Source organism: Vibrio sp. CDRSL-10 TSBA, from assembly GCA_039696685.1.
Classification (GTDB): domain Bacteria; phylum Pseudomonadota; class Gammaproteobacteria; order Enterobacterales; family Vibrionaceae; genus Vibrio.
The window spans coordinates 865,074-1,095,759 of record CP155566.1; the positions used below are offsets into that span (position 1 = coordinate 865,074).

The following is a 230,686-nucleotide window of genomic DNA, read 5'->3' on the forward strand; positions in this document are numbered from 1 at the left end:
CATCGCATCGATAGTACTGCCGGGGGTACGTACCCGGCTGTCGGTCTCGTCGCGGCTGATACTGGACGGCGTTTTTTCCACTTTATCAGCCAGTTTTCGCTGGGCGAGATAGTCGGTCGCGAGTGCTTTGGCCTGCTTGGGAGAGATTTCCACCAGGCCGTTTGCTTCATTCAGTGTCGGAGACGAATAAATGGTCGCCTGAGACCAGGTTGCAAAACAGAGCAGGGTCAGACCCAGCCAGTGCTGCCAGCGAAAACGAGTCATGCTGTCCGAAATCCTTTTATTGACGAGCCATACGTTGGTTGTGCGCAGGTGCGGACTGCTGCGTGGAACGGAACGGATTGATATCCAGTCCGCCACGGCGGGTATAGCGCGCCTGTACCGTCAGTGACTCCGGCTGACAGTAACGGGTGATGTCGGTGAAAATACGCTCGACACACTGCTCGTGAAATTCGTTGTGTTCACGGAATGAGACGATGTAACGCAGCAGAGCTTCGCGGTCGATTTTTGGCCCGCGGTAAGCGATTTCGACGCTGCCCCAGTCCGGCTGGTTGGTGATCAGGCAGTTGGACTTGAGCAGGTGGCTGTGTAGGGTCTCCTCAACGATTTCCGTGCCGGTTGAATTGTTTTCGATACAGACTGAATTATTTTCGATACAGACTGAATTGTGCAACAGGCGGTCATCGAAGTCGTAACTGACAATCTCAATATCCTGGTCGTCGATGCATTCGCCCTGCATGGTGACAATTGGTTGCGCGGTGTAGGCGCTGAGCGGTTTGACGTCTACCGTGACGCTTTCGCCGGCACAGGCGGAGAGGTCTTTAACCAGACACTGCTGCACGCTTTGCCAGTCGGCGAAACGAGTCTGGTTGAAACTGTTCAGGTAAAGCTTGAATGACTTGGACTCGATCAGATTGGCGCTGGTGGCCGGAATAGCAACTTCGCCGATCGCGACCTGAGGCAGGCCTTTGTCATTCAGCCAGGAGAGTTCATACAAGGTCCAGATGTCACAGCCCTGAAACGGCAGTGTATCGCCAAGGTTAAGGTCGTCACGGTTCAGGCTACGCGGCACTGGTTGCAAAAGAGAAGGGTCATATTGATTGGCGTATTCGGTGGTTTTACCCAGGGTTAAACCCGCCAGTTCTTTTGCGTCAGAATATTTGCTCATACTTTACAGTCAATTCGATTAGAATAACCGGAATTCTACGCAATACCGCCGCGTGTGTCATCTGGCAGGCGCGACTAACTCAACAATGGAGAACTTCATGGCACATTCCGTGGCCCGGGCTTTATTCTCATTCAGTCAACGCTATCTTGATGCAGTGCAGCACAAGCATCAGAGTCTGCCCTACAACGAGGAGCTGCTTGGTCTGGCTTCTGAGTGTGTGGTGCGCACTCTGGTCGGTGGCGTCGAGTGGCAACCGGTCGAGCGTGAGACGCCGGTTGATCTGGCGAATGTCGAGCGTGGCATGGAACTGACCTTACATGAAGATATTGGCCATTTTTACGGTTCACAGTTTGCCGCCGATATGCCGGCGACCTGGCGAGGTGAAGCGCTGACGCTGCTTCAGGTCTGGAGCGATGAGGATTTTTCCCGTCTGCAGGAGAATATCCTGGGACATCTGGTGATGCAGCGTCGTCTGAAACAGAAACCGACCGTGTTTATCGCGACTACAGAGGATGAGATGGACGTGATCTCTATCTGTAATCTGACCGGCCAGGTGATTCTGGAAACGCTGGGCACGGATAAGCGCCGGGTATTGAGCTGTGATGTGGCAGAGTTTTTAACCCAGTTAGAGCCGGCGGTGTAAGTTATGTTTGTGGTTGAACTTCAGTTTGAATGCTTTGATAACACCACCATCAGTGCCGTCGATAAGGCCGTGAATGGTCTGATGGACGCGCTGCGCTACAACGGTCAGGTGCTGGGGCGTGAATTCCCAATGGTGCTGGGAGACGGCGAATTTTTTGTCCGCGCCGTGTGTCCGGAGCAGGAGAGTCTGCACCCGAAAAATCATTCGGATTTTGTTAAGGTGTGTATCGGTCGTCTGGCTGAAGCCAGCCTGCTGGCACCGAAAGTGCGCCTGCTGGGGCGCGACATCAATTCAGAGCAGGCAGCCGAAGAGGAAACGCCGAGCTGGCAGGTGCTGTATACCACTTACGTGCATACCTGTTCACCGCTGCGCAGCGGCGAGAGTCTGCTGCCGATCCCGCTTTATCGTAATGAACCAACCTTGAACGGTGACCACAAAGCGGTGATCAAATGGCAGACCGAGTGGCAGGCGTGTGATGAAATCCAGATGGCGGGTGGCTGCAAAGCGGAGTTTGCCGCACTGCATGAAATCTGCGATGCCGACAGCGATCTGTTCCGTCGTGGCTGGGATCTGCGCGGCCGGATCGAGTTTCTGACTAAGGTACCGACTTACTATTACCAGTACCGGGTCGGTGGCAGCAGTTTGGCTGAGGAGAAGGCGCGCCCTTGTCCTAAGTGTGGTGCTGAGTGGCTGCTTGAAGAGCCGCTGCATGATATTTTTCACTTTAAATGCGACAGCTGCCGGATTGTCTCCAATATTTCCTGGGATCACCTGAAATAGTCAGGGCCAGGCAATCTGTTGGCAGCAGCAGCGTTTGCACGCAATAAATTTGCACGCAATAAAAAAGGTTGGCCAGTGGCCAACCTTTTTTGTGGGTTCAGTGTACTGTGTACCGCTAGGCAGTAATTACCAGCCTTTTACTGAGCCACCGTTGAAGATTTCAGAAGCTGCTTTGTCTACTTCTTCAGTCTGGTAAGCTTTCAGGAAGTTCTGTACGTTTTCAGCATTCACGTTGTCTTGACGAGCAACCAGCAGGTTTACGTATGGAGATTCTTTATCTTCTACGAACACGCCGTCTTTTTCTGGTGTCAGGCCGATTGAGCTTGCGAATGTGCTGTTGATGATCGCCAGTTCAACGTCGTCCAGTGAGCGTGGCAGCTGAGGCGCTTCCAGTTCAACGATACGGAAGTTTTTCGGGTTTTCAGCGATGTCACGTACAGTCGCTTCCAGACCAGCACCTTCACGTAGCTTGATCAGACCTTGTTGCTCAAGCAGGATCAGAGAACGGCCCAGGTTAGTTGGATCGTTTGGTACTGCGATACGTGCGCCTTCCTGCAGTTGGTCAACTGAAGTGATTTGCTTTGAGTAGGCTGCGATTGGGTATACAAAAGTGTTGCCTACGATTGCCAGTTTGTAACCACGGTCAGCAATCTGCTTGTCCAGGTATGGTTTGTGCTGGAATGCGTTAGCGTCGATAGAACCGTCATCCAGAGCCGCGTTTGGTGTTACGTAGTCAGTGAACGTGACCAGTTCTACATCCAGGTCGTATTTCTGTTTGGCAACTTTAGCAGCAACTTCAGCAACCTGAGCTTCAGCACCGGCGATAACACCGATTTTTACTTTGCTGTTGTCTACGGCTTTATCACCACAACCAGCCAGAACCAGCGCTGATGCAGCCGCAGCGATAGCCAGTAAACCTTTAAGGTTAAATTTCATAATATTCTCCTTGTTATAAACTTTTTAACGTATCTGTGTTTGTTAACGTAACTATGTTGTGTCTACGAAAAGAACGGTTTATCTGTGATCGACGCGGCGTACCAGATTGTCACCGACCGATTGAATAATTTGTACCAGCACAATCAGCATCACTACGGTCACTGTCATCACTGAGATGTCGTAACGGTGGAAGCCGTAACGGATTGCGACGTCACCCAGACCACCGCCACCAACAGTACCGGCCATCGCTGAGTAGCTGACCAGAGTCACCAGCGTAATGGTGATAGAGTTGATGATGGTTGGCATCGCTTCCGGCAGCAGCACTTTGCTGATGATCTGCATCGGAGTTGCACCCATTGACTGAGCCGCTTCAACCAGACCGCTTGGTACTTCCAGCAGCGCGCCTTCAATCAGACGCGCGACAAACGGGATAGCACCGATAGTCAGCGGAACGATAGCGGCTGTGGTACCGATAAAGGTGCCGACAATAATTTTGGTCACAGGAATGATTGCAACCATCAGTACCAGGAAAGGTACCGAACGACCGATATTAACAATAGCACCCAATACCTTGTTCAGGCGTGGGTTTTCCAGTAATCCGCCTTTCTTGCTGGTGTGCAGAATCACACCCAGAGGAATACCAAATACAAAACCGACGATACCTGCTACGGCGACCATGTAGACGGTTTCCCAGGTTGCAGTTAGGAGAAGATCACCGTTGAGTGACAACCAGCTGCTTACAACATCAAAGGACATAACCAAGAAACCTCTACTTTTACTTTGTGATCGCGAAGGTATTGCATTGCTGCAATGCTGTCGGCTTCGGTGCCGAAAATCTCAGCTACCATCATGCCGAACTTAACGCCGCCGGCATAATCGATGTCTGAACTCAGAATGCTGACATCAATATTATATTTACGCGCGATTTGTGACATCAGTGGTGCATCGACAGTCGCACCGGTGAACTCAAGGCGAACCAGCGGACTGCTGCCTGCGACGCGCTGCTCATTCAGGCGTGCCTGGTAATCGTCCGGGATCGACAGATCCAGCGTTGAGCGGATAAATTTGTTCGCCAGTTCGGTTTTAGCGTGGGCGAAGATGTCACCAACACTGCCTTTCTCAACCAGTTCACCGCCACCGATGATTGCGACTTCGTGACAGATGCTTTTTACCACGTCCATTTCGTGTGTGATCAGCAACATGGTGATGTTCAGTTTGCGGTTAATCTCTTTCAGCAGCTCCAGAATCGACTGGGTGGTGGCCGGATCCAATGCACTGGTCGCTTCGTCACACAGCAGCACTTTAGGATCGGAAGCCAGGGCTCGGGCAATCGCCACACGTTGCTTCTGACCACCACTCAGGTTAGCCGGGTAGGTATCACGTTTATCTGCCAGACCAACCAGTTTCAGCAGTTCAGAGACTTTACGCTCGATGTACTGCTCATCTTTGCCTGCCAGTTCAAGCGGCAGGGAGATGTTGCCAAACACAGTGCGTGATGACAGCAGATTGAAGTGCTGAAAAATCATGCCGATATTACGGCGGGTTTCAGACAGCTGTTTTGAATTCAGTTTAGTCAGATCGACACCGTCGACGATCACGCTGCCGTCGGTTGGAGTTTCCAACATGTTGACACAACGGATCAGAGTACTTTTCCCTGCACCTGAAGAACCGATAACACCGAAGATTGTGCCTTGTGCGATTTTAAGATTGATGTCCTTCAAGGCATGAATTTCCTTATCACCTTGATAGAACACTTTATTTACGTGACTAATTTCAATCATGTTTAAACCTGTGCAGGGATACTGAACCGGACGACGCTCATAATCCTGAGCCCTTCCGTGATTAACAGTATAAAATTTTGAACTCTCTCTCACTGGGGAGACGATGCTATGGTTTATCGACAATCAAGTCAATCGATATTTTGACGTCTAGACGTCTAAATGGGCCAATTCTCAATACAGGAAAGTGATTAATTAGTAAGGAAAGAAATAAGGCGCATATGTCAGTTTAGCGTGCTACTGACCCTGCCTGTGTCTGGCCGTGCAATCAAACTCGCATCTTGGATTGACTCGGGTATAATCAAAACCAGTTATCTACCTTATTTGAGAGCAATATTTTGGCAAAACCTGCTGTGTTTTTAGATCGTGATGGCGTGATTAACGTTGACCATGGTTACGTGCATGATGAGCACGATTTTGAATTTATCGATGGTGTGTTCGAAGCGACGAAAAAGCTCCAGGCGATGGGTTACATGTTGGTGCTGGTCACCAACCAGTCGGGGATTGCCCGCGGCAAGTTCAGCGAAGATCGTTTTCTGTCGCTGACGCAGTGGATGGACTGGAACTTCGTCGACAACGGCGTCGAGTTTGATGGCATCTATTATTGTCCGCATCACGCTGAACATGGCGTAGGTAAATATAAAGAAGACTGTGACTGCCGTAAGCCAAAACCGGGGATGTTCATCTCGGCGCGTGATTTTCTCAAAATCGACATGGCGAACTCGGTCATGGTGGGTGATAAAGCCGAAGACTTAATGGCGGCCGCTGCCGCAGGTGTGGGTACCAAGATCCTGGTGCGTACCGGCAAACCGGTCACCGAGCAAGGCGAAGCGCTGGCGGATGCGGTGCTGGATAGCCTGAGTAACGTGCCTGACTATCTGCAGTCACGCGGCTGATAAGCCGGTTTGCTGCATTTGACCTGCCATGAGTAAAAAGCTCACTATTCTGGATATTGCCAAACTGTCTGGTGTCGGTAAATCGACGGTGTCACGGGTCCTGACTCAGGATCCGAAAGTGAAACCGGAAACCCGTGCCAGAGTAGAGCAGGTGATTGCCGAACACGGTTATGTGCCTTCCAAGTCCGCCCAGTCGATGCGTGGCGGACGGCAGAAAGTGGTGGGTGTGATTATTTCCCGCCTCGACTCGCCTTCAGAAAACCGCTCGGTCAGCAGTATGCTGCCGCTACTTTATCAGCATGGCTACGATGTCGTGATCATGGAAAGCCAGTTCGACCGCGCGAAAACAAGTGAACATCTCGATGTACTGGCCAAGCGCAACGTTGACGGGGTGATCGTGTTTGGTTTTACCGGACTGGATATGAACAGCCTGAGTCCGTGGCAAAACCGTGCGGTTGTGATTGCGATGGACTCGCAAAGCGTCTCGTCGATTAATTATGATAACGCGGGCGTGATTCGTGCGGCGCTGGCTCATCTTGAGCAGCAGCAGTTCAGCCGGATTGCTTATATTGGTGTCGATCCGAGCGATAAGACCACCGGAGCATTGCGTCTTAATACTTATCTCGACTGGTGTCAGACCAAGGGGTATGAGCCTAATTACCAGACCGGACAACTTAACCATCACAGCGCCTATCAGCTGGTGGATAGAGTGCTCACCGCCGAGACCCAAGCGATTGTCTGTGCCAGCGACAGCATTGCCATGGGCGTTATTAAACGTCTGCAGGAGTGTCAACGTGAAGAGGTGGCGGTGACCGGAGTAGGGGGCAATGAACTGCTGTCATTTCTGTTTCCGAATGTGTACAGCGTTGATCCCGGCTATCGTCAGGCGGGAGAGCAGGCCGCTCAGCTCCTGATTCAGCACTTGCGTGGTGATATCAGCCAATGTGTTCATCTCACTCAGGCTCCGGCAACGATCGCCTGACGGGCGGTGTGATTCCCCTCGGACCGTGCAGCATCGGCCGCTTTCATTTTGCATCCGCTCAACTCTGCTAAGTCTGCCCGGCACACAGCGGTCACAACCACTATCCGCACTACACTTACCTGCCAAGTGGCATTCTTGATCTGATCCTGATCGCTTTTTTACGCGAGACTTTTACCCCGGATGTGATCTTTTTCAATTAATGGGAACAGTCCCATTATGCTTTTGGTCTGGCTGTGTCACTATCCTTGTTATTAGTTATGGGAATGTTCCCATATGCAATTGAACTATTATAAAAGAACCTGATTACGATAAAAGAACTTAACCAATAAGGTGGACGAGGATATGAGTAAGATAGCGACACAAGACGTTGCGCGTCTTATCGAGCTGGTCGGTGGCAAAGAGAATATTGCGAGTGTTACGCACTGCCTGACCCGGCTGCGTTTTGTGCTTAATGAACCGGCGAAAGCAGACAGTAAGCAGCTGGAAGCGCTGAGCATGGTCAAAGGCTGCTTTACCAATGCCGGTCAGTTTCAGGTGGTCATCGGGACCGAGGTTGACCAGGTCTATAAACTACTGCTGCAACTGAGTGGCCAGAGCGAAGCATCCAAAGATGAGGCCAAGCTGGCGGCGCGACAGAACATGAACATGCTGGAGCGCGGTATCTCTCATCTGGCGGAAATCTTTGTGCCTTTGCTACCGGCTATCATTACCGGTGGTCTGATTCTTGGCTTTCGGAATGTGATTGGCGACATCCGCATGTTTGACGGCAAAACTCTGGTCGAAATCAGTCAGTTCTGGGCCAGTGTCCACTCTTTCCTGTGGCTGATCGGTGAGGCTATTTTCTTCTTCCTGCCGGTCGGGGTCTGTTGGTCAACGGTGAAAAAACTCGGCGGCACACCGATTCTGGGCATCACGCTCGGGATAACCCTGGTTTCACCGCAGCTGATGAACGCCTATCTGATTGGTAAGCAGGTGCCGGAAGCCTGGGATTTTGGCTGGTTTGTGATTGATAAAGTTGGTTATCAGGCGCAGGTGATTCCGGCCATTCTGGCCGGTGTGGTGCTGGCTTTGATTGAAACTAACCTCAAGCGTATTGTCCCGGCCTATCTCTATCTGGTCGTGGTGCCGTTTGTTTCTATCATCCTGTCTGTACTGCTGGCCCACGCCATCATTGGTCCGTTTGGGCGCATGCTTGGTGACGGGGTAGGTATCGCAGCCAAAGCGGCGATGACCGGCGATTTTGCGGTTATCGGCTCGATGCTGTTTGGTTTTTTGTATGCGCCGCTGGTGATCACCGGTATTCACCACACCACTAACGCGGTCGATTTACAGCTCATGCAGGATCTCGGCGGTACGCCTATCTGGCCTTTGATTGCACTGTCAAATATTGCCCAGGCCTCGGCGGTAGTCGGCATTATACTGATCAGCAAGAAAGAGGGCGAGCGGGATATTTCTGTGCCGGCAGCGATCTCTGCTTATCTTGGCGTCACTGAGCCGGCCATGTACGGGATTAACCTCAAATACAAGTTCCCGATGTTGTGCGCCATGATTGGCAGTGCGTTGGCAGCTGCGGTGTGTGGCAGTTTTGGGGTAATGGCAAACGGCATTGGTGTCGGTGGCTTGCCAGGTATTTTGTCGATTCAGCCGCAGTACTGGATGGTATTTTTACTGGCGATGTTAATTGCGATAGCTGTGCCCGTGGCGCTGACTCTGCTGATGTACAAGCGCGCTAAAGCCAAAGGCGAGCTGACCGTGGCGCAGGCATAAGTGACTCAGGCAGAGTGGTCGTTATCGCTCTGCCTGATAGCGGATTTTTTAATTTTTCAGGTAAGTGAGTTAAGAGTATGACAAGCAATAAGGGCGATGCTGAGTGGTGGAAAACCGCCACGATTTATCAAATCTATCCGAAAAGCTTTTGTGACAGTGGCGCCAAGGGAACCGGCGATCTGCGCGGCATTATCAGTAAGCTCGATTATCTGCAGTTGCTGGGCATTGATGCCATCTGGCTGACGCCGGTCTATCAGTCACCTATGGTGGATAACGGCTATGATATTTCCGATTACTACGCCATTAACCCGCAGTTTCGGCACGATGCAGGACTTTGATCAGTTGCTGGCGCAGGCTCACCAGCGCGGTATTCGTATCATCATGGATATTGTTGTCAATCATACCTCGACCGAGCATGCTTGGTTTCAGTCTGCATTGGGCGACAAATCCAGTCCGTATCGTGATTACTACATCTGGAAAACGCCACGACAAGGGCGTGAACCGAACAACTGGCAGTCAAAATTCGGTGGCAGTGCGTGGGCGCTGGATGAAGCGACCAATGAATATTATCTGCACCTGTTTGCGACCGAACAGGCCGACCTCAACTGGGAAAATCCGGCGGTCCGTGAGGAAGTCAAAGCGGTGATCGGTTTCTGGGCTCAAAAAGGGGTTGATGGCTTCCGGCTCGATGTGATTAACCTTATCTCCAAACAGCAGGACTTTCTTGATGATGAGCGCGGTGACGGACGGCGGTTCTATACCGACGGGCCGCGCGTGCACGAGTATTTGCAGGAGATCAGCCGCGATGTGTTTCAGCGTTATGGCAGTGTCACCGTGGGCGAGATGTCGTCGACTAATTTAGAGCATTGCCAGCAGTATTCAGCACTCGATGGTCGCGAGTTATCTATGGTGTTTAATTTCCATCATCTTAAAGTTGATTATCCGGATGGCAATAAATGGACCTGTGCACCGTTTGACTTTGTGCAGCTCAAACAGATTTTTAATCACTGGCAGTGCGGACTGAACGGGCAAGGCTGGGGTGCGCTGTTCTGGTGTAACCATGATCAGCCACGGGTGGTCAGCCGCTTTGGTGATAATGGTCAGTACCGGGTTGAAGCCGCTAAAATGCTGGCAGCGTCCATTCATATGATGCAGGGCACGCCTTATATTTATCAGGGTGAAGAGATTGGCATGACCAACCCGGGATATACCAGCCTGGAGCAATACCGCGATGTGGAAAGTATCAATATGTATGAACTGATGGTACGACGCGGAGAGACTTCCCATCAGGAGATGATGGCCATTCTGGCGCAGAAATCGCGGGATAATTCACGCACGCCGATGCAGTGGCGCGATGCACCTAACGCTGGCTTTACTCAGGGCAATCCTTGGCTGGATGTCGCATTCAATTATCCGTCGGTTAACGCCGAACAAGCGTTGGCGGATCCGGACTCGGTGTTTTATTTCTACCAGCGCCTGATTGAACTGCGAAAGCAGGTTGATGTGATCACCAGCGGCGATTACCAGGATTTACTACCTGATCATCCGACTATTTTTGCCTATCAGCGCCGCTCGTCGACGCAAACCCTGATTTGTCTAAACAACTATTATGCCGATGAGGTGCAGTGTGAATTGGCCGATACGCTGAATTTAGAGCGCGCGCGCTATTTGTTGGGCAATTATGCGTATCTGGAGCAGCAAAAGGTCACTCAGCTGCAGACTCTGCGCCCCTATGAAAGCCGGGTGATTTTGCTTGAGTAGCGTATGTTTCTGAGTAAGTAAAATAAAAGGCATCCTGTTGCCGGATGCCTGATTCGGCGCGCTGTAGTTGAAAGCAAAGCTATGGTTGAAAACAAAGCTGTATCTGAAAACAAAAAAGCCAGCTCAATGAGCTGGCTTTCTGTATATGGTGGAGGGGGACGGATTCGAACCATCGAAGGCGGAGCCGGCAGATTTACAGTCTGCTCCCTTTGGCCACTCGGGAACCCCTCCGGGGGTTGTCTTATTCTTCACAGAACAAGCTTGAATGACGTTTTCCCAACGCATCAAACAAGGGGTTTCTCTTAAAGAGAAATATGGTGGAGGGGGACGGATTCGAACCATCGAAGGCGGAGCCGGCAGATTTACAGTCTGCTCCCTTTGGCCACTCGGGAACCCCTCCAGGGGTTGTCTTATTCTTCACAGAATAAGCTTGAATGACGTTTTCCCAACGCATCAAACAAGGGGTTTCTCTTAAAGAGAAATATGGTGGAGGGGGACGGATTCGAACCATCGAAGGCGGAGCCGGCAGATTTACAGTCTGCTCCCTTTGGCCACTCGGGAACCCCTCCAGGGGTTTTCTTATTCTTTATCAGAATAAGCTTGACTGAAGTTTTCCCAACGCATCAATCAAGTGTTTCTCTTACGAGAAGAATATGGTGGAGGGGGACGGATTCGAACCATCGAAGGCGGAGCCGGCAGATTTACAGTCTGCTCCCTTTGGCCACTCGGGAACCCCTCCAGGGTGTTTTTCTTATTCTCTGTCGGAATAAGCTTAATTGACGTTTTCCCAACTCGTCGCTCAAGTGCGGAGCGCATATTATCAAACTCGCTCTCTCTGTAAACCCTTTTTTTATGTTTTTGAATTGAATGCTGGCTTTTTCGTCAAAGAAGCTAATAAAACAGCATTTTGGCGCGGATTGCTTACAGTTTTACTATCTATCTTTACGTTAGTTGACGTTAAAAAAAAGATTAGCGGTTACAATATAATAAGATTCAATATATCGATCATTATTATGAAAAAAACAACTCGTCTATTTGTTGCCCTACTTACTGCCCTTGCTGTTCAGCCGTTGTCGGCCTTCGGCGCGTCGCGCGCTATACCTGTGGTGATTGAAAGCGTAGAGTCACACCCGGTTTCTCAATCACTGTCACTGGTCGGCAAGCTAAAAGCGGATCAATCGGTCGATATTGCCCCGGAAGTGACCGGTAAAGTCGATGTTATCGCGGTGAAAGCCAATCAGCAGGTCAAAAAAGATCAGCTGCTGGTCCAGTTTAATGATGATAAAGCGCGTGCCGCGGTGACCGAAGCGGCGGCGTATCTGCGTGATGAGCAGCGTAAACTGCGCGAGTTTGAGCGACTGGTGAAGCGCAATGCTATTACCCAGACCGAAATTGACGCCCAGCGTGCCAGCGTCGAAATCGCCCAGGCGCGTCTCAATGCTGCCCAGGCCAATCTGCAAGATCTGCGTATTACCGCGCCGTTTAGCGGCACGGTGGGCTTTATCGATTTCAGCCGCGGTAAACTGGTCAGTGCCGGCGAAGAGCTGCTGACTCTGGATAACCTTGCTCTGATGCAGCTTGATTTACAGGTGCCGGAGCGTTACCTCTCCAAGTTACAGAAAGGCATGAAAGTGCTCGGGCGCACCAATGCCTGGCCGGGTGAGATGTTTGAAGGCCACGTAGTAGCGATCGATTCGCGCATCAATCAGGAAACGCTTAACCTGCGGGTCCGGATTCACTTCGCTAATCCGCAAGGCTTGCTCAAACCTGGCATGTTGTTGTCGGCCCAACTCGATTTTGCTCCGATCAATGCCCCGATCATTCCGGTCCAGGCGCTCGAATACTCAGGTACGAAGCGTTATGTGTATGTGGTCGGTGACGACAACATCGTCAGCCGGCGTGAAGTACACCTCGGCGCGCGAATCGAGAATGAAGTGGTGATTGATGATGGTCTCGATATTGGCCAGCATATTGTGGTGCAGGGCATCGTCAACATGCGAGATGGTGCGACCATTACTGAAGTGGATGCCTCCGGTCAACCGGTGACACAAGAGGGTGAACAGTAATGTGGCTGTCTGATGTCTCGGTAAAAAGGCCGGTTGCGGCGGTCGTACTGAGCATGCTGCTGTGCGTGTTCGGTATGGTCTCCTTTTCCAAACTCGCGGTGCGTGAGATGCCGGATATTGAAAGTCCGGTGGTGTCGATTTCAACCCGTTATGAAGGCGCTTCGGCGACCATCATCGAAAACCAGATTACTTCCGTGCTGGAAGACCAGTTGGCGGGCATCAGCGGGATCGATGAAATCACCTCGATTACCCGGAACAGCATGTCTCGAATTACGGTGACATTTGAGCTCGGTTATGACCTCAATACCGGCATCAGTGATGTGCGTGATGCGGTGGCCCGTGCTCAGCGCTGGTTACCGGATTCGGCCGATGACCCGGAAGTGTTTAAGAATAACGGCTCCGGCGAAGCCTCGGTTTACATTAACCTCAGTTCGACAGTGATGGACCGTACTCAGCTGACCGATTATATCGACCGGGTTCTGATTGACCGTTTCAGTCTGATCTCCGGAGTGAGTTTCGGTCGATGTGTCCGGCGGTTTGTACAAGGTGATGTACGTGCGCCTTAAGCCTGAGCTGATGGCGGGGCGGGGTGTTACCACGTCTGATATTGCCGATGCACTAAACCGAGAAAACCTTGAGAGTCCGGGTGGTGAAGTGCGCAATGACTCGACCGTGATGTCGGTGCGTACTGCGCGTAGTTACCAGAAACCCGAAGACTTTCAGGATCTGGTGGTCAAGCATGCCAGCGGACGCAGCCCGATTTATCTGCGTGATGTCGCCGATGTATTTATTGGCGCCGAGAACGAAAACTCGACCTTTAAGAGCGATGGCGTAGTGAACGTCAGTATGGGCATCGTTCCTCAGTCTGATGCTAATCCGCTCGACGTCGCGGACCGGGTCCATGCTGCGGTGGCTAACATTCAGCAGTTTCTGCCGGAAGGGACCCGCCTGGCGATAGACTATGACTCGACCGTGTTTATCGACCGTTCGATTGAAGAAGTGTTCAACACCCTGTTTATTACCGGCGCACTGGTGATTCTGGTGCTGTACATTTTTATTGGTCAGTCGCGCGCGACGTTAATCCCGGCAGTAACGGTGCCTGTGTCACTGATCTCCTCATTTATTGCCGCTTACTATTTCGGTTTTTCTATCAACCTGATCACTTTGATGGCGCTGATCCTGTCGATTGGTCTGGTGGTGGATGACGCGATAGTGGTGATGGAGAACATCTACCACCATATTGAACAGGGCGAGAAGCCCTTGCTGGCCGCTTTCAAAGGAGCGCGTGAAGTGGGATTCGCGGTGATCGCGACGACCATGGTGCTGGTGATGGTGTTTTTGCCGATTTCGTTTATGGATGGCATGGTCGGCCTGCTGTTTACCGAGTTTTCGGTGCTGCTGGCGATGTCGGTGATTTTCTCCTCTTTGATTGCTCTGACCCTGACGCCGGTTCTGGGCAGTAAAATTCTGCGCGCCAATGTGAAATCTAACCGTTTTAACCGTGCGGTCGATCATCTGTTCAGCAAACTTGAGTCAGGTTATCGCGCCTGGCTGGCGCATGCCCTGAATCTGAAGTGGGCCGCTCCTTTGGTGATTCTGGCCTGTATCGGTGGTAGCTATGGCTTGAATCAAATGGTGCCGGCTCAATTGACGCCATCGGAAGATCGCGGGGTGATTTTTGCGTTTGTGCGCGGCGCGGATGCGACCAGTTACAACCGCATGGCGGCCAACATGGATTTGGTCGAAGAGCGTCTGATGCCGATGCTCGGGCAGGGGTTTCTCAAGTCATTCAGCATTCAGTCCCCGGCGTTTGGCGGTAATGCCGGCGACCAGACCGGTTTTGTCATCATGATTCTGGAAGACTGGAAAGAGCGTAGTGTGACGGCTCAGAATGGGTTAGGCCTGGTGCGTCAGACACTGGCCGGTATTCCGGATGTTCGGGTGTTCCCGTTTATGCCCGGTTTCCGCGGCGGCTCAAACGAGCCGGTCCAGTTTGTTCTCGGAGGCTCGGATTACGCCGAGTTACAAAAATGGGCCGACGTGATGGAAGAGCAGGCGCGTCAGTCCGGTTTGATGACCGGGGTTGATACCGATTATTCGGAAAAAACGCCTGAGCTGGTGGTGACTGTCGATCGCCAGCGTGCGGCTGAACTCGGCATTAGTGTGCAGGATATTTCCGATACTCTGGAAGTCATGCTGGGTGGTAAGAGTGTGACTACGTTCCTTGAACGAGGCCAGGAGTACGATGTTTATCTGCGTGGTGATGAGAAACAGCTTTAATAATGCGACCGATCTGACTCAAATCTATATGCGTACCTCATCCGGTGATCTGGTGACACTGGATACGGTCACCAAAATCGACGAAGTGGCATCATCGATTCGTCTCTCGCACTATAACAAGCAGAAATCAATCACCATTACGGCCAACCTGGCGGACGGACATACCTTGGGTGACGCGCTCGATTTTCTTGACCAGCAGGCGATAAAGCAGCTGCCGAGCGATATCTCCATCAGCTACTCCGGTGAGTCGAAAGATTTTAAAGAGAACCAGTCCAGTGTGGCGGTGGTGTTTGCTCTGGCTTTGCTGGTGGCTTATCTGGTGCTGGCCGCGCAGTTTGAAAGCTTTATCAACCCGCTGGTGGTGATGTTTACCGTGCCTATGGGGGTGTTTGGCGGTTTTATCGGCCTTCACCTGATGGGGCAGGGGATGAACATCTACAGCCAGATCGGCATGATCATGCTGATTGGTATGGTAACCAAAAACGGTATTCTGATCGTTGAGTTTGCCAACCAGCTGCGTGACCGTGGTCTGGCCTTCGAAAAAGCGGTGGTCGATGCGGCGGCAAGACGTTTACGCCCGATCCTGATGACGGCGTTTACCACGTTGGCTGGATCCATACCGCTTATTCTCTCGACCGGTGCCGGTTATGAGAGCCGGGTGTCGGTGGGTACGGTGATTTTCTTTGGCATGGGTTTCTCAACCCTGGTGACCCTGTTTGTGATACCGGCGATGTATCAGTTAATTGCCCGTTCAACGGCAGCGCCTGGTCATGTGGAAGCCGAGCTGCAACGCGAGCTGGGGTACGATGTCCGCTCGCGTTCAACTCATGAGTAATCTTGCGATGAGTTAGCCTTGCAAAAGGTAGCCGTAATTGTGTCAGCAATGAGCCCGCGTTATGCTGGCTCATTGCTTTGTGCGCCAAGGCGTTAACGATAGGTAACGATATAGCGCTTGGGCTTATGATTCATTGCCAGCACCAGGTTGAGCACCACGGCGCCAAAAATGGAGATGAGGATGGTCTGCCCCGGCACGAAGAAAATCGAGACCGCCAGGATCACGCAGTCAATTGCCATCTGACTTTTGCCCACCGGAATCGAAAATTTATCTTCGATGTACAGGCACAGGACGTTAAAACCGCCGATACTGGCGCGATGACGAAACAGAATCAGCATCCCCAGTCCCATCAGTACGCCGCCAGCCAGTGCGCAAAATGCCGGCTCGGCATTGCTGAAGCTGATAACCAGCGCAAGATGGTCGGTCAATACTGACACCAGGGCTCCACAAATCGCGCTGTTAATCGCAAATTGGTGGCCGAAACGCTTCCAGGCCAGCAGATAAAACGGGCTGTTAATTAAAAAGAACAGCCAGCCGAACGACAGCGGCAGGATTTGACTGAGTAATAAAGCCAGCCCGGCCGCGCCTCCGGTTAATAACTGACCGGCCTGAAGTAAGAATACTCCCTGGGCAACCAGGAAGGTACCGGTCAGCATCGCGATCCAATCTTCTTTACGTGTGTGTTTTTCCATCAACTTTAAATTTTAGTGGCCGATAATGCTCCGGATAGTAAAGAAAAGCTGATCATTTCGGTAGCGAGGCGGGGAAATTTGAGGTAAACCTATGTAATTAACGCTTTACAGGGTGTAAAGCATAAAATTGACACTTAGACGAAGCAGACTGTGAGGCGGCTCTACGTGGCAGGGCGGAACTCCTTCTGGAGCACGCTTTTTATGCTATGGTGGGGCTTAACCCGAAGTCAGGAACACTTCCTTTGCGGGAAGATAGAACACTTCGTCTGTCATTATGAAAAAACTGCATGATATTTTCTGCAATTTGGACTTTAAGCAACAGATCAAATTATGTAGAATGCGCGCCATTAGAGTGACGAAAACGTTTGCGTTGGGTTCATTGTGCAGTTTTTTGCCAATTTCAGTACAATCTGAGTCAGGAGATACAGATGCTAAAGCGTGATATGAATATCGCTGATTATGATGCGGAGCTATTCGCAGCAATCCAAGAAGAAACTCTTCGCCAAGAGGAACACATCGAGCTAATCGCTTCAGAAAACTACACCAGCCCGCGTGTAATGGAAGCTCAAGGTTCTCAGCTGACTAACAAATACGCTGAAGGTTACCCAGGCAAGCGTTACTACGGCGGCTGTGAGTACGTCGACAAAGCGGAATCTTTGGCTATCGACCGTGCGTGTCAGCTGTTTGGCTGTGAATACGCGAACGTTCAGCCTCACTCTGGCTCTCAGGCAAACAGCGCAGTTTACATGGCTCTGCTGAATCCGGGCGACACAGTTTCTGGGCATGAGCCTGGCACACGGTGGTCACCTGACTCACGGTTCACCAGTAAACTTCTCTGGTAAACACTACAATGTGATCCCTTACGGTATCGACGAAAGCGGCCAAATCAACTACGACGAAATGGAAGCGTTGGCACTGGAGCACAAACCGAAGATGATCATCGGTGGCTTCTCTGCTTACTCACAAATCGTTGACTGGAAACGCATGCGTGAAATCGCAGACAAAGTCGATGCGTACCTGTTTGTCGATATGGCTCACGTAGCGGGTCTGATTGCTGCGGGCGTATACCCGACTCCAATCCCTCACGCGCACGTTGTGACTACGACTACTCACAAAACACTGGCTGGCCCACGTGGCGGTTTGATCCTGTCAAACGCTGGTGAAGAGATGTACAAAAAGCTGAACTCAGCGGTATTCCCTGGTGGTCAGGGTGGTCCTCTGATGCACGTTATCGCTGGTAAAGCAGTCGCGTTCAAAGAAGCGATGGAACCTGAATTCAAAGCATACCAGCAGCGTGTAGTACAAAACGCTAAAGCGATGGTTGCTCAGTTCCAGGCGCGTGGTTACAAGATCGTTTCTAACGGTACTGAAAACCACCTGTTCCTGGTTGACCTGATTGATAAAAACATCACAGGTAAAGAAGCGGATGCAGTTCTGGGTGCAGCAAACATCACTGTAAACAAAAACTCAGTGCCAAATGACCCACGCAGCCCGTTCGTAACTTCTGGTATCCGTGTTGGTACTCCGGCGATCACTCGTCGTGGTTTCACTGAGCAAGATGCGAAGAACCTGGCTGACTGGATGTGTGACGTTCTGGACAACATCAACGATGAGTCTGTGATCGAAGCAACCAAACAGAAAGTTCTGGAAATCTGTAAACGTCTGCCAGTTTACGCATAAGCATCGATTAGTCAGTTACGCTAGCGCGTAATGAGCACATGAACGTTAAAGGCCTGCATATGATGCAGGCCTTTTTTATTGTGGCTAGCGGCGCATAGCGCGCGTTGGTGCTGCTCTGCTTATTTAGCGATGCTCAGCAGAGTGCCGGATTTGCATTTGAACAGGTAGTAGCTGTTGCTTTCGCTGAATTTACCCAGCCCTTCACCATCGCAGTAGTCGATATTAATATCGCGCATGGTTTCCAGTGTACTCTCTTGCTGCAGGGCGAATTTAGCGCCGTCAGCGCAGACAATCCGTACTCGTCCGTCGTCACTGAGTGAGTAGATGTTCACTTCTGTGTTGCACAGTTCAAACGAGGCTTCGCGATAGTTGTCCTGTGTGGTATTCGACGCACAGCCGGATGCTGTCGCCACTGCTACCATAGCCAGCAGGCTCAGTTTTTTCATTCTGGTAATCCTTACAGGACCTGATGTCCGTATATGCATGTTTGCGCAAAGTGTAGACTATTTTCTCTGCTTATCTCAAGCACTGTGGTTGCTGGCTGATACACAGATATAAAAAAACCGGCGTTTCAGCCGGTTTTTAAAGCAGAGGCGGGAAATTATTTGACTTCCATGCCTTTCGCTTGCAGATCCGCATGGTAAGACGAGCGAACAAACGGGCCACAAGCCGCGTGAGTGAAGCCCAGTTCCAGTGCGATGTCTTTCAGTTCATCGAACTCAGATGGCGGCACGTAGCGTTCTACCGGCAGGTGGTGACGGCTCGGAGCCAGGTACTGACCCAGAGTCAGCATAGTCACACCGTGAGCACGCAGATCTTTCAGAACTTCGACGATCTCTTCTTTGGTTTCGCCAAGGCCCATCATTAGGCCAGATTTGGTCGGAACGTCCGGGTGCATTTCTTTGAACTTACGCAGCAGTTCCAGTGACCATTTGTAGTTGGCACCAGGGCGCGCTTTACGGTACAGGCGCGGTGCGGTTTCCAGGTTGTGGTTGAATACATCTGGCGGGTTATCTTTCAGCAGATCCAGCGCCACATCCATACGACCACGGAAGTCAGGAACCAGGGTTTCAATGCGGATTTCAGGGTTCAGAGCACGGATCTCGCGGTTACAGTCCGCGAAGTGCTGAGCACCACCGTCACGCAGGTCATCACGGTCAACTGAGGTGATCACTACGTATTTCAGCTTCATATCCTTGATGGTCTGAGCCAGTTTCTGTGGCTCTTGCGCATCCGGAGTCAGAGGACGGCCATGGGCAACGTCACAGAATGGACAACGACGGGTACAGATAGCACCCAGGATCATAAAGGTCGCAGTACCGTGGTTAAAACATTCGGCCAGGTTAGGGCAGGATGCTTCTTCACACACAGAATGGAGATTATTTTTGCGCATTGCTGACTTGATGTCCTGAATACGCTGACTGTCCGCAGGCAGTTTGATTTTCATCCATTCCGGTTTACGCAGGATTTCTTTCTGCTCGGCAGGCATGTTTTTAACTGGAATTAATGCCATTTTGTCGGCGTCACGGTATTTTACGCCTTTTTCCATTTGGATTGGTTTGCTCATGCTTTCTTACCTATGACAGGTGCTTCAGTGCTGAATTCTACTTGTTCGTAACCAAACAGGCTGACGAGTTCTGTAATGAGTTGTTGCTCGACGTCCGCGATATTCTCCGGGCCGCCTAAATCGCTCACTTGCACCATTTGCATACCTTGGTAACCGCACGGGTTGATACGCTGAAAAGGAGAGAGGTCCATGTTGACGTTGAGCGCTAAACCATGGAACGAACAGCCTTTACGAATTCTAAGACCGAGTGAGCAGATTTTTTTACCATCGACATAAACGCCAGGTGCATCCGGGCGCGCGGCAGAGTCGATATTGTAAGCTTTTAACGTGTTAATTACGAGGTTCTCAATATCAGTGACGAGTTTCTCGTACTCCGAGGCTCTTACGACGCAGATTAATCAGGAAGTAAGCGACGATCTGGCCGGGACCGTGATAAGTCACCTGGCCGCCACGATCACTTTGTACAACCGGAATGTCACCAGTGTTGAGAAGGTGTTCGGCTTTACCGGCCTGACCCTGGGTGAACACCGGATTGTGTTCGACAAGCCATACTTCATCGCGGGTGCTGTCATCGCGTTGATCGGTAAAGTCATGCATTGCCTGCCAAACAGGATGGTAATCCTGTCGACCTAATCGTCTGACAACAAGCTGGTTATCCATCATAGAAGTCCGTCAGTGATATATAAAGTGCTGGGATTATAAACGTGTTCAGCGTTTCTAACTACAGATCGAGGCACTATTTTTGACCCTGAATTTTATGTAACTATTTTAATTTATTGATAAATAAACAAAAAGCAGCCAGTGGCTGCTTTCAAAAAAAATTGAATATATCAAATAAATGCAGGTTGAGCCGCTTACAGTACCATGCGTACGATTTCGATATCGCCCAGCTCTTTGTACAGCACTTCGACCTGCTCAATTGAGGTCGCGGTGATAGTCACTGACACTGAGTGATAGGTACCTTTACCGCTTGGTTTGACGCGCGGGCTGTAATCACCTGGAGCATGGCGCTGAATAACTTCCAACACAAGCTCTGGCAGCTCAGGTTTCGCATGACCCATCACTTTGTAAGTAAACGAGCATGGGAACTCTAGCAGGTCTTTCAATTTTGCATCAGAGTTGATGGTCAACATATTGGAAACTCCAAGTTTGGTATTCAATAACGGTGTCGAATAGTACAGTCTATTGACAGCGATCTCAAGTCACGCAAAAAAGCCGCCTGTTGGCGGCTTTGTCTGACAGGTTTACACCTTGCGGCTCACGGCCGGTCGGTTTAGAACAAGCCTTTGAATAGCAGGACAATGTAGTCCCACAGACGGCTGAACATGCTGCCTTCTTCGACGTTTTCCAGTGCCAGCAGAGGACGTTGTGCCACATCTTCACCGTTCACCTGGTAGTACAGAGTACCGACTTTTTCGCCTTTCTGGATTGGTGCTTTCAGCTCTTTTTCCAGAACGAAGCTGGCCGTCAGATCTTTCGCCTGGCCGCGTGGCAGAGTCACGTATGTGTCTTCGCCTACACCCAGAGCAACCGTTGACTTGTCACCCATCCACACTTTTTCGTTGACGAAAGTTTCGCCCGCTTTATGTGGTTCAACCGTTTCAAAGAAACGGAAGCCGTAGCTCAGCAGCTTTTTGCTCTCTGATTTACGTGCGTTCATGTCTTTGGTGCCCATGACAACCGCAACCAGACGCATCTTGCCTTCGGTGGCCGAGCTTACCAGGTTAAAACCTGCGTTGGTGGTGTGACCGGTTTTGATGCCGTCCACGTTCATGCTTTTATCCCACAGCAGACCGTTACGGTTGTACTGAGTGATGCCGTTGTAAGTGAATTTCTTCTCTGAGTAGATTTTGTACTCGTTCGGAACGTCACGGATCAGAGCCTGACCCAGCAGTGCCATGTCGTAAGGCGTGGTGTACAGATCTGCGTTGTCCAGGCCGTGTACGTTGGCAAAGTGGGTATCTTTCATACCCAGGCTGCTGCCCCAGGCGTTCATCAGATCGACAAACGCATCTTCCGAGCCGGCGATGTGCTCTGCCATGGCGACACAAGCGTCGTTACCTGACTGAACAATGATGCCCTGGTTCAGATCGCGTACTTTAACCGTCGTGCCGACTTCGATGAACATCTTTGATGATTCCGGGAAGTTCTTCGCCCAGGCATTACGGCTGATAGTGACGTCATCATCGTTAGAAATGTTACCGCGCTTCAGTTCCTGGCCGATGACGTAACTGGTCATCATTTTGGTCAGGCTGGCTGGAGACAGCTTGGTATTCATTTCTTTCTGGGCAAGAACTTTGCCTGAATGATAGTCCATCAGTACAAAACCTTTTGCCGCGATCTGTGGCGCATCTGGAATTACGACAGGAGAAGCGTTAGCTGTGCTGGTGAACGTAGCGGAAAGCGCAATTGAAGACGCTAAAACAGAATTTAGGATGGTTTTTTTCATGATGAATGCGAATTGTTTAATTAATTGTTCGTTATATTAACAGAAACAACTTCTCAAACCAGACCTGACTAATCAGGTCGGGCTTGGGATGCCATTATTGCGTGACGGAGTGCTTTTTAATAAAGGCAGTATCGTACCCCAGAGCTTTCACCTTTTCGAGGGTGTCCTGTGTTTGGGTGTAATCGCTGAACGGTCCCAGAAACAGGCGATGGCTTTGGTCAATACTCTCGACAAAACTTTGCACTGAAAGGCTTTGACCCATTTCTTGCGCTAAAGTTCGCACTCTTTGTTCATTTTGTGAAGATGCCACCTGAATGATGTACTGAGGTGCACCGGATTTCGGCTTGGTATCACTGCTTTTGTTAACCGGAATTACCTCGATCTCTACATTCGCGGTGCCGGTCTGAACCACTCCGATTTTATGCGCTGCGGCATAACTTAAATCTATGATACGCCCGGAGTGGAAAGGGCCGCGGTCATTGACCCGCACCACGGTCGATTTCCCGTTATCCAGATTGGTCACTTTGACATAGCTCGGCAGCGGCAGGGTTTTATGCGCTGCACTCATCGAGTACATGTCATAAATTTCGCCGTTTGAGGTCAGGTGACCATGAAACTTTTTACCGTACCAGGACGCTTTGCCGCGTTGCTTAAAGCCCGATGTCTGTTTTTCAATCTGATAATTGACACCGCGCAGGGTGTAATCTTTGTTGCCCCCCAGGCTGTAAGGTTCGTACTGCGGGTGGGCATCTTCAATATGATCGACCGACATTGGCGTATCAGGCGCCACATCATCGTCGATCTCGTAGCGCCCGGATGGGGTGGTGCTACAGCCGGCCAGGATTGCGGCGCAGCAAAAGGTAACAAGGAGCTTTGAGTGCATCATTAGTTTGCCTTCGAAAACGCTTTTCTATGGGTATGGATTGACATCAGAATACCAAATCCTGCCATGAGCGTGACCATAGAAGTACCGCCATAGCTGATCAGTGGAAGAGGTACACCCACTACCGGCAAAATACCGCTTACCATCCCGATGTTTACAAATACATAAACAAAAAAGCTTAGCACAATACTGCCGGCCATCATGCGACCGAATGCGGTTTGTGCATTGCTTGCCAGGTAGAGTCCGCGGCCAATAATAAATAAGTAGACTGCCAATAGCGCAAGGATGCCTATCATGCCCCATTCTTCGGCGATTACTGCAAAGATAAAGTCAGTATGTCGTTCAGGTAAGAATTCCAGGTTGGATTGGGTGCCGTGCAACCAACCTTTGCCGGGAATTCCGCCCGAACCAATCGCAATTTTACTCTGGATAATGTGGTAACCGGCACCGAGCGGGTCAGACTCCGGGTTAAACAGAGTGCGTACCCGGGTTTTCTGATACTCGTGCATCAGGAAAAACCACAGCACCGGCACGAACGCACCGACCGCCATGGCCGCCGCGACGATAATTTTCCAGCTGATACCGGCCAAAAAAATAACAAAGACTCCGGACGCCGCGATCAGGATCGAGGTGCCCAGATCGGGCTGTTTGGCGATCAGTATGGTCGGAAAGAACACCATGACAGCCGAGATCATCAGAGTCTGAAAGCTCGGCGGCAGCGGACGCTTACCGATATAACGCGCCACCATCAAAGGTACCGCCAGTTTGAGTAATTCCGATGGCTGAAAGCGCACGAAACCGAGATTCAGCCAGCGCTGAGCACCTTTGGACACTTCACCAAAAAACAGTACCCCCAGCAGCAGGATAACCCCGACAAAGAACAGTCCCGGAGCCAGGCGTTCGTAGGTCCGCGGTGGTAACTGAGCCAGGCCGATCATTACTGCCAGCGCCAGCACCATACGCATTGCCTGACGATCCATCATCGCCAGGCTCTGGCCGCTGGCACTGTACATCACCACCAGGCCAAACCCCATCACGACCAGTAAGCCAAGCAGCAGTGGCAGGTCTATATGCAAGCGTTCGAAAAAGGCCCGGTTCTGGCCGGTAGAAGGATCGAGTTTCATTCCTGTTCTGCCTTATCGTCTTTCTTGAGAATAATGTGGTCAAAGATCTGTCTGGCAACCGGTGCACCATGACTTGAGCCGCCGCCGGCGTTTCTCCAGTACTATGGTGACAATCGCCTGCGGGTTATCGACCGGCGCAAAACTGGTGTACAGCGCATGGTCACGCAGGTGCTCGGCCAGCTCGTCGGCGTTATATTTCTGGCCTTCCGCCAGACCAAATACCTGGGCAGTACCGGACTTACCGGCACTCTGGTATTCCGAGCCGTAAAAGGCGCGGCGAGCGGTACCACGGCTGCCGTGGTTGACCAGGTGCATGCCTTCGATGGCGATATTCCAGTATTTATCCGGTACACCTGTGATTGGCGGATAGGTGGTGTATTCGGTCTCTTTCTGGGTCGAGAATTTGTCACCGTTGTTGATGGTTGAACGCAGCAAGTGCGGTGCAATCACCTCACCGTGATGGACCAGGACCGAGGTCGCTTTGGCGATCTGCATCGGGGTCGCGGTCCAGTAACCCTGGCCGATACCCACAGGTATGGTGTCGCCCTGATACCAAGGCGTACGGTGACGGGCCATTTTCCACTCACGGGTTGGCATGTTAGCGGTACTTTCTTCGTTGATATCAATGCCGGTGTAATCGCCAAAGCCGAATTTCATCATCCAGGTCGACAGGCGGTCGATACCCATGTCATAAGCGACCTGATAGAAGAAGGTATCCACCGACTCTTCCAGTGCTTTGGTAACATTGACCGTACCGTGGCCCCAGCGTGACCAGTCGCGGAACGGCCGGGTCTTGGAATTTGGAATGCGCCAGTAACCCGGGTCATTACGGGTGGTATTGGGCGTAATGACGCCTTCTTCCAGCGCTGAAACGGCAATAAACGGTTTCACGGTTGACGCCGGAGGATAAATCCCGAGTGTGGTGCGGTTTACCAGCGGGCGGTTTTTATCGTTGAGCAGTTCACTGTAGGCTTTACTCGAGATGCCGTGCACAAAGGCGTTAGGGTCATAACTTGGGCTCGACACCATAGCCAGTACGCCATTATCTTTTGGATCCAGCACCACGGCTGAGCCACGACGGCCTTCCAGCAGTTTATGCACATAGACTTGCAGCTCGATATCAAGATTGAGCACGATATCTTTGCCCGGCGTGGGCGGAACGTATTTCAGGGTGCGGATGATACGGCCGCGGCTGTTGACTTCCACTTCCTGGTAACCGGCGGTGCCGTGCAGTACATCTTCGTAGTAACGTTCGATACCGAGCTTACCGATATCACGCGTGGCCTGGTAGTTGGCTTCTTTGCCTTCCTGTTCAAGGCGACGCATGTCGCGGTCATTGATGCGTGATACGTAACCGAGCACGTGGGTCAGTACTTCGCCGTACGGATAAAAGCGCTTAAGGTTGGCTGTCACCGATACGCCGGGAAACTTGTACTGTTGAACGGAAAATTTGGCTACTTCCTGCTGGGTCAGCTGTGTCAGCAGCGGCACCGAATTAAAGCGGCGGGTTTGACGACGCTCTTTGTCAAACGCGGCGATTTGTTCCGGCGTGATTTGCAGAATCTGTTGTAAGCGCGCGATGGTGTCGTCCATGTCTTTGACTTTTTCCGGGATGATCTCCAGGTTAAAGACAGGGCGGTTTTCCGCCAGCAAAACACCGTTGCGGTCGTATATCAGGCCGCGGTTGGGAGCGATAGGGACGACTTTGATGCGGTTGTCATTGGAACGGGTTTTATAATCCTGATACTGGTTGACCTGGATGTTGTACAGGTTGGCGACCAGTATCCCCATCATCAAGACAATTCCGACAAAAGATACAATAGCACGGTTACGAAATAACCGTGCTTCTGCCAGATAGTCTCGAATAGGGTTACGCTTACGTAACATCAGTCTCTATTCTCGGTGATAAGGGTGATTAGCTGTAATACTCCAGGCGCGGTACAGGCTTTCTGCCATCACAACCCGTACCAGCGGGTGGGGCAGGGTCAACGGTGATAATGACCAGCTCTGTTCTGCGGCGGCTTTACATGCCGGCGCCAGACCTTCCGGGCCACCAATCAGGATTGATACGTCCCGGGCATCCAGTTTCCAGCTTTCCAGCTGCTGCGCCAGTTGTTCGGTGTCCCAGCGCTTACCGGGAATGTCGAGAGTAACAATTCGGTTTCCCTTTGGCACGGCTGCCAGCATGGCTTCGCCTTCTTTTTGCAGAATTCTTGCAATGTCGGCGTTTTTGCCCCGTTTACCTGCGCTGATTTCCACCAGTTCCAGTGGCATATCATGCGGGAAGCGGCGGCGGTATTCCTGAAAACCCTCTTCGACCCACTTGGGCATTTTGGTGCCAACGGCGATCAGTTGAATCTTCACCTTAGCTCCAGAGTTTTTCCAGTTGGTACATCTCGCGTTGTTGTTCCTGCATCACGTGCAGCATTGTTGATCCCATATCGACCACGACCCATTCGCCTTCATTCTCGCCATCGATGCCCAGCGGCTCAACGCCGGCTTTTTTGGCTTCGCTGGCTACATGCTCAGCAATGGACGCAACGTGTCTTTTCGACGTCCCGGTACAGATGATCAGGTAATCGGTGACGCTGGATTTACCGATGACATCCAGGGTAATAATGTCGACCGCTTTCATGTCGTCGGCTTTGTCGGCAAGAAAGTCTTTGAGTTTCTTCACGTTGCAAGGGAATGTTCCTCTGAAATAAATAACGATAAAAAGATATGAAAAAAGCGCGGCACTATAGCACGCTTCAGGCAGGCAAGGGTAAGTTTGCCTGCGGAACACAGCACTCCAGGCTCAGTTGGTGTAATAACGGCCAGGGTGACTGCTCATATTGAGTTTTTGCCACAATTTCGCATTGGGCAAGTAAGCGCACCAGATGTTGCAGATGCTGAACTGACAGGCGCTGCAGAGCGGCGGCGTATAACGGACGTTTGTTTTGCCAGATACGGTATTTATCAAACAGGCTGCCGATAGGCTGACTGTTCATCGCCTGGCGCATCTGCAGCAGCTGAAACAGCTCTTTTTGTGCCGTTCGCATCAGGATAATCGGCTCCACGCCTTCGGCCGCTTGCTGGCGCAAAATGCGCTGAGCACGATTGGCTTTACCTTCCAGCAGCGCATCAATCCAGTGAAATGGCGTAAAGTGGTTATGGCGGCTGAGCGACTCTTCCAGTCGCACCAGAGTGAGCTGGCGGTCCGGGTAAAGCAGGAGCAGTTTCTCCAGGCTCTGGGCAAGGGCAAACAGGTTGCCTTCGTGCCACTGTGCCAGCATCTGAACCGCTTCGGCGTCAGGCTGCAAACCTAACGCCCGGCAGCGCGCGCTGACAAACTGGGGCAGGCGGCTGATGTCCGGCGTCAGGCAGTTGACCACCGCGCCGTGCGCACTCAGCGCTTTAAACCAGGCACTGTTTTCCTGCGCCCGGGTCGGTTTCGGCCCGACGATGACCAGCAAAATATCCGGATTGAGGCTGTCAGCCAGTTTGGCGAGTTCTTTACCTGCGGCGGCATTCAGACTCGCCTCGGGAATTTCCAGCTCGATCAACTGGCGGCTGGAAAACAGACTCATTGACTGGCAGCAGTCATACACTTCGTTCCAGTCGAGGCTGGCATCAAGCTGAAAACGGTGTTTTTCTTCAAAACCCTGGCTGCGCGCCTGCTGTTCAATCGCGCTGCGCGATTCCTGAATCAGCAAAGGCTCGTTGCCAAACACCAGATAAACCGGCAGCAGCGACTTTTGCAGCGCGTCTGCCAGTTTGTCAGCATACAATCTCATCAGATAGCCTACTGACTGTTGCCGGCAGCGGCTGGTTCTTGAACGGTGTTAACCGTGTAATCCGAATTGGCGTCGCTGGTTTGCGGATCGTCCATATGACCGGATTCGATCGAGGCTTTAAGACGAGCCATCTGACGCACAATCTGACTCGCGGCCAGTTTACGCATTTCATCTTCAATCATGTCGCGTTCTACCGATTTTGCGAGTGCAGTCAGCGGGTTATCCAGGTAGCTGCGGGTCACGCTGGTGGAGAACGTTTTTTCACCCAGCTCAGGAATAAGGACACGGTAAGAGGCGCGGAAGGTCAGCTCTTTTTCTGCGGTACGTGCGTTCTGATACAGCGACAGAGTGCGCTCGCTGATGCCTTCACTCAGCAGATGCAGGTTTGGCACATTTTCGCTTGGGCTGACCAGGGCGATTTCATTCAGGCGCAGCTGACCTTTCACTAAGCGGGTAAAGGTGCTGTATTGGTCGTAACTGGTGACCGACATCGTGCTCAGTTTCTTCCGGAACATCGTAGTCACCACGCAGGTGAAAACCGCAGGCACTGAGCAGGGAGGCGGTCAGAACAACCAGTGATAACTTCAATGTAGATGACAATGTCAAACGCATGGGGCTACTTTCTCATGAAATGGATTTACTTATCTCAGCCCACCACCATGATGGGCTGAGATAAGTAAACAGGGCCATTGGCCCTGTTTACAGACCGTCAGAGACGGAATTAGTTCGCAACGATGTTCAGCAGTTTGCCCGGAACATAGATAACTTTGCGAATGGTTTTGCCGTCGGTGAACTTCAGCACATTTTCGTCTTTCAGACCAAGCTCTTCGACTTGCTCTTTAGTCGCGTCCGCCGCTACGGTCAGTTTGCCGCGCAGCTTACCGTTCACCTGCAGAACGATCAGTTTCTCGTCTTCAACCAGAGCCGCTTCATCGAAGGTTGGCCATGCCGCGCTGTCGATGTCTGCCTGACCCAGAGCATTCCACATTTCAAAACAGATGTGCGGTGCAATCGGGTACAGCATCAGCGTGATAGCTTTCAGAGCTTCATCCAGAATCGCACGATCCTGAGCCTCTTCCTGAGAAGCTTTAGCCAGCTTGTTCATCAGCTCCATGATCGCTGCAATTGCCGTGTTGAAGGTCTGACGACGCGCAATATCATCGGTCACTTTAGCGATGGTTTTGTGTACATCACGACGCAGCGCTTTCTGGTCTGCGTTCAGTGCTGCCGCGTCAACCGCGCCGGCTGCGCCTTTCTCTGCGTGCTCACGCACCAGTTTCCAGACTCGTTTCAGGAAGCGGTTCGCACCTTCAACGCCTGATTCCTGCCATTCCAGTGTCATATCTGCCGGTGAAGCAAACATCATGAACAGACGCACAGTGTCTGCACCGTATTTGTCGACCATTTCCTGCGGGTCGATACCGTTGTTTTTCGACTTAGACATTTTGATCATGCCTGAGTGCTCAACGTTGCGGCCTTCGTTGTCGACAGCAGAAGCAATGCGGCCTTTCGCGTCACGTTCTACTTTCACTTCCGTCGGAGAGACCCACTCTTTGGTGCCTTTCTCGTTGGTGTAGTAGAACGCATCAGCCAGTACCATACCCTGACATAGCAGCTGCTTAAATGGCTCGTCAGAAGTCACATAACCGGCATCACGCAGCAGTTTGTGGAAGAAACGTGAGTACAGCAGGTGCATACACGCGTGCTCGATACCACCGATGTACTGGTCAACCGGCAGCCAGTAGTTGGCTTTTTCCGGATCCAGGATGTCATCCGCTTGCGGGCTACAGTAGCGCGCGTAGTACCAAGACGATTCCATGAAAGTATCGAATGTGTCGGTTTCACGCAGAGCCGGTTCACCGTTAAAGGTGGTTTTCGCCCACTCTTTATCCGCTTTGATCGGGCTGGTTACGCCGTCCATGACCACATCTTCCGGCAGAATCACCGGCAGTTGGTCAGCAGGAAACCGGATGAACTTCACCATCTTCAGTGGTCACCATCGGAATTGGTGCACCCCAGTAACGCTGACGGGAAACACCCCAGTCGCGCAGACGGAAGTTCACGGTTTTAACACCTTTACGTTCTGCTTCCAGTTTGGCTGCGATCGCATCGAACGCTGCCTGGAATTCCAGACCATCGAACTCACCTGAGTCAAACAGCACGCCTTTCTCGGTGTAAGCTTCAGCCGAAATGTCCAGCTCGCTGCCGTCAACAGGTTTGATGACCGGAATGATGTCCAGGTTGTACTTAGTGGCGAACTCGTAATCACGCTGGTCGTGGGCCGGAACGGCCATAACCGCGCCTGTACCGTAGTCCATCAGCACGAAGTTAGCCACGTAAACCGGTACTTCACGGCCATTCAGCGGGTGAATGGCTGTCAGGCCGGTCGCCATGCCTTTCTTCTCCATCGTAGCCAGTTCAGCTTCGGCGACTTTGGTGTTTTTACATTCTTCGATGAAAGCAGCCAGCTCAGGGTTGCTTTGTGCGGCTTTGGTTGCCAGCGGGTGGCCCGCGGCGATACCGACGTAAGTCACACCCATCAGCGTGTCCGGACGCGTGGTGTACACTTCCAGATCCTGTGCCTGATCTTTTACTGCAAACTTAAGTTCCACACCTTCAGAGCGGCCAATCCAGTTGCGCTGCATGGTTTTCACCATTTCCGGCCAGCCATCCAGGTTATCCAGATCATCCAGCAGCTCTTGCGCGTATGCGGTGATCTTAATGAACCATTGCGGGATTTCTTTTTGCTCTACCGGAGTATCACAACGCCAGCAGCAGCCGTCTTCAACCTGTTCGTTGGCCAGAACGGTCTGGTCGTTCGGACACCAGTTAACGGAAGACGTCTTCTTGTAAACCAGGCCTTTCTCGTACAGCTTGGTGAAAAACTCTTGTTCCCAACGGTAGTATTCAGGACGACAGGTTGCGAATTCACGGTTCCAGTCGTAGCCAAAACCCAGCAGTTTGAGCTGGTTTTTCATGTATTCAATATTTTCGTAGGTCCACGGCGCCGGCGCAGTGTTGTTTTTGACTGCAGCGTTTTCTGCCGGCAGACCGAAAGCATCCCAGCCGATTGGTTGCATGACGTTTTTGCCTTGCAGACGCTGGAAACGAGAGACCACATCACCGATAGTGTAGTTACGCACGTGACCCATATGCAGACGGCCACTTGGGTACGGGAACATTGAGAGACAGTAGAATTTTTCTTTATTTGGGTCTTCACTTACAACAAAGGTCTTGTTGTCGTCCCAATGCTGTTGAACTTTTTGTTCAATATCTTGCGGGTTGTATTGCTCTTGCATCGATGATATCCGGTTATCTTGGAATTTGTGAGTTCAGTTTGAACAGATACTAATAGATCGTCATAGAATACCTAAAGCAAGGGATCACAACAATAGCCAATCGGGTTTGATGGAGGTGACATATGCCAAAACAAAAAACGGGTTACGAGGCTTTAGTTGAAGAGGTGGTCGAAACCCTCAAGAAGAGCCCTGAAGAAGTCGATCATATTCTGGACACTTCCGGCAAAGTTGTGGCCGCCGCCAATGACCTGACCAAAGATGAACTGGCGTTGATTTCCGCCTACATAAAGTCAGACCTCAAAGAGTTCGCAGACAGTTATGAAGAGGAAAAAAGCAGCCCGTTTTATCTGATGATCACCAACTCCATCTGGCAGGGGCTGCTGGATATTACCGATCGCACCAAAGTCGAGTGGGTAGAGCTGTTTCAGGATCTCGAACATCAGGGGTTGTATAAAGCCGGGGATATGATTGGACTGGGTGTGTTGGTGTGTGACAGCTGTGGCCACAGGATGGAGTACAATCACCCGACCGAAATTGTACCCTGCACCCGCTGCGGCGCGACCGCGTTCAGTCGTCAGCCGTTAAAACCTTAGCACTTGCTTGTAGGGCACGAGCCTGACGTGATGACAATCGCCCTGAAGTTATGCCAAGGGCTTTATGTTATTAACAGGGTCTTATTTTATTAAAGAGCCACTCCGTTCCGGTAATACACTAAAACAAGAAGAGCCCCGCTGGGGCTCTTCTTGTTTGTGACGGTCAGCTATCAGCGTCAGGCTGGTTGCGGCGGCGCTGCAGCAGCAGACCGGCCAGTACAGCCAGGGCGGTCCACACATACAGCGGCCAACTGCCCAGAGCGTGGTATGGCGTCTGGCCACGGGTCGGCACCAGTTCAGCACGCAGCACCCCGGTCTCAAACTGCGGGATTTGTGCGGTGATTTGACCACGGTAGTCAGTGACAGCAGTCACGCCGTTATTGGTGGCACGAATCAGCGGTTTACCCAGCTCCAGCGCGCGCATACGGGCAATTTCCATATGTTGTAACGGGCCAATCGAGCGGCCAAACCAGGCATCGTTGGACAGGGTCAGCAGGAAGTCGGTGTCGTCGGTGGTGTTGGCACGCACTTGCTCATTGAAGATGATTTCGTAACACAGTGCCGGCGTCAGGGCGTGGCCACTGGCGATAATATTCGGCTGGATATAATCACCCGCAGTAAATGAAGACATCGGCAGGTTGAAGAACGGTGCCAGCGGACGCAGCAGATCTTCAAACGGCACAAACTCACCAAATGGCAACAGGTGATGTTTATGGAAACGCTGTGACACATCGTACTGATATTCGCCTTGCGTAGTATCGCCCAGTGCCAGAACGCTGTTGTAATACTGCTTGTCATCGGTCTGGTTAAGAATGCCGGTGATAATCGTACTGTGGTTGAGGCGCGCTGCCGCATCAAGGTTGTGCAGGTAGGAAGTCAGCTCAAACTCGAAGGCCGGCACGGCGGCTTCCGGCCAGATAATAATGTCCGCATCCCAGTTTTCACGGGTCAGGTCGGTGTACTTCATAATGGTTGGCCAGCGTTCGCTTGGCAGCCATTTACGTGCCTGAGGTATGTTGCCCTGAATCAAGGCTATCTTAGTGGTTTTGTCCGTGTCCGGTTTGACCCAGCGCGCGGCATTGAGCCCGTAGCCGGCAGCAAAGATAACCGCCGGGATCAGCAGCAGAGTTTTATTTTTACTCAGTAGCGTCAGGGCGAGTGCGCCAGCGGAGACCATCACCATCAGCGTCAGCAGTTCTACCCCGCCGAGCGGAGCGTAATTGGCCAGCGGACTGTCTATCTGGCTGTAACCAAGCCACAACCACGGAAAACCTGTCATTACCCAGCCGCGTAACCAGTCACAGACCAGCCAGAGCGCGGGAGCGGCAAGTAATAAGCGGCCACGACCAGAGGCCGGGAAAAAGCGATTGAGCGCCCAGGCGAACAGGGCCGGATAGATAGCCAGATAACCGACCAGCAGCAGCATCAGGGACACACTGGCGATTTTGGGCATACCACCAAAGGTATCAATGCTGATATGAACCCAGTTAATACCGATACCAAACTGTCCCAGACCCCAGCAATAGCCAATCAGCGCAGCGCCTTTGGCGGATTGTTTATGGAGCAGTAATAACAGCAGCAACGGGCTGAGAATGGCCACAGGCCAGAGTTGATAGGGAGCGAAAGCCAGGGTAGTGAGGGCGCCAACAAAAGCGGCCGCAAGCGGCCGCATAAGGCGATGAATTGTATTCGTCATCTGCAACTTTTCTGATGCTCTTACCGAAGTAAGAGAGATTTGAACTACTCTTCGCTGATCTCCGGAAGAGCTTCCATATCGGGGATGGTTACCTGAAGTTGAACAACGCGACGATTATCAGCAGCCGTTACCTTGAAGTTGTAGCGATCGATTTCCACGATTTCACCACGACTTGGCAGGTGGCCAAAGGCCGTCATCACCAGGCCGCCGACCGTATCCACTTCTTCATCACTGAAGCGGGTACCAAAGGTATTGTTGAATTCTTCGATGGTGGTCAGCGCCTTCACCGCATAGGTGTGTTTGCTGAGCTTACGAATATCCAGTTGCTCTTCATCGTCGGTTTCGTCTTCGATATCGCCAACGATTTCTTCCAGAATATCTTCAATGGTCACCAGGCCGGAAACACCCCCGAACTCATCTACGACAATCGACATATGATATCGTTCCTCACGGAACTCTTTCAGCAGACGATCGACGCGTTTGCTTTCAGGAACCACTACCGCCGGGCGGATCACTTCTTCGATGTCAAACGGGGAACTGTTCGAGCCTAAGTATTTGAGTAAGTCCTTCGCAAGCAGAATGCCTTCCACATGGTCTTTGTCTTCGCTGATGACCGGATAACGCGAATGCTGCGCATCGGTAATCAAGGCGACCAGCGAGTCCAGGTTATCGGTACGCTCGACGGTGACCATTTGTGAGCGGGGAATCATGATGTCACGAACCCGCATTTCGGCAATTTCCATAACCCCTTCCAGCATATCGCGGGTGTCATGGTCAATCAGGTCATTGACTTCAGAGTCGCGGATTACGTCAACCAGTTCCTGACGATCCTTGGGTTCTCCCTGAAATAACTGACCTAGGCGCTCAAAGAAGGACTTTCTACTCGGACCGTCCGATTTTTCTTTGTTTCCTTCGGAAGAATAGGGCGAATTATCTTCGTTCATTGTTTCTCTATTCGGTAACGCTATCAGATGTGTGATAGCTCACATAAAGTTAACCGCGCCGTGATGGCGGCGGAAAACTAGATTTTATCGGCCAGATATGGGTCTTCAAACCCCATTTTCTGCATGATTTCTGTTTCGAGGGACTCCATCTCTTCAGCTTCGTCATCCTCGATATGGTCATAACCTAGCAGATGAAGACTGCCATGTACAACCATATGGGCCCAGTGTGCTAGCAGAGGCTTATTTTGCTCTTCTGCTTCGCGTTCAACGACCTGGCGACAAATCACCAGATCACCGAGCAAATCCATTTCGATACCGGGCGGCACTTCGAACGGAAAAGACAGCACGTTGGTTGACTTATCTTTGCCGCGGTATTCGAAATTAAGCTGGTGACTCTCTTGCTCATCGACGATGCGCACCGTCACTTCAGCCTGAGGCTGAAACGGAGTGACGGCTGCTCTCAGCCAGGTGGCAAAATCGTCACTCGACGGCAGCCCGGTTTCATCCTCGACGGCCAGTTGCAAATCAAGTTCAATACTCATGACTCACCAGACTCTTCCAGTGCGCCTGAGCTTGTCAGCTCAGCTTTCTGCTGCTCAAGCAGTTTAGACTCACGCTCTTCACGACGGCGTTTCTCGTACTCTTTACGCTCTTTCTGATCCTGGGCTTCCCATTTCTCATAAGCGTTGACGATACGCGCTACTACCGGGTGACGCACCACGTCATCGGCGAGGAAGAAGTTGAAGCTGATTTCCTCGACTTCGCTCAGTACTTCGATCGCATGGCGCAGGCCCGATTTAGCACCGCGTGGCAGGTCGATCTGGGTCACGTCACCTGTGATGACGGCGCGCGAGTTAAAGCCGATCCGGGTCAGGAACATTTTCATCTGTTCGACAGTGGTGTTCTGACTTTCGTCGAGAATGATAAACGCATCGTTCAGGGTACGGCCGCGCATGTAAGCCAGCGGAGCCACTTCAATTACGTTACGTTCAATCAGTTTTTCAACCCGTTCAAAGCCGAGCATCTCAAACAGCGCATCGTAGAGCGGACGCAGGTAAGGGTCGACTTTCTGACTCAGGTCACCGGGCAGAAAGCCCAGCTTTTCACCCGCTTCAACCGCCGGACGAGTCAGCAGAATACGACGGATTTCCTGACGCTCGAGGGCATCAACCGCAGCTGCAACCGCCAGGTAGGTTTTACCGGTACCGGCCGGACCAATACCAAAACTGATATCGTGGGTCACCATGTTGACCAGGTACTGAGCCTGATTCGGCGTACGTGGTTTGATAATGCCTTTTTTGGTTTTGACAAATACTTCTTTGCCGTGCGGAACCAGCTCCGATTCGGTGCTCTGTTCCAGAACACCGGACTCTTTGATCGCCAGATGGATCTGATCCGGTTCAATGTCGGCAATCTGACCGCGTACCGGCGCTGTGTCGACATACAGAGTTTGCAGAATGTCGAGCGCGGCAGTCGCAGTATGCGCTTTACCAACAATGGTGAAATAGTTACTACGGTGGTTAATTTCAACGCCTAAACGACGTTCTAAATGCTTGATGTTGTCATCGAAAGGGCCGCACAGACTGGCAAGACGGCGGTTATCGGAAGGTTCGAGATCTATCTCTAAAGTAACGATTTTATTGCTCAATTTAACCTCTCAGTATGTCATTTTCAGACGCCCGATTTTGACCGGGCGTCTCATGACAGTGTATACCCAAGTCAGCACGAAATGCGAGTTTATGCGCGAAATCTTGCCAGCCTTGGGTTACTGAAACTTAAGGAGTAAACGTAGCTACTCCCAGCTCATCTTCACGGCGTGTTTTCGCCATCATTTCTGACGGAGAAGTCACGACACGCAAGTTCATCTCTTTTTCTGTTCTTACGAGTTCACCGCGTAAAGAGTTCGGGAACACATCAACAATGTTTACATCGACAAACTGGCCAATCAGCTCAGCCGGTCCTTCGAAGTTTACTACACGGTTGTTTTCGGTACGACCACGAAGTTCCATCAGGTTTTTCTTCGACGGACCTTCAACCAGAATACGTTGCTGGGTACCCATCATCAGGCGTGAGTAACGCATGGCCTGGCTGTTGATCTGCTGTTGCAGCTCGTACAGACGTGCTTTCTTGGTCTCTTCAGTCAGATCACAAGGGTAATCCGCTGCCGGTGTACCCGGGCGAGGCGAGAAGATAAAGCTGAAGCTCATATCAAAGTCGACATCGCGGATCAGTTTCATGGTGTCCTGGAAGTCTTTGTCAGACTCGCCAGGGAAAGCGACGATAAAGTCAGAACTGATCTGGATATCCGGGCGCGCTTTACGCAGCTTACGGATTATTGACTTGTATTCGATACCGGTGTGCGGACGTTTCATCATGGTCAGGATGCGGTCACTACCACTCTGTACCGGCAGGTGCAGGAAGCTCACCAGCTCTGGGGTGTCTTCGTATACTGCGATGATGTCGTCAGTGAACTCCAGCGGGTGGCTGGTGGTGAAACGAATACGGTCAATACCATCGATCGACGCAACCAGACGCAGCAGTTCGGCAAATGAACAGATTTCACCGTCATGCATCGGGCCGCGGTAAGCGTTTACGTTCTGACCCAGCAGGTTGACTTCACGCACGCCTTGCTCTGCCAGTTGCGCGATTTCATACAGCACGTCATCCATCGGGCGGCTGACTTCTTCACCACGGGTGTAAGGTACCACACAGTAAGTACAGTACTTAGAACAGCCTTCCATAATAGAAACGAACGCGGTCGGGCCTTCAGCACGCGGCTCTGGCAGACGGTCGAATTTTTCGATTTCCGGGAAGGAGATATCCATTACCGGCGCATCATCTGACTGAGATTGTTTGATCATCTCTGGCAGGCGGTGCAGAGTTTGCGGGCCAAAAATAACATCGACAAACGGTGCGCGGTCACGGATATGATCGCCTTCCTGAGTCGCGACACAACCACCCACGCCAATCACGACGCCTGGCTTTTTGTCTTTCAGTGTTTTCCAGCGGCCCAGCTGGTGGAATACTTTCTCTTGCGCTTTTTCGCGAATCGAACAGGTATTAAGTAGAAGTACGTCTGCTTCCTCTGGCTCTTCAGTTAGCTCATAGCCGTTCGCAGCGTTAAGCAGGTCGGCCATTTTTGATGAATCGTACTCATTCATCTGGCAGCCCCAGGTTTTGATTAGCAGTTTTTTACTCATGTTCTTCGCTCGGTCGTTAGTTTAAATTAAGGGAGCAAATCGCCCAGTGTTTCCAGTGACGTCTGGATAAATTGGCCAGACGTGGTTAAAAATTAGTCACCACTTGGGTGCTAAGCGGCGTATTGTACTGGTTTCAACCGGAGCTGACCAGTCATTCTCATCCCAGCCATTGTCCTGACAGGCTTTGCCCCTGGGCCGGGCAGGGGATTGGCGCCGAGAGGAAAACCAACCTGGCAGCATGCATTAGCAAACCGCTGTTTATGGTCATATTTTGTCGCTCGCAAGCCTACCGGTCAGCGGTTGTGTGGTAGACTTGGTTTTTACGATTCAGTCAGGTAGAAGCAGTAGATATGAACGATTTTGACATAGTAGTCATTGGAGGCGGCATGGTCGGCGCGGCAGCGGCCATCGGCTTTGCCCAGCAGGGGCGTCGGGTAGCGGTTGTGGACGGGCATCAGCCTGCTGCGTTTAACGATGATCAGCCAATGGATGTTCGTATTTCTGCTATCTCGCAAACCTCGGTTGATTTACTGCAAGCACTTGGCGCCTGGGACAGCATCCGTGCGATGCGGGTCTGCCCTTATCGCCGTCTCGAGACCTGGGAGCATCCCGAATGCCGTACGCGCTTTTCCAGCGAGGCGCTGGGCCTGCAACAACTGGGTTACATGGTGGAAAACCGGGTGATTCAGCTTGGTTTGTGGCAAGCGTTTAGTGCGTATCCGAATCTGACTTTGTTGTGCCCGGATAAACTGGCATCGATTGAGTTTGGCGACATCCAGACCATCACGCTGCAATCCGGTACCGAGCTTAAGTGTCAGTGGATTATCGGTGCGGACGGCGCCAACTCACAGGTACGCACTCTGGCTAACATCGGGATCACCGCCTGGGATTACCGCCAGCATTGCATGCTGATTAATGTCGAAACCGAGCTGGCGCAACAGGATATCACCTGGCAGCAGTTTTTCCCGTCCGGCCCGCGTTCATTTTTACCGCTCAACGGTCATCAGGGATCGTTAGTGTGGTATGACAGTCCGGCGCGTATCAAGCAGCTCAGCCATATGAATCCGGCTCAGCTGCGTGCAGAGATACTGAGTCATTTTCCGCCGGAGCTGGGCGATATTAAAGTGCTGCAGCACGGCTCGTTTCCCGCTTACCCGCCGTCATGCGCAAACCTATGTCAGTAATCATTGCATATTGGTGGGCGATTCAGCGCATACCATCAATCCGTTAGCGGGGCAGGGTGTGAATCTTGGCTTTAAGGATGTTGCGGCCCTGCTGGAGGCAACCGCCGGGCATGATGAACTGACCCAGGCACAGTTTGAGCGCTACCAGCGTCAGCGTCGGGGCGATAACCTGTTGATGCAAAGTGGAATGGACTTCTTCTACGCCGCATTCAGTAATGACCACACTCCGCTTAAATGGGTACGCAATGCGGCACTGAAACTGGCGGAAAACGCCGGGCCGGTGAAGCAGCAGGTACTGCGTTACGCCCTGGGGTTGTAAACCTTAGCCAGGATAATTCACGCGGTAATCCTGCTGCGGTGCGGCCTGGTTAAGGGGCGCGGCTCACGCATTCATGTAAGCAAAGAGCTGATATGTTAAGTACAAACCTGGCATGTAAGTAAAGCCCCAAATTAAAGACGAAAAAAAACGCTGCGATGGCAGCGTTTTTTTGAATGCTTTGTAAACCGCTTACTTAGTTACACGCAGTACAGCAGTTTCACCAACATTTACTGAACCAGACAGTTTAGCCAGCTCTTTGATCTCGTCCATGTTAGAGATAACAACAGGAGTCAGAGTTGATTTCGCTTTCTCTTCCAGCAGAGCCAGATCGAATTCAATGATAGTGTCGCCCACTTTCACAGACTGACCTTCTTCAGCGATACGTTTGAAGCCTTCGCCTTTCAGCTCAACGGTGTCGATACCGAAGTGAACAAACAGTTCAACGCCATCGTCAGACTCGATAGAGAATGCGTGGTTAGTTTCGAAAATCTTACCGATAGTACCGTTAACAGGAGCTACCATCTTGTTGCCAGTAGGCTTGATAGCGATACCGTCACCAACGATTTTTTCAGCAAACACGACATCTGGCACGTCTTCGATGTTTACAATTTCACCAGAAAGAGGTGCGATGATTTCAATTGCACCCGCGTCAGCGCTGTCGTCAGAGACTAGCTTCTTAAGTTTGTCAAACAGACCCATTGTGTCATGCTCCTAACGTTTTAATATATTCTGTGAAGTATAGTATACCACTCACTAACAATAGACGACTACTTTTAGTCGTCTATGTCATTGGTATTAGCAGATTATTGAGAGTTTTTCGCGATGAATTTTTCAACGCAAGCTTCGATTTCTGCTGCAGTTGGCAGAGACAGTGCTTCTTCTGCCATTGCTTTCACTTCAGCGAAGTTGGTGTTACGGATCACTTTCTTCACTTTAGGAATAGAGATGCCGCTCATTGAGAACTCATCCAGACCCATACCCAACAGAAGGAGTGTAGCGCGCTCATCACCTGCCAGTTCACCACACATACCGGTCCATTTGCCTTCTGCGTGTGATGCATCAATTACTTGCTTGATCACAGTCAGAACAGCCGGAGACAGCGGGTTGTACAGGTGAGAAATCATTTCGTTACCACGGTCTACCGCCAGTGTGTACTGGGTCAGGTCGTTGGTACCGATAGAGAAGAAAGACACTTCTTTTGCCAGGTGAGGGGCAATTGCCGCTGCTGCCGGCGTTTCAACCATCACACCGATTTCGATGTTTTCGTCGAATGCATGGCCTTCAGCACGCAGTTCAGCTTTGTATTCTTCAATCGCTGCTTTCAGTTCACGGATTTCTTCAACTGAGATGATCATCGGGAACATGATGCGCAGAGTACCGTGTGCTGATGCACGCAGGATACCACGCAGCTGATCACGCAGGATGTCGCGACGGTCTAGACTGATACGTACTGCACGCCAGCCCAGGAACGGGTTCATCTCTTTTGGCAGATCCATGTATGGCAGGTCTTTGTCGCCGCCGATATCCATAGTACGGATAATCACAGCCTGACCAGCCATCGCTTCTGCCACTTCTTTGTAAGCTTTGTATTGCTCTTCTTCAGTTGGCAGTGCGTCACGGTCCATGAACAGGAATTCTGTACGGTACAGACCAACGCCTTCACCGCCGTTGCGGATGATGCCGTCACAGTCTTTTACTGTACCGATGTTACCGCATACTTCTACGCGGTGGCCGTCTGTGGTTTCTGCGTGCAGGTCTTTCAGTTTCGCCAGCTCTTCTTTTTCAGCCAGGAATGCTGCTTTTACTGCTTTCGCTTCTTCCAGCTCAGCGTCGCTTGGGTTTACGACAATCTTGTTGTTCATCGCATCCAGGATCAGCATGTCGCCGTTTTTCACCTGAGCGGTAATGTCGTTAGTACCTACGATCGCTGGCAGTTCCAGAGAACGAGCCATGATAGAGGTGTGAGAAGTACGACCACCGATGTCACATGCAAAGCCCAGAACGTAGTCCAGGTTGATTTGTGCAGTTTCTGACGGAGTCAGGTCGTAAGCCACCAGGATCACTTCTTCATTGATGTCGCTCAGCGATACAATGTTGATGCCCAGGGCGTTTTTCACGAAGCGTGTACCGATATCGCGGATATCTGTAGCACGTTCTTTTAGGTATTCGTCATCCAGTGACTCAAGCGCAGCTGCCTGCTCTTCAATCACAGTGTGAATCGCGTTGTCTGCTGTCAGCTTTTCGTCTTTGATGAGGGCTAAAATTTCTTCTTCTAGCTCTTCATCTTCAAGCAGCATGATATGGCCTTCAAAGATGGCTTCTTTTTCTTCACCAAAAGTCTCAAGGGCTTTTTGTTTGATAACTTCAAGCTGTGCAGAAGATTTGTTACGTGCGTCGTAGAAACGCGCAACTTCAGCTTCAACTTGAGCGTCAGAAATGGTGTTTGTATTTAGGACAATTTCATCTTCTTGAAGTAGTAGTGCTTTACCAATAGCAATACCTGGAGATGCTAGGATGCCTGAAATCATAGCCTTACCTTAAATTGGTCAACTGTAAACGGGAGATAAGTGGACGTTTGTGCTAACGATATATGTAGCTAATTCTAGAGCCTATTTCCAACAAAGCCACTTTGCGGGAACAAAATGGCTTTGACAGGAATGGTGCGAATTAGTGTAGTTGATCCATCAGAGCAACCAGGTGGTCAACAGCTTGTTGAGCTTGTGCACCTTCTGCAGAGATAGTCACTACAGTGCCTTTAACCAGACCCAGAGTCTGCAGTTTGAACAGGCTTTTCGCGCTAGCGCTTTTACCGTTAGAAGTCACAGTGATGTCCGCGTCGAATGCTTTAGCTTCTTTTACGAACTGAGCAGCCGGACGAGTGTGAAGACCGTTTTCTGCAGTGATTTCTACTTGCTTCTCGTACATGTTTTATACCCCAATTAATTTATTTTTTGTAAGTTTATTAACCAGAATTAGCTTAACCGTATCAGCTCGTTTCTGCTAGTTGAGCTACGAGCTTTTCGTGTCAGAACTGATACTGGTATAAAAATAATCAATCGCCTTGTTGACACTCAGCCATTGAATCTAATCTTGTCTGCTTCTTTATTTTGAAGCTAGAAATAAAACATGCCTGATATTACCAAAGGTGAGGCTAGGATCAACAAAAAAGCCCCTCAACGGGGCTTTTTTAAACCAAAATTTGATTTCACCACATATTACTGCTGGTTTTCTTTCTCAGAGAAAATGCCGGCGAACAGGGCAGTACTCAGGTAACGTTCGCCTGAGCTTGGTAGGATAACTACGATAGTTTTTCCTTCAAATTCAGGTAGTTCTGCAAGACGATTGGCGGCAACAACGGCTGCACCAGATGAGATACCAGCCAGGATACCTTCCTCTTCCATCAGACGACGAGCCATCTCGATCGCTTCATCAGAAGTTACAGTTTCAACACGGTCAATCAGGTCCAAATCCAGGTTGCCAGGGATGAAACCGGCACCGATGCCTTGGATTTTATGTGGAGCTGGTTGAATATCCTGGCCTGCCAGTGCTTGTGTAATTACCGGAGATTCAGCTGGCTCTACTGCAACAGAAGTGATGGCTTTGCCTTTCTCACCTTTGATGTAACGGCTGGTACCAGTCAGAGTACCACCGGTACCAACACCAGCGACGAATACGTCAACCTGGCCGTCAGTCGCTTCCCAGATTTCAGGACCTGTGGTCTTTTCGTGAATTTCAGGGTTAGCCGGGTTATCGAACTGTTGCAGCAGCAGGTATTTTTCAGGGTTGCTGGCGACAATTTCTTCCGCTTTAGCAATCGCACCTTTCATGCCTTTAGCTGCTTCAGTCAGCTCCAGGTTTGCACCCAGTGCTTTAAGCAGCTTACGGCGCTCAAGACTCATTGACTCAGGCATAGTCAGCGTCAGTTTGTAACCGCGCGCTGCCGCAACGAAGGCCAGAGCAATACCTGTGTTGCCACTGGTTGGTTCCACAAGTTCGATGCCTGGTTTCAGTTTACCTTGCTTCTCTGCATCCCAAATCATGTTGGCGCCGATACGGCATTTAACACTGAAGCTTGGGTTACGTGATTCAACTTTAGCCAGTACGTTGCCTTTGCTGACTTTGTTCAGACGAACCAGTGGAGTGTTACCAATAGTTAGAGAATTGTCTTCGTAAATTTTGCTCATTGTGATGTTCCTTCATTTCGCATGTTTTGGTATCGATAAGTCGATACGTTGCGGATACGATTTAGAGAATATGTGCTCGGTTAAAAAGGTAAAAGGATTAAAAAGTTATAACTTATAGGTATCGGCGGCTTTCACCGCCAAAATGTCTATCGGGTCACATAATGCCCTTTAAACTCGCTGACCCACATCGCGGTCGCGCCACAAACCGCTACCGGCATGACAAACAGGTTGATGATCGGAATCGTCGTCAGCACCGACACCAGCATGCCGAAGCCATACGCTTTGCCCTGTTTTTGTTTCAAATTATTACGCATGTCATTAAAGCTGACTTTATGGTTATCAAACGGGTAGTCACAGTACTGAATAGCCAGCATCCAGGCGGTAAATAAGAACCACATAATTGGCCCCAGAGTCTGGCCGAGGGCCGGGATCAGCAGCAGTAGAAACAGACCGATGGCCTTGGGTAAGGTATAGACCAGTTTGCGCCATTCCCGTGACATAATGCGCGGCACATCTTTGATGACGGCCAGTATCCCCTCATCATTAATTGTGTGGCCGGTGAGTTTTTCTTCCACCTTTTCAGCCAGCAGACCGTTAAACGGTGCGGCGACAAAGTTAGCCAGCGTACTAAAAAAATAGGAGAAGGTGGCGAGGATGGTCAGCACCAACAGCGGCCACAGAATGTAACTCAGCCAGGACAACCAGTCCGGGATTTGCCCCATCCATTGATTAATCCAGCTGTCGAGGTGTGAGAACAGATAGAACAGGGCGCCACCGACTAAGAGGATATTAGCCAACAGTGGCATAATCACGAATCGGCGGATGCCGGGTGATAAAGCCAGTTCCAGGCCGTAGAAAAAATAGCCAAAGCCCGAACGCTTGTGATTTTGCATAGTGTATTCCGTATACGATTTGCCAGCGGTGAAAGTTGCATTCTATTGTAACTGAGCAACAGAGGAAGAAAAGCGTGGTAAAAATCACACCATTAACGCACCTTTTAACATTAAGTTGTTCTAAACAGGGGCTGACTTTTGGTAAAGTAAACTGATAAGCCGATAAAACCTACCTTTGGCAACGTTAACGACAAGCGTTGAAGCTCAGGACATCAAAAATCGAGAAACTGAGAGTTTAAGATGCAGGAATTGCGATTCGTACTCATTATTGTTGGCGCGCTAGCGATAGCCGCTTTGCTATTTCATGGTCTGTGGACCAGTAAAAAAGAAGGGAAGTCTAAGTTTGGTGATAAACCACTTGGCCGGATTGACGTAGAGCCTGAAGAAGATGAAGTAGCGGCAGCGCGTGCTTTTGCTCCGGAAGATGATTATGAAATCATTCGTAAGGATCGCAACCAGCCGGACTTCGGGATTAAAGATGAGCCTGAGGTGGATCCTCTGATCGGCGGCTACACATCTGCTGAAGAGCCGCTGACAGAGCAGAGTGAAGTTCGCTCAGAATTTCAACCGCCTGAAACTGCACCCGTTGATGAAGCCCAGCCAGAGCCAGTGACTGTCTATGAAGCGCCATCCGAGCCGGTGTTCAGCTCTGCGCGAGCAGATGTCGATGCTGAACCTGTGGTAGAGAAGCCTCAAGCGCAGCCAGAACCAGCGCCTCAGGTGGCTGAGCCTGCCCAGGATGAGATGCAGGTTATCGTGTTGAATGTACACTGCGCCGGCAATGAGCCGTTTGTTGGTACTAAGCTGTTCGACAGTATGCAGCAGAACGGCCTGTTGTATGGTGAAATGGATATTTTCCATCGTCATGCTGATTTGTCCGGTACCGGTAAGGTGCTGTTCAGTGTCGCGAACATGATGCACCCGGGGACGCTGAAACATGATGATCCGGCAGAATTCACCACCAAAGGCATTTCATTCTTTATGACCTTGCCATGCTTTGGTGAAGCGGATCATAACTTTAAGCTGATGCTGAAAACAGCGCAGCAGATCGCCGATGACATGGGCGGTAACGTGCTCGATGACGCGCGCAACCTGATGACACCGGATCGCCTGGCCGCTTACCGTAAGCAAATTACTGACTTTCGGAACCGTACAGCACATAATTGATCCCATAACCTTGTTTGGTTAAGAAAGGCCCCGTGTCGGGGCCTTTTTTCATGATAGAACCTGATTGACTGCGAGAGAAACGCAATGCAAAACGTAGAGCAACGCTTACAAGAGCTTAAAGAAATACTGCATGATCATGCGATACGTTATTACGTCGAAGATGCCCCGACCATTCCGGACGCAGAGTACGATCGTCTGATGCGTGAGCTGCTGGATATTGAAGCTGAGCATCCGGACTGGATCACGCCGGATTCACCCAGCCAGCGCGTCGGCGGCGCACCGTTGAGCGGCTTTGAGCCGGTGACCCATGATATTCCGATGTTGTCGCTCGATAATGCATTCGATGACAGCGAACTGGACAGTTTTTATCGCCGTATGGGTGATCGCGTTTCCGGCGGCCAAATCGGCCCGTTTCTGTTGTGAACCCAAGCTGGACGGCCTGGCTGTCAGCCTGCTGTATGTTGATGGTGTACTGGTCCGTGCGGCGACCCGTGGTGATGGCGCGACCGGTGAAAACATTACCGAAAATGTACGTACCATTAAATCGATTCCACTGCGTCTGAGCGGCAGCGGTTGGCCGACCCGGATTGAAGTCCGTGGTGAAGTGTTTATGCCGAAAGCCGGCTTTGACAAAATGAACGAAGCTGCGCTGAAAAAAGGCGAAAAAGTGTTTGTGAACCCGCGTAACGCAGCGGCAGGCAGCTTGCGTCAGCTTGATTCGCGTATTACCGCCAAGCGCCCGCTGGCGTTTTATGCTTACAGCGTGGGTGTGATTGAAGGCGGTGAACTGGTCGGCAGCCATTATGAGCGTTTTCTGCAGCTGAAAGGCTGGGGATTACCGATGAGCCCGGAAACCAAACGAGTCGATTCGCTGGATGATGTCAAAGGGTACTATCAGGACATCATGACGCGTCGTGCCGATCTGGCCTACGAAATTGACGGCGTGGTGATCAAAGTCGACGCGATTGACCTGCAGGAGCGGCTGGGCTTTGTGGCCCGTGCGCCGCGCTGGGCGATTGCCTATAAGTTCCCGGCTCAGGAAGAGATGACACTGCTCAATGATGTCGAGTTTCAGGTCGGGCGAACCGGTGCCATTACTCCGGTAGCGAAACTGGAGCCGGTATTTGTCGGCGGAGTAACGGTCAGTAATGCGACCCTGCACAACGCGGATGAGATTGAACGTCTGGGCGTTAAAGTTGGCGACACGGTGATCATCCGCCGTGCCGGTGACGTGATCCCGCAGATTGTGTCAGTGGTGAATGAAATGCGCCCTGACAGCGCACGCGATATCGTGTTCCCGACCCAGTGCCCGGTGTGTCAGTCAGACATTGAGCGGGTAGAGGGTGAAGCGGTTGCTCGTTGCAGCGGCGGCCTGGTGTGTCAGGCGCAGCGTAAAGAAGCACTGAAACATTTCGTGTCGCGTAAAGCGATGGATGTCGATGGTCTGGGCGATAAAGTGATTGAACAGCTGGTGGACAAAGAGATGGTCACCACGCCGGCGGATCTGTTCCGTCTGCGTGCCGGTCAACTGACAGTGCTCGAGCGCATGGGGCCAAAATCGGCGCAGAATATTGTTAATGCGCTGCAGGCTGCTAAACAGACCACACTGCCACGTTTCCTCTACGCATTGGGGATTCGTGAAGTCGGTGAAGCCACGGCAATGAACCTGGCGCACCATTTCTACAACCTGGATGCCATCATGCAGGCGCCGGTGGAAGCGCTTATTGAAGTGCAGGATGTCGGCATGATTGTCGCCAGCCATGTTCATGCTTTCTTTACCCAGGAACGCAACCAGAACGTGGTACGCGATCTGATTGAGCTTGGCATCACCTGGCCGGATATTGAAGCGAAAAGTGAAGATACCCCGCAGCCGCTGGCCGGTAAAGTGGTGGTACTGACCGGGACCTTGTCGCAGCTGTCACGCAGTGATGCCAAAGCGGCGTTGCAGGCTTTGGGTGCTAAGGTAACCGGCAGTGTATCGAAGAAAACCGATATTCTGTTTGCCGGTGAAGCGGCGGGCTCTAAGCTGGCCAAAGCTCAGGAGCTTGGTATTGAAGTGCGCGGCGAGCAGGATCTGATCGATATGATCCGCTGATGGCGCTTGTCGGGTTACCGGCGTTAACGGGGTGAGCGCGATAAGCTACCCTGGCCGGTAACCTGAGCCAAATCATTGCAATTATCCCCGGAAGGAGGCATGGTTTAACCCTGTCTCCTTTTTTGTTGGTCGCTGTGTGCCGGATTGGCCGTGGCAGCCGGAGACAAGTGGCTATTTGTCTGCAGTGCCCCCGACGGAGGAAAGATGAACATCAGTGAAGTGGCGAAAAAAACCGGCCTGACGGCTAAGTCGGTGCGGTTGTATGAAGAGAAAGGGCTGATTGCCGCCCCCGTTCGCTCGGGCAATGGTTATCGTCAGTACAATCAGAGTCATGTGGATGATCTGCTGCTGATCGCGCGCTGCAAGAGCGTCGGTTTCTCCCTCGACGAATGTAAGGCGATGCTGGCCCTGGCCAATAACCCGCAGCGTACCAGTCACGCGGTGAAAGAAAAGGCTCAGCTCAAACTCGAGCAGGTGAGCAGAAAACTGCAAGAGCTGACTCTGATTAAGCAGCAGCTTGAAGATTGGGTAAATGAGTGTCCCGGCGATGAAAACAGTGAGTGCCCGATCATCGATAATCTCAAAGGGCATTGCTGCCAGCATTCACTGGCAGCTTCATCCGACGGGTAACGTGCCGTTGTTATCATGATAACTGCGCTGTAAGGCACAGTTAAGTGATTAGCGGGGTGGTTGTACGCTTACTTTTAGTACCGTGCCATCAACGGCAATGACTTCGACTCTCTGACCGGCCCTGAGCGGCGTATCGCATTCCGCTATCCAGGTACTGTCGCCAATCTGGAGACGAAACTGGCCAACCGGTACATCTTCTGCGACGGTTGCGCTGCGCCCGATCAACTGTTTCTGCTTCTGATTGAGTGTCCGCCTCGCATCACTGCGCTTGTCGTGGGTGAGCTGACGGCGCCACCACTGCCAGGTCGTGACCAGCGAAAAAGCCGCAAAGCTGCACCATTGCATCTGCCAGCTAAGCGGAATGCCGAGCATCAGCCCGGCCACCAGTAACGCCGATAGCCCGAGCCACAGGCAATAGCCGGCCATACCGAGCAGTTCGGTGGCCAGTAAAGCCAGTCCCAGCCCAAGCCAGTGCCAGTGATTAAATTGGGTTAACCAGTCGATCAAGAGTCCACCTTACGGGTATCCGTTTGCTTAAACATTTCGGCAATGCCGGTAATCGAACCCATCAAACCGGTTGCTTCCAGCGGCAGCATAATGATTTTACCATTCTCAGCCTGACCGATGGTTTTTAATGCCTCGGTGTAGCCTTGGGCGATAAAGTAATTGACCGCTTTCATATCACCCTGGGCAATGGCGTTTGACACCATCTCCGTGGCTTTCGCTTCCGCCTGCGCGGCACGTTCGCGGGCTTCGGCCTGTAAAATAGCGGCCTGTTTGGCCCCTTCAGCCTTGAGAATCTCTGCCTGTGCCCTTCGGCTTTGAGGATTTCGGCCTGGCGCACGCCCTGTGCTTCTAAAATTGAGGCGCGCTTTTCACGCTCAGCTTTCATCTGCGCATTCATGGCTGAAGTCAGATCCGCCGGAGGCTGGACATCTTTAATCTCAATCCGGGTCACTTTTACGCCCCATGGATTGGTCGCCTGGTCAACGATGGTCAGCAACTTGGTGTTGATCATATCGCGCTGGCTGAGCATTTCGTCCAGTTCCATTGAGCCCAGTACGGTACGCATGTTGGTTAGCGTCAGGTTGCGAATCGCATTTTCCAGATCATTGACTTCATAGGCGGCACGCGCGGCATCAATCACCTGCACAAAGCAGACAGCATCGATCACCACATTGGCGTTGTCTTTACTGATCACTTCTTGAGCCGGAATGTCCAGCACGCGCTCCATCATATTAATTTTACGCCCGACACGGTCGATGAAAGGAATGATGAAGTTAAGACCGGGACTAAGCGAATGGGTGTAGCGGCCAAAGCGCTCAACGGTCCAGTTATCGCCCTGTGGTACCGTCTTGACTGCCGAGGCGATGAACACGATAACGACGAAGACAAAAATGCCGATGGTAATCAAAGATTCCATTGCCATATTCCTATCCTTGCAAAGGTGAGAGATTAACAAGTATAGCGGCAGGTTACGGAATGTTTTGTGATGAATTAATCGCCGCCAGAAAAAATTAAGGCAGGAAATCCTGCCTTAATGATCAAAAACATAGCGACTTAAACTGACGGGTCAAGCTGACTGAATCGGTTCGGTGTCAGCTCGGTGAGCTAGCGCGGGCTTAGTTCTGTAGCTTTAGTACAAACTCGTGAGTACAACAGCGTTAGTACGAAAGCATTAGTACAACAGTGTTAGTACAACAGAGAGTACAGCTGGCGACGGTAACGGGCGGCGACACTGTTCCCTTGGCCAATCGCGCTGAGGATGTCCATAAACACTTTCTTCATTTCGCCATCGAGTGTGTTGAGATCGCTCTTAAGGAAATTCCACAGCAGCTCCAGCGCTTCTTCATCACGCTTGACCTGATGATACTGGGTGGCCAGTTCCACTGCGATTTGGGCATCATTACTGTTTTGAGCCAGCGCCGTTTCCAGTGCCTGGATTTCCGGGCTGTCAGCTGCCTGTTCATGCAGCTCCAGTTTGGCGATCAGGCTTTTGTAGTAACTGTCCTGATACTCAAGCGGAATCGCGCTCAGCTCTGCTTTAGCGGCATCGAACTGACCAGTTTCCAGGAAGCAGTCGGCCAGCGCCAGTTTGGCATCACCTTTACTTTTCCACTGCTCCGGCAACGCCAGCAGCAGAGTCAGCGCCTGCTGGTGCTGCTGGTTTTTGATCAGTTGCTGCGCGTACTGCAGATTTTGTTCATCCTGACTTGGCAGGTGGCGGTTAAGCATGTCCTGAATCGCTTCAATCGGCTGCGGGCCACCCAGACCATCAACCGGCTGGCCGTTGAAAAACAGCGCGATGGTCGGCAGGGCCTGAATACCAAACTGTGATGCGATGGCTTGCTCGTCCTGGCAGTTAAGCTGGGCAAGCTGGAAGGCACCATTGTACTGCTGAGTTAACTGCTGCAATTGCGGAATAAGTTGTACGCTTTCTTCACTCATCGGTGCCCAGAAGTAAAACAGAATAGGGCGGGTCGCTGAGCTTTCGATAACTTCGCGGAAATTGTGTTGGGTAACGTCAGTAATATGAGGTGATTGCATGATGATTCCTTTTACGCTTGCGCTTTAAGCCATAGATGGGGGCATGAATTGAAAACACAAGTCAAAGCAAGGCGATGATAAAGCTTTTCGTGTTGAAATGGTCCTGAATCACAGCCAGAGCCGGCCGTTGCCCAAATAAGGCAACAAACAGAGTGCTGCCCAGAAAAGCAAACAGCTACCCTAAGGGTAGCTGTTGAAGCGCAAAGCGCGGTAAGCAATTCAATAGAACGCTATAAAACAAGAAAGAGTGTCAGCGCGATACCAACACCGAGCCAATTCCATTGGTTTAATGTCATAGATGTGTACCCAATGCAATGCTGATTAATCGGTTAAACGAATCCCAGGATTCGACACTTATCATCGCATTGGATTGTGACGTATTAATGACAGAAATGTAATTTCACGCTGATTTATTCAACAATTTGTCCAGAGTTCGACCAGGAAGAAGACGTTTTAACAGCGCAAACACTTTGGTCGGTGTCGTGACCCGATAACGTAAGCGCGGTTTGGCCGAGCTCAGAGCGTGCAGCAGGGGTTCCAGGCAGGCCTCCGGAGGCAGCACAAAGGCATTATTGGATTTATCATTGCCGAGCCGGTTGAGCTGGGCGTGATAACTGGCGCTGTGGAATGAATGGTCGATATCGATCCAATGTTTAAATGCACTCAGAGCGTTAGCACGAAAGCGGGTTTCTATCGGCCCCGGCTCTATCAGGCTGATATGGATGTCGCTGCCGTGCAGTTCAAGGCGCAGCGTATCGCTCCAGCCCTCAATGGCAAATTTTGACGCGTTGTAGGCTCCGCGGTATTTCATTGCGGCGAAACCGAGAATAGAGCTGTTTTGCACGATTCGGCCGTAGCCCTGACGACGAAAGTGCGGCATCAGCAGAGTGGTCAGGGTGTGCCAGCCGAAAAAGTTAGTTTCAAACTGGGCGCGCAATCCGTCGGTCGGCAGGTCTTCCAACGCTCCCGGCTGGCCATAGGCGCCATTGTTGAACACGGCATACAGTTTATTGTCCGACAGCTGCAGGGCCTGTTCGACCCCGCGGCGAATACTCGCTTCGTCACTGAGATCGAGCTGAATACAGGTCAGGCCTTCAGCCTGCAGGCGTTGTACATCCTCTGCTTTGCGGCAGGAGGCGATCACTTGGTAGCCGCGCTGGTGTAGTTCGGTCGCAGCCATGTAGCCAATACCGGATGAACAGCCGGTAATTAATATCGATTGGGTCATGCAAGTTCCAGACAGGGATTATTTCAGGGGCAAATCATCAGACGTGATGTTGCAGGAGATGTTTGAGCGCCGGCTCGACTCGTGAGTAAGTGAACTGGAAACCCAGTTCCGTCAGTTTCTTCGGCTTGGCTCGGATACTGTCAAACAACAACTCACTCGCTTCGCCCATTAACAGACGGATGGCCCACTTGGGCGTGGTTAAGATATGCGGGCGTTTCAGCGTTTGTGCCAGACAGCGGCTGAACCTGCGATTGGTGACCGGATGCGGAGCACTGAAGTTAAAGATACCCTGCGCATGTTCGGTTTTAAGTACGTAAACAATTGCTTTGACCATATCGCTCATATGGATCCATGGCATGTACTGCTGGCCGGATCCAATCGGGCCGCCGAGGCCGAGACGATAAGGCGGCAGCATTTTTTTCAGGGCGCCGCCATCCGGCGCCAGCACAACGCCGGTGCGCATAATGCACACCCGGGTTTGATCCGACTGGGCACGCAGCGCGATTTGCTCCCAGGTGGCACAAACCTGATGCGAAAAGCTATTGGATTTGACCTGCAGGCTTTCGTCAAACGGGTGTTCCTGCTGATCGCCGTAATAGCCGACCGCTGAGCCGCTGATCAGTACATGAGGGGGTTTGGTGCTGGCATGAAACAGTTCGACCAGACGCTCTGTCAGGCTCCAGCGGCTGTCACAGATGTGTTCTTTTTGCTGTTCGGTCCAGCGTTTGTCGGCAATCGGCTCACCGGCCAGATTGATCACCGCGTCAAAGTGGTTGAGATCATGCAGATCGTCCAGACTTTCGATGAACGTCAGTTTGTCATTATGCACATGGGCAAGCCGCTGACGGGCGTGATGCGAATTGCGGGTCAGGACGACCAAATCATGAGTCATCAGCAGCTTAATCAGTTCACGCCCGATAAAGCCGGTGCCACCGGTGATCAATATTTTCATCTCGCCTCCTGGCTCGCTCGTTTAAGTATAGCTGTCACGTCTGCCTCATCAGCTTAGAGGAATCTGGCTCAAGTTCCAACATTCTGTTTTTTAACCTTTGATGACTTTTTCGCCACGGCGTCAGGTGGGTCACATCAGCGTGGCTTATCCTTTGCCATCATAAGTGTAACTATTTGTATCGGAGCAGGTATGGCTGGGGTAGTGGCACTTTTTAAAGCGTTAATGGGCAGTTTGCGTGACCTGCTGCCTATTATCGCCGTGATTGCTTTTTTCCAGCTGTTGGTGCTGCAGGAGCCTTTGCCCCACTTGGTCAGTGTGCTGACCGGCCTGGTGCTGGTGGTATTTGGCCTGACTTTCTTTATCTTCGGTCTGGAAATGGGCCTGTTTCCGATTGGGGAGTCTATGGCTCAGGCGCTGGCGCGCAAAGGCAGTGTGGTGTGGCTGCTGGTGTTCGCGTTCTGCCTTGGTTTTGGCACCACGATTGCTGAGCCGGCGCTGACGGCCGTGGCGGAAGAGGCTGCGCGGGTGGCAGCGCTCGGCGGTGTTATCGCAGACAGTGAGCTCGCGCGTGATGAGTATGCCGACGGGCTGAGAGTGACGGTGGCGTTCTCGGTCGGGCTGGCGATTGTGATTGGTGTGCTGCGTATTCTGCGCGGCTGGCCGATTCATTACATGATTGCGTTTGGCTATCTCGGCGTTGTGATTCTGACCCTGTTCGCCCCCCCGTTTATTATTGGTATCGCCTACGATTCAGGTGGGGTGACCACCTCGACCATCACTGTGCCTCTGGTCACGGCACTGGGCGTGGGGCTGGCTTCGTCCATTAAGGGGCGTAACCCGATGCTGGACGGATTCGGTCTGATTGCCTTTGCTTCCCTGTTGCCGATGATGTTTGTGATGGTCTTCGGGATGACGATGACATGAAGGCTGGCATGCAATGATAGGACTCACGGAATTTATCCAGACCCTGACCACGACCATGCGCGATGTGCTGCCGATTGTGGTGATTATTTTTGGCTTTCAGCTGGTGGTGCTGCGCAAACCGGTCGCTCATCCGGTCAAAATAGCGGTGGGCTTTATCTATGTGATTCTGGGTTTGTCGCTGTTTTTACTCGGCCTTGAACTGGCCCTGTTTCCGCTTGGCAAAACCATGGCCGAACAGCTGACCAATCCGCAGTTTTTGCAGCAATTCAGGCTCAGTCCGTGGCAAGGGCTGCACTGGGTCGATTACTACTGGGTGTATCTGTTTGCGTTTATGATTGGTTTTAGTACCACGATTGCCGAGCCGTCGCTGATCGCGGTGGCGATTAAAGCTAACCAGGTGTCCGGTGGCAGTATCCGGGTCAACGGGTTGCGGGTGGCTGTGGCGCTCGGGGTTGCGCTTGGGATCACGCTTGGTTGCTACCGGATTGTGGTCGGTGATGCGCTGCATTATTACATTATCGGCGGTTATATCGTGGTCGTGGTGCAAACCTTTTATGCCCCTAAGCTGATTGTTCCGCTCGCTTATGACTCCGGTGGTGTCACCACATCAACCGTGACTGTACCGATTGTCGCAGCGCTCGGGCTCGGACTGGCGTCGACGGTGCCCGGACGCAGCCCGGTATTGGATGGTTTTGGTTTGATTGCCTTTGCCAGCCTGTTTCCGATGATTTCAGTGATGGGCTATGCCCAGTTAACCCTGTGGCTTAACCGAAGGGCTGAACGCCGGGCGGCGCAAAGTGCGCCGGTTTCTGGTCAGCCTGACCTGACAGCTGCAAGGTTACGCAAGGAGAAAGATGATGAGGTTTAAACTGATTATCGCATTTGTTGAGGACAGCAAAACCGACGAGGTGCTGGACGCGGCGCGTGAGGCCGGAGCCACCGGGGCCACAGTGATTAATAATGCTCGTGGCGAGGGGCTCAATAAAAAACGCACCTTTTTTGGCCTGACCCTGGAAGTGCAGAAAGATGTGGTGCTGCTGATGGTGGAGGAGCATTTGTCGCGCCATATTCTGGAAACTATCGCCGAAGTCGGTGAGTTTGATCAGGAGTCGGGGCAGGGGATCGCGATTCAGATTGATATTGAAGACGCAGTCGGGGTCGCGCATCAGGTCGAAACATTAACCAAAGTGATAGAGGACAACCTATGAGCCGGCACGACAATATTCACGTTCGCGATGTCATGGCGAATACTTATGTCATGGTTGATGGCTTAACCACTGTCCATGATGGGATCTGTCTCGCCAAGCAGTACCAGGTCAAGGCGTTAATCGTCAATAAACGGCATGAGGACGATGAGTACGGCATTGTCCTGATGAACGATATTGCCAAAAAAGTCCTGGCCACCAACCGTTCGCCCAAACGGACCAACATTTATGAAATCATGACCAAACCTGCCTTATCGGTCTCGCCGGACATGAACGTCAAATATTGCGCCCGCCTGTTCGAGCGCTTTGGTATCAGCCGGGCACCGGTAATAGAAAATGGCCGGGTTATCGGTATGGTCAGTTATAACAACATAGTGATCAACGGAATGGCCCGGGATGACGAATAACGATTACTTGCGGTCTGAATGGCCGAGGTCGCGTTCTGGATCAATCAAATCACGCACGCGTTGCTTGAGCACCTTGGCTTCCGGAAAACCGCCATCCTGTTTGCGTTCCCAGATCTGTTCACCGTTACAGAAAATTTCAAACCGGCCACCAGTATCGGGATGGAGCGAGATGGTTTCGATCTCCTCACTGAAGGTATGCAACAGCTCCTGGGTTAACCAGGTGGAACGTAGCATCCAGTTGCACTGGCGACAGTAGTAAATATCGATGCGGGCTTTGTCCATAATGGCGCTATCTCTTGAAATCACAAAGAAGGCTCAGTGCTGGACGTTGTCAGCACTGAGCAACAGGTCTATTTATTGCCGAACAACACGGTGGAACCGTGATTGAGATTGGTCAGCAGCAGAGTTTTATCATTGACGATGTCTACCCGCTGGCTCTGCTCCGAGTCCATACGGAACAGCTGGGTGATCAACTGCAACTGCTCGGGGGTAAAATCTTTACTCTGGGTCGAGGAAACGTCTTTAAAGTCCGTCGGCGTCAGCAGCAGATAGTTATCACTGACGTCCCATTCGCCCGATTCCGAGCAGTTAATCACATCTTCCGGTACCGATTTATCCATCGCGTACAACTTGACTAACGACACGCGCAGATAAGTGCCATTAGGCAGGTACTTCACGTTGGAGGTCACATCGACCCGGCGCAGCGGGCCGACTGATTCATTTTGCTGTTTACTTTCGATCAGGGTGACCATTTTGGACTGCCACTCACGCGAGGTCAGCACTTGTTGCAGTTTGATGTCGCTGAACCAGTAAAACCAAGCGCTGAATGCGGCAGAAATCAGCAAAATAATGATCGCAATTCTTCTGTTCATCATGGGCCTCCTCACTGGCAAATCTGATCAATATCTTCTTCGGTGGACAGGATACGCAGCGTAATGTTCTGTCCGGAAAACTGAGGAGCATGAATGTAGTTCAGCACCAGTTGATTATTGTGGCCGCCGGTTGCGATGACCTCTTTGGGTGCCATTTCACCGGGGTGAAGCTTAACGTATTTGATGATGCAGGATTCAATCAGCGGCATCCAGGCACTCAGATCTGGTTGGTTGACCGGGGCGCTGACCGTCACGCCATTGTAATCGGCCAGCTGGCGCAGTTTAGAGGGGGCCGGGCTGGTAAACAAAATGACACATAAAGGCAGTAAGATGGCGACAATCAGCATGATCTTTACCCGCAGGTCACTCTTGTGCAATAAAGTCAGAGGCGAGTGAGCTGCCTTATCTGTTGTTGCGCTGGTGGTGTGTGCAGGCGCAGAGGTTGCAGCCACCTGAATATCCGCGGGCATGACGTCGCGTCCGGAGCGTTCGGTTTGCTCTGGTTGTTCATCCGGCGCCTGGGCAGTTTCGTCGGCTTCTAATTGCTCAACTTCCGCGATCAGCTGATAGCCACGTTTGGGTACAGTTTTGACGAATTGCGGTGATTTTGTCGAATCTTTCAACATCTTGCGCAGTGTTGAAACGGCTTGGGTCAGACTGGAGTCATCGACTTCAAATCCTTGCTCACGCCAGACGAAATCATGCAGTTCATTGCGGGTTATCACTTCATTTGGGCGTTGAGATAGCAGTAACAGTATGCGGCTTTCATTGCTTCCGAGACGAACATTCTCATTGTCGGCTTCTTTGTCTACTAGCGAATTGCTCGTTGGGTCGAAAGTAAATCTGTCAGCAAGAATGAACTTTGTGGCTGTATTACTCATCGATATCTTCTTTTTAATTAGTATTTAGAGCTTGGACTAATGACTACCCACTATCCACAACCTTCCCTGTAGAACGAATTAAAAAACGACGTTGAAATATTCGGGGGTTATCTTCCTTGATAAAAATACGGATAGAGCATAATCAAAAAAACTTCAAAAAACTCAGTTTTTATAGTTTTTGACCTTGAATTTACATTCCGGGGCCACATGTTAATACCAAATCGATGTTCCTCATACCCCAAATTTTAGTCTGGGGGCAAAAATGATGTTATGGAGCTAATATGAGCGAAACTGCAATGGCAAACAAAGAAACACGTGGTTTTCAATCTGAAGTTAAGCAACTACTTCATCTGATGATACATTCTTTGTATTCCAACAAAGAAATCTTCCTGCGCGAGCTGATTTCCAACGCGTCAGATGCGGCGGATAAATTGCGTTTTCAGGCGTTATCTAACGCAGATTTGTATCAAAATGATGCCGATCTTGGTGTGAGGCTGTCGTTCGACAGTGACGCGAATACTCTGACTATCTCTGACAACGGTATCGGCATGAGCCGTGACGATGTGATTGAGCATCTGGGTACTATCGCCAAGTCGGGTACAGCTGAATTTTTCTCAAAATTATCTCAAGATCAATCTAAAGACTCACAATTGATCGGCCAGTTCGGGGTGGGTTTTTACTCGGCCTTTATCGTCGCCGATGCGGTGACGGTACGCTCACGTGCGGCCGGTCTGGCGGCAGAAGAAGCGGTGCAATGGTATTCACAAGGTGAAGGCGATTACACGGTGGAGACTATCACGAAGTCTTCGCGTGGTACTGACATCATTCTGCATCTGCGTGACGAAGGTAAAGAGTTCCTGTCGGAATGGCGTCTGCGCGATGTGATCTCGAAATACTCAGACCACATCGGTATCCCGGTCTACATTCAGACTCAGGTTATGGATGATGAAGGCACGCCGACCGGTGAAACTCAGTGGGAGCAAATCAACAAAGCGCAGGCTTTGTGGACTCGTGCCAAATCTGACATCAGTGATGAAGAGTATCAGGAGTTCTACAAGCACGTATCGCACGATTTTGCTGATCCTCTGGTGTGGAGCCACAACAAAGTTGAAGGTAAAAACGACTACACCAGTTTGTTGTACATTCCGGCTAAAGCACCTTGGGATATGTACAACCGCGACCACAAGCATGGCCTGAAACTGTACGTACAGCGCGTGTTCATCATGGATGACGCTGAACAGTTTATGCCGTCTTATTTACGTTTCGTGCGTGGTTTGATCGACTCTAACGATTTGCCGCTCAACGTGTCGCGTGAAATTCTGCAGGATAACAAGGTGACTCAATCACTGCGCAACGCTTGTACCAAGCGGGTTCTGACCATGCTGGAACGCATGGCGTCCAACGATGCAGAAAAATATCAGGGCTTCTGGAAAGAGTTCGGTATGGTGCTGAAAGAAGGCCTGGCCGAAGACATGTCCAATAAAGAGAAGATCGCCGGCCTGCTGCGTTTTGCTTCCAGCGACAGTGAATCTGCTGAGCAGAATGTCAGCCTGAGTGCTTATATTGAACGCATGAAAGAAGGTCAGGATAAGATTTACTACCTGACAGCAGACAGTTACAGTGCAGCGAAAAACAGCCCGCACCTGGAGCAGTTTAAAGCCAAAGGCATCGAAGTCGTGCTGATGTACGATCGCATTGATGAGTGGATGATGAACTATCTGACCGAGTTTGACGGTAAGCAGTTCCAGTCCATCAGCAAAGCGGGCCTTGATCTGAGCAAGTTTGAAGACGAAGCGGAAAAAGAGAAACACAAAGAGACAGAACAAGAGTTTAAATCTGTCGTTGAACGTGTGAAAGAGTACCTGGGCGCGCGGGTTAAAGATGTGCGTACCACCTTCAAACTGGCTTCAACCCCTGCGGTAGTGGTCACTGACGACTTTGAAATGGGCACACAGATGGCAAAACTGCTGGCGGCTGCCGGTCAGGCTGCGCCGGAAGTGAAGTACATTCTGGAGATCAACCCGGAACACGCGATGGTCAAACGTATGGCTGATGAGCCGGATCAGGAAGCGTTTGCCCGTTGGGTAGAAGTGCTGCTTGGTCAGGCGATGCTGGCGGAACGTGGTGCGATGGAAGATCCGTCACAGTTTGTCACTGCAATCAACCAGCTTTTGACTAAGGTTGAATAAGTTTTAGTGTGAAGCTCGCCGCGTGCGAGCTTTTTTTATTGGCGACGAGCCGATATGACGTGAAGTAACGCTATCTTTGATGTAATTGCAGAGAAAACGGCGGCTGAAGGGTATTCTTTAGTCTTAGAAAGCGCTGTGCAACGAATTTCTGTGATAGAATAGCAGACTTGAATGTCACTAATAAGGCGTGTATTTTGGCACGCCTGTTTGTTGGGGGTTAACCGTTTGCGTTATGGCAGGCGGCGTCATCAACAAACCCTATTGGTCTCGTTATACCGAAACTTACCGTCTCGCGACACAAGGAGCTGTGAGCTTCGGTATAAATATCATTTCTAAAGAGGATTAAACATGCGCATCATTCTTCTAGGTGCTCCAGGTGCAGGTAAAGGCACACAAGCTCAATTCATCATGGAGAAGTACGGTATTCCACAAATCTCTACTGGTGACATGCTACGTGCTGCGATCAAAGCGGGTACAGAGCTTGGTAAACAAGCGAAAGCCGTTATCGATGCTGGTCAGCTAGTTTCTGATGAAATCATTCTTGGTCTGATCAAAGAGCGTATCGCTGCAGAAGACTGCCAGAAGGGCTTCCTGCTGGATGGTTTCCCACGCACTATCCCACAAGCGGACGGTCTGAAAGAAATGGGTGTTGACGTTGACTACGTGATCGAGTTTGACGTTGCTGATGATGTGATCGTTGAGCGTATGGCGGGCCGTCGTGCTCACCTGGCTTCAGGTCGTACTTACCACGTTGTTTACAACCCGCCAAAAGTGGAAGGTAAAGATGACGTGACTGGTGAAGATCTGGTTATCCGTGAAGATGACAAAGAAGAAACCGTACGTGCACGTCTGGATGTATACCACACTCAAACTGCACCACTGATCGAATACTACGGTAAAGAAGCGCAAGCAGGCAACACTAAGTACCTGAAATTCGACGGCACTAAGCAAGTGGCTGAAGTAAGCGCAGACATCGAGAAAGCACTGGCTTAATCTCAATTTTAGCCTGAGCTGAATATTTGTTATAGTGAAGCGACCGTAAGGTCGCTTTTTTTATGAACTTTTTCTGCTAAAAGTCCGTACAAGCACCTTCAGAGCGGTTGATTCCAGCCCGGGACCGGGAGACCGGTCATTTTGCGAGATTCAATTTTAATCCGGCAGCGCGTGGCGCTGCGTGACCAACCTGAATGGACATTATGCAAAAAAATAAAAACTATGGTGTGCTGTTAGCCAATCTGGGGACACCGCAAGCGCCGACGGCGGTTGAGGTAAAACGTTTTCTGGGTGAATTCCTGCACGACCAGCGCGTGGTGGATATGAGCCGCTGGCTGTGGTGTCCGATCCTGCATGGCATCATTCTGCCGTTGCGTTCACCTAAGGTGGCTAAGCTGTACCAGAGCATCTGGATGGATGAAGGGTCACCGCTGATGGTCTATTCGAAACGTCAGCAGCAGGGCTTGCAACAGGCGCTCAATATTCCGGTCGAACTGGGTATGACCTACGGCGAGCCGAGCCTGCTGAGCGGAGTTCAGAAGCTGCAGCAGCAAGGTGTGGACAGCATTATTGTTCTGCCGCTTTATCCGCAGTATTCCGGCACAACCAGTGCAGCGGTGTTTGACGGCTTGGCGAAAGCAATCAAGAAGGTCGATGTGGTGCCTGAACTGCACTTTGTACGCGATTACCACGACCATCCGCTTTATATCCGGGCTTTGGGCGACAAGGTGCGTCAGTCCTGGCAGGAGAATGGTCAGGGTGACCTGTTAGTCTGTTCTTATCACGGCATTCCTCAACGCTATGCCGATAATGGCGATATTTATCCTCAGCATTGTGAGCAGACCACCCGCTTGTTGGCGGCAGAACTCGGGCTGGCCGAGGACAAGGTGCTGATGACCTATCAGTCCCGGTTTGGCAGAGAAGAGTGGCTGCAACCTTACACGGATAAAACCATGCAGGCACTGCCTGGAAAAGGCGTCAAAAAGCTTGATATCCTGTGTCCGGCGTTTTCGGTCGACTGTCTCGAAACGCTGGAAGAAATTTCCGAGCAGAACTGCGAAATTTTTCTTCATGCCGGCGGGGAGGCATTCCACTATATCGAGTGTCTCAACGACTCGGATGCTCATATCGCGATGATGGAAAGTCTGGTCAGAGACTGGTTGTAACGCTGATTTAGCCGCTACCTGTTATCAACGGTCAGATACAAAAAGCCTCAGTATGAACTGAGGCTTTTTTATCTTCGTCAGGTCAGACGTTAAGCTTGCGCGGTTTCCAGCGCGACTTCGTTCTCACCACGGCAGATTTTGCTCAGCTTCGGCGCAATCAGGAAGGTAATCACGGTAATACCTGCGGTTGCATAGCCAATCTTACCGAACACATCACCGTAGATAACCAGTGATTCGGTGGCGGACGCCACATGGCTAGGTACAGAGGTCAGACTCGCAACCCAGCCGGCAATAACGGCTGCCGTTGCAGAGGTCAAAAACCACATCCCCATCGCAAAGCCCATCATACGTTGCGGAACCAGTTGAGCCACCATGGCCAGACCCAGACCAGAAACCAGCAGTTCACCGATCGACTGGAATGCGTAACACAGCACCAGCCAGTTTGAGCTGATGATGCCTTCAGCATTCGCAAAGTTGGCACCCCAGGACAGGATCAGGAATGACATGGCACACAGCGCCATACCGCAGGCAAATTTAAACGGCATCGACAGACGATCGCCCAGTTTGCCGTACAGCATCGCCAGTACCGGGCTGGCCAGCATGATCCAGAAACGGGTTCAGTGCCTGGAATTGCTCTGGTTCAACACCAATACCAAAGATATCGTGGCTGACGTTATGAATAGCAAAGAAGTTAAGTGAGGTTGGCATCTGGAAGTAGAGCACGAAGAACACCACTCCTTGCAGCATCAGTACGAACGCAACCAGCATTTTCTGACGCTCGATGCCGCGAATCGACAGGGCTTCTTTAAAGTAGAAAAATACAATCGTCAGGCCAGCCACAACCAGGATACCGTGTGCCAGTGCCAGGTTTTGCAGCAGGTAGCTACAGACAAAGCTCGCAATGATTGAACCTATCGTGACCAGCATCAGCTTGGTTTTATTCACCGGAGCCAGGTCAGCCGGTGAGCCGACTTTACGCAGCATACGCTGACACATGATGAAGTTAACCACAGTGATCGCCAGACCAATGGCGCTGACACCAAATGCCATACCGTAGCCCGCACGCTCTGCAACGATTGGGGTGATGATCATTGAAATGAATGAACCGAGGTTGATGGCCATGTAGTACATGGTAAATGCACCATCCAGACGCGGGTCATTTTCCGGGTAGATTTTAGCCAGCAGGCTCGACGGGTTCGCTTTGAACAGGCCGTTACCAACGGTGATAAAGCCCATCGCGATAAAGATAAGTGTCGGGCCGCCAAAGTCTTGCTCTGCGGTGGACAGGCCAAGCAGCGCGTAGCCGACCATCAGGATGATGGCACCCAGGGTCACCGCCCGTTTACTGCCGATGACTTTGTCACCGATCCAGCCACCTGCGGCAACGAAACCGTAAACCAGCGCAGAAAACGCACCAAACAGAACAAAAGAGGTCGATTCATCCATATTCAGAATTTTGACCATGTAAACGGTTAGGATGGCCTGCATCCCGTAGAATCCGAACCGCTCCCAAAATTCTATTGAAAAGATCAAATAGAATGGTTTAGGTTGCTTGAATATATTCAAGTCTGACATAAAGTACTTCCTGTGACAGAAACCATCTCGGGTGAATGTTCACGGTGGTGCGGTGTGCAAACCGTGGATATCACTTTTGATGCAGTTATAGAAATGATAAATTTCCCTAAGCTTATAATATTGAAAAATACATTATTGCTAAGGTTTTATTCGGTCGTTACGTATACATGCAAGACGATAAAACTGCAATGATCTTATTTGCTCGAATTTTAAACCGAACGGTAAATGGTTTATAATACAAGTAGTTAGGAGTGCGGGTGGTGACAGGAATTATGGAAAACTAATTTTCCATAATTGATGGTCATGTGTTAAAACAAAAGGGATAACAATCAGCTTCATCCAGAGTGGAGAGCACCAGAGTTCACAGTTGTTAAGGAAAGTTGGTTAGAAATGAAACGTTGGTATTTACTGTACTGTAAACGAGGAGAGCAGCTCAGAGCGAAAGCCCACCTGGAAAATCAGGGGGTGGAATGCTTTTATCCGGAAATTGAGGTCGAGAAAATTTTACGCGGCAAGCGACAAAAAGTCAGGGAACCCTTATTCCCGTCTTACATGTTTGTTCGGTTTGATTTTCAACAAGGCCCGACATTTACCACTGTGCGCTCGACGCGCGGGGTAGCGGATTTTATTCGTTTCGGCGCTGAGCCTAAAGAGATCCAGGGGGACTTAGTTTACGAGCTGAAACAGTTCGGTACTGCACTGCAGGCGATGTCCCAGACCGAAGGTCCGGTTAAAGGACAGGAAATTGAAGTGAAAGGCGGTCAGTTCAGAGGTTTGACGGCTATCTATCAGGAGCCGGACGGTGAGAGCCGCTCGATTATGCTGGTCAAAATGATCAGTCAGCCGGTGGCGCTGAGTATTGATAACAAGCATCTTGATCTGAAAGGTTAATCGTCCGGGCGATAGTGCTTTTGTCGCCCAGATCCGTTTATTCAATTAGCTTTGTTGATCAAACTGGCTGCGCTTATCAAATTGGCTTGTCATCGAATGGGCTTCGTTTCCGAACAATTGGATAATAAAAAAGGCGCCACAGGCGCCTTTTGCGTATCCGGTCTTCCCGCTGAGCGAGCAGCGGGAAAGGGGATTAGTACGCTTCGTTGTGAACCGCTTTTACCGCGCGACCTGACGGATCGATACAGTTTTTGAACGACTCGTCCCATTCGATAGCTTTTGCCGAAGAACAGGCAACAGACGGACCGCCAGGAACACATTGTGCTGCTGATTCCAGTGGGAACAACTCTTCGAAGATCTCGCGGTACACATAACCTTCCTTAGTGGTCGGTGTGTTGTACGGGAAGCGGTACTTCGCAGTTTCCATTTGCTGATCAGTCACTTTGGCTTCAGCGGTTGCTTTCAGCGTGTCGATCCAGTTGTAGCCTACGCCATCAGAGAACTGCTCTTTCTGACGCCATGCGATTGATTCTGGCAGGTAATGTTCAAAACACTCACGCAGGATGTGTTTTTCCATCTTACCGTTGCCGCACATCTTGTCAGCCGGGTTCAGGCGCATTGCCACGTCGATGAACTCTTTGTCCAGGAATGGTACACGGCCTTCAACACCCCATGCTGCCAGAGATTTGTTGGCACGTGCACAGTCGAACATGTTCAGCGCCAGCAGTTTACGTACGGTTTCCTCGTGGAATTCCTGTGCGTTTGGTGCCTTGTGGAAGTACAGATAGCCACCGAAGATTTCGTCAGCGCCTTCGCCTGACAGAACCATTTTAATACCCATGGCTTTGATCTTACGACCCATCAGGAACATAGGCGTTGAAGCACGGATAGTGGTCACGTCATACGTTTCGATGTGATAAATCACGTCACGAATGGCATCCAGACCTTCCTGTACGGTGTAGGTCATTTCGTGGTGTACCGTACCCAGTTTGTCAGCCACTTCACGGGCGGCTTTCAGATCCGGTGCTCCTTCCAGGCCAATCGCAAATGAGTGCAGTTGTGGCCACCATGCGGCTGATTTTTCATCGTCTTCAATGCGCATTGCTGCAAAACGTTTTGCAACCGCAGAAGTGATCGATGAGTCCAGACCACCTGACAGCAGTACGCCGTAAGGTACGTCGGTCATCAGCTGGCGTTTTACCGCATCTTCCAGTGCCTTGGTCAGATCTTCTTTGCTGGTGCTGTTGTTCTGAACCGCTGCGTATTCGTTCCAGTCGCGGATGTAGTAGCGCTGCGGCTCTGCATCTTTAGAGCTCAGAGAGCTGCCCGGAGGGAATTCGCCGATGGTTTTACACACAGGAACCAGTGCTTTCATTTCTGATGCGACGTAGAAGTTGCCGTGCTCGTCATGACCCTGGTACAGCGGAATGATACCGATGTGGTCGCGGCCTACCAGATACTCGTCTTTTTCTTCATCGTACAGGACGAAAGCGAAGATACCGTTCAGCTCTTCCAGCAGGTCGGCACCTTTGTCTTGGTACAGTGCCAGGATAACTTCACAGTCAGAATCGGTTTGGAATTCGTATTTACCTTCGTAGCGGGCACGAATTTCTTTGTGGTTGTAGATCTCGCCGTTGACTGCAAGGATCAGTTTTCTATCTGGGCTGTACAGAGGCTGGGCACCGCTGTTCAGACCAACGATTGCCAGGCGCTCATGAGCCAGAATTGCTCGGTCTGATGCGTAGATACCTGACCAATCCGGGCCACGGTGACGAAGTTTCTTAGACATTTCAAGAGCTACCGGACGCAGGGCTGCCGCGTCACTTTTGATGTCTAAAATACCGAAGATAGAACACATACAACTTTCCTTAATTAGACGAGTTTCAATCAGATGACTTCAATTTGCCACTTTGGTTAAAAAAGGCAACCCATAATTATGAAAAAGTTTAAAGAAAAGAGTGTGTGCTGAATATTATTTAATTTAAAGGTCAATATTTTAAATGAAATTTAGAAATGGGCTAATTTGTCGCCGGGAATGACAACAAAAGCGGCTAACTTTTGTTGTCATCACCAGTTTAGCTGCGGGTGAAATGCGGATTGAGCTGGTCACAAACATGGCGGGCAAAGCCGGTACCGGCCTCGCTGTAGATGTTGAATGCAGCGTGAGCGCCGTCGGCAATCAGGCTGTCCATCTGATCCGGATATTCAGCAATTGCAGCAATATGGCCGGGGAAGTGGCGTTTTTTCAGCAGCGACAGCGCAATTTGGTTGGCCTGATGGTGTGGCATCGCCAGCAGCACCATTTTGCCGTGTCCGGTATCAAGGATACGTTCCCAGAAATCCGGGTCGGTGGCATCGCCGCTGATCACATTTCGGCCTTGATCGCGGTGGCCTTTGGCGGCATCTTCGCGCAGTTCGACACCAAGACAGATCTGGCCATAGCGTTGGGTCATCTCTTCATAAGCACCGGTGCCGATGCGACCCATACCCAGGATCAGCACCTGAGCGTTGCCCGGGTTAATCAGGGCATCGCGCTGATGCAGGGCTTCCGGCGCGGGCTGATCAAACCAGTGTGATGAGCGTTGGTAAAGTTCGTGCCCTTTGCGACTCAGTGGTGCGGCGACAATAAACGACAGTGGCACCGAGATGGCCAGCGCAACCAGAATATCGCCCGGCAGCCAGCCCATTTTAAAGGCCAGTCCGCCGACAATCAGGCCGAACTCACTGAAGTTGAACAGCGAAATTGACGCCAGCAGCGAGGTACGCACCCGGAAATGGAAGCGATTGATCACCCAGAAATAGAGCATGCCTTTTATCGGCAGCAGGATCAGCAGCAGCAGGGCGAGGAAAAATCCGGTCGCGGTCGGCTCTTCTGACAGGCCAATATTGAGGAAGAAGCAAACCAGAAATAACTCTTTTAAGTTAAACAAGGATTTGGACAGCTCTGAGGCTTTACTGTGTCCGGCCAGCATCATACCGAGAATCAGAGCGCCCAGGTCCGGTTTCATCCCGACCAGTTCGAACAGACCGGCACCTACTACCAGGGCCAGGAAGATACCGAGCAGAATCAGCATTTCACCGTGACCGACCCGGTCGAGTAGTTCAAACATCAGCGGGCGCAGGAATGGCAGCATAAACAGGCCGATGGCATACCATTCCGGCAGTTTACCGGTCGATGCGGTTAAAAATATTACGGCAAAGATATCCTGCATGACCAGAATACCGATAGCGAGTGTGCCGTAGGTGGCATTCAGTTCGCCTTTCTCCTGCAGGGATTTAACCGCAAATACAGTACTTGAGAACGACAGGGCAAAACCCAGCAAAACCAGACTTGAGACCGGTACATCGGCCAGGCTGTCGAGCCCCAGGGTTTTGAACGCCATCAGGATAATGGTGAAGATGGCTGTCGACAGCAGGTTGTGTACGGTCGCCCCGGCCCAGATTTCCTTCTCAAGCAGAGAACGGACATCCAGTTTCAAACCTATGGTAAACAGCATCAGGGTGACACCGAGGTCAGCCAGTGTGGTAATGGTTTCGTTTGACTCGAAGCCATAGCCATTGAGGGCAAACCCGGCAATCAGAAAGCCGACTAACGGAGGAAGGTGACATTTTAGTGCGATAAACCCAGCCAGAAATGCCGCAGAGATTATGATCAAATCCATATTGTTTCTTATTTTAATTAAAAAAAGGGCCGTATCTTCATATAGATACGGCCCTATATTATAGGATATGAAACTGATTAGTCTTCAAGCAATTTTTGTAACAGAACACCATTTAGCATCGCGCGCTTGATCATGGCAAATGCGCTTTTGGTCGGCTGCTTATCAACCGCTGAGGCCACAATAGGCAAATCACGGTGGAAGGTCTTGAGCGACTGATTGTGCACATTGCGCAAAATAGCCGGGAAAATAATCTCCGGAGCCGCGGTAATCTGACCGGCGATGACAATTTTTTGCGGGTTAAACAGATTGACGGTAATGGCAATCGCTTTACCCAACTGGTTACCGACCTGAACCAGCGCCTGTCTGGCCAGCTCATCGCCCTGGTTGGCGTGCTGACAAATGATTTCGACGTTCAGCGGCTCAATGCCGGCCAGGCTTGATTCATAACCCTGTGCCAGCAGGCTGGTGACGCGTTTGATGATCGCCGGGTTGGTAGCAATGGTTTCCAGACAGCCGAAGTTGCCGCACTGGCATTGATCGCCGAGCGGATCTATCTGGATATGGCCGATTTCGCCCACATTACGATTAGAGCCCAGAAATACCTGACCGTTGACTATGATGCCGGCACCGGTGCCGCGGTGCACACTGACCAGAATCGAGTCCTGACAATCCTGGCTGGCTCCGAAATAGTGTTCAGCCAGTGCCATACCGCGCACATCGTTACCGACAAAGCTTTCGACATGAAAATGCTCGCGCAGAATATCGCCCAGATCCAGAGTATCAATATCGATGTGTGGCATATATTCCACCACACCGGTTTCCGGATTGACCAGGCCTGGTAACACCACGCCGATGGCAATTAACTGGTCAATCTGCGCGCTGTGCTGGGTAATGAAAGCTTTAATATGGCCGAGCAGCCCTTCGATTAATTGCGGCTGCTGGGCATAGAGAAATTCGTGTTCGGCGTTTGCCAGCTCTTTGCCGCCTAAATCGTACAGGCTGAGCTGGATATAATCGCGGCCAAGACGCACCGCGATGGAATGAAAGGGAGCCACTTCTGTGGTGAGAGAGATAGCGCGTCGCCCGCCGGTCGACGCTTGTTGCGCGACCTCTTTTATCAGGCCGCGTTTCGAGAAGCTGACGGGTGATCTTGGTGACACTGGCCGGAGCAAGCTGGCTGACATCGGCAACCTGAATGCGGGATATCGGACCCTGCTGGTCAATTAAACGATAAACCGCTGCACTGTTGAGCTGTTTAACCAGATCTACGTTACCTATTTGTCCGCCATTCATTACACATTTTGCTCGTATTGTCCGTTTACTACCGTCGCTTTTACCTGGAAGTCGCGGTCAAAGGCCGTCAGATTGGCAATCATGCCAGGCCGGATACGACCCAGTTTGTTGTCCACTCCAATAGCTTTGGCAGGATATAGGGTTGCCATACGCAGGGCTTCGTCTAAAGCGATACCGACGTGCTCAACCGTATTTTGAATTGCTTTTATCATGGTCAGGGCTGAGCCGCCAAGTGTGCCGTTTTCGTCTACACACTTGCCGTCCCGGTAATATACTTTCTTACCGACAAAAATAAAGTGATCCATCTCAGCGCCTGCAGGAGCTGTGGCATCGGTCACTAATACCAGCTTGTCGCCTTTGATTTTGTGGGCAATGCGGATGTTGGCGTAGTCGACATGGAAGCCGTCGACAATGATACCGGCATAGACATCCGGCGTATCATAAATCGCACCGACAGCGCCTGGTTCACGGCCGACCATAGGCGTCATGGCATTAAACAGGTGAGTGGCAAAGCTGATCCCGGCTTCAAACCCTTGGCGTGCTTCAACATACGTTGCGTTGGTATGGCCAAGAGAAACCACGATACCGGCCTCAGCCAACTGGGTAATATGGGCAGGATTGTTTTTTTCCGGCGCCAGCGTCAGTTTAGTCACCACGTCGCGGTTATCACAGATAAAGCGGATCATTTCGTCATTCGATGAGCGGATAAAATCGACGCTGTGGATGCCTTTCTTAATCTGATTGAGATACGGACCTTCCAGATGCAGGCCCAGAGAGTGGTTCTGGTAACGCTGCTGGTAGTCGCGCTGCGCTGCCACAGCCTGACGCATATCATCATCGGATGAGGTAATCAGGGTCGGCAGAAAGCTGGTACAACCGGACTTTAAATTCGCGCGGTGCATGGTGTGCAGGGTGTCGGCGCTGATGTCATCATTAAACATCACACCGCCACAACCATTGAGCTGCACGTCGATAAATCCGGGACTTAAGTTGGCGCCATGCAGGTCAATAGTGGCTAATTCAGCCGGTAAGTCGGCGACAGGTTGCAGAGAGTGGATCATGTCGCCGTCAACCACGACTGCATGCTCTGTGAGCATTTCGCTACCCGTGTAGATTTTACAGTTAGTTAGCGCGTACATATTAGCGAGTCCTTATCTTTATCGAGATCTGATCAATTCATGCGGCAAGGCCAGTCAGTAAAGAAGAAAGTGTTAGGCAGAACTTTCTTTGCTGACTTCAATTAGGTCGCAAATTATCTTTTTGATTTCCAGAGACTCAGGCTCTGGTGGAAAATAAGTGATAAACCGTTTGTCAGTTCAATGACTTCCGAACGCGACCTGGCTCGGGTTATCATGGCGGCAACCGCCGTGTCTGTCACTATTTTAGAGTAACTCAACGCCTGAGTGTACTGTTACGAGCTTGTTTTTTTATATAATAAAATAAGTTTTATGATCCCGCTAGCAAATTCCTTGGTTTTTCCAAGTTACGGGTGATTATGATCACATTTAAATCGGTTTTAATTTGTGAAGCGAAATATTTCGCATACACTGACATGGACTAAATTGAGTGACTAAAATAAGTCAGCCAATGTATACCAAATTCCTATAGGGAGAACGTAAGGTGAATATTCTTGGATATTTTCAAAAAGTAGGGAAGGCCCTGATGGTGCCGGTGGCGACGCTGCCAGCGGCGGCCATTTTAATGGGTATAGGCTACTGGATTGACCCGAACGGCTGGGGAGCGAATTCCGCTCTGGCAGCGTTTCTGATCAAAGCGGGTGCCGCCATTATAGACAATATGTCGGTGTTGTTTGCGGTTGGTGTGGCGTTTGGTATGTCCAGGGATAAAGATGGTGCTGCGGCGCTGTCCGGTTTCGTTGGCTTTCTGGTGGTCACAACCCTGCTTTCACCGGGCGCCGTCGCGCAAATCCAGGGTATTGACCCTTCTGCCGTTCCTGCCGCATTTAACAAGATTAATAACCAGTTTGTCGGCATCCTGGTCGGTATTGTTTCTGCTGAGATTTATAACCGTTACTCAACCGTTGAGTTACACAAAGCACTGGCCTTTTTCTCCGGTAAACGTCTGGTGCCAATCCTGACTTCATTTGTCGGTATTCTGATTGCGTTTGTGCTGATGTACGTCTGGCCGGCGATTTACGGTGGCTTGGTAAACTTTGGTGAATCTATTCAAGGTCTTGGCGCAACAGGTGCAGGTATCTATGCCTTTTTTAACCGCCTGCTTATTCCGATTGGTCTGCACCACGCGCTGAACTCGGTATTCTGGTTCGATGTCGCCGGTATTAATGATATTCCTAATTTTCTTGGTGGCGCGAAGTCGATTGCTGAAGGTACCGCGGTTCCTGGTATTACCGGTATGTATCAGGCGGGCTTCTTCCCAATCATGATGTTTGGCCTGCCGGGGGCGGCACTGGCGATTTACCACACCTCAAATGCCAAGCATAAAGAGAAAGTTGCTTCTATCATGATCGCAGCCGGTTTTGCTTCTTTCTTTACCGGGGTGACTGAACCGCTGGAATTCTCCTTCATGTTCCTGGCTCCGCTGCTGTATGTTCTGCACGCGCTGCTGACCGGTATTTCTGTCTTTATCGCAGCGTCGATGCACTGGATGGCAGGTTTTGGATTTTCGGCCGGTCTGGTGGATATGGTGCTCTCCTCGCGTAACCCACTGGCGATCAACTGGTACATGCTGATTGTGCAGGGTCTGGTCTTCTTCGCTATCTACTACGTGGTATTTCGTACCGTCATCGTGAAATTTGGCCTTAAAACACCGGGCCGTGAAGATGATGAGCAAGCGTCGACGGTGAGCGCTGCATCCGGCGATTCCGCTGAGCTGGCCAAGCAGTATCTGGCGGTGCTGGGCGGGCATGCTAACCTGGCCAATATTGATGCCTGTATCACTCGTCTGCGTCTGACTGTGAATGATATGTCGGTGATTGACGAGAAACAGCTTAAAGATCTGGGCGCGATGGGCGTGGTGAAACTGGGCTCTAACAACCTGCAGGTTATCCTGGGGCCAATGGCGGAAATCATTGCCGGTCAGATGAAAGATATTCGTTCCGAAGATTAACTACCGTGCCGGCACTGCTGGTGTTCAGGTTGTAGTCTGAGTTTGGTTAAATCCAAGCCTCCGCATCATGCGGGGGCTTTTTGTTTGTGCATTTAACCACCCGGAAGCAGAAATAATCGTAAGAAAACCGCAGTTTTTATTGTGAATTCATTCAGAATTGTGGATCATTAGCGGCAATATTTCTGCTCTGCCGGGCGTAACGCCTTCTTCGCAGAAACCATTTTCTGACAATACTAAATAAACTTTGAGGTGCTATAGATGAGTGAAGCTGAGGCTCGTCCATCGAACTTCATTCGCCAAATCATTGATAAAGATTTAGCGGATGGTAAACACACTAGCGTGCATACTCGTTTCCCGCCGGAGCCGAATGGCTATCTGCATATCGGACACGCGAAGTCGATCTGTTTGAACTTTGGTATTGCTCAGGACTATCAGGGTCAGTGTAACTTACGTTTTGACGACACAAACCCTGAAAAAGAAGATCTCGAATACGTTGAGTCAATTAAGAAAGATGTACAGTGGCTGGGCTTTGAGTGGTCCGGTGATGTTTGCTACTCATCTGACTATTTTGACAAGCTGTATGAATATGCGGTGGAACTGATCCAAAAAGGCTTGGCGTATGTTGAAGAGCTGAGTCCGGAGCAGATTCGTGAATACCGTGGTACCTTGACCGCGCCGGGTAAACACAGCCCGTACCGCGATCGCAGCGTAGAAGAAAACCTGGCACTGTTTGAAAAAATGCGTGCCGGTGAATTTGCCGAAGGCACTGCGTGTCTGCGCGCTAAGATCGATATGGCATCGTCATTCATCGTACTGCGCGATCCTGTGCTGTACCGTGTGCGTTTTGCTGACCACCACCAAACCGGTGACAAGTGGTGCATCTACCCGATGTATGACTTCACCCACTGTATTTCCGATGCACTGGAAGGGATTACTCACTCTCTGTGTACGCTGGAATTCCAGGACAACCGCCGTCTGTATGACTGGGTTCTGGATAACATCAGCATCGAATGTCACCCACGTCAGTATGAGTTCAGCCGCCTGAACCTTGAATATACCGTGATGTCGAAGCGTAAACTGAACCAACTGGTGACTGAAAAACTGGTTAACGGTTGGGATGATCCGCGTATGCCGACCATTTCAGGCCTGCGTCGCCGTGGCTTCACCTCAGGTTCAATTCGCGAATTCTGTAAACGTATCGGTGTGACCAAACAAGACAACATGATCGAGTTTGGCGTGCTGGAATCTTGTATTCGTGATGACCTGAACGAAAACGCACCACGTGCAATGGCGGTTCTGGATCCGGTCAAAGTTGTGATTGAAAACTTTGACGCGGACAGCACTGAAATGCTGAGCATCGCTAACCATCCGAATAAACCGGAAATGGGCGAGCGTCATGTTCCGTTCAGCCGTGAAATCTGGATCGAGCGTGAAGACTTCCGCGAAGAAGGCAACAAGAAGTACAAGCGTCTTGTGCTGGGTAAAGAAGTTCGTCTGCGTGGCGCCTACGTGATTAAAGCTGAGCGTGTTGAAAAAGACGAGCAGGGTAACATCACCACTATTTACTGTACTTACGATGCCGATACGCTGGGTAAAAACCCGGAAGATGGCCGTAAGGTGAAAGGTGTGATTCACTGGGTATCGGCTCAGCAGGGTGTTGCTGCCGAGTTCCGCCTGTACGATCGTCTGTTTACCGTACCAAACCCGGGTGCTGCGGATGACTTCGCTGCCACCATTAACCCGGAATCTCTGGTCAAACTGAACGGTTTTGTTGAGCCAAGCCTGGCTAATGCAGAAGCTGAGTTCGGTTACCAGTTTGAGCGTATGGGTTACTTCTGTGCGGATGCTAAAGATTCTCAGCCGGAAGCGCTGGTCTTTAACCGTACCGTTGGTCTGCGCGATACCTGGGCGAAAATTGAAAACGCCTGATATCTGAGCGAATGATAAATTGATCCGAAAGCCAGCTGTATGCTGGCTTTCTTTTTATCAATAACGCGTAATCCAGGCCCGAAGCCTTAGCAAAACCGCAGCTTTTGTGTGAGATTCCTGCGATTATTGTGGCTTAGGTACATTTTTTACTTTATACCCTATAGTTTTGCCCCTCCGATCCGATATATTTAACAGATCACAGAATTCATTAGTTAAAGCACTCAGCTGAGCCTTTTATGCATCAATTTTTCAAGCGATTGCTATTGCCTCTCGCCGTAGCCGTTGTGACTCAGACTTCCATCGTATATGCAGAGGGCATCCGCCTGATCGGACCTGGCGGTGAAGTGCAATCCGAGCCTCAATTCAGCGAACAGGTCGTTCCTGCTCGCACCTCAGAGGCTGCGCCTTCTTCTGTACGTAGCCAACAGACGGCACCTGTCTCGGCCAGGGCGGCCAATATTATGCCGTCCGATGAACCTTCGACTTTTTTTGGCCCGACCACAGAGCAGGATACGCTTTGGTCAATCGCCAGCCGGTTACGTCCGTCGCCCAGTGTTTCTGTGCAGCAGACCTTGCTGGCCATCTATCGTCTTAATCCTCAGGCGTTTGAAAATCAGAACATCCACAGCCTGATGCCGGGCAGTACGTTGCGTGTGCCATCGTTGGCGCAGGCACGCAGTGCGACCACTCAGGAAGCGGTCAATGTCATGAACGCGCATCAGGCGCGCCTCAACCAGACTACCGCCCGACCGGTTGCTCCGGTGCAAATTGCCGCACCGCAAGCTCAACCGACCCCTGCAGCACAGACGGCCACACCTGCGACCACCGCTACCGCACCTGTGACCACCGCAACAGCACCTGCTGCCACGCCTTCGCCTGTTACCCGCAGTGACGTGGATAAAGTTGAGCAGCAGATTGCTTCATCTGATTCAGAGATGCTGGCGCTGGAAGAGAAAAACCATCGTTTGCGTCTGATGCTGGCTGAGATGCAGTCCGAAGTGGATACGCTGAAAAACGAACTGGGTGATGAAAACCGCATCCGCTCTGAAGTGGAAAAATTGCTCGATGAACAACGCAGCAAGCAGCAGGAAGAGCAGAAACTGGCGCCATCAACCTGGGACCAGATTCTTTCCAATGGCTGGTTGGTGGGCTTGATGGCTCTGATCCCGGGTCTGGCGATCGCCTTCCTGGTTCTGATGCTGCTCAATCGTCGTTCGCAAACCGATAGTCAGGAACAGAAACCTGCCGAACAAACTCCGCCTCCTCAGGCTGAAGCCGCTGCGGTTGTGGCGGGAGACGAAGCCCTGCAGAGTCTGGAAGATGACCTGCTGCTGGATGATGACTTATTCGGTGAAGCGGATGACAGCGAACTGACGTTCAGTGATGAAACGGCAGAAGCTGACCAGGCGCAAGATGATATTTTTGCGGATCTGGATGAAAACGATCTCGATTTCAATCTGGAAGATGAAGACGGTGAAGATCCGTTTGCCGGTATCGACGATGACGGCGATCTGGATACCGACTTTGGCAGTAACAGTGGCATCAGTGTTAACGGCGATGAAAAAGCGCTTGGCCTGGAAGAGATGGAGCGCGCGTTGGATCAGGCGGTTCAAGAGCCGGAAGATGATGACGATGCGGTCTTTGATCTCTCAGATGATGATGACGATTTAGCTCAGGACGAAATCGAGTCTCTGCTCGGCGATACGGAAGTCGGTGAAGAACTTGATTCCGGTATGTTGGATCAGTCGATGCTCGATGACTTGCTCAACAGCAGTGATGAGGAGGATGACGACCTGGCTGCGCTCGATTTTGACAGCCTGCTGGATGAGAACAGCCTCGATGAAGCCAAAGTTACCTCGGATGAGGAGCTGGAAAGTCTGTTCAGTAACATTGAAGCCCAGGCTGACCTGGATCAGCTTGAAGCGCTGAGCGATGAAGCGGCGCTGCTCGATGAAATGCTGGATGAGGATCTTGAACTCGACATCGATAGTAACAGCACCGAGCTGCTTGATGAGTTGCTGGCAGAATCAGATGAGGTTTCTGCCCAGAGTGAAAGTGACCAACTGCTGGATGAGCTGTTAGAGCAGAGTGGGTCTGAGACGGCGGATGATGCATTCGATATTGACAGTGACAGTCTGCTGGATGAATGGCTGGAGAAAGAGCAAGAGAGCAGTGCAGTCAGCGAGGACGAACCGGAAGCGTTGACTGAACTGGATGACGGCACTGAATTCTTTGATGAGCTGCTGGAAATCGAGCAACAGGCGCAGCAGCCTGAGCCAGAATACAACAGTACCCATTTCAAAAATGATTTGCTGGATGCTGTCCCAGACAACGATCCTTTGCTGGAAGAGTTCGATTTTGGTGATGAGAGTGATTTCTCTCTCGATAGCGACAGCGATGACGAATTTGAGTTTAATCCGGAGATTGAAGGCAGCGAAAGCGAAGCAGAACCGCAAGCGCCAGCGGAAGAGCCTGTAGCACCACAAAGCGTCAGCAGTCAGCCTGAACCGGTCGCGAATGAATTTGGCGTTCCTCAGGATGATGATTGGTTACTGGACGATCCATTCGGTGCTGATTCGTCGCCCGCAGAGGAAGAAGAACCGCTGTCATCGGCTGACTTTATGGCCGGGTTGGATCAACAACAGCAACCTGAGACAGAGGCGCAAGCCGAGCCGCAAGAGCCTGAACTGACTTCTGAAGCGAGTTCCGATTCTGCCCCACAAACGGAAGAGTCTGCTCCACAACCTGAAGAGCTTGAACCACAAGCTGAAGCGCCGGAACCACAAGCAGAAGACCTGGCTGCGCAATTTGCTGATGCTCAGGCTGAGTCAGACGATGAAGCGTTTGATTTTGATGATTTAGAGCTGTCGGAATACAGCGAAGCGGATGCCCTGGCTGACAGTGTTGCTGAACCTGACGAATCGGTTGAGGCGCAATCTGAACCGGAAGCCGCCACTGAGGAGCAAGCTAAGCCTCAACAGCCGGAACTGACTTCTGAAGTGAGTGCCGATTCTGCCCCACAAACGGAAGAGTCTGCTCCACAAACGGAAGAGCTTGAACCACAAGCTGAAGCGCCGGAGCCACAAGCGGAAGACCTGGCTGCGCAATCTGCTGATGCTCAGGCTGAGTCAGAAGATGAAGCGTTTGCTTTTGATGACTTAGATCTGCCGAAGTACAGCGAAGCGGATGCCCTGGCTGACAGCGTTGCTGAACCTGATGAATCGGTTGAGGCGCAATCTGAACCGGAAGCCGCCACTGAGGAGCAAGCTGAGCCGCAAGAGCCGGAACTGACCTCTGAAGCGAGTGCAGAGCCTGCCCCGCAAACGGAAGAGTTTGAACCGCAAGCTGAACCTCAATCTGAAGATCATGAGCCACAAGCGGAAGACCTGGCTGCGCAATTTGCTGATGCTCAGGCTGAGTCAGACGACGAAGCGTTTGATTTTGATGATTTAGATCTGCCGGAATACAGCGAAGCAGATGCCTTGGCTGACAGTGTTGCTGAACCTGATGAATCGGTTGAGGCGCAATCTGAACCGGAAGCCGCCACTGAGGAGCAAGCCGAGCCGCAAGAGCCGGAACTGACCTCTGAAGCGAGTTCAGAGCCTGCCCCACAATCGGAGGAGTTTGAACCGCAATCTGCTGATGCTCAGGCTGAGTCAGAAGATGAAGCGTTTGCTTTTGATGACTTAGATCTGACGGAGTACAGCGAAGCGGATGCCCTGGCTGACAGCGTTGCTGAACCTGATGAATCGGTTGAGGCGCAATCTGAACCAGAAGCTGCCGCAGAGGTGCAAGCTGAGCCGCAAGAGCCGGAACTGACCTCTGAAGCGACTGCAGAGCCTGCCCCACAATCGGAAGAGTTTGAACCGCAAGCTGAAGCGCCGGAACCACAAGCGGAAGATCTGGCTGCGCAATTTGCTGATGCTCAGGCTGAGTCAGACGACGAAGCGTTTGCTTTTGATGATTTAGAACTGCCGGAATACAGCGAAGCAGACGCACTGGCTGACAGCATCTCGGATCCGCAAGCTGAGGCACAGCCTGAAAGCTCAGTACAAGCAGAGCAGCCAGAAAGTTCCGAAGCCGACGAAGCATATGCTTTTGATGATTTAGAGCTACCGGAATACAGCGAAGCAGACGCCCTGGCTGACAGCGTTGCTGAACCGCAAGCGGAGGCAGAGCCTGAAAGCTCAGCACAAGCCGAGCAGCCAGAAAGTGTCGAAGCAGATGAAGCGTTTGCTTTTGATGACTTAGATCTGCCGGAGTACAGCGAAGAAGACGCACTGGCTGACAGCGAATATGAAACTGAATCAGAGTTCATTTTTGACGGTGACGAAGACGAAGCGTTGTCAGATGAGTTGTTTGCTGAGCTGGAGCAGTCTTTCGCCGAAGACGGCATGGGTGGCGAAACTGAGCCTGAACCGCGTGGTGATAGTGACAATACGCCATCACCTCAGTCAGACAAGACTGCGGCGCGAGAGGAGTTTGACGAGGACGCACTCAATGCGTTGCTTGATGAACAGCCTCACAGTGACAGCTTCTCGTTTGATGGTCCGATTGATGCTCAAACTATTGACAGTGCGGGTATGGACATTGAAGCCATGCTGGATATGGGCGGCGAAGACTGGAATGGCTTTAGCCTGACAGCGGACCAGCAGGCTGACATCATGGATGATGTGCCGGAAGAAGAGCTGGCGGCCTGGCAGCCGGAAATCCAGAATCAGCAGCCGGAAGTGGAAACTGAAAACTGGGGTAAGCAAGAAGACATCATGGACTTCGACCCGCAGCAGAATCAGTTTATGACCATTGATGAGCTGATGGCGCAGGTTGAGCGGGAAGATATGGGGCTTTCCCCTGATGATGAAGAGCTCAAGCTTGATGTGGGGTTGAATGAGTTTCCGGATGTGATCGGGGAAATTTCCGACATTGATGTCGACAGCAATGCTGAAGCCGCCGGGAAGTTGGATCTGGCCCAGATCTATATGGAAATGAATGACCATAAAGGGGCGGTGAAGCTGTTGGAAGAAGCGATCGTTGATGGCAGTGATGATATTCGCCGCCAAGCCAAGCACTTGATCGATGTGATTAATGGCAGGGCTTAATCTGTCGCCTGATAAATGAGTGGTATTGCATAGGCAGTGTCATAATTGAGTAAAAAAAGAGGCAACCGGGTTGCCTCTTTTTTCTGTTGATTAGAATTTATCATGCAGAGGGTTTATACTGCCCGCCCTATTTCCCTTAGATGTTTAAGAGAAAAACGACATGAGAATCGCTCTGGGTATCGAGTATGACGGTACTCACTATTATGGCTGGCAACGCCAACGAGAAGTTAAAAGCGTACAGGAAGAGCTGGAAAAAGCATTGAGTGTGATCGCTAACCATCCGGTAGAAGTTCAGTGTGCAGGCCGCACTGATGCGGGTGTGCACGGCACTGGCCAGGTTGTCCATTTTGATACCACAGCGAGCCGTAAAATGGTGGCCTGGACCATGGGTGCCAACGCCAATTTACCAAAGGACATTGCGGTGCGCTGGGCGAAAGAGGTTCCGGACGAATTTCATGCCCGATTCACTGCAACAGCACGCAGATACCGCTATGTGATCTACAATCACATGTATCGCCCGGGAATTTTGTCTTCCGGTGTGAGTCATTATCATGGTGAACTGGATGCTGAGCGTATGCACCGAGCCGGACAATTCCTGCTGGGTGAGAATGACTTCACGTCATTCAGAGCTGCACATTGTCAGTCACGCAGTCCTTGGCGTAACATAATGCACTTAAACGTCACTCGTCATGAGCGCTACGTTGTGATTGATATTAAAGCCAATGCGTTTGTCCACCATATGGTGCGTAACATTACCGGCAGCCTGATTGCTGTCGGTCGTGGTGAGCAGGAGCCGGAGTGGATAGAGTGGTTGCTGGCGGCGAAAGATCGCAGCCTTGCAGGGGCGACGGCCAAAGCGGAAGGCTTGTATTTGGTCGACGTTGATTACCCGCCGGTGTTTGAGCTGCCTGAAGCGCCGATGGGACCGCTGTTTCTTACCAGAAAGTTTGAACTAACCGGATTGGATTAGCTCAAATTAAACAATGTTGTGCGTGGGATAACTGTTCAGGAAATAGGTACAACCAGTTTTTTGTCCACAGTTGGCATTTTCTGTGCTTTAATCCACACGCGTTAATGTCGAATAAAAATCTGTCGCAATACGGCGGCAGATGAGAGAGTAAAAGGTCTTGCATGAGCTGGCTTGAGAAGATTTTAGAGAAAAGCAACATCGGTAGTTCACGTAAAGCGTCTATCCCTGAAGGGGTATGGACCAAATGTACATCTTGTGAACAGGTGCTTTATTACGCTGAATTAGAGCGCAATCTTGAAGTTTGTCCAAAATGTAACCATCACATGCGCATGAAAGCGCGTCGTCGTCTTGAGTCATTTTTGGATGAAGCAAACCGCTACGAAATTGCGGAAGAACTAGAGCCGCAAGATAAGCTGAAGTTTAAAGACTCGAAGCGTTATAAAGAGCGTATTGCAGCTGCTCAGAAGAGCAGTGGCGAAAAAGATGCCCTGATTGTTATGAAAGGCGAGCTGATGACCATTCCTGTGGTTGCCTGTGCGTTTGAATTCTCTTTCATGGGTGGCTCAATGGGTTCAGTGGTTGGTGCGCGTTTTGTACGTGCTGTTGACGCTGCAATCGAAGCTAACTGTGGTCTGGTTTGTTTCTCTGCCAGTGGTGGTGCCCGTATGCAGGAAGCGCTGATGTCGCTGATGCAGATGGCAAAAACCAGTGCGGCACTGGAGCGTCTGACTGCAAAAGGTCTGCCGTTTATCTCTGTGCTGACTGATCCGACCATGGGCGGTGTGTCTGCGAGTCTGGCAATGCTGGGTGACATCAACATTGGTGAACCGAAAGCACTGATCGGTTTTGCTGGTCGTCGTGTTATCGAGCAGACTGTACGTGAAGACCTTCCACAAGGCTTCCAGCGCAGTGAGTTCCTGCTGGACCACGGTGCGATTGACATGATTGTTGACCGTCGTGAAATGCGTCAGCGCGTTGCTGGTCTGTTGGCAAAAATGACTCGTCAGGAATCACCGCTGGTTGTTTCTGTGAACGATGCGCCAAATGAAGAACCATATTCTGTACCAGAAGCGGACAAAAAAGGGTAAAGTAGTCGCTAACTAAACCAAGCAAAACAATGGTTATACGTTAGATGAAGCAAAACCCAATTCCACAAGCCACATCGCCATTATCGGTGTGGCTTGATTATTTAACCCATATTCATTCCTCCGCTATTGACCTGGGTCTGGACCGTGTTCAGGCTGTCGCTCAAAAAGCCAATCTCACCAAACCTGCTCCGACAGTGATTACTGTTGCCGGCACCAACGGCAAAGGTTCAACCTGTGCGTTGATGGAAGCGATTCTGCTTGATGCCGGATACTCAGTCGGTGTTTACAGTTCTCCCCACTTAATTCGTTACAACGAACGTGTCCGAATCAATGGTCAGGATCTGCCTGATGAAAAGCACACTGAAGCCTTTGCGTTTATTGAACAGCAGCGCGGTGACATTACGCTTAGCTTGTTTGAGTTCGGTACGCTGGCTGCACTGCGTCTGTTCCAGACGGAACAAGTCGAAGTGGTGCTGTTAGAAGTCGGTCTGGGCGGGCGTCTTGATGCGACCAACGTGGTCGATCATGATGTGTCGGTGATCACCAGTCTGGCCGTTGACCATGTTGACTGGCTGGGCAGCGATATTAACGTGATTGGCTTCGAGAAGGCTGGTATTTACCGTTCAGGCAAACCGGCCATCTGCGGTCAGCCGACACCACCTCCTACTGTAGCTGCACATGCTGATGACATCGGCGCCGAGTTTTATCAGGTCGGAATCCAGTTCAATTACCACAAGACCAGTGACACGACGTGGAACTGGAACAGTGGCTCGTTTGATCTGAGCGATCTGCCGCTACCGACCTTGCCGCTGCCAAACGCAGCAACAGCGCTGATGGCGCTGGGCAGTGCTGCGCTGGAGATCAGTGACGTGAATATCGTCAATGGCCTGCGCAATGCGACTCTGGCGGGGCGTATGCAGCAAATCAGCCACTCACCAACCATCTTACTTGATGTCGCGCATAACCCGCATTCGGCGGAATATCTGGTGTCGCAGTTACAGCAACGATTCCAGGATCAGACCGTGCATATGGTGGTCGGTATGCTGCACGACAAAGATGTGAAGTCGACGCTGGCGATTCTGAAACCGATCGTGAAGCAGTGGTATCCGGCCTCATTAAGCGGCCCTCGCGCGGCGACAGCGGATGAATTGTGCCTGACGCTGGATGTTGATCAGGTGCGCTATGCTAACCCGGTAGAGGCTTTTGAAGCGGCGTTGACACAAGCGCAGGCTGACGATGTCATAGTCGTCGCCGGCTCCTTCCATACCGTCGGTGAAGTGCTGGAGCATTGGCAACAATCCAACCCGTCGTAATTCCAAGGGAGTAGAGATGGCAAGTAAATTCCAAAGCCGTTTGGTCGGTACCATTATTCTTGTAGCGGTCGGGGTCATCGTATTACCTGATGTGCTCGATGGCAAAAAGCTGCATTACAAGGAAGAGATGACCGCCATCCCCATTAAGCCAGAAACTGGACAGTGAAGTGGAAAAGTTCGAGGTGGTGGAACCGGTAGAAGAAGATGCGGTCTTGCCTGAAACGCCGGTGGTCGCGATTGCGACCGCTCCGGAGAGCAAAACAGACTCAGCCCCGGAGGCTGAGTCCTCGCAATCTTTGGTCACCGCAACCCGCAGTGTGGCGGAAAAAAATGAGTATCAGGACAGTGCCTGGTTGATTCAGTTGATGGCGCTCAAGAATGCAGATAACGCGAAAAACATGGTCGCGGATCTGCAAAAGCGAGGCTATCAGGCTCATACCAAACAAGAAAATGGTTTTACCCGCGTGATCATTGGCCCGGATGTTTCGAAAAGTAAGCTGGAAAAACAGCTACTGGAATTAGAAGAAATTACCGGCGCAAAAGGTCAGTTGCTTAAATTTAAACCACTAAACCCATAAGAAAACGTTTGCGTCGCGTTTTTTTCTGTTAAAATGCGCGCCAACTTAGAATGTAAGAACTCATGAACTGGTTAGATATTGTCATTTTAAGTGTGATTGGCCTGTCTGCGCTGATCAGTCTGGTACGTGGCTTTGCCAAAGAAGCATTGTCGTTAGTAATCTGGTTCGGAGCTTTTTACATTGCTTCCGAGTACTACGCCAAATTGGCGGTATACTTTACTAACATTAAAGATGAAATGTTTCGCAATGGTACAGCAATCGCAGCGTTGTTTGTCGCGACGCTGATTGTCGGAGCTATTGTCAACTACGTGATTTCGCAGTTGGTACAGAAGACCGGGCTTTCAGGAACAGACAGAATTCTCGGCGTCGTATTTGGCGCTTTGCGTGGAGTTCTGATTGTTGCAGCAGCCTTATTTTTTATGGATGCGTTCACCGCATTCCCAAGCTCTGAGTGGTGGAAGGGCTCGCAGCTGGTGCCGGAATTTAGCCGCATTATTGCTCCGTTCTTTGAACACTTACAAGCAACATCAAGTTTTCTGTCCGGCGCGCGTTAAGCGCCGGCTATTGTCGCAAATCGAGGATTAGGACATGTGTGGTATTGTTGGAATCGTGGGTACAACGCCTGTAAACCAGTCAATTTATGACGCGTTAACGGTATTGCAGCATCGTGGCCAAGATGCCGCTGGTATTTGTACCATCGAAAGCAATCGTTTTCGTCTGCGTAAAGCGAACGGTTTAGTCAAGGATGTGTTTGAAGCTAAGCACATGCAGCGTCTTCAGGGTTCTGTGGGTATCGGCCACGTTCGTTACCCGACTGCTGGCAGCTCCAGCGCATCAGAAGCTCAGCCTTTCTACGTAAACTCACCATTTGGTATCACCCTCGCACACAACGGCAACCTGACTAACGCTACGGCAGTTCGTCAGAAACTGTTCGAGAAAGACCGTCGTCATGTCAACACAACTTCTGATTCAGAAGTACTGCTGAACGTGCTGGCGCACGAAATCGACACCGTAAAAGGTAACGTGACTGCGGACGATGTATTCCGTGCCATTGCTAACGTGCACCGTACTATTCGCGGCGCATACGCGGTGACTGCAATGATCATCGGCCACGGTATGATTGCATTCCGTGACCCGAACGGTATCCGTCCTCTGTGTCTGGGTAAACGTGAAGTGAACGGCCGTACTGAATACATGGTTGCGTCTGAGTCTGTGGCTCTGGATGCGGTTGGTTTCGACTTTATGCGCGATGTGGCGCCGGGCGAAGCGATTTACGCGACGTTTGAAGGTGAACTGTTCACTAAGCAGTGTGCGGATAACCCGGTTTCTGAACCCATGTATTTTCGAATTCGTTTACTTCGCCCGTCCTGATTCATTCATCGACAAAATTTCGGTGTACAGCGCACGCGTTGAAATGGGCAAAAAACTGGGTGAGCGTATCAAGGCTGACTTCAGCGACCTGGATATCGACGTCGTGATCCCAATCCCTGAAACTTCATGCGACATCGCACTGGAGATTGCTCAGGCACTGGATAAGCCATACCGTCAGGGTTTCGTGAAGAACCGTTACGTAGGCCGTACCTTCATCATGCCAGGCCAGCAACAGCGTAAGAAATCGGTACGTCGTAAGCTGAACACCATCCGTTCTGAATTTAAAGATAAGAACGTACTGCTGGTGGATGACTCGATTGTTCGTGGTACGACTTCAGAGCAGATCATTGAAATGGCACGTGATTCAGGTGCGAAGAAAGTGTACATGGTGTCTGCGGCGCCGGAAATTCGTTTCCCGAACGTTTACGGTATCGATATGCCAAGTGCCAACGAACTGATTGCACACGGCCGTGATAACGATGCGATCTGTAAGCAAATTGGTGCTGACGCGCTTATCTTCCAGACACTGGATGATTTGGTTGATGCGGTACGTGTGGGTAACCAGGACATCGCGAAGTTTGAAACTTCAGTGTTTAACGGCGAATACGTGACCGGCGATATTGATCAGCAATACCTGGACTTCCTTGAGTCGATGCGCAGCGACGATGCCAAGACCGAGCGTGAGATTCAGCAAGAGCTGGCTAACCTTGAGTTGTACAACGAAGGCGCTTAAGTCTCTGTACAATCAGCGTTAACTGCGCTTTATCGCGAAAGGCTTCCTGCGGGAAGCCTTTTTCATGCCTGCTGTTTGGTAAGTCTGGCCTCACGGTTTTACTGGCTTATGGGTTTACAGGTTGATACTTACAGGTGTATGAGCTCACAGGTGTTTGAGCTTACTGGCGTATGAGCTTACAGGCTGATGAACTTACGGGCTAATCAGCTCACGGGTAATGCGCGCTGAAATCTTACCCGAGGTGCCATGTTATGCAGCACTCAGTTGAGGGGAAGGAGAGGGAGCAGAGAGATAAAAAAGGCTTCCCGCAGGAAGCCTTTGTGTGATGCAAGCACTAAACTACAGCACCATCGCAGCCAGCCAGCCGAAAGCAATCAGTGGCAGGTTGTAGTGAATAAAGGTCGGAACCACGGTTTCCCAGATGTGTTCGTGCTGACCATCCGCATTCAGGCCTGATGTCGGGCCTAACGTGGAGTCTGATGCCGGAGAAACCTGCATCACCCAGTGCGGCTGCGGTACCCACCAGGGCAATAGTTGCCATAGGCGAGAAGCCGAATGCGATACACAGCGGAACGTAGATAGTGGCAATAATCGGAATGGTTGAGAACGACGAGCCGATACCCATGGTCACCAGCAGACCGACAACCAGCATCAGCAGTGCCGCCAGTGGTTTGTTGTCACCGATACTGGTCGACAGAGCTTGAACCAAATCTTCCACGCCGCCAGTTGCTTTCATTACGGCGGCAAAACCTGCCGCTGCAATCATGATAAAACCAATCATCGCCATCATGTGTACGCCTTGAGTGAAGACGTCGTGAGTCTCTTTCCAGGCAATCACGCCACCAAAGGTGAACACCATAAAGCCAGCCAGAGCACCGATGATCATTGAACCGGTGGCCAGTTGCACGGCAAGAGCAACTATAATACCAACCCCTGCGACAGCAATGTGCATTTTATTGATTGCGGTGCTTTCCTGGCTGATGGTGGTCAGTTCGGTTTCCTGGTACACACGAGGCTTACGGTAAGAGAAAAATACCGCAACCAGCAGGCCGAATACCATGCCAAGGCCTGGCAACAGCATAGCCATAGGGACCTGGCTTGCCGTGACATGCTCAAGGCCGTTGTCACGCAGGTTTTTCAGCAGGATGTTATTGAGGAAAATGCCACCAAAACCAACCGGCAGTACCATGTAAGGTGTGATCAGACCAAAGGTCAGCACACAGGCAATCAGGCGACGGTCGATACCCAGTTTGGCAAATACGCTCAGCAGAGGCGGAATAAGAATTGGAATGAAAGCGATATGCACCGGGATCAGGTTTTGCGATGACATTGCCATCAGCAGCAGCGCGAACACGATCGCGTACTTCATACCGGTCGACGCGGCCATGCTATGACGACCATGGATACGTTTAATGACGCTTTGTGCGAGTAAATCGGTGATGCCCGATTTAGAAATAGCCACGGCAAAAGTGCCCAGCATTGCGTAGCTGAGTGCGATGGTCGCACCGCCACCTAGGCCGCTTTCAAACGCTGCCACCGTACTATTGAGATCCATGCCGGAAACCAGGCCACCAACGATGGCACTAAACGTCAGGGCAACCACGACGTTTACGCGCATCAGTGCCAGGATCAGCATGACACAGACAGAAATAACTACAGGATTCATATACTTCTCGGTCAATAATGCAAAAATTAATTATTATTCAAGTTCATTGTCATCGTTGCTCAACGGCCAGCCACCAAGAGCTTTCCATTTGTTGACGATGCCGCAGAATAGCTCCGCGGTTTGTTGTGTGTCGTAAAGCGCTGAATGGGCTTCACGGTTGTCAAATTCCATCCCTGCAACTTTGCAGGCTTTAGCCAGTACTGTCTGACCGTAAGCCAATCCGCTTAATGCCGCGGTATCAAAGGTAGCAAAGGGGTGGAACGGAACTCGTTTGAGCTTGCAGCGTTCGCTGGCTGCCATCACAAAGCCGTGGTCAAAAGCGGCGTTGTGCGCGACGATAATCGCGCGGCTGCAATCGGACGCTTTTTGCTCTTTGCGCACTTGTTTGTAGATCTCTTTAAGGGCGTGCTCTTCGCTCACCGCACCGCGCAGCGGACTGAAAGGATCACGAATACCATTAAATTCCAGCGCGGCTTTTTCCAGGTTGGCACCTTCAAAAGGCTCGATATGAAAATGGATGGTAGAAGCCGGGTGAAGGTCACCGTTTTCATCCATACTTAACGTCACCGCACAGATCTCCAGCAGTGCATCGGTGTGTGGGTTAAATCCTGCGGTCTCGACATCGATAACCACCGGGAAATAGCCACGAAAACGTTTTTTCAAGGTCAGAGCTTCATTTGTATCCGTCATGTGATCCCTAGCTTATGTGATAGGGGCAGCATTATTGCAGATTCTCCCAGTAAGAAAAACCAACTCAGCGGATTAAAACGCAATTAATTGATGCCCGATGCGAGCCTGATAGCACAACAGGATCGAATCCGTTTCCTGTGCGAGAAAAACAGCAGTTAGAGCCTAAGCGCTATGGCTGAGGCGGCTATTTCGAACATTGAGAATTAAGGGTTGGCGAGATTTTTGCATCCTAGTGATAAGAAACAGTGCAGTGGCAAAATACCGTCATTGCCATGCAGCAGGAAAAGAGAAGTAAGTCCTTATGAATAAATGGGTTGTATCAAGTCTGGTGACGGTCAGTGTCTGTAGCGCGATGTCTGCAGCGGCAATGGAAAAACGCTATGTGGCAAAGCCGGAACAGTCAAGCTGGCAAATGCTGACCAACACTCCGCTCGAGTGTCAGATGGTGCACCCGATTCCAAATTACGGCGATGCGGTGTTTACGGCTCACGCCAGTAAAAAGATGAACCTCGACTTTGAACTGAAAATGCGTCGTCCGATGGGGGAAACGCGCGATGTCAGCCTGATCTCGATGCCGCCGGCCTGGCGGCCGGGTGAAAGTGCAGATCGCATTACCAACATTCAGTTTTTCAAGCAGTTTGATGGCTATATTGGTGGTCAGACGGCCTGGACTCTGCTCAGTGAACTGGAGCAGGGGCGTTATCCGACTTTCAGCTATCAGGATTGGCAAAGTCGCAATCAGCGCATTGAAGTAGCTTTGTCTTCAGTGTTGTTCCAGCCGCAGTACAACGTGTTTAGTGACTGTATCGCCAACCTGCTGCCATACAGTTTTGAAGATATCTCGTTCACCATTTTGCATTATGACCGGGGTGACAGCATTGAGCTGAATAAAGCCTCGCAGAAACGTCTGGCGCAGATTGCCGAGTACATTCGTTACAATCAGGACATCGATCTGGTTCTGGTGTCGACTTATACCGATTCGGAACTGGGTAAAGGGGAAAGCCAGAGTTTGTCTGAGAAGCGCGCTGAATCACTGCAGAATTACTTCCAGTCTCTGGGGCTGTCTGCGGACCGGATTCAGGTTCAGGGCTACGGCAAACGTCGTCCTGTTGCCGACAATGCTTCGCCAATCGGTAAAGACAAAAACCGTCGGGTTGTCATTTCTCTAGGCCGTACTCAGGTCTGAGCGCGCAGCCCGGAAAATGGTCATGACTCAGGGGCTGATTGGTCAGCCCTGTTTATGCCGGCTTATTTGTGTTACCAAATGAGTTTAGGCGCAATGAGCTAAGACAGAATCAGTTCAGACGGAACTTGGCAATCAGGTTGCAACTGGATGCGCTGTCGATGTCTTTCACTAACTTCGCTAACTCTGGATTTGGATGGCGCTTCATAAACTCAATCAGGGCTTTTTTACAGCAGCCCAGTGAATCTACAAACGCTTCGCAGCTTGGATTCTGACACTGAGGTATCAGCGTCAGGACCCGCTCTGATGCCAGCTCCAGATATTTGAGCTCATACTGGTCATCTCCGACCGTGCGCCAGAAACTGGCCATGTTGTGACAGGAGATGACGGAGATCAGCAAGCGATCTTCCATTTCAACGTCATAGCGGGTACCGATACGATCGCTTAAGGTCAGGGCCTGCTGGTAGTGCAGGATACCGCGCAGATGATCGGCCTGCTGCATGGCGATATCGGCCAGTAATGTGTGTTGCTCCCACTCTTTGATTGTCATGAATGATTCTCCTCATCAACCAACATAACACGGATTAATACAATCTAAATGATAATTATTATCATGTAAACCATGTATATTGCAGGGAGATAAAACAAAACCGCCACACGGGCGGCTTTGTTGACAGGCAAATCAGCGGCGGATGGCCGCAGAATCAGCCTTCCAGGCCAGCGTTGGCTTGCTTGTTCTGGATCAGCTCAATCATGTAACCGTCCGGATCTTTAACGAACGCAATGTGCGTGCTGCCGCCTTTTACCGGACCTGGTTCACGCGTAACGTTACCACCGGCTGCTTTGATCGCGTCACAAGTCGCGTAGATATCATCTGCGCCGATCGCGATATGGCCGAATGCGTTACCCAGGTCGTACTCTTCCACACCCCAGTTGTAAGTCAGCTCGATAACCGCTGCTTCAGACTCATCGCCGTAACCTACGAACGCCAGAGTGTATTTGTATTCGGTATTCTCGTTTTTACGCAGCAGTTTCATACCCATAACCTGAGTGTAAAACTCAATTGAACGATCAAGATCGCCAACGCGCAGCATGGTATGAAGAATACGGTTGTTTGACATAATGGACTCCTAGCTTTCCGGGTAAACTTTCTCTTTGAATTCGCACAGGTCTTCAATAATGCAACTGCCACAACGTGGTTTACGCGCCACGCAAGTGTAGCGACCGTGCAATATCAGCCAGTGGTGTACATCGAGTTTGAACTCTTTAGGAACAACTTTCAGCAGCTTCTGCTCAACGTCATCCACCGTTTTGCCCATGGCAAACTTGGTACGGTTCGAAACTCGAAAAATGTGGGTGTCGACGGCAATGGTCGGCCAGCCAAACGCGGTATTGAGCACCACGTTGGCGGTTTTGCGTCCGACACCCGGCAGGGCTTCCAGTGCTTCGCGGTTTTCCGGCACTTCACCCTGATGTTGATCGAGCAGAATACGACAGGTTTTAATCACGTTTTCTGCTTTAGAGTTGAACAGGCCAATGGTCTTGATGTGTTCTTTGACGCCATCCACGCCGAGATCCCACATCGCCTGAGGCGTGTTGGCCACCGCATACAGTTTATCGGTGGCTTTGTTGACACTCACGTCGGTCGCCTGAGCGGACAGCAACACCGCGATCAGCAGCTCAAACGGTGAGTTCCAGTTGAGTTCGGTCTGCGGATTGGGGTTGTTTTCTCTCAGTCGCTGCAGAATTTCGACCCGTTTACTGTTATTCATTGTGGTAATGGTTTCCTTGAACTGGTGCGGGCACCTGTCGGGTTTTACACATTGGTCACACGGACACGTTCGATGGTTGGTTTTTCCTGTTTCGGCTGACGCTCAGCAATTTTTTTATCGATGATGTTTTTCGCCGCAATCAGCAGGCCAACACCGATAAATGCACCAGGTGGTAACAAGGCCAGCAAGAAGCTGTTATCGAAATGGAAAATTTCAATACGCAGAACTTTTGCCCAGTCGCCTAACAGCAGGTCAGCACCGTCAAACAGGGTGCCCTGACCAATCACTTCACGCAGCGTACCCAGTACCACCAGTACCGAGGTCATGCCCAGTCCCATCCAGAACCCGTCCTGCGCTGAAGGCAGCACATCATTTTTTGATGCAAAGGCTTCGGCACGGCCGATAATGATACAGTTGGTCACGATGAGCGGGATAAAGATACCCAGCGACAGGTACAGACCATGCGCATAGGCGTTCATCAATAGCTGTACACAGGTTACCAGGGACGCAATGATCATCACGAAGACCGGAATGCGCACTTCTTTCGGCACATAATCACGTACCAGCGAGACCGTCACGTTTGAACCGACCAGTACCAGCAGGGTCGCAATACCCAGCCCCAGCGCATTGGTTACGGTTGAAGAAACCGCCAGCAGCGGACACAAGCCAAGCAGCTGTACCAGCGCCGGGTTGTTATTCCACATGCCATTTTTTATCAGAGTCTTATGATCACTCATCGTCTTACTCTCCGCAGTTTAAAGGTTGCGACTGAATCTGGTTACGATTCTGATTGACGAACTGCACGGTCTGTTTCACCGCTTTGACGACCGCACGTGGGGTAATGGTCGCGCCGGTGAACTGGTCAAACTGGCCGCCATCTTTACGCACATGCCAGTCAGCTTCATTATCGGGCGTGACGCTTTTACCGCTGAAGTTGAGAATCCAGTCGGTGATGCGCAGATCAATTTTGTCACCCAGCCCAGGCGTTTCCTGATGCGCCAGCACGCGGGTACCGGTAATGGTGCCGTCGTTTCTGGATGCCGACGATAATTTTAATCGCACCGTTGTAGCCGTCCGGTGCGATGGACTCAATTGCCATGGCGGTTGGCTGACCGTTAAGGCTGGCCAGGTACACCGGCATCGCCTGATCGGTACCGAGCAGAGGATCGCTGACCAGAGTACAGGCCTGAGACAGTTCATTGTCATGCAGGCGTTTTGGCACCACCTGATTAAGTACCGACAGCAGCTGCGCATTTTCCTGCGCTTTAATCTGATCCTGGGTCAGATAGCTGGTTAATGCCACCACGCCGGTCGAGGCACAGGCAAAGGCTGCCAGAATCAGGCCATTTTTACGAATAGCAGATAACATAGTGCGCTTCCTTAATGTCCGTAGGTACGTGGTTTGCTGTAGTAGTCGATCAGCGGCACGCACATGTTGGCCAGTAATACTGCGAATGCGACACCGTCAGGGAAACCGCCCCAACTGCGGATAATAAATACCATCACGCCGATAAAGGCACCGTAAATCAGGCGTCCCTTGGTGGTGGTTGACGCCGTCACCGGGTCGGTGGCGATGAAAAACGCACCGAGCATGGTAGCACCGGATAACATATGCATCATAGGTGATGCCGTTGTGCCGGGTGCCAGCAACATCATCAATACGCTGGCAACCAGCAGGCCACCAAGGTAAGAAAAAGGAATATGCCAGTTGATGACTCTGAGCTTAAGCAGAACCAGGCCGCCGGCCAGATAAGCCAGGTTAACCCATTCCCAGCCGATCCCGGCCAGGCCGCTGAACTGAGGTTTTCCCATGGCTTCTGCCATTGTGTGGCCTGCACGCAGTGAGGTTTTCAACGAGTCAAGCGGCGTTGCCATAGTGATTCCGTCAATGCCGGTACGGATTTGTTGCAGTGACAGGCCGTCTATATTGAAGCCGGTGAAGATCAGAGAGACCGAGTTAACCAATGATACTGGTTCTGCCGTCAGCTCTCCCGGAGCCAGCCAGCTGGTCATCTGAACCGGAAACGAAATCAGCAGTACGACGTAAGCGACCATCGCCGGGTTAAACGGGTTCTGCCCCAGACCACCATACAGGTGTTTGCCGATCAGAATCGCGAAGATCAGGCCAATAACCACAATCCACCAGGGTGACAATGGCGGAATGGCAACGGCCAAAAGCCAGGCCGTCACAACCGCGCTGTAGTCACGCAGTGCAAAAGAGACCGGACGCTTGCGCAGCAGCATCACACCGGCTTCAAGCAGCAGGGCAACAGCGATGGCAAAAATCAGCTGAATCACGGTGCCGAAACCAAAGAAATAACTTTGCGCCAACAGTCCAGGCAGAGCGCACAAGGCGACCCATTTCATCATATCGGCGGTGCTGCGTTTCACCCGCGCATGTGGGGAGCTGGCAATAAAAAAGCCCACTAGTCATTCTCCTCAGAATTCTGTTCAGTATTTTGTGCCTGTTGCGCCGCTTTACGCGCTTTGGCGCGGGCAATGGCCGCAGCGACGGCGGCTTTTTTCGGATCCTGCTCTGCGTTGTCCGCTTCAGGCTCGGCGTCAGTGCTCACCGCTTCCAAGGCTTCGTCGGCTTGCTGAGCGGCTTTACGCGCTTTGGCACGAGCAATGGCTGCAGCGACGGCGGCTTTCTTTGGATCCTGCTCGGCGCTGTCCGCTTCAGGTTGCGCTTCGGTTACTTCGTCCGCCTGCTGAGCGGCTTTACGCGCTTTGGCACGGGCAATGGCTGCAGCAACCGCGGCTTTCTTCGGATCCTGCTCGGCGCTGTCCGCTTCAGGTTGCGCTTCGGTTACTTTGTCCGCCTGCTGAGCGGCTTTACGTGCTTTGGCGCAGGCGATGGCTGCAGCGACGGCGGCTTTCTTCGGATCCTGCTCAGCGCTGTCTGCTTCAGGTTGCGCTTCGCTGACTTCGTCCGCCTGCTGAGCGGCTTTACGCGCTTTGGCGCGGGCAATGGCTGCAGCAACCGCGGCTTTCTTCGGATCCTGCTCGGCGCTGTCTGCTTCAGGCTGCGCTTCGTTGATTTCGTCGGCAGCTTGCGCTTTACGCGCTTTAGCGCGCGCAATGGCTGCGGCGACGGCGGCTTTTTTCGGATCCTGCTCGGCGCTGTCTGCTTCAGGCTGCGCTTCGGTTACTTCGTCGGCAGCTTGCGCTTTACGCGCTTTGGCTCGAGCAATCGCCGCGGCAACGGCGGCTTTCTTCGGATCCTGTTCTGCGCTGTCTGCTTCAGGCTGCGCTTGGCTGACTTCGTCGGCTGGCTGTGCTTTACGCGCTTTGGCGCGGGCAATGGCTGCAGCGACGGCGGCTTTTTTCGGATCCTGCTCGGCGCTGTCTGCTTCAGGTTGCGCTTCGCTGACTTCGTCGGCAGGCTGCGTTTTACGCGCTTTAGCGCGGGCAATCGCCGCGGCAACAGCGGCTTTTTTCTCATCTGCAGCGGATGGTGCGTCATCTGTGACCGGTTCGGCAGTGGTTTGCTGCCCGGCCTTACGCGCTTTGGCACGGGCGATCGCGGCAGCAACTGCATCTTGCTTATCGCTGCGCTCAGCACTGCTGTCTGTATCGGAAGCTTTTTCAGCTTTACGCTCTCTGGCCTGGCGTTTGCGCTCTTCACGCAGTTTTGCCATTTCAGAGTTGTCTGGTTCCGCAGCGCCTGCTTTGGCAGCTTCAGCCTGTTTGGCTTTCGCTTTGGCAATCGCAGCGGCGACCGCAGGTTTGACCGGCGCATCTTCACTGCTGCTTGCCTGGGCTTTCTGTGCCTGAACCCGGGCGATAGCAGCGGCGATAGCGTCGTCGCCGCCACTGGTTTTCATCTCTTTACGGCGGTCATCTGCTGCTTTCTTGAAGCGGTTTTCCCGTTCAGCTTTTTCGCGTTCCATACGCGCGTTTTTCTCTTCAAAACGCTGTTTGGCGCGCTCTGCTGCTTCGGCTTCGCGCTGACGAGTTTTGATTTCCGCTTTCGACTGACGATAGTACTGCACCAGCGGAATTTCGCTCGGGCAGACGTAAGCACAGGCGCCACACTCAATACAGTCCTTAATGTTGAGCTCTTCGCACTTTTCGTACTCTTCCGCTTTTGAATGCCAGTACAGCTGCTGCGGCAACAGGGACGCCGGACAAGCATCAGCACACTGACCACAACGGATACAGGCCATTTCATAGGACTGCTCGGGGATTTCTCTCCGGGTCGGTGCCAGAATACAGTTGGCGATCTTGACGATCGGCACATCGGCATGCGGCAGGGTGAAGCCCATCATCGAGCCACCCAGGATCAGGCGCGGCAGCTTTTTATCCGGCTGATAACCAAACTCGTCCAATAGCGCACGAATCGGCGTACCAAGACGTACCCACACATTACGTGGTTGCTTAAATGAATTACCGGTTAAGGTGACGACCCGGCTTATCAGCGGCTCGCCGTCAATCACCGCGCGTTTAATGGCATGAATAGAACCGACGTTCTGCACGATAACGCCGATATCAGCGGAGTGCTTTCCGGCCGGGACTTCCAGGTTGGTCAGCAGCTTAATCAGCTGTTTGGCGCCACCGGAAGGGTATTTGGTCGGGATGGCGCGAATCACAATATCTTTGCCTTGTGCCGCTTGCTCCAGAGCACGAATCGCTTCCGGCTTATTGTCTTCTACGCCGATAATGGTCAGCTTAGGTTGCAGAATGTGTTCGACCACACCAATACCGGCAATGATTTCCTCGGCATGTTCACGCATCAGGGCATCATCGGCGGTAATGTAAGGTTCACATTCGGCGGCGTTGACTACCAGCATCTCGACCCGTGACAGGCCGGAGTGGATTTTTTTCGCGGTCGGGAAACCCGCACCGCCGAGACCGGCAATACCAGAGTTACGGATGATTTCGATCAGCGCTTCCGGGCTGGACTGAGTGTAGTCAGCCACAGGGTGGCGTTCACACCAGGTGTCTTCACCATCCGGCTCAATCACCACGCATAACTCGCTCAGACCGGACGGATGGGCAACGGTGCGTGGTTCAATGGCACTGACCACGCCGGATGTCGGTGCATGGACCGGCAACATAAAGGTGGTAGAAAATGTGGTGAGCGGCTGGCCTTTAAGCACTTTATCGCCGACTTTGACCTGCAGATCACCCGGTTTACCGATGTGCTGTTTGACCGGCAACACCAGTTCCTTGCTCAGGCTGGCTTCAACCAGCGGCGTTTTGGTTGATTGGTGTTTGTTTTCCGGCGGATGAATGCCACCAGGAAAATCCCACAGGTAACCGCTGCGAATTTGTTCGATTAATGACAACATACCCGTCCTTAACTCACCTTATTGTGCGAATTGCCTGACACATTGTTTTCATCCGGAGCAGAGTCAGTCACATTAACAACAGGAATGGCGTTCATTTGCCACTTCCAGGTTTCCGTAGTGGTGGCTACGGGAATCATTTCAATACAATCGGTCGGGCAGGGCGCGACACACAGATCGCAGCCGGTACATTCACTTTCGATCACGGTATGCAATGCTTTGTTGCCGCCAACGATCGCATCGACCGGACAGGCCTGAATGCATTTGGTACAGCCGATGCACATGTCTTCATGAATAAAGGCAACGGTTTTGACGTTTTCGCTCAGATCGTGTGCCGACTCAGGGACATCGACCCCCATCAAATCAGCCAGTTTTTCTATCGTGGCCTGGCCGCCGGGAGGGCATTTATTGACAGCGTCGCCATTGGCGATCGCTTCGGCATACGGACGGCAACCCGGGTAGCCACACTGGCCACACTGAGTTTGCGGCAGAATGGAGTCTATCTGATCGACAATCGGATCCGCCTCGACCTTAAAGCGGATTGAGGCAAAACCGAGAATAGCTCCGAACAGCGCAGCCAGAGCAGCAAGCGCTAATACAGCGATTAAAATGGTCGTCATTACAATTTCACCAGACCGGTAAAGCCCATAAAGGCCAGTGACATTAGTCCGGCCGTGATCATGGCAATTGAAGCGCCTTTAAATGGCGCAGGGACATCGGCGACATGGATGCGTTCACGCATCGAGGCAAACAGGATCAGAACCAGTGAGAAGCCAACCGCGGCACCAAAGCCGTAAATGATCGACTGGATGAAATTATGGTTTTCATTGATGTTGAGCAGCGCTACGCCAAGCACGGCACAGTTGGTGGTAATCAGCGGCAGGAAGATACCCAGTAAGCGATACAGGGTCGGGCTGGTTTTGTGCACCACCATTTCAGTGAACTGCACCACTACCGCGATCACCAGAATAAAACTCATGGTGCGCAGGTACTCAATGCCGAGCGGACGCAGGATATAGCTTTCCACCAGGTATGAGCACACTGAGGCCAGAGTCAGGACGAACGTGGTCGCCAACCCCATGCCAATTGCGGTTTCCAGTTTCTTCGACACGCCCATGAAAGGACACAAGCCCAGAAATTTTACCAGTACAAAGTTGTTTACCAGCACAGTGCCGACTAACAACAAAAGATATTCGGTCATAATATTATAAGTTTGCAACTCCGATCCCGATATTATCCAGCTTTGTTTCGCTAATAACAACCAAGGAAAGTTAAGGTTTTAGATTGCTGAACAAAAATTATACGCAATCAGGCAGGGTTGGCTCAACCCAGATGCATAGCTAAGGGCGGGGAGTTGGCAAGGCCTGATAAGTTAAGGTGATGGTGTGGGTGAGATAAGATGTCAACCGAGGAGCGCGACGTCTTTGTGTCAACATTCGCTAACAAAATCGCGGCCTGGCAAGCTGGTTTGTGCCGCCATCCGGGATGTAAGTTCGGGCTGGTTTTTGTTACATTACGCGCTCCTTTACGCTCAGAGTCTGCATTTTGTGAGAAATACTCGCCGGCAACCCGGGTGGACAGTGAAGCTGTTTGTTTTTTCTGCCCTGTTGTCAGTCGCCCTGCTTTATACCGCACCTATTGTATCGCAATGGGTGATGACGCATGACGCCGGTTTGCACAGTCAGACCCCGGCGCAGCACAGTCATATGCACGCATCGGCTGAGCAGAGCGGAATGCAGTCCGTCCGCGATGATAACTCGTTGCTGCATCATTGGTGTGGTTACTGTAAGTTATTGTCCCATCTGAGCTGGTATGGGCTGAGCGCTGCTTCTCTGAGTGTGGTAAATGCAGTCAATACTATTCATATCGTCTTCCCCTATGCAGTTAATGTTAACCGCTGGGTTTCTGGAGCATCTCCAACCGCGCGCACCGCCTTTTTTCTCTGCCTGAAGCATAACTATCATTAAATCAGAAAGAGAAAGTCACTATGAAAGGTAATCAATCGCAAGATTCTCGCCTGGGAATCATCGCGCTCATTAAAAGGCTCCATTTTTACATCGGGTTGTTCGTTGGCCCGTTTATTTTCGTCGCGGCACTGACCGGAACACTGTACGTGGTGTCGCCGCAGATTGAACAGCAGCTCTATCAGCATGCTCTGACTACCACATCGCACGGTGAGGCACATTCGTTACAGCAACAAATCGAGGTTGCGCGCCAGTCACTGCAGCGTCCGCTCAAACTGACCGCTGTGCGGCCGGCGACCGGTGAAGGGTTTACTACCCGGGTGATGTTTGCCGACCCGGATTACAGCCTGCAGCGCCTGACTGTATTTGTCGATCCGGTCACGCTCGCAGTGCAGGATACGTTGCCGACCTACGGCACCAGCGGCATCCTGCCGTTTATGACCACACTTGATTTTCTTCATCGCGGTTTGCTGCTCGGCGAAACTGGCCGGATTTACAGTGAGCTGGCGGCATCCTGGATGTGGTTAGCGGCATTGGGGGGCTTACTGCTGTGGTATCGTTCAAAACGCCCGGCTAAGAGCAACAGCAGAAACGCGTACCTGAAAGCCAAGCAGCGCCATCAAAAAGCCGGTTTGATCATTCTGGTCGGATTGGTGTTTTTCTCTGCGACCGGTTTAACCTGGTCAAAATGGGCCGGTGGTAATATTGCCGAATGGCGAAAGAGCATTGGCTGGGTAACGCCGTCTGTGAACCGTGCGCTGCCTGTACTGGCCGGTTCAGTTCAGAACGCAGAGCCGCAGCAGGTCGATCAACTGTTTGATCCTGTACTTGCGCTGGCAAGAAGTGCGGGCATCGAAGCGAAAAAAATCGAGCTGACGCCTTCCTATGACGCTTCTCGCGCCTGGGTGGTGAGTGAAATTGACCGTTCGTGGCCGACCCAGGTCGACAGCGTTTCGATTGATCCTCAGTCGATGACGGTCACCAGCCGCGCTAATTTTAGTGATTATCCTTTGATTGCGAAATTGATTCGCTGGGGCGTAGATGCGCACATGGGCGTGCTGTTTGGTGTACCGAACCAAATCGTGCTGGCCGCTTTCGGTCTGACCCTGTGCTTTATGATTGTGATGGGGTACATCATGTGGTGGAAGCGCCGCCCGGCAGCAAGCTCAGAGAAAGAAACCATCAGTTATATCTGGTCTCATCTGGCTCCGATCAGCAAGTTGCTGACCGTGCTGGTGGCGATTGGCTTAGGTCTGGCGCTGCCGGTGCTTGGCTGCAGTCTGCTGCTGTTTATGCTCGTCGATGTATTGCGCTGGAAAATGATGGCGCAACGCAGTTTGGTGACCGAATAGCCCGGCAAAGCATAGCGAGTGATGCCAGCGCATGGCTTGCTCCCAGGCTGACAGTAAAGAGGAAGGCATAAGCCTTCCTCTTTTTTTATTGTCATCCCTAAACCACCGCCTTGGGCGGTGGTGATTGTACCTTGGGGCTATTGCCCGAATAAGTGCCCATGTTAGAAGTAAATCTCTTATTCACCACAAGTAAGAGGAAACAAAAAACATGGGCGATTACAGAAGTTCATCACATGTCCATTGGCGTTGTAAATATCACATAGTTTGGACGCCAAAATATAGATTCAAGATCCTGAAAGGTAATGTAGGTAAGGAGCTTTATCGCTCAATCTACATTTTGTGCAATATGAAAGATTGTGAGGTCTTGGAGTTAAATGTTCAGCCAGATCATGTTCATCTAGTTGTGATAGTTCCACCCAAAGTGTCTATCTCCACATTGATGGGTGTGTTGAAGGGACGCTCGGCAATCCGGTTGTTTTACAAATTTCCGCATATAAGAAAGAAACTTTGGGGAAATCATTTTTGGGCACGAGGGTACTTTGTCGATACGGTTGGTGTAAATGAAGAAATCATTAGACGTTACGTCAGGCACCAAGACAAGCAAGATCAAGAACATGAGGCGCAGTTAGAGTTGAAGATGAACTAACAGCGCGGAAATGCCCCCTTTCAGGGGGCTGTAAACCAAAGCCGCCTTCTAAGAAGGCTGATTTTTACTTGTTGCGTTGGCATCAGCATCAGCCTTGATTGACTTTGTACTTATCGAGCTTGTTGTACAGCGTTTTGAGACTGATGCCCAACTCTTGCGCAGTCTCGGTTTTGTTACCGCCGTTTTCTTCCAGCGTGTTAATAATCGCAGCTTTCTCTATCTCTTCCAGCGAGACGCCGGAAGGCACCATCTCTTCCACCGTGGTTCCGCTTTCCAGCGGCGGGGTATCAAAGATCAGGTGTTCATCTTTGATGACGTCATCGGCGAGAATAAAGGCCCGCTCGATGGTATGTTTGAGCTCACGTACGTTGCCCGGCCAGTTGTGTTGGGCAATCTTATCCAGTGCGGAATCAAGGATGCTTTTGGTGACGGTTTCACTGGCATTGCGATGGGCGATAAAATGTTTGCCCAGCCCGACAACATCGTGACCGCGCTCGCGCAGCGGCGGTATATGAATCGGGAAGTGCGCCAGGCGGAAATAGAGATCCTCGCGCAGATACTGCTGTTCAATCGCCACTTGCGGATCGCGGTTGGTGGCGGCAATCACCCGCACATTGGCAATCTTAACCTGCTGGCTTCCCACCGGGCGGTACTCACCGGTTTCTAACACCCGCAGTAATTTTACCTGGTGACTGAGCGGCATCTCTGTGATTTCATCCAGAAAGAGTGTACCGCCCTGTGCCTGTTCAAATACCCCTTGGTGAGATTTATTCGCCCCAGTGAATGCGCCTTTCTCATGACCGAATAATTCGCTGTCGACCAGTTCAGTCGCGATTGCGCCGCAGTTAATCGCGATAAAAGGCTGTTGATTACGTTCGCTGGCCAGATGAATGGTCTGCGCCACTAACTCTTTACCTGAACCACTTTCGCCGACAATCAGCACGTTGGCATCAGTTTTTGCTACCCGTCTCAGTGTTCGATACAGCTTATGCATTGGTGCTGAAGAGCCAACCAACATACCAAACTGGTCGAGACTACTGGCGGAAATTGTGCTGCCTTTGGCCAGTTTCTGCTGATAGTCCTGGCTGAAATCGAGCAGAGTATCGGCTACGACGTTAATGTCGACCGGCAGGCGGTAGTGAGAAATCGCGCCCAGCTTCATCAGGTTGTCTATGCTCGGGTTAGGGATCCCGGAACTAATGATTACGAGCTCGGTGGTTTGAATAACCTGCGATTCGGATAAACGCTGTAAATCATCCTGGTCAAAGTGAGTCATTTCGACCAGCGCCACATCCGGGCGGATCTGCTGTAATTGCTCGATCCAGTCCTGCCCGGCTGGCTTGGATTGCAGCGAAAAGCTGTCCAATACTGCCAAACCAGAAATATTTTCTTTTAATCTTTTGTCTTCAATATGAACAAATAGCTTAGGTAATGGCATGTGTCCGCCTCTGCAATTCACAGCAACAGTTTTCAGCATAACACGAACGACGGAGAGTTATTGGCTTATATTTCAGCACAAGTTAAAAATAAAGTCAGAGTTAGGTGAAGTTATTATTAATATTTAACCTGCGCTTATTTAGCTTTGGCTTAATTACATGATTTAAGAGTTTAAGTGGCAGATAATTTTTTCAAATCTTGCGTGTAAATAATTCAGGTTTTAACCGTTAAAGCTCGTGGTGGTTTTAATGGTTTTTATAAATAATCAATTAAATTAGTAACTTGCATTTTTGGCATGCCAGTTGCCTTAGTGGAAGTGAAGTTAATAAATTTCACTGACCAGAGGAAACGAATAATGAAAAACATCGCACCTAAATTGATATTAGCATCAGTACTCGTGTCTTCTTCTTCGGCTGTTATGGCAGCAGACAATCAATGGAAAGATAAGTCTTATGATGCTTGGCTTGATGGCAAAGCTGAAACGGCATTACTGCTAAATACTAATCTGAATTCGTTTGATATTAATACCGATGTCGACAACAAAGTCGTGACCTTAACCGGTCAGGTCAGTAACAGCACCGAGAAAGATCTGGCCGGTGAGTTGGTCGCCGGCCTGGAAGGGGTCGAATCGGTTAATAACGAGCTGACAGTACAAGGCGGTGAACAGAGTGGTGAGAACCAGGCGCTGGGGGCACTGCAGGACACGAAAATCACCACACTGGTGAAAACCAAGTTACTGATGAACCGTGATGTCAGCGGCACCGACATTGAAGTGGAAACCAATGACGGTACTGTGGTTCTCAACGGTAGTGTCGATTCAGACGCTGAACATGATTTGGCCATCAATATCGCCCGCAATACCGACCAGGTCAACGATGTGGTCGATAACCTGGAAGTGACTCAATAACCGCTGACGTTACCCGATACGGGTAGCGTTACCTCAACGAATAACGTTACTTAATAAACCTTACAACTCAGTACTAGGAGTTATCATGATTACACGTTTCTGTTATGTATAAAGGATTCGCAACCTTTGGTCTGGTATGTCTGCTGGCAGCCTGTGGTGATGAAGGTCCGATGGAACAAGCGGGCGAACAGCTTGATGAAGCGGCAACCGATACCCAAAACGCGATAGAAGATAAATGTGAAGCAATTAAGGGTGAGCTGAAAGCTGAAGATACTGATTGCTAACCTGTCAGCAGCGACAGGGCGGGCAGTGCCCGTCCTGTTCTGTGCTTTACCGCAATATAAGTTGTTAACCTTAAAGTATTCATTGGTGGCCTTACGTTTTCATTGCTGACCTGAAGCATTAAACGTTAACCTGAACTATTAAATATTGACCTGAATTGTGAAATGCCGACCTGAAGTCTGTAATGAATCCGCTGTGTTGATATTGGGCCTCTGACTCGTTCCCGAGAAGAGGTCGTGACCGGTTTATCCGGTCTGCTTGCGATAATGCGCAGCCCGCAGCAGGCTTCTGACCCCTTAAGTTAATCAGAGGCTTACAATGTTCGTCGTTAAATACTATTTCCTGATTGTGCTGGCCTGCTTCTCCGCTGCATTCCTGATCCCTAACCTTGTCGTTAGTCTTGTTATGGGCTGGACGGGCCTTTCCGTTTTTCTGGTCGTTCTGGCTTATCTTTTTGACTTACCCTCGATTTTTATGAAATCCGGTGACGGGAAAATTGCCTGGTGGATCCGTTGGGCGTTTATTCCGTTTCTGGCGGCAGTCAGGCTGTATAATTACTGGTCGCGCCGCAATGACAAGGTCGCTGCAATCCATCAGATTGCCCCCCACCTGTATGTGTCACGCCGCCTGCTGCGTTCTGATCTCGACGTTCTGCATGCCAATGGGATCAACTGTATTGTCGATGTCACGGCAGAATTTGCCGGTCTGGAAAGCGCGATGACAGATAAGCAGTTTGAATATCTCAGTATTCCGGTGCTTGATCACAAGGTGCCAAAGTATCGCAAGCTACGCCACGCGCTTAACTGGATCGATACGCAAATCAGCCAGTCGCGTTCTGTGGTGGTTCATTGTGCCCTAGGGCGCGGGCGATCTGTCTTTGTGGTGGCAGCTTATCTGCTCAGTCAGAATCCCGATATGAGTGTCGAGCAGGTTTTGCAACAGATCAACTCGGTGCGTAGTAGCGCATGCCTTAACCGGCGTCAGGTCAGAGCGCTGCAATCTATGCATCGCAAAGGGCTGTTGCAGCTTGATGAACCTGCATGGCTGATCGCCAATCCGGTTTCCGGCGGCGGAAAATGGCAGACATTCGGCCAGCGTTTGATCCGCGAATTAACCCGCAGTTATCGTTTACAGCTTCTGTTTACCGAGCCGGATGTCAGTGCGACTGCGCTGGCCCGGCAGGCTTTGCAGCATAATCCCGATCTTATCATCGCCGCTGGTGGGGATGGCACAGTCGGTGAGGTCGCCGGTGAGGTTGATCATTCTGATACCCGCTTGGGGATAGTGCCGTTCGGAACCGCCAACGCTTTGTGTCATGTGCTGTATGGTATCGGCAGTAAAACCGCGCCCATCGACAAAACCTGTGAGGCGATTTTGTCCGGCAATACCCGTCAGATAGACACCGCTTACTGTAATCAGCAACTGATGCTGTTGGTGATGGGAATCGGCTTTGAGCAGCAGATGATCGAATACGCTCAGCGTGAGGAGAAAAACCAGCTGGGCCAACTGGCGTATCTGACCGGTTTCTTTAATGCTGTGATGGCGGATAACCCGATTCAGCTGACTTGCCGCCTCGATGATGAAGAGCCTCAGTCATTGCTGGTGCGCAGCTTTGTGGTCGCCAATACCGCACCGTTTACCACTTTGCTGGCGCAAGGGCACGGAGAAACCTGAACCGGGGGATGGTCTGTTGCATATTACTTATCTTGATCAGGCTGATTCGGTGGCGGAGCGTTTGCTGGCACTATCGGATATCACTCTCGCTTCGGTCGGTATTCAGGATAAAAGCGAACTGTTCAGTTACGCCAGTGCGCAGCGGGTAGAAATCAGCGCCGATAAAACGATAGATTATGTCGTGGATGGTGAGCTGTATAGTGCAGATAAATTGACGATCGAGATCAAGCACCAGTCGTTACAGGTATGTGTGCCATAACAGCTGTTGATATCGATATTGCTGTTGCTATTGATGGAGCGGAAACGTGAAAAATCTCGTCAGGGTAGAGGGCTACGCTGGCGAGATTTTTTGTCAGTATTTGGCTGGTTGTTACCGCGACTTGTGGTCAGAGTGACGAGACCGGTAAGTATTTGGCCATTTCGTCATTCTCCATCTGTAACGCAGCGACCCAATAAGAAAGAAAACTCCGAATATCATCGTTTTCGATCGCGGCCAGTTTGTGTTTGAGAAAGGTGACCAGGCTGAGATTAGCCTGGTACATCACCTCGTGACTGGCGAATGGCGTCACTCTGTTGCCGGACTGTCCGGCATCTGTTTCCCGCCGGTATGAATCAAATGGTGCCAGTTTATCCAGCATCGATTTTTCGACCTGACGGAAGCGGTTCACGCTGCGGTCCAGGCTGGAGTGCAAGTTATTATTGGCGAGATTAATACTCGCCAAGTAATGGTGGTTTAATTTTTCAATGATATCGGTTATCTCTTGATGATTGTTCATTAAAATAATCATAACTAGTCACTATTAACGATTGTTTATTACCAATTCAAACCATGAATTAATCAATAATCGCTATATTGGCTATTTTCTTCTGACAGGAAATGAGTTCTTCCTGAACGGTGAATAACACTTCTTGTCGATCTCCGGGTTGAGCATGGCGTAATACGTCGCTAACCTCATTCAATGTTTTCTCTTCAATCATCTGCAGCTGTTTTAAATACATCTTTTCTTTGTCAAAGCTGACATCTTTTACCGTATCTGTGTACAGTTCACGCGCCTTGATCGCATAGGAGGGGATGTCATCCTCCTCTACATCCGATTCGGGTTTCCCGGTGCGCTCTCAGTTGCAACGCCGCGTATTCCTTGATGCGGATGATCTCATCCAGCTCTCTCACCAATCCATGGTTATCGATATTGTCGATCGCTTTTGCGTAAATATTATTGCCGCTTTCAATCAGGTTTATAATAAAATCAAGATCTTGATTCTTCATAACGCCTCCAATGAACTCTGATGGCTTTCTGCTCGCAGTGACATTTTCTGCTCAATATTGTCTGCTTACTATTAATATAAGGCATGTATTGTGCCAGTCTGTCTAAATCAGCCGATGCTGCCTGAAAGCAGGCTTAGCAGACTCATTTATTATCAGTCACTACAGTGGGCCGGAATTTTTTACAACTTTTTCCGGCCTGAACTGAAAATATTACAATCTTCGTGCAGGGTATTGACCAAAAATAGCGGCTTGAGCGCTTTTTAAAACCTGGCATGAAATTGGCTTTATTAATATTAAGGCTTATTCATAACAGATAGGCTGGCACAGATACTTACTACGGAGATATTGATTACAGAAAGATACTTTGAGTGTTTAACAATATTCACTATTGATGACGACGGTCAGTATCGGTGCACTCATTAAATATCGATCAAACAGTAAATGTCGATAAAACAGTAAGATTTTGGATTAAGTGGAGGAACTCATGGCAACAGCAAGAAAACAGCAAGATGAACCCCAGGAAAAAATCGAAGACGCTTATCACAAGACTGAAGAGGCCACTCTGGAGGCGGTCGGTCAGATCAAAGAGAAAGTGATGGAGGAGATCGAAGCTGGACAAGAGAGCCTGAAATCAGCAACCGATCAGGCGGGTAATTTTGTCAAAGAACGTCCTCTGCTCAGTGTGGGCTGTGCATTCCTTGCAGGCTGGGCGATCTCTAAGCTCATCAAGTAATACCCTATTGATATGAAGCCTGAACAGCAACCGACCATGGCCACCGATGACGGTGGCCAATCCTCTTCCCCTGAGTCTGAAGGCCGTGCGCAAAGCGGAGCCGATCCGGTCAATGATCTGCACAGCTTATGGCAGCAGTTAAACCTGTGCCAGCAACGCTTCCTGGCATGGGCTGATTCCACCACTGAGCTGTTTTCGCTTGAACTGAAGACCAGCCTGGCGGCGATTCGGCAGATGATAGTGCTGCAACTGCTGTTGATTTGTCTGGCAGTGTTTTTTGTACTGAGTTTGTGCGGAGGGGTCGGCCTGGTGGTGTACCACTTTACTCTCAGCCTGCTCGCCGGGTACGCAGGATTTGTGGTGGCGCTGGGCTCTGTACTGGCCGGACTCATCTGGCAGCAGGCCCGACTGGCCAGTTTGGTTGGATTTGGTAATACCGTTGCACAGGTTAAGGAAGGTTGGGATGTGGTCAGTAAGCAAACGCAAAGCGGCGATTAAGTTAAAGCGTAGTGAGGGACAAATGCTGAGCCGTCAATGTCGGCTATCATGGAACTTGTTCACCCGCTCACTGTTGAATTACGCCACCGCCTATCCGCTGCAAAGCGGCGGTATTTTGTGCCTGGCTGCAGTGTGTCTGACCCGCAGCCGCTCCCGGCCCCTGATGGCCCTGGGTTCACAGATAGCCCGTATGCTGGCACCGCAGATACGCCAAAAGATAGTCGCTTACCAGGCGCGTCAGTCTGCCCCCCGCTAACGCCAGACCGCTGAAAAATAACAGGGAGTCGACGATGAACCATAATTATTATGCTGCGCTGATCCGAAGCATGGTGGCGCTTAGCCTGTTGATCGGCCTCTATTTTACTCAATCTCTGATGCTACCAATTTTTATCGCCGGGTTCGTGTCACTGCTCTGTGCTCCGATAGTCACAAAGTTAAGCCGAATGGGGATCCCGCGCCTTATTAATGTGGTGGTGCTGCTGATGACCCTGTTGGCGGCACTGTCTCTTAGTGCAGGCTTTCTGGCTGAACCCGCCCAGCAGTGGTGGTCCAAACTGCCATCGGTGATGAAAGAGATGTCCCAGCAGTTCAATCACTCTTCATCTGCCAAGGCCGGTGGCGATGACTCTTTTATGGAAGTGATTGAAAATGCCAATGTGGGAGAAATCAAAGCCAATACAGCCTTGTCGGTGGCTAAAGAGGTGGTCAAGGCGACCCCGACCATAGTGACCCAGCTGTTTATCGCGCTGTTCATGGCGTTCTTTATGCTCAGCTATGGACGCACTTTATTGCGTCAGTTTTTACGTCAGCTCCCCAGTTTTGCAGACAAAAGGGTTGCGATAGAAGTAGTACGCGAGATCCAGGCCAGCTTATTCCGCTATCTGAGTACGATCACTGCCGTTAATATTGGCCTCGGCGTCGCGGTCGGTACTGTACTGGCGATGCTGGGGATGGAAGATGCGTTTTTGTGGGGCGCGTTTCGCCGCGCTGATGAACTTTGCACCGTATCTCGGGCCAATGATTTCAGTCGCCTGTTTTGGTTTGGTCGGTTTTCTGCAGTTTGATTCGTTGCAATACGCATTGATCATCATCGCCGCGTACCTGGCTCTCAACATCATTGAAAGCCAGTTTGTGACCCCGACACTGCTCGGCGATAAATTTAATCTAAATCCTTTGGTAATTTTTGTCTGGCTGGTGTTATGGGGCTGGATGTGGGGCGCAATGGGTGTGTTGATTGCCGTCCCCCTGCTGGTCTGCGTTGATATTTTTCTGGCCAGAACCCGGTTGTTCGGCACCTGGTATCAGGTGCTGCACAATGAGTCGTCGGAGACAACTGGTGTGAAGGGCGCATCAAAAAGATTAAGTAATAAAGCACTAGTGCCCTGAGAGGATGTGATTTTATCAGGGCCAGAAACGAGAAAAGCCCAGCTAAATTAGCTGGGCTTTTGAATTTGGCTCCCCCTGCAAGACTTGAACTTGCGACATACGGATTAACAGTCCGCCGTTCTACCGACTGAACTAAGGGGGAATTGCTTAATGCGGGGAGGATGGTATCCAGCTGACCGGAATGTGTCAACCTTTCCCTGTGAAAAATATAAGATTTTTTTTGCGAGAAAGGCTTTACTTTTCTGTATCCCTTACCGGGCTTACGCTGGATTTAGTTATCCACTAATTTTGTGGATAAGTATGTTGATGGATTCTTAGTAATTATATTTGTCGGTAAAGCTTAAGTGAATACTCTAAATGTAATCGTTTGCTTTTTGGTTTTAACTTGTTGTTTTAACTTGATTTACCTGGGTTATGCACTGTTTTTATCTTTGCTCGGTGACGGGATATGTCAGGGCTGAAAAAAGCCAAAATAGGGCAATCTGGGGAAAACCAGTGGATTATTTTTAGGGAAATTATGTGCCGAACGGCTGATGGGGTGAAGGATAATAACAAACCCCGTCAGCATATGCCAACAGTATTTGTGTTATTTCGTCGATCGGCAGCACAACAATTGCGTATCTAATCTTAACAGCCGTTGCGGCCAATATTCGCTTGCCATTGCCCGGCGCGAACGGCGACAATAACCTGTACAGAAAAACAGGCCTGATGAGGACGACATGAGCAAAGCATTTGAATTGGTGTCTGAATATCAACCTTCCGGTGATCAGCCAGAAGCGATTCGACAGTTATTAGAGGGGATCGATGCCGGATTGGCACACCAGACCCTGCTTGGTGTAACCGGTTCGGGGAAAACTTTTACCCTGGCTAATGTGATTGCTCAGGCTCAGCGTCCGGCCATCCTGTTGGCGCCCAATAAAACCCTGGCAGCTCAACTGTATGGCGAAATGAAGAGTTTCTTTCCCAACAATGCGGTCGAGTATTTTGTTTCTTACTACGATTACTATCAGCCAGAAGCTTATGTCCCGACCACCGATACTTTTATTGAAAAAGATGCGGCAGTCAACGCGCACATTGAGCAGATGCGTCTCTCTGCGACCAAGGCTCTGCTCGAGCGTAAAGACGCGATTATCGTTGCTTCTGTGTCTGCGATTTATGGTCTGGGCGATCCCGATTCCTACCTGAAAATGATGCTGCATTTGCGCCGTGGTGATGTGATTAACCAGCGCGATATGCTGCGCCGCCTGGCGGAGCTGCAATACTCACGTAATGATGTGGCATTTGAACGCGGCCAGTTTCGGGTGCGAGGCGAAGTCATTGATATTTTCCCGGCTGAATCCGAGCAGGAAGCGGTGCGGGTCGAGATGTTTGATGACGAAGTCGAATGCATTAGTCTGTTTGACCCTTTGACCGGGGTTATCAAACAGCGGGATTTGCCAAGATTTACTGTTTACCCGAAAACTCACTACGTCACGCCGCGCGAGCGGATTCTTGAAGCCATTGAGCAGATCAAGCAAGAGCTGGTGGTGCGCCGTCAGTATCTGCTTGATAACAATAAGCTGCTTGAAGAACAACGTATTTCGCAGCGTACCCAGTTTGACATCGAAATGATGAATGAACTCGGCTTCTGTTCCGGGATTGAAAACTATTCACGCTATCTGAGCGGCCGTTCGGAAGGCGAGCCGCCTCCGACCCTGTTTGACTATCTGCCGCATGACGGTTTACTGGTCATTGATGAAAGTCACGTTACCGTGCCGCAGATCGGCGCGATGTATAAAGGTGACCGTTCGCGTAAGGAAACCCTGGTGGAATACGGTTTTCGGTTGCCTTCGGCATTGGATAACCGTCCGCTCAAATTTGAAGAGTTTGAATCGATCGCGCCGCAGACGATTTTTGTGTCCGCGACGCCCGGCAAATATGAGATGGAAAAATCAGACGGTGAAGTGGTCGATCAGGTTGTGCGCCCGACCGGGCTGCTTGATCCTCAGCTGGAAGTCCGTCCGGTTGCAACTCAGGTCGATGACCTGTTATCCGAGATTCGTATTCGTGCCGCCCAGGATGAGCGGGTGCTTGTCACCACACTGACTAAGCGTATGGCCGAGGATTTGACCGAATATCTGCACGAGCATGAGGTCAAAGTGCGTTATCTGCACTCAGATATTGATACGGTAGAGCGGGTGGAAATTATTCGTGATTTGCGCCTGGGTGAGTTTGACGTGCTGGTCGGTATCAACCTGCTGCGCGAGGGACTGGATATGCCGGAAGTTTCGCTGGTGGCGATTCTGGATGCAGATAAAGAAGGCTTCCTGCGCTCCGAGCGTTCCTTGATCCAGACGATCGGTCGCGCCGCACGTAACCTGAAAGGCAAAGCGATTCTCTACGCTGACAGCATTACCAACTCGATGAAAAAGGCGATGGATGAAACCAATCGCCGACGCGAGAAACAGCAGGCGCACAATGAGAAAATGGGCATCAAGCCCCAGGCGCTCAAGCGTAATGTTAAAGACATTATGGAGTTAGGTGATATCACCAAGTCGCGTAAGCAGAAAACCAGTAAAGTGGTGCCTCTGGGCAAGGTTGCAGAAACGTCAGCCAGCTACGATACTATGTCACCACAGCAGTTGGAAAAAGAGATCAGCAGGCTGGAAGGGCAGATGTACAAGCACGCTCAGGATCTGGAGTTTGAACTGGCCGCAGAGAAGCGGGATCAGATTGAGCAGCTGCGTCAGCAGTTTATCGTCAACAGCTAAAAAAAAAGCCAATAGTAATCGTCTATTGGCTGTTATATCGTGAATATCGTATTCACTAACAACGTCAGTTGGCTAGGTGACCCTTGCGGGTCATACAGACTTAAGCATTTTGTATGCCAGCGTTACAAAAGCGCTTAAGTGACGGAATACTGACCTTGTTTTAGCTGTTTACCTGTCTTTCGTTTGCAAAATGCAATTCCAAATGCGATTATTAAGCAAAATGCAAAAAAATAAATGGCTAGGTTATGCAACTTAACGATATACATCAAAAGTTGAAGTATTTGCTGATGGTCGAAGACACAGCTTCGGTCGCGGCTCTGTATCGTTCTTATCTGACTCCTCTGGAGATCGATATCAATATTGTTGGTACCGGGCGTGACGCGATCGAAAGTATCGCGAAACGGACTCCGGATCTGATCCTGCTCGATTTACGTCTGCCGGATATGACGGGGATGGATGTACTGCACGAAGTGAAGAAGCAATCGCCGGATGTTCCGGTGATTTTCATGACCGCGCACGGCTCTATCGATACAGCAGTAGAAGCAATGCGGCACGGTGCTCAGGATTTCCTTATCAAACCGTGTGAAGCGGACCGTTTGCGTGTCACGGTGAATAATGCGATCCGTAAGGCCAGCAAGCTTAAAAATGACACCGACAGCACCAACCAGAATTACCAAGGCTTTATCGGCAGCAGCCACAATATGCAAGCGGTCTATCGCACCATTGACTCAGCTGCGAGCAGTAAAGCCAGTATCTTCATCACCGGTGAAAGCGGTACAGGTAAAGAAGTGTGTGCCGAAGCCATCCATGCCGCCAGTAAGCGCGGCGACAAGCCGTTTATCGCCATTAACTGTGCTGCCATTCCGAAAGACCTGATCGAAAGTGAGTTGTTCGGTCACGTCAAAGGTGCCTTTACCGGTGCCGCCACCGATCGTCAGGGTGCGGCTGAACTGGCAGATGGCGGTACTCTGTTTCTGGATGAATTGTGTGAAATGGATCTGGACTTGCAGACTAAGCTGCTGCGCTTTATTCAGACCGGTACTTTTCAGAAAGTTGGTTCATCGAAAATGAAGAGCGTGGATGTCCGTTTTGTCTGCGCAACCAACCGTGACCCCTGGAAAGAGGTGCAGGAAGGACGCTTTCGTGAAGACTTATACTACCGCTTGTACGTGATTCCGCTTCATTTGCCGCCACTGCGTGAGCGTGGTGACGATGTGATTGAAATTGCCTATTCCCTGTTGGGCTACATGTCTAAAGAAGAAGGGAAGGGATTTGTCCGTCTGGCTCCGGGAGTGGTCGAACGGTTCAGAAAGTATGAGTGGCCGGGCAATGTGCGCCAGCTGCAGAACGTGCTGCGTAACGTGGTGGTATTGAATGAAGGCTGTGAGATCGCACTTGAAATGCTGCCACCGCCGCTGAGTCAGCCGATTGAATCGGAAAATAGTTTGCCAAATGTTGGTCAGGGTCGCATTTCTGTGCATGAAATTTTCCCATTATGGATGACAGAGAAACAGGCGATTGAAAACGCCATCGAAGCGTGTGATGGTAATATTCCGCGTGCGGCGGGTTATTTGGATGTCAGTCCATCGACCATTTATCGTAAGCTGCAGACCTGGAACGAAAAAGAACAAGAAAAGGAAAATGAAAAGTAGGTCTATATGGAAGTGTTGAATCAAACTAAGGTAGACAGTCTGGCCCGGGAAATCGGTGAAGAGAATGTGCCGGTTTTAGTCGAAATTTTTCTTGGTGAACTTGATATGTATCAGCAGAATCTCAGCAGTGATCAGCTGGACGATAAAGTGCAGTACCTGAAAGAGATCAGCCATGCTCTGAAAAGCAGTGCGGCGAGTTTTGGTGCTGAGCTGCTGTGCGCTAAAGCTGTCGAGATCGACAGTCGAGCCAAGTCCGGTGAGGGCATTGATGAAGCGCATGATACCGCCAGCATGATTGAGCTGCTGGAGCGTACCCATCAGCGTTACTCACAGCTTGCCTGCTGAATTCAGTGCTGTGCTACCGGTAGCCATCTCAGGATGATACTCACGCATAAACAAGATACTCACGCATAAACAACAAGAGCCGCAAATCTGCGGCTCTTGTTGTTTATGTGGTTATGCCATTACTGCAATTCTGATGCAGTGACTATGGAATCAATGCGGCGTGGTATCAACGAGTGAATGCAGTTCTGCATGTTTCCACCCCATGAAGTTTCGGTGAACTCTAATCAGTTTCTGCCAACCCAATCAGTTTCTACCAACCTAAGTAGTCTCTGTAACCAACTCCGCTTTGTGCCGATTAACTCAGCGGCATTAGTGCCAGTTGTTCTTCGATGGCCTGGCGCAATTTGAGACGGTCATGGCGCCAGTCACGGTTGGGTGAGGCCAGATCTCGGGTCACGCAGTTCCAGGCATCGGTCAAAGGTGTCTGGTGCGGTTTACCACCTAAAACAACATCAATACGCCGCCCCTGGCAGGCTCGTTCACACCAGTTCAGTTTTTGCTCCAGTGACATGCGTCCCGCCGGGCCATATTCCGGCGACAGGTTTCTCGACAAAAATCAGTTTGGCCGACGTGTTGCTTTCAATGGCCTGACCGATTTCCGGCAGCAGCAATGGCGGCATGATACTGGTCAGGAAGCTGCCCGGACCGAGGATAATGGCATCAGCTTGTTCTATCGCGCTGACCCCTTCCCGGGTTGCAGGTACTGCTGGCGTCAGATCGAGGCGCTTCAGATCCTGCTCCATCTCATCAACGCTGGTCTCACCGGTAACCCACAGGCCATCAACGGACAGCGCTTTGAGATCAGAGGGGTGCTCTGACATGGGGACGATATTGACATCAACCTTCAACATGGTCCGAATCAGGTTGATCGCATCCAAGGGTCTGACCGAGAGGTTATCAAGTGCGGTCAGCATCAGGTTGCCCAGATTGTGGCCGTCGAGTTCCCCTGAGCCTTTAAAGCGATATTCGAACATCATTGAGCTGATAGAAGGCTCGGTAATCAACTGATTGATGCAGTTGCGGGTGTCGCCCCAGGCAATACCGCCCTGGCAATCCCGGATTCGTCCGGTCGAGCCGCCGTTGTCGGTTGTAGTCACAATACCGGTTGCGTTTGAGCCAAATATTTTCAACGCAGCCAACATGCGCCCTAAGCCGTGCCCGCCACCGATAGCGACCACTTTTTTATTTTTGTAAAGAGTCATTGTATTCTGCTGTTATTTTTACAACCCGCTTCAATGTAGAGCAAAGCCCGGCATACGGATACTAATTTCGAGCGACAGGTACTCATTTCGAGGTACAGGTACATATTTCGGGGTGGTATAGGTACATATCTCAAGGCACAGTTACTTATTCCGCGTTACAGGTACTTATTTCGAGGTAAATTGTGCCGCTGGTAAGTTTTTTTCCCACCGAGGGTGGCATCAATTATACTTTTTAAGTATTTTACCAATATGCTGCTATTGAGCGCTTTTTAGTTGTTTCTCTTTAGTTGCCATAACTCCGAGCTTAGTTCAGCTAAGTCTGCTGTATATCAAAAATATGTCAGATACGCTGCCTAAGCCAGTGACTTTGTGTCACAAGGGCATAGTTGGAAATGACGTTGCCTCCCGTGTTTGGAAAGGTGTATCGTGGCGCAACAATTCGAAGATAGATTTCAACGCAAGTTCTATTACTTGCGCTTGTCCGTTACAGATGTCTGTAACTTTAAATGTACGTACTGTTTACCTGACGGCTATCATCCGTCGGGCAATAAAAACTCCTCTTTTTTGACTCTGCCTGAGATCGAACGCGTGGTGAACGCGTTTGCTGAATGCGGTACTTCCAAAGTCCGTATTACCGGCGGAGAGCCCAGTCTGCGTAAAGATTTTACCGACATTATTCATACTGTCGCATCGACGTCCGGTATCGAGAAAGTCGCGACCACAACCAACGGCTATCGTATGGCCAAAAATGTGGCGCAATGGAAAGAAGCCGGGCTGACCCATATTAATGTCAGTGTTGATAGCCTGGATCCGCGTATGTTTCACCAGATCACCGGCGAAAACCGCTTTCATCAGGTGATGCAAGGGATCGACCGCGCGTTTGAAGTGGGGTATGAGCAGGTCAAAGTCAATGTGGTGCTGATGAAAGATCTTAACACCCAGGACATGCCTAAGTTTCTGGAGTGGATTCGTCATCGTCCGATCCAACTGCGTTTTATTGAATTGATGCAGACCGGTGAGATGGATGATTTGTTTAACAAACATCATGTATCCGGTACGGCAATTCGTAATCAGTTGATTGCTGATGGCTGGATCCTGAAGGCGCGCGCCAACAATGATGGCCCGGCTCAGGTGTTTGTGCATGCGGATTATCAGGGCGAGATTGGTTTAATCATGCCTTATGAGAAGAACTTCTGTACCAGTTGTAACCGTCTGCGCATTTCAGCGCTGGGCAAACTGCACCTATGTCTGTTTGGTGAACACGGCGTTGAGCTGCGTGATCTTTTACAACAGGACGAGCAGAAGAATGAGCTGATTGAACGTATTCAGTCCCAGTTGCAAACCAAATCGGTCAGCCATTTCCTGCATGACGGAAATCCGGGTATGACGCCTCATCTCGCCTCTATCGGCGGCTAAACGGCCGACAGTGAACGGTTCAAAACCAAAAATTTATGATGGCCTTGCAGACAAGGCTAATTTTCATCCAAAGCTTTATTGTGATTAACGCTTAATGCCATTACAAAGCTTAATATCATCCAAAGCTTAATGTCATTACAAAGAACTGAAAGGTGAACAAATGGGTCACGCAGAAAACAAATTTCAACCTGCCAACATTGCCGTCCTGACTGTGTCAGATACCCGTACTGAAGAAACAGATACTTCAGGCCGTTATCTGGCGGAACAACTGCAGGAAGCCGGACACAAACTGGTCGATAAGCAGATCGTGATTGATGATATGTACAAAATCCGCGCGGTGGTTTCGCAGTGGATTGCGGATGAAAATGTGCAGGCGGTAATGATTACCGGCGGTACCGGCTTTACCTCGCGCGACAGCACGCCGGAAGCGCTTAAGCCACTGTTTGATAAAGAAGTGGAAGGTTTTGGTGAGCTGTTCCGTATGGTTTCTTATGATGAAATCGGCACCTCGACGATTCAGTCTCGCGCGCTGGCAGGCTTTGCTAACCACACGGTCATTTTTGCGATGCCTGGTTCGACCGGTGCCTGCCGTACCGGCTGGACTAAGATTATTCGTCAGCAAATGGATGCCAGCCATCGTCCGTGCAACTTCATGCCACACTTGTCAGTGTAAGGGGAGGCGGATGAACCAGTTTACTCATATCAATGCTTCCGGCGAGGCCAACATGGTCGACGTGTCAGGTAAAACTGACACCGTACGCGAAGCTCGTGCTGAAGCCTTTGTACGCATGGCACCTAAAACCCTGCAACTGATTGTTTCGGGCCAGCATCATAAAGGTGACGTGTTTGCCACGGCGCGTATTGCCGGTATTCAGGCCGCGAAGAAAACCTGGGATCTGATCCCGCTGTGCCACCCTCTGCTGCTGTCGAAAGTGGAAGTGCAACTGGAGGCGATAGAGGCGGACAACCTGGTCCGGATTGAATCTGTGTGCAAACTGGCGGGTAAAACCGGTGTCGAAATGGAAGCGCTGACGGCCGCGTCTGTGGCTGCGCTGACCATTTACGATATGTGCAAAGCGGTACAGAAAGATATTGTGATTGAACAGGTCCGTTTGCTGGAAAAAACCGGTGGTAAATCCGGGCATTTTAAGGTGGATGCATGATTAAAGTTCTGTTTTTTGCTCAGACGCGTGAGCTGGTGGAGTGTGACAGTCTGACTGTTGAGGCGTCATTCGAAACTGTTGAAGCGTTACGTGCCCATCTTGCGGCCCAGCCAGGTAAATGGGAGCTGGCGTTACAGCCAGGCAAGCTTTTGGCGGCGGTCAATCAATCGATTGTGGCGCTTGATTCTGCTCTCCAAGACGGAGATGAAGTGGCGTTTCTTCCCGCCGGTGACAGGTGGCTGAGATGGATAACCGAGTTTCGGTACAGAACGATGATTTTTCCGTGGCACAGGAGTATGCGGCGTTGGCTGAGGGTACACAAGCCGGTGCGGTGGTGACCTTCGTCGGGAAAGTGCGTGATATGAATCTGGGTGATAATGTGACCGGTCTGCATCTGGAGCATTACCCCGGGATGACTGAAAAAGCCTTGCTGAACATCTGTGACGAGGCGCAAAGTCGCTGGCCCCTGCTTCAGTTGCGTGTCATTCACCGGGTAGGCGATCTCGATATCGGCGATCAAATCGTTTTTGTTGGTGTGAGTAGTGCCCATCGCGGTGCGGCTTTTGAGGCATGTGAGTTTGTGATGGACTACCTCAAAACAAAAGCACCGTTCTGGAAAAAAGAACGCACGACCGACAGCACGCGTTGGGTTGAGTCACGAGATTCAGATAGTAAAGCCGCACAGCGCTGGGAAAAATAAGTTCGGTTTGTTTCCGTTAAACGGCGGTAATCTTGGTTTGGAAAGCGGCAGAGAGGCAGAACTCTCTGCCGCTTTTATTTTGCCGACTGATTATCTCTGGTCGCTTTAGCTGTTGTTATTATTTGGGTTTATGCATCTTTATGACGACTTTTGTGCCAGTGTTCTGAGTTGATAGAGAAAAACTATCAACAAAATTGACAGTTTCCATTTAGTAAAATCAAGAAATTAGTCAACACTTATCCTATAAGTAGCTTTAGGGAGCGGTGTGCTAAGGAGACAGACATGGATTCGCTAAAAGTAAGAGACTATATGACTAAAAAAGCGGTGACATTTAGACCTGAAATGTCATTAACCGCAGCGTTGGATAGGGTAATCCATTCGAACCATCTGGGTGGGCCTGTGATTGATGACAGGGAAACGGGTGATTGGCTTTTTGTCCGAACAGGACTTACTGGAAAAGCTGATTAAAGTCAGCTATCACTGTCAGGATACGCATATTGTCAGCGACTGCATGCACGAAGAGGTCCTCTCTGTCTCGCCGGAAATGTCGATCATCGAACTGGCGCAGATGATGAAAGTAGGTAAACCGAAAGTTTATCCGGTGGTCGACGATAATAAGCTGGTCGGTATCATAACCCGTCGGGATGTACTGCTGGCCATTGGCAAAAATCTCGCGACCTGCTTTAAGCATCCGGTATAACGTTTGCGCTGAGCCAACTCTATTAGTGGCCAGTCAATTTTGTCAAACAGTCTGCGGGCACCACGGTGCCCGTTTTTTATTCCCTTTTTCGCTCGTGTCTTTTTAACTGGCTTCCTCGTGTTTTTTACCAGAAAGGCTTGACCCTGGAGTTAGCTCCAAGGTGTATGCTGTTTACAAATGTCGCTTTCCGTCTGTTGTTGATACTGACGTTTAAAGCACGGTAAGTCTGCATGCAGTATTAGGCGTGCAACTGCAACAATGCCGGCCGGAAAGAGACAGCGAACTGATAGCTGATAAGAGGAGACCAACATGAGCCTGCCACATCAGGGTTGCGGTGTATCGCATTCCGAAGATCCCAGTCCTGCTGCATCCAAACCGGCAGCGTCTTGCTGCTCCGCGCATGCTTGTGCTGAGCCAAAGCGTGCTGAGTCTCAAAGTCATGAGACACAGAGCTGTGAATCACAGGGTGAAAGCAATCACGCCCAACAGCACGATCACCACGGCTGTTGCGATCACTCACAGCGTGATGGGACACAGCCAGAAGAGGCCGGGGATCAGGCAACAACAAGGCATCACAGTAACTACCGTCAGAGTTGGCAGGTCGAAGGGATGGATTGCCCGTCCTGTGCCCGCAAAATCGAAAATGCGGTTGGTCAGTTAGCCGATATTGTTGATGTAAGAGTGTTGTTTGCCACCGAAAAGCTGGTGGTGCAGTTTAATGATGCAGCGACTGCTGAGGCGATTGAGCAAACCGTGATCAAGACCGGATTTGATATCCGCAGCAGCGGGCAAAGTCAGTCTGGTGCTGCGGATAAACCGGCCAATACCTGGCTGCAGTCGGACACTTGCCGCATCGTCATGTTGGTGTTGATGATGTTGCTTGCTACGGGGGTACAGTGGTGGCAGCCTGAGGCGGGACGCTGGCTGTTTGCCGCGACCTGCCTGGTGGGATTAATGCCGATTGCGACCAAAGCTTGGCGGCTGATGCGCAGCGGAACCCCGTTCGCGATTGAAACCCTGATGACAGTGGCGGCATTAGGTGCGTTGTATCTGGGTGAAACCGCAGAAGCGGCCATGGTATTGCTGCTGTTTTTGATTGGTGAGCGGCTGGAAGGCTTTGCCGCTTCACGTGCCCGCAGTGGTGTGCAGGCGCTAATGGCTTTGGTGCCGGAAACGGCGGTTTGTCTCCGCTCAGGGCAACGTGTTGAAGTAGCGGTTTCTGAATTGCGCCCGGGTGACCGGGTCGAAGTGGCGCCGGGCGGACGCCTTCCGGCCGATGGTCAGCTGATGAATACGGCGGCCAGTATTGATGAAAGCGCTCTGACCGGAGAACCTTTACCGGTGGAACATCGCGCCGGAGATGCGTTAGCGGCGGGTTCTGTGGTTGTCGATCGGGTCATAGAAATGACCATCACATCCAGTCCTGGTGACAATGCCATCGACCGCATCCTGCATTTGATTGAAGAGGCGGAGTCGCATAAAGCGCCGGTGGCTCGTTTTATGGATTCATTCAGCCGTTGGTATACACCGTTAATGATGGTGGTGGCGCTGGTGGTGGTGCTGGTTCCGCCGCTGATGTTTGCCCAGCCGTGGGAGACCTGGATTTATCGCGGTTTGGCTATGCTGCTCATCGCCTGTCCTTGTGCTTTAGTTATCTCGACACCGGCAGCCATCACTTCCGGATTGGCAGCCGCTGCTTCGCGCGGTGCTTTAATCAAAGGCGGAGCGGCGTTGGAGCGACTGGGCCGGGTAGACGCTGTGGCATTTGATAAGACCGGCACTCTGACTAAGGGTAAACCGCAAGTGACGGATGTGGTACCTGTACCGGACTGGAGCCCTGATGCTTTGTTGGGCTGTGTTGCGGCGATCGAGACCGGGTCCAGGCATCCGCTGGCGATTTCAGTGGTGCAAGAAGCCGAACGACGTAACATCGCCGTGCCGCATGCCACAGATAAACAGGCGCAAGTCGGCCGCGGAGTCAGCGGTGAACTCGACGGTCACCATTATCAGATTCTCGCCCCTGCGTATCTCGACCAGCCCGCAGGGGCGGACCTGCAGGAAAATATCCGACAGCTTGAAGAGCAGGGCAAGACAGTGGTTGTGGTGTTGCAGGACAAGCAGGCCATCGGACTGATAGCCTGGCAGGATGCCTTGCGCGAAGATGCAAGCCGGGCGATAGGTGAATTGCAGGCTCTCGGCATTCGAACCACTATGCTGACTGGTGATAATGCCGTCAGTGCTGCGGCGATTGCCGACAAGCTTAATATCGAGTTCGAGGCGGGTTTGCTGCCACAGGATAAAGTCACGCATGTTGCCCGGCTGGCAGATAGTCGGCGGGTCGCCATGGTCGGTGACGGCATCAATGATGCGCCGGCGATGAAGGCGGCCCATATTGGTATCGCGATGGGCGGCGGGACAGATGTTGCGCTGGAAACGGCGGATGCGGCTCTGACGCATAACCGTCTCACAGAACTGGCTGGCATGATCAAGCTGTCACGCGCGGTGATGGATAATATCACCCAGAATGTCACTCTGGCGCTGGGTTTAAAGGGGCTGTTTTTGGTCACCAGTCTGCTTGGTGTCACCGGATTGTGGGTCGCAGTACTGGCGGACAGTGGCGCTACGGCGTTGGTCACCCTGAATGCACTGCGTTTGCTCAAGTTTAAACAGTAAGTCATCCGTTTGTTTCTGGCCGCGCCAGAGATAGTCTGGCAATGGTCTATACTTGGCGGGGCAGAGATCAGAGGCTGGTGTGACTGTTCTGAGTTGGCGATTATTTGTACTCAAATGATACGTTTGTGTGATATTGATCTCTTTATTGTGAAAATGAAAATATTTGTGTTCATTGTATTGTGATTGTTGTCACTTATTGTTACTGGTGAGTCGGCTAAAGTAGCTCTGTACCCAAATATACCTATGCGCTGAATAAGCCACAATCTAGGAGAAACTTATGTCTCAAGCTGTGTTCCACCTTGGTGTTACTCAAGAAGATCTCAATGGTGCAACTCTGGCGATCATCCCTGGTGATCCTGCCCGTGTACAAAAAATTGCAGACCTGATGGAAAACCCTGTGTTTCTCGCCAGCCTACGTGAATACACCCTGTATCGTGCAGAGCTTGATGGCCAGCCGGTTGTGGTTTGTTCTACTGGTATTGGTGGTCCTTCGACCTCGATTGCGGTTGAAGAGTTAGCGCAGCTTGGTGTGCGTTTCTTTCCTGCGTGTCGGCACCACTGGTGCGATTCAACCCCATGTGAATGTCGGCGATATGATCGTGACCACAGGTTCGGTGCGTCTGGATGGTGCCAGCCTGCATTTCGCGCCGATGGAATTTCCGGCTGTCCCGGACTTTGCTGTCGCGACGGCAATGAAACAGGCGGCGGAAGAGAGTGGCGCTACAGTGCACATGGGTGTCACTGCATCAAGTGATACCTTCTATCCAGGTCAGGAGCGTTACGATACCTTTACCGGTCGCGTTGTGCGCCGTTTCCAGGGCTCGATGAAAGAGTGGCAGGAGATGGGTGTGCTTAACTTTGAGATGGAATCAGCGACACTGCTGACCATGTGTGCCAGTTCAGGCCTCAAAGCCGGTTGTGTGGCCGGGGTTATTATCAACCGTACCCAACAAGAGATCCCTGATCATGCGACGCTGAAAGAGACAGAAGCTCGTTCGATCAAAGTTGTGGTCGAAGCGGCACGTAAGATGCTGAGCTGAGCCTGACCGATAAGATAAAAAGGAAAAGCGCCTGTCAGGGCGCTTTTTTATGCCAATTGAACGTGTTAGTGGTTGTTATCTTTGCTGATTCAATCATCAGCTTTAATTAATCAACAGATTACGCAATCACCAGTTTAGGAAGCGGTATATACAGGCTCTCGGTCAGCTCGGCCAGCATATGGTCATACACATGTGCGATGCTGAGTGACACGTCGGAAGTCAGCTGATAAAGACGTTCTGCATCAATTTCATAGGATGGATTGTCATGCAGTTCGGACAGTGTATGCATCGCTTTTGAGCACGCAGGTGCGGCGATAGAGAGCGGACTAATCAGCGCCAGCTGATTGAGTTTACGTCGTACCACATCGCAGTAATGCTGCATGCGGGCACGTCCCTCGGTGCTATGCATATCCTCGATAGAGATGCGCAGCTGAGTCAGTGCTTCCATGGTATCAATCACTTGCTGCCAGTTCATGTGGTATTCGTCGCTCAGATCTTCGCGGTTGGATTCAACCAGCCACGCCAGCATTACCTCGTCCATCAGGAACATACAGTGACGAATCGCTTTGCCATGCACCATCTGGTTGCGGGCTATGTTGCGATCTGACCACTCTTTCATCAGCGCTTTCAACTTCAACTGTAGAATGCGGTACATAGGTTTGTTGTCGAAGTGAGCGATAACAATAAGATGGTTAGATTTCTCATGAATCAGATCATGCAGATGATTCAGTTCGGTCTCTCTGTGCTCACCAAACATCAGCGCGTGATGAGTCGCACTGCGGTGTTGGCGGCAGAGGTAGAGCACCTGGCGCAGATCGACCAGCAGCTCGTATTTACGTTGCAGGGTTGACTCTCTTTGTTTGGCAAAGAAAAACATCAGGCCTAAAATCCCGATAGAAATCAGCATTGATATTAAGACAAACATAACCAACTCCTTGTTAATGTTTCTGTACCTAAACCAGTGCAGGGTTGATGCCAGTTTTTTATTTCTTTTAAATCAATGAATTAACAAGTTTTTAAACTTTATCTTGCACTAAATGTGTGCACGATGAACTAAAAGTGTGAGCGAGTTCAATAAAAAAACTCCCACCTCAAAAGAGAGTGGGAGTTCTTCAATTAAATGTTCTTACAGAACAGCTGGTTACATTACGCGCATACCAGGTTGAGCGCCTTCATGCGGCTCAAGGATCCACAATTCGCTGCCACCAGGGCCGGCGGCCAGAATCATGCCCTCTGACATACCGAATTTCATCTTACGTGGTTTCAGGTTGGCAACGACAACCGTGTATTTACCCACCAGATCTTCCGGGTTGTAAGCGGCTTTAATACCAGAGAATACCTGACGCATTTCACCGCCGATATCGAGCTGGAATTTCAGCAGTTTGTCCGCTTTTGGCACTGACTCGCACGAGACGATTTTAGCAATACGCAGATCCACTTTGGCGAAATCATCAAATTCGATTTCGTCAGCAATCGGGTCTTTGCTCAGCTCGGTTTGCTCAGCTTTTGGTGCATTGGCTTCTGCGGCGGCTTTCTCGGCTGCAGCTTCTTCTTTCGAAGTTTCAATCATGGCTTCGATGTGCTTTGGATCAATACGGTTAAACAGCGCTTTAAATGCACTGATATCGTGGTTGGTCAGCGGCTGTGCAACCCCATCCCAGGTCAGTTTCCTGGTTCAGGAAGGCTTCAGAACGAGCGGCCAGGCCAGGCATTACCGGCTTAAGGTAAGTCAGCAGTACGCGGAACAGGTTGATACCGACAGTACAGATGTCCTGCAGTGCCTGATCCTGGCCTTCTTGCTTGGCGACAACCCAAGGCGCTTTTTCATCAACATACTGGTTGGCTTTATCAGCCAGAGCAGTGATTTCACGAATCGCACGACCAAATTCACGCGCTTCGTACAGCTCTGCGATGCGATCAGCAGCAGCAACGAATTCGTTGTACAGCTCAGGCTCTGCAAATTCAGCCGACAGTTTGCCGTCAAAACGCTTGGTGATGAAACCTGCGTTACGTGATGCCAGGTTAACGATCTTGTTAACGACATCAGCGTTGACACGCTGAGTAAAGTCTTCCAGATTCAGATCCAGGTCATCAATACGGCTGTTGAGCTTGGCAGCGTAGTAGTAACGCAGACACTCTGGATCCAGATGCTTGAGGTAAGTGCTGGCTTTAACGAACGTGCCTTTTGATTTCGACATTTTCGCGCCGTTCACGGTCACGTAGCCGTGCACAAATACGTTGTTTGGCTTACGGTAGCCGCTGCCGTCCAGCATGGCTGGCCAGAACAGGCTGTGGAAGTAAACAATGTCTTTACCGATGAAGTGGTACAGCTCAGTCTGGCTGTCTTTATTCCAGTATTCATCGAAATCCAGGTCATCACGTTTGTTGCACAGGTTCTTAAATGAGCCCATGTAGCCAATCGGTGCATCCAGCCAGACGTAGAAGAACTTGTTCTTCTCGCCAGGAATTTCGAAGCCAAAGTAAGGTGCATCGCGGGAGATGTCCCACTGTTGCAGACCTGACTCAAACCACTCCTGCATCTTGTTGGCGGTTTCTGACTGCAGTGAGCCAGAACGGGTCCACTCTTTCAGCATGCTCTCGAACTGAGGCAGGTCGAAGAAAAAGTGCTCAGAATCTTTCATGACCGGCGTTGCGCCAGAGACGGCCGAACGCGGGTTGATCAGCTCTGTCGGGCTGTAAGTCTCACCACAGGCGTCACAGTTGTCGCCGTACTGGTCTTCCGATTTACATTTCGGACAGGTGCCCTTAACGAAACGGTCCGGCAGGAACATCTCTTTTTCAGGGTCAAACAATTGAGAAATGGTACGGCTGGAAATAAAACCGTTCTTTTTCAGCTCAAGATAGATATGAGACGCCAGTTCACGGTTCTCGTCACTGTGTGTGCTGTGGTAGTTATCAAAGCTGATGTCAAAACCAGCGAAATCTTTCTGATGCTCTTCGCTGACCGCGGCAATCATCTCTTCCGGAGTCATACCCATCTGTTGCGCTTTAAGCATGATCGGTGTGCCGTGAGCATCGTCAGCACAGATGAAGTTTACAATGTTGCCACGCAGGCGTTGGTAACGAACCCAAATATCCGCTTGGATATGCTCAAGCATATGACCTAAGTGGATCGAACCGTTAGCGTACGGAAGGGCACAAGTTACCAGCATTTTCCTGGCAGGAAAGTTTCTTGGTTCAGTTGCCATACTTAATTATTCGCTTTGTTTGATAGGTATTTAATGTGATGGACAATATTACCTGATGACGCCCTGTACGCCAAGGTATGAATGGTGCCGCAGCGGGCAAACGCTGTGCACACTCTTACTGTGCAGACGTCGCAGGTTGTTAGTGTCGGGTCGGGGCTGGAGCAGGGCGTTTATTGCGTTTGGGATAAAAAGAAGCCTTTGATATACAAAGGCCGATGCTCTTTTGGTGATCAAGCCAATGCCCTGACTGTTTGTGGGTTCTGCTTATGGCGGGAGAGTGATAGCATGATGCGAAAAGGAGGGCTTATGCTTACGTTTACGTCCAAACAGGACTTTTGTGCCTGGTTATCTCAGTTTCAACATCCGAATTTAACGCCAGACTGGGCCGCTGCGCCGGGTCTGGTAACCGTTGCTGCCTCGGGTCAGTTTAAGATTGAACTGCCGTTTGCGGCGCATTCCGTAGTGCAAGAGCTCAAAGCATGGATTGCTGATCAGCAAACTTCAGGCCAGGTGGCCGGGTTTGCATACGATGTGGCGGTTAAGCCGAAAGCGATGCAGACTAAAGTCGCCAACCCGATCAAAGGGGTCAAAAACGTGATTGCAGTGACCTCGGCCAAAGGTGGGGTCGGTAAATCGACCACGGCGGCTAACCTGGCACTGGCAATTTCGGCTTGCGGTGCGAAAGTGGGGCTGCTGGATGCGGATATTTACGGCCCCTCAGTGCCGATGATGTTTGCCCAGCTGAATGCTAAACCACAAGTGCGCGATAACAAGTGGATGCAACCGGTCATGGCACATGGGATCGCAACCCAGTCGATAGGCTATCTGGTGGATCAGTCTGACGCTACTATCTGGCGCGGGCCTATGGCGTCCAAAGCATTGGCTCAGCTGCTGAATGAAACCGAATGGCCGGATCTGGATTACCTGGTGATCGACATGCCGCCGGGTACCGGTGATATCCAGCTGACTCTTGCGCAGCAGATTCCGGTAACCGGTGCGGTGATCGTGACTACGCCCCAAGACCTTGCTTTGGCTGATGCCCGTAAAGGGGCAGCGATGTTCGACAAAGTCGAAGTACCGGTGGTGGGCCTGGTGGAGAACATGAGCTACCACATCTGCAGCCACTGTGGCGGTAAAGAGCATATTTTCGGTGTCGGCGGCGCGCAGACGCTGGCCAGTGAGTATGGCTTGTCACTCTTGGCGCAGGTGCCATTGCATTTGCACGTGCGTGAAGATATTGACGCCGGCAAACCGACCGTTGTCGCGCGTCCGGACAGTGAACATAGCGCGATTTATCTCGATTTGGCTGAGCGAATTTGCGCCAGTTTGTACTGGCACGGCAGTGTAAAACCGGACCCGATCAGCTTCACTGTTGTCGATTGATATAGATCACATTATTTTGCAGAGCGAATGTAATCGTTTGCTCTGCACTAATATTGTTCAATCCTGAAAATTACTGACATTTTGCTCCAATACAAACTGGTATCTACCCTGTGAACTCCCTATAATCAGGCGGTTTACCCAAGTTTCCTCTTCTATTTGTATCGAGTGCACAACCATGTCTGATAATAATCAATGCGTCATCGTCGGTATCGCGGGCGCCTCTGCTTCTGGGAAAAGTCTGATCGCCAGAACGATTTATAACGAGCTGAGTGCGAAAGTAGGCGACCATCAAATCGGTGTGATCACGGAAGATTGCTATTATAAAGACCAAAGCCATCTGAGCATGGAAGAGCGTGTCAAAACCAACTATGACCATCCTAACGCGCTGGATCATGATCTGCTGTGTGAGCATCTGCAGCAACTGACCCGTGGCGAAGCGGTTGAAGTACCGGAATACAGCTATACAGAGCATACCCGCACAGCAAAAACGACCCCTCTGACCCCAAAGAAAGTGATTATTCTGGAAGGTATCCTGCTGCTGACTGATCCTCGCCTGCGTGATCTGATGCACGCCAGCATCTTTATGGATACGCCACTGGATATCTGCCTGCTGCGCCGGGTAAAACGCGACGTTGAAGAACGTGGTCGTACCATGGACTCCGTGCTTTCTCAGTACCAGAAGACAGTTCGTCCTATGTTCATGCAGTTTATTGAGCCGTCTAAGCAGTACGCCGACATTATTGTGCCTCGTGGCGGTAAAAACCGCATTGCTATCGATGTACTGAAAGCGCACATCGCAAAGTTGCTAAAATCGTAAATTTAACCGATGCTTAGCAATAGCGTTCTTTATTTCTGATAAGTTTAGTGGCACTTTAGGTGCCACTTTCTTTATCCGTAATACGAGTTTACTTGTCTTACCAAATTTATCCGTCATACAAGGAAACAAACAGATGAAAAAACTGTTCCTGGTAGTAGGGGTGTTAGTTGTCGTCGTGCTAGGGGCGATCGCAGCACTGGTCACACTGGTTAATCCAAACCAATTTAAGCCACTTTTGGTTGAGCAGACCAAAAAACAGACCGGCCTTGACCTGGTGATCGAAGGCGATATCGGCTGGCAGTTTTTCCCGGCTATCGGCTTTGAGCTGGGCAAAACGGAGCTCAAGAATCCACAGGGCTTTAGCAGCCCGAATTTATTTAAAGTAGACAGTGTCGGCATCGACGTCTCGGTTATGCCGCTGCTCGATAAACAGCTGCATATCGGTAATATTCGTCTCGATGGTGCTGAAGTGCATCTCGAAACGCTGAAAGATGGCCGCACCAACCTCGATAGCCTGAGCAAAGCCCAGGATACAGCGTCAAAACAGGCTGACGATTCGGCTACTCAAGCCAATACGGAATCTGCGACGCCGAGCGAGCAAGCGTCAACTGAGCAGGCGTGGAGCATTAACCTGGCCGGCGTTTCGGTCAACAACGCGCTGCTGGAAATTCAGGATCAGCAGGCCGGTACCATGACCAAGCTGTATGATGTTCAGCTTGCCGTGTCAGAATTTGCCGCCGATACCTGGACCAGCGTTGATTTCTCCGCTAAAGGCAGCATGAACCAGCAACAGTTTGGTGCCAGTGGTCAGGCCGAAATCAAACTGTCACAAGATTTCAAACAGTACGCTCTGCGCAACATTAATCTGGACGCCAACTACAGTGATGCGGCGACTAAGATTGATTCCGCCAAAGTGACGCTGGATACTTTCGAGTTTGATAAAGCCAATAAACTGACTTTTGCGGTAAAAGGCAAAGCAGCGGATATGGATTTGGATGCCAGCGGTGGCGCCTCTGTCGAAGTCGATAAAGACATTTCTAAAGTGGCGGTGAATCAGCTTGATATGACTGCCAACCTGGAAGGTGCAGCGTTACCGCAGTCGCCGATGAAAGTGACCATGCAATCGGATGTGGCGTTTGATATCACCAAGAGTACGCTGAATCTGGTGCTGGAAAAGCTGACCGCTAATGCGTTGCAGTTCGATGGTAAAGCCAATGTGGTTCTGGGCGATATCGCGAAAGTCCGTTTTAACCTGCACAGCCCGGACATCGACCTGGATGAGTTCCTGGGACTGAATCAAACTGAGGCAGCGGCGGGTTCAGGGGAAAGTAAGCCCGCGGTAGCGAAACAAGCGGAAGCTGAGCCGGACTTGTCTGCGCTGAAAACGCTGGATGTTGCCGGTGATATCGTGATCGATAAATTTAAGGCCAGCAACGCCAAGATGCAGAACGTTAAAACCAGTTTTGCCGTCAACCGTGGCATCGTGGATCTTAAGTCGTTCAGTGCCAATCTGTACGAAGGTAGTATCGCGGCCAACGCCCGCATCGATGCACGCCAGTCGCCAGCCTCGTACACGGTCAAAAACAGCGTCAGCGGGGTGAAAGTACAGCCACTGCTCAAAGATGTGGCCGATAACGATCGTCTGGAAGGTACAGGTAATATTGAGATGAATCTGCAAGGTAAGAGTCTGACACCGACCGGTATCAAGCAGAATCTGGCCGGTACCGTCGGGATCAATTTTGCTGACGGTGCGGTTAATGGTATCAACATTGCGCAGATGATCCGGACCAACTACGCTCGCTTTAAAGGCGAATCGGTTGACGAAACCAAAGCGGTGCAGAAAACAGACTTCAGTGCGATGACGGCTACGCTGAAATTGAGCAAGGGTGAAGTGACGACCAATGATCTCAATATGCAATCACCGTTGCTGCGTATTCACGGTGAAGGCAAAGCGAACTACATTCAGGAAACGGTGGATTTTCTGGTGCGCACTTCGATTGTTGGCACGCTGCAGGGGCAGGGTGGTAAGAATCTGGACGAACTGCGTGACGTGACCATTCCAATCAATGTGTCAGGGCAGTGGGCTGATCCTAAATTCCGTCTGGTGTTTGATGATGTGTTGAAGGAAAAGGCTAAGAAAGAAGTGGATCGCGGTCTGGAAAAACTGAACGAGAAACTGGATGAAAAGATCAAAGATGAGAAGACTAAGAAAGCCGTTGATGGCTTACTGAAAGGTCTGTTCAACTGATCAATGACCATTGCGGAAGATAAACAAAGGGGCTGGAATTTCCAGCCCCTTTCGTTTGTTACGAACCGATTATGTTATGAACCGGTTTTCTGCGACGGGCGACGGCCCATTCTGAGCCGCGAGAGTGCCGGCCCGCTGAACGGTGACCTGTGATTACCAGTCTACGCCTTGCAGGGCTTTGACACCGGACTCGAATGCGTGTTTCACGTTTTTCACTTCAGAAACGGTATCGGCCATTTCAATCAGAGTGCGGTGCGCGCCACGTCCGGTGATGATAACGGACTGCATGTGCGGACGGTTTTGCAGCGCTTCCACCACTTCGTCCAGTTCAATGTAGCCGTAGTTCACCATATAGGTCAGCTCGTCAAACAGAACCACATCCAGCGACTCATCCTGCAGCATGCGTTTGCATTCCTGCCACACTATTTGTGCAGCCGCAGTATCGCTTTCTTTATTCTGGGTTTCCCAGGTAAAGCCGGTGGCCATGACCTGGAACTCAACGCCCAGCTTTTCCAGCAGGTTGCGTTCGCCGTTATCCCAGGTCCCTTTAATAAACTGGGCAACCGCACATTTTTTATCATGTCCAACCGCACGCGCAACGGTGCCAAAGCCCGAAGTCGATTTACCTTTACCGTTACCGGTGATGATCAGCAGCAGGCCTTTGACTTCCTGAGCCGCTGCAACTCGTGCGTCGACTTTTTCTTTGACTTTCTGCTGGCGTGCCTGATGGCGTTTCTTGTTTGATGTCATCGCTGGACATGCGCAATCCTTTTGATTTATTTCATTGATATCGGGGTGATAACGTTACGCGCTATCATCACTATGGCCCATATCATAACGTAACTCAGGCATGGCAAAAACCAACGATTCGTATGGAGATAGATAAGGCGACTGACTTACAGGCTTCGCCAGCTCACAATGCCGCATTGTTATCGTCGTTTCTAAATGGCGAGTTTTTTCACGGTTTCAGATACCAGATCGGCATCGACAATGATTTCCTCGATCACCTCCGAGACGCTGTTCGCCTGTTGCTCACCATGCATCGCCTTGCTGAGTACCACCTTAATCTTGTCATCAATGTGGTTGATAATGGTTGAGTTAGTCTCGATCACTGACGCGATTTCAGTGGTTGATTCTGAGGTGCGAGACGCCAGTTTACGCACTTCATCGGCGACGACGGCAAAGCCGCGTCCCTGATCGCCTGCCCGGGCCGCCTCGATGGCTGCATTGAGTGCCAGTAAGTTGGTTTGTCCGGCTATATCGCTGATGGTGGATACGATCGCTTCAACGAGCTTGGACTGATCATTGAGCTGGTTGATGAGCTCGGTGACCATATCGACCGCTTCATTAATCTGTTTTGAGTTGGCGAGCATCGAGGCGACCGAGTCTTGACCCTGACGGGCAATGGCCACCGTCTCTTCTGCGATCTGACTGGATTTTTTCGCCGCGTCGCGAACGACCATCGCCTGTTCAACCCGCTCGGTAATGTTACTGGCCAGTTTGATGATTTTGACGACCTTATTCTCGTGGTTAAAAATCGGGTTGTAAGTGGCTTCCAGCCACACCGTCTGGCCATACTTATCCACGCGTTTGAACAAGCCTGACTGGATTTTACCCGCGCCGAGATCTTTCCAGAAATTTGGTTTTTGGCTGAGAAATTCCTGATCGCAAAACATGCGGTGATGCTGGCCGATGATCTCCTGTCGGTCATACCCCATACAGAGTGAAAAGTTTTTATTGGCGTTGAGTATGGTGCCGTCCGGAGCGAAATCGATCACGGCTAACGACTTATCCATGGCTTTGAGCAGAGCCTGATTCCGTTCGAGCTCCTGTTGCTCTTGCGTCACGTCAGAGGCTACTTTGGCGACGTAGGCAACCTTGCCATCGACTTTAACCGGGAAATAGGTGGCGGCGAGCCAAATGGCCAGATCCTGACTGTTTTTACGAATAAAGCGTCCGCGCACCGGCTGACCACTTTGCAGGTCTTGCCACAGCTTCTTATATTCTTCGGTCACTGTATCTTCCGGAAAACAGAGCGTTTTGTGATGCTGTCCCCGGATATCTTCCAGACGGTAACCGACCACATTCAGAAACAGAGAGTTGGCAAACAGAATGTGCCCATCGGGAGTAAATTCGATATAGGGCACCTGCTCCTTAATCGACTCTTTGAAGCTGTGTAACTGACAATTTTCACTTTCTAATGCTCGATAGGCACTTTTAATTTTGTTTGACCCAAACATGTTTTTCCCTCAACAAGCTGATTTTGGCCCAAATGCTAAATATCGACCTGAATGGCAGTATTATCAAATTCATCCGATGATTATTTTGAAGTGAACAGCATATAGACTAAGTAGTTATTCGTGAGCGATAACACGAATAACTAAAAAAACCGCCTTGCTTGTTTGACCTGCGCGCAGCATTCGGTTTCATTGGAAGATGGAATGTTGGATAAGTGAATGGACAACAATGAACAACTCAGATGATTTATCAATTCTGGTTGTCTGCATGGGCAATATTTGCCGCTCGCCGACAGCCGAAGCCGTACTGAAAGCAAAAGCGCAGCAACTTGGCGCTCAATTGCATGTTGAGTCTGCCGGGACGATCGGTTACCACCAGGGCAATCCGCCGGATGCGCGTGCACGGGCTGCGGGAGAAAAACGGGGCTACTCGTTTGAAGGGATGCAGGCGCGTAAAGTGACCGATGAGGATTTTGCCCGTTTTGACATGATTCTGGCGGCAGACAGTGAAAACCTTAACGATCTCGCTAATCGCTGCCCTAAAGAGCATCAGCATAAGTTGTCGCTGTTCTTAAGCCATGGCCGTTCAGAATATGATGAAATTCCCGATCCGTATTATGGGGGCGAGAATGGTTTTGAACTGGTGCTGGATTTGATTGAAGAGGCGTCTGACAGCCTGCTGCACAAACTCAAAAGTAAAGGTCAGTGCTAGCGCAGCGCATTGGACCCGGCTTAAAAATGTCAACGGCCTGCTTATCACAGCGGGCCGTTTTATTATCATCTTCTGGCCCGTATCGGGCCAGAGGACAAGCGCAACAGATGACGATCAGAACTGGTAACTGGCTTGCACACCGGCAATCCAGACATTACCGGTGACCTGAGCATCGAAGGCGCCGCCAATCGCTGCTGCTGTCTGGTCGGATGCATCACGCGGTTCAGACATTGAAGCATCTTTGGCAAAAATGTAGGTAAAGCCAGCGTCGATGGTCAGTTGTTTGGTGACGTTATAACCGGCACCGATGCTGAGCCAGGTACGATCGGTTTCCGGAATCGTTGCGGTGCGATGTTCTTCACTGACCGCTGAAAGGTCATACGCGATACCGCCACGCACGACCCAATCCTGATTTAGAGCATAGGTTGTACCCACAGCAAAGCGGTAGTTATCTTTCCAGTTTTCTGATTTGATCAAATCCGAGCTGCCGTCGTTAAACTCGGCCGTCAGCTGATCAAATGCGCTCCAGTCGGTCCAGTTGATGCTGGTATGTACCGCCCAGCTTGGTGTCAACTGGTGGAAGGTCGCCAGTTCAGCGGTCGCCGGCAGCGTGACAGACAGCTTACCCGGTTTATGCGTACCATAGCTGACGCCTTCAGCATGTCCTTCGAAGTCCATCACGACTTCAGATTTATAAGTGATGGCTACCCGGTGTGCATCATTGATCTGCCATGCAGTACCAACCTGCCAGCCCCAGCTCTCATCATCTCCTTCCATGTATTTCAGGGTTGTGCCTTGCGGCAGTGACAATGCGTTACGGGTCGGTGCGCTGGCACCAAAGTGGCCTTCACCTTCAACATAACGTACACCGGCGCCAACGCTGACGGCGTCAGTTAACTTGTACGCCAGGTTGAGGTTGGCTTCCATGGTTTCAATGTTGGCTGAATCACCAAAGTGACTGGCGTTGAAACCAGATAAGTCAGTTTTCATGCCGTAGTTGGTGCCCAGCGCAAAGCCGATGGCCCAGCGATCGTCGATCTGCTGAGAAAAGTAGAAGTTAGGGATGATAGCATCATCGGCATAGTCACTGGCACTGGCGTCGGTGCTGCCCAGCAGAGCGTGAGATACGGTGCCGTCGACATCCACATTCGGGTTAACGTAAACCGCACCGACGGACACTTGGGTCCCTTTCAGATATGTTAGCATGGCAGGGTTGCGCCACTGCGCGCCGGCGTTGTCCGCCATAGCGGCTTCACCCGCGTAAGCGCGTCCCAGTCCGGTGGCTGAGTATTCGGCTAACTGAAAGCCAGCTGCCTGAGTGACAGTTGAAACGCTCAATAAACCACATGCAATAGCAGAAGAGAGTAGAGTTTTATTTTTTGTCATTATCATGTTCGCTGAATTTATCTGAAAGTGGATCTGCGATCTTACGGGTAGAGCTTTTACTTTAAAAATTAAATATGTCAAAAAGCGGCTGTTTGAATAAATACACCGCAAAACGTACGATATTTGGTTAAATTAACTGATAGCAATTGTAGGGGTATTGGCTTTTCAGCGTACACATGTAGGGTGTAACCGACCGTATGGTGAACGTATGTGCGCTGAAATAGTGAACAACAGGACTCTGAAAATAAAAAGGGCTGGTAAGCCAGCCCTTTAAAGTGGTGTTGTGGATCTTAGTCAGCTTAGAAAGTACGGCTGTACTGTAAGCCCAACAGGATCGCATTGGCGCGGGTGGTGCCGCTTAGCGTAGAAACTGTGGTTCCCATTGCTGAGGTGGATTCTGATACTTCCACATCTTTACCCATCAGGTAAGTGGCGCCGAAATCGACATTTGACTGTTCGTCAATATGGTAGGTGAAACCGGCTGAGAACCATTGACGGTCCGAATCTGGCACGGAAATCGACGTCAACTCATCTTGCGCACTGGTGTCATACATGTAACCGGCGCGCAGCGTCCAGTCTTTGTTCATGTAGTAAGTACCACCCAGAGAGTAGTGCCAGCCGTCCTGCCATTCGTATGCTTTACTGTCTACGTTTTCATTCTTGAATTTGATTTGGTCGAACGTATCCCAGCCGATGTACTGAATGCTGTAGTGAACCGCAAACGGAGTATTGTCGATACGATGGTAACCGGAGAACTCAGCAATATCAGGCAGCGGCAGTTTGACTTCTTTATCACCGTCTTTGGCGGTGATTTCCGGGCTGTAGCGGTAAGCCAGACCAAAACGGTTGTTTTCATCCATTTCGTACACGGTACCAACGTTAAAACCGACACCCCAGCCATCAGCTTTATCGACATCTACGGCTTTGTAGCCGTTCAGAGCGGTAAGCGGTGCACTGAAAGCATCATCACTAAAGGTACGTTTCAATGTTCCCTGGCCGTAAATCAGATCCAGGCCAGCACCAAAGCTCCACTGTTTGTTGAGGCGGTAAGAACCGGCCAAACCAAAGTTCATACTTAGAATTTCGGTCTCGCCGCCATACTCACCAGCGTTATATGAGCTGCTGAATTGAGTTTTGGTGCCAAAGTTTGAGTAGGCATCCACACCCCAGGCAAAGGTTTCGTTGACCGGCACGATCAGATGGATATTAGGTGCGACTGAAGTTGCACCTGCATCGTCATAGTCGGCGTTTTGGCTCTCTCCCAGTACGTTAGTGCGAGTCGCATTTTTTACTTCGATATCGGTGGTAATGGTCTCAAAACCCAGTGATAGCGCGGTTTTGTCAAACAGCGCCATCGCGGCCGGGTTACGTGCCATAACCGCCGCGTTATCTGCGATAACGGCATCACCTGCAAAGGCACGGCCAAGGCCGGTTGCGGATTGTGCATTGAGCTGGAAGCCCGCAGCCACTGCTTGCTGCGTAGCCAGAGAGATTGTCACTGCTAATAGTGACTGCTTAAACAGACGCGTCTTGTTCATGCTTTTTTCCTTTTTATTTCGCCTCTTCGGGCGTTAGTTTGAGCAATTGCTCAGTTGGTGGCTGATACTAGACGCTAGTATATAAGATAGAAATCCGACCATTGTCTAATTGGACGGTAAAGTTACAGAATTGGAGGTTAATTGGCACGAAAATGCGGATAAATGTAGAACTTTAGAGTTTTAACTCTATTTTAACATTTAAAAACCCGCTCAATAGAGCGGGTCGGAAAGATTATTTTGATGATTTTATCATCGGCATCAGATGGCGGGCGATTTTGTCGACGTTTTCACCCTCACCACCAACCAGTATCAGGCTCATATTACCGACAGGTTCAATCACTCCGGTCATGCCATTGTGGTTGAAATCGACTTTGCCTTCTGCGGGCATATGGGTCAAAAACAGCGTGACTTTGCCTGTTTCGCCTTGGAACACCACATGCAAGGCATTGGAGTCTCCGAAACCGCAGTGGTTTAGGTAATAGACGTGGTACGGAAAGTTCTTATCGAACTGATAATGGAACGGGCGCATCTTGGCGTTGATTTGTCGTGAACTGACCTGCTCATCAATCGAAGCCACAAATCCTTCTTCATTCAACACGTGGCTGACTGCCATCTCCGCCAGGCTGGCCTGGGCCGGTGGCACCAACAGATTACCCCAGTTCAGTTGGCCGGCGAGAAGGCCGAACACAAATGCGACCGAGGCGGCCATTGCCATGGCGCGGCGCATAAAGCGCGGACGCACAACATTGTCATTGACGGCGTTATGACTGAACAGGATACGATCCGCCAGACTATCGGGAACATCGACCCGCATCGCCTCGGCAATTTTCGCATCAAGATTGAGAATATCTTCCGCGTACCTGGCGTTACTGTCACTGGTCGAGATGGCCTGCTGTATCTCTTTATCGCGCTGCTTCGGATCGGACAGAATGCGACGACGGAATTCTAATTCATCCATTTTGCTGCCCCCTGTAGTTGTCTGCGGAATCTAACATGTCTTTCAATTGATTGCGGGCCCGGAATAAACGAGTCATCACAGTGTTTTTATTGAGCTCCAGTATATCGGCGATCTCTTCGCCACTAAAGCCACCGATTACCTGCAAAAAAAGCGGTTCGCGGTAATCGATGTCCAGCTTCATGATTTGTGCCTGCAGCCACTCCTGTTGATGATGCGCATCATCCGACACTTTGGCTTCGCCACTGTAATCATCCAAATCGACCAAATCGAATTGCTTGCGTTCGAAACGGCGCGCATTCTCCCGGCGTAAGATAGTGATCAGCCAAGATTTTGCCGCCTTTTCATCTTGCAGGCTATCGAGTGATTTCCACGCGCGCAGGCAAGTTTCCTGCACCAGATCCTGAGCCACGCTTTGATCTTGGCACAGCCAGTAGGCGTAACGGTAGAGATCGCGGTGGTAAGCACGAACCAGTGCTTCATATTTTTTTTGTCTGTCCATACCGGTATTGACCGGAGGTTTGGAAAATTTCTTTCCGATTTTTTTCAGTAATGACACAAAATTCTCCGTGCGCGAACCGTATGTAGCTGGCTTGCTTGCCAGACTGAATCCCGATTCGGTTGTGAAATGTGGTCAGAGATTGTTCTGAATCAAGTTTAGGCAGTAATGACTCTTCAAAACCACGATAAAATTGATCTAATTCAAAATGTGCTGTGCTGAGCGCGTTATAGTGGTTCACGTCATCTAGTTAGTCCTTGTGGCTAGCGTGTTGAGCAAGATGACACTTCCTTTTGAAGGCTGACTTTACTTTCTCCTAATCAGGAAACTGATTACTTTTCAATTGGCGTAAGTTAATTGCTTGAATACATTCCGACCACACAGTTCTGTGTGGTTTTTTTTTGCCTGTCATTTGCCAGCGACTCATTTGCCAAGTGACGGCACCCGATACCAGCACGGCGTCAGGTTACCTGCATATGTGCGCTCTGTCTGTTTATTGAAAAACTTTCAATCTCTTTACTAACGGCTGGGGCGATTGTGCGAGAGTAAACAAGAAATCGCGTGTTTCAGTGTGCATATCACGTTTATTTAAACGCTCGTTTGATTGTGTTAACAACTTGGTTACAATGGGTTCAGGTCAGACCTCTTATTGGAAGGAGAAACAATGGGCACTCAGCAAGTCACAACACGTTCGGGAGAGCGTGTGGCTATCGTTGCGGGGCTACGTACGCCTTTTGCACGGCAAAGTACCGAGTTTGCGCAGGTTCCGGCGCTGGATCTGGGCAAAATGGTGGTCAGCGAAATGCTGGCACGTTGCGATTTAGATCCGGCATTGATTGAGCAGGTGGTGTTCGGGCAGGTTATTCAGATGCCTGCCGCGCCTAATATTGCGCGTGAAATTGTGCTCGGCACCGGGATGAACATCCATACTGACGCTTACAGCGTTACCCGTGCCTGTGCGACCAGCTTTCAGTCTGCGGTGAATGTCGCCGAGAGCATCATGGCCGGTACGATAGACATCGGTATTGCCGGCGGTGCGGACTCTTCTTCTGTCTTGCCGATTGGTGTGTCTAAAAAGCTTGCTTCCGGCTTACTGGCTTTGAGTAAAACCAAAACTCTGGGTCAGAAACTGCAGGTTCTCAAATCCCTCTCGTTAAAAGATCTGATGCCGGTACCTCCTGCGGTCGCGGAATATTCAACCGGTTTATCGATGGGACAAACCGCTGAGCAGATGGCGAAGTCACATGCCATTTCCCGCCACGATCAGGATGCTCTGGCTCATCGCTCTCATACTCTGGCTGCTAAGGCGTGGCAGGCAGGGAAAATTCGTGATGAAGTGATGACGGCGTTTCCTGAGCCTTATAAAAAGTGGCTCGACAGTGATAACAATATTCGCCATGACTCGACCCTGGAAGGATATGCCAAACTGCGTCCGGCATTCGATCGCGATTACGGCAGTGTCACTGCAGCCAACAGTACGCCACTCACCGACGGTGCTGCGGCGATCATTCTCATGCGTGAAGGAAAGGCGAAAGAACTGGGTATGGAGATCATGGGTTATCTGCGTTCCTATGCTTTTTCTGCGATTGGCGTCGAACAGGACATGTTGATGGGACCATCCTATGCCACGCCGCTGGCGCTGGACAGAGCGGGTATTACTCTGGGCGATCTGACCTTAATTGATATGCATGAAGCCTTTGCTGCGCAAACATTGGCTAACCTGAAAATGTTCGCCAGTGATTCATTCGCCCAGCAAAAGCTGGGGCGCAGTCAGGCGATTGGTGAAGTGGATATGGATAAATTTAACGTGCTGGGTGGTTCTATCGCTTACGGCCATCCGTTTGCCGCAACCGGTGCTCGCATGATCACCCAGACTCTGCGTGAGTTGCAACGACGCGGCGGTGGTTTGGCACTCAACACCGCCTGTGCAGCTGGTGGCCTCGGTGCAGCCATGATTCTGGAGGTGGAGTAATGAGTGAAGCGAAAGCGTTCCAGCTGAGTGTGGATGAACAGCAAATTGCCTGGCTGGCGATTGATGTGCCCGGTGAAAAAATGAATACCTTGCAGGCTGCGTTTGCCGATGAAATGGCCGCAGTTTTTGCCCGGCTCGACAGTCAGAAAAATCAGCTCAAAGGTTTGATTGTGCACTCACTCAAACCAGACAACTTTATTGCGGGTGCTGATGTACGCATGCTTGAAGCGTGTCAGTCCGCTCCGGAAGCCCAGGCACTGGCCGTGCAGGGGCAGCAGATGTTTCAGCAACTGAGTGAGCTGCCGTTTCCGGTAGTGGCAGCGATTCATGGCCCGTGTCTCGGTGGTGGTCTGGAGCTGGCTCTGGCTTGTGATTACCGGGTTTGCAGCGATGACGATAAAACCCGGCTGGGCCTGCCCGAAGTGATGCTGGGCCTGCTGCCCGGTTCCGGTGGTACCCAGCGCTTACCGCGTTTAATCGGCTTGCTGCCGGCGCTGGATTTGATTCTGACCGGTAAACAATTACGCGCCAAAAAGGCCAAAAAGCTCGGAGTGGTGGATGCGTGTGTGCCGCAATCTGTGTTGCTTGATGTCGCCAGGAGCTTTATTGACAGCAAGGGCAAGAGAAAATCTCCGCTTAAGCTGTCGGCAAAAGAAACGTCTGATTTCCCGCACCGGTGTCGGCCGTAAAGTGATCTTTGATCAGGCTGAGAAAAAGACCCGGCACAAGACACGAGATAATTATCCTGCTGCCAAAGCAATTCTGGAAGTGATCCAACATGGTCTGGAAAAGGGCTTGCAGCCCGGTCTTGAGCTTGAGGCCAAGCGCTTTGGTGAACTGGTGATGACCTCTGAGTCCAAAGCACTGCGCTCGATTTTCTTCGCCACCACAGAAATGAAAAAGGACCATGGCAGCGACGCCAAACCCGCTAAAGTACGCCGGATTAGTGTGCTTGGCGGGGGACTGATGGGCGCGGGTATCAGCCACGTCAGTGTTGCGAAAGCCGGGCTGCCGGTGCGTATTAAAGATGTCTCTAATGACGGTGTACTTAACGCATTAAGTTACAACTATAAGTTGTTCACCAAGCTGCGTAAGCGCCGCATTCTGAGCCAGGCTCAGTTACAGGCTAAAATGACCATGCTCAGTGGCGGAACTGACTTTACCGCTTTTAACCAGACTGATGTGGTGATTGAAGCGGTATTTGAAGATCTGCAACTCAAGCAGCAAATGGTGGCGGATATTGAAGCCAATGCGCAGGACAGCACCATTTTTGCTACCAATACCTCTTCTTTGCCGATTGGTCAGATTGCAGAGAAAGCTGCGCGCCCGGAGCAGATTGTCGGACTGCACTATTTTAGTCCGGTGGAAAAAATGCCGCTGGTGGAAGTCATCCCGCACGCGACCACATCGGATCAAACCATCGCGACTGTTGTCGAGCTGGCGCGCAAGCAGGGTAAAACGCCGATCGTGGTCAAAGACTGTGCCGGATTTTATGTGAACCGTATTCTGGCGCCTTACATGAATGAAGCCGCGCAAATCCTGATGGGCGGTGAGCCGATTGAGCGTTTGGATTCTGCGCTGCTTGATTTTGGTTTCCCGGTCGGGCCTATTACGCTGCTCGATGAAGTGGGTGTCGACATCGGTGCCAAGATCATGCCGATTCTGATTAATGAGCTTGGCCCGAGATTTAAAGGCCCGGATGTTTTTGACACTCTGCTCAAGGATGGCCGCAAAGGGCGTAAAGCCGGTAAAGGTTTCTATCTTTATAAAGGCAGCAAAAAGAAAGAGGTGGATAAATCGGTCTATAAGTTGCTTAAACTGACGCCGGAATCGAAGCTGAGTGATAAAGATATCGCGATGCGCTGTATTTTGCCGATGTTAAATGAGGCGGTACGTTGCTTAGATGAAGATATCATCCGCAGTCCGCGTGACGGCGATATCGGTGCGATCTTTGGTATCGGATTCCCGCCGTTTCTCGGTGGTCCGTTCCGTTATATCGAGCAGATTGGGATTAAAGCTCTGGTTGAGATAATGAACCAGCATGCTGAAAAATATGGCGACCGCTTTGCGCCTTGTGATGGCCTGCTGACCCGGGCCGGATTGGGTGAGAACTTTTATGCTGATTAAGTGGCGATATAAATAGCGGGCATGATCCGACATCCGCGGGGCCAGTATCGGCCCCGCTTTTTTATTTGTTCCGATTTGGCCTTGGCTGACTTCCCCGGCTGACGTTGCCAGATAAAGGCCGCGATGCGTGACGGCTGGTATTCTAACTTGTCTGCGGAGTGTGCTAGCATTATCCGAATTATCAAGAACCTAAGAAGGACCCAATATGGACGCTCTTGAACTGCTGTTAAACCGCCGCTCGGTAGCCAAACTGGAAGCACCTGCGCCGGAAGGTAAAGCGCTGGAGAACATCATCCGCGCGGGCCTGCGTGCGCCGGACCACGCCAACCTGACCCCGTGGCGCTTTGTGATTGCTCAGGGACGCGGTTTGCAGAAACTGTCTGATATTCTGGTTAAGGCCGCGCTGGCAGAAAACAGTGAAGAAGCCATAGTCACCAAGCTGAAGAATGCGCCATTCCGTGCCCCGATGGTGATTACGGTGATTGCCAAGGTCACGCCGCATGAGAAAGTCCCGGCGCTGGAGCAGCATTTGTCGGCCGGCTGCGCAGTGCAGGCGATGCAAATGGCAGCGGTCGCGCAAGGCTATCAGGGGATCTGGCGTTCAGGTAACTGGATGTTCCATGCCGATGTGCGTGCGGCATTTGGTCTGGAAGGTGAAGATGAAATCGTCGGTTTCCTGTATCTCGGGACTCCGACCAGCACTCCGATGAAAGCACCGGAGCGTGAACTGAGCCAGTTTGTGGAATACCTATAACAGCGCTGAATGTCAGTCTGTTTACCCTCAGTTTACTTCAGAACAAAAAATGCCAGTAACGTGAAGTTACTGGCATTTTATTTGGTCGCTGTTGCCTGTTAGTGAATGTTGTACGCAATCACGAAATCTATGAACAAGCGCACTTTTTCCGGCAGATGGTCTTTATGGTTGTAAAGCATATAGATATCGCGCGGGTTAGCACTCCAGTCTTCCAGCACCCGAACCAGGCTGCCGTCGGCAATAAATTCGCGCAGCATGACGTCCGGCATCAGAGTAATGCCTAAACCTTCTGAGCAGGCGCTGCGTACGACATTCAGTGCGTTAGCCTGAAAGCGTCCTTTGTCGTTGTTGGTGACGACTTCGCCTTTAGTACTGGTCAGTTGCCACTTGATCAGCGGGTAGCCTTTCAGCAGTGAGTGACGCACCAGATCTTCGGCATGTTTTGGCGCCGGATTGGTGGCCAGGTACTCCGGACTTGCGACCAGAATATCTTTCACATCGCTGATTTTACGGGCTATCAGGCTAGAGTCTCGTTGCGGTCCGACCCGGAAAATGACATCCCATTCGGTTGGATCAAGCTGATCCGCATGGTTGCTGGTGGTCAGCTCAATATTGATTTCAGGATACTCGCGCATGAAGTCATTGAACATCGGCATCATCATGCGTTTGGTCAAATTGTAGGGCGCTGAAATCTTAATTTTACCGGAGGCACCACGACATTCATCGGTAATCTCTTCCGTCATGGAAGCCAGGCGCTGCAGCAAGGGTGAGCAATCTTTAAAGAAACGTTCACCGGCTTCGGTCAGCGACAGTTTACGAGCGTGGCGATTCAAAAGTCTTAGATTCAGCGAATCTTCAAGCGCTTGAATGCGTCGGGTAATGGTCGCTACAGGTATCATCGTCTTACGAGAAGTGGCGGTGTAGCTACCGTTTTCGACAACCAGTCGAAAAAGGTTTAGATCATCTAGTTTCATCGTTCCTGACACATTATTTTACGAATTTGAGTAATTTATACGGATATCCAAAGGCAAAGATTGAGTCATGTCAACTTGTTGGACGATTTGTGATATTCCATACATATAGTATGCAACCCAGGTGCAAAGTGGAATATTTGTATAAATCCTATTTCAAGGCTACTTTTAAGTAACGTGAGAAACCATCTTATAACAATAATTCAAATTGTGAACAGCAAACGTATCGTAAACGCTGAACGTAGCGCAAACGCCGGACGTAGCGCGAACGCATAGTGGGGTAGGGAGCTATGTACAAAACACACATCGAAACGCCAGATTTATCGGCTGCCAAAGTGCCAGATGAGAAGTTAATCATGCTGGTGGATGATGATCCGATATTCAGGCGTATCACCAGTGGCTACCTGTCTGCACAAGGCTATAAGGTGATGGAAGCCGAAGACGGACTGGACGGACTGAGGAAACTGAGGAAGACCGAACCGGATCTGGTGCTGTGTGATTTGTCGATGCCTGTGCTGGACGGTATTGAATTTGTCGAAGAGGTCAGCCTGGAGTATCCGTCTCTGCCTATGATCGTGGTGTCAGCCACTGACGAAATGTCCGATGTAGCCAAAGCGCTGCGTTATGGCATTAAAGATTTCCTCGCCAAGCCGATTGGCAATCATGAACACTTAAGTTGTGCCATTGAAAGTACGCTCGAGGACACCTGTAATCATTTAGCGGATCAGCGCGATTTCGCCAGTCAGTGGTTCCAGGTTGACGGCGGCGGTGATATTCCGGAAGAGCAGGAGTTGCACTGGCACCTGGAGTATTTACGCGACAACCCGAGTGCGGCCAAAGATCTGTTACATGCGTTGCTGCCGGAAAAAGACACTTCACAGGGCGCGTGGAAATGCAGCTATCGTCTGTTGCAGTCAGCGGATGTGATGCCGTTAGTGTTTGATTATGCGTGGCTGATGAATGGCCAGTTTGCGTTTTATGTGGTGGACTCATCGAGCAGCCAAGACAAAGGAGTGGCGAGTACTTTGCTGGTCCGTGCCCTGTTTAATGATTACTTACGTAATTTGCGCAGCTTTAGTGCCGATTTGAAAGATCTGGCTGAGATTGTCGAGCGCGGGCTGGAATGCTCCGAGTGCGCTGAGCCCGTGGCGGCTCTGTTCGGGGTTGCTAATCTGTCAGACGGAACCTTGTCTATTTTGCCCGCCGGACTGGATAGCCAGTGGTCAAACGGCTACATGACGCAGCACATAGCCGCGGGAGTGAATCTGGGTGAAAACTGCCTGAAAAACTTCATTACCAAAGACTTACTGATTCACGATGCCTGTCAGTTATCGCTGAGCTGTCTGGGATCTTGTAGCTTTGTGCTGGACATTTATCAGGGCAGCAATAACTGATCGCAGACCAAAACTGACAGCAGGCCAGAGTGACGGAATCTTGCTTTCTTTCGTTACCTTAGGAAAGTTAGTTACCTTAGGAAAGTTAGTTGCTGGTGATATTGATATTGTCTTTCTCAGATGCAGGGCTTTGGCCCTGCATTTTCGTATCTGCCGCTGAGCTGGCTTTGCATCAGGCTCAGCGTGCTTTCAGGCACAATGTGAGCCAGTTAACCGGTTGTTAATATCCCTATTTATAGTCAGTGTTTATGGTGGGTTGTTTAAGTTATAGTCAGCGCCAATAATTAACCACAGCCCGGCGTGCGGTTTGGGATAAGGCCTGTATCGCAGTCTGTTTCCGCAGTAAGTCGCCATAAAGTCGGGGGATAAGCTGGTTCACCGGAGACGGGAGTCGGCAATAACAGAAAGTCACCTACAACAGAGAAGCGAATCATGGCAGACAAAGAGTTTAAAGAACCTTATAATGTTTTATACTTTTTAGGTTTCATCCTGGCCCTGTTAGTACCGACCTTACCTGCGACCCTGACCTGGATTCGTGTGGTCAATGGTTACGCCGGGTTCTGATATCGGTTAAGGTTGCGATGACGGCTGACTGCCGCTCATTCCACCAACGCGCTACCATGCTTTTGACTAGGTAGCGCGCGTAATAGTTAAGTGAGGTTCACCATCAATATTCGACATGCTGTACTCAATGTTGTTGGTGTGCTGAGCGTTTGCCTGGGTGTCCTGGGTATCGTACTTCCTCTTCTTCCCACCACGCCGTTTATTCTGTTGGCCAGTGCGTGTTTTTTCCGCAGCAGCCCCAGATTTCATCGCTGGTTGCATGAACATCGGCTATTCGGGCCGATCATTATCAACTGGCAGCAGAACAAAGCAGTATCGAAGCAGGTTAAGCAACGCGGCTGTGTATTTATTGTGCTCAGCTTTGCGGTTTCTATCGCCGTTGTTCCTCATCTTTGGTTAAAGAGTCTGCTATTGGTCGGTTTAGTGGTGCTGATTATCGTGTTTCTGCGTCTTCCTACTCACGAGTTGGTTGCTAACCAACAAGAAAATCACTAGCATTGTGGGGAAGTGTGCCCGCTCTTCGAGTGGGCGTTTGTTTTTTCGGCACATGGAAAGTTTTTTACAGTGCAGAAACCGTAAATACCCCAAGCGGAGAGATGCCGCGTCGGGCCAATCAAAGTTAATTTTGTTATGACAACCGAAACTCTTTCACTGATTAAATCCAGCATCAAAAGCATTGAGAACTATCCAAAGCCGGGCATTTTGTTCCGCGACGTGACCAGTCTGCTTGAAGATGCGAAAGCTTACCAGGCGACTATCCAGCTGTTTGTTGATCGTTACAAAGAGATGGGTTTCACCAAGGTAGTGGGTACAGAAGCACGTGGTTTCCTGTTTGGTGCACCACTGGCTCTGGAACTGGGGTTAGGTTTTGTTCCTGTTCGTAAGCCGGGCAAACTGCCACGTGAAACCGTGGGTCAGACGTACGATCTGGAATACGGTACAGATACACTGGAAATTCACGTAGACGCTATCCAGCCAGGCGACAAAGTACTGGTGGTAGACGATCTGCTGGCAACTGGCGGTACCATCGAAGCGACTGCAAAACTGATTCGTCAACTGGGCGGTGAAGTGGAGCATGCGGCGTTCGTAATCAATCTGCCAGAAATTGGTGGTGACAAGCGCCTGGAAGGTTTAGGCTTGAACGTTTACAGCATTTGTGAATTTGAAGGTCACTAAATCGGAAGGTTTCATGAGTTATCTAGCCTTAGCGCGAAAGTGGCGGCCCACAAAATTTAATGAAGTCGTGGGTCAGGCACATGTATTAACAGCTTTAGAAAATGCTCTGGCACAGAACCGTCTGCACCATGCGTACCTGTTCAGCGGAACACGCGGTGTCGGTAAAACGACCATAGGTCGTCTGTTTGCCAAAGGGCTTAACTGTGAAACGGGAATTACGGCCACCCCTTGTGGTGAGTGTGATACCTGTAAAGAGATCGATCAGGGCCGTTTTGTTGACCTGTTGGAGATCGATGCTGCTTCACGAACCAAAGTTGAAGATACGCGTGAACTGCTGGATAACGTGCAGTACAAACCGGCCCGAGGCCGGTTTAAAGTCTACCTGATCGACGAAGTGCACATGCTCTCGCGCCACAGTTTTAACGCTTTGCTTAAAACGCTTGAAGAGCCGCCAGAGTATGTGAAATTTCTGCTCGCGACGACCGATCCGCAAAAACTGCCGGTCACCATTTTGTCGCGTTGTCTGCAGTTCCACCTCAAACCGATCAACGTTGACACCATTACTGAGCAGCTCAGTCATATTCTGCAGCAAGAACAGGTCGACAGTGAGGCGAAAGCCCTGTCACTGATTGCCCACGCTGCCGATGGCAGTATGCGTGATGCGCTCAGCCTGACCGATCAGGCCATTGCTTTAGGTAATGGCCAGGTACAAAAAGATGTTGTGGCGCATATGCTCGGTACGCTCGATACCGATCAGGCACTTCATCTGCTCCAGGCCATCAGCAGTCAGCAACCACAAACCGTGATGGAGCGTATCGACGCTCTGGCGCAAAACGGGGTTGAGTGGGATGGTTTGTTGCAACAGCTCGCGACTCAATTGCACTGTGTTGCCATGTATCAGGCGCTGCCATCCAGTGTTGATAAGGCGCAGCCGGATGCTGAGCAAATCCAGTGGCTGGCCAAAGCATTGGCGCCGCAGGATGTCCAACTCTATTACCAAATCGCGCTCAAAGGCCGTGATGATCTGGCGCTGTCACCAACCCCGCGTATCGGGATTGAGATGATTGCGCTGCGTATGATGGCATTTCGTCCCTCACAGACCTCGCTGGCGAATGTAATTGCGCCGCAGCCTGCTGCACAGAAGATTGCCCAGCCGCAATCGGCTCCAGCGGCTATGACACACGCTCCGGCCGCTCAGCCGCAGGTACCGGCCATGCAGGCGGCTCCGGCTCAAACGGCGCCGCAGTCTTCACAACCGGCGTCCGGCTATGCTCCGTCTACTCAGCCAAGCATGCCTGCGAACCCACAAAGCATGCCAGCCAATTCGACGGAAAGCGGTGGCTATCAGCCGCCAATGCCATCTGAGAGTCCGGCTCCTGCACCACAACCAGCGCCAGAGCAGCCGGTTCAGACCACCCCGCAACAAGCTCCGCCGGCATCACCGGTTGCAGGGCTGCGCCATCAACTGCGCTCGCAGCGTCAGGGACTGGCGCAAAAGGGTAACGACGGAAAAAAGTCTGATGCGACATCTGCCAAGCCGGTTTCGGTTTCTTGAGCGTGTAGCCCAGCGTGGTCAGCATGCCGCGCAGATGTCGCCTTATTCTGCGCAGCAGACCGAAGATCAAGCGCCGAGTGATGAAGCTTACCAATGGCGTCCGATGCAAGAAGCCCCGGTTGAAGCGCCACAAAAAAATGAGCTGACTCCAACTCAGATTAAACGCGCGCTGGAGCATGAAAAAACGCCGGAGATGACGCAAAAGCTTATCGATGAGGCGAATGCCCAAGATGAGTGGGCCGCCCTGATCCAGCGCCTCAATACGCCTAAGCTGGTGGAGCAATTAGCGCTCAACTCGACTTACCGTAAACAGGGGGCAACCATTGAGCTGACTTTGCGTCCGACTCATGCCCACCTCAACACCGACCGTGCCCAGAGTGAACTTCTGCAGGCATTGAATGACCAACTTAATGAAGAGTGTCAACTGTCGGTGACTATCGGTGAAGAGGGCGAAACGCCGCTGGAATTGAGAGAGCGCCTGTATCAGAGCAAACTTTCACAGGCGATTGATAACCTTGTGGCGGATCCTAACGTACAATTTATTGAACGACGTTTTAGCGCTGCTCTCGATAAAGACAGTGTTAGACCGATATAACTGCGACTGTGGACTTGAGATTTCGCTCAATTACCCCCACAGTATGTGAAACAATGAGATAAACCAGAGAGACAAAGATGTTTGGTAAAGGCGGAATGGGCAACCTGATGAAGCAAGCCCAACAGATGCAAGATCGCATGCAAAAGCTTCAAGAAGAAATTGCAAACATGGAAATCACCGGTGAATCTGGTGCTGGCCTGGTTAAAGTCACTATCACTGGCAGTCACAGCGTACGTCGTGTCGAAATCGACGACAGCCTGATGGAAGATGACAAAGAAATGCTGGAAGACCTGATTGCTGCAGCATTTAACGATGCGGCGCGTCGCGTTGAAGAAACTCAGAAAGAAAAAATGGCAAGCGTTACCGGCGGTATGCAACTACCACCGGGTATGAAAATGCCGTTTTAATTACGAGTCAGTTTAATGCGCACCAGTCATATGCTGGAGCATTTGATGGAGGCCTTACGTTGTCTGCCTGGGGTTGGCCCCAAGTCAGCGCAGCGTATGGCCTTTCATTTGTTGCAGAGGGACCGTAAAGGTGGCCTGCAACTGGCAGATGCTCTGAGTCAGGCAATGGTTGAAATCGGCCATTGCAGCGAATGTCGCACCTTCACTGAAGAGGACATTTGCCATATTTGTCAAAATCCGAAGCGTCAGGAAAACGGCCAGATCTGTGTGGTGGAAAGCCCGGCAGATATTGCGGCGGTAGAAGCCACAGGTCAGTACTCCGGTCGCTATTTCGTGCTGATGGGCCACCTGTCACCGCTGGATGGTATCGGGCCGAGTGATATTGGCCTGGACGTGCTGGATTTTCGCCTGCAACGTGGTGACGTGACCGAAGTGATTCTGGCCACCAACCCGACGGTGGAAGGTGAAGCAACGGCGCACTACATCGCAGAGCTGTGCCGCGAGCACGATGTTTCAGCCAGCCGTATTGCCCACGGCGTACCGGTTGGCGGTGAACTGGAGCTGGTCGACGGGACCACCCTGTCTCACTCGCTGCTGGGCCGACAAAAACTGTAATAAAAAACCGCGCATCATGGCGCGGTTTTTTAATCTCTCAATCTGAGCTGCGTTGCGCGTAAGGCTCAGGTCAGCTGTTCCAGTTCGGTAATATTGTCCAGTGCCTGCTGATTAGTGCTGCCGCACACACTCGGGCATGGTTTGAACTGGTGGCACACCTTAGGGCGCTCCGCCTTGCCAAACAGCTTACATAAATTGTCATCATTGAGCTGAATACAGCGTACACCGGCTGGCTTACCATCGGGCATACCTGGAATCGGGGAAGAAATACTTGGTGCAATACAGCACGCGCCGCAACCCAGTCTACATTCCATCATTTACCTACTTCTGTGTGTTCGCTCAATAAGGGCGGCGATCCTAACAGAAATCGTCGCTGCCCGCAGCGGGATTGCAGAATATTTATCCTTGAACTTTGTAGGGCAGGAGGGTATAAATCGTCCCCCTGAAACAAGACAGGAAAAACAGACGTTATGAGTACTCCATTTTGGCAAAGCAAAACCCTGGATCAAATGACCGAAGCAGAGTGGGAGTCGCTGTGTGACGGTTGCGGCAAATGCTGCCTGCACAAGCTGATGGATGAAGACTCAGACGAGGTGTATTACACCAATGTCGCGTGCAGCTGGCTGAACAGCAAAACCTGTTCTTGTAAAGATTACCCGAACCGCTTCAGTTCAGGCGAAGAGTGTCTCAAACTGACCCGCGACAAGATCGATGAATTTCACTGGCTGCCGGATACCTGTGCTTACCGCCTTCTGGCCGACGGTCAAACCCTGCCGGAGTGGCACCCGCTGATCACCGGCTCCAAAGCCGCGATGCACGCCGCCGGCGAAAGCGTACGCAATAAAGTGGTGTACGAGATTGACGTGGTGGACTGGGAAGATCACATTTTGAATCACCCTTCGCGCCAGTAGGTGTATCAAGGCGCGATAAGGCTTTAATCAATGCCTTATCGCCATAAATCGCCTCAAAACGCACATTTTACTATTCTCTGCCGCCACTTTGTCGCCACTATTTTGGATACAAACAACTTAATGATTTTTTATCGTGGTACTCCGGAAGTCTGAAAGTTTAAATTTGGTTCAATAGACAAAGAGTGAGTTATACGGATGAGCTTTATCGCGGAGTTTATAGCTAGATCTGAATGTTCTATCTTTGGTTGATACTTAATGTCGCCATGAGCGATATTGTTTCTTTAGGTACGAACTTTCTCTAAGTTTTTGAATAAAGTTATATCGATATCGTTGTGCAATTCGAGCATGTTGGTGATTATGTTTATGGTATAAGTGCTATCCTGTCTTCAACTTCACGCATGGTGAATTGTTCAAAAGCAAATGCTTCGCCTTTTGTAGCAAAGCGTTTACGGATGCGTTTACAACCACGACCAGTAGGGTAGCACTCACAAAGGCAAGGCTTTTTGTTGCCGTCTTTTAGGTTTCGGGTAGCCATAGAAATACCGATATGCTGTTTTTATGTACGGTATGTCGACGAGATGAGATCTTCAATGTTTAAAATCGGTGGATGCGAACAATGCTTTAACTATTTAGACTCACTATCACCTTCATCTTGAAGGTGCATATTTGCTTGCCTGTGTACACTCAACCGGTCTTTTAATTCTTCTTTTGAATAATTGGTACCATCAACGTAGGTATTATCTATAAACGTAATTTAACTCGCCTTTTGGGTTTTCTTGCTATCCACGCAACGATTATTGCAGCGATAGATTCCCATGGAATTGAGTCAATAAAGAGCAACCCCTGATCAAAATACGGTGATACGGAAAAATTTCTCTTTCAGAGAAACGAATTCCACTGGACTCCAAAAAACTTGTAATTTCGTCTTTGTTGTTTGGTAGTTTTGATTGTTTCTGCTTTTAACTAATTACTCGCTTCAATATGCTTCCAGATTGTTTCGCAAAGCTCATTGAGTTCATCGGTAAGTGACCATTCAAACTCTTCATCTTGCATGATCGCTACTGCTGTTTGGCAGAACTTAACTTTATCTTTGATAGTGCCAGACTTATCTGAGTAGAAACTCCGTTCAGTCCCTTTTGGCTTATCGACGTACCGTTCAAGTATTCTCCCAATACCTTCTTTATCCGTTTCGAACCTATCGTCGTTAATATTGCTTATGTTGAAGGTACAATCATCTTTCCCATTGAAGGTGTCCCAGCGCTTTTGAGCAGTTTTTAGTAATATTGAATGAGGGATATAGTTTTCTATCTCTTTCCATTTCAATAGGATGAAGTTGTCGCTTAAATTTTGCTGTAGTGTTTCTACTCGATCGCCTTTTGAATCAATGTCTGCATCTGCAATTAATAGTATTTTATTGTTCAGTTTCTTCGCAGGTGTAGTAGAGGTTGAGTCCGACTGCTCGTTGTCGCCAAAGTACCAGTGGGTGATGTTGCTTCCTTGGTACTCTGTAAATACGAAGTGTAAGTTTTCATGGTAGCTTGAAAGTTTATTCGCTCGTTCTTCGTCACCTTTTTCCTTCAACTGGTCTATATATTTCTTGAGATAAGTCCTTAGGTAGAGTTTGTCCGTAATACCTTCGACCCAGATTGAACAGTTAGCCAGAAGAAACAGATGATGCCCGAACGCCCAAATCTGAGAGTAGTTCTTCAAATTTACTGGCAGGGGTTACTATTGATTCCCCATTTTCCTGACTAACTTGTTGAATAGAAATGTCATCTCGTTCTTGTGCTATGTCTAAGAAATGGTTGGAGTGAGTTGTCATGAAAAACATATGTTCTTCGTGGCCACCGTATGTTTCGATCAGTGTTCTCTGGAGTCCGGCATGTAGATAGTGTTCGGGCTCTTCTATAAAGAACATCGTCGGACTCTCTGCCATAAATACGGGATAAGTCAACATTATTATTGATTGGATTCCGTCACCTAGGTTGAATATCTGTCGTTCTTCTTTGTCACCTTCCTTGAAGTAAACAATATCTTCACCGATTCTTGGAACTAGTGAAATCTCTTGACCAAAGAAAAAGTTGCGAGATAGATATAGCTCATACTCTCGGACTCGTTGTCTTTGCTGATGAGTACCCAAAAGATGACGTTTGAGATCTTCGTAAAGACTATGACCAGTAAATAGATTGTCATTTATATTTGACTTAGGAAAGTAATCTTTAACCGTCCGAGCACAAAAAAGGTCGTCTTCATGAATATGGCGAAGGCTTCTAATTGTAGGGATATATACAGAACTCCAAGATATTTTCGATATCTCTGGTATTACATCCTTAGCTATCTCATCTTTATTTATAAAGCTTTGTACCAAAGTATCATAAACGTAATTTTCAGATGCGGTAGAACTTCTCGAAGGCTCTAATTTTTCTAATATAAGACTAGAAATATTCAGATAACAGAGCGGTTTTCGCGATTTTAAAATATTTTCTGCAGATGAAATAAAATTACTAAGACCGAAACCAGTCTGGTTTCTTAATGGATTATCTACGTGGTAACCTTGCTTTTTCCATCTATTGACGATGATTTCAATTGGAAGTAAATCGGAATCGAAAAAAGGTTTTTTTTTGTCTAAGGAAAATAAGTTTCTCAACATTCGGCTTTTACCAGAATTGTTGGGGCCGATGTAGAAATTGATTTGTTTAGCTGATGTTATATGCCACTGTTGTGGATATGTATTACCAGAAGAAAACGCGATTTTATTGATATGGTTTGTTATTTTCATGTTGTATTACTTATCTTCTTAACCAAGGTTTGTCATCAACTTCGCGAGGACAAATTTTTTCACAAGAAAGCGCCTTCCTTTTGGTGGCAAAGCGCTTGCGAATTCTTTTGCCTGACGGACCTTGCGGGGAGAACTCACAAAACCAAGGCTTCTCGCTGTTCTCTTTAAGGTTTCGTATGGATAAATATGGAATTATTTGAAGAAAAAACTCATTATTTCTATAAACAGGTACACGATTAGCAATCCAGTGAGGACGCCGAAAATTGAGTGGCGAGCCGACCATAAAATATAACCTTTGGAGGTTACAACTTTTTCAAAATGAGCGTTCTCAATCTTATCGACGATGTCTTCACAGGTTTCTTGCAGAGAAAATTTCAGTTTAGATCTGTTTTCTGGTGATGTGTCATCTGCTAGATAGCTTTCAACATCGAATCCATAAAGTGGCGTTATTTCACCTTCATCGATAAACTTACATGAAGAAAGTTGGTTTAGCTGTTTGATTTTCCAGCTTATTCGAGCAATTTTTGCATTGTAACGTTCTTCTTGGTAGAGAGGGCCGTCTTCTTTCTCTAACCACTTAAAATCTGATAACGAGGTAAGCAAATCTACCAGCTCATCTTTTTTTGATGAAATTGCGGATCTTTTTATGCTGTGATGGTGGATAAACAGGCTTATAATCCAGCTAATGAATACCCACTCAAATTTGAACCAACTACCCATCAGTTAGACGCTTTTTCTCTGCTGCTACAATTCTTTCATTGGCTATGGTGACAAAATTCTCCACATGATCATGCTGAATTGTTAGCTTTCTGTCTAAGACATCTTTAGTGAAACCAGCACGGGAAATGAGGCCACCGAATGCTTCATCTAAAAATGAACGTCCATATCTGTTGTACCCAGTCAAGTCTACGATTACATGGTCATATTCATTGAGTGCAGGGACCAAAATGTTTTTTCTGAAAACCTCGCCAGCTGTAAACTCGCAGCCAGGCGCATCTTTTTCGTAGCGACCTTTAGGTCTAGGATGAAAGTCTTCAGTTACAGTAATTTTTTTAACAGAGTTCATCTAAATTTATACTCCATTGTAGCAATGTACCTGATAGTTTCGTTTTGGTATTCGAATCTTGAATGCTCTTCTTCGCTACCCTTATTGTATTGGTAGCAACCCTTGTTACTAAATATCAGCAAACGGCTATCTGGATCTTTAGTTACCACATCTTTTATTGAAACGCTTCCTTGACCATGATTCGCATCATCAATCCGCGTGATCTCATGCATCATAGAGGCATAGATTAAGCCAGAGTCACCAATTGTATCTCTTAAAGGTGCAACATACGACTTCATACTTCGGAGTAAGCCTCTGACTGCACCAACCTTGTTTAGATTGCTGTCTTCACCAAGGATTAGCTCCCTGTATTCTTTCGGATAGTGCTTTTTTACCCGATTTTGGAACACTTGGCTATCTTCGAATGACAAAGGGATGCCTCGTCCTCGATCATAGATTGCCAGATACATGTAACGGTCTTGCTTGGATACATAATTACGTCCAATAGAGCAAATAAGCCACCATCTTTTACTTGAATCTAGTGGTTCATTGGGATACGCGTGACGACCTACATTTTCTAGAGTTTCGATGATGGCTTGTGAAATTCTAGACTCGATATTTGGGGGAATATCACCGTCATAGTATTTGTCTCGTATTGCATCTACGAGAGCTTCAGATAGCTCATCGAATTCCTGGTTACTACCGCTAATAACAGGGATTCGTGGTATATCCGCATTGAACATTTCTGTTCTTCTTTCTGCTGCAGGCAGAAAAGAGCCTGCGTCGCGGATTAACCAGTTTACACTCGGAGATTTTTTCGACCAGATAATGGATATCTTTGCTTCATATTTGTCTTGCAGAGCCACGATTAAAAGAAACATTGGTAACCGAGCAACTACTGTTTCTTCGAAAGAAAGGTAAATGTGTTTATGCAATTCCAAAAGTGTTTCAAGCTGTATGAAGAAAGCTGACAATTCGTCATTAAGTCCATTATCGGACAAATCGAGTTGTTTTGGAGCTGGTAACACCGGTTTCCTAAACAAAGTACTAATCTGGAAATGACTAGAAATTTGAGTGCTACCGGTACCTTCAAAAACTGTACGGTGTTTATTATTTGATGTTCTCAAATATCGCTTGGCATTGAGACTGTCAGCAAGCTGTAGTTTTTTTTTCATGTTATCGCTGTATTTCTATCATCGTGGTCAACTAAAGCTTCCAACTCACCCTCAAACAAATAATCCAGGCCGAAGTAATCACGTAGATGCTCTTTCGCGCCTAGTAGTTCTAATGCTTTGAGTTGAAAGCTCATAGTCGTTCCTTCATACCTAGGGTTATTCTTCAACTTTTGTATTGTGCTTAGCTTCCTGCTTTTGCTTTGCAACTTCAATCACCGCTTCCCTGGAAGCGGTTTAGCGGAAGATTGGGGCTTCAGTGACCAAGACATTAACTTGTTGATTATGTTTGACGAGTTATATGAATCGTCACGCCCAAGAAAAGAAGAAATAGTAAATTCACGACATTATGCATTTGTACGCATAACGACTTGAGTTCCTAATCGCAGTGTATCCCCAGTTTTGTTGTTATTGAAAGTGTGCCGGTCTGTTGAAATCTGGTCTGTGGTAATAGTTTCGTGTTGATCACAATATGGACAACGCCAAGAAAATGCCATAATTAACTCAGAAATCAATTTAAGTAAGTTTTACTCTCTCTTCAAAGGCACCGCCACGCGGCCAATAATCTTGATATCTTCTTCCGCCACTTCAACAGTGGTGTTACCAAAACCACAGTCAGCTTTTTACCTGGTAAGCGTTGGATGTGGTTGATCGACAGCGTGCCGTCGATATCAATCAGGTACCGTGCCTAGCATCTACTAAACCAACGCCTCACCAGTCTCTACATTGCAGATACCAGTGATTCGGTCTGCTCTGAACGTGCGAATAGAATTCCTCATCAAACAGAAAGCTTTGACGTATGTATCGCCACTGGCGTTCTGCTCAATTTTTCTTAAAACAATCTCGCGATCAGATACTTTCCCTGCAGCGTCCTTGTAGTTCATAAAGTATTGGGCGCCTGGTTCTAGCTCATTAAGAAACGATAATCCGGATGATTTCTCTATATTGATTCGCTTTCCGGATGTTGGAGCTGGTTTCTTCTTCGGCTTTTCGTTGGCTTGTTCGCGTTCCTCGACCCCATCACAGAAATCGGTTAGAAGGACGAATAGATGAAGAGCTTCATCGTTGTCGAGTACTTTGTCTTCTAGGTAAAGTTCAACAGTTGCCGCCAGCTCTTTAGTTTTTGGGTCTTCTTTCGATTCAGGGTAGCGCTTAAACCATGCACGAAGCTTTTTAGATTCTTCTAGATCAACAATGTCATCTTCTAGAATTTTATTGGCTAGGTTATAGAGCGCTTTTTCTCTACGTGGTGTGAGTGTTTCAACTTCGGCAGCTTCAGGCGCGATTGATTTTTGCGGTGTAACTTTTGTGGTAGGTGCTGGTGCAGCCTTTTTACTGGGTGTTACCTCGACCTTATCGGGGTCATGCATTGTTTTCTTTGATTTGCGAACCCAATAGATAGCAAAAACTATTAAACCTAAAACCAACAATTCCATTGTCACTCTCCTTGCCAACTACTTAATATTTTTCTATCGTCGGTGTCACCGCTATGCGGCCAACCACTTTGATGTCTTTTTCTGTTACTTCTACTGTGCCGTCAGCAAATATCACATCCAACTTTTTGCTTGGTAAGCGTTGAATGTGATTGCCTCACAGTGGCTATGTTCATGTATGTTTTGAAAATTCTTATCGGATCGATTGCATAAGCATATCACTATGTCTTGTTTATCAATAGTTATTGCATGCCCTATAAGGGCTAAATGTGAATGACTCGCGATATTGGGCTTAAGGTTTTGGTTATGAATTGATCGATCAACTCAGAGTATTGTCATCCTTCTCAAGTCCCGCCATTATTTTTCTCGATCAGCGCTTTCAGTTCGGCAATATCACTTTTCAAATCTTGGATCTCATCGCGCAGGTTATTAATGATGTGTTTACCTTGGTCTTCCTGATCTTCTTCCAGAAACCAGGATGCGACAAAGCCGGTAAAGGCACCGAACAGGCCGACGCCGCCGGTCATCAGCACAGCTGCGACAATTCGCCCTTCGAAAGTCACTGGATAATAATCGCCGTAACCGACCGTGGTGATGGTGACGAACGCCCACCAGATGGCTTCGTTGGCGTTGTGAATGTTGGAGCCGGGCATGCCTTTTTCGAGCTGCAACATCGCGACGGCACCGAAGATCACCAGCAGAATCGACACCAGAGAAACCAGCGTGAAGGTGCCGTGCATTTTATTGCGAAATAAGAAGCCGATAATGAATTTGGTTGAACGTACGGCTCTGAGAATACGCAGGACCTGCACTACGCGCACGATTCGGCCATAGCGAAAAGTATCCAGCATCGGGATACTGGAGAGCAGATCGATCCAGCCCCATTTCATAAAGCGCATTTTACTGTCTGCTGCCTTAAAGCGAATACAGAAGTCAGCCAGAAAAAACAGGCAGACGATATTGTCGGTAAAATGCAGTATCTCAAGAGTGTCGGATGGCAGGGTAAACGCGCTTTCGACTAATAATTCCAGCAGAACATATATCGACAGGAACAGAGTGAAGATCTGAAAGGGCCCCAACTCAGAGACGAGCGGCGGATATTCGGGATTTGCTGAGCTCAAAAGAAATGATTCCAATTTGTCCGGACTTTACGCGAACACAAATTTTATCATTAAATACAGAGTTGCATATCGGAAAAACAACCCGTTTTTTATCAGAGTTATTGTGTAGTGGCGGCAGCATTGCTTAGTGAGTGCCGGGGTGACACTGTTGTAGCCGGATTTTGCTCAACGGGCAAAGCTAAGAGAGGAAAAGAAAATGGCGTACCCGAAGGTACGCCGCCCGGTCATTAACCTTCGCTCATCTGTTGTAAGCGCGATTGCAGTGAGGTGTCGTTCTGCACGGCACGCGCGATCAGGTTGTAATCTTCCACGGACAAACCGGTGTCCTGCACGGCGTCAACCATCTCCTGGTTGGCCTGCTGCTGAATCTCTTGTGCTTCTTTTGGATCTTCACTGTTTTTCAGCTTGGTCATCGCGTCAACACGGATCTCATTCACGGATGCCTGAGCCTCGGCAAACTGCTCCAGTTGCTCGTCGTTAACTTCAATTGGTTGAGCTTGCTGCGGTGCAGCAGCTTGCTGTTGTTGCTGCTGTGCCTGTCCCTCTTGGGCAGCAAATGCTGAGGTGGCAGTGACAGAGGCTAGCATTGCAGTCATCAGGGCGGTCATGGTTAGTTTGCGCATAATAGAACTTCCTTCCGTTTTATGTGATTCGCTCTAACTATTGCGAGAACCTTGCCAACTTTTTAAATCTATATATATCTAATTGTTTATATTGAATTAATTGTAGTTTTGACATGGATTTGACCTGCGTATTGTGAGCCGTAATGTTTACTTGTGATACGGTTGAATCTGTTGGTTGTGACAAAAATATACACTCGCGTGAGGCGGGGTGAGCTGAATAAACACGGATACGGAGGCACTTGTGAAGAAAAAATATCGCATGACCTTAACCATGCGCATATTGCTGTTGGTGTTTGTGCCGTTATGGGCGCTATCCGGAGCCTCGATAGGGATTGGCACCCATTACATGGCTGAGCAGCAGACGCGTAAGCTCAAAGACGATATTAAATTGATCGCGCGCGCGATCCGGGTGCCCATCGGTGAAGCGATTAATCAGGGGGATTTAGCCACGGTTCGGCGTACGCTGGATGCGGTGTTCTCTCTCGGTCAGGTGTATGGCGCCTCGGTTTATAACGAAGATGGTCAGCGTATCGCAGCTGCCGGTATTGCCGGCCAGGAAGACAGTACTGATAACCCGTTGGCCGAGCAGCTGGTGCGCGTCGGTCAGGATGGCGATGCCTATCAGCATCAGGCCGGGCGCCGGGTGTTTTCCCATTTTGTGCCGGTGACTGATGAAACCGGCAAGATATCCAGCATGGTGGAAGTGACCCGCCGCGCTAGTGATTTCTCTGCCACCATGGACCGCATTATTTTCTGGGCCTGGGGCTGCTGGGGCGTGGTGGGTTTGCTGACGCTGGGTATTGTGCTGCTCGGCTATCGGCAGGCGGTCGGCCGTCAGGTGGCGAATTTAACCAACGTGATGGCGGATGTGGGCCGCGGTCAGCTGGGAGTGCGGGCGCCGCAATCGAGTGCCACTGAGCTGGGCATGATTGCTGAGGCGTTTAACCAGATGCTGGATGATATGGAGCAGGCCCAGAAGGCGATTGCCGCGCACTGCCAACAGGAAGCGACTTTAAACCAGCAGTTGGAACGTCAGGAGCGGATGGCCGCTCTGGGGCGTTTAGTCAGTGGTATTGCGCATGAACTTGGCGCACCGCTCAATGTGATTGATGGCCGGGCACGTCGGCTAAGCCGGCATAATCAGGATGAGTCCGCCGAGCATGAACTCAACGCCATTCGTGGTCAGGTGCAGCGCCTGACCCGAATTGTCCATCAACTGCTGGATTTTTCACGCAGCGGCGCACAGCGTGAAGCGATTGAGCTGCGCGAATCGGTGCAGGCTGCGGTGGATTCAATCAAACATGAACTGGCCTCAGAGCCCCCGCAAATTACATTGGATATCCCGGTTGAGGCCAGTGTTACGGTTGATCCGGCCCGCTTTGAACTGCTGCTGGTGAATTTATTGCGTAATGCCTGTCAGGCCGCCGTTTCTCAGGTCGGCGTGAGTTATCAGAGCGATACGGATGGCTGGTGTCTGTCGGTGTGGGATGATGGCGCCGGTATTGACGCTGAACTCGACCCCCAGCAGCTGTTGGAGCCGTTTTTTACCACCAAACCCAAAGGGCAGGGCACAGGGTTAGGCCTGGCGATTGTGCATAACATCGTGAGCGATCATCACGGTGAGTTGCGGTTAAGCCATGCTCAGGCTGGCGGCCTGCAAGTGTCACTGAGTTTTCCTGAGGAAGTGAGAGCATGAATATTTTATTAGTGGAAGATGATGCCGATCTGGCGGAATTGTTGTGTGAAGAGCTGGAAGCCGAGGGCTATCAGGTTGCGGTGGTCGATTGTGTAGAAGCCGCCGAGCCACTTCTGGCCACGACCAATATTGATTTGGTGATTTCTGATCTGCGTCTGCCGGGTCGTAACGGTATCACCCTGCTGCCGGTGGTGAAGGCGATGAACCACGCGCCGGCGATGCTGCTGATCACTGCGTTTGGCTCGGTCGATCAGGCCGTGCAGGCGCTCAAAGCCGGGGCGGATGACTTTTTGACCAAACCGTTTGATATGGACCACTGCCTGTTAACGGTCCGCCGCTTACTTGAGCATCGTCAGTTAAAAGAAAGCGTCGGCGGACGTCGGTTTCACGGCATATTGGGTGAAAGCACCGTGATGCAAAGCCTGTTTAAAAATATCGAACAGGTTGCGCGGGCTGACAGTCCGGTGCTGGTGCTGGGTGAGAGTGGCACCGGTAAAGAGCTGGTGGCGAAAGCGATTCATCAGCAGAGTGAGCGCAAGCAAGGGCCGTTTCTGGCGGTGAACTGTGCCGGTATTCCCAATGAACTGTTAGAAAGCGAGTTTTTCGGGCATGCGGCCGGGGCTTATACCGGAGCGGGTAAATCTCGGCAGGGCCTGTTGCGTGAAGCGCACGGCGGTACGCTGCTGTTGGATGAAATTGGTGAAATGCCGCTTGCGTTGCAAGCGAAACTGCTGCGGGTATTGCAGGAGGGCACGGTGCGTCCGGTGGGCAGTGATAAAGAAGTGGCGGTTGATGTACGCATTATCGCTGCCACTCACCGCGATCCCGAAGCCATGGTGGCTGAGAATCAATTCCGTGAAGACCTGTTTTTCCGGCTGGAAACTTTCACCCTGCAGGTGCCTCCGCTTCGCCAGCGCGGCGATGACATCGCACTGCTCACCCGTTACTTTATGACTCAGCAACAGCAAAAAGGTAAAACGCAGGCACATCAACTCAGTCAGGCGGCATGGCGACTCCTGCTTAATTACGGTTTTCCCGGTAATGTGCGCGAACTGCAAAACGCGATAGAAACGTGCCGCGGTATTTTGTGATGGTGAAGAGATCATGCCGGAACATCTGCCGCAACGTATGCGCCAGTCGCAGGATTCTGCGTTGAAAAATGTATTCGAGGGCTTATCGTCTGAGGCGATGCCTCCGCTGTTATCGCTGCAGCAAGACTATGTGCACTACGTGATGCAAAAGACCCAGGGTAACAAAGCGCAGGCGGCGCAGATCCTCGGCGTAACGCGCCGGACCTTGTACCGCTGGCTGGAAGAGGCGCAGGCTGAAGAGTCAATTCCCAAAGATTGAAGGCAGTTGAATCACAGACTGATTGCACGACATCATTACTGTGAATACACGCTGACAAAAAAAGGGAGCAGACATCTGCTCCCTATTCACTTACTGGCTTTCACTTAACGACCGGGCGCTTACTCGGCAGTGGCGCGCAGTTTGGCGACATCTTGTGGCCCAACCTGAGCGTTGCCCTGACCATAAGTATCGGTCAGGAAGTTAACCAGCGTCGCGATTTGGTCATCAGACAGATGCTGGCCGAAGGCGGGCATAAACACTTCACCGTCATTGGTGTGGCGTTTCACGCCGTGTAGCACGACTTGGATCAGGTTGCCGCTTTTCTCGCTGCCGACCACGCTGTTGTGATACACCGACGGGTAGTAACCATCCGGAGAGCCACTGCCGTCCGCATCGTGACAGGTGCTGCAGTTAGCCATGTAGAGGTATTCGCCCGGCATCTCTTCACGCGCAGTTTCGATTGGCAGGCCGCGCAGTTGCAGATCCTGAGCCGACGCTTCGCCCTGTGCATAGCGTGATGTGCTGCCCTCAGATACGCCCGGTACTGAGCGCAGGTAAACCGCGATAGCGTTCAGGTCATCATCCGTCAGGAAACGGAAGCTGTTTTCCACCGCTTCAGCCATCGGGCCTGCGGCCTGAGCCTTGCCAGCCACCGAACCGGTTTTCAGGTACTGAACAATCTCTTCAGTGCTCCAGTCACCCAGACCATTGGCGTTATCATTGCTGATGTTGAATGCATGCCAGCCGGCCAGATCAGAGCCTGACAGGAAGCCGGTTTCGGTTTCATCATTGGCTGTGGTCTGCATTGCGACGCCGCGCGGGGTGTGACAGGTACCGCAGTGGGTTGAACCTTGCACCAGGTACGCCCCACGGTTCCACTCTGCGCCTTTGTCCGGCTGAGTCTGGTAAGCGCCTTGCTCGTGGAACATCCAGTTCCAGATTGCCAGCGGCCAGCGCATTGACAGCAGCGCAGGAATATCATTCGATCGGTTGGCCTGTTTGACCGGTTGTACCGAGTTCATGAAGTAATCATACATGGCGGCAATATCGCTGTCGGACAGTTTGGTGTACTCGGTATACGGCATGGCCGGATACAGATGACCGCCATCTTTACGCACCCCTTCACGCAGTAGGCGTTTGAAGTCGTCGAGCGAATAGTTACCAATACCGGTCTCTTTATCCGGCGTGATGTTGGTCGAATACAGTGTACCGATTGGCAGTGGCATGCCCAGACCGCCGGCGAAAGGTTTGTCTTTCTCGGTGGTGTGACAGGCGGTACAGTCAGACATTTTTGCCACGTACTCGCCACGGCTCATGCCTGATGGCGTTTGCGTGGTGTGTACTTGCTGCTCCTGTGCCGGGTTGTGGCCGCTCGGCCCCCAGATACCAGTGACAATCAGGCCAAAGACGATAACAGCCAGTGCAATCACTGACAGGATTAACCGTTTCAGTGTCATGACTTACACCTCCTTGTTCAGCGTAGCTGCAATACGCAGCGACAATGCGGCGATGGTCAGCGTACAGTTCACCGTACCCACCGTTGGCATGGTGCCTGAGCTGGCGATAAATAGGTTATCGTGGTCGTGAGTACGACAATCTTTATCCACCACGCTGTCTTTCGGGTTGTCACCCATGATGACAGTGCCACAGATGTGCTGGTTGTTAGAGAAGTCATCGCTGTACTGGATTTCAGTCCCTCCCATCAGCTGAGCAATCTTGGTGTAAGCTTCACGGGTGTGAACCGCACTGCGTTTTACGTAGTCATCAATCGCGTAGTAGAACTCAGGTTTGGCAATACCCATCGCATCTTTTGAGCGGCTGGCAACAATGCGGTTTTCCGGATGCGGCAGCAGTTCATGGAAACTGTCGAACTGAACGTAGCGCGCCGCTTTATCACGGATCTCATTATCCAGCACATTACCCAGGATCAGGCGATCCTGAGCCAGGAGCTCTTGGGTCATTTGGTCGGTACGAGACATGTTCGACAGGTGAATTTTCTTACCCGCGTATTCAGAACGGAAGTCACCGTCACGCCAGCCGATAATGGACGTCATCTCCTGCGCGCCGCGGCCTGGCCACAATTTCTCGTCAGCAAAGAAACGGATACCGGTACCCGGGTGGTCCATCAGGTTACGGCCCACCATGTCTGAGCTGTTACCCACATCGGACATCAGCATCAGTTTTGGTGTTTCGATTCCGTTGGCGGCCAGAACAAAGTATTTCCCTTCAACTTTGACTGATTCACCGTCGGGCGTCTTGTAATGGACGGCAACAATACGGTTGTCGGCGCCTTTTTCAATTTTGTACACCACGGCTTTATCGATCAGTCTGGCACCGGCGGCTTCGGCTTTTTCGACGTGGGTAATACCGTTGTACATCGCACCAATCGGGCAGATAGGCATACAGTTGTTGTTACCGCAGCAGGTCGGGCGGTTGTCATACGGGCGACTGTTACGCGCAACCGGCTCAGTGACGACATAAAAGCCGTTTTCATTGAGGCGATCTTTAATCACTTTCTCGTTGTAGGAGATCGGCAGCGGAGCCATCGGATATGGCTTGGAAACGCGGAGAGCCCAGCTCTTCATCGCCTGGTCCCCACACACCGAGTTCTTCCTCAGCGCGCTGATACCAAAGCTCAAGATCTTTGTATTCCAGCGGCCAGTCGCGACCGACACCGTAAATCGATTTCAGTTTGAAGTCGGACGGAATAAAACGCCAGGCCGAACCGGCCCAGTGCCAGGTCGTACCACCGACCGCACGGATATACTGCGCGTCATAGGCCTGTTCGCCCTTTTGCACCAGATAGCCGTTATCCGGATTAAATTCCGGGTGAGGGGCATAGGGAGTCGACGGATACGGCGCCATGAAGTCCATCTTGTCCGGCTGATTACGGAAACGTTCGACAATTTCGCCGCGCGAGTAACGCGGACCGGCTTCGAGAATGATGACGGATTTACCGGCCAGCGCCAGCTGGTGCGCAACCAGTCCGCCCGCAACGCCGGAACCTACAACGACGACATCGGCTTGTTGGGTGGTGGTCATTATGCTTTCCTCTCGATTGGTTTAGCGGCCCAGAATCCGGGCTTGTTAGGGCAGTAAGAACGGATCTCCAATACATCATCAACAGCGGTAAACTGCAGCGCGTGGCGGTAAGTGATGACCTGAGCATCAAGTCCGCTACCAACAATACCGGTGTACCAGGCTGAGATGATGGATTTGGCAGTTTGCTGTGCGGCCGGAGTCAGAGTGGTGGTCAAAAGTTGAGTCTCGATTTGCGCCATCTCTTTCACCAGAGATTTGAGTCTGGATTCAAACTCCGGGGTACGGTCTTGCAGTGCCTGGAAAAAACGTTCCGAGAGGATAGGGGAAAGCCCCTGGCGTTCGGTCAGCCGTTCTGAAACGAGAGTGAAAAGAGTGATTGGGTCGGTCGGAGCCGATTCCTGAGCCAGTACGCTCAGAGGCAGCGGAGCAACAAGCGAAAGTAAGCCGATTGACGCCACCCCTTTGAGTAGTTTCCTGCGTGACATCTGTTGAGCCGATGTCTCCAGGTGGGGAGATTTTTTATTCATAGCTTCCATTGATTCCTAACATTGATATGTTTTTTTAGAATAATAATGATGAAGTGCTGAACTATTTTTGCTGTATCAATAGGCTGCTTCTGTAATCTCCGGGCAAATTGAATCACGTAACGGATTGATGAAACCGGTCAGAAGTTATTTACCCGATGAATAGTTATTGATATAGCAATAATGAGTGTAGCAGAGTCTGCTTATTAGTTGACCGTTATCAAAGGTATTCGCTGAATCCGTCAAGCCGTGATCTGGTTGCAGAAACGCTGAAACGACAATGATAACAAAGACATAATGTAGGGTTATGAGAGGTTTTATTATATTTATATTGGCAATAGATTAAGTTAACTGCCGGAGTTTTAGTTATACACGTTGCTATTTGTGTACAGAAAAAGTGTATGCCTGTGACCATCCCGATCAAATTAGACCACTTAAATTTAGCAATCCGTTTACGTAATCTTTGTTTCCGTAAATTTTATTTACGTACGGTGGGCTGACCGGACTTAGTCGATTTAACTAACACTTACTAATAGTGTGGATATAAAGTGGGGAAGCTCGCTATTATTTATTAGTGGCAAAATCAATATTGGGGAAATCTCCACTTTTCAAATAAAAGGTGACGCCATCGGAGCCTGACTTGAGCGGCGGGTACTCTCCTGCAGGCAGGCGGATCCAACTGCCTGCGGGATACTGTTTACCGGCGTTGTCGATACTTCCTTGCAGGATCAAAAGCTCGGCGGCAGCGCCCGGCGCAGTGAAAATGCATTGCTGCGCAGTGATTTTTTGTACGCTCACCGTCTCGTTACCGTTGCTGTATAACGGGCAGATCTGCCTGTCAGAGTGCTGTTGCCAGTTCTGCTCATCGTGAGTATTGATACGCACTGTCTCAGTGTCTGCGGCGCCCATTTGCCATAATTTTACAAAGATGGTTGCCCCTGATTTGCTATGCGGGCTGTGCGCGGTCCCGGGCGGGTTTCTCAGATACCAACCTGCCGGGTAATCCCCGCTCTGATCAGAAAAGGTACCGCTCAGAACCAGAATTTCTTCTCCGCCGGGATGGGCATGTTGCGGAAAGACAGATTCCGGTGCGTATTTTACTATGCTGGTGGCGCGGGCTTTTTCCGCTCCGATTCTGTCCAGCATCATGCGCTCGACGCCGGATTGGGTCGACAATACCCATTGATATTGTTGGGTACTGATGAATACAGGCAGAGTAAAGTCGGCGTTGATGTGCATGATAGTTATCCTGAGTAGACCTGTCGTGCGCCAAGCAAAGCGGATAGTCAGGCTGGTTTAAGTTTCAGACAGGTAACATATAAGAGTGGTGTGATGGGATCAAGTTTACCCTAGCGGTGGTCACGCGCAGGAGTGAGGTACAAAGCGTGGAAGTTGAGTCGCCGTTCGGGCATGTTGATAGGAGAATGAGCCGTAAACAGAAAAACCCGCTTTGAGAGCGGGTTTTTGCAAAATCAGCGTATAGTGACCGTTATTTATTAACTGAGTCACAAGCTCCGATTACTGAAGGGATAGAAATCGCAGGGTGGATTAGGTAATCTTCTGAGCAGTTTTTCTCTTTGTTGTAAGTAGTACCAGTACAACCAGCAAGAATAGCCAACGCAGCACCAACCAACGTTAATTTTGCAACTTTAGAAAAAGATTTCATTATAATACTCCTTGGTTTGTTGAAGTGCGCAAGTTAGATTACATGAATAATAATGTCCATGTCTTAATTTGGTTTTATTATACAATCGTTACATTACTTCCGGATAATGAATGAATTAATTATTAATTAATCATTTATCCAGTGGATTTACGAAGTAATGTAATCATTTCATGGCTTATTACTGATAGTATTGATGATATTTGTGCTGTCTGTGAATAACGATTTTACTATTAATAGTACGGTAAAGTGCAATAAATAGCTTAATTATTGTACTTATTTGTATTGTTATTAATTAGCGTATTTAGTGTGCAAAGTGCGTAGATTTAATTAAGGTTTTTCTTAATTAGTGTCTGTTGTTCTTATTGGGTAGTGAATATTTTACGGGCCTTTTTACCGTACGGAAATAAATTTTCCGTTAGGAGGGGTGGGCTTTCGTTATTATTAAAATAGAGTCGGTGGGCAATAAATTGCCCACGCTGTTATTTCACTGTGCCATTCTTCGTACTATTAACGGGAGTGTACTGATTTAACGGAAGTGTACTTATTAACGGTTAACCGACGTGTCTGCTTATTAACAGAAAAGTAAGCTCAGTCACTGGCGATTAGGGCGGAGTCAATGATGGAGTCAGTTTCTCCATGCTCCGGCCCGATACGCCAATCACTTGTTATGCGAGCACTGGTTATGCGAGTAAATTTATCTTTATGCCAGCAAAAGAAGCAAGCTGCCAACTGTAGCCGCTGCAGAAAGATATTTCCCTGCCGAGTAGGAGGTGTCATCATCTTTCTTTACATCGTCGGGACGGTCCATGCCCAGAGCTCCGTAGGTGAAAGACTCGACTTTATCGCCAAGCGATTTGTCTTTGATGTCCGGCGTTTCACCCTGTTCAATATCTTTCAGAGCAGCCAGCAGTGCTTTACCTTCATCAGATAAAGTCACTTTATTTTGTTCTACCTTGAGCGGTGCGGCTGACTGGTTTTCAGCCTTGGTTTCGGTGTTTACCGGAGCCTGAGATTTCACCGTCTGAGTAGTGTGCAGCTGCGCTGCGCCTACACCTACTGGATTCATACATCTCTCCTTAATCTTGCTACAGTCATATTATCGACAGGGCGAGGAAAAACTTTTGCACTTTTTTCTCAGATTGCCGCTGGGGTCATAATGACTTCAATAAGCAAAGAATGTGCCTTAACCACGAGAGATACACGCCATAAGTAGTGGCTTCATTTGAAGTGAGCCTTAAGGGATGCATTGCAGATCATCGTTACGTTGGGCTAAAGCTTGAAAGGCCTGGCGTTGATGCTCTGGCTGGACGTAACGTGCTGGTGGCGCTAACACCTGTAGCTGATAGTCGCTGTCGTCGGCTTTGATCTCGCTCACCGGCGTGATAATGAGGATACGGATATCCGGCAGGCGGCGCGTTAGTGCCGCGGCAATACCTAGCCCCTGCTGAGTGTGAAACAGTCCGGCAATATGCATTACCTGATGTCCAGGGTGGTGAAGCAGATAATCGCTGATACTTTCTGCCATGGTTTCGTCCCAGGTGATTTGTGCGGCAAACTGACGTTCGTTTTGCTGCTCTGTGCCATGGTGCATCGAGGCCACAAAGCGCTGCTTATAAGGTGAATCAGAGCGGTCTGCCTCGCGGGCGACCCAGGCTCTCTGCGTGCTGTCCAGACGATCGAGGTATTCAGGACCCTGCCGCCCGATACAGCGCACAATATTTTTCGGTGCATTGGCAGCGATGACAGGAGCCTGATACTGTTTGGCCAGCTCGACCAGAGGACGGTAGTCACTTGGGTAATTCGGCCAGGCTTGCGCTTGTTTGATGAGATATTGTTCGCCGATGTCACCGCGCAGATACTGATTGAGTATCGGTTGAGCGGAGCGATCAAATTGTTCCATCGACAGGGCAACCGGTCGTTTCTGCTGCAGCAGATGATGTAACAAATCCGTTTGGAAACGATGGATACCAGGGTGGGTGTGCCATTCGCCAACCAGTATCACGTCAGCGCTTGCCAAGGTTGCGGGAAGCGGCGTCAGGTTGAGAGGCTTGCCGTGCGGCGTAGCCAGTTGATAATCATAAAAATGCTGGACAGGCCGGGCCGAGGTACAGCCTAGCATTATCATACTGGTCAACAGACAAATAATAGCGCGCATCGCAAACTCTCCGTTCAGGTTCACTGCATGGTGAGTGAGTCCGCAACGAATTGCAAACCGACCACGCGAAGCTGAGATGAAGAGCATGTTGCGCGCTGCAACTGCTGAACTAAAGGTGCCGTTTCCCAGACCGAATTGAAAGCACTCGCAGAGCCAATGAACAGGACTTTCAGTGTCAATTGATAGCACTGCCGAAGCACGGGGAAGTGCAGCGAATTACGACACTGTTTTCCGGTAGACGCGAATCATAAAGTCGGCTTCACACTCAAACTGCGTCGCCGCTTTCACTTCTGCTTTGAATGCTTCACTGGCGCGCCAGGCAAACGGTGTCATTTGCAGCAGATCAAAGGCTTGCTCGCCATTCAGCGTCATCGGGTAATTAAGCTTTTGCTGGGTTTCCAGCACAAAGCCATCGATCTGCTCAGGTTCTTCTTCATGCAGACGAACATCCTGATAGATGCCTTGCTTAAACTGGTACAGGTGGCGGCCTGCCGGGGTTACGGTGATGACCACGCCGTTGTATTTCACGCAGCGTTGCAGCTCTTCAGCTTTGCACGGGGCGTAAATACGCAGAATGGCGTCCAGTGACTGGTCTGCAAACGGCAGTCGGTGGCTGGAGGCAACCACGAACTGGCAGTTATGATAGCGTTTGGCGGCGTAACGAATCGCGATTTTAGAGATATCCAGCCCGTGTACTTGCGCTTGCGCCGATTGAGCAAGCAGTGTGTCAGCCACAAAGGTTGTGTAGTAACCTTCGCCGCAACCGATGTCGAGCAGCTGGTGTTCGCTGCCTTGCAGAGCTTCGGCGCATAAACGCGCGACTTCCGCACGCATCGGATGATAGTGTCCGGCTTCGAGAAAACGGCGTCTTGCCTGCATCATCTCCTTGTTGTCACCCGGATCTTTGGAACGCTTGTGCTGAACCGGCATGAGGTTAACATAGCCCTCTTTCGCCATATCGAACTGATGGCGGTTATCACAGGTGTAAGTACGGTCGGTTAGCTGCAAAGAGTGCTGACAAAGGGGACACTGATAAGACATGGTCATCTCGGCTGAAAAAATCAAAGCGCTCATTCTATACCAATTCAGGCCGGAATGATTGGGATAATTCAATCGGGAATAGCCAGAAGAGCAAGCGATAAAAAGGACAGCGTGTGCTGTCCTCTGGCTTTTGTTAACAGGCACCAACTATAACATGTGCTAACTAAGAACCAGCCCTCTGAAACAGACAATCTGGCCTGTGAAACGGACAATCAGCGCACTGAAATTGTGGTTGTCAGAGTATGGCTTTCGCCAGGCTGCAGAGTCTGGCCTGCGGACAGGCAAGGCGAGTGCAGGGCGGATTCGACACACAGCATGGTTTGGTAGCCATCATCGGTCATATCGGCCATGGCAGCTGCACCTTGTGCCCACGGGTTCCACAGAAACCGCAGAGTTGTGTCCGCTGTTTTCCACCACTAAAGAGCGATCCAGCAGCGGATCCTGCACTTCGATCTGCAAAGCCGGTTGAGTATAAACGCGGTCAATCGTATCGGTCAGAACCAGAGTCTCCCCGCCCTGACATACCTTGGCATCTTGCAGGCTGTCGATATATTCTCTGCCCATGCCAGTGGTTTTTACCTGGCGTACATCGCCGACATTGAGGTAGGTGTGCAGGGCACCCGAGAACGTCCAGGCTTTCTCGTCCTGGTTGGTGACTTGCAGGCTGACCTTGAGCTGCTCTGTGACTTCGACTTCAAGGCGCAAATTAAATTGGTACGGCCAGATAGCCTGAGTGGTTTCGCTGTCAGACAGGCCAAGGACAAGGATAACGCCATGCTCATTTTCACGATGTTCGAGCAACTGCCATTCACTGGTACGGGCAAAGCCGTGGGCCGGCGCTGCCAGACGGCCAAACCATGGACAGCACACCGGGATCCCGCCTCGCAATGCGGCTTTACCATCAAACAGAGCGGCGTCACTCATCCAAATCAGGTCATCTTGACCCGCAGGTTGGAAAGAGACCACGTGACCGCCGTGCAGCGCAATCGCCGCAGTAGCTTTATCGTGGATGATGCGCACCATTTTTACCTGGTCATGTTCGATAATGGTCACGCAATCGGAAAGGACAGTAAGGGCAGGCAGAGAGTGTAAATCCATAAGTAACGCTCCTGAATTTGGCGAACTGTAATGTCATAAGCTCGCAAGGTCATTGGCTGCGCACGGTGCACAACGGCTCATCGCTCAGTGTATCAATTGGTATAACTCAGCGTACTAATTGATGCAAATTAGTGTTTTGATTGATATAGATTAGTGCATCAATCACGGAATCTATTGGTATCCCGGCAAAAATCAGAGACAAAAAAGGCGACTCGAGAGCCGCCTTTCTTCACGTCTTATCTTTCAAAGACAAGCTTATCGCTAATGCTTACATTACTTAGAGATGTGAGCGATCAGGTCAAGAACTTTGTTTGAGTAACCGATTTCGTTGTCGTACCAAGATACAACTTTAACGAATTTGTCAGTCAGTGCGATACCAGCTTTAGCATCGAATACTGAAGTGCAAGTTTCGCCGATGAAGTCTTGAGAAACAACTTGGTCTTCAGTGTAACCAAGAACGCCTTTCAGTTCGCCTTCAGAAGCTTCTTTCATTGCTTTACAGATGTCTTCGTAAGAAGCACCGTTAACCAGGTTAACAGTCAGGTCAACTACAGAAACGTTAGCAGTTGGTACGCGGAAAGCCATACCAGTCAGTTTGCCGTTTACTTCTGGAAGTACAACGCCTACTGCTTTAGCTGCGCCAGTTGAAGATGGGATGATGTTCTGAGAAGCACCACGACCACCGCGCCAGTCTTTCGCAGAAGGACCGTCAACAGTTTTCTGAGTAGCAGTAGTTGCGTGAACAGTAGTCATCAGACCTGATTCGATACCGAACTTGTCGTTCAGTACTTTAGCGATAGGTGCAAGACAGTTAGTAGTACAAGAAGCGTTAGAAACGATGTCTTGACCAGCGTAAGTTTCGAAGTTTACACCGTTAACGAACATTGGAGTTGCGTCTTTAGAAGGACCAGTCAGAACAACTTTCTTCGCACCAGCAGTGATGTGCTTACGTGCAGTCTCGTCAGTCAGGAACAGACCAGTTGCTTCTGCAACTACGTCAACACCGATTGCGTCCCATTTCAGGTCTTCTGGGTTGCGTTCTGCAGTTACACGTACAGTTTTGCCGTTTACGATCAGGTTACCACCTTCAACTTCAACAGTACCGTTGAAACGGCCGTGAGTTGAGTCGTACTTCAGCATGTATGCCATGTAATCTACGTCGATCAGGTCGTTGATACCTACAACTTCGATGTCATTACGTTCTTGTGCTGCACGGAAAACGAAACGGCCAATACGGCCAAAACCGTTAATACCTACTTTGATAGTCATTATAGTTGCTCCACAACTTAATTTCTGATTAAAGATAACTGGTAGTAAAATTACAAAATCCAGTAAACATCTGCAACAGATAATCCGACTTAACTTGTTTAAAGTCAAAAAAAAGCACCGCTTTTTTTAACATTAGGTTGCAAATGACTATTTTTTAGACTGGACTCTGCGAGTCCTCTACCAAATTGACGTAAAATCCCTAAATTATCGTCGGTCGCTTACAAATAGAAAGCGCGCCATGTTATGGTGAGAAAGTATGTGCCACAAAGCGCGCCACGCGCAAGTTTTTATCTAAAAAAAGCACATAACTAGGTAGTGTATAAGGAAGAAAAACAACGTGAATCCAAAAGTTGAAACCGTCGAGAAGCCTGATGAATACTGGCGTGAGCGCCTGAACGAGGAGCAGTACTACGTATGTCGAATGCAGGGAACCGAGCCGCCATTCAGCGGTAAGTTACTGCACAATAAGGACACCGGTCTGTATAACTGTACCTGCTGTGAAGCCACATTGTTTCACTCAGGGAACAAATACGATTCCGGCTGTGGCTGGCCGAGTTTTGATGCGCCAGCGCATGACAGTGCTATCCGATATTTAGATGATCATAGTCACGGAATGAGCAGAACGGAGATTCGTTGTGCAGCCTGTGACAGCCATTTGGGGCATGTTTTCCCCGATGGTCCGAAGACGACCGGGGAACGTTACTGTGTCAATTCGGTGTCGTTAATTTTCAACAAAAGTAACTAAGCGACGCCATTCTGCGCCATTGGATGTTTAAAGGTTACATTATTCCAATGAGTTAGGAACCATATGGCTGGAGAAACTGGCCGGCTTTAATTGCAGTGACAACTTCAGCCGCGACATTCTCCAGCCGTTCAAATTTCTCGTCACCAAATCCATACAATAAGTCCAGCTCTGCCTTCGAAGCCAGAGGGACGCCATACTCTTTACCCACCATTGCCCACACATAGGCGTGTTCTTTGTCGTTGAGAACCTGATAGGTGCTGGCGAGAGATTTGAATATCTCGGTATTGACCGGCTGTCCTTTGGTGAGTTCCAGCGCCCGGTTAAGTAGTTGGATGGTTTTCTCGCGATCCCGGCTGGTGTAGAAGGTTGCGAGCGCGTACTGCATTTCTGCGGTATCCAGTTCCGGATTGCCTTCCATCTGCAAAAACTCGCGTCGCGCCTGATTATCGCCGGTCTGGCTCCAGAGAAAATAGAGGGATTGCGGCGTACGCATCTGGTGCAGTTCATCCACCAGACGCTGTTGTTCGTCACCACTGTGTATCAGAGCGGAGAAACGTTTTTGTTTCAGTTCGGTTTGGTCGATAGGCAAAATCTGTGCGGCCAGTTCGAGGCATTTACGATATTCACTGACCAGCTGGTACTCGTGAATTTTATTGTCGACGCTGGGGTTTTTCAGAACTTCAAAACGCTGCCAAATCAGATCGGTGCGCGGCACACGGCACTGGCCGTCATCGACATTAAGCAGTTCACAGCGCAGCCCCGGATTGTCCGCACACAGTTTGTCGGTGTTCTTACGATTTTCAAAACAACCGCTCAGGATCAGGGGCAAAGATAAGATAACTAGAGTTTTGACGTTGTTCATAATTATGGCTTGTGATCCGATACACTTATTTATTTAGCTAATCTTGACTGAATACGCCAGGTCGTTACTGTGACCCAAGCACGTAATTCATCACACAGTAGTAAGTAGGAAATCATCATGGATGCTAATCAATTAATCGATGCCATCACTCCCGAAGCGTATGAACGCTTGGTATTCGCAGTGGAAACGGGTAAGTGGCCTGAGGGTACACCACTTTCTCCGGAGCAGCGAGATTACTGTATGCAAGCTGTGATGTTGTATCAATCTAAGCACAACAAAGATGCGGATCACATGAGTATCAGTGCCGGTGGCGAGATGATGTTTAAGTCTAAGGCGGAGTTGAAAAAGCGTTTTCAACAGGGGCAGGAAGATATCGTTCGGGTGAATCCCAACCAAGAGTAGCAGGGTTCAGGCCCTAGGAAACTAGGGCCTGGCTTGTAACACTGTCGTTCTAATTACAAACTCATCTCACCGCGCAGCACCTGCTGCATCTGGTTTTTCACTTCCTCGTAAGAAAGATTCTGGCTGAGCAGATAGTGCAGTTTCGCCAGTGCCGCTTCAGGCGTCATATCAAAACCGCTGATTACCCCCGCATCGGCCAGAGCACAACCGGTGGCGTAGCCACCCATGTTGACTTTACCGGCCAGACATTGAGTCAGGTTCACCACGATCACGCCGCGTTCAGAGGCATCATGCAGCTGAGCCAGCAGTTCTTTGTTTTGCGGGGCGTTACCCACACCAAAGGTCAGCAGGATCATCGCATTAACCGGCTGCAGCAGGGTGTTACGAATCACTTCATGGGAGATACCCGGGTACATGGTAATCACGCCAACCGGCTGTGGTGTGATGTTCTGCACGCGGAAGTCACCTTCAGGTTTGACGTCCAGTTTGACGTTGTTGCTGACCTGAATATTGATACCGGCTTCCAAAAGAGGCGGCAGGTTTGGTGAGGTGAAGGCATTGAAACCATCCGCGTGGGATTTAGTACTGCGGTTACCGCGCATCAACTGGTTATTGAAAAACAGGGTTACTTCGTTGATCGGGTAGTTGGCCGCGATGTGCAGCGCATTCAGCAGATTCGCCTGACCGTCAGAGCGCAGCTCAGCCAGCGGGATTTGTGAGCCGGTGACGATGACAGGTTTGCCCAGATTCTCCAGCATAAACGACAGCGCAGACGCTGTATATGCCATTGTATCGGTACCATGCAGGATCACGAAACCATCATATTTTTCGTAGTTTTCACGGATGTCATCGGCAATTTTCTGCCAATCCTGCGGGGTCATATCTGATGAATCGATCAGCGGATCGTATTCATGCACGGTGAATTCCGGCATTTCCGGACGATGGAACTCAGGCATGGCAGCCAACTGCTTTTCCATAAAGCCAGCGACTGGCACGTAGCCATGATCGGATTTCTTCATACCGATTGTACCGCCGGTGTAAGCGATATAGATATGTTTTCTTGTCATGGGGGAAACCACTTATTGTAGGGAACAGAGCGCGGATTATAGCGAAATCTTAGCCAATAAAAAGGGGCGCTTCTAACAAAGCACCCCCTGTTTAACGAGTGGTAAGATCAGTGTTGCGTACGGTATCTGATGTTAGTTTTCGTCTATCGTCGCTACTGCACCTGACAGGGCAGGCAGAACGCGTAGTAACCTTTCGGGTCATTGAAACTGCTCATCAGACTGGCGTCGGCACTCAACTGTTTCGCTGCCGGTTGCAGCGCTTCTGGCAGCATAGTGGCGAAATCCAATCCCAGACTGGTCCGCACCTGAGCGAACAGGTCCTGTACAAACTGCTGCGCCGGGCTAAGTGGTTCTTCTACCCAATACAGGTTGTAGTTGTCGAGATTAGCCAGTTGCGCTGCCAGTTTGACCGCATCATCAAAATCACCCAGTTTATCAACCAGGCCATATTGTTGTGCGTCCTGACCTGTCCAGACCCGGCCCTGAGCGACTTTATCAACGGTATCCACAGACATGTCACGGTTCTCTGCCACCAGAGAAATAAAGCGTTGATAGCCGTTTTCAATCCCCATTTGCAGTGCTTGTTTAATGCCGTCATTGAGGCCCGTCGTAACGCCGACGCCGGAGAAACGGCGAGGTGCCGACACCATCGGTGTAGATGCCAAGCTTGTTGAGCCCTTTCTCAAAGGTCGTGATGACACTGAAAATACCAATTGAACCGGTCAGTGTGGTTGGCTGAGCAACAATCTGATCACCGCCCATCGAGATCCAGTAACCGCCGGAAGCCGCCAGACTCGACATCGAGATGACCACAGGCTTGCCGGCCGCTTTGATGGCATCGATTTCGTTACGAATCACTTCCGAGGCAAAGGCACTGCCGCCCGGGCTGTCAACGCGCAACACGACCGCTTTCACTTTGTCATCGATACGCGCTTCACGCAGTAGTGAGGCCAGGGTGTCGCCGCCGACTGTGCCGCGTGGCTGATCACCATCCATAATGGTGCCGCTGGCAACGACCACCGCGACATCGTCGGCATTCACGTCAAATTTCGGTTTCACCGATGAACGGTACTCGTAGTAGCTGACCGCATTGTAGCTGTCTTCACCATCGCTGCCGAAGGCATCCACCAGTTGTGCGCGCACTTGCTGGCGGGTGGCCAGTTCGTCGACCAGACCAGCTTTCAGTGACAGATCGGCCAGATTGCCGGAAGACTGTTTCAGCAGCGCCAGAAACTCATCCATGCTCGGGGTCAGGGTCTTGGCATCAATCTGGCGATTGGTCGCCACATCGTCCACATAGGCGCCCCATAACTGGCTTAGCCAGCGTGAAGCCGATTCGCGCGCGGCATCGGACATGTCGTCACGAATAAAAGGCTCGATAGCGGATTTATAGGTGCCGACACGGAAAACGTGAGTGTTGACGTCGAGATTTTCCAGCAGCGTTTTGTAGTACATGTTGTAGGCACTGTAGCCACGCAGCATCACGGCGCCGTCGGGGGCCAGGAACACTTTGTCGGCATAGCTCGCCAGGTAGTACTGGCTCTGGTTGTACATATCGCCAACCGCATACACCGGCTTACCGGATGCTTTGAATTCGTTGATGGCTTTAGCGATATAACGCAACTTGGTCAGATTGGTTTCCGGCAGGTCGCGCAACGCCAGAACCAGTCCGCTGATGTGGCTGTCATCTTTGGCCTGACGCAGGGTATCAACGATATCAAACAAGACGTTCTCTTTCGGCAGGTCATCACCCAGCACAGAACCGGCAAACGAGTCGAGTGGATTGATGTAGGTGCTCTGCTCAACGACGGGGCCGGACAGGTTCAGAACCAAAGCCGAGGCTTGTCTGACGGTCGGCGCTGGTGAATCAGCATGAATGTAAATGAAATAGATAACTGCCAGGCTGAGGAGAAAAAGCAGATTGGTCAGAGCCAGTCTGATAAAGGTGATTAATTTCCAAATACCTTTGAAAATCAGACCTATAAATCGAAATATTTGTTTCATGTTGTCTCCAACGCAACAAGTAAATGGCTTGCTGAGGATGATACGCGGGTAATTCCGGGATAAGACAACCAAGTGAGCTACCGCTTAAGGTGAATTAGCGGTTAAACGGCAGCGCGCAGCCACAGCTTTATGGCGCGCAGCGTAACGTTGGGCCTCACCGGAGGGTCACTCTCACACAGCATCGAGTTCAGCAAAGGAGAGACGGCTTGGTTCGCCTTTAAGACCAGTCACTTGGGTATCCTCGTCATCCTACGTTATTCATTATACTCAAACAACCGCAAGATTGATCGTGGTTACAGAAATGTAAACACCTGTTTGATTTTTGGTAAACGACTGCATATTCTGGTCAGACCATTAAAGATAACGATAAAAGTGACGCTGCCATGTACCCAAATCTGCTTCAGCCTTTAGATCTTGGATTTACTCAGTTGCGCAACCGGGTCCTGATGGGCTCAATGCACACTGGCCTTGAAGAGCACAAGGAAGGTCTGCAAAAGCTCGCTGCTTTTTACGCCGAACGCGCCAAAGGTGGCGTCGGACTGATTGTGACCGGCGGATTCTCACCTAACTTGCGTGGTCGTCTGCACCCTTTCAGTGCTCAGTTCAGCAGTGCCAAACATGCAAAAGCGCATCAGGTGGTGACCGAAGCGGTCCATCACCACGGCGGTAAAATTGCGCTGCAGCTTTTGCATGCCGGCCGATACGCGATGCATCCGTTTTCTCTCAGCGCCTCCGCTATCAAAGCGCCGATTGCCCGTTTTGCGCCGGGAGAAATGAGCGAGCGCCAGATCTGGTCTACCATCGATGACTTTGCCAACAGTGCGCTGCTGGCCCGGCAAGCGGGTTACGACGGGGTCGAGGTAATGGGATCGGAAGGGTATCTGCTCAACCAGTTTATCTGTAAACGTACTAACGTGCGTTATGACGCCTGGGGCGGCAGTTATGAGAACCGGATTCGCTTCCCGCTTGAAGTCGTAAGAGCTATTCGCGCTGCAGTCGGTGAAGAGTTTATTATTATTTTCCGCCTCTCGATGCTCGATCTGGTCGAAGAGGGCAGCACCTTTGAAGAGGTGGTTCAGCTTGCTAAAGCATTAGAGCAGGCCGGTGTCACCCTGATTAATACCGGTATCGGCTGGCATGAAGCGCGCATTCCCACTATTGCAACTCAGGTACCACGCGCTGCCTTCAGTTGGGTGACTGAGAAAATCAAACCACACCTCAAGGTGCCGGTGATTACCTGTAACCGGATTAATACCCCGGGGCAGGCCGAGCAGATACTCGCCAGCGGCCAGGCCGATATGGTCTCGATGGCGCGTCCGTTCCTGGCCGACCCCTATTTTGTCGCCAAAGCCGAGCAAGGCCAGGCCAATCTGATTAACACCTGTATCGGCTGTAATCAGGCATGTTTGGATAATGTCTTCCAGGCTAAGCGCGCCAGTTGCATGGTCAATCCGCTGGCCTGTTATGAAACCGAGCTGACGGTCACTCCGGCGGCAGTAAAGAAAAACATCGCCGTGATCGGCGCAGGTCCGGCGGGCCTTGCCAGCGCGACCATGCTGGCGGAACGTGGCCATCAGGTGGACTTGTTTGAGCGCAATGACCGGATAGGAGGTCAGTTTCGCCTCGCCATGCAGATCCCGGGTAAGGAAGAGTTCCGGGAGACTATTCGCTATTTTGCTAACCGGATTGAGCAGACCGGCGTACGTTTACACCTCGATACCGAAGTGACTTATTCGATGCTGGATGAGTACGATGAAGTCGTGATGGCGTCCGGTGTCACGCCGCGTAAAGTGACGATTGAAGGCATTGATAATCCGGATAAGGTCGTGGATTACCAGACCCTGATCCGTGACAAAACTCCGGTCGGAGACAAGGTCGCCATTGTCGGCGCCGGTGGTATCGGGGTGGATGTAGCGACCATGATTACTGAGCCTGCGGCTTATAAACTCGACGACTGGCTGCACGAATGGGGCATTGATACCGACATTGCCTATCCGGGTGGGTTGTACCCGTATCCGGAGATGCTGAGTGATAAACAAGTGTGGCTGCTGCAGCGGCGCAGAGGCCGGGTCGGCAAAGGGCCGGGTAAGACTACCGGCTGGATCCATAAACGCACCCTGGAAAAACGCGGTGTGCATCTGCTGGGTGGGGTCAGTTATGAGAAGATTGACCGCGAGGGGCTGCATATCTCGTTAAGTGGTCACCCACAACTGCTGGAAGTGGACAAAGTGGTGATTTGTGCCGGTCAGGAGTCGGTACGTCCGTTTGAGGACAAATGGCAACAACTGGGCGATAAGCTGCATGTTATCGGTGGTGCGGATTTGGCTGGTGAGCTGGACGCTGTGCGCGCCATTCGTCAGGGCGTCACGCTGGCGCTGACGCTTTGACAGGCGTTGGTTGTAGCAGTAACTAAATTTTTCCTGACCAACAACTGATGTTAATAACTGATAAGGGCGCCTTCTGGCGCCCTTATCTTATCGGTTTCGGTCAACGAGCGTTACAGAATAACGGTTTTGTTGCCGTACACGAAAACATGGTCGTTGACCACTTTGCCCAGTGCTTTGCTCAGTACGCTTTTCTCAACGTCACGTCCGGCCTGCGCCATGTCTTTAGCGCTGAAGGTGTGGTCAATTGGAATCACATCCTGCTTGATGATTGGACCTTCATCGAGATCGTTGGTGACAAAGTGCGCTGTGGCACCGATGATCTTCACACCGCGCTCGTAAGCCTGCTGATATGGGCGTGCGCCGATAAAGGCTGGCAGGAAGCTGTGGTGGATGTTGATGATCTTGTGGTGGTACTGCTCAACAAAAGCAGGCGTCAGCACACGCATGTATTTGGCCAGCACCACGAAGTCCGGATCGTACTGGTTGATCACTTCCAGCATCTTTTGTTCATGTTCCTGACGATTGAGGCCTTCATGTGATACGCAGTGGTACGGGATATCAAATTTCTCGGTCAGTCCTTGCAGCACATCGTAGTTACCAATGACTGCAGCGATATCGACATTGAGGCTGCCATCGAAATTCTTCATCAGGATGTCGCCCAGGCAGTGCGACTCTTTGGTGACCAGAATCACCACACGTTTGCGGGTTGAGCTGATCAGTTTGCGTTTGGCACCTTGTGGCAGTGCGTTGTCCAGGTCAGCGAGCAGGGTTTCATCGTTAAAGTAGCCCTCAAGCTCGGTGCGCATGAAAAAGTGGCCGCTGGTGTTATCCACGTATTCGCTGTTGTGGATGATGTTGAGTTGATGTTTGTAACAAATATTGGTGATCTTCGAGATCAGACCCGGCGCATCGGTACAATGCGTAAGCAGCGTTTTCTTTTCCATTAATGACAACTTCCGTGCATTTTCTTTTTGGTTATGTACACCTTTCTGAGGTGAAGTGGTCTGCGGCAGTCGGTTCACCGGCTGGTGGTCCGAGCACGACTTCAATGAGGTCAGATGTATTACAGGGTAGGCAAGCCGGAACGGTAAGGCTGCCCAAGCAGTCTTTATAATTAATCGATTCTCCGTATGGTTTCAACCACTATCTGGGCGCTTGGTCACATTATTTCTGGTTCGGTGATGTAACCCGTTAAGATCGCGCTGAGCGAATCGGATTCGCACCCGGGTGGGAAAACTGCCATAATCGCCGCATTCTCTCTTTCGACAGCTCGCAGGATGATTGCAAAAACCTTTTCTCAGCAGGGCGCTCTGGGTAAAGCCATTCCCGGCTTTCAGGCTCGTCAGGCGCAAATCGATATGGCTGAAGCAGTGGCTAAAGCTATTGCAGACGACTCGCAGCTGGTGGTTGAGGCGGGGACGGGAACCGGCAAAACTTTCGCCTATCTGGTGCCGGCTCTGCTGAGCGGTAAGAAGGTGATCATCAGTACCGGTTCAAAAAACCTCCAGGAGCAGTTGTTTCACCGCGACCTGCCTCTGATGGTCAGTGCACTCGGTTTTCACGGCAGTGTCGCTCTGCTGAAAGGTCGGGCGAACTATCTTTGCCTCGACCGGCTCAGTCGCCAGATGGTGGAAAGTCACACCAATCAGACTGACCCGACGCTGCTGACCCAGTTAGTCAAAGTGCGCAGCTGGGCGTCGGAGACCAAAACCGGTGACCTGGGTGACTGTGATGAGCTGCCGGAAGACAGCATGATCATTCCGACCATTACCTCCACCAACGATAACTGCCTGGGTAAAGAGTGTGCCAGTTATCAGGACTGCTTTGTGTCCAAAGCGCGCCGCAAAGCTCTGGATGCCGATGTGGTGGTGGTGAACCATCACCTGTTTCTGGCCGACCTGGCGATAAAAGAAACCGGCTTTGGCGAGCTTATCCCGGAAGCGGACGTCTTCATTTTCGATGAAGCGCATCAGTTGCCGGATATCGCCAGCCAGTATTTTGGCCAGTCAGTCTCCAGCCGTCAGATTCAGGAGCTGGCCAAAGACATCGAGATTGGTTACCGCACCGAAGCGAAAGACATGCGCCAGCTGCAAAAAGTCGGCGATAAGCTGGTGCAGTCAGCGATGGATTTACGCATCGCGCTGGGTGATACCGGTTTTCGCGGCAACTGGCGCGAGGCGATTCAGTCACCGTCAATTGCTCGTGAAGTCGAGCGGGTGCGGGAAAGTCTGGATTTTGCTATCGAAGTGCTCAAACTGGCGCTGGGCCGCAGTCAACTGCTTGATACCGCTTTTGAGCGGGCTAACTTGATCAAAGGTCGCATTGAGCGGGTATGTGATGTCTCGATTACCGGTTATTCCTACTGGTACGACACCACGCCGCGTCAGTTCAGCCTGCACATTACCCCGTTGACCGTGGCAGATAAGTTTCACGAACAGATGGAAATGAAACAGGGCGCCTGGATCTTTACTTCGGCGACACTGGCGGTTAACGACGATTTTGGCCACTTTACCCATCGGCTCGGATTAGAGCCGGCGGCGCAATTTTCTCTGCCCAGCCCGTTTGATTATGCGCAGCAGGCCAAATTGTGCGTGCCGCGCTATCTGCCTGAGCCGAAACAGTCCCGGCCTTGCGAATAAACTGGTCACTATGCTGGCACCTGTGATTGAGCAAAACCAGGGACGCTGCTTTTTCCTCTGCACGTCACACAGTATGATGCGTGAACTGGGTGAGCGCTTTCGTGAACAGCTCTCTCTGCCGGTGCTGATGCAGGGCGAAACCAGTAAGCAAAAGACCCTGGCGGAATTTATGGAACTGGGTAATGCGTTGCTGGTGGCGACTGGCGCCTTCTGGGAAGGGATCGATGTTAGAGGCGATACCTTAAGCTGTGTTATCATCGATAAACTTCCGTTTACGGCACCGGACGATCCGCTGCTCAAAGCACGCATTGAAGATTGTCGTCTGCGTGGCGGCGATCCGTTTGCACAGGTTCAGTTACCCGAGGCGGTCATCACCCTCAAACAGGGCGTCGGACGATTGATTCGCGATAAGAAAGACCAGGGAGCGCTGATCATCTGTGATAACCGTTTGGTCACCAGAGATTATGGCGGCATCTTCCTCAGTAGTTTACCGCCCATCCCGCGAACCCGGGATCTGGATGTGGTGAAGGACTTTCTGCAACAAATACATCAGGCAAAGTAGGTCTGCGAAATTAACGGCACTCTGCCCGGGCGACTTTGTTTGGATTTATTAACAACAGCAATAATTTAGAGATATTCATGAGCGCAAAAATTCTTGCCATCGATACCGCAACCGAAGCGTGTTCGGTCGCACTCCTGGTGGGCGATAAACTGTATTCACGCAGTGAAGTCGCTCCCCGAGATCACACCAAAAAGATTCTGCCAATGGTGGATGAGGTGCTGAAAGAAGCGGGCTTAACCCTGCAAGAGTTAGACGCGCTGGCGTTTGGTCGTGGTCCTGGCAGCTTCACCGGGGTTCGGATTGGTATCGGTATCGCACAGGGACTGGCTTTTGGTGCCGACTTGCCGATGATCGGTGTTTCGACTCTGGCGGCAATGGCTCAGGGCGCTTACCGGACTCAGGGTGCAACCCATGTGGCGTGTGCGATTGATGCGCGTATGAGTGAAGTGTACTGGGGACGTTATGCACGTCAGACCGACGGCACCTGGCTGACCGTGGATGAAGAGTGCGTGATCCCGCCACAGGCCCTGACAGATAATGTCACCGCGGATGAGCAGACCTGGACAACAGTGGGGACCGGTTGGGATGCTTATGCTGAGGAACTGGTGACGCTACCACTCACGACTCAAAGCAGTGAAGTGCTTTACCCGCAGGCGCAGGACATGGTGATTCTGGCCAAGCAGGCTTTTGAGCAAGGTCACACCGTCGCAGTGGCAGACTCCAGTCCGGTCTATCTGCGTGATACTGTGGCGTGGAAAAAACTGCCAGGTCGTGAATAACGCCGAGTTGCGCAATATAAGTTAGTTACAGGCCATAAGCTAAGCTAAGTTACAGGCCATAAGTTAAGTTACAGACTATAAGTTAAGTCGCAAACCATAACTTGTTGACCTGACCGTAATTAACGTAACAGTCACTGACCTAAGTCTGATGACTCACTTTCGGGTCAGTTCACCACCTTCGGGCAGCCTTGCCGGTGAGTGAATATCAGGAGCCGCTGCATCAAGCGCCGTCATCGAATGTTGGGATACGGCGGCTTGGATAGGATGCATAATGCGGCTCTTTGGTCCAGAATGAAAGTGACCCCTATTCAACCGGAACTTCCTTCTTTAACCGGAGCGGACACAGTATGGTTTCAATTAACGGACTGCCACCCGCAAGGATTCCGGGTAGCAACCGGACATCCAAAGCGAAGAAGAAGCCGCAGGCAGAACAGGCTGGGTCTGAAGTCGCCGAGACCAGCAAAGTCGCCACGGCGGTGTCTAATTCTATCCGCAATATGAATCCGTCTGACTTTCAGCGTGCCCAGGTACAGTATGATCTGCCGGAAGGGCGATCGAGAAGGGCGTTAGAGGAGTATATGGATATCATGAATCACTCCAGAAAAGAGGAACTGGCTCAGTTACTCGGGGTCGATATCTATATCTGATTAATAGCCGTGACATCGAATCGCTTAGTATCTGTGTTTGAGCGAGTTATGTGTTAGGGAACGATGTCTGAGCGAACTATGTCTTAACGAACTATGTCTGAGCGAAAAGGGGACACATCATGAAATGTTTTCAGCTTCAGTCCGTCATTACCGTCCTGGCAGCTTTGTTGCTGTCAGCCTGCGCCACTTTACCTGCCCAACTTACTGCCAAGAGCGACAGTGTGATTAGCGATTATGCCCGCTGGAGTGAGATTGATCCGGCCAGTCAGGCCGAAGTTCGTCTCGGTGGCGTGATTGCCAGCGTCACCAATCTGGCTGATAAAACCCGGATTGAAATCGTTAATCTGCCGATTGATGATGTGGGTCGCCCGAGTCTGACCAGCGAGCCACAGGGGCGCTTTGTTGCGTATGTGAACGGCTTCCTTGATCCGATCACCTATGGCCAGGGACGTCTGATTACTCTGGTCGGTACCACTACATCGCCGGAGATGGGCAAGGTCGGTGAATTCGAGCAAATGCTGCCGGTGATGAATGCCAGCGGCTATTATCTGTGGAAAGTCACTGAGCGGGTAGTGATTGACGATATCGGTCCTTATCATTACCCGTGCCGCAATTTCTACTGTCGTCATTTTGATGATTTCCCCCGCGACGGCAGAGTTATCCAAGAAGTGAAATAATGCTGCGTTCAACCTCTTATTCGATAGCCGGTGGCCAGCTTGCTGCGCTGGAAACCGGTGACCCGCAAACGGCCGAATTTTCGGTCGTTTTTTTACATGGCTGGATGGACAATGCCGCCAGTTTTATCTCGGTAATGGCCGAGCTGCAGCAGCGCTGGCCAAGTGCGCATCTGTGTGCATTGGATCTGCCCGGGCATGGTTTATCCAGCCATAAGGCGGATAACCACTTTTATCCATTTCATCACTATATTGACGATATATACCAATTTTTGGCGCATTTTTCGGCAAACAGACGGATATTAGTGGGTCATTCACTTGGTGCATTAATCGCAAGTTGCTATAGTGCCGCCTTTCCTGACCAAGTGGTAGGATTAGTTCAGATTGAAGGGCTGGCCCCTTTGTCCGAAGCGCCCGAACTCAGTGTTGAGCGTTTACGGCGCGGCGTGCTCAGCCGCCAGCGTCTGCGGCGTAAACCGGAGCGTGGCTATAGCAGCTTTGAGCAGGCAGTGGAGCGACGGGCCGTAGCCAATCAGATTGCCGCGCCCTTAATCGCGCCGGTGGTGGAACGAGGCATTGCCGAAGTGGACGGACAATGGCGCTGGCGCCATGACAGCGGGCTGAAAGGTGAGTCGTTATATCGCATGGCCCCTGAGCATGCAGAAGCGATCATGGCGCAGATACGCTGCGTACAGCGCGTCATTCTGGGTGAGCAAGGTTACCCTCATTTAAAAGAGGATCGACGCATTTACCCCGATGATCGCCTGGAGATGTTTACTATTTCTGGTGGTCACCATTGCCATCTTGAGCAACCCGCCCTCGTCGCAGAACTAATTTTAGGCTTAGTTAACAAAATTTAAACAAGTGTTTGAGACTTTCGTGCTCAAGCTCGCCGGCTGTGCTGTAATAGCATCATTCTAATAATGATAAACGATAATAATGCCAGCCTATGACGAGGAGTTTTACCGTGGATAAACCTTGGCTCTCACGTTATCCAAGTGATGTACCGGAAAGCATAAATCCGGACCAATATCTGTCATTGGTCGAAATGTTCGAGCAATCTGCCCGTCAGTATGCCGATCAGCCTGCGTTCATTAACATGGGGTCAGTGATGACCTACCGTAAACTGGAGGAGCGAAGCCGGGCGTTTGCGGCTTACCTGCAGAACGAACTCAAGTTGAAAAAGGGCGACCGCGTCGCACTGATGATGCCTAACCTGCTGCAGTATCCGGTTGCGCTGTTCGGCATTCTGCGAGCGGGTATGATTGCCGTGAACGTTAACCCGCTGTATACCCCTCGCGAGCTGGAGCATCAGCTCAACGATGCAGATGTGCGCGCGATCGTGATTGTTTCCAACTTTGCCAATACGCTGGAGCAGATTGTCGCCAATACCGCCGTCAAGCATGTGGTGCTGACCAGCCTGGGTCAGATGCTGCCGCGTGCCAAAGGCACGGTGGTGGATTTTGTCGTTAAGTACATCAAAGGCATGGTGCCGAAGTACAATCTGCCCGGTGCGATCTCGATGCGCAAAGCGCTGCACAAAGGGCGTCGCCTGCAATACGTCAAACCCTTTATGTCCGGTGAAGACATTGCTTTTCTGCAATACACCGGCGGCACCACGGGTGTGGCCAAAGGGGCAATTCTGACCCACCGCAACATGGTCGCAAACGTGCTGCAGGCAAAAGGAGCCTATGGCCCGGTACTGCGTGAAGGGCGTGAGCTGGTGGTGACAGCACTGCCGCTTTATCACGTGTTTGCCCTGACGGTGAACTGCCTGCTGTTTATTGAAATGGGCGCGCAGAATCTGCTGATCACCAACCCGCGTGATATTCCCGGCTTTATTAAAGAGCTGCAAAAGCATCCGTTTACCGCGATTACCGGGGTGAACACCCTGTTCAATGCGCTAGTCAATAATGAAGATTTCCGTGAACTTGATTTCAGCAATATGACCCTGTCGGTCGGCGGTGGTATGGCGGTGCAGCGCGCGGTAGCCGAGAAGTGGAAAAAGATCACCGGTATCCATTTGCTGGAAGGTTATGGTCTGACCGAGTGTTCGCCTCTGGTGACCGGCAACCCGCATGATTTGGTGGATTACTCCGGTGCGATTGGTCTGCCGGTGCCTTCGACTGAAGCGCGTATCGTCGATGAAGAGGGCAATGTGCTGGCGTTTGATCAGACCGGTGAACTTCAGGTGCGTGGCCCGCAGGTGATGCAGGGTTACTGGCAGCGCCCGGAAGCGACCAAAGAAGTGATCGATCAGGACGGCTGGCTGTCGACCGGTGATATCGTGCGCTTCGATGAGCAGGGTATGATTTATATTGTCGATCGCAAGAAGGACATGATTTTGGTGTCCGGTTTTAACGTCTATCCGAATGAGATTGAAGATGTGGTGGCGCTTAACAGCAAGGTGCTGGAAGTGGCGGCGATCGGCCAGTCGCACGAAGTGTCCGGTGAAGTGGTCAAGGTTTACGTAGTGAAAAGCGATGCCAGCCTGACCAAAGACGAAGTGATTGCTCACTGCCGCAAGCATCTGACCGGCTACAAGGTGCCCAAATTGGTCGAGTTTCGCGACGAACTGCCGAAAAGTAACGTGGGCAAAATCCTGCGCCGGGTACTGCGGGAAGAGAATGAAGCACAGCATGCGGAGCAGAGAAAAAGCGCGTAACGCCTGTACCATCATTTAATGTTTACTGCTATTTAGTGCTACAATGCCGACTTTATTTGTCGGCATTTTTATTCCCATGGAGTCAGGGCGATTTCAGCAGGGAGCCTTAAAGCGAGCCATTTGTGAATTATCAGATAATCAATCAACTCAATGATCTTCAACGTGTCTGCAGCCTGGCACGTGACGCAGACGTGGTGATGCTGGACACTGAATTTGTCCGCACCCGTACTTTTTACCCGCAGCTGGGCCTGATTCAGTTGTTCGATGGCGAGAAACCTGTCGCTGATTGACCCGCAGGCGCTGGACGAGATGTCTCCGTTTGTTGAACTGCTGCAGGATACCTCGGTACTGAAAGTACTGCATGCCTGTGGTGAAGACATTGAAGTGTTCAAAAACAGCTTCGGCTGTGTGCCGTTTCCTATGGTTGATACCCAAATCATGGCCGCGTTTCTGGGCTATGGTCTGTCGACCGGCTTTGCGGCACTGGCGCAGGATCTGCTGGGCGTTGAACTGGATAAAAGCGAATCGCGTACTGACTGGCTGGCCCGCCCGCTGTCGCAAAAGCAGCTGGAATACGCAGCAGCAGATGTGTTTTATCTGCTGCCGATGTATGAGCAGTTGCTGGATCGAGTGACGAAAGCAGGCTGGTGGGAAGCGGCGCAGCAGGAGTCTGAACTGCTGTCGGATAAGCGTGTTCGCGTCAGCGATCCGGAGCGTGCCTACCTGGATATCAAGGGTGCCTGGCAACTTAAACCGCGTGAACTGGCGGTACTCAAGCCTCTGGCGACCTGGCGTTATAATGAAGCGGTTAAACGCGATTTGGCGCTCAACTTTGTGATTCGTGAAAATGATTTGCTGACCATCGCCCGTCTTGCGCTACGCAGTCCGAAACGGATGGAAGAAGAGGGCATTGACCCACATGTGATTCGTCGTCACAGCAGTAAAATCATCACGCTGGTCAAAGCTGCACAGCAGACGCCACCGGATCAGTATCCGGCTAAAATCGTGCCGCTGATGGATTGTCCGGGCTATAAGCAGCTGTTCAAAAAGCTTAAAGATGAAGTGAAAAATGTGTCACAAACATCAGGTCTGGCGGCTGAGTTCCTGGCTTCCAAAAAGCAGATCAACCAGCTTTTGAACTGGGTTTGGTTTGAAGATAAAGATCCGGGCAAACTGCCTGATCTGATGCAAAGCTGGCGACAGCCGTTGCTGGGTGACAAATTACTGGCTCTGGTTTAATACCGGTCAGCCGCTCACGCTCCATTGTTTATGAAAAACCGGCCCTGGGCCGGTTTTTTCTTTTTGATTGAGCGAGAATGATGTGAGAGCACAGGTTATTGTCATCGCGGGTTATGCCTGCCGGATCGCAAAGCACTGACCCCACTGTGCTATGATATGGATTCGATTGATTATTCTTTATTGCGCGGTGCTGGCGTATAGGCCGGGGCACGGCGGTTAAGGTTGAAAAGGAATCCAATGACAGCGACTCAATATCTCAACGATCTCAATCATCGTTATCTGCAACTTCATCGGGTCAAAGAAGACTTTTTCTGGGATACCTACATGGGGATCAGTGATGATCATGACGGATCGACTCAGGCACAAACCGCCTGGACCCAGTTTCTCAGTGCTGGTGAGCAGATAACCACCATCCGGGCACAGATTGATGCGGCGCACAACATTGCCGACCCTGAACTGAAACAGCAGACTCTGACCGGCCTCAAGGGCTGGCTGGCGATGTTTGAATCTCATGCGCTGGAGTCCCAATCGGCTCAGCAGTTTAAAGCCAGGTTGATTCAGTTTGAGTCTGATCTGTTTGAGAAAAAGCAGCAGCATCCTCTCTATTACCGTAATGAACAGGGCGAGCAGGTTGAAGCTTCGATCGTGACGCTGTCGTCAACCATTCGTACTAATGATAACGAAGCGGTGCGTGCAAGTGCTCATCAGGCGCTGCTTGGTCTGGAGCAGTGGTTGCTGGAGAATGGCTTCATTGAGTTGGTGAAGCTGCGCAATGAATTTGCCCGCAGTCTGGGTTACGCCACCTTTTTTGATTACTCGGTGGCGAAGAAAGAAAAAATGACTACTGAGCAGCTGTTTACTATCCTGGATGATTTTGAGCAGCGTACCCGTGACAGCCATTTGCGCAGCCTGAATAACCTGGCAGATGAGAAAGGCGAACAGTCGCTGAGCGGGCATAATTTCATCTTCTCTTTTGCCGGCGATGTGATGCGTGAGCTGGACCCTTACGTGCCGTTTTCCCGTTCCCTGCGTCGCTGGGTGGAGTCGTTTGGCCGCTTGAATATTGATTATTCCGGCGCAGAGCTGACTCTGGATCTGCTCGATCGCAAAGGCAAATATCCCAACGGCTTTTGCCACGGGCCGATTCCGTCGTTTTATGACCAGGGCAACTGGGTGGCGGCAAAAGTGAATTTCACCAGTAACGCTAAGCCGGATCAGGTTGGCAGCGGCTACGATGGTATTAACACTTTGTTCCATGAAGGTGGTCACGCGGCTCACTTTGCCAACGTCAAAATGAACGCGCCGTGTTTTTCTCAGGAGTTTGCGCCAACCTCTATGGCCTATGCGGAAACCCAGTCAATGTTCTGCGACAGTCTGCTCACGGATGCCGACTGGCTGAAAACCTACGCCCTTAACGCTAAGGGTGAAGCGGTGCCGGATGAAGTGATTAAAAGCATGGTCTTCAGTCGCCAGCCGTTTAAAGCTTATGAGGAGCGCAGTATTCTGCTGGTGCCGTACTTTGAACGTGCGCTGTATGAGCTCAGCGATGCGGAACTGACGCCGGAGCGCATCACTGCACTGGCGCGTGAAACGGAGCAGCGTATTGTCGGTTTAGGGTGCAGCCCGCGTCCGCTGCTGGCAATTCCGCATCTGTTGTCCGATGAATCGGCATGTGCCTATCACGGTTATCTGCTGGCGCACATGGCGGTCTATCAGACCCGCGCCTACTTCCTCGAAACACTGGGTTACCTGACTGATAATCCGCGTATTGGTCCGTTGCTGGCTGAGCATTACTGGCAGTGCGGTAATAGTCGGTCGCATAATGACACGATTAAGAGCCTGACCGGGGAAGGGTTTAATGCCAAGTACCTGGCGGATGTGTGTAATTTATCATCTGAGCAGGCCTGGCAGGTGCAGCAGGACAAGATCGCCGCTCTGGCGGCACGTGAGCGGGCAGAGGTGGCATCGCTTAATGCAACCATTAAGGTTGTGAACGGCGCGCAAGAGATTGCGTCAAATGAGCAGTCTGATGAACAGTTGTGCCAGCAGTTTGAGCAGTATATTGCCGAGCATTACCACTGCTGAGCCGGATAGCAGAAAAACAAGAGCCGACCTCAGGTCGGCTCTTTGTCACTTACTTCTCGTCATCCGGTAGCTTAACGTTCAGTTCCAGCACTGCCAGATCGTCGCCCTTGTGTTCAAACGACAGCTCGACCATGTTCGGGTCAATCGCTACGTATTTGGCAATCACCTGCAGAATGTCTTCTTTCAACTGCGGCAGATAATTCGGAGCCGGATCATTCTGGCTGCGGCGCTCGGCCACAATGATCTGCAGACGCTCTTTGGCAAGGTTGGCTGAGGTTTTCTTCTGTGGTCGAAAAAACTCAAGTAATGACATAACGGTTTAGCCCCCAAAAAGTCGTTTAAAGATGCCTTTCTTCGGCTCGGTCAGGAAACGGAATTCCACTTGCTCACCCAGAAGACGTGACACTGTGTCCTGGTAAGCCTGGCCAGCATCTGACTGATCGTCAAAAATGACCGGAATACCCTTGTTAGACGCATTCAGTACCGCCTGGCTCTCAGGAATGACACCGACCAGAGGCACATGCAGAATTTCTTCCACATCCTGCACCGACAGCATTTCACCCTGGGTGACACGCAGCGGGCTGTAGCGGGTCAGCAGCAGATGCTGTTTCACTGGCTCAAGGCCCTGTTCAGCACGCAGTGATTTAGAATCCAGAATACCCAGGATACGGTCAGAGTCGCGTACCGATGAGACTTCCGGGTTGGTGGTCACAATCGCTTCATCGGCGTAATACAGTGCCATCAAAGCACCTTGCTCAATACCGGCCGGTGAGTCACACACGATGAAGTCAAAATCCATCTCTTTCAGTTCGTTAAGAATGCGCTGTACGCCTTCTTTACTCAGTGCATCTTTATCGCGGGTTTGGGAAGCCGGTAAAATGAACAGATTCTCGTTGCGCTTATCTTTAATCAGCGCCTGATTCAGCGTGGCTTCTCCGTTGATCACATTAACAAAGTCGTAGACCACACGGCGCTCACAACCCATGATCAAATCCAGATTACGCAGACCGATATCAAAATCGATTACCGCGGTTTTTTTACCTTGCAGCGCTAAACCTGACGCGATAGCTGCGCTGGAGGTGGTCTTACCAACCCCACCTTTTCCTGACGTAACGACAATGATGCGTGCCATTTGAGTTTTTCCTTCCGAATTTTTTACGAATTTTTTTAAATGGTGAGTACTTCAAAATGCAGTGAGTCATCAGTCATGCTGAGCATCACTTTTTTCTGCCAGAACTCACTTTCAATTTTATCGCTCAGCCAGTAATTACCCGCGATAGATACCAGCTCAGCTTGTAAATCATGACAGATAATTTTAGCTTCTTTCTGGCCACTGGCACCGGCAATTGCCCGGCCACGCAGTGTGCCATGAATATGAATAGACCCGTCGGCAATGACTTCCGCACCCGGACTGACGTGATTAAGGATCACCAGGTCACCATCTTTAGCATAGACCTGTTGACCGGATCGGATCGGCGTACGGACTATTTTTGTCGGTGCCATTTTTGCCGGCGCTTTATTCGGGTTATTGCTGGTGGTCATCACTGCAAACCCGGCCTCTGATGCCTGCAACTGGCAACGCTTGTCTTTACACCCGGTCACACCGACCGGGATCAGGCCGGCTTCACTCATGCCCTGTTTCAGGGCCGGAAAGTCGAGATCCTGTTCGACTTTGGCAATATTGAGCACCACAGGTGCATTGGCAAAAAACGCAGGCGCCTGTGACACCTTCTGTTTCAGAAAATCGACCGCACTGGCGATGTGATTATCAGAAAGGTGTAAAACCGATAAAGTAAAACTGCTACCTTTCAGGTCATGGGTATTCGACATTGTAACGTTGACCTCAATAAACTCGTGGCTGCATGACAAAGAGCGTTGCCTGAGACTAGGTGACTCATGTTATATTCAGCGCATTGACGCAGCAAGCAGTCTTGCGGTCAAATGAGTGATTTGGGCACAATTTTGGTAAAAGTTGACCATTTATAAACAAAAACCGCCATTAAGTTAATAAAAGGCTTGTCATGCTTTGTTCTATCTACAAAAGTTCTAAGAAAGAAGGTACTTACCTTTACATTCCGAAACGCGATGACTTTTCACAGGTTCCTGACACTCTGATGCAGATGTTCGGTAAACCTGTGTTTGTTATGCTGGTGAATCTGGAAAAACGCCAGCTCGCTCTGGTTAATGTGGATAAGGTCAAAGCCTCGCTTGAAGAACAAGGCTTCTTCTTGCAATTGCCGCCACCGCCAGAGAACCTGTTAGAACAACACAAACAACGAAAAGCTCAAGCCAAACACTGAGCAGGATGACTCGGGGAGGGCATCTTGAAAAAATTACTGTCAGTTATTCTGGGATTCACCCTTGCAACACCCGTTTCTGGCCAACGAGGTCAGCTTTGAACAGTATGTCGAAGGTCTTAAACAGCAGGCGCGTCAGGAAGGTATTTCAGAACAGATACTGACTGAGGCGTTTGACGGCGTCGAGTACAAACCACGCGCCGTGGTTGCTGACCGTAATCAGCCGGAGAAAAAACTGACTCTGGATGAATACATTCCGCGTGCGGTACCAGACTGGAAAGTCAAACAGGCGCAGGAATTGTACGATGAGCATTATGATGAGCTGCAGCGTATCGGTAAGCAATATGGTGTGCAGCCGCGCTTTATCGTTGCTTTGTGGGGCGTTGAGAGTAATTTCGGCCGTCATATGGGCAACTACAGCGTGATTGATGCCTTGTCGACCATGGCTTACGAAGGACGTCGTGAGGAGTTTTTCCGTAAAGAGGCGATGGCTGCCCTACAAATCCTCGAACAGGGCCATATTAGCGCAGATAAAATGAAAGGCTCCTGGGCGGGCGCGATGGGGCAATGCCAGTTTATGCCAAGCTCGTTCCTCTCTTTTGCCGCTGACGGCGACGGCGACGGTAAGAAAGACATTTGGGGCACCAAAGCCGATGTGTTTGCTTCTACCGCCAACTATCTGAGCAGTTCAGGCTGGGATGACAAATTTACCTGGGGCCGCCAGGTGAAGATCCCGCACGGTTTTGATCATGACCTGCAAGGGCGTGAAGCCGACAAAGGTAAGTTCCTGCAGGAATGGAGCAAACTGGGCGTGACCCGTTACGACGGCAAGCCATTGCCAAAACTCGATAACGACATCAAAGCCTGGCTGATCATGCCGGACGATGAAAGCGGCCGTATTTATCTGGTTTATAATAACTACAACGTGTTGATGAAATGGAACCGTTCGTACTACTTTGCGCTTGCGGTCAGCCATCTCGCCGACCGGATTAAGTTTTAGTTTCATCTTAAGGGCTCAGCAGAGCCCTTATTTATTTAAAAAGGTTGTTATGTCTTTGCGATTCTTCGCGGCTAATCAGCTGCCTGAGGTGTCATAGTGTTAGCCGAACGTGCCAGCCAGATGGTGATGTTTGCCGCACTGATTAAACATCAGAGCTTTACCGCTGCCGCGCGCAGCCTCGGGGTATCGGTGTCGCATGTCAGTAAGCAGTTGGCTCAGCTTGAGGCTTCGGTTGGGATGAAACTGGTGCAGCGCACCACGCGCAGTTTTACTGTCACGGAAGCCGGGCAGGCGTTTTATCGGCACAGCGAGCAGCTGGTGGCGCTGGTCAGTGATGCCCAGAGCGAGATCGATAGTCAGCGTGAGGAAGTTTCCGGCCTGCTGCGCCTTGGTTTGTCCCAGTCATTTGGCAGCTTACATATACTGCCGGCATTGCAAGAGCTGACAGAGCTGTATCCGAGCCTGAAGGTGGAAGTGCATCTGTTTGATGGCAAGATCGATATGCTCAGTGAAGGGCTGGATTTGTGGATTACCAGTAATGAGCATTTACCGGAGGGATACGTTGCCCGCCGTCTGGCCGATTGTCAGTTTGTGGTGGCCGCTTCTCCGGAATACTTGCTGCATCACGATACCCCGCAGACGCCTTATGACTTACAGACCCACAACTGCCTGATTTACCGTAGCTGGGAACGTGACTACACCAGCTGGGCCTTTCGACAGGACGAGCAACAGCTCAATATTAAGGTGGCCGGCAACTACTCGGTTGATTTGGCCGAAGCGGTACGCGAAGCGGCGGTCGCCGGTTGGGGCATTGCTTATCTGGCGACCTATCTGATTCGCGATGAGTTCCGTAATGGCCAGCTGATTCAGCTGCTGCCGGACTGGCGGGCGTGTCAGAATATGCCGTTCTATGCAGTCTACCCCAGCCGCAAGCATTTGCCGAAAAAGACCTCAGCGGTCATCAGTTTCCTTAAGCAGCGTATTGGTGAGCCCTGTTATTGGGATGCCCGGCTTGCGCCTTATGTGCGCCTCTGAGAGTAATGCTTTAGTTCAGTTAATCTAAGTTAAGTTGCGGTGACGGCAGAGTAACCCGATGGGCGGTTCGATCTGCGCTGCATTGTTCCCCGTCCAAATGGTTTCTCATCCGCAAAACTATTTCTCTCCTTCAAAACATTTTTTCCGCATAGAAAAAGAATCCGCAGGCAAACGTTTAAGCCATTGCAGATCAATGGCTTAATTTTATTAATGTCTAACAAAACTCTGTGCCTACAGCTGATTAACAAACATCGGTTGCGCACACGTTTTCCTGGTATAGAATCCGGCGCCTTTCCTGTTTCCCTTTTGTGATTGGATGGCGTATGTCTTCTCTTATTGGTGTTGGCGCAATTCTGGTGATTGCGTGGTTACTTTCTACTGACAGAAAAAATATTCGGCTGCGTACCGTGGGCCTGGCCTTTGCGCTGCAGGTTCTGTTCGCGCTGCTGGTACTGTACGTACCGGCAGGTAAAGAGGCCCTGAATACAGTAACGCAGAGTGTATCGAACCTGATCAACTATGGTCAGGAAGGTATCAACTTTATGTTTGGTGGGATTGCGACCGGCAGTGTCGGTTTTGTTTTTGCCATCAACGTGTTGGGTATCATTATTTTCTTCTCGGCGCTGATTTCCGGCTTGTACCACATTGGCCTGATGCCGCGTATCATCAACCTGATCGGTGGTGGTATTCAGAAACTGCTGGGCACTGGCCGCGCGGAATCTTTGTCTGCCACAGCCAACATTTTCGTCGGTATGGTTGAAGCGCCTCTGGTGGTTAAACCTTACCTGAAACAGATGAGCGATTCGCAGTTCTTTGCGGTGATGACCTGTGGTCTGGCTTCTGTTGCGGGGGGCACTCTGGTCGGCTACGCGTCCCTGGGTGTGGATCTTGGCTACCTGATTGCGGCTGCGTTTATGTCAGCGCCAGCTGGTCTGCTGATGGCGAAACTGCTGGTTCCGGAGCAGGAGCCGTTGCAGGCTCAGGCACAAGATCTTAAACCTGAAATGCCGCAAGCGACCAACGTGGTGGAAGCGGTCGCAGATGGTGCGATGTCTGGTCTGCGCATTGCGGTTGCCGTTGGTGCAACTCTGCTGGCGTTTGTCAGTGTTATTGCGATGCTGAATGGCCTTTTAGGCTGGGTAGGCGATCTGTTCGGCATGCAGCTGAGCTTTGAGCTGCTGCTTGGCTACCTGTTTGCGCCTCTGGCATGGTTAATTGGCGTGCCATGGAACGAAGCCATGGTGGCTGGTTCGCTGATCGGTAACAAGATTGTGGTGAACGAGTTTGTGGCCTTTATCCAGCTGATGGATGTGAAGAGTCAGCTGAGCGTGCACTCTCAGGCCATCGTGACCTTTGCTCTGTGTGGTTTTGCCAACATCTCCAGTATGGCGATCCTGATTGGCGGCCTGGGTAGTCTTATTCCTGAACGCCGTCCTTTTATCGCGCAATACGGTTTCCGCGCGATTGCAGCCGGTGTACTGGCTAACCTGATGAGTGCGGCAATTGCTGGTGTGATTTTGTCACTGTAAGCCGCCTCTGACCTTTATCCGGATAAAAAGAAACCCCAGCATGCCTGGGGTTCTTTTTTGTCTGTTGTCATCGCCGCAGCGGCGACTCAGACACTAGCGGTTAGCACAGGACACCTATTTGGTGTGGTACTGCTCACACGCCAGCATGGTGTTTTCAATCAGGCTGGCAACCGTCATCGGACCAACACCGCCCGGTACCGGAGTGATGAAGCTGGCTTTGCTGCGCGCAACATCATATTCCACATCACCAACCAGTTTACCGGTATCAAGACGGTTGATACCGACATCGATCACCACGGCACCTTCTTTGATCCAGGCGCCCGGAATAAAGTTAGGTTTACCCACTGCGACAACCAGAACGTCAGCCTGACGTACGTGGTGCTCCAGATCTTTAGTGAAGCGGTGACAAGTTGTGGTGGTACAACCTGCCAGCAGCAGTTCCAGTGTCATTGGACGGCCAACGATATTCGACGCACCGACTACAACAGCGTGTTTGCCGCGCAGCGGGATATTGTAACGGTCCAGCAGGGTAATGATCCCTTTTGGCGTACAAGAGCGAATTTTTGGAATGCGTTGCGCTAAACGGCCCACGTTGTACGGATGGAAACCATCAACGTCTTTCTCAGGAATAATACGCTCCAGCACATGTGTGCTGTCAATTCCGGCTGGTAGTGGCAGCTGAACCAGAATACCGTCGATTTCAGGATCTTCGTTCAGTTGGTCAACCAGGGCTAGCAGCTCGGCTTCAGTGGCTGAGGCCGGTAAGTCATACGACTTAGATACAAAGCCAACTTCTTCACACGCGCGGCGTTTGCTGCCGACATACACTTGAGAAGCAGGGTCTTCACCCACTAACACAACAGCCAGTCCGGGAGCGCGTAGCCCTGCCTGAGTGCGGGCCTTAACACGGGCCGCAACTTCGGAGCGGACTGTTTGAGAAATGAGTGTCCCATCAATATTTTGAGCGGTCATGACTTTCCTTTACACATTCGTAGCGAAAATTTTCGCGCGCATTGTCGCAGAAATTTGAGATAACATCCATAAGCAAACGTTTGCTTTGTTGTGTTTTTCAACGCTTACCCACTAAGTGACAAATTTTTAGTCATTTGAAACAGAATGTTAGTGAAAGCCGTTGATTTACACATTTGAACTCGTATAATCCTTTCCCTGTAGCGCGCCCTTAGCTCAGCTGGATAGAGCACGTCCCTTCTAAGGATGTGGTCGTAGGTTCGAATCCTACAGGGCGTGCCATTTATTTAAAAAGGCCCCGGCAGTTTCTGTCGGGGCCTTTTGCATTCTAGCGCATCGATTGACTTTGTGATGTTAGCGATTGAGTTTGACACTGGTGTGGCAAATATAAGTGCAATCTGAACCGCAATAAAAAAACAGCGCCCGCAGGCGCTGTCAGCTGAATCAGTACACGGCCTTCAACCAGGTATGTGGTAGGTATTTCAGTGTGTCCTGGTATTCTTCCTGTTGCTGCACCGAGCTGAGGAGTGGTAGACGGTCGGCAAAGTCAACTTCGTTAAAGGTGCTGTCGGTCAGCGGGTATGCGTTCAGGTGGCCGAAAGTGAAGGCTTCTTGTAGCTCGCTTTCGTCGCTTTGTAGCAGGGAGATTTCATAGGTTGAAGCCGTGGCGCCTGACCACAGGTTATCAATGGTGTCGTTAAAGGTCATCACCGGTACGGTCGCCTTGTAGGCCGAGTAGATCACCTGGGTGGCGCTTACATCACTCGAAGAGACAGTGACCAGCAGACGCTGAAGGGTATCACTACGTTCGCTGCTGTCATCGTTGGTCACCAGGCAAGTACCGAGCTCAGCTGAGCTGCATGAATCGATCGACAAGCTTTGTGCTGCTGGCAGATCTACTGAGCTGATAGAGCTGGATGAATCCTGGCCCACCGATGGAGTTTCCATTAACTCAGTGTGCTCAAACGTCCAGTTACCGTTCGTACCAGCCATATTGATGAAGTAGTTGTCGTCATTGATGTCGGCACTGTAGCTATAATCACCGTTGCCGTCAGACAGGGGTTGCCACAGCAGGGCGCCGGTGCCTTGTTGATAGATAAACATATTGGCAGCAGTCAGGCTGTCGACGCTCGGTTCGGTCCAGCTTAAATCGTTGTAGGTCACGTCATCTAGCACGATCGGATTGTTGAAGTCGTAGCTGTCAGCGGCAGATAAGCTTAGTATTTTATATGCCTGTAAGCGGCCGATGGTATCGCTGTTATTGCCGTAGCGTACGGCCATGACTTTTTTACCGTTCAGCGTGGTAAAGGTAATCCCACCGGTATTGGTGCCCAGCTCTGCATAGTCGCTGGTTAGGTCTGATAAGTCTTGATTGTAGGTATTGAAACCGTAGTAGTACTGTGATGTGGTTGATTCGTTAGTAATGTACGAGGTCACCTCTTTACTGGTGGTGGTATTCGACTTAACGCAGCTGCTGCCTGCACTGGTGGTACGACGCACAGCCAAATCGAAGCTGCTTGGCAGTAGATCTTTTGCGAACGTGGTCACCTGATAGGAGTCTTGGTTATCTGAGAATTTACGGATAAAGCTGACATAACCGTCGGAAGGGACGGATGACTGACGGAAGCGGTAGCTGGTACCACTTGCCCCCCAATCGGATGAGGTTGCTGTACTTACAATCGAACCATCAGCGTTATGAATTACCACGCTGACACTGTATTCATCTGAATCTGAGGTTGCCGCATAGCCGACCACTTTCTTGGTTGGCTCATTGGCGTCGTCATAGCCGAAGATTTGACAGCTGGAGGTGGTGTCGTAATCCATGGCGTAAAGTTTAATAAAATCGACTTTGAAGTAACTCACAGATGAGGATGAGGAAGAACCACCACCGCCACCGCCGCCACATCCGGTGAGTAAGGTGGCAGCCAGTAAGTTTGCTGTTATGGTTAGCTTGGAATTCATCAGAGGTCTCTCAATACAAATAATGTTCAGATGAAAGCAAAAATCGTACCTGAAAAATATTTCAGTCAAATCAATTTAATATTATGTTTTTTCGCTTTTGAGGTCTGATGGTGGCAGAGCTTTTCCGCCCGGGGAAGTCATTGATGTCTGCAGTGGCAAAACTCTTCCACTGCGGCTGATATTTTTAATCGGCGCTTAGCGTGCGGCAATTGAAGCGCGGATATTGAGCTCGCCGGTCAGGTTCAGTGCTTCGGCGGCCTTATGTTCACCCAACGCGAGCAGGATACCCTTTTGAATCATCTGCTCCAGCGGGACGCTGACGGACGTCAGGCTCGGTGTGACAAATTCGCCCATCTTGATATTATCAAAACCGGCAATTGAGACATCTTTTGGAATGGTGTAACCCAGCTCGGTCAGCGCTTTCATCGCGCCCAGCGCCATGTCATCGTTGCCGCACAGGACGGCGCTGAAATCCGTGTGGCGGCTGGCGAGTTCCTGCGCAGCCAGAAAGCCGCTTTCTGGTGTCCAGTCGCCCTGTACGATTAACTCCGGTTCGAGAGTCAGCCCCCGCTGAGCTAGTTGATCGCAGTAGGCCTGATAACGGATTTCACCCGTCACAGAGCCGTCAGTGCCGCGGATAAATGCGATGCGACGATGCCCTTGCTGAAGAATATGTTCCATCATCATCACCGCACTGTGATAGTGATCGGTGGTGACGCTGTAAGGCTCCAAGTGGCGGTTGAGCACGGTAATCGGAGTCGTGGTGGACTCGATGATTGCCGTGAGTTCACTGTCGGTGAGGTATTTCGGATAGACCACAATCCCGGCGCATTTCATATCGAGCAGAAAATTAATCGCGTTGCGTTCATCTTCGGCGCTGTGCTTGCCATCGGCCAGCACCAGCTGGTGGCCATGTTGTTCGCTGAAAGCTGCGGCATGATAGACCAAAGAGGAGAAATACGGGCCGTTATACAGCGCGTTGGTCATGACAAAACCGATAAAGTGGGTCTTTTGCGTGGCGAGTTGTCTGGCCAGCAGGTTAGGGCGGTAACCTGTCTCTTCTATTGCTCTAAATACCGCCTGAGTGACTTCGGGACGCACGATGTTTTTGCCGTTCAGCACACGTGATACGGTCGATTTCGATACGCCAGCTCGTCTGGCTACGTCCAGCATGGTCACCATAGTGTTTTCCATTCATTATCAGTGCAACACCAGCCAGAACCGTCGCGGGGGGCTGACTGTTCTGGCGGTGCTGATTGCATATTGCGGTTAAGGCTTGTGTCCCCAAGCGAAATGGCTTGGCGTCAGGCCAGCAATATTAGAGAGTCTCCCCATTGGAAGCAATCACCTCTTTGTACCAGTGGAATGACTTCTTCTTCATTCGCTCCAGCGTACCACTGCCGTCGTTGTGCTTATCCACGTAGATAAAGCCGTAGCGCTTTTTCATTTCGCCGGTGGTAAAGGAGACCAGGTCAATACAGCCCCAAGGGGTGTAACCCATCAGATCGACGCCATCAATGGTGACCGCTTTTTTCATTTCTCGGATGTGCTCGCGTAGATAATCGATACGGTAGTCATCGTTGATTTCGCCGTTTTCATCGATGGTGTCCACGGCGCCAAAGCCGTTTTCGACAATGAACAGCGGCACTTCATAGCGTTCATACAGCGAAGCGAGAGAGAAGCGCAGGCCAACCGGGTCAATTTGCCAGCCCCAGTCACTCGCTTTCACATACGGGTTTTTCACCGAGAATTCGCTGCTGCCGTCCATGCTCTCACCGTTTGAGTTACGCACGGTGGAATCAACTGTGTTTGACATGTAGTAACTGAAACCCATGTAATCGGCTTTGCCTTCTTTGAGTATGGCTTCATCGCCCTCCTCAATGGCAATCTGATAGCCTTTCAGTGCCCAGTCGCGTTTGGCGTAAGACGGGTAATGGCCTTTAACCATGACGTCCGAGAAGAAATAACGGTCACGCATCGCGACTTCGGCCAGCATTACATCGTCCGGTTTCGAAGAGAACGGGTAGAAAGGCACCATAGCGCACATACAGCCGACCTGCAGATTCGGGTTGAGCGCGTGGGCCTGTTTGACTACCATGGCACTGGCGACAAACTGGTGGTGTACCGCCTGATACATAGCTTCTTCCGGGCGCTCGTATTCAGAGAATTTAACCCCGGAGCACATCCAGCCGAAGATATCCGCTGAGGTGTTCTTCTGGTTATTAATCTCGTTAAAGGTCATCCAGTATTTGACCTTGTGCTGGTAGCGCTCAATCACGGTCATGGAATACTTGACGAAGAAATCGATCACCTTGCGGCTCATCCAGCCTTTGTGTTCTTTGGCCAGGTGATACGGCATTTCGAAATGGCTCAGGGTCACGACCGGTTCGATACCATATTTAAGCAGCTCGTCAAACAGGTCGTCGTAGAATTTCAGGCCAGCTTCACATGGCTCAGCCTCGTCACCATTCGGGAAAATACGCGTCCAGGCGATGCTGGTGCGAAAGCACTTAAAGCCCATTTCGGCAAACAGGGCAATGTCTTGCGGGTAACGGTTATAAAAATCAATTGCGACCTGGTTAGGGTACTGCTCACCCGGTTGTACGCCATCGGTAATACGACGCTGTACGCCATGGGCACCGGCAGTCAGTACATCGACTACGCTGACGCCTTTACCATCCTGATCCCAGCCACCTTCCAGCTGGTGTGCCGCGACCGCGCCGCCCCAGAGAAAATCGTTTGGAAATGTGTTGTTCATAACTACTCCTGTTAAGACATTTGAATCATAGGTTGACCGGTAGTGATCTGGCCGTCATCAGCGAGAAACTGCAGTGAAAACTCGTCACTGTTGAGAATAATGAACGGCGTAGTGAGATCGTAACCGGCTTGTTCAATCGGTTGTTTGTCGAATTCAATCAGGGCATCACCGGCCCGTACTTTCTGGCCGACACTAACCAGAGTTTTAAAGTATTGTCCTTTGAGATTGACGGTATCGAGGCCAACATGGATCAGCAGCTCGGCACCATTGCTACAGGTCAGGCCGACGGCGTGCTGGCTTTCGATAACTGAAGAGACTTCTGCGTCACAGGGTGCGGTGATCAATCCTTCACTGGGCACGATGGCAATGCCATCACCAAGCAGTTTCTGCGCAAAGCTTTCATCATTAACTGAGCTCAGGGCAATGCGGGCACCGTTGGCCGGGCTGAGCAGGGTCAGAGCTTTGGCTACCGGTTGCGCAGCAGGTTGGGGCTCGCTGGTTTGTGCTTTTGGTTTCGGGTCTGATTCAGACTGAGGATCTTCAAAGCCAATCATGTACACCAGTGTGGTGGTGACGACAATTGCAGTCGCAACACCCGCCAGCAGGCCGATAAAGGACATCGGGTTCTCCGGACTGATGGCGTTGACAATCGTCAGCAGGCCAGGCAGACCCGCATAAGCGTAGTAGTAGCTGCCAAACAGGCTGGTGACGACAGCGCCAATCGCACCACCGATACAACCGCACATAAACGGTTTTTTCAGACGTAGCGTGACACCGTACAGCGCTGGCTCGGTAATCCCGAAGATCCCGGTAATACCTGCTGAGAAACGAGGTGGTTTTGAACAGTTTATTGCGTGACTTAAAGCCGACGGCAAATGCAGCGGCCATCTGGGCAATCACGGCGATTGACTGGAAGGCCTGGAATGAGTCGCGGCCATAGGTATCGAAGTTGGAAATGACGACGGGTGTAATACCCCAGTGCACACCAAACACCACGATCATCTGCCAGACACCACCCACCAGAGCAGCAGCCAGTGGCGGGAAGGTATCAAATAGCCAGTTATAACTCGCTGCAATACCGCTCGCGGCAGCGCTGGTCACCGGACCAATCAGGATCAGAGTCAGAGGGACCATCACCAGCATACAGACCAGCGGCGTGAACAGTTCGCTGACCACGGCCGGAATGACACGTTTGGCAAAGCGTTCCACGTAAGACATGCCCCACACCATGAAAATCGGCGGTAACACGGAAGCGGTGTATACGGTTTTAGCCAAAGGGATCGACAAGAAGGTGATGAGCTCGCCGTTGGCTATTTGGGCGGCGATCTCACCCCATGAAGGGTTGATCAGCGCACAGCTGCACAGCACCGCAATAAAAGGGTTACAGCGAAAATGTTTGGCGGCCGTCATGGCGATGAACACAGGAAGGAACACAAACGGTGTCCAGGACATAAAGTTCAGTACTGCGAAAGTACCGCTCTCACTGACGCCCGGTGCAAAATGGCGGGTAACGATCAGCGCGCCCTGCAGGATACCGGCTGCGGCGAGGACAAAAATGATTGGGGCAAAGATGGCGGACATCGATGCGATAACGGCATCGAAAATACGTACCTTGTTGCCACTGTTTTGCAGCAGGCTCTGGTCAACCAGGCCTGACAAGCTTTCGTACACATCGGCAACGTGGGTGCCAATAACGACCTGAAACTGACCGCCACTGATCACGACAGTGATGACACCGGGCAGGGATTTAATCTGGTCGGCAGCAGAATCGGGAACCTCTTTTAAAACCAGGCGCAGGCGCGTGGCACAACGGGTAAAACTAATGATGTTCTCTTGTCCGCCGACGTGGGACAAGATGTCCTTTGCCAGCTGGGCATAGTCTCGGATGGTAGCCATGAGTTATCACCTTATTGTTTAACGTTTATAGGTTGTTTCTGTTGTATTTATTTTTTGAAACCGGTTGCAGAGTATATCTTGAAACCGGTTGCAGCAACCGGTTTCAAACTGAAATGTGTGCCTGTTATCAAATTGCTATTGTTCTGCGAGCTTGATCGCTTTTTCGTCAATTCAGAATGAGGAGAGGAGGAGTGAAGCGTGAACGGTGTGATTAAAGTGCTGAAATTATTTGGTTTTAATTTGGGGTGACTTTCAGCGGATTACTGATTGTTTGAAGTCACCCCAAAAAGCGTTAATGGTTGGCGGGTTTCTTGGTCCGGTAGCGCAGTGAGTCGGATTCATCAAAATGGCGGATTTTACTCTTGACCCGCTTGACGGTCGACAAACTGCACTGACAGCTTTGTGCGACTTCGTCGAGCGTCTTGCCCTCCAGTAACAAGGCGGCTATCTGCTGGTGCTTTTGTGTGTCCGCCGGACGACCGCGGAATTTTTCCTGCCAGGCTTTAGGATCGTCGCGTAGCACTTGCCGGCTCAACTCTGCCGCTTGCAGTCTGTGGCGGGTATCAGCTAATGCGTAACCTTGCAGCATTGCCAATACGGTTGTAGCGCTTTCACTGTCAGGCTGGATGACCAGTGCAGGCTGGTGGGTTTGCAGTGTGACTCGCTTTTCTAACAGCTGGGCAATCACTTGCTGACATAACTGGAAGTCACGGCTGATGCTCGACAGCCAGTTGACGATCAATACATCGCCGGGCTGAAGCGCCGCCAGCAGAGCGGCGAAATCGGGTCGTTCCAACGGAGCCATCCGGCCGCGGGCTGAATCTTCGATATGAATCGCTGCGGGAAACGCAGCCTGCAACGCTTGCTTATTACGCTGAAAATCCGGATTACGCGGAGAAAAGCGTGAATAGGTATATTGGGTCATCACGGCACTTGGGTCTATTTGATGTTATAGCTCATAAATATACCGTTTCGCCACCTGATGTAAACCGACGCGTCATCAAGCCATGTTTTCTTAAACCATGTTTGCTTAAATGATGGCTGCTAAAACCATGTTTACTAAAACCATCCCTGCTTAACTTAGGTTTGGTCTGCTTACTATGCGGCAAAAAAACCAACGGCCTGGGCCGCTGGTTTAAAGAGGATTGGTGGGATGAGGGGGGCTCAGCTGACGAAAAGCCAGATCCCCACACCCATCATCAGTGAGCCGGCGATTCGATTCATCAGGCGTACATTCTGGGATTTACTCAGCGCACGTTTCAGCCCTTTTCCTCCGGTAGCGTACAGCGTCATACAGATAAATTCGGATACCATGATGATAGAGACCAGAAATATCAGCTGCGGCGCCAGGCTGGCGGACTGATCGATAAAGGGAGGCAGCAGCGAGATCATAAATGCCCAGCCTTTTGGGTTAGCGATTGCGGTGACAAATCCCTGCACCACCAGGCCCCATTGACTGCCTTGGTATACGGCTCCGGTTTCGGCGCTGAGGGCCAGCTTGCCTTTGGATAGCCACATCTGAATGCCAAGGTAGAACAGATAAGCAGCGCCTACCGTTTTAAAGGCCACAAACAGCCATGGATAGTTAAGCATGATGGCGGCAATACCGACCACAGCGGAGACAGCGACCACCGCCACACCGACCAGCTCACCAATCATCATCCACAGGGTGCGTTTGTATCCAATACTCATTCCCAGAGTCAGTGCTAACGTCATGCACATTCCCGGAGTAATGGAAACAAAGAAAAAGGTCGGAATAAACATGCCGAGCAGGGCGGTATTCATAGCAAAGCCTAAAAGATGTTATTGAAAGGCCAACAATAATCCGTGCTACTCGGTTAAGCAATATACCAAATGCGTTGCCGGCCGTTTTTTTTAACCTTATCGCTCTGCGTTATCGTTTTTAACTCGGGCTCTGCACCGGCGCGGCGATATCTTAGCTTTGCAGGTGACGAATGGCGCTGACGATGCTGTCCGGCAATTGTGCTTTGCTGCCGTGGTTAAAATCAAACATCACCACCGTTGCTGTGCCTGTGGTGGTCACTTTACCGAGTTTCTTACTGACAATCTGATATTCCATGCTAAAGCGGTCGGATTGGACATCGCAGACTCTGGATCCAACCAGCAGGGTGTCCGGATAGGTTACCGGGAGCTTGTAACGGCTATGGGTTTCGCTCAGCACAGGACCGATGTTGTCCCGGGCGAGTTCATCCATCAGGTTGATATGGTGGAAATAATCGATACGTGCGGTTTCGAAATAACGGAAATAGACCACATTATTGACGTGTTGCAGCGCATCCATCTCTCCCCAGGCGACCGGGATCTCAGTGACAACCGGGAAGTCATTCATCAGCTCGTTCATGCCTTGGTTCCTTAATAGCAAATAGTAGTAATTAGACTAATTATTCTAAGCTTTATCGGATATGGTTGTCGGTGAGGGTGTTAGCAAAATGTTAACCTTAATATGTAAACTTAAAACTTTACATATTAAGGTGTCAGGCGTAACGTGAAGATCCACTCACTGGCGAGGAGGAAACGATGATGAGTTCACATAGCGGATATCATCGCGCACAGGTTGTAGAACGTGTTGACTGGAGCGCAGAATTGTTTTCATTGCGCGTCTCTCATACGCCGCTGGACTTTGTCGCGGGTCAGTTTACCAAGCTGGGCCTGGAAACCGATGATGGTGAGTTAATTAGCCGTGCTTATTCACTGGTTAACGCCCCGGATACGCAAAACGGGCATGAATTTCTGATTACGACTGTGCCACACGGGAAACTCTCTCCCTCACTGCACGGACTGGTTGCGGGTGATAGCATCTGGGTCGGAGACAGTGCGCACGGCGATTTGACCCGGGCTTCTGTCCCGGAGCAGACCCAGGATTTGTGGTTGTTGGCCACGGGAACCGGGATCGGGCCTTTTCTTTCTTTGTTGATGGGGCGGCAACTCGCGCCGCGCAGAATCATACTGGTACATGGGGTGCGATTTGCCCGGGATTTGGCGTATCAGGCTTTGATTCACAAGCTATTAAACGATTATCAGGGCCGGCTTAGTTATCATCCGGTTGTCAGTCGCGAGCCGATGGAAAACATGCTGCAAGGGCGAATTCCTGCTCTGATTGACAGTGCTGCGCTTCAAGATGCAGCCGGAGTCAGGTTGTCACCACAGCACAGCTTTGCCATGTTATGCGGCAATCCGGATATGATTAAAGACACGATTAAATCACTGCAAAACCAGGGTCTGGAACGCTATCGTCACGCCACGGGCGGCAATATCATTCATGAACGCTACTGGTAGAAAGCGATGATGAAAAAGCGACGAGGAGAAAACAGAGCGCTATTGCATCCATATATCAGAACTAAACCCGTGTCTCAGAACTGAATCGGCCTCTCTGAACTGAATTAGTCTCTCAGAACGGAATCAGACGCTTAAAGCAGTTACGCGTAGTGACGGCTTAGCACTTTCTCCCGGGGTTTGGCGAAATACTGTTGGCTGAACAGAGCAAACTGTTGTTTGCTGATCGGCTTGGAAAAGTAGTAGCCCTGATACTCGTCGACCCCGAGTTCCTGCAGGTGGTGCAGTTGGATCTCATCTTCAACCCCTTCGGCGACTACTTTAATGCCCAACTGATGGGACAGGGTCACGATGGCGGAGATAAAGAATTTCTGTTGGTCCATGGTGCATAAATCACGCACAAACGACTTATCTATTTTCAGCTTGTTAAAACGTAAATGGTTGAGGTTGTACAGGGACGACCAACCGGTCCCGAAGTCATCCAGAGCCAGACGAATATTGAGGTCTTCCAAACGGCGGATAATACTGACACTGCGGTCAATTTCATCCAGTGTCATGGTCTCGGTAATTTCCAGCACAATTGAGTCGAGATAGTTTTTCTCTCTGCTAAAAATCTCGTGCACCAACTCAGGCAACTCTTCATCAAACAGAGAGTCTGAAAGGTTGATCGCGACATCAATCCGCGCCTCGAAGTGATGCCAGTCCGTGGACAGAGCCCGGTAAACCTGCTCCATAATCCAGCGTCCCAGAGCTTTGGCCTGACCTGATTCCTCAGCGATGCGAATCAGGTACTCCGGATTAATGAAACCGTAGGTCGGATGATTCCAGCGTAACAGAGCTTCGCAGCCAAGACGTGTACTGCCAGGATTGATAATCGGTTGGTAGACCATAAACAGTTGCTGCTGATCGTCGATGGACAGCAACACTTCCAGTTCGTCACACAGTTCGCGTTTTTTCCGGTGTGCCAGATCGCGTTCTTTGGTGAAGTAGATGATCCGCTGTGCGGCTTCTTTCTTCGCCACGTTTAACGCTAAATCGGCATTGTTGAGTAAGACACTGAATTTTTTACTCTGCTGAGGATGACTGTGTTCAACCTGATCACTGGATGCGATACCAATCGCGATGTGCATCCGGCGTGAAGGGTCAAGAAATTGCAGTTTGCTATCCAGTTCATTGCGCAGGTTGGCGATGAACATATCAAGATTGATATCGAGACGATCAACCACAATGGCAAACTGGTCTGCGCCAACCCGCGCGCACAACAATTGATACTGCTCCGCTTGTTGGTTGATGATGTGACTGATATCACTGAGAATCCGGTCACCGTATTCATAGCTGATGACGTCATTAATTTCACGGAAATGGCAAATATCGAGCAGCACCAGTGAAAAATCGGCGCGCTGTTTACCCAGACTGCGAATCTCCTTCAACAGGTAGTTACGGTTTTTCAGTTTAGTCAGAGGGTCGTGCCAGGCCATGAACTTTTGGTAACGGGTATCGCGGTAGACGCGAAAGGAGATGTAGGCGAGCACCACCAAAATCAGCGCCATGTCGTACAGAACCGTCTGTTTGTTCTCTTCGATAATAGCACGGCTGCGCACTGATTCTTCCCCGGTCAATGTGGTAATGATCAGGTTGCGAATCAGTGGCATGTATGATTTCAGTTCATCAGAAAACTGATTCAGCGCTTCAACTCTGCCAGCAATGACGGCTGACTCATATTTACGCAGGATGTCGAACGCACCGGAAATGATGGGTTGAGCGCTGCCCTGCAGGCGAACCGCTTCAGTTTCATCACTGGTCAGAAAGGTATCGAAACGGTTCCACAGAATATCGTACTTAAGATTGAGTTGACGTAACGAGTGTCTGTCGCGCAGCAAAAACAGGTCCAGCTGATTGGAAAATTCCAAGGTCTCTATCTCCAACTGGGACAAAGACCAGGCGGACAGCTGGGTATGTTTAGTCAGCAGGTTATAGGTATTATTGAACGAAATCAGTGTCCAGATGGAAAACAGAAACAGTCCAAAAACAAATACGATATAAAATGCGATATGACGGCTGATATTCACAGATAAACTCAATCCTGGCGGAAATTAGTTCATAGTTTCAATTTGGCTGACTTGCCAAACCATGCGGCTGTGCAGAACTTCGTTGTTCAGTTCGTCAAAATCCGTCAGCGGATAGATAACCCAAATAGGCCCTTTGTCACGCACACTCATGACTTCGCCGTCTTTTTTCACCGCGAACAGTGGATTGTATTTTTCAATATCACTGTAGGGGATGGTTGACCAGTAATTATTCAAAGCGACCACTTTTAGATCGGTATTATCCCGCCCGATAAGCTTAAGTAATTCTTGGGCAGAGACACCGACAAACTTGGTGTTGTCCTGGGTCCATGGCGTATTCGTCGTGATCTCCTGATCCGCGTGAGCCAATAGCTGTTCAAGAGTGAAATAGGCTTTCTTGCCGTGATCATTCACGGTCAGAATAGCGTCGCTATCATTAGCGAAACTCAATGCAGAACAGGTACATAGCAGCGCAGCTATGAACGGACGAAAAAGTTTAAATTTGCTCATATTGGGCTCCTTAACGAACAGCAATAGATGACATTTGCAGAGGTGATGGTTTGGGGTTGTCTATTAGCTGAATCTTATAAAAGGATTCGAAACCTAATGCAAGAGTGAGCATAGTCTATAACTCTTAAGTGGTGCTCGGCATAATACTATGATTTTTAATGGTTTTTGTTTTCGCAAATTGCGAAGCTGGTTGCATTCTACAGAATTGTGAACCTAAAGTAATGATTGTAATGATATTTTGGTTCCCAAATTGAAAAAAACGAACGGAATCTTAAAAAATTCCGTTCGTTATGCTTTGTTAGATTTATGTGATCGTCGTCAATCCATTATCAGGATTTGGGCTGGGTGAAGCTTCCATAAAGATCGAGACGACGGTGGCGAATATTAGTCACTGAGCCCTCAGTGTTCAGTTGCTTTAGTTTGTCGAGGTCCACATCGGCAAAAATAATCATCTCCGTGTTGGGACTGGCTTCGGCGATAGTCGCATCGTGCGGGAAGAACACGTCGGATGGTGAAAATACCGCGGACTGGGCATATTGAATGTCAACGTTGTCGACCCGGGGCAGGTTACCCACACTGCCGCCAATCGCGACATAACATTCGTTCTCAATCGCGCGCGCTTGAGCGCACAGGCGAACACGCTGGTATCCGTTTTTGGTATCAGTCCAGAACGGTACGAAAATGATTTGTACATCCTGTTCGGCCAGCATACGTCCCAACTCAGGGAACTCACTGTCGTAGCAGATCAAAATCCCGACCCGGCCGGCATCGGTATCAAATACCTGGACCTGGTTACCGCCGTCGATTACCCAGTCACGTTTTTCGTGCGGAGTAATATGAATCTTGTACTGTTCGTCGATAGAGCCGTCACGATGCAGCAGGTAAGCCACGTTGTACAGCTGACCATCCTGCATCACCGGCATGCTGCCCGCGATGATGTTGATGTTGTACTCGACTGCCATACGCGAGAAGCGGCTTTTTATTTCGTCGGTGAATGATGCCAGAAAACGAATCGCTTCTACGCTGTTTTGGTCATTTTGCAGCCCCATCAGCGGGGCGTTGAAAAATTCCGGGAACAGGGCGAAATCCGCCTGGTACTTGGAGAGGGAGTCGACGAAGAACTCCGCCTGATCCATCAGGTCCTCAACGCTTAACATGGCACGCATCTGCCACTGGATGATACCGATACGAATCAGCGTTTTTTCGATATCGTGAATCGACAGGACATCTTCTTCATAAAAAACGTTGTCCCATTCCAGTAATGTTGCATAACCGCGCGAGCTGTCATCTTCCGGCAGGTAGTGGCGCATCATACGTTTGACGTCAAAGTCATTGGCGAGCTGGAACGACAAGATCGGATCGTACAGCTCACGGCGTTTGATCTTCTCTATGTAGTCGGTCACCTTCATGGAATCGGCGTAATTGATGTAACCGGGAATACGCCCGCCGGCCAGGATGGCTTTCAGGTTGTCGCTGCGGCACAGTTCTTTACGTGCGGCATACAGGCGCCGGCCGAGACGCAGGCCGCGATAATCCGGGTGAACAAAGACGTCCAGGCCATACAAAGCATCGCCGTTGGGGTTGTGTTGAATGACGTTGTGTTCGTTGATGATGTCAGTGTAGACGTGAGGGAGGGAAAAGCGGTTGTAGTCGACTTTGATGGTGAGTGCGGCACCGATGATTTTACCGTTGTCTTCAATACATATCTGACCATCAGGAAACTGGTGGATTAAGTCCATAATGGTCATACGTGGCCAGGCACCACCCACATCATGGAAAACCAAATCCATCAGTTCCGCTAGTTCGGGGTAATCGCTTTTTTCTATCACACGTAACGTTAAACGTGGTGTATCGCTACTCATGCACTTTATTCCTCAGTGGCTTTCTATTCTTTCCGTTATTTAATCCATACTGGACAAGTTGTTAGGTCAATTCAAGCGCTGCGGCTAATTTTAACGCGCTCTTGTCCTGATAAAAAGGCAGGTAGGAAGGGGTTTATTAGTAAGCAATATATTACTTACTGGTTATGTAACCTTGAATAAGGTCACTTAGCTTGCCGTGTAAACTGCGCCGATGTGAGTCATAGTTTATACAGGTACGTTCAGGGAACCTGAAATGAAAAATGACCACCTTCCTATTCTTTACATGTTAGTCAGCTCGGCAACACTGATGAAACGTCAATGGCGTCTGATGTTATGTCTTTCCTGGCCATGCTTGCTGGTAAGTATCATGACCGCACTGCGGGTTTGGTATTCTGCGCCCAATGATGACCTGTTCTGGCCGCTGCTCAACGGACTGCTGTTTATTGCGGTGCTGGTCTGGGCAACGGTGCGCTGGCATCGGGCGATTTTACTGCGCCAGTCTGCGGCGCAGCAGGAGAGTGCAGCGCTGGCCGCCAGACCAGTCGTGCGTATCCTGGGCTATGTATTGGTTATCATGCTGGTGGGATTGGCTTGTTTACTGGCCGGCATGCTGACGCAGAGCGAGGTGCTGTGGTTACAGCTTGGCTCAGAGCTGGTGCTGATGGTGCCGCTGGCCTGGGTTATTTCGCGTTGGGGGCTGGCCATTCCCGCCACGGCGGTGGAGGATAAAGAGCATGGATTGCACTTTGCCTGGCAGGTCTCCCGTCAGTATCGCGGTGCTCTGTTTGTTTTAATCGGATTGCTACCAGCGCTGCTGGCTCTGCTTCTGGTCAGTGTCAGTTGTGACCATGTGGCGGTGGCTGTGTTGATTGGGCCGGTCGCTTATCTGGCCTGGGCGTATGAGATTTGCGTGCTGTCGCTGAGCTATCAATGGATCGTGCAGCGCCAGGCGATTGAGAAAATTCTCAACCGCCCGCAGCGTAATATCATTCTGTAGCTGCCTCGCCATTTTATTGTGTTACTGCATCACCATTTTATTATGTTACTGCATCACAATACAGCGATGTGACTGCCTCATACTGTCATGCTGTTGTTACCGGCATCATGTGCTGATCAGCAGACATTAATGATTATTCACACGGCGGAGCAAGATGAATCAGTGCCAGCCCGCCCAGTGATGTTTCACGATATTTTTTGTTCATGTCTTTACCGGTCTGATACATGGTATCGATCACTTTATCTAAAGAGATCAGGCATTTGCTGGTGCGTTTTAGCGCCATGCGTGAGGCGTTGATGGCTTTCATCGCACCCATGGCATTGCGTTCGATACACGGTACCTGAACCAGACCGCCGATCGGATCGCAGGTCATGCCCAGCGAGTGTTCCATCGCAATTTCAGCCGCAATACACATTTGTTCGTTACTGCCGCCGCGCAGCGAGGTCAGCCCGGCTGCAGCCATGGACGATGAAACGCCAATTTCACCCTGACAGCCCACTTCGGCACCGGAAATCGATGCGTTAGTTTTATACAGGATGCCGATGGCACCGGCGACAGCGAGGAAGTCCTTGAGCTGTTTGGTATCGATCGGATGGATAAAACGGTGGTAGTACATCAGTACCGCCGGAATGACGCCGGCTGCGCCATTGGTGGGCGAGGTGACGACCTGGCCGCCGGCTGCATTTTCTTCACTGACAGCAAAGGCGTACAGATTTATCCAGTCCATGATCTCCATCGGGTCGTTTTCAATTTTGGCATTCGCCTCGAGCTTTTTGAGCAGGGCCGGCGCACGACGCGTCACATTCAGGCCGCCATCCAGAATGCCTTCGGTCTCAAACCCCCGTTGCATACATAACGACATGACTTTCCAGATCTGATCGGCGCGGTCATCAATTTCGCTTTGGGTATGGAAAGCCAGTTCATTGCGCAGCACCAGCCCGCCCAGACTCAAACCATGCCGCTCCGCTTTTTTAAGCAGGGCTTCGGCGGAGTCAAACGGATAGTCGACCAGGACTTTAGGTGTTTTGGTGCCGTGTTCGAGTTCGTCGGCTGTCGCGATAAAGCCGCCCCCGATAGAGTAGTAGGTTTCAAAGCCTATCGGCTGGCCGTGAGAGTCGAATGCGGTCAGAGTCATGCCATTTTCATGCAGCGGCAGATTGCTGGTATGAAACAGCAAATCACCGGCGTAATCAAAACCGATCTCCTGCTGGCCGCCAAGCATCAGAATACCGTCATCCAGCGCGCGTTGCAGGGTATTGTTAGCGCTGGTCATTTTGATGGTATCCGGCTGATTACCCAGCAAGCCGAGAATGACAGCTTTATCGGTGTGGTGCCCCTTGCCGGTTAGCGAGAGAGAACCATACAAATCGATTTGAATCCGTTTTACTCGTTCCAGTGGATTGAGCACGCTGAGAAAATGGTAGCCGGCGATCATGGGGCCATTGGTATGTGAGCTGGAAGGACCAACCCCAATTTTGAAAATATCAAAGATCGATAACATACAAACACCTTGTGCGAAAAGGGATTGAAGAGGTTGCTGGCCAGCTTATCTGGCACAGTTTCAGGAATTTGTCTGGCATAGTTCACTGGCTTGTCTGGCACAGTTTTACTCTTCAAGAATAGACCCTAATCATGGTGGCTGATGCCTTTAATCACCGGCGATGTAACAAAAATTTAATATCTCAATCTATTGAGAACATTTTAAAACTTCATCATATTGTCATTAGGTTGTCATATTTAGAGGGAGAGGAAAATGCACGAAGAAATGATTCAACCCAGCGTCTTAGGTGTGGTAGGCAGAACGATTCTGTTCTCCCTCTTTGCGATCGTTGCTGTGTTCAGCGTGGTGTAATCAACGCGGTGATCAACTGAAACCGCAGTAAATAGCGCCACTGCAAATGCAGAATCAGGCCCACGGCAGAGATGTTGTGGGCTTTTTGGTTTTTGGATGTGTTGGTTTTTGGACACACAGGCCTTGTGCTAAAAGCGAATCGCTGTGTGTTAAAACCGAGTAGCTTTTGGCTAAAACCTAGTATAAGTGTCAGGTATTTGCTAACGTTCCGACAAACAGTCAATGAGAGAATACGTATGTCGGTTTGGGACAATGTGACATTATCAACCCGTTTCCGGGCTATGCCGGAGGTGTTTTATACCCCGGTCAAACCACAGCCGCTGAGCAATGTCGGCTGGGTTAGCTGGAATGCGGAGTTAGCCGGGCAATTTGGCCTGCCGGCCCAACCGAACGATGAGTTGCTTCAGGCTCTGTCCGGACAGGCAATGCCCGAAGCGTTTGCACCACTGGCGATGAAATATGCTGGCCATCAGTTTGGGGTGTATAACCCGGATCTGGGTGACGGCCGTGGCTTGCTGTTGGCGGAAATGCGCTCGCGTCAGGGCGATGTGTTTGATATTCATCTCAAAGGTGCCGGACTGACCCCTTATTCACGTATGGGAGACGGACGCGCGGTCCTGCGCTCATCGATTCGCGAGTATTTGTGCAGCGAAGCGATGGCAGGGCTGGGCATCGCGACCACGCGCGCGTTGGCACTGATGCACAGTGACACCCCGGTTTATCGTGAGAAACAGGAGCGTGGTGCTCTGTTGGTGCGCGTCGCTCAGAGTCATATTCGCTTTGGTCACTTTGAACATTTCTTTTACACCGGACAGCATGACGAGCTGCGACTACTGGCCGACAAAGTGATTGAATGGCATTTCCCGCATTGTGCCGATGAAGCGGACCCTTATGGCGCGCTATTTAATCAGGTGGTTGATCAAACTGCGCTGATGATTGCCCAATGGCAGGCGGTCGGTTTTGCCCATGGTGTGATGAACACCGACAATATGTCGATTCTGGGTCAGACGTTCGATTACGGCCCGTTTGCCTTTCTGGATGATTATCAGTCGGATTTCATTTGCAACCATTCTGATTACCAGGGACGTTATGCTTTTGACCAGCAGCCGCGAGTGGCATTGTGGAATCTGTCTGCGCTGGCCCAGGCCTTATCACCTTTAGTTGAGCGTTCGGATCTGGAAGCGGCGCTGAGTGCCTACGAAACCCAGCTCAACGGCCATTTCAGTGCCCTGATGCGCGCCAAGCTTGGCCTCAATCGCAGACTGGAGAATGACGGTGCTCTGTTTGACGAAATGTTCGGGCTGCTGGAAAAGCACAAAGTGGATTACACCCGCTTTATGCGTCAGTTATCTGAGTTAGATCGCGACACCGAACAGGCAGTGCTGGATCTGTTTATCGATCGTGAGGCGGCACACACCTGGCTGCAGCGCTATTTAAGCCGGTGTGAGCAAGAGCTGGACTCAGCAGGGCAACCGCTCAGCTGCGGCGAGCGCTGCAGTGCAATGCGCCGTGTCAATCCGAAGTACATCTTGCGTAATTATCTGGCCCAACTGGCGATCGATAAGGCAGAGCAGGGCGACTTTAGTGAGGTTCACCGCCTGGCGGAAATCCTCAAGACGCCTTTTGATGATCAGTCACACTATGAAGATTACGCCCGTCTGCCGCCTGAGTGGGGTAAGAAACTGGAAATCAGCTGCTCGTCATGAGCAGCTGAAAATGTGATCTTGGTTTAGAACTGCATCAAATTTCCGTTAAATATCGATAATCATTCGGTATCCGTCCCGATACACTGCTTGTTAAGAATTTGTACAAGACAGGTGAGCAATGGAAAGCACACGTATTGTTGTCGTGGATGACGACCGCGAAATCTGTGAGCTTTTGGATGAGTATCTGAGTAAATCAGGTTATCAGGTGACGACGGTATGCGACGGGCGGGCTTTGCTTGCCCATATTGAGCAGCACGGTTATCCGGACCTGGTGCTGCTGGATGTCATGTTACCCGGCGATGACGGATTTACTCTGTGTCAGAAAATCCGCCGCAGTTCTGATGTGCCTATCATCATGCTGACTGCAGTTTCCGATGAAACCGACCAGATTATCGGTCTGGAAATTGGGGCCGATGATTACATCGCCAAACCTTTCAGTCCGCGTCAGTTAATGGCGCGCATTAAAGCTCTGCTGCGCCGGGCCCAAGTCAGTGAAGAAAAATCGGCCGATCCGTTACCCAAGCGCATCGCGTTTGGTGACTGGCGGCTCGATACTTTATCGCATCGTATGACCCATCAGCAAAGCGGTGAGGAACATGAATTATCGGGCAGTGATTTTGCTCTGTTGATGTTGTTCCTGTCCCGGGCCAATGAAGTTCTGGATCGCGACACCATCTCTTTTGCGACCCGGGGCCGGGAAGCCTTGCCATTTGAACGCGGTATTGATGTTCAGCTGAGTCGCTTACGGCAAAGGCTGGGAGACAGCGCCAAATACCCTAACTACATCAAAACGTTACGTGGCAATGGCTATCTGCTGTCCGTGCCGGTCAGCTTTGAGTACTGAGTATGTCTGTCCGGCGGATATTGCAGTGGATTCAGCCGACCTCGCTGGTGGCGCGAACCTTGTTGCTGACGTTATTTGCGGTGTTGCTGGCCCAGGGGCTGGCAACCTCTATCTGGTACAGCCAGTCTAAATCGAATGAACTGGAAGGGATACGCTCGGCATCTTCCAGTATGGCCGGTATGTTTGCCTCGACCGTGACCTTTTTCCAGTCGTTACCGGTGCGTTACCGCCACATTGTGCTGGATCAGATCCGCAATATGGGCGGCACCCGCTTTTTTGTTTCGTTCAATAAGCAGCAGTTGCTCGTAGATCCAATTGAAAATACCCGCTTTAAACTGGCCTCAGTCAGTGCTGTGCGTCAGGTATTGCAGCAAAAGCTCAATAATGTTGGTGAGATTCGGGTCGACTTTACCCGTCCCGAGCATCTGCGTTTATTGAAGAATGACATTTATCTCAACGACCTGCCTCGTTCCTGGGCGCATCACACTCTGACGCTGGAGCCGCTCAATCCGCCGGTCATGGTGGTCCAGATTGAATTGGCCAGCCATGAGTGGCTTTACATTGCGGCCTTATTACCTGCGCCCTACGTTAATCTTGACGATAATCTGCTCGGCCGTGAACAATTGCTGTTTCTGCTGCTGTCCACCACGATTTTATTGCTGCTGACTTACCTTCTGGTGCGGCGTCAGGTTTCGGCCATTGAAGAACCTTGCCCGGGCAGCCAACGATCTCAGTATGGATATCGCCCAGCGGCCGCTGCGTGAAGAGGGAGCCAGTGAGCTGGTGATGGCGACCCGTGCATTCAACCGGATGCAGCAGCGTATCCGGCGTTATGTCGCTGACCGTGAGCATCTGTTTGCCGCTATTTCCCATGATTTAAAGACGCCGATTACCCGTTTACGGCTGCGCGCGGAGCTGCTGGAGAGCGATGTGAAGCGTGACAAGTTTAACCGTGATCTGGATGAACTGGAGATGATGGTCAAAGGCGCCTTGCAATGTGTACGTGATACGGAATTGCATGAAAACAATGATTACATCGATCTCTGCGAGCTGATTCAGAGCATTGCGGAAGGCTACAATTTCGAGCGGGAACGGGTGCATTTTACTCCGGTGACGATGGAGCCTTTGATTGTCAAACCGCTCGCGATGCGTCGTGTCCTTAGCAACCTGATTGATAACGGGGTGAAATATGGTGAGGAAGTGACAGTGACGCTACGGGAAACGCCGCAGTGGATCGTCATCACTATACAGGACCAGGGCCCCGGTATTCCTGCTGACAAACTGGAAGCGGTTTTTGAACCCTATTTTCGTCTGGCTGATGATGAAGAGGGGCATGGTCTGGGGCTGGGGATATGTCGTAACATTCTGCACGGACACGGCGGAGATCTCATAATCGCTAACTCACTGGAAGGCGGGCTGTTAGCACAAGTCTTTGTTCCACCTAATATTGATGTCTAATGTAACTTAACTGTTACTTTGTTGTTACTGTATGTTGCAGAACAAAGTTTTTGAGTTATCTATGCTGGTTGTAGAGCGCTTTAAGCGCCGACAGCCAAATCCAAACATGGAAGATAACCAGAATGAAACTAACCAAAACTCTACTGACTCTCTCTCTGCTATCCGCAACGTCACTGGCTCAGGCTGGTGAAGTCGAAGTACTTCACTGGTGGACATCCGGCGGTGAAGCGAAATCCGTCGCCGTTTTGAAACAGCTGATGGAGCAAGAAGGCCATACCTGGAAAGATTTTGCTGTCGCCGGTGGCGGCGGTGAAAGTGCCATGACGGTACTGAAAACTCGTGCGGTGTCCGGCAATCCGCCATCAGCGGCGCAAATTAAAGGTCATGATATTCAGGAATGGGCAGGACTGGGCTTTCTGACCAATCTGAATGATGTGGCTGTTGAAGGACACTGGGATGACGTTATTCCGCCGATGATCAACCAGGTGATGAAGTACGACGGCGAGTACGTGGCAGTACCTGTCAACGTGCACCGTGTGAACTGGATGTGGGCCAACCCGGAAGTGTTCAAGAAAGCCGGAGCGAAAGTGCCGACCAATCTGGATGAATTTTTCGCAGCGGCAGACAAAATCAAGGCCGCCGGTTTCATCCCGCTGGCGCACGGTGGCCAACCGTGGCAGGACGCGACTGTATTTGAAGCGGTTGCACTGGATGTCCTCGGACCACAAGACTATGTGAAAGCTTTCGTTGACCTGGATATGGATACCTTATCCGGCGATAAGATGGTTCAGGTATTCACCCAATTCAAAAAACTGCACAACTACATCGATGACAACTCACCGGGTCGAGACTGGAACGTTGCGACGTCCATGGTGATCAATGGTGATGCTGCGATGCAGATCATGGGTGACTGGGCGAAAGGTGAATTTACCGCAGCGGGTAAGGTACCTGGTCAGGATTACCTGTGCTTCCCGGCTTTGGGCACGCAAGGGGAATTTACCTACAACGTGGACAGCTTTGCTTTCTTTGAGCTGAAAGATGCAGAAAACATCAAGGCACAAAAAGCTCTGGCCAAAACCATCATTTCACCTCAGTTCCAGGAAGTATTTAACCTCAACAAAGGTTCAATTCCGGTTCGTACGGATATGGACATGGCGAAATTTGACCAGTGTGCGATGGACTCAATGAAAGAGTTCAAATCATCGTCTGCCGATGGCGGTCTGGTACCGAGTATGGCGCACGGCATGTCGACTACCAGCTATGCTCAGGGCGCTATCTTTGACGTCGTGACCAACTTCTTTAATGACCGCGATGCCGATCCAAAACAGGCGGCGCAGAAGCTGGCCAAGGCTGTGAAAGCCGCTATGTAAGCGCAGCTTCAATCTCCAACCATTACTGTTGAATTGTGCAAGGCAGAGGGCATCTGCGCTCTGTCTTGTCACAAGCTGTTTTCTTACAAGGAAAGTTATGGAGCATGTTTTGAAGCGTCCAACGACTTATTCTGCGCCAAAGCGAAGCTTTGCCGACAGACTGCAGCACTGGCTGCCGAAAATTGTCCTGTCACCTACCATAGTGGTTACTCTGGTGTGTATTTATGGATTTATTTTCTGGACCGCCGCGCTGTCACTCACCAACTCCCGTTTTTTACCCAGTTTTAATTTTGTCGGTTTCACTCAGTACAGCAAACTGATGGACAACGACCGCTGGCTGACCTCAATCACTAATCTGGGAATATTTGGTCTGCTGTTTATGCTGATTGCCATCGTGCTCGGGGTTTTTCTGGCTATCTTTCTTGACCAGAACATCCGTCAGGAAGGGGCGATTCGCACCATTTATCTCTATCCGATGGCGCTCTCTTTTATCGTCACCGGTACCGCCTGGAAATGGATTCTTAACCCTGGGCTCGGGCTTGAAAAACTGATGCATGACTGGGGCTTTACCGGGTTTCAGTTTGACTGGTTGGTGGACTCTGATATGGCGGTCTATACCCTGGTGATCGCGGCAGTATGGCAATCCTCCGGCTTCGTGATGGCCATGTTTCTGGCCGGCTTGCGTGGTATTGATGCCTCGATTATCAAAGCGGCGCAAATTGATGGTGCCAGCCTGCCGGTTATTTATTGGAAAATTGTGCTGCCTTGTCTGCGCCCGGTATTTTTCAGTGCGGTGATCATTACCTCGCACATCGCCATCAAAAGCTTTGATCTGGTGACTGCGATGACGGCCGGTGGCCCTGGCTATTCGTCTGATTTGCCTGCGCTGTTTATGTATGCACACTCCTTTACCCGTGGCCAGATTGGTCTGGGTGCGGCCAGTGCGATGATGATGTTGGGCGGTATTCTAGCCATTCTGGTGCCATACCTCTATTCCGAGCTGAGGGAGAAAAAATCATGAACCGTTCAATGAATTTCGCCCGCCTAGGAATATATGCGTTGCTGCTGGCATTCTGTCTGATGTATCTGATGCCGCTGCTGGTGATGGTGCTGACGTCATTCAAATCCTTGCCGGATATTCGTGCCGGAAACCTGATTTCACTGCCTCAGGAGTGGGTGATTGATGCCTGGCTGAAAGCCTGGGATACCGCTTGTACCGGCGTTAGCTGTGACGGCATCAAAGGTTATTTCTGGAATTCGTTTCAGATGGTGATCCCGGCCGTGCTGATTTCGACCCTGCTGGGCGCATTCAACGGCTACGTAGTGACGAAGTGGCAATTCCGCGGCTCCAACCTGTTTTTCAGCCTGTTACTGTTCGGTTGCTTTATCCCGTTTCAGGTGATTCTGCTGCCGATGGCGGCGGTGCTGGGCAAGCTGGGTCTGGCGAATACCACCGCGGGGCTGGTCATCGTGCATGTGATTTATGGGATGGCTTTTACCACCTTGTTTTTCCGTAATTTCTATATTGCGGTGCCGGATGAACTGGTCAAAGCGGCCAAGCTGGATGGCGCAGGTTTCTTTACCATCTTTTTCCGTATCTTATTGCCGATTTCAACCCCGATCATCATGGTCACCATCATTTGGCAGTTCACCGCTATCTGGAACGATTTCCTGTTTGGTGTGGTGTATTCCGGCTCCGATACACAGCCGATTACCGTTGCTCTGAACAACCTGGTCAACACCAGTACCGGAGTAAAGGAATATAACGTAGATATGGCCGCCGCCATCATCGCAGCTCTTCCGACGCTGCTGGTGTACGTGCTGGCCGGGAAGTATTTTGTACGCGGTCTCACCGCAGGTTCAGTAAAAGGATAATCCGCATGGCAGCATTAGATTTAAAACAGATTCGCAAAACGTATCGCAATGCGGAGCAGGAAACCCTGAAGGGAATTGATATCAGTATCGAGTCCGGTGAGTTTTTGATTCTGGTTGGCCCATCCGGTTGCGGTAAGTCAACTTTGATGAATACCATCGCGGGTCTGGAGAATATTACCTCAGGTGAAATTGTGATTGATGGCGTAGATGTCTCCAATGTTGAACCCAAAGATCGTGACATCGCAATGGTATTTCAATCGTACGCATTGTATCCAAATATGACGGTGCGCGATAATATCGCTTTCGGTCTGAAGATCCGAAAAATAGCCAAAGAGGCGATCGATGCAGAAGTGAATCGAGTCGCCGAAATGCTGCAAATCAGCCATCTTCTGGAGCGTAAACCATCGCAATTATCCGGTGGTCAGCGGCAGAGGGTAGCGATGGGGCGCGCATTGGCACGTCGGCCTAAGTTGTATCTGTTCGATGAGCCATTGTCGAACCTGGATGCGAAACTGCGGGTGGATATGCGTCATCAGATTAAGCGTCTCCACCAGCAGTTAAAGACGACCATTGTTTATGTTACCCACGATCAGATAGAAGCCATGACGCTGGCGGACAGGATTGCGGTCATGAAAGATGGCGAGTTGCAGCAGTTGGGAACGCCGCAGGAGATTTATAATCATCCGAACAACATGTTTGTTGCCGGCTTTATGGGGTCACCCTCAATGAATTTTATTCATACTCAGGTGGATCTGAACAGTGAGCAGCAACCGGTGATTAAAGTGCGTGGCAGTGATGCCAGAGAGCATGAAATCAAGCTGCCAGCGGCTCTGCGCGAGCAAGATGGCCGCTCCATTGTTATCGGCGTACGCCCGGAGCATATTACTGAGCAGCCGGGTAAGGATGAGCAAACATCGACCGGGCTTGAACTGCTGCTTGAAGTACTTGAGCCGACAGGGCCGGATATTATTGCTATGGTTAAAGTGAATGATGAAGAGGTGGCGTGTCGATTGTCACCTGAGTATCAGGTCAAACCTGGACAAACGGCGACTTTGAATTTTGATTTGTCAAAAGCCGTGTTTTTCGACGCAGCGACTGAGCAGCGTATTCATTTTTAACCGGCTGGTGCTGTGATACCAGCCCGCCAGTTTAAGTGCACTCTCCAATCAATGACTCAGGTACTCGGGGGAGACTTGGGTTAATTATGGGGTGTTGCCGGGTCAGGCTTGCGACCCGGACGGAGAGTGCACTTACCTCTTCACTCCCGGATCTATAATCGTTTCCGTTATTCACCCTCATCTTTTGCTTTTCTGATCTTCTTTGGCATAACTCTTTCAAGTGGTTATCATCTTGGCCGTTGTCGGCACGCAGAGTATCCATACGTTTTAGCTGAACCTCAACATACTGAATCGTCGATATCTGCCGGGATAAGGCGATGGGTGGATTCTGACCCAATCGCTATTTTTTCATGGGTCAGATTCCACCCATTTGTAATGACTTTCAGCGGCTTAGTGATTGTTAAAAATCAGGTAACAGAGTGTAACCGTTTGTAAAATAAGTGATGTTAATAAAATGTAGCAAGTTGGCCTACTAATTGCTCCTTAGTGAATAACCAGCACCCATAGATGGGGCTGATAAATGAAACTAAGGAGAATTATAATGTTCAAGCCTCTTACTCTGTTAACTGCCTCTATTCTTGCTGTCACCAGCTTCAACGCTGCCGCAAACTGTGATCCGGGTGAAATCGTGATCAAGTTCAGTCACGTGACCAACACCGATAAACACCCGAAAGGTATCGCTGCTTCACTGCTGGAAAAACGCGTTAACGAAGAGATGAATGGTAAAGCCTGTATGCAGGTGTTCCCTAACTCGACGCTGTACGATGATGACAAAGTTCTGGAAGCGCTGCTGAATGGCGACGTTCAATTGGCCGCACCTTCACTGTCGAAGTTTGAAAAATTCACCAAAAAGTTCCGTTTGTTCGATCTCCCTTTCCTTTTTGATGATGTTGATGCCGTAGACCGTTTCCAGAACTCTGATTCGGGTGAAGCGCTGAAAAATGCGATGAACCGTCGTGGCGTGAAAGGCCTGGAATTCTGGCATAACGGCATGAAACAAATTTCTGCTAACAAACCGCTGCTGGTGCCTGGTGATGCGAAAGGTCTCAAGTTCCGTGTTCAGGCATCTGATGTGCTGGTAGCTCAGTTTGAACAACTGGGCGCTAACCCGCAGAAAATGTCGTTTGCCGAAGTGTATGGCGGCCTGCAAACCAAAGTTATCGATGGTCAGGAAAATACCTGGTCAAACACCTATGGCCAGAAGTACTTCGAAGTACAGGACGGCATTACTGAAACTAACCACGGTATTCTTGATTACCTGGTGGTGACATCAACTAAATGGTGGGATGGTCTGCCAGCAGACGTACGTGATCAGTTTGCCACTATCCTTCAGGAAGTGACTCAAACCCGTAACGCTGAATCTAACCGCGTCGAAGAGCAGAATAAGCAGTACATCGTTGAAGCAGGCGGTGTGGTGCGTGAGCTGACTCCGGAACAGCGTGAGCAGTGGGTTGACGCGCTGAAACCGGTCTGGAAGAAGTTTGAGAAAGATATTGGTTCGGACCTGATTGACGCTGCCCTGGCGTCGAATCAGAAGTAAAGCAAGCGGCCCCGGTAATGCGCCGGGGCCTTTTGCCCGCCATACTCAATTATCAGAGCGATGTATCTTATGCAACAGTCCTTCTTTGCAAAAGTAGGTCAATGGACGGATAAGGCGGAGGAAACCTTGATCGCCTTCTTTCTGGGTGCCATGACTCTGCTTACTTTCGTCAACGTTATTTTACGTTATCTTTTTAACGACAACATTCTATGGGCGCTTGAGCTGACCGTATTCATGTTCGCCTGGATGGTTCTGGTTGGTGCTTCTTACGGAGTGAAGAAACATTTCCATATCGGGGTTGATGTGGTGATCAACCTGGCGCCGGAAGGGGGGCGTAAGCTGCTGGCTCTGTTCTCGGTTGCCTGCTGTCTCGCTTTCTCTATTTTGTTGCTGATTGGCTCCTGGAATTACTGGTATCCGTTTATCAGCGAACGCGCCTGGTATGAAACCGATGACATTCCGATGCCTGAAATGCTGCAGTTCCTGGCTGACTGGTTCAACGAGGGTGAACGCTACGAAAAAATGCCACGTTTCATTCCTTATATGGCCTTGCCATTGGGGATGGCATTGATGACTTTCCGTTTTCTGCAGATTGCCTATCAAATCCTGACCGGAAAACTGGATCGCCTGATTGCCGGTCATGAAGCGGAAGAGGAGCTGGAAGCTCTGAAAGAAGAGCTGAAAGATGCAGGTGATGTGATGGGCACCAAGCCTGACGCGAACGGTAAGGAGAAGTAAGCCATGGCTATTCTTATGCTTTTTATCATGGTGATTGGCTTCATGCTGGTGGGCGTGCCGATTGCTGTGTCACTGGGTTTATCCAGTATTCTGTTTTTGATGTGGCATTCAGAAGCTTCGCTGGCTTCGGTGGCACAGACTCTGTTTAATGCGTTTGAAGGTCACTACACACTGCTGGCAATCCCTTTCTTTATCCTGGCCTCCAGTTTTATGTCTACCGGTGGTGTGGCGAAACGTATCATTCGCTTTGCGATTGCGATGGTCGGCTGGTTCCGCGGTGGTCTGGCGGTTGCTTCTGTTGTGGCGTGTATGATGTTCGCGGCGCTGTCCGGTTCATCACCGGCCACTGTGGTGGCTATTGGTAGTATTGTTATCGCCGGTATGGTCAAAAACGGTTACAGCAAAGAGTTTGCTGCCGGGGTGATTTGTAACGCCGGTACTCTGGGGATTCTGATCCCGCCGTCGATTGTGATGGTGGTCTATTCTGCGGCAACCAACGTGTCTGTGGGACGTATGTTCCTCGGTGGCGTAATTCCGGGTTTGCTGGCGGGACTGATGTTGATCATTGCCATTTATATCACTGCGCGGGTCAAGAATCTGCCCAAGCAACCTTTTGTCGGCTGGAGCGAAGCCTTCGCGGCGGCTAAAGATGCCAGCTGGGGTTTATTGCTGGTGGTGATCATCCTAGGTGGTATTTACGGCGGTATCTTTACCCCGACTGAAGCCGCTGCGGTGGCTGCCGTTTACGCATTCTTGATTGCGAACTTTGTTTACTGCGATATGGGCCCGTTTGCGGATAAAACCAATACTAAACCGGTGCTGGTAAAGGTGTTTCAGGCCCTGGTGCACAAAGACACCAAAGCGACGCTGTATGATGCGGGTAAACTGACCATCATGCTGCTGTTTATCATTGCCAACGCATTGATTCTGAAACATGTGCTGACCGAAGAAACGTGTACCGCAAATGATTACTGAGTCGATGTTGTCGGCCGGTCTCGGACCAATCACCTTCCTGATCGTGGTCAACGTTCTGCTGCTGATTGGCGGCCAGTTCATGGAGCCGTCAGGCCTGCTGATTATTGTCGCGCCGCTGGTGTTCCCGATAGCTATGGCGTTAGGTATTGACCCGATTCACCTCGGTATCATCATGGTGGTGAACATGGAGATCGGTATGATTACCCCTCCGGTTGGTCTCAACCTGTTCGTGACCGCCGGGGTGGCTAAAATGTCGATGATGCGGGTCGTCAAAGCCGCTCTGCCTTGGGTTGCGGTGATGTTCCTGTTCCTGATCATCGTCACTTATGTGCCTTGGGTTTCTACCTGGCTGCCAACCACACTGATGGGGCCGGAGATCCTGACTAAGTAATATAACATCAGATGATTTCGTCGATTACCTTGCCCGGATGGCGTCTGCTACCGGGCATTTTTCTGCGCTCGTAAAAGCGCCATTTCTGGATATGAGTGCGGCGTTCACGATGCAGGCGTTTTTCCGGGTAATAGACGCCGTCATGCAGAACTGTATCGGTAATATAACCCAGAGGTAACTTTTTCATGACGGCGTGCCGGTGGCTGCAGATCCTCAGATCCTGATACGTTAAGTATAACCGCTCACCGGCAGGGTGAAGCAGGCGACTCAGTTTTTAAAGTTATCTTTATCGATACGATATTTCTGCATTTTGTCGTACAGCGTCTTACGCGGAATATTGAGTTGTTCCATGGTGAGCTTAATGCTGCCGTTACTTTCAATCAGCGCCTTTTCGATCGCAACTTTTTCAAATTCGGCCACTTGGTCGGCCAGGCTACCGGAGGTACTGACGACCGGAGCGTCATCCAATTGTGCCAGTTTACCAAGTAGGACAAAGCGCTCAGCAACGTTACGCAGTTCGCGCACGTTACCCGGCCAGTCGTGGTTCATCAAGGTTTGCAGATCCTGGGCATTGAGCGCCGTTGCCGCTTTACCATAACGCGCGGCGGCCACCAGTAAAAAGTGGTGGAACAGGGTAGGAATATCCTCTTTACGCTCGCGCAATGGCGGCAGATCGAGGGTGACGATATTGAGGCGGTAATAGAGATCCTGCCGGAACGAGCCTTCCATCGCCGCTTGTTTCAGATCGACCTTGGTCGCTGCAATGACACGAACATTTAGCGGGATCAATTCGTTGGATCCAACCCGTTCAATCACCCGTTCCTGCAGGACCCGCAGCAAGCGAATTTGTGCCTGCATCGGCATTGATTCGATTTCATCCAGGAACAGAGTGCCGCCCTGGGCGTGTTCAAATTTGCCGATGCGTTTGCTGTCGGCACCGGTGAATGCGCCTTTTTCGTGACCGTATAATTCACTCTCAATCAGATTTTCCGGCACGGCACCGCAGTTGACCGCGACAAAGTTCTGCTCACGGCGTGAGCTCTGCTCATGCAGTGAACGGGCAATCAGCTCCTTACCGGTACCCGTTTCACCAAACAGCAGAATGTCGGCATCGGTGTCGGCGACGTGGGCGATGGTATCCCGCAAAGACTGAATACTGTCGGTATCGCCGATAATGCGTGGACCCAGGGTCTGGCTCGCTTTCAGGCTGCGTTTAAGCTGCTGGTTTTCTAAGGTCAGTTTGCGTTTATCTATGGCCCGGTTGACGGTTTCAATCAGCCTTTCAGGAGAAAACGGTTTTTCAATAAAATCGTAGGCACCGTCGTGCATGGCCTGAACGGCCATTGATATATCACCGTGACCGGTAATCAGGATCACCGGTACATCCGGATCCTGATGATGAATCGAGGTCAGTAAGTTCTGTCCGCTCAGTCCCGGCAGGCAGATATCGGTGACCACAACCAGGGGCATGCCGCCTTGTTTTGTTGCCAGTAGTGCTTCTTCCGCGCTGGCAAAATAGCGCGCTTCAATATCCGCCAGTTCAAAGCTCTGTTCGATAGCGATACGAATATCGGTTTCGTCATCGATGAAAAATACGTCACACATCCTGACTTCCTTGGGTAGTTACTTGTGGTGTTGAATTAGCAGAGGCTGCCAGGCTTGGCTGACGGTTTGCTGAGAGCGGAAGACGAATCGTAAACCGCGCACCCCCGAGCGGCGCGGTGGTGACATCAAGTTCGCCGTCCATACTCTGGACAATCTGTTGTGAGATAGACAGCCCGAGTCCGAGACCATTCTGCTTGGTGGTGAAAAAGGGCTCAAACAGCTTCGCCCGTTTGTCTGCACTGATTCCCGGGCCATTGTCGTCAACATGGATATAGGCCCGCTGATTATCCAGGGTTAAGGTGAGATGAACCTGTCGTTGCGGCTGATCTGCCAGAGCCTGCATCGCATTGGTGAGTAAATTAATCAGCACCTGCTCGAGTTGTATCGGGTTAATACTGACCCAGACCGGTTGCTGCGGCGTGCTGACCTCAAATTTAACGCCGTGCGATTTAAATTGGGCCTGCATCAGCTCTTTGGCGTAAACCACAATCGGTTGCAATTGAGCGTCAGCCCGTTCTTCACTGCTGCTTTTACGGGCGAACGATTTAAGTTGTTCGCTGATCTTGGCCATGCGTTCGGTCAGGGCGGAAATACGGGTCAAGTTGTCATCGGTACGTTCCGGTTTGCCGTTGGCGAGAAAGCGGCGTCCGTTGTCGGCAAAACTGCGAATCGCCGCCAGCGGGTTATTTAGTTCATGACTGATGCTGGCCGACATCTGGCCGAGGACGGCCAGTTTCGCTGCCTGGATCAGTTCATTCTGAGTCTGACGCAGGGCGTCTTCGGTCTTAATCCGCTCCCGGATTTCGGCATGCAGTTCAGCGGTCCGTTTCCATGACCTGGAACTCAAGCTTCTGCTTTGCTTCAAGCTGCAACTGATCAATCTGGCGCTGACGCTGTTTACGGTGCTGATTAAGCAACAGCGCCAGATAAACAATCACAAACAGCATGGTCAAAATAATGATCAGTCCGAATACGTCCCAGAACACTTCAATCTTGGGCGACAGGACATGAATGGTCAGTTGAGGTGAGGTCAGGCGCCGGCTGGATACAATAAAGTCGCCTTTCATCCAGCCCTGACTGGGGTTTTTCCATTCACTCTGCGCGGCAGAAAAATCGCCTTGCAGGCCGAGAGAAGTGATGGGCTGATTGAGATACTGACGGCTGGCGCGGATTGCATCGCGGGTCTGTTCATTGAGGATACCTACACTCTTGAACAGCCAGTCAGGCTGACTGGACATGAAGACCACTTGATTGACATCGGTGGCGACAAAATAGCTGTTGCGGCTCTGCCAGTTCTCTTCGATCGCCGATAAGTCCATTTTCACTACCACCACACCGAGAATTTCGGCCGCGTATACCACAGGGTAGGCGTAGTAGTAGCCGCGTTCACCTGAGGTTGAACCCAGGGCGAAATACTGGCTGCTGTTGCCCTGAATGGACTGATAAAAATAGGGACGCCAGGCAAAGTTACGCCCGATGAAGGTGCGTTCCAGGTTCCAGTTGCTGGCCGTTAACGTATTGCCATAAGCATCAAGCAGGTAGGTGTCTGCGGCCTGGATGACATCGTTGACCTGTTCCAGATAGCGATTGGTGATTTCGAGCTGCGCCGTATTGTGCGGATTGAGCAGGGCATCAATTAACTCTTTGTCTTTGGACAGCAGGCGCGGGATATGAGCGTACTTGTCCAGCTTGGTGACGATGTGGCTGGAAAATTTATCCAGCTCCGATTGCTGCTCGGTGAGCAGGCTCTGATATTGGTAACGCCAGGCCAAATGGGCACAAACCGCGGTGACCGTAATAAATACGATAAAAAACAGTATACTGAGTCGGCGAATCGATAACATCCTGTTGTCCCGCATCGTGTTTAAGCCCGACCTCCATGATACTGGGAGTTGGCTGTCGAGTGGTTTAAAAGATGGTAAATTGCGAACACAAAACAAGAGCGAGATCTCTTTTTGGGCTTTTGCAGAAAAAAAAGCCTCGATTCCCTTGAAAAAGCCTTTATTGTCCCCATTTCATGGCAATCACACTTTGGTTTGATGGATTTTTTAGCACTCAGTTGACTTTTTAAGACATTGACCTTTCTCTGACCGGGGATTAGCTCGACAGCCATACTTCTGGTCGGTAGAATGCGGCGTCTAAATTTTTGTCCTGAGACTAATCAGAGATACCGTTAGCTGCTCATTGCGGCAACGATATCACTCATTAGTCCGGTATTGAGGCCAAAAGCGCTTGAATACTGATGCTCAATAATTACAGTTAAGTGCTCTTATGGGTACAACACAAGGATGCAGCCAGAACCAGGTTCTGGCTCATGACGCTCAGGAATACTGAGCCAGTTTTGAGGTTTATAAACAATGCAAGTTACTGTTGAAACGCTAGAAGGCCTAGAGCGCCGTCTTAATATTACTGTTCCTGCTGCTAACATCGAAGATGCAGTATCAGCTGAACTACGCAACATCGCGAAAAACCGTCGTTTCGATGGTTTCCGCAAAGGCAAAGTGCCAATGAAGATGGTTGCTCAGATGTACGGCAAAGCAGTACGTCAAGACGTTCTTGGTGAAGTTATGCAACGTCACTTCATCGAAGCGATCGTAAAAGAAAAGATCAACCCAGCGGGCGCACCAACTTTCG

Annotated in this window: 176 protein-coding genes, 6 tRNA genes, 38 pseudogenes and 1 riboswitch (2 of these 221 only partly in view); of the genes and pseudogenes, 101 read left to right on the top strand and 119 right to left on the bottom strand. The window is 50.6% G+C overall.

Annotated elements, in window-relative coordinates; all coding sequences use genetic code 11:
* Positions 1-264, bottom strand: partial view of a tetratricopeptide repeat protein gene (locus tag ABDK09_11455; protein XAW90106.1) — the beginning only. Its footprint begins 2,004 nt before the window's first position; only the first 264 of its 2,268 coding nucleotides appear in the window; its start codon is at positions 262-264; its stop codon lies beyond the left edge, outside the window.
* 16 nt (positions 265-280) lie between these two features.
* Positions 281-1,168 carry an NADPH-dependent 7-cyano-7-deazaguanine reductase QueF gene (gene queF / locus ABDK09_11460; GenBank protein ID XAW90107.1) on the bottom strand — a complete coding sequence of 296 codons (888 nt, stop codon included), beginning with the start codon at positions 1,166-1,168 and terminating at the stop codon, positions 281-283.
* Positions 1,169-1,265: 97 nt separating this feature from the next.
* On the opposite strand from queF, the gene syd reads away from it, so the two are divergent.
* Both syd and ABDK09_11470 read left to right on the top strand, forming a co-directional pair.
* The gene (gene syd, locus ABDK09_11465) at positions 1,266-1,811 is read left to right on the top strand and encodes a SecY-interacting protein (protein ID XAW90108.1); all 546 of its coding nucleotides are present in this window, start codon (positions 1,266-1,268) and stop codon (positions 1,809-1,811) included.
* A 3-nt stretch (positions 1,812-1,814) separates the two neighbouring features.
* A complete protein-coding gene (locus ABDK09_11470) occupies positions 1,815-2,591 on the top strand; it encodes a Zn-ribbon-containing protein (GenBank protein XAW90109.1) in 777 nt (258 codons plus the stop codon).
* Positions 2,592-2,717: 126 nt separating this feature from the next.
* Here ABDK09_11470 and ABDK09_11475 read toward each other — a convergent pair whose 3' ends face one another.
* The 3 genes and pseudogenes from ABDK09_11475 to metN form a co-directional block, all read right to left on the bottom strand.
* On the bottom strand, positions 2,718-3,527 hold the full coding sequence (locus ABDK09_11475) for a MetQ/NlpA family lipoprotein (protein ID XAW90110.1): 810 nt from the start codon (positions 3,525-3,527) through the stop codon (positions 2,718-2,720).
* A 78-nt stretch (positions 3,528-3,605) separates the two neighbouring features.
* Complete coding sequence (locus ABDK09_11480; protein ID XAW90111.1) at positions 3,606-4,283, bottom strand: methionine ABC transporter permease; 678 nt, start codon at positions 4,281-4,283, stop codon at positions 3,606-3,608.
* A pseudogene (metN, locus tag ABDK09_11485) lies at positions 4,273-5,308 on the bottom strand (methionine ABC transporter ATP-binding protein MetN). Before metN ends, ABDK09_11480 begins: the two are co-directional and overlap by 11 nt.
* Before the next feature lie 335 nt (positions 5,309-5,643).
* On the opposite strand from metN, the gene gmhB reads away from it, so the two are divergent.
* From gmhB to treC, 4 genes and pseudogenes are all read left to right on the top strand, one after another.
* Positions 5,644-6,201 carry a D-glycero-beta-D-manno-heptose 1,7-bisphosphate 7-phosphatase gene (gene gmhB, locus ABDK09_11490; GenBank protein XAW90112.1) on the top strand — a complete coding sequence of 186 codons (558 nt, stop codon included), beginning with the start codon at positions 5,644-5,646 and terminating at the stop codon, positions 6,199-6,201.
* 28 nt (positions 6,202-6,229) lie between these two features.
* On the top strand, positions 6,230-7,183 hold the full coding sequence (gene treR / locus ABDK09_11495) for a trehalose operon repressor TreR (GenBank protein ID XAW90113.1): 954 nt from the start codon (positions 6,230-6,232) through the stop codon (positions 7,181-7,183).
* Between the two features lie 342 nt (positions 7,184-7,525).
* Positions 7,526-8,950 carry a PTS trehalose transporter subunit IIBC gene (gene treB / locus ABDK09_11500; protein XAW90114.1) on the top strand — a complete coding sequence of 475 codons (1,425 nt, stop codon included), beginning with the start codon at positions 7,526-7,528 and terminating at the stop codon, positions 8,948-8,950.
* Between the two features lie 77 nt (positions 8,951-9,027).
* Positions 9,028-10,711 (top strand): annotated as a pseudogene (treC, locus tag ABDK09_11505) (alpha,alpha-phosphotrehalase).
* A gap of 146 nt (positions 10,712-10,857) precedes the next feature.
* Here the strand turns inward: treC and ABDK09_11510 are convergent.
* From ABDK09_11510 to ABDK09_11525, 4 genes are all read right to left on the bottom strand, one after another.
* Positions 10,858-10,942 (bottom strand) — tRNA-Tyr (locus ABDK09_11510).
* Between the two features lie 84 nt (positions 10,943-11,026).
* A tRNA-Tyr gene (locus ABDK09_11515) sits at positions 11,027-11,111 on the bottom strand.
* An 84-nt stretch (positions 11,112-11,195) separates the two neighbouring features.
* Positions 11,196-11,280 (bottom strand) — tRNA-Tyr (locus tag ABDK09_11520).
* An 85-nt stretch (positions 11,281-11,365) separates the two neighbouring features.
* Positions 11,366-11,450, bottom strand: a tRNA-Tyr gene (locus tag ABDK09_11525).
* Positions 11,451-11,724: 274 nt separating this feature from the next.
* Here ABDK09_11525 and ABDK09_11530 point away from each other — a divergent pair.
* Positions 11,725-12,777: an efflux RND transporter periplasmic adaptor subunit gene (locus ABDK09_11530; GenBank protein XAW90115.1), complete on the top strand. Its 1,053-nt coding sequence runs from the start codon at positions 11,725-11,727 to the stop codon at positions 12,775-12,777.
* Positions 12,777-15,892 (top strand): annotated as a pseudogene (gene vexH / locus ABDK09_11535) (vibriobactin export RND transporter permease subunit VexH). The gene ABDK09_11530 and the pseudogene vexH overlap by 1 nt, the downstream one beginning before the upstream one ends.
* A gap of 92 nt (positions 15,893-15,984) precedes the next feature.
* Here the strand turns inward: vexH and ABDK09_11540 are convergent.
* Positions 15,985-16,584: a YitT family protein gene (locus tag ABDK09_11540; GenBank protein ID XAW90116.1), complete on the bottom strand. Its 600-nt coding sequence runs from the start codon at positions 16,582-16,584 to the stop codon at positions 15,985-15,987.
* Positions 16,585-17,012: 428 nt separating this feature from the next.
* On the opposite strand from ABDK09_11540, the pseudogene glyA reads away from it, so the two are divergent.
* Positions 17,013-18,264: pseudogene (gene glyA, locus ABDK09_11545) on the top strand (serine hydroxymethyltransferase).
* Positions 18,265-18,383: 119 nt separating this feature from the next.
* Here the strand turns inward: glyA and ABDK09_11550 are convergent.
* The 13 genes and pseudogenes from ABDK09_11550 to leuS form a co-directional block, all read right to left on the bottom strand.
* On the bottom strand, positions 18,384-18,710 hold the full coding sequence (locus ABDK09_11550) for a hypothetical protein (protein XAW90117.1): 327 nt from the start codon (positions 18,708-18,710) through the stop codon (positions 18,384-18,386).
* Between the two features lie 155 nt (positions 18,711-18,865).
* A complete protein-coding gene (gene lipA / locus ABDK09_11555) occupies positions 18,866-19,831 on the bottom strand; it encodes a lipoyl synthase (protein ID XAW90118.1) in 966 nt (321 codons plus the stop codon).
* A pseudogene (lipB, locus tag ABDK09_11560) lies at positions 19,828-20,491 on the bottom strand (lipoyl(octanoyl) transferase LipB). The gene lipA and the pseudogene lipB overlap by 4 nt, the downstream one beginning before the upstream one ends.
* A 194-nt stretch (positions 20,492-20,685) precedes the next feature.
* Entirely contained in the window at positions 20,686-20,964 is a 279-nt protein-coding gene (gene ybeD, locus ABDK09_11565; protein ID XAW90119.1) for a DUF493 family protein YbeD, read from the bottom strand.
* Positions 20,965-21,104: 140 nt separating this feature from the next.
* Entirely contained in the window at positions 21,105-22,280 is a 1,176-nt protein-coding gene (locus ABDK09_11570; GenBank protein XAW90120.1) for a serine hydrolase, read from the bottom strand.
* Positions 22,281-22,374: 94 nt separating this feature from the next.
* Positions 22,375-23,163: a septal ring lytic transglycosylase RlpA family protein gene (locus ABDK09_11575; GenBank protein XAW90727.1), complete on the bottom strand. Its 789-nt coding sequence runs from the start codon at positions 23,161-23,163 to the stop codon at positions 22,375-22,377.
* 2 nt (positions 23,164-23,165) lie between these two features.
* Entirely contained in the window at positions 23,166-24,287 is a 1,122-nt protein-coding gene (gene rodA, locus ABDK09_11580) for a rod shape-determining protein RodA (protein ID XAW90121.1), read from the bottom strand.
* A pseudogene (mrdA, locus tag ABDK09_11585) lies at positions 24,284-26,174 on the bottom strand (penicillin-binding protein 2). The gene rodA and the pseudogene mrdA overlap by 4 nt, the downstream one beginning before the upstream one ends.
* 6 nt (positions 26,175-26,180) lie before the next feature.
* On the bottom strand, positions 26,181-26,651 hold the full coding sequence (gene rlmH / locus ABDK09_11590) for a 23S rRNA (pseudouridine(1915)-N(3))-methyltransferase RlmH (protein ID XAW90122.1): 471 nt from the start codon (positions 26,649-26,651) through the stop codon (positions 26,181-26,183).
* Between the two features lies 1 nt (position 26,652).
* The gene (gene rsfS / locus ABDK09_11595) at positions 26,653-26,964 is read right to left on the bottom strand and encodes a ribosome silencing factor (protein XAW90123.1); all 312 of its coding nucleotides are present in this window, start codon (positions 26,962-26,964) and stop codon (positions 26,653-26,655) included.
* 73 nt (positions 26,965-27,037) lie between these two features.
* Complete coding sequence (gene holA, locus ABDK09_11600) at positions 27,038-28,063, bottom strand: DNA polymerase III subunit delta (protein XAW90124.1); 1,026 nt, start codon at positions 28,061-28,063, stop codon at positions 27,038-27,040.
* A gap of 8 nt (positions 28,064-28,071) precedes the next feature.
* A pseudogene (lptE, locus tag ABDK09_11605) lies at positions 28,072-28,675 on the bottom strand (LPS assembly lipoprotein LptE).
* Between the two features lie 109 nt (positions 28,676-28,784).
* Positions 28,785-31,362 (bottom strand): annotated as a pseudogene (gene leuS, locus ABDK09_11610) (leucine--tRNA ligase).
* 122 nt (positions 31,363-31,484) lie between these two features.
* On the opposite strand from leuS, the gene ABDK09_11615 reads away from it, so the two are divergent.
* On the top strand, positions 31,485-31,955 hold the full coding sequence (locus ABDK09_11615; protein XAW90125.1) for a zinc ribbon-containing protein: 471 nt from the start codon (positions 31,485-31,487) through the stop codon (positions 31,953-31,955).
* Between the two features lie 163 nt (positions 31,956-32,118).
* On the opposite strand, the gene lnt is transcribed toward ABDK09_11615, so the two are convergent.
* The 5 genes from lnt to miaB form a co-directional block, all read right to left on the bottom strand.
* Positions 32,119-33,651 carry an apolipoprotein N-acyltransferase gene (gene lnt, locus ABDK09_11620; protein ID XAW90126.1) on the bottom strand — a complete coding sequence of 511 codons (1,533 nt, stop codon included), beginning with the start codon at positions 33,649-33,651 and terminating at the stop codon, positions 32,119-32,121.
* Between the two features lie 44 nt (positions 33,652-33,695).
* Entirely contained in the window at positions 33,696-34,595 is a 900-nt protein-coding gene (gene corC, locus ABDK09_11625; protein ID XAW90127.1) for a CNNM family magnesium/cobalt transport protein CorC, read from the bottom strand.
* A gap of 77 nt (positions 34,596-34,672) precedes the next feature.
* The gene (ybeY, locus tag ABDK09_11630) at positions 34,673-35,137 is read right to left on the bottom strand and encodes an rRNA maturation RNase YbeY (protein XAW90128.1); all 465 of its coding nucleotides are present in this window, start codon (positions 35,135-35,137) and stop codon (positions 34,673-34,675) included.
* Positions 35,134-36,243 carry a PhoH family protein gene (locus tag ABDK09_11635; protein XAW90129.1) on the bottom strand — a complete coding sequence of 370 codons (1,110 nt, stop codon included), beginning with the start codon at positions 36,241-36,243 and terminating at the stop codon, positions 35,134-35,136. Before ABDK09_11635 ends, ybeY begins: the two co-directional genes overlap by 4 nt.
* Before the next feature lie 127 nt (positions 36,244-36,370).
* The gene (miaB, locus tag ABDK09_11640; protein ID XAW90130.1) at positions 36,371-37,795 is read right to left on the bottom strand and encodes a tRNA (N6-isopentenyl adenosine(37)-C2)-methylthiotransferase MiaB; all 1,425 of its coding nucleotides are present in this window, start codon (positions 37,793-37,795) and stop codon (positions 36,371-36,373) included.
* A 350-nt stretch (positions 37,796-38,145) separates the two neighbouring features.
* Between miaB and ABDK09_11645 the strand changes: the two are divergent.
* A pseudogene (locus tag ABDK09_11645) lies at positions 38,146-39,298 on the top strand (2-octaprenyl-3-methyl-6-methoxy-1,4-benzoquinol hydroxylase).
* Positions 39,299-39,487: 189 nt separating this feature from the next.
* Here ABDK09_11645 and crr read toward each other — a convergent pair.
* The 5 genes from crr to cysZ form a co-directional block, all read right to left on the bottom strand.
* Positions 39,488-39,997 carry a PTS glucose transporter subunit IIA gene (crr, locus tag ABDK09_11650; GenBank protein ID XAW90131.1) on the bottom strand — a complete coding sequence of 170 codons (510 nt, stop codon included), beginning with the start codon at positions 39,995-39,997 and terminating at the stop codon, positions 39,488-39,490.
* Between the two features lie 104 nt (positions 39,998-40,101).
* The gene (ptsI, locus tag ABDK09_11655; protein ID XAW90132.1) at positions 40,102-41,826 is read right to left on the bottom strand and encodes a phosphoenolpyruvate-protein phosphotransferase PtsI; all 1,725 of its coding nucleotides are present in this window, start codon (positions 41,824-41,826) and stop codon (positions 40,102-40,104) included.
* Between the two features lie 139 nt (positions 41,827-41,965).
* Positions 41,966-42,223, bottom strand: a complete 258-nt coding sequence (locus tag ABDK09_11660; GenBank protein XAW90133.1) for an HPr family phosphocarrier protein — start codon at positions 42,221-42,223, stop codon at positions 41,966-41,968.
* A gap of 290 nt (positions 42,224-42,513) precedes the next feature.
* Positions 42,514-43,482 carry a cysteine synthase A gene (cysK, locus tag ABDK09_11665; protein XAW90134.1) on the bottom strand — a complete coding sequence of 323 codons (969 nt, stop codon included), beginning with the start codon at positions 43,480-43,482 and terminating at the stop codon, positions 42,514-42,516.
* A 146-nt stretch (positions 43,483-43,628) separates the two neighbouring features.
* The gene (gene cysZ / locus ABDK09_11670; GenBank protein XAW90135.1) at positions 43,629-44,375 is read right to left on the bottom strand and encodes a sulfate transporter CysZ; all 747 of its coding nucleotides are present in this window, start codon (positions 44,373-44,375) and stop codon (positions 43,629-43,631) included.
* Between the two features lie 240 nt (positions 44,376-44,615).
* Between cysZ and zipA the strand changes: the two genes are divergently transcribed.
* The 3 genes and pseudogenes from zipA to cueR all read left to right on the top strand — a co-directional run bounded on the left by zipA (position 44,616) and on the right by cueR (position 48,267).
* Positions 44,616-45,542, top strand: coding sequence for a cell division protein ZipA (gene zipA / locus ABDK09_11675; GenBank protein ID XAW90136.1), 927 nt, complete (start codon positions 44,616-44,618; stop codon positions 45,540-45,542).
* An 84-nt stretch (positions 45,543-45,626) separates the two neighbouring features.
* Positions 45,627-47,637 (top strand): annotated as a pseudogene (gene ligA / locus ABDK09_11680) (NAD-dependent DNA ligase LigA).
* A 204-nt stretch (positions 47,638-47,841) separates the two neighbouring features.
* Positions 47,842-48,267, top strand: a complete 426-nt coding sequence (gene cueR, locus ABDK09_11685) for a Cu(I)-responsive transcriptional regulator (GenBank protein XAW90137.1) — start codon at positions 47,842-47,844, stop codon at positions 48,265-48,267.
* Between the two features lie 48 nt (positions 48,268-48,315).
* On the opposite strand, the gene ABDK09_11690 is transcribed toward cueR, so the two are convergent.
* The 5 genes and pseudogenes from ABDK09_11690 to ABDK09_11710 form a co-directional block, all read right to left on the bottom strand.
* Positions 48,316-48,774: an NfeD family protein gene (locus ABDK09_11690; protein XAW90138.1), complete on the bottom strand. Its 459-nt coding sequence runs from the start codon at positions 48,772-48,774 to the stop codon at positions 48,316-48,318.
* Positions 48,771-49,696: pseudogene (locus tag ABDK09_11695) on the bottom strand (SPFH domain-containing protein). Before ABDK09_11695 ends, ABDK09_11690 begins: the two are co-directional and overlap by 4 nt.
* A gap of 263 nt (positions 49,697-49,959) precedes the next feature.
* Positions 49,960-50,814 (bottom strand): co-chaperone YbbN, encoded by an 855-nt coding sequence (locus tag ABDK09_11700; GenBank protein XAW90139.1) that lies wholly within the window; start codon positions 50,812-50,814, stop codon positions 49,960-49,962.
* A 400-nt stretch (positions 50,815-51,214) separates the two neighbouring features.
* Entirely contained in the window at positions 51,215-52,042 is an 828-nt protein-coding gene (locus ABDK09_11705; GenBank protein ID XAW90140.1) for an SDR family oxidoreductase, read from the bottom strand.
* A 37-nt stretch (positions 52,043-52,079) separates the two neighbouring features.
* Complete coding sequence (locus ABDK09_11710) at positions 52,080-52,994, bottom strand: TIGR01777 family oxidoreductase (GenBank protein XAW90141.1); 915 nt, start codon at positions 52,992-52,994, stop codon at positions 52,080-52,082.
* Between the two features lie 189 nt (positions 52,995-53,183).
* On the opposite strand from ABDK09_11710, the gene ABDK09_11715 reads away from it, so the two are divergent.
* From ABDK09_11715 to ABDK09_11730, 4 genes and pseudogenes are all read left to right on the top strand, one after another.
* The gene (locus tag ABDK09_11715) at positions 53,184-53,918 is read left to right on the top strand and encodes a DUF1538 domain-containing protein (GenBank protein XAW90142.1); all 735 of its coding nucleotides are present in this window, start codon (positions 53,184-53,186) and stop codon (positions 53,916-53,918) included.
* 13 nt (positions 53,919-53,931) lie between these two features.
* A pseudogene (locus ABDK09_11720) lies at positions 53,932-54,690 on the top strand (DUF1538 domain-containing protein).
* An 85-nt stretch (positions 54,691-54,775) separates the two neighbouring features.
* Positions 54,776-55,126 carry a P-II family nitrogen regulator gene (locus tag ABDK09_11725; GenBank protein ID XAW90728.1) on the top strand — a complete coding sequence of 117 codons (351 nt, stop codon included), beginning with the start codon at positions 54,776-54,778 and terminating at the stop codon, positions 55,124-55,126.
* A complete protein-coding gene (locus ABDK09_11730) occupies positions 55,123-55,530 on the top strand; it encodes a CBS domain-containing protein (GenBank protein ID XAW90143.1) in 408 nt (135 codons plus the stop codon). The genes ABDK09_11725 and ABDK09_11730 overlap by 4 nt, the downstream gene beginning before the upstream one ends.
* 3 nt (positions 55,531-55,533) lie before the next feature.
* Here ABDK09_11730 and ABDK09_11735 read toward each other — a convergent pair whose 3' ends face one another.
* The 3 genes from ABDK09_11735 to ABDK09_11745 all read right to left on the bottom strand — a co-directional run bounded on the left by ABDK09_11735 (position 55,534) and on the right by ABDK09_11745 (position 57,283).
* A complete protein-coding gene (locus ABDK09_11735) occupies positions 55,534-55,812 on the bottom strand; it encodes a SelT/SelW/SelH family protein (protein XAW90144.1) in 279 nt (92 codons plus the stop codon).
* Between the two features lie 68 nt (positions 55,813-55,880).
* Positions 55,881-56,402 carry a regulatory protein ToxS gene (locus ABDK09_11740; protein ID XAW90729.1) on the bottom strand — a complete coding sequence of 174 codons (522 nt, stop codon included), beginning with the start codon at positions 56,400-56,402 and terminating at the stop codon, positions 55,881-55,883.
* A gap of 11 nt (positions 56,403-56,413) precedes the next feature.
* Positions 56,414-57,283 (bottom strand): transcriptional regulator, encoded by an 870-nt coding sequence (locus ABDK09_11745; GenBank protein ID XAW90145.1) that lies wholly within the window; start codon positions 57,281-57,283, stop codon positions 56,414-56,416.
* A 281-nt stretch (positions 57,284-57,564) separates the two neighbouring features.
* Here ABDK09_11745 and htpG point away from each other — a divergent pair, with 281 nt between their 5' ends.
* From htpG to hemH, 3 genes are all read left to right on the top strand, one after another.
* On the top strand, positions 57,565-59,472 hold the full coding sequence (htpG, locus tag ABDK09_11750; protein XAW90146.1) for a molecular chaperone HtpG: 1,908 nt from the start codon (positions 57,565-57,567) through the stop codon (positions 59,470-59,472).
* 348 nt (positions 59,473-59,820) lie between these two features.
* Positions 59,821-60,465: an adenylate kinase gene (gene adk, locus ABDK09_11755; GenBank protein ID XAW90147.1), complete on the top strand. Its 645-nt coding sequence runs from the start codon at positions 59,821-59,823 to the stop codon at positions 60,463-60,465.
* Positions 60,466-60,668: 203 nt separating this feature from the next.
* Positions 60,669-61,631, top strand: a complete 963-nt coding sequence (gene hemH / locus ABDK09_11760; protein ID XAW90148.1) for a ferrochelatase — start codon at positions 60,669-60,671, stop codon at positions 61,629-61,631.
* An 89-nt stretch (positions 61,632-61,720) separates the two neighbouring features.
* Here the strand turns inward: hemH and dtpA are convergent.
* Positions 61,721-63,206 (bottom strand): annotated as a pseudogene (dtpA, locus tag ABDK09_11765) (dipeptide/tripeptide permease DtpA).
* A gap of 390 nt (positions 63,207-63,596) precedes the next feature.
* Between dtpA and rfaH the strand changes: the two are divergent.
* Positions 63,597-64,097 (top strand): transcription/translation regulatory transformer protein RfaH, encoded by a 501-nt coding sequence (rfaH, locus tag ABDK09_11770; protein ID XAW90149.1) that lies wholly within the window; start codon positions 63,597-63,599, stop codon positions 64,095-64,097.
* A gap of 193 nt (positions 64,098-64,290) precedes the next feature.
* On the opposite strand, the gene asnB is transcribed toward rfaH, so the two are convergent.
* The 4 genes and pseudogenes from asnB to nagA form a co-directional block, all read right to left on the bottom strand.
* The gene (gene asnB / locus ABDK09_11775; GenBank protein ID XAW90150.1) at positions 64,291-65,955 is read right to left on the bottom strand and encodes an asparagine synthase B; all 1,665 of its coding nucleotides are present in this window, start codon (positions 65,953-65,955) and stop codon (positions 64,291-64,293) included.
* 217 nt (positions 65,956-66,172) lie between these two features.
* Positions 66,173-67,759 (bottom strand): cation:proton antiporter family protein, encoded by a 1,587-nt coding sequence (locus tag ABDK09_11780; protein XAW90151.1) that lies wholly within the window; start codon positions 67,757-67,759, stop codon positions 66,173-66,175.
* 77 nt (positions 67,760-67,836) lie between these two features.
* Positions 67,837-69,052 (bottom strand): annotated as a pseudogene (locus ABDK09_11785) (ROK family protein).
* Positions 69,052-70,191, bottom strand: a complete 1,140-nt coding sequence (nagA, locus tag ABDK09_11790; GenBank protein ID XAW90152.1) for an N-acetylglucosamine-6-phosphate deacetylase — start codon at positions 70,189-70,191, stop codon at positions 69,052-69,054. Before nagA ends, ABDK09_11785 begins: the two are co-directional and overlap by 1 nt.
* Positions 70,192-70,672: 481 nt before the next feature.
* Here nagA and nagE point away from each other — a divergent pair, with 481 nt between their 5' ends.
* From nagE to purF, 9 genes and pseudogenes are all read left to right on the top strand, one after another.
* On the top strand, positions 70,673-72,139 hold the full coding sequence (gene nagE / locus ABDK09_11795) for an N-acetylglucosamine-specific PTS transporter subunit IIBC (protein XAW90153.1): 1,467 nt from the start codon (positions 70,673-70,675) through the stop codon (positions 72,137-72,139).
* Between the two features lie 258 nt (positions 72,140-72,397).
* Entirely contained in the window at positions 72,398-74,068 is a 1,671-nt protein-coding gene (gene glnS, locus ABDK09_11800) for a glutamine--tRNA ligase (GenBank protein XAW90154.1), read from the top strand.
* A gap of 284 nt (positions 74,069-74,352) precedes the next feature.
* Positions 74,353-79,167: a FimV/HubP family polar landmark protein gene (locus ABDK09_11805; GenBank protein XAW90155.1), complete on the top strand. Its 4,815-nt coding sequence runs from the start codon at positions 74,353-74,355 to the stop codon at positions 79,165-79,167.
* Positions 79,168-79,327: 160 nt separating this feature from the next.
* The gene (truA, locus tag ABDK09_11810; GenBank protein ID XAW90156.1) at positions 79,328-80,137 is read left to right on the top strand and encodes a tRNA pseudouridine(38-40) synthase TruA; all 810 of its coding nucleotides are present in this window, start codon (positions 79,328-79,330) and stop codon (positions 80,135-80,137) included.
* A 161-nt stretch (positions 80,138-80,298) separates the two neighbouring features.
* Positions 80,299-81,225, top strand: coding sequence for an acetyl-CoA carboxylase, carboxyltransferase subunit beta (gene accD / locus ABDK09_11815; GenBank protein XAW90157.1), 927 nt, complete (start codon positions 80,299-80,301; stop codon positions 81,223-81,225).
* Positions 81,226-81,269: 44 nt separating this feature from the next.
* Positions 81,270-82,538 (top strand): bifunctional tetrahydrofolate synthase/dihydrofolate synthase, encoded by a 1,269-nt coding sequence (gene folC, locus ABDK09_11820; GenBank protein ID XAW90158.1) that lies wholly within the window; start codon positions 81,270-81,272, stop codon positions 82,536-82,538.
* A gap of 16 nt (positions 82,539-82,554) precedes the next feature.
* A pseudogene (locus tag ABDK09_11825) lies at positions 82,555-83,116 on the top strand (SPOR domain-containing protein).
* Positions 83,117-83,178: 62 nt separating this feature from the next.
* Entirely contained in the window at positions 83,179-83,670 is a 492-nt protein-coding gene (locus tag ABDK09_11830; GenBank protein XAW90159.1) for a CvpA family protein, read from the top strand.
* Between the two features lie 34 nt (positions 83,671-83,704).
* Positions 83,705-85,220, top strand: a pseudogene (purF, locus tag ABDK09_11835) (amidophosphoribosyltransferase).
* 339 nt (positions 85,221-85,559) lie between these two features.
* On the opposite strand, the pseudogene ABDK09_11840 reads toward purF, so the two are convergent.
* Positions 85,560-86,886 (bottom strand): annotated as a pseudogene (locus tag ABDK09_11840) (Na+/H+ antiporter family protein).
* Between the two features lie 33 nt (positions 86,887-86,919).
* Positions 86,920-87,576, bottom strand: a complete 657-nt coding sequence (gene rnt, locus ABDK09_11845; protein ID XAW90160.1) for a ribonuclease T — start codon at positions 87,574-87,576, stop codon at positions 86,920-86,922.
* Between the two features lie 301 nt (positions 87,577-87,877).
* Here rnt and ABDK09_11850 point away from each other — a divergent pair, with 301 nt between their 5' ends.
* On the top strand, positions 87,878-88,762 hold the full coding sequence (locus ABDK09_11850; GenBank protein XAW90161.1) for an OmpA family protein: 885 nt from the start codon (positions 87,878-87,880) through the stop codon (positions 88,760-88,762).
* Positions 88,763-88,871: 109 nt separating this feature from the next.
* On the opposite strand, the gene ABDK09_11855 is transcribed toward ABDK09_11850, so the two are convergent.
* From ABDK09_11855 to rsxA, 9 genes and pseudogenes are all read right to left on the bottom strand, one after another.
* On the bottom strand, positions 88,872-89,309 hold the full coding sequence (locus tag ABDK09_11855; GenBank protein ID XAW90162.1) for a DUF2753 family protein: 438 nt from the start codon (positions 89,307-89,309) through the stop codon (positions 88,872-88,874).
* 154 nt (positions 89,310-89,463) lie between these two features.
* Positions 89,464-89,880 carry a lactoylglutathione lyase gene (gloA, locus tag ABDK09_11860; protein XAW90163.1) on the bottom strand — a complete coding sequence of 139 codons (417 nt, stop codon included), beginning with the start codon at positions 89,878-89,880 and terminating at the stop codon, positions 89,464-89,466.
* A gap of 9 nt (positions 89,881-89,889) precedes the next feature.
* Entirely contained in the window at positions 89,890-90,531 is a 642-nt protein-coding gene (nth, locus tag ABDK09_11865) for an endonuclease III (GenBank protein XAW90164.1), read from the bottom strand.
* A gap of 44 nt (positions 90,532-90,575) precedes the next feature.
* The gene (locus tag ABDK09_11870; GenBank protein ID XAW90165.1) at positions 90,576-91,268 is read right to left on the bottom strand and encodes an electron transport complex subunit E; all 693 of its coding nucleotides are present in this window, start codon (positions 91,266-91,268) and stop codon (positions 90,576-90,578) included.
* A 4-nt stretch (positions 91,269-91,272) separates the two neighbouring features.
* A pseudogene (rsxG, locus tag ABDK09_11875) lies at positions 91,273-91,900 on the bottom strand (electron transport complex subunit RsxG).
* 11 nt (positions 91,901-91,911) lie between these two features.
* Positions 91,912-92,958 (bottom strand): electron transport complex subunit RsxD, encoded by a 1,047-nt coding sequence (gene rsxD, locus ABDK09_11880; GenBank protein XAW90166.1) that lies wholly within the window; start codon positions 92,956-92,958, stop codon positions 91,912-91,914.
* Positions 92,958-95,825, bottom strand: a complete 2,868-nt coding sequence (rsxC, locus tag ABDK09_11885) for an electron transport complex subunit RsxC (protein ID XAW90167.1) — start codon at positions 95,823-95,825, stop codon at positions 92,958-92,960. Before rsxC ends, rsxD begins: the two co-directional genes overlap by 1 nt.
* An 8-nt stretch (positions 95,826-95,833) precedes the next feature.
* A complete protein-coding gene (gene rsxB / locus ABDK09_11890) occupies positions 95,834-96,442 on the bottom strand; it encodes an electron transport complex subunit RsxB (GenBank protein XAW90168.1) in 609 nt (202 codons plus the stop codon).
* Positions 96,442-97,023, bottom strand: a complete 582-nt coding sequence (gene rsxA / locus ABDK09_11895) for an electron transport complex subunit RsxA (GenBank protein ID XAW90730.1) — start codon at positions 97,021-97,023, stop codon at positions 96,442-96,444. Before rsxA ends, rsxB begins: the two co-directional genes overlap by 1 nt.
* Before the next feature lie 379 nt (positions 97,024-97,402).
* Between rsxA and ABDK09_11900 the strand changes: the two genes are divergently transcribed.
* From ABDK09_11900 to tnpA, 3 genes are all read left to right on the top strand, one after another.
* Positions 97,403-97,789 (top strand): DUF2946 domain-containing protein, encoded by a 387-nt coding sequence (locus tag ABDK09_11900; protein XAW90169.1) that lies wholly within the window; start codon positions 97,403-97,405, stop codon positions 97,787-97,789.
* 20 nt (positions 97,790-97,809) lie between these two features.
* Positions 97,810-99,138: a PepSY-associated TM helix domain-containing protein gene (locus ABDK09_11905; GenBank protein XAW90170.1), complete on the top strand. Its 1,329-nt coding sequence runs from the start codon at positions 97,810-97,812 to the stop codon at positions 99,136-99,138.
* Positions 99,139-99,346: 208 nt separating this feature from the next.
* The gene (gene tnpA, locus ABDK09_11910; protein ID XAW90171.1) at positions 99,347-99,784 is read left to right on the top strand and encodes an IS200/IS605 family transposase; all 438 of its coding nucleotides are present in this window, start codon (positions 99,347-99,349) and stop codon (positions 99,782-99,784) included.
* An 88-nt stretch (positions 99,785-99,872) separates the two neighbouring features.
* Here the strand turns inward: tnpA and ABDK09_11915 are convergent, their stop codons facing one another.
* Positions 99,873-101,222, bottom strand: a complete 1,350-nt coding sequence (locus ABDK09_11915; GenBank protein XAW90172.1) for a sigma-54 dependent transcriptional regulator — start codon at positions 101,220-101,222, stop codon at positions 99,873-99,875.
* Between the two features lie 354 nt (positions 101,223-101,576).
* On the opposite strand from ABDK09_11915, the gene ABDK09_11920 reads away from it, so the two are divergent.
* The 3 genes and pseudogenes from ABDK09_11920 (at position 101,577) to ABDK09_11930 (ending at position 104,343) form a co-directional block, all read left to right on the top strand.
* The gene (locus ABDK09_11920; GenBank protein XAW90173.1) at positions 101,577-102,128 is read left to right on the top strand and encodes a BON domain-containing protein; all 552 of its coding nucleotides are present in this window, start codon (positions 101,577-101,579) and stop codon (positions 102,126-102,128) included.
* A gap of 104 nt (positions 102,129-102,232) precedes the next feature.
* On the top strand, positions 102,233-102,412 hold the full coding sequence (locus ABDK09_11925) for a hypothetical protein (GenBank protein XAW90174.1): 180 nt from the start codon (positions 102,233-102,235) through the stop codon (positions 102,410-102,412).
* Positions 102,413-102,728: 316 nt separating this feature from the next.
* Positions 102,729-104,343 (top strand): annotated as a pseudogene (locus ABDK09_11930) (diacylglycerol kinase family protein).
* Positions 104,344-104,470: 127 nt separating this feature from the next.
* On the opposite strand, the gene ABDK09_11935 reads toward ABDK09_11930, so the two are convergent.
* The 3 genes from ABDK09_11935 to ABDK09_11945 all read right to left on the bottom strand — a co-directional run bounded on the left by ABDK09_11935 (position 104,471) and on the right by ABDK09_11945 (position 105,351).
* Entirely contained in the window at positions 104,471-104,860 is a 390-nt protein-coding gene (locus ABDK09_11935; protein ID XAW90175.1) for a hypothetical protein, read from the bottom strand.
* Positions 104,861-104,918: 58 nt separating this feature from the next.
* On the bottom strand, positions 104,919-105,083 hold the full coding sequence (locus ABDK09_11940; protein XAW90176.1) for a hypothetical protein: 165 nt from the start codon (positions 105,081-105,083) through the stop codon (positions 104,919-104,921).
* 76 nt (positions 105,084-105,159) lie between these two features.
* Positions 105,160-105,351, bottom strand: coding sequence for a hypothetical protein (locus tag ABDK09_11945; protein XAW90177.1), 192 nt, complete (start codon positions 105,349-105,351; stop codon positions 105,160-105,162).
* Between the two features lie 484 nt (positions 105,352-105,835).
* On the opposite strand from ABDK09_11945, the gene ABDK09_11950 reads away from it, so the two are divergent.
* The 5 genes from ABDK09_11950 to ABDK09_11970 are packed head-to-tail and all read left to right on the top strand — an operon-like array spanning position 105,836 to position 107,968.
* On the top strand, positions 105,836-106,084 hold the full coding sequence (locus ABDK09_11950) for a hypothetical protein (protein ID XAW90178.1): 249 nt from the start codon (positions 105,836-105,838) through the stop codon (positions 106,082-106,084).
* 12 nt (positions 106,085-106,096) lie between these two features.
* Entirely contained in the window at positions 106,097-106,582 is a 486-nt protein-coding gene (locus ABDK09_11955; GenBank protein ID XAW90179.1) for a hypothetical protein, read from the top strand.
* A complete protein-coding gene (locus tag ABDK09_11960; protein XAW90180.1) occupies positions 106,548-106,838 on the top strand; it encodes a hypothetical protein in 291 nt (96 codons plus the stop codon). Before ABDK09_11955 ends, ABDK09_11960 begins: the two co-directional genes overlap by 35 nt.
* A gap of 34 nt (positions 106,839-106,872) precedes the next feature.
* A complete protein-coding gene (locus ABDK09_11965) occupies positions 106,873-107,646 on the top strand; it encodes an AI-2E family transporter (GenBank protein ID XAW90181.1) in 774 nt (257 codons plus the stop codon).
* Entirely contained in the window at positions 107,600-107,968 is a 369-nt protein-coding gene (locus ABDK09_11970) for an AI-2E family transporter (GenBank protein ID XAW90182.1), read from the top strand. Before ABDK09_11965 ends, ABDK09_11970 begins: the two co-directional genes overlap by 47 nt.
* Before the next feature lie 66 nt (positions 107,969-108,034).
* On the opposite strand, the gene ABDK09_11975 is transcribed toward ABDK09_11970, so the two are convergent.
* Positions 108,035-108,110, bottom strand: a tRNA-Asn gene (locus ABDK09_11975).
* A 577-nt stretch (positions 108,111-108,687) separates the two neighbouring features.
* On the opposite strand from ABDK09_11975, the gene uvrB reads away from it, so the two are divergent.
* From uvrB to luxU, 3 genes are all read left to right on the top strand, one after another.
* Complete coding sequence (gene uvrB, locus ABDK09_11980) at positions 108,688-110,718, top strand: excinuclease ABC subunit UvrB (protein XAW90183.1); 2,031 nt, start codon at positions 108,688-108,690, stop codon at positions 110,716-110,718.
* Between the two features lie 287 nt (positions 110,719-111,005).
* Positions 111,006-112,370 (top strand): quorum-sensing sigma-54 dependent transcriptional regulator LuxO, encoded by a 1,365-nt coding sequence (luxO, locus tag ABDK09_11985; protein ID XAW90184.1) that lies wholly within the window; start codon positions 111,006-111,008, stop codon positions 112,368-112,370.
* 6 nt (positions 112,371-112,376) lie between these two features.
* Positions 112,377-112,715 (top strand): quorum-sensing phosphorelay protein LuxU, encoded by a 339-nt coding sequence (gene luxU / locus ABDK09_11990; protein ID XAW90185.1) that lies wholly within the window; start codon positions 112,377-112,379, stop codon positions 112,713-112,715.
* Positions 112,716-113,010: 295 nt separating this feature from the next.
* On the opposite strand, the pseudogene ABDK09_11995 reads toward luxU, so the two are convergent.
* A pseudogene (locus tag ABDK09_11995) lies at positions 113,011-113,917 on the bottom strand (YvcK family protein).
* 284 nt (positions 113,918-114,201) lie between these two features.
* A riboswitch (molybdenum cofactor riboswitch) is annotated at positions 114,202-114,355 on the top strand.
* Here ABDK09_11995 and moaA point away from each other — a divergent pair.
* The 8 genes and pseudogenes from moaA to udp all read left to right on the top strand — a co-directional run bounded on the left by moaA (position 114,344) and on the right by udp (position 121,609).
* Positions 114,344-115,333, top strand: a complete 990-nt coding sequence (moaA, locus tag ABDK09_12000; GenBank protein XAW90186.1) for a GTP 3',8-cyclase MoaA — start codon at positions 114,344-114,346, stop codon at positions 115,331-115,333. It overlaps the preceding riboswitch by 12 nt.
* A gap of 160 nt (positions 115,334-115,493) precedes the next feature.
* The gene (gene moaB / locus ABDK09_12005; GenBank protein XAW90187.1) at positions 115,494-116,006 is read left to right on the top strand and encodes a molybdenum cofactor biosynthesis protein B; all 513 of its coding nucleotides are present in this window, start codon (positions 115,494-115,496) and stop codon (positions 116,004-116,006) included.
* A gap of 10 nt (positions 116,007-116,016) precedes the next feature.
* Entirely contained in the window at positions 116,017-116,496 is a 480-nt protein-coding gene (moaC, locus tag ABDK09_12010) for a cyclic pyranopterin monophosphate synthase MoaC (GenBank protein ID XAW90188.1), read from the top strand.
* Positions 116,493-116,739 (top strand): annotated as a pseudogene (gene moaD / locus ABDK09_12015) (molybdopterin synthase sulfur carrier subunit). The gene moaC and the pseudogene moaD overlap by 4 nt, the downstream one beginning before the upstream one ends.
* 1 nt (position 116,740) lies before the next feature.
* Complete coding sequence (moaE, locus tag ABDK09_12020) at positions 116,741-117,196, top strand: molybdopterin synthase catalytic subunit MoaE (GenBank protein XAW90189.1); 456 nt, start codon at positions 116,741-116,743, stop codon at positions 117,194-117,196.
* A 282-nt stretch (positions 117,197-117,478) separates the two neighbouring features.
* Positions 117,479-117,896 (top strand): annotated as a pseudogene (locus tag ABDK09_12025) (CBS domain-containing protein).
* A gap of 309 nt (positions 117,897-118,205) precedes the next feature.
* On the top strand, positions 118,206-120,569 hold the full coding sequence (locus tag ABDK09_12030) for a zinc/cadmium/mercury/lead-transporting ATPase (protein ID XAW90190.1): 2,364 nt from the start codon (positions 118,206-118,208) through the stop codon (positions 120,567-120,569).
* Between the two features lie 277 nt (positions 120,570-120,846).
* A pseudogene (gene udp / locus ABDK09_12035) lies at positions 120,847-121,609 on the top strand (uridine phosphorylase).
* Between the two features lie 118 nt (positions 121,610-121,727).
* Here udp and ABDK09_12040 read toward each other — a convergent pair.
* Both ABDK09_12040 and metG read right to left on the bottom strand, forming a co-directional pair.
* Positions 121,728-122,534: a hypothetical protein gene (locus ABDK09_12040; GenBank protein ID XAW90191.1), complete on the bottom strand. Its 807-nt coding sequence runs from the start codon at positions 122,532-122,534 to the stop codon at positions 121,728-121,730.
* Between the two features lie 216 nt (positions 122,535-122,750).
* Positions 122,751-124,818 (bottom strand): annotated as a pseudogene (gene metG, locus ABDK09_12045) (methionine--tRNA ligase).
* Between the two features lie 306 nt (positions 124,819-125,124).
* On the opposite strand from metG, the gene apbC reads away from it, so the two are divergent.
* The 3 genes from apbC (at position 125,125) to ABDK09_12060 (ending at position 129,266) form a co-directional block, all read left to right on the top strand.
* On the top strand, positions 125,125-126,201 hold the full coding sequence (gene apbC, locus ABDK09_12050) for an iron-sulfur cluster carrier protein ApbC (GenBank protein XAW90192.1): 1,077 nt from the start codon (positions 125,125-125,127) through the stop codon (positions 126,199-126,201).
* 175 nt (positions 126,202-126,376) lie between these two features.
* Entirely contained in the window at positions 126,377-127,018 is a 642-nt protein-coding gene (gene udk, locus ABDK09_12055) for a uridine kinase (GenBank protein XAW90193.1), read from the top strand.
* Between the two features lie 133 nt (positions 127,019-127,151).
* A complete protein-coding gene (locus ABDK09_12060) occupies positions 127,152-129,266 on the top strand; it encodes an AsmA family protein (GenBank protein ID XAW90194.1) in 2,115 nt (704 codons plus the stop codon).
* A 153-nt stretch (positions 129,267-129,419) separates the two neighbouring features.
* Here ABDK09_12060 and cobO read toward each other — a convergent pair whose 3' ends face one another.
* Complete coding sequence (gene cobO, locus ABDK09_12065) at positions 129,420-130,016, bottom strand: cob(I)yrinic acid a,c-diamide adenosyltransferase (GenBank protein XAW90195.1); 597 nt, start codon at positions 130,014-130,016, stop codon at positions 129,420-129,422.
* Positions 130,017-130,207: 191 nt separating this feature from the next.
* Positions 130,208-131,506: a PAS domain-containing methyl-accepting chemotaxis protein gene (locus tag ABDK09_12070; protein XAW90196.1), complete on the bottom strand. Its 1,299-nt coding sequence runs from the start codon at positions 131,504-131,506 to the stop codon at positions 130,208-130,210.
* 226 nt (positions 131,507-131,732) lie between these two features.
* Here ABDK09_12070 and ABDK09_12075 point away from each other — a divergent pair, with 226 nt between their 5' ends.
* Positions 131,733-132,215: a low molecular weight protein-tyrosine-phosphatase gene (locus ABDK09_12075; GenBank protein ID XAW90197.1), complete on the top strand. Its 483-nt coding sequence runs from the start codon at positions 131,733-131,735 to the stop codon at positions 132,213-132,215.
* Positions 132,216-132,329: 114 nt separating this feature from the next.
* Here ABDK09_12075 and ABDK09_12080 read toward each other — a convergent pair whose 3' ends face one another.
* From ABDK09_12080 to ABDK09_12095, 4 genes are all read right to left on the bottom strand, one after another.
* The gene (locus ABDK09_12080) at positions 132,330-133,601 is read right to left on the bottom strand and encodes an outer membrane protein transport protein (GenBank protein XAW90198.1); all 1,272 of its coding nucleotides are present in this window, start codon (positions 133,599-133,601) and stop codon (positions 132,330-132,332) included.
* 299 nt (positions 133,602-133,900) lie between these two features.
* Entirely contained in the window at positions 133,901-135,139 is a 1,239-nt protein-coding gene (locus ABDK09_12085) for an outer membrane protein transport protein (protein XAW90199.1), read from the bottom strand.
* 232 nt (positions 135,140-135,371) lie between these two features.
* Positions 135,372-136,097: a DUF3379 domain-containing protein gene (locus ABDK09_12090; protein XAW90200.1), complete on the bottom strand. Its 726-nt coding sequence runs from the start codon at positions 136,095-136,097 to the stop codon at positions 135,372-135,374.
* The gene (locus ABDK09_12095) at positions 136,090-136,596 is read right to left on the bottom strand and encodes a sigma-70 family RNA polymerase sigma factor (GenBank protein ID XAW90731.1); all 507 of its coding nucleotides are present in this window, start codon (positions 136,594-136,596) and stop codon (positions 136,090-136,092) included. Before ABDK09_12095 ends, ABDK09_12090 begins: the two co-directional genes overlap by 8 nt.
* 661 nt (positions 136,597-137,257) lie before the next feature.
* On the opposite strand from ABDK09_12095, the gene fadI reads away from it, so the two are divergent.
* The 3 genes and pseudogenes from fadI (at position 137,258) to ABDK09_12110 (ending at position 141,446) form a co-directional block, all read left to right on the top strand.
* On the top strand, positions 137,258-138,565 hold the full coding sequence (gene fadI / locus ABDK09_12100; GenBank protein ID XAW90201.1) for an acetyl-CoA C-acyltransferase FadI: 1,308 nt from the start codon (positions 137,258-137,260) through the stop codon (positions 138,563-138,565).
* Positions 138,565-140,692, top strand: a pseudogene (gene fadJ, locus ABDK09_12105) (fatty acid oxidation complex subunit alpha FadJ). The gene fadI and the pseudogene fadJ overlap by 1 nt, the downstream one beginning before the upstream one ends.
* A 205-nt stretch (positions 140,693-140,897) precedes the next feature.
* A complete protein-coding gene (locus tag ABDK09_12110; GenBank protein XAW90202.1) occupies positions 140,898-141,446 on the top strand; it encodes an NAD(P)H nitroreductase in 549 nt (182 codons plus the stop codon).
* A 98-nt stretch (positions 141,447-141,544) separates the two neighbouring features.
* Here ABDK09_12110 and ABDK09_12115 read toward each other — a convergent pair whose 3' ends face one another.
* Positions 141,545-142,420 (bottom strand): LysR family transcriptional regulator, encoded by an 876-nt coding sequence (locus tag ABDK09_12115; GenBank protein ID XAW90203.1) that lies wholly within the window; start codon positions 142,418-142,420, stop codon positions 141,545-141,547.
* A gap of 287 nt (positions 142,421-142,707) precedes the next feature.
* Here ABDK09_12115 and ABDK09_12120 point away from each other — a divergent pair, with 287 nt between their 5' ends.
* From ABDK09_12120 to recR, 7 genes and pseudogenes are all read left to right on the top strand, one after another.
* Entirely contained in the window at positions 142,708-143,811 is a 1,104-nt protein-coding gene (locus ABDK09_12120; protein ID XAW90204.1) for a response regulator, read from the top strand.
* A gap of 432 nt (positions 143,812-144,243) precedes the next feature.
* Positions 144,244-144,375, top strand: a complete 132-nt coding sequence (locus tag ABDK09_12125) for a hypothetical protein (GenBank protein ID XAW90205.1) — start codon at positions 144,244-144,246, stop codon at positions 144,373-144,375.
* A 90-nt stretch (positions 144,376-144,465) separates the two neighbouring features.
* Positions 144,466-144,870: a YbaN family protein gene (locus tag ABDK09_12130; protein XAW90206.1), complete on the top strand. Its 405-nt coding sequence runs from the start codon at positions 144,466-144,468 to the stop codon at positions 144,868-144,870.
* 135 nt (positions 144,871-145,005) lie between these two features.
* Entirely contained in the window at positions 145,006-145,551 is a 546-nt protein-coding gene (gene apt, locus ABDK09_12135) for an adenine phosphoribosyltransferase (protein ID XAW90207.1), read from the top strand.
* 13 nt (positions 145,552-145,564) lie between these two features.
* A pseudogene (dnaX, locus tag ABDK09_12140) lies at positions 145,565-147,701 on the top strand (DNA polymerase III subunit gamma/tau).
* A 77-nt stretch (positions 147,702-147,778) separates the two neighbouring features.
* Positions 147,779-148,108 carry a YbaB/EbfC family nucleoid-associated protein gene (locus ABDK09_12145; protein XAW90208.1) on the top strand — a complete coding sequence of 110 codons (330 nt, stop codon included), beginning with the start codon at positions 147,779-147,781 and terminating at the stop codon, positions 148,106-148,108.
* Between the two features lie 15 nt (positions 148,109-148,123).
* The gene (recR, locus tag ABDK09_12150) at positions 148,124-148,723 is read left to right on the top strand and encodes a recombination mediator RecR (protein XAW90209.1); all 600 of its coding nucleotides are present in this window, start codon (positions 148,124-148,126) and stop codon (positions 148,721-148,723) included.
* Between the two features lie 65 nt (positions 148,724-148,788).
* Here recR and ABDK09_12155 read toward each other — a convergent pair whose 3' ends face one another.
* Positions 148,789-149,037, bottom strand: a complete 249-nt coding sequence (locus ABDK09_12155; protein ID XAW90732.1) for a YkgJ family cysteine cluster protein — start codon at positions 149,035-149,037, stop codon at positions 148,789-148,791.
* Positions 149,038-149,193: 156 nt separating this feature from the next.
* On the opposite strand from ABDK09_12155, the gene ABDK09_12160 reads away from it, so the two are divergent.
* A complete protein-coding gene (locus ABDK09_12160) occupies positions 149,194-149,634 on the top strand; it encodes a YcgN family cysteine cluster protein (GenBank protein XAW90210.1) in 441 nt (146 codons plus the stop codon).
* Positions 149,635-150,013: 379 nt separating this feature from the next.
* Here ABDK09_12160 and ABDK09_12165 read toward each other — a convergent pair.
* The 12 genes and pseudogenes from ABDK09_12165 to ABDK09_12220 all read right to left on the bottom strand — a co-directional run bounded on the left by ABDK09_12165 (position 150,014) and on the right by ABDK09_12220 (position 157,807).
* Positions 150,014-150,169 (bottom strand): annotated as a pseudogene (locus tag ABDK09_12165) (site-specific integrase).
* 428 nt (positions 150,170-150,597) lie between these two features.
* On the bottom strand, positions 150,598-151,215 hold the full coding sequence (locus ABDK09_12170) for a hypothetical protein (GenBank protein XAW90211.1): 618 nt from the start codon (positions 151,213-151,215) through the stop codon (positions 150,598-150,600).
* 73 nt (positions 151,216-151,288) lie between these two features.
* A complete protein-coding gene (locus tag ABDK09_12175; GenBank protein ID XAW90212.1) occupies positions 151,289-152,413 on the bottom strand; it encodes an AAA family ATPase in 1,125 nt (374 codons plus the stop codon).
* A 19-nt stretch (positions 152,414-152,432) separates the two neighbouring features.
* Positions 152,433-152,606, bottom strand: a pseudogene (locus ABDK09_12180) (site-specific integrase).
* Complete coding sequence (locus ABDK09_12185) at positions 152,606-153,133, bottom strand: hypothetical protein (GenBank protein ID XAW90213.1); 528 nt, start codon at positions 153,131-153,133, stop codon at positions 152,606-152,608. The pseudogene ABDK09_12180 and the gene ABDK09_12185 overlap by 1 nt, the downstream one beginning before the upstream one ends.
* The gene (locus ABDK09_12190) at positions 153,126-153,479 is read right to left on the bottom strand and encodes an STAS-like domain-containing protein (protein ID XAW90214.1); all 354 of its coding nucleotides are present in this window, start codon (positions 153,477-153,479) and stop codon (positions 153,126-153,128) included. The genes ABDK09_12185 and ABDK09_12190 overlap by 8 nt, the downstream gene beginning before the upstream one ends.
* Entirely contained in the window at positions 153,476-154,633 is a 1,158-nt protein-coding gene (locus ABDK09_12195; GenBank protein XAW90215.1) for a hypothetical protein, read from the bottom strand. The genes ABDK09_12190 and ABDK09_12195 overlap by 4 nt, the downstream gene beginning before the upstream one ends.
* Positions 154,630-154,767: a hypothetical protein gene (locus ABDK09_12200; protein ID XAW90216.1), complete on the bottom strand. Its 138-nt coding sequence runs from the start codon at positions 154,765-154,767 to the stop codon at positions 154,630-154,632. Before ABDK09_12200 ends, ABDK09_12195 begins: the two co-directional genes overlap by 4 nt.
* Before the next feature lie 390 nt (positions 154,768-155,157).
* Positions 155,158-155,312 (bottom strand): annotated as a pseudogene (locus ABDK09_12205) (bacteriocin).
* Positions 155,313-155,328: 16 nt separating this feature from the next.
* On the bottom strand, positions 155,329-156,066 hold the full coding sequence (locus ABDK09_12210) for a hypothetical protein (GenBank protein XAW90217.1): 738 nt from the start codon (positions 156,064-156,066) through the stop codon (positions 155,329-155,331).
* A 341-nt stretch (positions 156,067-156,407) separates the two neighbouring features.
* Positions 156,408-157,184 (bottom strand): ion transporter, encoded by a 777-nt coding sequence (locus tag ABDK09_12215; protein ID XAW90218.1) that lies wholly within the window; start codon positions 157,182-157,184, stop codon positions 156,408-156,410.
* Positions 157,185-157,411: 227 nt separating this feature from the next.
* Complete coding sequence (locus tag ABDK09_12220) at positions 157,412-157,807, bottom strand: DUF4168 domain-containing protein (GenBank protein XAW90219.1); 396 nt, start codon at positions 157,805-157,807, stop codon at positions 157,412-157,414.
* A 241-nt stretch (positions 157,808-158,048) separates the two neighbouring features.
* Between ABDK09_12220 and ABDK09_12225 the strand changes: the two genes are divergently transcribed.
* Genes ABDK09_12225 through ABDK09_12235 form a run of 3 tightly spaced genes read left to right on the top strand, consistent with a single transcriptional unit; the run spans position 158,049 to position 160,853 of the window.
* A complete protein-coding gene (locus tag ABDK09_12225) occupies positions 158,049-159,503 on the top strand; it encodes a HAMP domain-containing sensor histidine kinase (GenBank protein XAW90220.1) in 1,455 nt (484 codons plus the stop codon).
* Complete coding sequence (locus ABDK09_12230; protein ID XAW90221.1) at positions 159,500-160,594, top strand: sigma-54 dependent transcriptional regulator; 1,095 nt, start codon at positions 159,500-159,502, stop codon at positions 160,592-160,594. Before ABDK09_12225 ends, ABDK09_12230 begins: the two co-directional genes overlap by 4 nt.
* Positions 160,595-160,607: 13 nt before the next feature.
* Positions 160,608-160,853, top strand: coding sequence for a helix-turn-helix domain-containing protein (locus ABDK09_12235; protein ID XAW90222.1), 246 nt, complete (start codon positions 160,608-160,610; stop codon positions 160,851-160,853).
* A gap of 119 nt (positions 160,854-160,972) precedes the next feature.
* On the opposite strand, the gene ABDK09_12240 is transcribed toward ABDK09_12235, so the two are convergent.
* The 11 genes and pseudogenes from ABDK09_12240 to gap all read right to left on the bottom strand — a co-directional run bounded on the left by ABDK09_12240 (position 160,973) and on the right by gap (position 171,648).
* The gene (locus tag ABDK09_12240; GenBank protein XAW90223.1) at positions 160,973-162,310 is read right to left on the bottom strand and encodes a cytochrome c; all 1,338 of its coding nucleotides are present in this window, start codon (positions 162,308-162,310) and stop codon (positions 160,973-160,975) included.
* Between the two features lie 3 nt (positions 162,311-162,313).
* On the bottom strand, positions 162,314-163,438 hold the full coding sequence (locus ABDK09_12245; protein XAW90224.1) for a GMC family oxidoreductase: 1,125 nt from the start codon (positions 163,436-163,438) through the stop codon (positions 162,314-162,316).
* The gene (locus ABDK09_12250) at positions 163,359-163,895 is read right to left on the bottom strand and encodes an FAD-binding protein (GenBank protein XAW90225.1); all 537 of its coding nucleotides are present in this window, start codon (positions 163,893-163,895) and stop codon (positions 163,359-163,361) included. The genes ABDK09_12245 and ABDK09_12250 overlap by 80 nt, the downstream gene beginning before the upstream one ends.
* A complete protein-coding gene (locus tag ABDK09_12255) occupies positions 163,895-164,422 on the bottom strand; it encodes a sugar dehydrogenase complex small subunit (GenBank protein ID XAW90226.1) in 528 nt (175 codons plus the stop codon). The genes ABDK09_12250 and ABDK09_12255 overlap by 1 nt, the downstream gene beginning before the upstream one ends.
* Before the next feature lie 561 nt (positions 164,423-164,983).
* Positions 164,984-165,658, bottom strand: a complete 675-nt coding sequence (locus ABDK09_12260; protein XAW90227.1) for a cupin domain-containing protein — start codon at positions 165,656-165,658, stop codon at positions 164,984-164,986.
* Between the two features lie 250 nt (positions 165,659-165,908).
* The gene (locus tag ABDK09_12265; protein XAW90228.1) at positions 165,909-166,085 is read right to left on the bottom strand and encodes a DUF4223 family protein; all 177 of its coding nucleotides are present in this window, start codon (positions 166,083-166,085) and stop codon (positions 165,909-165,911) included.
* Positions 166,086-166,785: 700 nt separating this feature from the next.
* Positions 166,786-167,151 (bottom strand): hypothetical protein, encoded by a 366-nt coding sequence (locus ABDK09_12270; GenBank protein ID XAW90229.1) that lies wholly within the window; start codon positions 167,149-167,151, stop codon positions 166,786-166,788.
* A 168-nt stretch (positions 167,152-167,319) separates the two neighbouring features.
* The gene (locus tag ABDK09_12275) at positions 167,320-168,240 is read right to left on the bottom strand and encodes a ChaN family lipoprotein (GenBank protein XAW90230.1); all 921 of its coding nucleotides are present in this window, start codon (positions 168,238-168,240) and stop codon (positions 167,320-167,322) included.
* Between the two features lie 216 nt (positions 168,241-168,456).
* Positions 168,457-169,281 (bottom strand): 23S rRNA (guanine(745)-N(1))-methyltransferase, encoded by an 825-nt coding sequence (gene rlmA, locus ABDK09_12280; protein XAW90733.1) that lies wholly within the window; start codon positions 169,279-169,281, stop codon positions 168,457-168,459.
* 212 nt (positions 169,282-169,493) lie between these two features.
* Positions 169,494-170,379, bottom strand: a pseudogene (locus tag ABDK09_12285) (D-hexose-6-phosphate mutarotase).
* Positions 170,380-170,652: 273 nt separating this feature from the next.
* Positions 170,653-171,648, bottom strand: a complete 996-nt coding sequence (gap, locus tag ABDK09_12290; protein ID XAW90231.1) for a type I glyceraldehyde-3-phosphate dehydrogenase — start codon at positions 171,646-171,648, stop codon at positions 170,653-170,655.
* A gap of 337 nt (positions 171,649-171,985) precedes the next feature.
* On the opposite strand from gap, the gene msrB reads away from it, so the two are divergent.
* On the top strand, positions 171,986-172,393 hold the full coding sequence (msrB, locus tag ABDK09_12295) for a peptide-methionine (R)-S-oxide reductase MsrB (GenBank protein XAW90232.1): 408 nt from the start codon (positions 171,986-171,988) through the stop codon (positions 172,391-172,393).
* 52 nt (positions 172,394-172,445) lie between these two features.
* On the opposite strand, the gene ABDK09_12300 is transcribed toward msrB, so the two are convergent.
* Complete coding sequence (locus tag ABDK09_12300) at positions 172,446-173,255, bottom strand: DUF2989 domain-containing protein (protein XAW90233.1); 810 nt, start codon at positions 173,253-173,255, stop codon at positions 172,446-172,448.
* A 117-nt stretch (positions 173,256-173,372) separates the two neighbouring features.
* Between ABDK09_12300 and ABDK09_12305 the strand changes: the two genes are divergently transcribed.
* On the top strand, positions 173,373-173,657 hold the full coding sequence (locus ABDK09_12305; GenBank protein ID XAW90234.1) for a DUF1315 family protein: 285 nt from the start codon (positions 173,373-173,375) through the stop codon (positions 173,655-173,657).
* 53 nt (positions 173,658-173,710) lie between these two features.
* Here the strand turns inward: ABDK09_12305 and ansA are convergent, their stop codons facing one another.
* Positions 173,711-174,724: an asparaginase gene (gene ansA / locus ABDK09_12310; protein ID XAW90235.1), complete on the bottom strand. Its 1,014-nt coding sequence runs from the start codon at positions 174,722-174,724 to the stop codon at positions 173,711-173,713.
* Between the two features lie 152 nt (positions 174,725-174,876).
* A pseudogene (gene sppA, locus ABDK09_12315) lies at positions 174,877-176,728 on the bottom strand (signal peptide peptidase SppA).
* Positions 176,729-177,111: 383 nt separating this feature from the next.
* On the opposite strand from sppA, the gene ABDK09_12320 reads away from it, so the two are divergent.
* Positions 177,112-179,115, top strand: a complete 2,004-nt coding sequence (locus ABDK09_12320; protein ID XAW90236.1) for an NADPH-dependent 2,4-dienoyl-CoA reductase — start codon at positions 177,112-177,114, stop codon at positions 179,113-179,115.
* Between the two features lie 110 nt (positions 179,116-179,225).
* On the opposite strand, the gene purU is transcribed toward ABDK09_12320, so the two are convergent.
* Positions 179,226-180,059: a formyltetrahydrofolate deformylase gene (gene purU / locus ABDK09_12325; protein XAW90237.1), complete on the bottom strand. Its 834-nt coding sequence runs from the start codon at positions 180,057-180,059 to the stop codon at positions 179,226-179,228.
* 333 nt (positions 180,060-180,392) lie between these two features.
* Between purU and ABDK09_12330 the strand changes: the two are divergent.
* The 8 genes and pseudogenes from ABDK09_12330 to ABDK09_12365 all read left to right on the top strand — a co-directional run bounded on the left by ABDK09_12330 (position 180,393) and on the right by ABDK09_12365 (position 190,405).
* Positions 180,393-182,316 (top strand): annotated as a pseudogene (locus ABDK09_12330) (ATP-dependent DNA helicase).
* A 77-nt stretch (positions 182,317-182,393) separates the two neighbouring features.
* A complete protein-coding gene (tsaB, locus tag ABDK09_12335; protein ID XAW90238.1) occupies positions 182,394-183,095 on the top strand; it encodes a tRNA (adenosine(37)-N6)-threonylcarbamoyltransferase complex dimerization subunit type 1 TsaB in 702 nt (233 codons plus the stop codon).
* 347 nt (positions 183,096-183,442) lie between these two features.
* A complete protein-coding gene (locus ABDK09_12340; GenBank protein ID XAW90239.1) occupies positions 183,443-183,742 on the top strand; it encodes a chromosome partitioning protein ParA in 300 nt (99 codons plus the stop codon).
* A 119-nt stretch (positions 183,743-183,861) separates the two neighbouring features.
* Complete coding sequence (locus tag ABDK09_12345; protein ID XAW90240.1) at positions 183,862-184,419, top strand: Slp family lipoprotein; 558 nt, start codon at positions 183,862-183,864, stop codon at positions 184,417-184,419.
* Positions 184,420-184,421: 2 nt separating this feature from the next.
* Positions 184,422-185,276, top strand: coding sequence for an alpha/beta hydrolase (locus ABDK09_12350; protein ID XAW90734.1), 855 nt, complete (start codon positions 184,422-184,424; stop codon positions 185,274-185,276).
* 107 nt (positions 185,277-185,383) lie between these two features.
* Complete coding sequence (gene fadD, locus ABDK09_12355) at positions 185,384-187,081, top strand: long-chain-fatty-acid--CoA ligase FadD (protein XAW90241.1); 1,698 nt, start codon at positions 185,384-185,386, stop codon at positions 187,079-187,081.
* 122 nt (positions 187,082-187,203) lie between these two features.
* Positions 187,204-188,320, top strand: a pseudogene (rnd, locus tag ABDK09_12360) (ribonuclease D).
* A gap of 237 nt (positions 188,321-188,557) precedes the next feature.
* Complete coding sequence (locus tag ABDK09_12365; protein ID XAW90242.1) at positions 188,558-190,405, top strand: M3 family metallopeptidase; 1,848 nt, start codon at positions 188,558-188,560, stop codon at positions 190,403-190,405.
* A 49-nt stretch (positions 190,406-190,454) separates the two neighbouring features.
* On the opposite strand, the gene minE is transcribed toward ABDK09_12365, so the two are convergent.
* Genes minE through minC form a run of 3 tightly spaced genes read right to left on the bottom strand, consistent with a single transcriptional unit; the run spans position 190,455 to position 192,235 of the window.
* Positions 190,455-190,718, bottom strand: a complete 264-nt coding sequence (gene minE / locus ABDK09_12370) for a cell division topological specificity factor MinE (GenBank protein ID XAW90243.1) — start codon at positions 190,716-190,718, stop codon at positions 190,455-190,457.
* 6 nt (positions 190,719-190,724) lie between these two features.
* Complete coding sequence (minD, locus tag ABDK09_12375; protein ID XAW90244.1) at positions 190,725-191,537, bottom strand: septum site-determining protein MinD; 813 nt, start codon at positions 191,535-191,537, stop codon at positions 190,725-190,727.
* Positions 191,538-191,572: 35 nt separating this feature from the next.
* Positions 191,573-192,235 (bottom strand): septum site-determining protein MinC, encoded by a 663-nt coding sequence (gene minC / locus ABDK09_12380; protein XAW90245.1) that lies wholly within the window; start codon positions 192,233-192,235, stop codon positions 191,573-191,575.
* 191 nt (positions 192,236-192,426) lie between these two features.
* Here minC and ABDK09_12385 point away from each other — a divergent pair, with 191 nt between their 5' ends.
* The 4 genes and pseudogenes from ABDK09_12385 to ABDK09_12400 all read left to right on the top strand — a co-directional run bounded on the left by ABDK09_12385 (position 192,427) and on the right by ABDK09_12400 (position 196,266).
* The gene (locus ABDK09_12385; protein ID XAW90246.1) at positions 192,427-192,705 is read left to right on the top strand and encodes a YcgL domain-containing protein; all 279 of its coding nucleotides are present in this window, start codon (positions 192,427-192,429) and stop codon (positions 192,703-192,705) included.
* 24 nt (positions 192,706-192,729) lie between these two features.
* Positions 192,730-193,702, top strand: a pseudogene (locus tag ABDK09_12390) (lytic murein transglycosylase).
* A gap of 96 nt (positions 193,703-193,798) precedes the next feature.
* On the top strand, positions 193,799-194,737 hold the full coding sequence (locus tag ABDK09_12395; protein XAW90247.1) for a LysR family transcriptional regulator: 939 nt from the start codon (positions 193,799-193,801) through the stop codon (positions 194,735-194,737).
* A gap of 323 nt (positions 194,738-195,060) precedes the next feature.
* Positions 195,061-196,266 carry a NupC/NupG family nucleoside CNT transporter gene (locus ABDK09_12400; GenBank protein ID XAW90248.1) on the top strand — a complete coding sequence of 402 codons (1,206 nt, stop codon included), beginning with the start codon at positions 195,061-195,063 and terminating at the stop codon, positions 196,264-196,266.
* Between the two features lie 114 nt (positions 196,267-196,380).
* Here ABDK09_12400 and folD read toward each other — a convergent pair whose 3' ends face one another.
* A complete protein-coding gene (gene folD / locus ABDK09_12405; GenBank protein ID XAW90249.1) occupies positions 196,381-197,238 on the bottom strand; it encodes a bifunctional methylenetetrahydrofolate dehydrogenase/methenyltetrahydrofolate cyclohydrolase FolD in 858 nt (285 codons plus the stop codon).
* Positions 197,239-197,440: 202 nt separating this feature from the next.
* Here folD and ABDK09_12410 point away from each other — a divergent pair.
* Positions 197,441-197,517 (top strand) — tRNA-Arg (locus ABDK09_12410).
* Positions 197,518-197,679: 162 nt separating this feature from the next.
* Here ABDK09_12410 and ABDK09_12415 read toward each other — a convergent pair.
* From ABDK09_12415 to ABDK09_12450, 8 genes are all read right to left on the bottom strand, one after another.
* On the bottom strand, positions 197,680-199,197 hold the full coding sequence (locus ABDK09_12415) for a hypothetical protein (protein XAW90250.1): 1,518 nt from the start codon (positions 199,195-199,197) through the stop codon (positions 197,680-197,682).
* Between the two features lie 195 nt (positions 199,198-199,392).
* On the bottom strand, positions 199,393-200,379 hold the full coding sequence (locus ABDK09_12420; GenBank protein XAW90735.1) for a LacI family DNA-binding transcriptional regulator: 987 nt from the start codon (positions 200,377-200,379) through the stop codon (positions 199,393-199,395).
* A gap of 136 nt (positions 200,380-200,515) precedes the next feature.
* Complete coding sequence (locus ABDK09_12425; GenBank protein XAW90251.1) at positions 200,516-201,955, bottom strand: 6-phospho-beta-glucosidase; 1,440 nt, start codon at positions 201,953-201,955, stop codon at positions 200,516-200,518.
* 11 nt (positions 201,956-201,966) lie between these two features.
* Positions 201,967-202,575, bottom strand: a complete 609-nt coding sequence (locus ABDK09_12430) for a PTS glucose transporter subunit IIA (protein XAW90252.1) — start codon at positions 202,573-202,575, stop codon at positions 201,967-201,969.
* Positions 202,496-203,851: a PTS transporter subunit EIIC gene (locus ABDK09_12435; GenBank protein XAW90253.1), complete on the bottom strand. Its 1,356-nt coding sequence runs from the start codon at positions 203,849-203,851 to the stop codon at positions 202,496-202,498. Before ABDK09_12435 ends, ABDK09_12430 begins: the two co-directional genes overlap by 80 nt.
* Positions 203,852-204,143: 292 nt before the next feature.
* Positions 204,144-204,776: a recombinase family protein gene (locus tag ABDK09_12440; protein XAW90254.1), complete on the bottom strand. Its 633-nt coding sequence runs from the start codon at positions 204,774-204,776 to the stop codon at positions 204,144-204,146.
* 239 nt (positions 204,777-205,015) lie between these two features.
* Positions 205,016-205,636 (bottom strand): LysE family translocator, encoded by a 621-nt coding sequence (locus tag ABDK09_12445; protein ID XAW90255.1) that lies wholly within the window; start codon positions 205,634-205,636, stop codon positions 205,016-205,018.
* A gap of 151 nt (positions 205,637-205,787) precedes the next feature.
* A complete protein-coding gene (locus ABDK09_12450; GenBank protein XAW90256.1) occupies positions 205,788-206,213 on the bottom strand; it encodes a thioesterase family protein in 426 nt (141 codons plus the stop codon).
* Between the two features lie 179 nt (positions 206,214-206,392).
* Here ABDK09_12450 and ABDK09_12455 point away from each other — a divergent pair, with 179 nt between their 5' ends.
* Positions 206,393-207,148, top strand: coding sequence for a ferredoxin--NADP reductase (locus tag ABDK09_12455; protein ID XAW90736.1), 756 nt, complete (start codon positions 206,393-206,395; stop codon positions 207,146-207,148).
* Positions 207,149-207,288: 140 nt separating this feature from the next.
* Here ABDK09_12455 and ABDK09_12460 read toward each other — a convergent pair whose 3' ends face one another.
* The 3 genes from ABDK09_12460 to ABDK09_12470 form a co-directional block, all read right to left on the bottom strand.
* Complete coding sequence (locus tag ABDK09_12460; protein XAW90257.1) at positions 207,289-209,214, bottom strand: bifunctional diguanylate cyclase/phosphodiesterase; 1,926 nt, start codon at positions 209,212-209,214, stop codon at positions 207,289-207,291.
* Between the two features lie 24 nt (positions 209,215-209,238).
* Positions 209,239-209,721: an oxidoreductase gene (locus tag ABDK09_12465; GenBank protein XAW90258.1), complete on the bottom strand. Its 483-nt coding sequence runs from the start codon at positions 209,719-209,721 to the stop codon at positions 209,239-209,241.
* Positions 209,722-210,050: 329 nt separating this feature from the next.
* Positions 210,051-211,583: a bifunctional GNAT family N-acetyltransferase/carbon-nitrogen hydrolase family protein gene (locus ABDK09_12470; protein ID XAW90259.1), complete on the bottom strand. Its 1,533-nt coding sequence runs from the start codon at positions 211,581-211,583 to the stop codon at positions 210,051-210,053.
* A gap of 253 nt (positions 211,584-211,836) precedes the next feature.
* Here ABDK09_12470 and ABDK09_12475 point away from each other — a divergent pair, with 253 nt between their 5' ends.
* Positions 211,837-212,580: a sugar transporter gene (locus tag ABDK09_12475; GenBank protein XAW90260.1), complete on the top strand. Its 744-nt coding sequence runs from the start codon at positions 211,837-211,839 to the stop codon at positions 212,578-212,580.
* 133 nt (positions 212,581-212,713) lie between these two features.
* On the opposite strand, the gene ABDK09_12480 is transcribed toward ABDK09_12475, so the two are convergent.
* Positions 212,714-214,081: an L-serine ammonia-lyase gene (locus ABDK09_12480; protein XAW90261.1), complete on the bottom strand. Its 1,368-nt coding sequence runs from the start codon at positions 214,079-214,081 to the stop codon at positions 212,714-212,716.
* A gap of 587 nt (positions 214,082-214,668) precedes the next feature.
* Between ABDK09_12480 and ABDK09_12485 the strand changes: the two genes are divergently transcribed.
* The 10 genes and pseudogenes from ABDK09_12485 to ABDK09_12530 all read left to right on the top strand — a co-directional run bounded on the left by ABDK09_12485 (position 214,669) and on the right by ABDK09_12530 (position 226,447).
* Positions 214,669-216,138 (top strand): YdiU family protein, encoded by a 1,470-nt coding sequence (locus tag ABDK09_12485; GenBank protein ID XAW90262.1) that lies wholly within the window; start codon positions 214,669-214,671, stop codon positions 216,136-216,138.
* 118 nt (positions 216,139-216,256) lie between these two features.
* Entirely contained in the window at positions 216,257-216,982 is a 726-nt protein-coding gene (locus ABDK09_12490) for a response regulator transcription factor (protein XAW90263.1), read from the top strand.
* A 2-nt stretch (positions 216,983-216,984) separates the two neighbouring features.
* Positions 216,985-218,440 (top strand): annotated as a pseudogene (locus ABDK09_12495) (ATP-binding protein).
* 122 nt (positions 218,441-218,562) lie between these two features.
* Entirely contained in the window at positions 218,563-219,810 is a 1,248-nt protein-coding gene (locus tag ABDK09_12500) for an ABC transporter substrate-binding protein (GenBank protein ID XAW90264.1), read from the top strand.
* Positions 219,811-219,907: 97 nt separating this feature from the next.
* Positions 219,908-220,831 (top strand): sugar ABC transporter permease, encoded by a 924-nt coding sequence (locus tag ABDK09_12505; protein XAW90265.1) that lies wholly within the window; start codon positions 219,908-219,910, stop codon positions 220,829-220,831.
* Positions 220,828-221,685, top strand: coding sequence for a carbohydrate ABC transporter permease (locus ABDK09_12510; protein XAW90266.1), 858 nt, complete (start codon positions 220,828-220,830; stop codon positions 221,683-221,685). The genes ABDK09_12505 and ABDK09_12510 overlap by 4 nt, the downstream gene beginning before the upstream one ends.
* Positions 221,686-221,690: 5 nt before the next feature.
* A complete protein-coding gene (gene ugpC, locus ABDK09_12515; GenBank protein XAW90267.1) occupies positions 221,691-222,803 on the top strand; it encodes a sn-glycerol-3-phosphate ABC transporter ATP-binding protein UgpC in 1,113 nt (370 codons plus the stop codon).
* Between the two features lie 541 nt (positions 222,804-223,344).
* The gene (locus ABDK09_12520) at positions 223,345-224,343 is read left to right on the top strand and encodes a DctP family TRAP transporter solute-binding subunit (GenBank protein XAW90268.1); all 999 of its coding nucleotides are present in this window, start codon (positions 223,345-223,347) and stop codon (positions 224,341-224,343) included.
* Between the two features lie 69 nt (positions 224,344-224,412).
* Positions 224,413-225,081, top strand: coding sequence for a TRAP transporter small permease (locus tag ABDK09_12525; protein XAW90269.1), 669 nt, complete (start codon positions 224,413-224,415; stop codon positions 225,079-225,081).
* 3 nt (positions 225,082-225,084) lie between these two features.
* A pseudogene (locus ABDK09_12530) lies at positions 225,085-226,447 on the top strand (TRAP transporter large permease).
* Positions 226,448-226,454: 7 nt separating this feature from the next.
* Here ABDK09_12530 and ABDK09_12535 read toward each other — a convergent pair.
* The 3 genes and pseudogenes from ABDK09_12535 to ABDK09_12545 all read right to left on the bottom strand — a co-directional run bounded on the left by ABDK09_12535 (position 226,455) and on the right by ABDK09_12545 (position 229,896).
* Complete coding sequence (locus ABDK09_12535; GenBank protein XAW90270.1) at positions 226,455-226,634, bottom strand: hypothetical protein; 180 nt, start codon at positions 226,632-226,634, stop codon at positions 226,455-226,457.
* An 80-nt stretch (positions 226,635-226,714) separates the two neighbouring features.
* Positions 226,715-228,052: a sigma-54 dependent transcriptional regulator gene (locus tag ABDK09_12540; GenBank protein XAW90271.1), complete on the bottom strand. Its 1,338-nt coding sequence runs from the start codon at positions 228,050-228,052 to the stop codon at positions 226,715-226,717.
* Positions 228,045-229,896 (bottom strand): annotated as a pseudogene (locus tag ABDK09_12545) (ATP-binding protein). The gene ABDK09_12540 and the pseudogene ABDK09_12545 overlap by 8 nt, the downstream one beginning before the upstream one ends.
* A 513-nt stretch (positions 229,897-230,409) precedes the next feature.
* On the opposite strand from ABDK09_12545, the pseudogene tig reads away from it, so the two are divergent.
* Positions 230,410-230,686: pseudogene (tig, locus tag ABDK09_12550) on the top strand (trigger factor); it runs 1,029 nt beyond the window's last position.

Excerpts from the sequence above, each read along its gene's own strand:
- ABDK09_12220 (XAW90219.1), bottom strand. The coding sequence starts at position 157,807 with ATGCGCAAACTAACCATGACCGCCCTGATGACTGCAATGCTAGCCTCT.
- ABDK09_12110 (XAW90202.1), top strand. The coding sequence starts at position 140,898 with ATGGACGCTCTTGAACTGCTGTTAAACCGCCGCTCGGTAGCCAAACTG.
- ABDK09_11970 (XAW90182.1), top strand. The coding sequence starts at position 107,600 with ATGATTTCAGTCGCCTGTTTTGGTTTGGTCGGTTTTCTGCAGTTTGAT.
- ABDK09_12255 (XAW90226.1), bottom strand. The coding sequence starts at position 164,422 with ATGAATAAAAAATCTCCCCACCTGGAGACATCGGCTCAACAGATGTCA.
- minE (XAW90243.1), bottom strand. The coding sequence starts at position 190,718 with ATGTCATTACTTGAGTTTTTTCGACCACAGAAGAAAACCTCAGCCAAC.
- ABDK09_12340 (XAW90239.1), top strand. The coding sequence starts at position 183,443 with ATGGTTTCAATTAACGGACTGCCACCCGCAAGGATTCCGGGTAGCAAC.
- gap (XAW90231.1), bottom strand. The coding sequence starts at position 171,648 with ATGACTATCAAAGTAGGTATTAACGGTTTTGGCCGTATTGGCCGTTTC.
- ABDK09_12450 (XAW90256.1), bottom strand. The coding sequence starts at position 206,213 with ATGAACGAGCTGATGAATGACTTCCCGGTTGTCACTGAGATCCCGGTC.
- ABDK09_11470 (XAW90109.1), top strand. The coding sequence starts at position 1,815 with ATGTTTGTGGTTGAACTTCAGTTTGAATGCTTTGATAACACCACCATC.
- ABDK09_11715 (XAW90142.1), top strand. The coding sequence starts at position 53,184 with ATGGCTGGGGTAGTGGCACTTTTTAAAGCGTTAATGGGCAGTTTGCGT.
- ABDK09_11480 (XAW90111.1), bottom strand. The coding sequence starts at position 4,283 with ATGTCCTTTGATGTTGTAAGCAGCTGGTTGTCACTCAACGGTGATCTT.
- ABDK09_12125 (XAW90205.1), top strand. The coding sequence starts at position 144,244 with ATGGCAGACAAAGAGTTTAAAGAACCTTATAATGTTTTATACTTTTTA.
- ABDK09_12075 (XAW90197.1), top strand. The coding sequence starts at position 131,733 with ATGAACAACTCAGATGATTTATCAATTCTGGTTGTCTGCATGGGCAAT.
- ABDK09_12235 (XAW90222.1), top strand. The coding sequence starts at position 160,608 with ATGCCGGAACATCTGCCGCAACGTATGCGCCAGTCGCAGGATTCTGCG.
- ABDK09_11660 (XAW90133.1), bottom strand. The coding sequence starts at position 42,223 with ATGTACGAGAAGCAAGTAGAAATCACTGCAGAAAACGGTCTTCACACT.
- ABDK09_11705 (XAW90140.1), bottom strand. The coding sequence starts at position 52,042 with ATGACCCAATCGATATTAATTACCGGCTGTTCATCCGGTATTGGCTAC.
- lnt (XAW90126.1), bottom strand. The coding sequence starts at position 33,651 with ATGACGAATACAATTCATCGCCTTATGCGGCCGCTTGCGGCCGCTTTT.
- udk (XAW90193.1), top strand. The coding sequence starts at position 126,377 with ATGTCTGATAATAATCAATGCGTCATCGTCGGTATCGCGGGCGCCTCT.
- ABDK09_12420 (XAW90735.1), bottom strand. The coding sequence starts at position 200,379 with ATGGTGACCATGCTGGACGTAGCCAGACGAGCTGGCGTATCGAAATCG.
- ABDK09_12400 (XAW90248.1), top strand. The coding sequence starts at position 195,061 with ATGTCTTCTCTTATTGGTGTTGGCGCAATTCTGGTGATTGCGTGGTTA.
- ABDK09_11550 (XAW90117.1), bottom strand. The coding sequence starts at position 18,710 with ATGAAAAAACTGAGCCTGCTGGCTATGGTAGCAGTGGCGACAGCATCC.
- ABDK09_12155 (XAW90732.1), bottom strand. The coding sequence starts at position 149,037 with ATGGAATGTAGACTGGGTTGCGGCGCGTGCTGTATTGCACCAAGTATT.
- asnB (XAW90150.1), bottom strand. The coding sequence starts at position 65,955 with ATGTGTTCTATCTTCGGTATTTTAGACATCAAAAGTGACGCGGCAGCC.
- ABDK09_12230 (XAW90221.1), top strand. The coding sequence starts at position 159,500 with ATGAATATTTTATTAGTGGAAGATGATGCCGATCTGGCGGAATTGTTG.
- miaB (XAW90130.1), bottom strand. The coding sequence starts at position 37,795 with ATGAGTAAAAAACTGCTAATCAAAACCTGGGGCTGCCAGATGAATGAG.
- nth (XAW90164.1), bottom strand. The coding sequence starts at position 90,531 with ATGAATAACAGTAAACGGGTCGAAATTCTGCAGCGACTGAGAGAAAAC.
- ABDK09_12470 (XAW90259.1), bottom strand. The coding sequence starts at position 211,583 with ATGAGTAGCGATACACCACGTTTAACGTTACGTGTGATAGAAAAAAGC.
- ABDK09_12490 (XAW90263.1), top strand. The coding sequence starts at position 216,257 with ATGGAAAGCACACGTATTGTTGTCGTGGATGACGACCGCGAAATCTGT.
- ABDK09_12440 (XAW90254.1), bottom strand. The coding sequence starts at position 204,776 with ATGACCCAATATACCTATTCACGCTTTTCTCCGCGTAATCCGGATTTT.
- cobO (XAW90195.1), bottom strand. The coding sequence starts at position 130,016 with ATGACATCAAACAAGAAACGCCATCAGGCACGCCAGCAGAAAGTCAAA.
- ABDK09_11615 (XAW90125.1), top strand. The coding sequence starts at position 31,485 with ATGCCAAAACAAAAAACGGGTTACGAGGCTTTAGTTGAAGAGGTGGTC.
- ABDK09_12185 (XAW90213.1), bottom strand. The coding sequence starts at position 153,133 with ATGGGTAGTTGGTTCAAATTTGAGTGGGTATTCATTAGCTGGATTATA.
- ABDK09_11745 (XAW90145.1), bottom strand. The coding sequence starts at position 57,283 with ATGAGTAATACAGCCACAAAGTTCATTCTTGCTGACAGATTTACTTTC.
- ABDK09_12245 (XAW90224.1), bottom strand. The coding sequence starts at position 163,438 with ATGAAGAGCTGGGCTCTCCGCGTTTCCAAGCCATATCCGATGGCTCCG.
- ABDK09_11575 (XAW90727.1), bottom strand. The coding sequence starts at position 23,163 with ATGCACTCAAAGCTCCTTGTTACCTTTTGCTGCGCCGCAATCCTGGCC.
- ABDK09_11780 (XAW90151.1), bottom strand. The coding sequence starts at position 67,759 with ATGGATTTGATCATAATCTCTGCGGCATTTCTGGCTGGGTTTATCGCA.
- ABDK09_12535 (XAW90270.1), bottom strand. The coding sequence starts at position 226,634 with ATGAAAAAGTTACCTCTGGGTTATATTACCGATACAGTTCTGCATGAC.
- ABDK09_11965 (XAW90181.1), top strand. The coding sequence starts at position 106,873 with ATGAACCATAATTATTATGCTGCGCTGATCCGAAGCATGGTGGCGCTT.
- moaB (XAW90187.1), top strand. The coding sequence starts at position 115,494 with ATGGGTCACGCAGAAAACAAATTTCAACCTGCCAACATTGCCGTCCTG.
- ABDK09_12040 (XAW90191.1), bottom strand. The coding sequence starts at position 122,534 with ATGTTTGTCTTAATATCAATGCTGATTTCTATCGGGATTTTAGGCCTG.
- ABDK09_12265 (XAW90228.1), bottom strand. The coding sequence starts at position 166,085 with ATGAAATCTTTTTCTAAAGTTGCAAAATTAACGTTGGTTGGTGCTGCG.
- ABDK09_11950 (XAW90178.1), top strand. The coding sequence starts at position 105,836 with ATGGCAACAGCAAGAAAACAGCAAGATGAACCCCAGGAAAAAATCGAA.
- ABDK09_12115 (XAW90203.1), bottom strand. The coding sequence starts at position 142,420 with ATGAAACTAGATGATCTAAACCTTTTTCGACTGGTTGTCGAAAACGGT.
- treR (XAW90113.1), top strand. The coding sequence starts at position 6,230 with ATGAGTAAAAAGCTCACTATTCTGGATATTGCCAAACTGTCTGGTGTC.
- minC (XAW90245.1), bottom strand. The coding sequence starts at position 192,235 with ATGTCGAATACCCATGACCTGAAAGGTAGCAGTTTTACTTTATCGGTT.
- apbC (XAW90192.1), top strand. The coding sequence starts at position 125,125 with ATGCTTACGTTTACGTCCAAACAGGACTTTTGTGCCTGGTTATCTCAG.
- rlmA (XAW90733.1), bottom strand. The coding sequence starts at position 169,281 with ATGTCTTATCAGTGTCCCCTTTGTCAGCACTCTTTGCAGCTAACCGAC.
- moaE (XAW90189.1), top strand. The coding sequence starts at position 116,741 with ATGGATAACCGAGTTTCGGTACAGAACGATGATTTTTCCGTGGCACAG.
- moaC (XAW90188.1), top strand. The coding sequence starts at position 116,017 with ATGAACCAGTTTACTCATATCAATGCTTCCGGCGAGGCCAACATGGTC.
- ybeY (XAW90128.1), bottom strand. The coding sequence starts at position 35,137 with ATGAGTATTGAACTTGATTTGCAACTGGCCGTCGAGGATGAAACCGGG.
- tnpA (XAW90171.1), top strand. The coding sequence starts at position 99,347 with ATGGGCGATTACAGAAGTTCATCACATGTCCATTGGCGTTGTAAATAT.
- ABDK09_12210 (XAW90217.1), bottom strand. The coding sequence starts at position 156,066 with ATGGAATTGTTGGTTTTAGGTTTAATAGTTTTTGCTATCTATTGGGTT.
- ugpC (XAW90267.1), top strand. The coding sequence starts at position 221,691 with ATGGCAGCATTAGATTTAAAACAGATTCGCAAAACGTATCGCAATGCG.
- ABDK09_12480 (XAW90261.1), bottom strand. The coding sequence starts at position 214,081 with ATGTTATCGATCTTTGATATTTTCAAAATTGGGGTTGGTCCTTCCAGC.
- queF (XAW90107.1), bottom strand. The coding sequence starts at position 1,168 with ATGAGCAAATATTCTGACGCAAAAGAACTGGCGGGTTTAACCCTGGGT.
- ABDK09_12475 (XAW90260.1), top strand. The coding sequence starts at position 211,837 with ATGAAAAATGACCACCTTCCTATTCTTTACATGTTAGTCAGCTCGGCA.
- ABDK09_12270 (XAW90229.1), bottom strand. The coding sequence starts at position 167,151 with ATGAATCCAGTAGGTGTAGGCGCAGCGCAGCTGCACACTACTCAGACG.
- ABDK09_12090 (XAW90200.1), bottom strand. The coding sequence starts at position 136,097 with ATGGATGAATTAGAATTCCGTCGTCGCATTCTGTCCGATCCGAAGCAG.
- ABDK09_12060 (XAW90194.1), top strand. The coding sequence starts at position 127,152 with ATGAAAAAACTGTTCCTGGTAGTAGGGGTGTTAGTTGTCGTCGTGCTA.
- rfaH (XAW90149.1), top strand. The coding sequence starts at position 63,597 with ATGAAACGTTGGTATTTACTGTACTGTAAACGAGGAGAGCAGCTCAGA.
- uvrB (XAW90183.1), top strand. The coding sequence starts at position 108,688 with ATGAGCAAAGCATTTGAATTGGTGTCTGAATATCAACCTTCCGGTGAT.
- ABDK09_12145 (XAW90208.1), top strand. The coding sequence starts at position 147,779 with ATGTTTGGTAAAGGCGGAATGGGCAACCTGATGAAGCAAGCCCAACAG.
- ABDK09_11700 (XAW90139.1), bottom strand. The coding sequence starts at position 50,814 with ATGCAATCACCTCATATTACTGACGTTACCCAACACAATTTCCGCGAA.
- htpG (XAW90146.1), top strand. The coding sequence starts at position 57,565 with ATGAGCGAAACTGCAATGGCAAACAAAGAAACACGTGGTTTTCAATCT.
- treB (XAW90114.1), top strand. The coding sequence starts at position 7,526 with ATGAGTAAGATAGCGACACAAGACGTTGCGCGTCTTATCGAGCTGGTC.
- truA (XAW90156.1), top strand. The coding sequence starts at position 79,328 with ATGAGAATCGCTCTGGGTATCGAGTATGACGGTACTCACTATTATGGC.
- ABDK09_11735 (XAW90144.1), bottom strand. The coding sequence starts at position 55,812 with ATGGACAAAGCCCGCATCGATATTTACTACTGTCGCCAGTGCAACTGG.
- ABDK09_12080 (XAW90198.1), bottom strand. The coding sequence starts at position 133,601 with ATGACAAAAAATAAAACTCTACTCTCTTCTGCTATTGCATGTGGTTTA.
- ABDK09_12485 (XAW90262.1), top strand. The coding sequence starts at position 214,669 with ATGTCGGTTTGGGACAATGTGACATTATCAACCCGTTTCCGGGCTATG.
- ABDK09_12120 (XAW90204.1), top strand. The coding sequence starts at position 142,708 with ATGTACAAAACACACATCGAAACGCCAGATTTATCGGCTGCCAAAGTG.
- ABDK09_11850 (XAW90161.1), top strand. The coding sequence starts at position 87,878 with ATGAATAAATGGGTTGTATCAAGTCTGGTGACGGTCAGTGTCTGTAGC.
- ABDK09_11915 (XAW90172.1), bottom strand. The coding sequence starts at position 101,222 with ATGCCATTACCTAAGCTATTTGTTCATATTGAAGACAAAAGATTAAAA.
- ABDK09_12085 (XAW90199.1), bottom strand. The coding sequence starts at position 135,139 with ATGAACAAGACGCGTCTGTTTAAGCAGTCACTATTAGCAGTGACAATC.
- ABDK09_12260 (XAW90227.1), bottom strand. The coding sequence starts at position 165,658 with ATGCACATCAACGCCGACTTTACTCTGCCTGTATTCATCAGTACCCAA.
- ABDK09_12445 (XAW90255.1), bottom strand. The coding sequence starts at position 205,636 with ATGAATACCGCCCTGCTCGGCATGTTTATTCCGACCTTTTTCTTTGTT.
- ABDK09_12175 (XAW90212.1), bottom strand. The coding sequence starts at position 152,413 with ATGAAAATAACAAACCATATCAATAAAATCGCGTTTTCTTCTGGTAAT.
- ABDK09_11830 (XAW90159.1), top strand. The coding sequence starts at position 83,179 with ATGAACTGGTTAGATATTGTCATTTTAAGTGTGATTGGCCTGTCTGCG.
- ABDK09_12435 (XAW90253.1), bottom strand. The coding sequence starts at position 203,851 with ATGGCTACCATCCGAGACTATGCCCAGCTGGCAAAGGACATCTTGTCC.
- ABDK09_11920 (XAW90173.1), top strand. The coding sequence starts at position 101,577 with ATGAAAAACATCGCACCTAAATTGATATTAGCATCAGTACTCGTGTCT.
- ABDK09_11960 (XAW90180.1), top strand. The coding sequence starts at position 106,548 with ATGTGGTCAGTAAGCAAACGCAAAGCGGCGATTAAGTTAAAGCGTAGT.
- ABDK09_11710 (XAW90141.1), bottom strand. The coding sequence starts at position 52,994 with ATGAAAATATTGATCACCGGTGGCACCGGCTTTATCGGGCGTGAACTG.
- lipA (XAW90118.1), bottom strand. The coding sequence starts at position 19,831 with ATGAGCAAACCAATCCAAATGGAAAAAGGCGTAAAATACCGTGACGCC.
- ABDK09_11540 (XAW90116.1), bottom strand. The coding sequence starts at position 16,584 with ATGGAAAAACACACACGTAAAGAAGATTGGATCGCGATGCTGACCGGT.
- ABDK09_11530 (XAW90115.1), top strand. The coding sequence starts at position 11,725 with ATGAAAAAAACAACTCGTCTATTTGTTGCCCTACTTACTGCCCTTGCT.
- ABDK09_12190 (XAW90214.1), bottom strand. The coding sequence starts at position 153,479 with ATGAACTCTGTTAAAAAAATTACTGTAACTGAAGACTTTCATCCTAGA.
- ABDK09_12365 (XAW90242.1), top strand. The coding sequence starts at position 188,558 with ATGACAGCGACTCAATATCTCAACGATCTCAATCATCGTTATCTGCAA.
- ABDK09_12030 (XAW90190.1), top strand. The coding sequence starts at position 118,206 with ATGAGCCTGCCACATCAGGGTTGCGGTGTATCGCATTCCGAAGATCCC.
- folD (XAW90249.1), bottom strand. The coding sequence starts at position 197,238 with ATGACCGCTCAAAATATTGATGGGACACTCATTTCTCAAACAGTCCGC.
- ABDK09_12540 (XAW90271.1), bottom strand. The coding sequence starts at position 228,052 with ATGTGTGACGTATTTTTCATCGATGACGAAACCGATATTCGTATCGCT.
- minD (XAW90244.1), bottom strand. The coding sequence starts at position 191,537 with ATGGCACGCATCATTGTCGTTACGTCAGGAAAAGGTGGGGTTGGTAAG.
- corC (XAW90127.1), bottom strand. The coding sequence starts at position 34,595 with ATGAACGAAGATAATTCGCCCTATTCTTCCGAAGGAAACAAAGAAAAA.
- ABDK09_12510 (XAW90266.1), top strand. The coding sequence starts at position 220,828 with ATGAACCGTTCAATGAATTTCGCCCGCCTAGGAATATATGCGTTGCTG.
- ybeD (XAW90119.1), bottom strand. The coding sequence starts at position 20,964 with ATGTTGACCATCAACTCTGATGCAAAATTGAAAGACCTGCTAGAGTTC.
- rsxB (XAW90168.1), bottom strand. The coding sequence starts at position 96,442 with ATGACGACCATTTTAATCGCTGTATTAGCGCTTGCTGCTCTGGCTGCG.
- ABDK09_12200 (XAW90216.1), bottom strand. The coding sequence starts at position 154,767 with ATGAGCTTTCAACTCAAAGCATTAGAACTACTAGGCGCGAAAGAGCAT.
- ansA (XAW90235.1), bottom strand. The coding sequence starts at position 174,724 with ATGACAAGAAAACATATCTATATCGCTTACACCGGCGGTACAATCGGT.
- purU (XAW90237.1), bottom strand. The coding sequence starts at position 180,059 with ATGGAAAAGAAAACGCTGCTTACGCATTGTACCGATGCGCCGGGTCTG.
- recR (XAW90209.1), top strand. The coding sequence starts at position 148,124 with ATGCGCACCAGTCATATGCTGGAGCATTTGATGGAGGCCTTACGTTGT.
- ABDK09_12250 (XAW90225.1), bottom strand. The coding sequence starts at position 163,895 with ATGACCACCACCCAACAAGCCGATGTCGTCGTTGTAGGTTCCGGCGTT.
- cysZ (XAW90135.1), bottom strand. The coding sequence starts at position 44,375 with ATGCAAAATCACAAGCGTTCGGGCTTTGGCTATTTTTTCTACGGCCTG.
- ABDK09_12300 (XAW90233.1), bottom strand. The coding sequence starts at position 173,255 with ATGAACAACGTCAAAACTCTAGTTATCTTATCTTTGCCCCTGATCCTG.
- ABDK09_12095 (XAW90731.1), bottom strand. The coding sequence starts at position 136,596 with ATGGACAGACAAAAAAAATATGAAGCACTGGTTCGTGCTTACCACCGC.
- ABDK09_12195 (XAW90215.1), bottom strand. The coding sequence starts at position 154,633 with ATGAAAAAAAAACTACAGCTTGCTGACAGTCTCAATGCCAAGCGATAT.
- ABDK09_12345 (XAW90240.1), top strand. The coding sequence starts at position 183,862 with ATGAAATGTTTTCAGCTTCAGTCCGTCATTACCGTCCTGGCAGCTTTG.
- ABDK09_12455 (XAW90736.1), top strand. The coding sequence starts at position 206,393 with ATGAGTTCACATAGCGGATATCATCGCGCACAGGTTGTAGAACGTGTT.
- ptsI (XAW90132.1), bottom strand. The coding sequence starts at position 41,826 with ATGATTTCAGGCATCCTAGCATCTCCAGGTATTGCTATTGGTAAAGCA.
- ABDK09_12275 (XAW90230.1), bottom strand. The coding sequence starts at position 168,240 with ATGCGCGCTATTATTTGTCTGTTGACCAGTATGATAATGCTAGGCTGT.
- ABDK09_11935 (XAW90175.1), bottom strand. The coding sequence starts at position 104,860 with ATGAACAATCATCAAGAGATAACCGATATCATTGAAAAATTAAACCAC.
- fadI (XAW90201.1), top strand. The coding sequence starts at position 137,258 with ATGGGCACTCAGCAAGTCACAACACGTTCGGGAGAGCGTGTGGCTATC.
- nagA (XAW90152.1), bottom strand. The coding sequence starts at position 70,191 with ATGTACGCGCTAACTAACTGTAAAATCTACACGGGTAGCGAAATGCTC.
- ABDK09_12240 (XAW90223.1), bottom strand. The coding sequence starts at position 162,310 with ATGACACTGAAACGGTTAATCCTGTCAGTGATTGCACTGGCTGTTATC.
- tsaB (XAW90238.1), top strand. The coding sequence starts at position 182,394 with ATGAGCGCAAAAATTCTTGCCATCGATACCGCAACCGAAGCGTGTTCG.
- ABDK09_11955 (XAW90179.1), top strand. The coding sequence starts at position 106,097 with ATGAAGCCTGAACAGCAACCGACCATGGCCACCGATGACGGTGGCCAA.
- luxU (XAW90185.1), top strand. The coding sequence starts at position 112,377 with ATGGAAGTGTTGAATCAAACTAAGGTAGACAGTCTGGCCCGGGAAATC.
- hemH (XAW90148.1), top strand. The coding sequence starts at position 60,669 with ATGCAAAAAAATAAAAACTATGGTGTGCTGTTAGCCAATCTGGGGACA.
- ABDK09_11730 (XAW90143.1), top strand. The coding sequence starts at position 55,123 with ATGAGCCGGCACGACAATATTCACGTTCGCGATGTCATGGCGAATACT.
- ABDK09_11905 (XAW90170.1), top strand. The coding sequence starts at position 97,810 with ATGAAAGGTAATCAATCGCAAGATTCTCGCCTGGGAATCATCGCGCTC.
- ABDK09_11570 (XAW90120.1), bottom strand. The coding sequence starts at position 22,280 with ATGAAAAAAACCATCCTAAATTCTGTTTTAGCGTCTTCAATTGCGCTT.
- ABDK09_12505 (XAW90265.1), top strand. The coding sequence starts at position 219,908 with ATGGAGCATGTTTTGAAGCGTCCAACGACTTATTCTGCGCCAAAGCGA.
- ABDK09_11855 (XAW90162.1), bottom strand. The coding sequence starts at position 89,309 with ATGACAATCAAAGAGTGGGAGCAACACACATTACTGGCCGATATCGCC.
- ABDK09_12160 (XAW90210.1), top strand. The coding sequence starts at position 149,194 with ATGAGTACTCCATTTTGGCAAAGCAAAACCCTGGATCAAATGACCGAA.
- apt (XAW90207.1), top strand. The coding sequence starts at position 145,006 with ATGACAACCGAAACTCTTTCACTGATTAAATCCAGCATCAAAAGCATT.
- accD (XAW90157.1), top strand. The coding sequence starts at position 80,299 with ATGAGCTGGCTTGAGAAGATTTTAGAGAAAAGCAACATCGGTAGTTCA.
- zipA (XAW90136.1), top strand. The coding sequence starts at position 44,616 with ATGCAGGAATTGCGATTCGTACTCATTATTGTTGGCGCGCTAGCGATA.
- rnt (XAW90160.1), bottom strand. The coding sequence starts at position 87,576 with ATGACGGATACAAATGAAGCTCTGACCTTGAAAAAACGTTTTCGTGGC.
- cysK (XAW90134.1), bottom strand. The coding sequence starts at position 43,482 with ATGAGCAAAATTTACGAAGACAATTCTCTAACTATTGGTAACACTCCA.
- ABDK09_12430 (XAW90252.1), bottom strand. The coding sequence starts at position 202,575 with ATGTCCTTTATCGGCCTGCTGGCGGGTGTTGCGACTGCAATTGTCGTC.
- gloA (XAW90163.1), bottom strand. The coding sequence starts at position 89,880 with ATGTCAAACAACCGTATTCTTCATACCATGCTGCGCGTTGGCGATCTT.
- ABDK09_12320 (XAW90236.1), top strand. The coding sequence starts at position 177,112 with ATGTACCCAAATCTGCTTCAGCCTTTAGATCTTGGATTTACTCAGTTG.
- ABDK09_12070 (XAW90196.1), bottom strand. The coding sequence starts at position 131,506 with ATGTTTGGGTCAAACAAAATTAAAAGTGCCTATCGAGCATTAGAAAGT.
- ABDK09_11740 (XAW90729.1), bottom strand. The coding sequence starts at position 56,402 with ATGAACAGAAGAATTGCGATCATTATTTTGCTGATTTCTGCCGCATTC.
- syd (XAW90108.1), top strand. The coding sequence starts at position 1,266 with ATGGCACATTCCGTGGCCCGGGCTTTATTCTCATTCAGTCAACGCTAT.
- crr (XAW90131.1), bottom strand. The coding sequence starts at position 39,997 with ATGGGTCTGTTTGACAAACTTAAGAAGCTAGTCTCTGACGACAGCGCT.
- ABDK09_12525 (XAW90269.1), top strand. The coding sequence starts at position 224,413 with ATGCAACAGTCCTTCTTTGCAAAAGTAGGTCAATGGACGGATAAGGCG.
- folC (XAW90158.1), top strand. The coding sequence starts at position 81,270 with ATGAAGCAAAACCCAATTCCACAAGCCACATCGCCATTATCGGTGTGG.
- luxO (XAW90184.1), top strand. The coding sequence starts at position 111,006 with ATGGTCGAAGACACAGCTTCGGTCGCGGCTCTGTATCGTTCTTATCTG.
- glnS (XAW90154.1), top strand. The coding sequence starts at position 72,398 with ATGAGTGAAGCTGAGGCTCGTCCATCGAACTTCATTCGCCAAATCATT.
- ABDK09_11925 (XAW90174.1), top strand. The coding sequence starts at position 102,233 with ATGTATAAAGGATTCGCAACCTTTGGTCTGGTATGTCTGCTGGCAGCC.
- rsxA (XAW90730.1), bottom strand. The coding sequence starts at position 97,023 with ATGACCGAATATCTTTTGTTGTTAGTCGGCACTGTGCTGGTAAACAAC.
- ABDK09_11475 (XAW90110.1), bottom strand. The coding sequence starts at position 3,527 with ATGAAATTTAACCTTAAAGGTTTACTGGCTATCGCTGCGGCTGCATCA.
- ABDK09_12500 (XAW90264.1), top strand. The coding sequence starts at position 218,563 with ATGAAACTAACCAAAACTCTACTGACTCTCTCTCTGCTATCCGCAACG.
- holA (XAW90124.1), bottom strand. The coding sequence starts at position 28,063 with ATGAGATTGTATGCTGACAAACTGGCAGACGCGCTGCAAAAGTCGCTG.
- ABDK09_11725 (XAW90728.1), top strand. The coding sequence starts at position 54,776 with ATGAGGTTTAAACTGATTATCGCATTTGTTGAGGACAGCAAAACCGAC.
- ABDK09_11870 (XAW90165.1), bottom strand. The coding sequence starts at position 91,268 with ATGAGTGATCATAAGACTCTGATAAAAAATGGCATGTGGAATAACAAC.
- ABDK09_12465 (XAW90258.1), bottom strand. The coding sequence starts at position 209,721 with ATGAGCAAATTTAAACTTTTTCGTCCGTTCATAGCTGCGCTGCTATGT.
- rsxC (XAW90167.1), bottom strand. The coding sequence starts at position 95,825 with ATGTTGTCATTAATCGAACAAATTCGCAGCGGTTACCTGTGGGATTTT.
- ABDK09_12415 (XAW90250.1), bottom strand. The coding sequence starts at position 199,197 with ATGAATTCCAAGCTAACCATAACAGCAAACTTACTGGCTGCCACCTTA.
- ABDK09_12520 (XAW90268.1), top strand. The coding sequence starts at position 223,345 with ATGTTCAAGCCTCTTACTCTGTTAACTGCCTCTATTCTTGCTGTCACC.
- ABDK09_12385 (XAW90246.1), top strand. The coding sequence starts at position 192,427 with ATGCTTTGTTCTATCTACAAAAGTTCTAAGAAAGAAGGTACTTACCTT.
- ABDK09_12305 (XAW90234.1), top strand. The coding sequence starts at position 173,373 with ATGGATGCTAATCAATTAATCGATGCCATCACTCCCGAAGCGTATGAA.
- rodA (XAW90121.1), bottom strand. The coding sequence starts at position 24,287 with ATGAAACTCGATCCTTCTACCGGCCAGAACCGGGCCTTTTTCGAACGC.
- adk (XAW90147.1), top strand. The coding sequence starts at position 59,821 with ATGCGCATCATTCTTCTAGGTGCTCCAGGTGCAGGTAAAGGCACACAA.
- ABDK09_12425 (XAW90251.1), bottom strand. The coding sequence starts at position 201,955 with ATGAACAACACATTTCCAAACGATTTTCTCTGGGGCGGCGCGGTCGCG.
- ABDK09_11945 (XAW90177.1), bottom strand. The coding sequence starts at position 105,351 with ATGAAGAATCAAGATCTTGATTTTATTATAAACCTGATTGAAAGCGGC.
- ABDK09_11940 (XAW90176.1), bottom strand. The coding sequence starts at position 105,083 with ATGTATTTAAAACAGCTGCAGATGATTGAAGAGAAAACATTGAATGAG.
- cueR (XAW90137.1), top strand. The coding sequence starts at position 47,842 with ATGAACATCAGTGAAGTGGCGAAAAAAACCGGCCTGACGGCTAAGTCG.